The sequence below is a fragment of the Endozoicomonas sp. Mp262 genome (assembly GCF_025643335.1).
In the GTDB taxonomy this organism is placed as follows: Bacteria; Pseudomonadota; Gammaproteobacteria; order Pseudomonadales; family Endozoicomonadaceae; genus Endonucleibacter.
Genome location: NZ_CP092489.1, coordinates 2,048,239 through 2,240,000 on the forward strand (window position 1 = coordinate 2,048,239; position 191,762 = coordinate 2,240,000).

Here is a 191,762-nt window from a genome sequence, read left to right on the forward strand (position 1 = left end):
AAAGGGCTGGCCGCATTTCAATGTTGGCGTAGTGTGAGTTTTTCAGGCAGTTATAGCGTTCCAAACACTCCTCTGTTGTTAAAGCTGTCTGCTCTGCGAGGGTGTGTAAACCAGGGTTTACTTGAGTATTTTTCAGGACAACCGCAAATGCTGTAAGGTCGCTAATATCATTGATTAGTACAGGGGTGTTGTACTCTCGTTTTTGTATTCCTGTCTCCAGATACTCAACGGGAAGGTTAAAAAATTTAGCTACCTTCTGTCGGTTGCTCGCACTAATCCGTATCTTATTTGTCTTCCATTGACTGAAAGTGGGCTGGGCAATACCAACACCTCTAATGACATCCCCAGGTGATAGATCCCTTTCATCCATGATTTTCACGACGCGGCGCATAAAGTCTTTTGTTAGCTGGTCGGTCATACTGCTTTTTTCTATCTATATGATTGGAAGGCTGACTTTAACATAAGGGGCTTGATTTTAAATTGTGTTTGCTGTTTTAATTTGTCTACCTATTAGAAAAATAATTAGAGGATATAGGTAATGCATATTCTAAAACAGTGGCGGGAAGCCAATGGTCTTGGATCTCAGGATCTAGCCTATTTCTTAAAAATAACCTCGGCCAGCTTATCCCAAATTGAAACTGGAGTGACAAGAATAAGCGGTGACACGGCCATCAAAGCATCTCAGCTAACAGGGATTCCCGTCTTTGATATGCGCCCGGATCTCAAAATGACGGATGAGTATATCAATGAGTTTCATGCTTACCAGGCCACCAGGAAGGCGGTCAAGCAAGCGCCTTTGGAAAGGAAAAAAAATAAGCGGCAGGTGCAGCCATGAAACCCTTTGGCAAAGTTGAGAGCCGGTTCTGGGAAAGCCCGGATATCTGCTCGCTATCTGAACAAGCCAAATTGCTGGCGCTCTATCTGCTGACCTGCAAGCACGGCAACATGCTTGGCGTGTTCCGCCTGCCTCGTGGATACATCGCCGGGGATCTGGGCTGGGATAGCGAAACCGTGTCACGAACACTTCACGAACTGATTACGAACGGGTTTATTTCTGTCCGTAAGGATTCCGATTATGTGTGCATAAACCGGTTTATAAAGCATAACGACACCACTAATAAGGAGCAGCTTCAGGCGCGTATCCAGGACCTGAAAAGACTGCCAGAACAGGTGCCCGATATCACGCATATTCTTGATGCAGTGGCGTCGAAAGCCTTGGTATATAAGGATTCTGAGAAGTTACTGGCAGAACTGTCGTTAGTTCGTGAAAAGTTCGTGGAAAGTTCGTCAGAAGTTCGCCTAGAGAGAAAGAGAGAAAGAGAGAAAGAGAGTAAGAGAGTTAATACATACGTCCGGTCTGCCGACCGGCCACGTCCGAAGCGGAATAATCCCCCTTACTCAGATGATTTTGAACACTGGTGGAGCCAGTATCCGAAACGGGGAGGCCGCATGGGGTGTAAAAGAACAGCCTGGGGCTATTACAAAAAATACCTTCGGGAAGGGTGTAAACCTGATGACCTGCTATCCGCTCTTATGCGCTACAAGCGGTTCTGCGATACGCCAGATGAACGGGGCAAAATAGCAACCGGCACCCGCTATGTATTGCAACCCACCACCTTTCTAAACGACCCTGACTGTATAACCAACCAATGGATGGTAAACCATGAAACCGATACAGGACTTACTGCCTACGAAAGATCAATCGAAGCCAACCGGGACGTGCTCGAAGAAGCCGGATATCTCGAACCGTGTAACCAAGGGGGACATAGCGGTTGTGTTTACGAAAATGAACGGGATATACCGGAGCCGGTGGGAGAAGGACTGGACACTGACTGACCGCGACGGCACCTGGTTCAAGGCGTTGAAACACTTAGACCGTCGCCAGCTCAAGATCGGGTTGATCAAGCTGGCAAAGACAACAAAGCACTGGCGGTGGCCACCTAATCCGCTGGAATTCCGTGGATTGTGTGAAGTCCTACCGGAGGATCTGGACTGGCCGACGGAGAACGATGCCTGGGAGGAAGTGACTCACTACAGCCGCCAGCCTGCAAGCCACCCCTGGAGTCACCTGGCGGTGAAGATGGCAGGCCAAGAAACGGGTTGGTTTGCTATCACCCATGCTGAAACCGATGTAGCCCTGGATAAACTAAAAAAGCAATTTTGCAAAGCGTACAAAACACTGGCGAAAGCTGTGTTTGAAGGCGCTGCACTGGAGCCTGTGGAGCAACTGGAAGACCTCACCGGGGAACAGGAGCGTCATGGTCAACAGGAGCTAGAAAAAACCATGAAAGGTTTGGGCATTGATCCCGCTATGAGTGGATCTGATGCCCGGAAAAAATTACTCAGCCGTTTTAGTTAACAGGGAGAAACAGGGATGGATGGGCGACGGATAGCCCGTGCCGCAGGGATGGCGGCATTTTGGGTGGTGTATGTGACGGTGATGGCTGCCGTGGTAATGGGTGTGCTCTGATGGAGTTGGCCTTTATCAAGACCCCGGCAGGAATCATCGTTCCGGCGGAAGGCCAGACCACGGATGTTGTGGCTAGCCTGAAGGCAGGGGAAGTGTTGCGGGGTGACTACCGCAAGGCCAGGAACTACCGGTTTCACCGTAAGTACTTTGCCCTGCTGGATCTGGCCTATGACTATTTTGAGCCAGAGGCGGTACAGACGGCACAGGGCTGGATCAAGCCAGAGAAAAACCGGGAGGAGTTTCGCAAGTGGTGTACGGTCAAGGCGGGTTTTTATCACATTGTGGGCTATCCCGATGGCGGGGTGCGACTGCGAGCCAGAAGTATTGCTTTCGCCAGGATGGATCAGGCGGATTTTGAAAAACTGTATTCAGCGACCATCGACGTATTACTGCAACGGGTGTTCGATCACAAGTGGAGCCGGGAAAAAGTGGATCAGGCTGTGAACCGGATATTGAATTTTTGCTGATGGCCACGACGGAAGAAAAAGACTACATGGCAGCCGTGGCCGCACAGGGTTGTATCTGTTGCCGCAAGCTGGGACTGGGAGCGACACCCGCCCAGGTTCACCATAAGCGGAAAGGTGTGGGCAAAGGTCAGCGAGCCAGTCATTTTGACACCCTGCCGCTATGCCCCCTGCACCACCTGCACGGTGAGGATGCGGTGCATAAAAACTATACATTGTTTGTCCGGCACTATGGCACTGAAGACGAACTAATTAAACAGACGCGCAGGGATGTGGAGCAATGGCGCGGCGACTTTGTGGGAGGCTGATGATATGGAGGCAATGAGCCAGGCTGACTGGTTGCTGTATCGAGCCTTTGCCACAGTAGAAGACACCTGCTCAACACCTGGCTGGCAAAAGGATATCCGAACCGGCTATGAGGTGAGCCGACCACTGAGGCCGGTGCGAACACTGTCCGACCGACTAGGAGCAGATGGAGCCAGACGCCGTGACCTGAGAAACCGGCTCGATCCGTTTTGGTTTGCAGTGCTGGAGATCCGATATGGAGATGATCTGGAAAAGATTGAGCGGGCATGGCGCTCTATTGCTGTCCATATTGCCCAGGACAAGCGGCTGGTTAAAACACTTCGGGATGACCGGCAGGCGCTACAGAACTGGATGGTCTGGTTTGTTCGCCACCCGGATTTACGCCATCCAGACCGACGGCCAGAATCGTCCAGCGTCGGTAAAACATGGCGCTGGCGGCAAGACTGTTCAGCGGTGGCGGAAGACTGGGTATACCCGGCGGAGGATGCGGCTATACGGGTACTGCAAGACCGGGGGGAGTTACGGTGAATAGCAACGAATACATAGCTGGTGACAGTTGCGTTTGTGAAGCATGGCATGAGGGTGAATGTGGTTGTGATGCCGACTGGACTGACCCAGAAATTTACAAATTGAGGGAAGAAAACCAAGTTTTGAAAGTTGAGCGACACGAGTTAAGCGACTTGCTGCACGAATGCTACAAACGGTTGAAACAGCACGATCAGTATATTGCTTTGCATGACCACACAACATTTATGAAAAAGCTGGAAGCAGTTTTAGGCGTATAACCCCGGCGTGACCGGCAGCGTAGCTGTCCGAACCATGCTATTGTTAGCTGCTGGCACGATGTAAGGAAAGGAACATGCACTACATATTAGACAACCATACTCCCGTCAAAGTCGATGTGACATCATCCGAAGGCATGTTGAAGTGGGGGCTTAATTTAGAGCAAAACAAAGTAGTGGGTCAGACGGAAGTGAAGGATGTGCTGATTTCCACTGTTTTTCTAGGTGTCGATCACAATCATACTGGCACTGGCAAGCCCGTACTATTTGAAACGGCCACAAAACAACATGACCGCTGGAATGTAGTTGACCGTTGCTGCACATGGGATGAAGCCGAAGTTATGCACGATAAAATAGTTGATGTAATCAGGAAGGAATTAGGCAGCTAACCTCTCGCACACGGGCTGGCGGGTAGCCAGTCCCAGTGGTGCGTGTTGTTATGCCTATACTTTGATGCTGGAGGTATTTATGAAAACTATATTTCTAGCAGTATTATTAACTGCAACCAATGTAATTGCTGAACCCTGTCAGCTATGCGGAGGAGATGTAAAAGAGCATGAAAGATTTTTATTATTCAAGGAAGATTATTTAAAACTTAAAGCTATACAGGCTGCTAGCATTACCAATTATAGATTAAGTTTGTTGCTTGCCTGTCAAATATCCGTGGATCAATCTGTTATCGAGCGCCTACAAAGTTTCAAGAATGTAGATATAAGGCTGGTTCAATCTAGTGATGTTGATATATTGATGAAGGTACAAGCAATAATTAATAAACTTTATAAGGAAAATAAACCTTACATTAAATTGATGATGCACTTCTGGCCTAACAACACTCCATTAACAACCCCTGCTACTACTTATCTTGAAGCTTTTATAAATAGTGGGGATGACTAATTTGAGGCATAACACCGGGATATACCGCGCACGCGGTATAGTCTCATTAACAACCGTATCAGTCCCATTTCTCCACCATCAAAAAAAACAGATCGCAGGCTAAAAAATATCCATCGAACCCCTTTTAAAAAAAATCGGACTGTTTTAAGCTAATTTTATTAGGCTGCTATCAGTCTACTCAACGCCTTGATTGGCCTGCATTAGTGCCGATTTTATATACCCGCCCATTCCCCCCGGCGGGTATTTTTTTTGCCTGAGAAACACCATGTATCACTATTCAACACGGTCAAAGCGGCGGTTGGCTACTTGTCATCCAAAACTGCAAGCTGTGTTTAATGAGGTGATCAGGCATGTTGACTGCTCCATTCTCGACGGTCATCGCTCCAAAACTGTGCAGAATCACTACTTTAAGCAAGGCAAATCACAGGTGCGGTGGCCGGACTCAAAGCATAACAAAAAACCGAGCCTGGCCGTGGATGCGGTGCCTTATCCTATTGACTGGCTCGATACCGAGCGCATGGCGCACTTTGCCGGTTTTGTGCTGGGTATCGCTGCACAGCAGGGCGTGATCCTGCGCTGGGGTGGCGACTGGGATGGTGATGGCGAGATCAAGGATCACCAGTTTCTCGATTACCCACATTTTGAGCTAGTAGACTAATGCCGTGGAATCCTGTTGCTGATGTTGCCGGTGCGGTGATAGGCGGTCTGGATGACCTGTTTACCTCTGACGAGGAAAAATTAAAGGCAAAGCTGGCGCTAAAAAAACAGCTTAATCAACCCCATATTTTGCAGGCAATGGCCAATATCGAGGAGGCCAAACACCCATCAGTTTTTGTCTCAGGCTGGCGGCCTGCGCTGGGCTGGCTGTGTATTGTGATTCTCGGCTGGGACTGGATTGTACGTGATCTGATTGTGATAGCCCTGGAGCTGGCGGATAAGGGCATGGTTGTGGATAAATTGCCGGAGGCCAGTACCGGCGAGGTGATTACATTACTGTTGTGTTTGCTGGGATTAGGTGGCTCCCGAACGGTTGAAAAATTGAGGGGGGTGGCTCGGCAATGACAGACGACAAGGACAGATTGAGTCGTATCGAAAATAAACTGGATCAGTTTGATAGTAAGCTAGACCGGCTAACCGAGATTGTTGCAGTGCAGGCACAGCATGATGAGCGTATTACACAATTGGCCATACGCGAACAACGTAACGAAGAACGGCTCGATGAGCTGGAAAAAAATGTCTATCGAAACAGTTTTATTACTGCCATTGCACAATGGACAGCGGCGGCAGTGATCGGTGGATTGATTGTCTGGATTTTTAAGCAGATACAATGATGGCTAGACCTACGAAATACCAGCAATCCATGTGTGCTGATGTTATCGGTCTCATGGCTGACGGATACTCACGCAAGGCCACGGCTAAAGAGTTAGGCATTGATTACAAGACTTTTCTCGCCTACATGGACAGGCATGATGAATTCCGTGAAGCGGTTGAAGAAGGTGATTCTCTGGCCGAAGTGTACTGGCAGCAGAAGTATGAAGACGGTGCGCTGGGCAAAAATAAAGACGTGAATGCCTCCATGATGATTTTCTACATGAAAAACCGGTTTAAATGGACAGATCGCATGGAGCAACAAGTCACAACAGACGTGCAACTGCCGACACTGGATGAATGGCAACAGCAGGATTAAGTCACGCTGACCAGGGTCGGTTGCTCACTCACTACCCCACTTATGCACAGCACTGTTTAAAAATACGGACAAAATCCGGCAGCGTTGAACCCTTTTTACTCAATGATGCACAGCAGTATCTCCATGATCGCATGGAGCAGCAGTTAAGCCTGACAGGGAGAGTCAGGTTAGTCGTCCTTAAAGGGCGACAGCAGGGATGCTCTACTTTTGTTGAGGGTCGCTATTATTGGATAGCGGCAAACCGTAAAGGACAACGGGCGTTTATTCTGACCCACGAAGCGGAAGCCACTGCGAATTTGCTGGATATGGTGGATCGTTACCATCGACATATACCCGTGTGGGCAGCCCGGCCACTGGAGCGCAGTAGCGCCAGGGAACTGGAGTTTGCTGATTTAGACTCTGGCTATCGTATTGGCACGGCGGGTAACAAGGGCGCAGGCCGGAGTAATACGGTTCAGCTATTTCATGGTTCGGAAGTGGCGTTTTGGCCTAATGCTGACAAGCACCTTGCTGGAGTCTTGCAGGCCGTACCCGATGAACCCGGTACAGAAGTGGTACTGGAGAGCACCGCTAACGGCGTTGGCGGGGTGTTTTACGATTACGTCATGGATGCCCGTGCTGGCCGGGGTGATTTCGAACTGGTATTTATCCCTTGGTATTGGCAGAGCGAGTACACAAGTGCCGTCCCCGATGATTTCGAGCTGACAGCACAGGAGCAGGAGCTAAAACAGCTTTACAGTCTCACTGACGGGCAACTGTGCTGGCGGCGCAAAAAAATCTATGAGCTGAAGTCTGAGGATCTGTTTAAGCAAGAATATCCTTGCAATGTGGATGAGGCGTTTCTGTTTTCCGGGCGGCCACGGTTTGATCCGAATCATACCCAGGCGGCGGCTATGGAGTGCTACAAGCCCCGGTTTAACTGCCAGCTTTCCACCACCGGCATTAACCGGAAACAGCCCGGCAAGTTGCTGGTGTGGGAACCACCGAAAACCGGCGAACGATACGCTATAGGCAGCGACGTAGCGGAAGGACTGGTACATGGTGACTACTCCGTGATTGATGTCTGTGACAGCAGCGGCTATCAGGTGGCTCACTGGCGCGGTCATGTGGAGCCGGATGCCCTGGGTGAAATGATTAATCATCTGGGGCGCTGGTATAACACGGCGTTGGTGGGTGTGGAGCGTAATAATCACGGACTGACCACCATCACAAAACTCAAAGAACTGAAGTACCCCAATCAGTACAACGAAACCCATGTTGACCAGCGTACACAAAAGCAGACAAAGCGCATCGGCTGGCTCAGTACCACTAAATCAAAACCCCTCGCCATTGACCATCTGGCGGCTCTTTTGCGTGACGGACAGGCCGGTATCTTTTGTCTCGATACGGTGCAGGAATGCCAGACCTATGTCGTAGAAGATAACGGCAGCACCAACGCCCAGGAAGGTTGTTTTGATGATCGGGTGATGAGTTATGCCATCGCACAGCAAATGGTACTGCGGCTGGCAAAAGTCAAAGTGATTGTGCAGGATAAGGGCTATCAATCCGTCAACCGGGCAGGCTACTAAAAAAATACTATGGCAGATGAAATACTCAATGCGCTGCAATCGGCGGGCACCGGTCAATACGCCGTACCAGGTACAAAAAAGCTGGCATTATCGGTACTGGAACAGGCGGTGACTGACCTGCTGTATATCTATCATACCGGGCAGATGATCCATGTCAGCGGCATCACGAAAAAAACCAAAGAAACAAAAGCCAATTTTGCCGTGAGAAAGCAGGCTGAAAAGCAGCGAATCAGGCAAAAAGCCTTCCGGCTCGATGAGCTGCACCGGTCAGAACCGTATCTCTTTTTAACTTATCCCACCAAGATCCGTGATTTCTGGTGTGAGCTGGCCGGACTGGATGCTGATGCCGTCGCAGAAATGGTTACGGTGCATTGTGCCGATCAACAGTCACTGGCGGCATTCAGTAAGCGATTCAGTGGCGATAAATTCAAGAACTGTAAACCTTTTTAATGCGCTATCTATCACTGTTTTCAGGGGGTGAAAGTCTCATATTGACCACAACTAAACACTGCCACCTTTCTCTGGGAATGGTATGACATTGCTTGTAGCAGCCTTGGTGACTTTCCCGCAATAAGTTGCAGCAAATAACTTCCAGCCATTTTCAAACCAGTGGCTCTGAACTAATGACCGAAGCGTCAATACGCCCTGACCACCCGGATTTCGCCAGCGCATACCTGAGCACTTCATCCGCTGGGTAACCAAGGTTTTACAGGCTGCCTCTACCACACCAGAGCCGATCGGAAGGTTATTCGACAAGTGTTCAGCATAGCGCATACGCTGGCGATTTTTTCTGAAATACTCCAGCTCGGTCTTTAATTTTGAGCGGCGCGGATGCTTTTTATGCTGATAAGCCAGGGCTTTAATAATGCGCTCAACCCCATCGAGTTCCTCTTTTAGGACGTGTCGGTAAGTGACAAACTTTTCTTTGGACTTGATGCTGTTTTCTCCATAAGCCTGGTCAAATGCTTTCTTCAGGTGATCGGCTGCGTGGTAGTAATCAATAACCTCAACACCCGCTGGTAGTTCCTGGGAAAGGTATGACCAGTTGTCCTTGGCGCCATCAGCGACTTTGACCAGTGACAGCTGTGGCTTTTGTCGCAACGCTTCTTGCAATAGTGCTGACAAAGACTGCTTGAGTGTGAGTTTTTTAGTTTCTGGCATTCGTCCTATGCGGACTGTTGATAAACGCTCCCCCTGTTGATCGTAAAACGACAAAGTTCCGCAACTGGCCTCCTTGCAACCTGTTGGCCCTTGAGTCCGTTTGCCTTCAGAAGCGCTCCTGGCTCGCTTTTCTACTCGTTTGCCATCTTTCATGGGCAGCATAACGCCATCCAGGGAGGCGGCTACTGTGACCGCATTGGTGGGCACGTTAAGTTTCTCAATAAGCATCTCTTCAAAAGGCTCACGGTGCTGTTCCCACTGAGTATTAAATTGCCTGGGGAAACGAGCAAGACTGCTTTCTGAGGGAGACATACCTCCCATGAGATCAAGGAGGCTTTTTGCTTCACCGGGAGACATTTGAGCAACAACCCAGGCAGCTTGCTTTGCAGCCCGAGGCGTCCAGAAGCCTTCCACGATCCCGGCTTTCAACTCCATGGGCACGATACACGGCTCTTTGCCGTTACGGTAAAGTGTTCGCATAACCCGGACTGAACCAACCGCTGTCTGGTAGGTTTTATAACTGCGCAACACCTGCTTATAAGTGATCCCGCTGACCTCAATAGCTGGGGTATCAATATCAAGCTCAGCCAGCGCCTCTGCTAAAAAATCTTGCTGAGCTTGATTAAAGAGAGCATTAACGGTCTGCTCAAACTCTTCAAAGTGCCTGATAGGATTGCCAGACTCTCGCAGAGCCTGCAATTGGTGGCCTAACCGTTGAATCGCATCACAAGAAATGGTGGCGGCTTCAGTCCGTAGCTGACATACTTCCATGGGGCGGCCTCTCACTGGCAAGGTGTTGTGTGCTATCAACATCATACCTGTGATTGGCTGCCTTCTGTTTAAGCATTGAAAAAATAGCTGCCTACTACTTTCCCCGGTTGGCAAGCTGAAGAAGCTCGGTCAATTTGAGACTTTCACCCGTTTTCAGGTATTGAGGCGGCTGACAGCGGTATGAACAACACCAACTACATTTGCGGCACATACAATAATGCCTTCCGTGACAGTGCCGTGAACCAGTCACCAACACTACGCAGTGGTAACAATGGCGGCGCAATCAAACCGGCGATTTGCAGCGGTGCCGTTGTCCGTCGTTTGACACCTGTGGAGTGCGAGCGATTGCAGGGATTCCCTGATGGCTATACAGCGATCCCGTGGAAAAACAAACTGGCTGACCAGTGCCCGGATGGGCCGCGTTATAAGGCACTGGGTAACAGTATCGCCGTGCCGGTGCTGGTGTGGATAGGACAGCGACTGGAAGCAGAGATAAGGCCTGATAACCCCGGAATATAAGTACTGGGACGGTAAGTATAATGTTTCCGGTTGTGTTGTTCCTTTGAAATCCCGTTTCTATACTCTGCTTATTCTTTAGAAAGTGGGTGCAGTATGCTGGATACAAGAACAGAAGAACGATTGTGCAATCTGGAAACAGATATGTACCGGGTCAAGAAGACCATGCTGCACAGGGATGAGGTGCGGGAAAAGGTCTGGAATGACTTGCAGGAGGAGTTGTTGTCTGCCGTCAAAACCGGCTTTGCCCAGCAAGGGCAGCGTATCAGTCGTCTGGAGTCGGATGTTTCGGCACTGAAGTCAGATATGTCAGAAATAAAATCCATGCTCAGGCAGGCACTCAAGCTCGATTAACACGGGAATACCAATGAACGGACACGGATTAGTCCAGCTTGCCACACCGGAACAGGTGGCGGCCATGCAGGAGCAGGCGGACGCACAGCAGCGGCAGGAGGAGTCTGCCAGGGATGCCTATGCCTCTGATTTGCAGTCACGCTGGCAGGGCTATCGGGAAGCCCGGCGGGAAGCGGAGCAAGAGTGGCTGGACTCCCTGAGTGCGATTAAAGGTGAGTATAACGCTGAACAAAAGCGGATTATGGCTGAGAATGACAGCCTGAGTGACGTTTATATCAAGCTGACCGCTACCAAGGTCAACACTGCTTATTCCCGGTTGATAGATATCCTGTTCCAGAATGTGGACAGTTTCTGGGATGTGGTGGCCGCCCCCATTGCCGAGCTGCCGAAAGCGATCCGTGCCCATATCCGCAATCAGGCGATTCAGGAGCTATTGCCCTATCCCCTGGCACCGGATATCCGCAGCCAGTTGATTGATGAGCGGGTGGATGAGCTTCAGGGTGAGTTGCTGACCAAGGCCATGAATGCCGCCGATGATGCAGCCCGGAAGATGAAGCGGCAGATCAAGGATTATCTGGTGAATGCCGATGGCCTGAGCCAGATCAAGCAGACCGCCCGTGAAATGGTGTCACTGGGGACAGGCTGTTTAAAAGTGGCCACACTGAATGTCCGTCTCCATGAAAAATGGGAAAGTGAGGGCGACCAGTGGGTACTGAACGAGCAGCAGCAGATTGAGCCGGATATCAACTTTACCAGTGTCTTTAATGCCTTTCCTGACCCCTATTCAGACGACTGTGGCCGACCCAATGATCTGTTTATCCGCCATGTGCTGACCCGTCATCAGTTGCGGGAGCTGGGGAGTACGCCCGGCTTTGATGGCGACATGGTGGAAACCATTGTCCATGAGGCACCGCAGGGCAACCATACGCCCCTCGATTATGAGCGGGAGCTTCGCCAGATTAACGACAGTGATGAAACCTTTGTCACGCCCCGGCGCTATGATGTGCTCGAATACTGGGGGCCGGTGGATGGTGGTCAGCTAACTATCTATGGCATACAAGATGTAGTGGATAATCAGGAGTATCAGGCCAATATCTGGGTATGCAATGGCCGGGTGATTATGGCACGGCTGAATCCTTTAAAGCCGGAAGAAATACCCTACAAGTTTATTCCCTACGAGAAAGTGCTGCACCGTTTCTGGGGTATCGGTATCCCGGCCATGATGAATGATGCCCAGGATGTAATGAATGCCACGGGCAGGGCGCTGCTCGATAATGCAGCGCTTACGTCTGGCCCCATGTTTCAGATGGATGTGCACAAGCTGCCGGAAGGGGTGAGTCTGGAAGAAGCGAAAAAGATTCATCCCCGCAAACTGTGGCTTTATGACGGCAGTCAGTCAGACGGGCCGATGATTAATGCCATTAATGTCCAGTCTAACCAGTCTGAGTTAATGGGGATTTTTGAGCTGTTCCGTCGCTTTGCCGATGAGGAAACCAGTCTGCCGTCGTACACCCACGGGGAGCAAACTCAGAGCCTGAACAAAACCGCCAGCGGTATGAGTATGCTGATGACCGCAGCCAATGTCAGCCTGAAGTCGGTGGTCAAGAATATTGATGATTACGGTATCCGGCCATTGATCGAGAGCCTGTATCACTTTGCCATGCGCTGGAGTGACCTTGAGGATGGCAAGCGGGGGGATCTGGATGTTATCCCAATGGGCAGTTCCGCACTGGTGGCAAAAGAGCTGCAATCACAGCGGATGATGCAGGCAATGCAGGCCACGGCCAACCCGGTATACGGGCCGATGACTGAGCACCGTTATCTGTTGAGCGAATACTTCAAGTCCCTGGATATCGACAACGAAAAGGCACTGGTGCCAGAGGAAAAACTGTATGCAGACCCGCTTAACCCAGCCGGAGGCGGAGGCGCTGATCAGCCTGTCCAGCAACAAGGCGTACCAGGCAGTGCTGGAGCACCTGAAGCGCCAGCGGCAGGATCTGGTGAACCGCCTGTTGAGCAGCGTGGAACTATCGGAAATACACCGCACCCAAGGCCGTATCAAGGCGCTCGATGAGGTACTGGAGCTGTCTGACCGGGCTGAAACTTATATGGGCAGGGTGAATGGGTAAAGGTAATCTTCCCAAGCCTGCGATGTCCACCACAGGATCATTCGTCAATCAGCCCGTGTTGCTGTGTTTTGCAATCGTCGATTTCCGCGATAGCGTCATTGAGCCGTTTGGCATTTTTCGGACTTGCGGTAAGGTGATCGGTTTCACGTAACTGATCAATATGAATACCCAGTGCCTGAGCCAGTTTATCCAGTGTTTTCTCCTGTGGTCTGGAATCGGTTTTTTCCATTTGAGCCATTGCTGACTGTGAAATACCCAGTTTGTCGGCCAGATCCAGTTGAGTCAGTTTGCGGAACTTGCGCCATGCGGCAATCAGCGAATCACCCTTGAGCTGGAACCCTATTACCTCATGGGGGAAGTAGACCTGTTCTTTTTCCTCGCTGCTAGTGCCTTTAGTCATGGATAGCCACATATCATAAGGTACAACAGCAAAAGCGGGCTTGCCGGAATGGTGAATAATCTGCACGTCAGTAAGTGTTGTCATTGCGGCGTTGAACCTCCTCAATAGCGACGACCTTTATAGCGCCGTCAAAATTAAAAAAAACACGGAAGCGACCTACCCTGAGCCGGTAGCTGTAGCGGTGATTAACCAGCTTTTTAATGTTCTGGCAGTTGGGGAAACTCACTAATTTCCCTGCTTCCGAGAACACCATGCGGCTATCTCCGGGTGGCAGCTTTAGTAACTGCTTCCGGGCTTTGTTAGACCAGTTAATAGTATTCATTTCTTATATTATAAGTCAAATTATTAGTTAGTTAAGAAAAAAACCCTTTAAATGGTGGTTTTTTTATACTCCTTTGAAACGTCTCCCAGTGAGGCGTTTTTTTATGCCTGCGACAAGTGTTTGCACCCGCAGGCCAACAACCGAGTGGACAAGCCGTTGCGCCCCACAGGGACGTGGGAAGTGTCGCCGAGTGCAGGAGCACGAACGACCGCCCCACAGGGACGTGGGAAGTGTCGCCGAGTGCAGGAGCACGAACGACCGCCCCACAGGGAGAGTGATTGATGGGCATAGATGCCGAGCAGTTGGATAAGGAAGCGGATAAGGAATACGCACAGATGATGGGTACAGACACGCCAGCCCCTGCGCCGCAGGATAAGCAGGCTCAGGCACCCGCCGCCGATGAGTTACCCCAGCCAGTGGAGGCTGCACAACCGGAGTCGTCTGATGACGATGCATTGCCTGCACCGGATGCCGTGACTGACGACTGGCAGGACAAGTACACCAAGGCGGAAGAATCCAGAAAAAACGCCCATGCGCTGATGACCAAGGCTACCCAGGAAGCGGCAGAGCTGCGTCGGAGTAATGACCAGCTACAGCAGCAACTGGCAGGCATTCAGGCGCAGTTAGACCAGCTACAGCAGCAGCCCCCGGCAGCCGCAACACCGCCAGCCACCGACAGGTTCAGTGATCTTCGTGAGGATTATGAGGAGTTGAACCCGGTGTTTGAAACGGTGGAACAAACGGCAGCACAACACCGGGCTTTGCAGCAGCGGCTTGATGCGATTGAGAAGCAGCGGCAGGAAGAAGCGGCCAGCCAGCGGCAGGAGGCGTTCTGGGCAGAAGTGCGTAAACACCACCCGGATGTGGATCAGGTGGCACAGTCTGATGACTTTAAAGGCTGGTTTGCACGTCAGGCCACTGAGGTGCAGCAGTTAAGCCAGACCAATCCGCTCGGTGCGGCCACGGTGATGGATATGTACAAGAAGGCCACCGGCCAGCCATCCCCGGCACCCGCAGCCCCATCAAAAATTCAGCAGGCGCAGCGACTGAGCGAACCGCAGGTGCGGTCACGCTCGCAACCAACCACACAAGGCCGCCAGCCTGCACTGACCCCGGATCAGATTGCCGCTTTGTCTCAAAAGGATTATGAGGCTAACGAGACAGAGTATGACAAGCAACTGAGCCAGTGGTTAAAGCAGGGCGGTCGCTGATTCAAAAGGACTGAATCATGGCTACTACAACCTTTCCGACGGGCAATATGGCAAATGCCCTGTCGGTTATTTACTCCAAGAAGCTGAATGCCAAGTTCTACAAGAGCACAGTGCTGGAGCAGATTTGTAACACCAACTGGGAAGGCGAGATCCAGAGCGAAGGTTCCAAGGTGGTTATCCGTACCCGTCCCGATGTGGTGGTACAGGATTATGACCGGGCTACCGGGGTGGATTATCAGGATCTGGAACCCCCCAAGGTGGAGCTGCCCATCGACAAGGCCAAGTACTATGCCTTTGTTGATGACTACATACAGACCGCCCAGGCGGATATCAACCTGATCAATGAATCGGCTGCCGATGCTGCCGAGAACATGAAGATCGCGGTTGACGGGGATGTGCTGGGCAACATCTATACCGATGTGCCTGCTGGCAACCAGCTTGGCGACCCTGCCACCGGTGTGGTTGTCACCAAGGACAATGTACTGGATTACATTGTTGATGCCGGTACTTTGCTCGATGAGGGTAATGTGGGTGAGACTGGCCGCAAGATCGTACTGCCACCGTGGGTGTGCGGACTCATTAAAAAATCGGAGCTGAAAGATGCCTCCATTGCCGGTGATGGTACGTCTATCCTGCGTAATGGCCGTCTGGGTATGATCGACCGGTTTGAGTTGTTCTGCTCCAATAACCTGGCAACCGCCAGCGGCATTACCCAGTGCCTGGCACTCACCAAGGACTACTGCGCCTTTGCCAGCCAGTTCGTCAAGCATGAAAGCCTGACCCTGGAAAAGCACTTTGGCGTAGGTCACAGGGGACTGAAGGTTTACGGCTATAAAGTCGTTAAGCCGGAAGCCGCTGTGCTGTTGCCTGCGAAGAAGGCGTAAGCCTGCATGCCCGCCTGAGTGAGTGACAGGCGGGCTTTTTTTTATTTGATAAGGATAACTAATGGCTTTTAACGTAGACACCTGTCGCTCAAAAGACGAGCTGGAAGCGCAGGCAAAAGCCCTGTTTGATGTGGATCTGGACAAGCGCAAGAAGCTCGATGTGCTGAAAGCCGAGTTCCGGGCATTAATTGCTGGTGACAGTGTTGAAAAAGAAGAAGTGCAGGAGGCAGCCGTTGCAGCGACCCACGTCAAAAGCAAGAACGGCACCGTGTTTCCGTATCATCCACTGCTCAAAAAGAGGCTGGGTGTTGATTTGACCGCCTGTGACAAGGACGGAAACACGGCATAACCTGTGCCTACTGGTTTTGTTGCACTACTTGCAGTAGCAGGGATTTCATTTCCTTAATATCTGATTTCATTTCAGAGAGTTCAGCTTTAACAAATTCATGCTGCTGGTCAACTTTAAGTTCAAGAGTACTCTGACGCTCTTTTACTCTGGTGAGTTCAGATAAAATATGATCATTTTGTCTGAATAACTCATGAAACGGAGTATTGTCAGGGAAACGGGAAGCCGTTTCGGCTTGTTTAGAATTTATACCCAGCGAGATCAGGGCTTCATAAAGGGCTTTATTTTGCATTGTTGTTCCAGTTTACGGCTTTCCAATTCAGCTTGAGTATAGCGGGCATAGTTCATGGACGTGATTAAAATCATCAGCCGGGTGCGGCGACTGTTGCAGGATGGCGATGGGGTGCGCTGGACCAATGATGACCTGCTGGCCTGCTATAACGAGGCGCAGATAGCGGTGGTGCAGAACCGGCCTGATACCTATTCGCAGGTAGTGGCACTGGATTGTGAGAACCGTTCACGCCAAACCGTACCGGATACCGCCTACCGGTTGATGGATATTATTGATAATGCCGTGTCAGGCCGGGCGGTGGTAAAGACTGACCGGGATACCCTGGATGGACTGGTGGCGAACTGGTCAACCACTGCCGGTAATGATGTGGAGCAGTTTATCTACGATGAAAAGTCGCCCGGTGTCTTTTATGTCTACCCGGTGCCGCCTGCCAGTCACCAGATCAATATTTTAATCAGCCGCACCCCTACGCCGGTTGCCATTACCGATTTTGACAACGATACCACGGCAATGGAGCTGGATACCGTGTGGCTGAACCCGGTACTGAATTACATGCTGTACCGGGCCTACATGATTGATGGTGAGACTGAGGCCAACATGATGCAGGCACAAAGTTACCTGAAAATGTTTGCCAATGACCTGCAACTGAAGTGGGCGGTGGATCTGGTGTTCAGGAAACCCCAGCAGGGGGAGGAGGCCGGTTAGTGTTTTTCTTTCCGGGCTTTCTTGTTTTCACGTTTAATCCAGAACAGGTAAAACAGTAGGGGAACACCCAGTACCGCACTGAGGATTAGGTAATACTCTGTAACACTCATTCGTCAATGTCCGTTAGAAACCCTAAGTAATAGAACAGTAGTGCAAAGCTGGCACCGAAAAATATGAAGGTAATCATATCTGTGTGCTCCGATACGATGGCTCCAAAACAACATGCAGCCAGCGGCACTTTCACCAAATCATAGAACATTTTAGCGGTATTCTCTCGCTGCTTCTTATTCATTTCAGCTAACCGGTCAACCAACACAAAAGGACAGTGTAGATCATGGCAACGGAACTGGATGCCTACCTGAGCCGGATACGGCCCTATGTCCGTGGCTGCCCCGATGCCACCATGCGGGATACCCTGCGGGTGGTACTGAGGGATATCTGCCAGCGGGTGAATATCTGGTGGTATGAGGAGCGGATGTATCTGGCAACGGGCATCGCTGACTATGATATCGGTGTGCCTGCCGGTAGTGAGCTGGCAACGGTGCAGCGGCTGGTTGCCCCGGATGGCACGGCACTGGTGAATGATGATCAGTTGCCGGTGTTTAATTCACCGGGCAGCCCCCGCTTTTTCCGGCACCATCTGGGCAACCGCCTGACTGTGGCACCTGTACCCTCAAAAGGGGCGCTCTATACCCTTGAGCTGACCCTGAAACCCGCCATTGATGCCACCACTATTGATGATGCCGTTTATGCGGCCACTGCCGAGTTTGCCCCCTGGGGCGTACTGGCGGAGTTGCAACGTATCCCCGGCACTGACTGGTCTGACCCACAACAGGCCAATGAAAACCATATCCGCTTTAACCAGGTACTGAACCGCAAGCGTGTCAGTGCGCTGGTTGGGCATAGCAGTTCACAACACACCATTCAGGGACGGAGATTTGTCTGATGAGCACCACACCCCCCAATGTCGCCATTGAGATGATCCGTGGTGACTCATTGAATATTCCACTGACCTTTCTTGACCCTGCCGATGATAACACCCGGATACCCGTCAATGGCTACCACCTGCGGATGACCGTGAAAGTGTCCAGCTACCTGCCGGACAGTGAGGCGGTGATTAACAAACAAATCACGCTGCCAGCGGAAACAGCCAATGGTGAATATGTATTGATACTGGCACCGGCTGACACCAATACCCTGGAACCCATGACTTACGACTACGATATCCAGATCAGTTCACCGGATAACTCAGAAGTTATCACGCTGGTCACTGGCAAGCTGAAGCTGTTGATAGGCACAAGCTGGTAACACTCATTTTTCAAGACAGGGAGCGTCTATGAGTATTGAAGGTGAAGTTGGCAATATTTACCGGCCACTCAACATCCAGATTGACGGCCTCGCACTGGCTGAGAGTATCCGACAACAGATTGAGGCTAAACGTGCCGAAGTGGAAACCAAGGCGGCTGATGTGCAGGCCAAGCATGGTCAGGTACAAACCTGGCATGCCAATGTTGCCCAATGGCAGCAGGACACCGCCGACTACCGCGATGCCGCCAACACCTATCAGCAACAAGCGGCTGTTGCCCGAAATGCCTCAGAGACAGCAGCGGCAGCAGCGGATGTCAGTAAAGTGGCTGCCGAGGCTGCTAAAAATACAGCCGTATCTGCGAAGACGGATGCAGAGTCTGCCCGTGATTTAGCCCAGACCTACAGGGACAGTGCCAGCAGTTCTGCGACACTGGCCGATCAATCGAAAGACAGTGCCAACGCTGCCAAGGTTGCGGCTGAAGCAGCCCGTGATCAGGCCAGTACCCACAAGACCAATGCCCAGACTGCCCGTGATGAGGCCAACACTGCCAAGGCCGGTGCTGATGCTGCCGAAGCCAAGGCTGAGAAGTGGGCGGAAGAAGTCGAAGATGTTGCCGTTGAAACAGGTAAGTATTCTGCCAAACACCATGCTGAAAAGTCGGCGGATTCAGCGGCTTCTGCCTTGAGCTACCGTAATACTGCCCAGACTTACCGTGATGAAGCAAACACGGCCAAGGCCAATGCCCAGACGGCAGAAAGCAGTGCTAACAGTCACAAAAATACAGCGTCCACCAAGGCTACTGAAGCCAGTAACTCAGCAAATAAAGCCGAGCAGTGGGCGGATGCTGATGACAATGTGCAGGTAGAAGCAGGCCGGTATTCTGCCAAACACTATGCCAACCTTGCCCAGACGTATTCGCAAGGTGTCACCAGCGGTTTGATGTTCAAGGGCGGGTACAATGCCAGCAGCAATACGGCACCCCCTACCCCTGCCAGCGATACACCTGACTACTACAGGATTACGGGTGCTGGCACCATCAACGGCATTGATTACAACGTCAATGACAACATTTGCTGGGATCCGATACTCGATCAATGGTTCAAGATCGACAACACTGACCGGGCAATCACTGACTCCCTGACCTCCACCAGTTCAGATACGTCCCTGTCAGCCAAGGCGGGTAAGCAGTTGCAGGACACCAAGTTTAACAAGGCCGGTGATACCTTATCTGGCGCTATCAATTTCACGCCAGACAGCGGCAGCATTATTACCCTCGATGGTAAGACGTTATTGCGGCGCCATGACCAAGCCGGTGCGGTGAGTTTTGGTGCGGATAATGGTTTGGTGATTGGTTCAGGTGATTCTCGTGCGGCAGTAGTGGCTGACTCAGCCATGACCAGTGAAGTCCTGCACCTGAGCAGTGACAACATGGCTCGGGTGCTTACTAATTGCCAAAATGGAATCGGTGGGGCAAAGACTTTCAACTTCAACATTGACGGTTCATTCAGTACTGACGGTGAGATCAGGGACGTGTCAGGACGCTGCTTCTCCCCTGGCTACATGCCGAGCTGGAACCAGGTTCAGAGTAAACCCGCTACGTTTCCGCCTTCCAGTCATAACCATGATGCTGATTACATTCGTCAGGATGCTACGGACATTAATGCCCAGACGTTTGATGGCCGGGACAGTACCCAGTTTGCATGGAAAGAATCCAGCGTGGCGGCTGCAACCGGCGGCGACTGGGTAACGATTGCCCTTGTTGATGGGGGTGGCCGTGCGTCAGGCCGGTTCAAGGTGGGTGAGGCGGCGGGAGGAAATCATGGGCATGTGGAATTTTATGCCGGGGTTTCTTTTGGCAATGTGCCGGTGATAAACATCTTGAGTGCTGGCGGCTATGGTTCATTCACCGGCTTGCTGAAAAAGCTGCGGATTATTAAGGACAGTAATGATGAGATCTATGGTGTCCATAAGCTGCAACTACTACTGGAAACAACCACGACACTTTACAGTTATCTCTATGAGGATGAGCAGCCGCACAATAGATGGAAGCTGACCAATTACTCGGAAACAGGTACACCAACCGGCTACACCGAAGCGGTGTCGATTGATCTGGATAAGACGGGCGGTATTTCAACTACGGGTGAATTTTATGCTCAGGGCGGTTATAAGGTTTATCACGAAAATAATCCGCCGCCAGCCGGTGCCGGTGGTGGAGCCGGTGGCCGGAAGAACCTGCTGATTAATGGTGATTTTAAGATTAACCAGCGGTCTTTTGATGGTAACTGGGCAGCACTGGCTAACGGCACTTACGGTTTTGACCGCTGGAAAAAGCACGCTAATGGCATTGAGCAAATTGTTGAGGCTGGTTGGTTTCCTGCGGGAACTTATTACCTGAGCTGGCAAGGTGGCACAGGTGATGGTCAAGTCGATGGTGTGACCGTTGCCAAGAACAGCAGTGTCGAGATCACTGATCCGTCTCAGAATATTTCGATTGTTGTGCCTGCTGATGCGACTCTGGTGCAGTTTGAGCGGGGAGCAGTTTCGGAGTTTGAGTATATGCATATCACTTCAGAGCTAGCGCTGTGTTATCGGTACTATCAGATGCCGTGTAAATATGCATTTCTGGATGGATACAGCAGTTCTACTGACTATCTGCTTTTTTTTGTCGGATCAATATCTATGCGCGTGAATCCGACAATGATAACACTTATCCCAGGCTCCCAACATAACATTAGTTCGCTTGTTTCTGTGTCGCACCAATTTGATAACCGACCGACAATAAGGTTTCGGCTGATATCAACTGGTAATGCATACTGGATTAATTTTACTGCTGCATTTGATGCTGAACTCTAACAAAAGGATTTTGTCATGTACCAACAAAACGACAACAACACTATAGTCCGGCTGTCAGATAATGCGTTTATCCCAGTGGCAGACGGCAACCGTGATTACGAAGCGTATAAGCAATGGCTGGCCGAAGGAAACACGCCCCAACAACCGCCAGCGCCTGACTTTGCCGATGCCAAGTCAGCCAAACTGGAAACATTGAAAGCCGCCTGCGATGCTGAACTTGAAAATATCTACTCCCTGTACCCCGCCCATGAAGCGGATACCTGGTTCAAACAGGAGCAGGAAGCAAGGGCATTCCTGGCAAACAGTTCGGTTGTCACTCCGTTCCTCGATGCACTGGCCGCCAGCCGGGGCATCGACAAGGACACCGTAGCCCGCGCCATTGTCCATAAAGCAGAAGCCTTTTCTGTTTACGCTGCCCAGGTCATTGGCCGCAAGCAGGCCATCGAGGATCAGATCAAGCAATGTGAAACCTTGGCGCAGTTGGAGAATGTCAGCATTGAGCTGGGTGCGCTGGGGTGAATAAAGTATTTCGGTATTTCTGGAACATCCTGATCGCCATTGACCAGTTAGCCAATACGTTGCTGGCAGGCGACCCGGACGAAACCATTTCCAGCCGGGCAGCCAAGGCCAACCGTAAAGGCAAACGATGGGGGTGTGTACTTTGCCGTTTTTTACACTGGTTTGATAGGAATCATTGTGAAAAATCCATTGAACTGGATGAGGGGGAGCGGCTTTGAAGATCCAACTATCCGGTTTTACCGGAGAATTGCCCCGCCTCGATGCCACGGCCTTGCCGGATAATGCCGCCAGCATTGCTACCAATGTCGATCTGGATAACGGTGTACTGGCACCCCTGAGAGGGTTGGCAGTGGTGCAACCCCAGACACTGGCCGGGGCAATAAAAACCCTGTACCGCTATAACCCCACACCGGGGGATGACAGTAGTGGTGCCTGGTTTGAATGGCTTGATGAGGTGGATATCTGCCTCGCCCCGATCCGCAGTAACCAGCAGGTGATTGCCTGCTATACCGGTGACAGTTACCCGAAAATCACGGACAGGGATAGTGCTATTGGTGCCGGTGTCATGCCTGCCAACAGTTACCGGCTGGGTGTACCGGCTCCTGCCTTCTCTATGGTGGCGGTGGCAGGCTCAGGGGGTGGCAGTGATCCGGTCTACCAGTTTGAACGGGATTATGTGGTCACGCAGGTCTGTCAGTTGGGCAGCCTGTTGATGGAGGGGCCACCGTCCAGCCCGTCCACCGTACTGACCCTTTCTGCTGGTCAGACGGTGGATGTCAGCGGTATCGGTGGTGTACCGACCGGCAACTATAACCTGCACAGCAAGCGTCTGTACCGGCGACGGGTAGCCAATGGTTCCGGCAGCTACCAGTTAGTGGCTGAACTGCCACCGGGTCAGGATACCTTTGAAGATACGCTGGCTGATACCGAAATCCCCGGTGATGTACTCGGTTCCCAGAACTGGTATCCGCCACCGGACAGCCTGCACAGTCTGGGGGCGTTGCCTAATGGCCTGCTGTACGGGGCTGACGGTAACGATGTGGTGGTCAGTGAACCGTACCGTGTCCATGCCTGGAACCCCTTTGCCCGCTATCCCTGCAATTATCCGGTCATTGGCATCGGTCAGGCCGGTAATACCATTGTCGCACTGACGGCTGAGAATCCGTTTATCATCAGTGGCCTGAACCCCACGGCCATGAGTGCCACTGAGCTGAAAATAGATCAGGGGTGTCTGTCGAGGCGTTCCATTGTCTCCGGGCCTTTCGGTGTAGCCTATGCCAGCCCCGATGGGATTGTGGTGGTCAACGGCCAGAATGCCGGGGTGGTGTCAGAACAGCTCTGGAGCCGGGAACAGTGGCGTGACCTGAACCCGGCCTCGATCATCGCCAGCCACCTGGATAACCGCTATATCTTCAGTTACACCAAAACCAATGGGGATGCCGGGGGTTATATCTTCGACCCGAAACGGCCTGACCTTGGCCTGATTCATTTCGATACGCCATTTACTGCGGTATATAAAGATGCACTGGCAGACGGCCTGTTTGTCTTTGCCGATGGCAACATCCAGCGATTTGAGCAAGGTTCGCCATTAACGTACCAGTGGCAAAGCAAGGTCTGGACAACACGCCCACGGTCTTTTAACTGTGGACGGATTGAGGCGGCCAGTTATAGCGACCTGTCGTTTACCTTGTTGCGGGATGGTGTGGAAGTGATGACACAGGCTGTCACCAGTGACCGGGGTTTCCGGTTGCCTGCCGGACTGGGCAGCCGGTGGCAGTTCCGGTTATCCGGCACTGAGCGGGTGTATCGGATAACCATTGCAGACAGTATGAATGAGCTTTAGCGCGTGAGCGCCTTTTCTATCAAATGCTTATTGGTCAGGGGAGTATAGCCTATGGCGGATGAACGGATACCGGGGCTGATTGATCCCCCTGCCGTGGCTGACAATATGAGCCTTGAGCAGTGGATGCAGCAGGTAACAGAGATACTGCGGCTGACCACGGGGCAGTTGGGGGAGAGTGGTTATACCTATGTCAGCTATAACGATCTGGTGAATGCCGGTATTTTTACACCGGTCGCCACCGGGGAAACCACCGACTATGAACCGGCCAGTGATAACGGTACGGATCTGACCCCGCCAGCCCTGCCATTGAATGTGCATATTGAAAACGGCTTTTCCATTATCTATGTGCGCTTTGACTATCCCACGTTTGACTTCCCCAGCTATGCGGAAATCTGGCGCAGCGTGACCACTGACCGCAGCGATGCGGTATTGGTTGGCACCACAGGCTCAGGCCAGTACCCGGATAATGTCGGCCCGGATGATACCGTGTATTACTACTGGGTGCGGCTGGTCAAGACTGTGGGCAGTTATGTGGTTTACGGGGCTTACCATGATGACCAGCCCGTGCAGGGGCAGGCGCAGTCACAGTTATCCGGGGCCGCGCTTGAAGAAGGCACTGTTACCCATGAAAAGCTGGCTGTCGGGGCAGTGACGGCAGACAAAATCAATGCCGGTACAGCCTTTATCAATGATCTGGGGGTGGAGGTGATGTATAACCTGGGGGGTGATGAGAGTAACTACACCATGAAGATTGACCTGGTGAATGGGTTTATACATATCAAATGAGCCGGTCAGTTTTTCTGGGTAAGGGTGGTGCTGATGAGCCACTGCTGCATATTGCCTCCACCGACGATTTATCGCCTGATGAGTTAAAGGCCGGTGTTCGGCCAGATACTTTGTTTCATAGCTCATTGCCTTATCTGATGGCAGACCGGTATGAATTACCGCTGAATTATATGGGAGCTGTCCCTATTATGTACCCCTCCAAGGGGTACGCTACGCATTCAAGAAAATGGTATCAACTGGCAATACCGGGGCATATTAAAATTGCTATGGCAAGTCAGGTGTTCCTCCTACTTGTAAAAACAACTACAGGTACTGTTTATTCACCGGCCAGCACTATCTATTCATGGCAAAAAGAGTTTGTTGCACCATCATCCAGTGTTTATGCAAATGGTATTATTCATCAACATAATGCCAGATATACAGGTGATTTTAATCTTTCGTATGTTTTTCATAGTTCAGCCACTGTCAACCCGGCACAAACTAATAGCACTCCATCCTATCGTCCTTTGGTATGGACTCCTTATGAGTGGGCAGGTGCCAATGCAAAAACGGGCATGACTATTGATCAAAACTATTTATCCGTTTTTAGTATTTATGATTTGAGTGAGGTAATAATTGCAGTATTTAATATTGACTATTCAAATAGTGAGGTGTCATATAACGATTTGATTTCGCCAGGTGATGATATTCAAATCAACAAAAATATATTCAGGATTGGGTCGCTGGATTTATCACAAAAAGCATTCCTGAAAGATAATGGCAGTTCAACCAGTTCTTATTCAGGTGATTCGCTTGGGTGAAAGTCTCAAATTGACCGAGCTTCTTCAGCTTGCCAACCGGGGAAAGTAGTAGGCAGCTATTTTTTCAATGCTTAAACAGAAGGCAGCCAATCACAGGTATGATGTTGATAGCACACAACACCTTGCCAGTGAGAGGCCGCCCCATGGAAGTATGTCAGCTACGGACTGAAGCCGCCACCATTTCTTGTGATGCGATTCAACGGTTAGGCCACCAATTGCAGGCTCTGCGAGAGTCTGGCAATCCTATCAGGCACTTTGAAGAGTTTGAGCAGACCGTTAATGCTCTCTTTAATCAAGCTCAGCAAGATTTTTTAGCAGAGGCGCTGGCTGAGCTTGATATTGATACCCCAGCTATTGAGGTCAGCGGGATCACTTATAAGCAGGTGTTGCGCAGTTATAAAACCTACCAGACAGCGGTTGGTTCAGTCCGGGTTATGCGAACACTTTACCGTAACGGCAAAGAGCCGTGTATCGTGCCCATGGAGTTGAAAGCCGGGATCGTGGAAGGCTTCTGGACGCCTCGGGCTGCAAAGCAAGCTGCCTGGGTTGTTGCTCAAATGTCTCCCGGTGAAGCAAAAAGCCTCCTTGATCTCATGGGAGGTATGTCTCCCTCAGAAAGCAGTCTTGCTCGTTTCCCCAGGCAATTTAATACTCAGTGGGAACAGCACCGTGAGCCTTTTGAAGAGATGCTTATTGAGAAACTTAACGTGCCCACCAATGCGGTCACAGTAGCCGCCTCCCTGGATGGCGTTATGCTGCCCATGAAAGATGGCAAACGAGTAGAAAAGCGAGCCAGGAGCGCTTCTGAAGGCAAACGGACTCAAGGGCCAACAGGTTGCAAGGAGGCCAGTTGCGGAACTTTGTCGTTTTACGATCAACAGGGGGAGCGTTTATCAACAGTCCGCATAGGACGAATGCCAGAAACTAAAAAACTCACACTCAAGCAGTCTTTGTCAGCACTATTGCAAGAAGCGTTGCGACAAAAGCCACAGCTGTCACTGGTCAAAGTCGCTGATGGCGCCAAGGACAACTGGTCATACCTTTCCCAGGAACTACCAGCGGGTGTTGAGGTTATTGATTACTACCACGCAGCCGATCACCTGAAGAAAGCATTTGACCAGGCTTATGGAGAAAACAGCATCAAGTCCAAAGAAAAGTTTGTCACTTACCGACACGTCCTAAAAGAGGAACTCGATGGGGTTGAGCGCATTATTAAAGCCCTGGCTTATCAGCATAAAAAGCATCCGCGCCGCTCAAAATTAAAGACCGAGCTGGAGTATTTCAGAAAAAATCGCCAGCGTATGCGCTATGCTGAACACTTGTCGAATAACCTTCCGATCGGCTCTGGTGTGGTAGAGGCAGCCTGTAAAACCTTGGTTACCCAGCGGATGAAGTGCTCAGGTATGCGCTGGCGAAATCCGGGTGGTCAGGGCGTATTGACGCTTCGGTCATTAGTTCAGAGCCACTGGTTTGAAAATGGCTGGAAGTTATTTGCTGCAACTTATTGCGGGAAAGTCACCAAGGCTGCTACAAGCAATGTCATACCATTCCCAGAGAAAGGTGGCAGTGTTTAGTTGTGGTCAATATGAGACTTTCACCCATTCGCTTATCACGTCACCACCGCAATTTTCTGCTAATAATATGTATTCTTCCGGCTTTCTGAGTGCTACAGGTAGCAGAGGATACGCACGTCTTTCCGGTGGACACGGAACAACGCAATGGGAAATGGATTTTAATCACGGCGTTATCAAAGCGTTTCAGGATAATCAGGCGTATGCCATCTTTGGTGGTGATAACGATATTGGGAATAAAATTCGTTATGACCAGATTAGCAACTACACGTCAACAAGTATCAGTGACTATATACATTCATCGAGTGTAAACAAAACTTACCCGATGGGAAGCTATTACGTAGGGGAACCTGAAGAACTGACGGGTATCTTCTGTATTTTGCCGAATGACCAGGTGTTGATTGCTGGTAGATCAGGGATAGATTTTAATAACCCCAGAGGCTCAGGGCGCTACATTTGGTATCCGATGCAAAACGGGTTTAGTTCGGTTTATGTCCGGTTAAAAAAAGGGATGGCATATCCCTTGTTTTTTGCCGGAGGTGTTTTAGATTACACAGGTAGCTATGATCTTTCCGTAGACTCAGTGCAGTACGTTTATGTATCCGGGTGGCTGGAATATAGCAATGATGGTTATTTACACATTAAAGCACATTACCATTATGAGTCATGGGGGTATGGGATTTATCAAGGGTTTGTTACTTCATACTGTGATATTCCCTCTACATCATTCCATTTTATAAAACTAAATTGACATCCTCCCCCACCAAATCAAAGCATTTGGTGGGGGTATCCCGTGAGGTTTTGATGAATTACACCATCCACCGCATCCACCAGATCGACAACCCACTACGCCTGCAACTGAAATTCTACCTTGCCACCAACAAAATCAGCCGCCAGTACCCGCTGGATGAGCAGCGGATTGAGCAGATGCTGCAACTGATGACCGGACACCCGGACTATGCCCTGTGGGTAGCTTACGATGGTGACAACCCGGTGGGCTTTATTTCCGGCAACCTGCAACACTCACTGTTCCATGACCGGATCTTTGCCTTTGATCTGGGCTGGTTTGTGCTGCCCGGTTATCAGGGCAAGGGTATTGGCCGACAGTTGATGGATACCTATGTCCACTGGGCGCAGGCACACGGGGCCAGTGTTGCCCACTTTTCAGTCGTGTTTGCAGATAAAGAGGCCGACCAGCGCAGTACCGACAAGCTGGCAGCAATGGGCTTTGAGCACTGGGGCTACCTGACCCGCAAGGTGCTGTCTGAATAGCCTGTCTGGATAGGCGACAGTTCAGCCCCTAGACTGAGGCCGCGAAAACAAGAAACGGCGAGCGAGGAAGTTCCAGCACCGAACCGAGATCCAGTTGCTGGAAGTACGCCGGGAGCTGGCTCACCATAGCGACCTGTTTAAACAGTTAGTCAGCGGGCAGGACGAAATGCGAAATATGCTGAAGCAGGTTCTGGAACCTAAATCAAAAAGCTAGACAAGCATGGAGGACACAGGGATGTGTGGAGGCGGAGGAGGTGGCAGCAACACCGTATCAGCCGGGCCTTATGAAAAGGAACTGGTATCAATGGCCGAGCGGCGGCTGGCAGAATATAACGAAATGTATAAGCCACTGGAAAACCAGTACATGGCGGATACGCAGCAACTGGATTCAGACCAGTTCCGCAGTCACATGGCCGATAATGCGGCTTCGGCTGCCCGCAGTCAGTTTGCCCCTTATCCGTCCACTGCCGGGGCAGGGCAGGCGACACTGACCAACCAGTACGCCAATGGCTCACGGACACTGGCAAAAGCGGCATCACTGGCCGCAGCGTCCGGCACCCAGTCCGGCAATGATATGTATACAGGCCGGATGCTGGAATATGCCGGTGTTGGTCGTGGTCAAACCGGCATGAGTATGAATATGTTTGGCAACGCAGCAGGCAATCAGGCGGGTTACAATATTGCATCGGCTCACTCTAACCAGATGGTGGATTCTTCAAAATACAATGCTTTCGGTACGGCTGCCGGTATGGGTTTTGGGGCGGCGGCTGAAAAGTATGACTGGTTCAAACCTGCCGCTTCAACGACTACTTAAGTGGTTAAAAAGTCCCAGTTTTTCCTGTCTATAATCAGGCCACTGGATAAAAAACCGGAGTGAAACGATGTCACTGGAGATAGAAGTAGCTGACCTGCGTAACGATGTAGAAAAGCTCAAGCGCCAGCGTGATCAGGGTGAAGAAATCAAGCACCAGATATGGAATAACATGCAGGAAGATATCCACAGGCTGTGCCGTGATAATTACGAACAGCTTGCGGCCTTCCGAACCGAAGCCCGTCACGAATTTGATGAAAATCGCCGCAGGTTTGAAAAAAGCGAGGCGTTTCAGGAGGAAGTAAAACAGCGTCTGGATAAAAGCGAGGCGTTTCAGGAGGAAACAGGGCAAAGATTTGATCGCCTTGAAGACCGGATGGATCAAAAGTTTGAGCAGACAGACCAGCGACTGGGCAGGCTGGAAGCGGATGTATCGACCCTGAAAACAGATGTATCTGATATGAAGTCCGATATCTCTGAAATCAAGGCGATTCTGCTTAACAAACACTGATAACTGTAAACAGGAAACTGAAAAGGCAAGGAGGCCATTATGTGTGGAGGTGGTGGAGGCGGCAGCGCCAGCCCGGACTATAGCGTACAGAACCGGCAGGTAGCACTTGCCCGCCAGTTGGAAAGTGATTACCAGAGCCGCTTTCTGCCTTATGAGCGGCAACTGGTCAGCCAGGCAACGGATAAAGGCCGGATCACTGAGGCTGTCAGTCAGTCAAAGGCGGCAGCGGAAACCACCTTTGATGCCAGTCAGGGACAGAGCGAGCGACAACTGTCAGGCTTTGGTGCCACCCTGACCGCCAGCCAGCAGGCCGCCCTGAACAGCCAGCGCCAGCGTGACCGTAATGTTTCCTCGATGGCAGCCACCAGTAATGCCCGGCAGCAGTCAGCCAACCGCTACGGCCAGTTGCAAAGTTCCATGATGGCCATCGGTCGCAATGCCCAGAACCAGGGACTCACCGGCATTAACCAGGCTGCCGGGATGGAGAACCAGCGTAATATTGCCAACCAGCAAATGGCTGCCCAGAAAAAGTCAGATGGATGGGGTTTGCTGGGTACGGGAATAGGTATGGCAGCCGGTTATATGATTTCCGACAAGAACAAAAAGCGTAATATCAAACCCCGCAGCGATAAAGAGGATATGGATGACGCCCGCAGCTTTGGCAATTACGAGTATGACTACAAGGCCGGACAGTCTGGCGGTCGCAGTGAGTTTGGTCATGTTGGCGGCATGGCGCAGGAAATGCCGGAATCCATGAGTGATGGTAAACAGGTGGATTTGGGGGATGCAACAATGGTGGCCTTTGGTGCCATCCGGGATATTGATAAACGGCTGCAACAATTGGAGAGCCGTCAGCCAGTGGGGAGCAAGGGATGAGCAACTATAACGCCTTTGGCACAGGATTCCTGCAAGGTATTCAGGCCATCAATAGTATCCATGACCGGCAGCAACGGGCTAAGGAGTATAAGGATAACCAAGCCTGGCGGGAAAAGGTGTATGCCGATCAACGGGGTGATCGGGCACAAGATGTAGCCCACCGTGACCGTGCTTTTGGGTTACAGAAAAAGACGGCTGATGCCCATAATAAACTCTATGGGGTTCAGGGGGAGTACTACCAGACCCAGACCGCCACTCACCGGGATAAGCTTAACCGTCAGCAGCGATATGGTATTGTCAATACCGCCATAAATGCCGTAAAAACCCGCCCGGAACTATGGGACAGCCGGATAAAACCGGCTCTGGTTCAGGGGTTGAACCAGACTTTTAGTCAACAAATTGGTGAGGGAAAAAAACTGGTGGATCTACAAAGGACGCCAGATGGCAAAGGGCTGGTGCCCATTCTATCGGTAGATGACGGTCAGGGGGGACAGTACCACGCACCTATGTCGCAGCAGCGATCCAGTGATCCCAATGACCCGGCGGTTGCCGTCCCCGGTGATCTGCTAGTGGATATGCTGATGGATGCAGAAGATGATACCGCCTTGCGACTGTTGCAAGGTGAGCTGCAATCATTAACACCAGCAAAAACACCAGCAAAAACAAAAGACGACCAGCCATTCCCCTGGAAGCTGGAGCGGGTAAAGGGGATGAGTCCTGAAGGTGAGCCTATCGAGTACACCATACGTCGGTGGCAGGATGGTCGTGAGGAAGTGCTGGAGCTGAATGATCAAGGTCAGGTGATCCCACCGGCAGGTTTAAATCAGGGTGGAAATGGCGCTTTGAATCAGGCGCTGGAAGGCTGGAACCCGAACCCTGAAGCCAGCGGTCAGCCGCCGGTATCACCGGCTCCCGCATCCTCACCGAAGGAATTAACCCAGCCGCAGGCTAATAGCCAGTCATCTTATTGGAGCGGTTATGGGCCACATCATCCGATGGCGGTGCGGCGTTAGGCCGCCGGGGGCTGCTCCATATCCCAGCCAGGAAAAAGCAGTACCGCAGGGTGGCAGCGCAGGGCTTTAGCCAATACCTTGGCACGGTTGACACCCAAAGGCAGTTCATCACTTTCAAGCTGTGATATGGCAGGCTGGGGGATGCCGGTCAGCCGGGACAGTTCTGACTGACTGATTTCCTGGAGTTCCCGCATGATTCGCAGGGATTCACCGACGGATACGTCGATTTGTTTTTTGGCGGGCTGCCAGTCATTTTTTGTCGTAGTCATGTGCAGATACCCTGATTACTTTGATTTGAACCTGATTGTTTTCAACAAGGTAGATTACCCGGTACTGCCGGTTTACATAAAACCCACTATCAAGCTATATCATTTTTAGTATAGCTCAGATAAGGACGACTTATTGATATCCTCCTTTGTGTCTCAAATAGGCTACAATATGTAAGAATAATACAACTGAAAGGCATTTGAGATGAGCAAAAGCGAAGTGGTTAGGGCAAGAATAGAACCCGAATTAAAAGCCCATGCTGAGGCTGTTTTCAGGAAGCTGGGGTTGAATCCCACGCAGGCAATCACCCTTTTCTACAAGCAGGTGGAACTTCATAACGGTATCCCTTTTGAGCTGTCTATCCCTAATGAATTGACAGCACAAACCATTGAGGATGCTAAAGCCGGTAAAGGGCTGACCAGGCATAAGAGTCTGGATGATATGTTTAACAGCCTGGAGTGAATAATGCTTGATGCAGTAACCACCAAACGGTTTGAAAGGGACTATAAAAAGGTACGCAAGCAGGGTAAAGATTTGAGTAAAATCAAGCACCTTATCTTTCTGCTGGCTCACCAGGAAAAGCTGACAAAAAGCTATTTTGATCACCCGTTATCCGGCAACTACCGTTTTTGCAGAGAGTGCCATATAGAACCGGACTGGTTGTTGATATACCAGATCAAAGACAACGACCTTATTCTGATGAGAACAGGCTCACATTCTGACCTGTTCAGATAATAAACCTGTTTTTTACCCATAGTAAAACCCTGTCCACGACCTGGGCGGGGTTTTTTATTATCCGAAAATTCCCCCTAATACTGATCTGTCAGGGATAACAGATGCTTAAATTCAAGGACTTTGCCAATACCCCCGAGTATCAGCAAGCAGACCCGGCGACCCGTCTGGAAATGCGTCGGGCTTATTTTGATACCCAGATCAGACCCCGGATTCCTGCCCGTTATGTAGACACCCAATGGCAGCAGTTTGACCAGGCTACCGGTGAGTTGGGTGATCCCACCCAGGGCTATTTTGGTGATACCCTTGATGCATTCCAACAGGGCTTTTATCGCGGTATAGGGGATCTGGCCAGTGGTGCGGATTATCTGGTGGGCGGTGATGGTGAGAATGCTGCGGCTGATTATTTACGGGGTGTTGCGGATGATCAACTGAACCAAATGTCTCCCGAAGGCCGGGAGGCCATGCAGGGTTTTGGTATTGAAGAAAAGCCGGACAGTTTTTTCGGGTATGGCTTAAAAGACACCAGTAGCTGGCGTGGTTTTCGTTTGCAGTTGGCGGCAGCGGCAGGCTCTTTTCTCCCGTCCATAATCCCAGGTGGCGCTGTTGCCCGTGGCCTGAGTTGGGGAGCCAAGGGGAAGCGGGCTTTTGACCTGGCGGATAAAGCCAGGAAGATTGAAACCGTGGATGACGCCCGTCGTGTTAAAAAGCTCAATGATCGAATCAACCGGACAGCCTTTGCCACCGGCTATGGTGCTACCGGTGGAGCCATGATCGGTGGCGGTGCCGCTGAACAGACCAAACAGGTAGTTTTAAATTCCGGCTATGAAGACCTGAAAGACCTGCCCCGGTTTCAGGAACTGTATCGCCAGGAGTATGAATCTGCCGGTGGTGGTGACACCCGCGCCCCCTTTGAGCGGGCCAGGGAATTGTTAGCCGCTGAAGCGGCCAAGGAATCCTTTGCCCCGGCTGCCGGTGTGGGCGCCTTATCAATGGGCGTCGCTGGTCCGCTATTGGATAGGCTTGGCCGGGGACTGGGAGCCACTGGCCGGATCAGTAACGCAGGCAAAGGTGTTGTGGTTGAGGGTGCCCAGGAATTTACCGAAGGCGCAGGCCAGCAGGTAGCCAGCAACCTTGGCCAGCAAAGTATCGGTATGGAAGTGGATACCACCCAGGGCGCAATGGCCGAAGGTCTAACCGGTGCCATTGTGGGTGGTCCGGTGGGTGGTGTTGTGGGGGCCGTACCTACTCCCCAGGGACGACCGGACCAGGGGGATGTTCAACAAACCCTGAAGGATCTGCATAGCCAGCGCCAGACCTTGCAGGATCAAATGACCCGGCCAGATGCTGACAGGGCGATCCTCACCGGCTTACTGCGCAAGAATGCCATTGCCACTGCCCAGGCTGAATCCCTGGTTCGTGGCCGTCAGGAGATTCCATTAGGTAAGGCGGTGGATCTGCCGCCACAGGTCCCACCCCAAACCCCTCCGGGTTCTACCCATCAACCTCACACTGAAAGCACCCGCCAGCAACACCCGGACGATCCCCGCTATACCGGCAATGAAGAAACCGACCTGCAACTGTACGCCAGCCGTGCCAGCGCTTTGAATAAACTGCTGCACGGGCAGAAGTGGACAAAACAACAACGCCCCCTGAAGCGGCAACTCAAGGCACTGGTGAAACAGCGCAAGGAATTGGAAAAAAAGTCCCAGACACTGGCCGCCACACAGACTGATCCCTTTACCCCGGCAGATAGCCAGCCCCAGATAGAGGCCATCAGTAAGGCATTAAAGCAGGGAGACAGTGAAGCCGCCAGCCAGTTAATCACGGCACTGGCAAAACAGACCGGTCAGGAGCTGAAGCAGCTTGCCCGGCAACAGCCTGATCCTGAAGCCGCCACACAGGAACAATTTACTGACCGTGGCACCATAGATACCCCCCTGGATGAACTATCCTTGAGCGATGATGTGCCGCAGTTCAAGAGCGGTGCCAATGAGAATGGGGTGGTTGAACCACTGGGCGGGGAATTTGACCGTACCGGTTTATCACCGATTCAGGTATGGGTGCGGAAAGATGGCCGTAAAGAGGTGATCAGTGGCCGTCATCGCCTTGACCTGGCACGGCGTAGTGGTGAGGAAACCATCCCGGCACAGTACCACTATGAGGCAGAAGGGTTCGACCGTGATCAGGCGGCGGTGCTCGATGCCATACTCAATATCAGGGAAGGGCAGGGGAAAGTAAGAGATTATGTGGGATTCATCCAGTCCACCGGACTCACCGAAGAAGAAGCAGACGCACAGGGAATACTGGCAAGAGCGACAGGCCGAAGGGCTTACACCATCGCAACTCAGGGAGGTGATACGCTCATTGCCGCCCACGGAGCGGGTGAAATCACCGACGAAGCCGCCACACGAATAGCGCGGGCTGCACCTAAAAATGAGGCATTGCAGGCCGTTGGCCTGAAAGCCCTTCAGGATGGCAAGACCATCACCCTGGCTGAAAACATGGTCAAGGCTGTTGGCACCATGACACAGGGGCAGCAGAGCGAGAGTGAGGGCGGCGACCTGTTTGGTTTTGATGACAGCGCCCTGAAAGAAGCGGAGAACCTTGCCCGTCAAGCAGCGGCAAAACAGGCAGCCATCCAGAAAACCCTGTCTGCCGTGCAGGGGGCTGCCAAGCGCCCGGATCTTGCTGCCAAAGAAGGGGTGGATGTAAAGAACCCGGCAGCGGTTAAGGCACGGATTGCCGAGCTGAAAAAGGAAAAGCAGGCGTGGGAGAACTGGCACACTAACCCTGAACTGACCGCACAGTTGCGGGAGAGTCTGCCGGAGCCGGAAGCCAAACCAGAACTGGAGCTAAATAGCCCTTCAGAAAAAGAACTGGCCGCACAGGAGAAAGCCCGCCAGCAAACCGAAAGCCGTGAACAGACAGAGAAAAAGGCACAGGAAAATAAAGCGAAAGCGGACAGTGAGGCCAAGGACTTTGAACTGGGTATTCAGGGCAGTGGGCAGGATGTGTCGGCAAAGCAGTCTGACCTTTTGACTGAACAACCAGCCACAACCCGCACCGAAAAACAAGGTAAAAAAAATCAGGAAAAAACCGCGCAGAAAAATCCTGAAAAAAATGAAGAAAAAAAATCAGGAAAAAAAGCGCCGGAAAAAACCGGGAAAAAATCCGCAGAGAAACCCGCAGAAAAAATTGAGGACTTTGGCGAAAAAATCGGCGGTGCCCGCAAGGATGTCTGGGGTGGGTTCCGTGATGCCCTGGTAGATGATCTTGACCTGTCCATCCTGCCCCTGAGTAAAACCTTTCCGCAACCGGATTACGTCAAGCTGGCAGAAGCGGGGGTTGACCGTGAGGTGCTGGGATTGATTGCGGCTATCCGTGCGGAGATTCCTGCCAATAAACCCCGGCGATCATACCGGTTGGAGCAGTGGGCCACTAACGTAAAGGCTGCCCGTGAACTGGCACGGATGATGATTGATGGTGAGCGCACGGCAGCGCAGATGCGTGAGTTGATGAGAACAACCGAGTTCAGGGGGTTCAGGCCTATTGCCGATATTGGCCCGGTACTGGCGCAGGTTGAGCCTGCCGACCTGAAAAAAGCCGGTCACTATCGTATCCGCAGTGGTCATTTCAATGTATTCAATGGCAAAAGCTACCCTGGTGGCAAGACCTTCTGGTTCCTGGCAACGGATACTCGCCGCGTTATTGACGGGACGAGTGGTGAGACACTGGCCGCAGTGCAAGCCAAGGCGGTGGACTATATCAATCAGCGGCTGGCGGATGAGTCAGGTAGTAGCGGTGGCCGGAAAACCACCTTTGGGGTATTCCAGAACAGGCAAAGCAAGCAGTACTGGGTTGGTAAAAAAATCGCTGCCGGTAAATATATCAAACTGAAAACCGGCTTTGACAAGGTGGCCGATGCCCGTGCTTTTCTCAAAGAAAACCAGCAGTGGCTTGAGGATGAGCTGAAGAAACGCAAGGAAATACCGGCCCATCGCCGTGAAACCAATCATGCCCGTAAAGGCCGTGACTACCGCAAGGGTAAGGATGTCACCCCGGAGGACTTTGGTAAGGCCTTTGGTTTCCGTGGGGTCGAGTTCGGTAACTGGGTGGAACAGCATAAGCGCCAGACGGACTTGAATGAGGCCTATGATGCCCTGCATGACCTGGCGGAATTGCTCGGTATTCCCACACAGGGGATCTCCCTGAATGGTGAGCTGGGGCTGGCCTTTGGTGCCCGTGGCCGAAAAGGGGCAAAAGCCCATTATGAGCCGGATTATGTGGTCATCAACCTGACCAAGAAGAGCGGCCCCGGTTCCCTCGCCCATGAATGGTGGCACGCCCTCGACAACTACTTTGCCCGCAGCCGGGGTGATAAGCATGAGTTTATCAGCCGTAACATTCGCAAGTCTGTGTATGACAAGGCGCAGGGTGAATGGCGAAAGGATACCCATGTCCGTGATGAGGTGGAGTCTGCATTTCAGGCAGTGGTAGAGGCGATCCGCGCAACCGGCCTGCCAAAACGGTCAAAGGCACTCGATGGTTTACGTACAAAAGATTACTGGTCAACGATGGTTGAGATGACCGCCCGCACCTTTGAAACCTTTGTTATTGACCGGCTGGCGGTCAGTGGTTTTGAGAATGACTATCTGGCAAATGTGTCCAGTGTCGATGCCTTCAGTGCTGCCGGGGTGGACTACCCCTACCTGCTGGCCGCAGAAGAAAAAGCCGTTCACGATGCCTTTGAAAAGCTGTTTAAAACCATTAAGCACCGCAAGACCGACAAAGGCACCCAGCTTTACCGCTACCGTGATAATCCCGCCAAGGGCATGAAACGCGGGCCGTTGTCATTAAAACTGGCTCCCCTGGAAAAGCAACTCGGTTTCCCCGTCACGGTGTTACAAAGTGAAACAGAGTTACCCACAGACGACTACCGTAGTGTGGTACGTGATGGCGCACAGGGACGGGTGCGGGGGCTTTTCAGTCATGGCCGTGCCTATGTGATTGCTGACAACCTGGACAGTGTGCGGGATGCGGTACAGACGGTGCTCCATGAAGTGGTGGGTCATGCCGGTGTCCGGCAGGTGGCCGGTAAGCGGCTGGACACGGTGCTGGATCAGCTTTACCGGGATATGTCGGACGGCCTGAAGAAAACCCTGCAAACCCGTTATGCCAGGCAGTTACAGGGCAAAAGTGACGCACAGGCTAACCGGATTATCGCGGAAGAATATGTGGCCCATCTTGCCGAGCGGAACCCGAAAAACCGGTGGGTGCAGAAAGTGATATCGGTGATTCGCAACGCCTTGCGGCGGTTATTCCCGAACATGGAGTGGCGGCCTGAAGATGTGGTTGAACTGCTGGCAAGTTCCCGTCGTGCATTAAGGAATAACGGTAAAGAGTCCACAGAGCGTGGACAAAGGTACAGTGATAGCCATAAGGCGGATACCTTTTATTCTGCCGTGGAACGGGGAGCGGCAGCGGTGAAGTCGGAGCGGTTGCCTGCCCAGAGCTGGCTGAATGCTATTAAAAAATACCCCAATATCACCGATGAGGAAATCCAGTGGCTGGGGCTGGATATCTGGCTGGACAGCAAAAAGGGGCAAAAACTGGATAAACGGCAGGTGCTTCAGTTTATCCGTGATAACAAGATTGAGATAGAGGAAGTGCGGCTGGATAGTTATGAGCCATCGCAGGACGAAATTGATGAGCGGATGGATTGGAGGGAGAGAGATTTTATTGAAGCCCGATTAAGTGATTATAACAGCGGCTATTATACCGAGGACATTGAAGACCTGCTCAATGATGCCCGTGATAAATACTGGGATGCTGAATACGACTATTACAAAGAAGACCTGACCAGCCGTTATCACAGTGATGATCTTGAGCCTGATGAGGCCGAGGCCATTCTGGATGAGGACGGTGGGCTGGATGCGGGGGGGATCGAAACCCGTGCAGAGTACCTGGCGAATAATATTCTGGAAGGGGTATCGTCCCGAGAGCTAATAGATAACTACATAGACAAGTCCGATCTGGAGGAAGCCGCAGAAGCCGTTTATCGGGATAGTGGCATTTATGATGAAGACCGGGATGATCTTGACCGGGAAATAGAAGAACAAAGCGAAACCAAATACCGTGAGTACGCCACTGAGGGCGGCGATGAGTATACCGAACTGCTGCTGACCCTGCCGGATAACCAGATTTGGGTACGGCGGGCAGTGGAGGCTACGCACCGGATTGATGAAAAAGAATTAAACGCCTTAAAACAGGGTGATATTCCCGCAGGTATTTCTATCAAAAGACACGATAACCTTTCCTACCTGTATGACAATAAAACCATGTGGCAGCCTTTCAGAAATTACAAATCAGGGATTCAGGAGCCGATAGGATCAATGGTGGATTCAAGGCAAGCCGTCATAGATGACCTGATTGAACAGGCAGAAGCCCCGGCACTACACCCGTTACCTTCCCATAATAATTTCCACTGGAGTGAGGGTAATGTTCTTGCCCATGTCCGTTTCCAGACGTTTATGGATACCGAGAATAACAAGGTACTGCTGATTGATGAGGTGCAAAGCGACTGGCACCAGCAGGGGCGGGAGAAGGGCTATAGTGATCCTTATCGGGATGCGGAAGATGATAAGCTACGACTAACGATTAAAGAATTAAACTCAGACCTTGCTGCTATCAAGGCTCAGAAAGTGAACGTAGAGTCAGAAATAGAGCAAGCAGAAAAATCTGCTGTTGAGGCTTATCAGGCATGGCTGAAAAAGAACCAAGGCTATGATGTTGATTCACAAGTATCCAGGTTAAATAAACTGAAAGACAAAATGATGCACGACTCCCGGCAGCGTTATAATAAGTTATACGAAGCTGAGAATAACCTGATCATAGAAATAAAAAATCACAGAAAGAAAGTCCAAGCCTACAACAACGCCGAACCCAACGCCCCCCTGAAACAAAACTGGCCGAACCTGGTTATGAAGCGGATGCTGCGCCATGCGGCGGAGAATGGTTTTGACAGGGTGGCGTGGACCACGGGGAATCAGCAAGCCCGTCGCTATGGGAATGAAGAAACCCGGCATCTGAAAACAATAAAGGTCAGACCCGCTTACATTAGCAGAGGGGATGGTGGCGGTTTCGCTTCCGGGAAGGTTCAGCTTGATATACAGACTTACGATGGTAGCAAGCTGACAGTCCATTCATCCCCTTCATTGCTGGAAGATCATATCGGGACACGTCTGGCTAACGAGGTGCGGGTACAACTGGATAAGATAAAGGCAGGGCTGGATAAACAGTTTGATAATTATCAGGTGGTAGAGTCTGGAGAAAGTTATCAGGTGAGGAAACCTGACCAGACGCTTTGGCCAGAGCGCAACGGCTCCATTCGACAGTTTCCCTCAGAGGCTGCGGCCAAAGAAGCCATTTATGACCGGATTTTCAGTATAAAAGCGAGAGACGATGCCGCGTTTGAATTAGACAACCTGGATGAAATGGTCGGCGGCGATCAGGGCATGATTGCCTTCTACGACAACCGGCTGGTGAATTTCATCAAGAAGTACACCAAAAAATGGGGCGGCAAGGTGGGCAAGGTGACACTGGCAACCGGCGAGGGTGAGCAGGATTTCTGGTCAGTGCCGGTGACGGATAAGATGAAAGAATCCGTACTGAAAGATGGCCAGCCGTTGTTTGCCTTGCGGAAGAATAAGCGCAGGGTAAAGCGATCTAACCATAAGAGTAGTACTGCTTCATCTGCAATAAATAATCCACAGCGAGGGTTTCAGCAGCGCTTGAGAAGTATGCTGAACTCGAAGAGCGCAAGAATGCGTCCGATTAAGGTTGTTAATACGCCAAAACAGTTGATTGGTATTGGCGCAAAAGATCACTCACTCACTCTTGCCAGAAGAGTTATAACCAAGTCAACGAAAACAAGTCACTCTGTCCCGATGAGTGTTATTGAGCGACTGCCTGAATTGCTAAATGACCCTGAACTGATTTTTAAAGGCAGTAAGGATGATAGTTATGCGGTCGTTATAAAGGCGTGGGAAGGTGATAAGCCGGTTATGGTTGCTGTCAATATAAAGGACGGTACGATTGATAGTATTCATGGCAGAACCCCTGAACAGTATCAACAGTATTATAAGAATGGTGATCTTCGGTACTACAAAAACAACGAAAGCCTGAAGCTGATGGGAAAAAGTGAATCGAGTCTCGACTACTCACTATATGCCCTGATTCAATATCAAGGTGGGGAGCGGCAGCCTAGAGACTCAGATTCACGGGTCAGATTAGTCAATGCCAAAACCCTTGTCAAACAACCCACAGACCAGAAAGACAGTGGTTCTGATACCCGCTACGCCCTGAAAAAAGACCTGCCCGATGAGGTGGAAAAAGTCATTAATGATATCCACGGGGGTATCGGCAAGCGCCGGGGCTGGAAGCAGCGGGTGAAGGACTGGCTGAAGGAACACCCTGAGATCAGCACAGCCGAAGGCCGGTATCAAGGGACGCTCGATACTTTCCATTCCATCGCTGAAATGGAGCGGGACAGTAATGACGGCAAGTTGCTCGAAGGGGCACACTCGGCTTACAAGGCTGCCCTGCGTACCCGCAACCGCGAAGGGGTGATGGCGGCCTTAATGGGCAAGGGGACACCTGAGTTAAAGAGTGGCAGTGTCGTGTTCCGTGAGGGCAGCAAGGGCTTTCTTGAGGTACTGGAACCCCTGGCGGAACAGGGAGAACTGGAACTGTGGGAAGTCTGGGCAGCCAGTAAGCGGGCGATGCGGTTGCTGGCGGAAGGCCGGGAGAACCTGTATACCCCGGAGCGGATTAAAACGGTGCAGGCTTATGTTAGCTCGATGCCGTCAATGGCAAAACGCTTTCAGCAAGTCTTTGATGATTACCAGACCTTCAACAGCCAGATCCTTGATTTTGCAGAACAGGCCGGGTTGATTGATCCTGAGTCCCGCAAGCTGTGGGATAAGGGCGATTATATCCCGTTCCATCGGGTGCATGAGGTGTCTGGGGAAGCCGGGGAGCAATCCAGTGTCTTCCGTCGCAAAGGGTTGTCCGGGCAGAAGTCCGGTATCAAGCAATTATCCGGCGGTGTGGAAAAGATCAGCCCCCTGGAGGCCATGTACCGCAATACCGAAGCCCTGATTGATGCCAGCTTTAAAAACATAGCCATGCAGCGCATTGCCGATCTCGGTGAGCAAACCGGGGCAATGGAGAAAGCGAAGGGGGGTATCCGGCTGACGGCGGAGGATGTGAAAGCCCGCCTTGCCTCGATGGATGTGGATACCAGCAAGCTGACCCCTGAGCAGTTAAAACGCTGGAAGGCCCTGCTGACCAAATTCACTGACCTTGGTGAAGGTACGGTGACAGTTTCCCGTGAGGGTAAGGCTAGTAGTTATCATGTGAATGACCCGCTATTGCTGGCCTCCATTACCGAGCTGGGACCGCAGACCATTAGCGGCTTGCTGAAATTGCTGTCTATCCCGAAGCGGGTGATGACCCAGCTTATTACAGTAGACCCCGGCTTTATGCTGCGAAACCTGTCCAGGGATACCCTGTCTACCTGGATGACCGTACACCCTGAAATCAATGGCAAGCCCCTGAAGGTCAACCCGATGCTGGGGGCTATCCGCAGCCTGAAAAAGAAAATAGATAACGATGATACCCGCTGGTCGCTGATGATGGCCGGAGGCGGTGGTGGTGGCTACTATGACCTGTCACCGGACAATGTGCGCCAGAAACTGTCACCGGCAGAGCAGAAGCGGATTATCAATAAGCCCGGCCAGCTTTGGGATGCCTGGCAAAAATTTGGTTCCCGGTTTGAGAATGCCAACCGGCTCCATGTGTATGAGCGGGTGATCAAGCAGGGGGGCAGTGTGGCCGAGGCCGCGCACCAGGCGCAGGATGTACTGAACTTTACCCGCAAGGGCCAGTGGCAAATTATTAATATTCTGGTGCAGACCCTGCCCTTCTTTAATGCCAGGGTGCAGGGACTTGACCGGTTATGGCGGGGAGCCAGGGCCGATGGCAAATCGGGCTGGGCCGGTATTGCGCCGTCTTTCCTGTTGCGGGGTGCCGGTTATATGGCTGCCAGTCTGGGACTGCTGGCACTCTATGATGACGATAAGCGATACAGGTCACTGCCTGTCTGGGACAAACTGAACTATCACCATGTCTGGCTTGATGGTGTTCACCACCGGATACCCAAGCCCTTTGAGGCGGGGGCCATCTTTGGCACCCTGCCGGAAATGATCTGGCAGACTTCAATGGGCCATGAGGATCTGAAGTGGGCGAAGAAAATGGCCGGTAGCATGATCTTCCAGACCCTGGCTTTTGACCCTGTACCCCAGGCATTTCGCCCGGCAATGGATATAGCCACCAATAAAAACAGTTTCACTGACTCACCGATTATTCCCCTGGGTTTGCAGTATGTGAAGCCAGAGGCCCAGTATGATCCCTGGACATCGGAAACCATGAAGCAACTGGTGAAAGCCGTGCCTGAAGGGGCACCGGACTGGATGCGATCACCCAAAAAACTCCAGTATCTGCTGGAGGGGTATTTCGGCACCATCGGTCGCTATGTCCTGGCCGCCACCGATATTGGCACCCGTATGGCGGTGGATGCTCCAGTCCGTCCTGCCCTGAGAGCAAGGGATCTGCCGGTAATAGGCAGTTTTGTCCGTGACGGTGTGGATACCACCCGCTATCGCTCGGAGATGTATGAGATGCAAAAAGAGCTGAATGACCTGGTGATGACCATGAACCGTTACCGGGACAATGGCCAGCGGGATAAGGCCAGAAAGCTGAAAGAGGATAACCGGGAAAAGCTGCTGGCTCGCCGGGGATTGAATCGCTACGCCAGCCGCATCAGCCGCCTCCGCAAGCAGATCCGCAGGGTCATGGAAAACCGGGTGATGACCGCCAGGGTCAAGCGCCAGCGGATAGACGAACTGAGCCGCCAGGTGAATGAACTGTCAGCGGAAGCGGTGGAGCGGTATAAAGGGCGGTTTTAGGCTAGCAGGTCGGGGAATAGCAGACGTATCCCGGCCAGTACCAGATAAAGGGCAGAGAGTGCCAGTAGGATGCCGTAAAAGTTTTTCATAGGGGTAGTGTAGACCTGTTTTTTCGGCACCGCTTTTGACCGAATAGGGCATCATTATATTAAGAGGCTTGAGTTTAGAATGGGACGATCAGTTAATACAGCGTAGTCCTTGTCTCCCAAGGAGTTTAGCTAGCTGTCCAAATGCCCCACTCTAAACTCCAGTTAAGAGGTTAAAACAGGTATTTTGTACTTGCCATAACCCATAGCGTTTTTTCGGAATAACTTCCTTTCAGTGTTGAGTTATTATCCAGATTTTTAGTTTCGTACCATGCGTAACCGATAGTCATATCCAGTACCAGTGCATTATCGAAGAAAGTTTTCCCTGTACCGATGCTGGCGATGTGCAGCGGGGCAGGGATGCTGAACGTAGATGTGGCACGTTCATCAGGTACAACTTGAGTTGTATAACTGTACCCTGTTCGCACAGGCCACGATGAACCACTGTACTCACTACCGATTTTGTAGGTGTGCCTGTCTTTCCAGTCGGTGTTAATGGTCGCTATTTCAGCCACGGCAAGATTGTCGGGCACAAATTCTATTTTTTCAATATCGCTGTAGCGGGTGAAAGTGTATTCACCGAATAATTGCAGGTCCGGGGTTATCCGGTAATCGACACCTACGCTGAATTGTTCAGGCAGTATGGATTCGGTTTTGACGTTTTGATCCCGATACTCAGACACGACCGGCGTGTTGACGCGCATGTGATGCTTTCCTTCCTGGTCGGTCTTGACTTTGGAACGATAGCTGAAACCTGCTCCCCATTGATTATCGTCAGCCCGATACATGATACCTAGCCGAACCCCGCCAAAGTGATGGCCTGTCAGTTCTTTGTATTCACTTCGTAAACCGCTGATCATGGTAGGGGAACTCTGAACAGAGGCCAGCGATTGCAGCTCACTGGCAAACCATGTATAACGCAGTCCGGCCCCGACAGACCAGTTTTTGTCGATCTTATAACCGAGAGACAGGTTTGCTTCCATGATATTCAGGTAGGAGCTGAAATCATCAGTCAGTGTATTGTTGTTTTGACCTACCGTAATATCTTTATACACCTGGTTTGTCCCGCCGACGTTAAAGATACCGTACCCCAACACCCATTGGTCATCGAGCCGATAGTTACCGGTGAACCCCCCCCGATAGGGGTGCTTTATGTCGTTGGTATGCTGGCTGTCTGCTGCGGCAACCGGCACGTCTTTGTCCATGTCAAAAATCGCAATGTGTAGCGCTATATCGTTATGTTCGGTAAAGGCTAAACCGGCGGGATTAAAAAAAATAGAACTGGAGTCATTGACGTAAGATGCTCCGGTGCCCCCAAGTGCGCCGTGCTTTGCATTCCACTGGGTAACACCTTCAAATCCTGATGCTACAGCAGTATTGGCGATGCTAATGGCGAGCGTAGAGAGAGTAAATGTGCTTATTTTCATGTGCAATTTCTATTGTTGTTTTTGTTGTTACAGGGTGACTGGGCTGGCTACAGATTCAAATGGTTAAAGGTTGAATTTTGTTTGTTTTTTCTTAAATTGCTTTAACCGTTCTTTGTTTCTGGCATGTAGTGTTTTATCAATATGCTTGGTGGTACGCACCATGAGATAGAAAAGCGGGGTGTAAAAGATCAGGAATATAATAGTCGTTTTAACAGATTCGTATAGCAGGGTGGTTATTTCAGGGGTTAGGGCATTTTCTTTATAAACCATGACAGAGGCCATTGCCAGATAAAGGGAGCTGCATAAGGCGCTGGATACAAAACTCCGCAGGATAAGGTTTCGGTTTTCGGTTAATTTTCGCAGGTAGGTGAATAGCGATATATTGATTCTATCGACAATGAATAGACCTATGCCGTGTGAGAGAAGTAGTGTGGGTAGTTTTTCTATGTTGGCAGGTATTTCTGTTGCGAGCAGCATTCCTAATTTCAGCAGCCCGGCACTCAGTAGGAAAAAAACACAGGTTGAGTACAGAACGGTCCGTGCTTTATACCGTCCATAATTCTCAGTGATCGTGTCCAGGGTGATAAAACTTAGTGGGTAGAGGAAACCGGCCATACCCATATGCAATGTTGTGATACCCAGATTAAGCTCCACGCGCACCCAGTAGACCGCAGACATTAGTATCAACATGACGGGGAACATGACACTTAAAAACAACAAGCAAGGCGATACGCTGTTTAAAGAGAATACAATCGAATTGAATATTCCAACATCCGCCCTGACATGAGGGTGGTTCTGTATCGCCATCGCCAGTTGCTCTTTATCTTTTCGTGAAAGTGCTTCTGTGCGCTGTTCTGCGATAAAGGTTTCTAAATCTTCAGGAAAAATATTCCCGTTGCGCCCTTTCATATAAACCCTGCTTTTTTCTAGTTCTATTTTATGTAGGATCATTGTGTGAATATGTAAACAGTCGTTGGTTTAACTGGTTATAATTTGACTATTGCTCCAGTCAGCCATAAAAATAATCTGTCCTTTCAGTCTGGTGTCAGGGCATTTATTCACGTATTGCTGACCGTTCAAAGTATCTATCTTATGAACCAATACCGGCGTAGTACCGTTGAATCCTAGAAATATACCGCTTCCCGGTGTATATCCTTTTTCTGTAATGAGTAATGTATTTTTTTTGAAACAGTTGATCTCTTCCTGAAAAAACCATGCCTCAATATCTTTTTCGATAGTGAACGGAATCTTTATGATGCGTTCTGAAATATTTTTTTTAGCGCCATTAATTCCTGTACCTTTCACGCTGCTCTCTGTAGTTAAGGGCAATATACGCGCTTTTAATTCAGTAGTAACGATTGACTCGTAAGGTATGCTTGTTGCTTCTTTCTCTGGTGAACCCTCCCCTGTGATTAGCCAGTTTTTTGAAATATTCAGAATATCGGCTAGCCGATCTCCATATTTATAAGGCTCTTTAACCGATCCTTTAAGTAATCGCGTGATATAACTTCTGTCCACATTAGCCAATTTAGCCAGTTGAGAAGGACGAATATTCCTAACTTCCAACGTCTCCTTTAAACGATCACTCAAGGTTTCTGTTTCATGCTTCATTCCTTTCTTGCCTTCTTTGTCTACAGTCGACTGACTGACTGACTGTTATTTCTGTTGTTAATTTCAATCTATGTTGCATAGTGCAATACGAATATGCCTGCTGTTTTTAAGGGGTGTCAAGTTTTTTTTGAAATAAAATATTAACAATAACAGGCAATATAAAAAAATAGGCAGGGCTTATGTTGCAATATGCATGTAAGATTGCAATTATTTTAAGGAATTCTGGCAACTATCTGAATAATAGCGTTTATTTTGTTGCATAAAGTCACTCATGGAGTAGTATCGGCAAAGTCAATGTTATTCAGTTACAAAAAAGAAAAAGATAGTCTCGGTCAGCAAGGAATTTGACCGGCACACTGGCAAAAAAGGAGTCTTTTTGATGAGTACTGCCATTAGCGTATCCCAGAGCATAAGACAGGCTGTTATCGCCTTGGGTATTGAGTCAGTCCATTGGGATGATGGTAGGTTGAATATCTTCTTTCAGCCGGTAGGTAGAAAGGCACAACCTGATATTACACAAACACTCACTGCCATTGATCAGCCTGACCAGCCCATGAATAAACGATGGACAATCCTGATGGGTGCCGTGACCGAGTTCAATCGTGAGCATGATACCGGGCTGAACGGATTTGAGGTGGTGCAGGGGTATTTGGATGACTAAGAATTTTGAGCAATTAACTGATAAATGTTATCTCCACCAATAATCAATTCCCTCCGGATATCATGTATTGGATACGAGAGCAGAAAGGTATCCCACACCAACAAACAATGAGGGTGCAACCGTGAATAACGAGCTGTTTTATTACCTGGAAGCTATAGCTGAAGGTTGTCAGGATTCACCGGATGGTGCCAGACAAGCTATCCTTGAAAATGCGGTAGATGATTTTAATGCCATGAATGGCACCTGCTACGATTCATTTGATGCCTATATCAATTACCTCAAAGCCAGTTCAAAAAAACCAACACCTCCTCCAGTGGGTACAATCGTCATGGCCGCTAGGCCATTTTCGAATGTAAAGCGTGGTGAGCTGGGTGTGGTTTATGAAAACTACAACCGCAACGGATTTGACCGGGAAGGAGGCCAGGGAGTATCCATCCTGTTTAGTAATGGTTTTTACGACGGCTTTTCAGCATCGGATCTGGAACGATTCAACATTCAGATGACTGGAGTGGTTGAGGAGTCCCTGGCCAGTTATCAATTTAAGGATGTTATGTCATTGATGGACGACTACCGCAAGGGTGTCTTCGATCAGCAATTCCCGCAAACCAGATTCCGGCTGGCACATTTTCAGTTAATTAAAAATGATTTTATCGCGGATGAACAGAGCCAGACTGCTGCTATATCGGCAGTCGGTTTTAATGACAGGTAACACAGGTCACAGGGCTAACATCAACGCTCTATGTCGTATCGACAGTCAGCAACTTCAAGCTCACACTTCGCCCTTCAATGATAGCTGTAAATACGTCTGTCCAGTTATCAATGCAGAACCAGTCAAACAGCCCTCGTATGGCATGCCAGAATGCCTTTTTAGACTTTTTTATCTTGAGCGCTTCCTGGAAGAGCTTGCAAGACAGTTGTTCTATCTGGTTGATGAGGAAGGCCGTAAAAGTCAGGCATGCCAGATTGCTGGCCAGATGCTGCTTTCCGTGCCCGTAATTGTGTTCGAGATGGTAGCCCTGTGTTTTCAGTGTATTGAACGTTTCGTTTTCAATTTTCCATTTAGCGCGTGCTCCTCGCATGAATTTATTCACGTTCTCGGCTGAAAGCTCAATGTCCGTGACCCAGGTGTTGACGTACTTCTTGTTGCCCTCTGGATCAATTTCTATATATTCGAGAAAGTTAACCAGCACATCCGGGTGTGACTTGTTAATGGGGGCACCATTCACAAACCGGAACCAGTGCGTAAACCCTTTATCATCGGTATATTCATAGCGCACCACTTTGTCTGCACAATCCAGCTCATCGACGGCCTGGTATAACGACTCATGGGTTGAATCCTTTGCCACCATAATGAAGCTATAGCCAAAGGACTTTACCAACTTGATGGTCGGTCCATCTGAGTACAGGTCATCAAAAGTCAGAACCAGTGGCAGGTGCGGATGCTCTCTGGATAAATTCGCCAATAGCCGCTTGAGCGCTACCTTCTCACAATCATTCTTTGACGCATCAACTTGTTTGATGATGGGTTCAGGCATTAAAGGTAATACTTCTTTCTTGCCCGGCTTTACCAGACAGCAGGCCAGTAACTGATGGTAGTATTGCGGATTTTTGCTGCCTGGCTTTTTTACACAACACTCAGGACAACTAATCTTCCCTGAGCAAAAGTGCCCCGTACCATCGATAGGCGCAAGATACCCTTCCTCAAAATAAGTGAACTGCTTAAGCCGCCCAGATCGTTGCACAAAGGCAAACAGGCGGGTAAAGAACTTCCTTAAATAGCGTGTTTCGATAGGGTCAATCAGATCCCTCAGATAGGTATCACTGGGGACACAGCTGACATTGTACATCGACTTTAAGTTCTTGAGCCTATCTGGGTTATTGACACAATCCTGATCAAAAGCCAGTAATGAAGGGTATTTCAGGTGCATGACTGCCAGGCCACTCATGACCGCATCATGAAGGACAATTTTGTCATGTTGGCTTTTCTTGCGAAAGTCTGGAATTTGACCCGCTTCATCAGAGACTATTTTGAGCAGTTTTTCAGCAATGGTTCTTGGTTTCGTTAGCGGCACAACATGAGCATCGTTATTATTATTGTGGTGAAATTCTACCGGATAGTCTGCGATTTTAGCAAGAGGCTACCAAGCTACAGCCCTTGTTATTAAGGGCTTTAATCAAGTCTGCGGGAATTGCTGGTCTTCGATCCGGTATTCATGCCACTGAAAGCTGAACTCACCTGGACGTGTCAAATCTGCAAGACAGAACGTCCGGATAACAGAATATCAGTCGTGACCACAGATATTAGTGAAGAGCAGGGATTCAGGACTGGCGGGATATCCCAGAATGTTCGCTACTGTAATGATAATCCGGCCTGTGCTGAAGCCGCTAAAGCCTACCGGTATTTGCCAGAGAAGCTGAGTGATGAGATCCCGTAAACGGTTGAGAATTTCACCATTGGGTTACAGGATGCTGGCGGATCTGGTTCACTGGCTGAAAAGCTGTTGTTAGGTGAGAACTGGGAGTTTGAGAAGTGTGATCTTGATTACAGACTACTCAAAGAATTTTGTGGAGTACAGCGGCTACACAACGAACTTGTAAGGATTACTTAATAGTTCACTGGGGGAAACATGGCTATAAAGCAAGATACGCTCAACGACTTGTGGGTATTGATGGCTGAAGCGACAGAACTTCTATCAGACGATTTACTCACTACTGCTGGAAAAAACGAAGAACAAAATTTTAAAGCCGCTCAAGAGCAAAAGATTTTAGCCAACGAATTGAGTTCAATAAGTGCGGATATGAAAATCAAGTATCCTCATTTGTTTAGTAGCACCTAACCCCGCAAATCAGCAGCTTGTCTGCTGCATTTGCCTTGTTAGGTGCATGGCTCATATCATCAGAAGGATATAGAATATGACGGAATTAATATGGAAAATAGCCGACATAAAACACAAGCTTCGCAGGCAGTATCCACTAGGCATGACGACATGGGGTGTATGCTCACACCATACTGAGTGTAAAAATGCGGCAAGAGGTAGTGGGCATTGTGCAAGCTGCTGTGAAAACGAGTTAGCAAATTTAATCGGTAGTGATCTGGCAACCCAATATCATAATGCGGTAAAAAATCTTGCCTCAATAGAATACAAGATCAGCGAGAGCACCTAACCCCGGCAGCAATGGCGCTTGGCGTCCATTGGCTGCTATTGTTAGCTGCTGGCACGGTATTGAGAGAAAAGCTATGAAATACATTCTGGACAATAAAGAACCTGTTCTAGTTGAAGATAATACTGAAGGAATGACACAGTGGGCGGAATGGCTCGCGACTGCCGACAGATCAGTAAATACTACAAAAATAAATGATGACATAACTGTTTCAACTGTATTTCTAGGACTGGATCACGGCATGGGTGGTGAACCATTACTGTTTGAAACAATGGTGTTTCGTAACAAATCAGGCTGTGAAATGGATCGCTGCTCTACTTGGGAAGGTGCTGAGAAAATGCACGATAAAATGGTAGAAGAAGTAAAGGCTGAATTAGGCAGCTAACCATTGCGTGACGGGCGCGATAGCGTCCCAGACAATGCTGTTGTTATACGCTGACAGAGGATTAAGGATTGAACGAATACATGGCTGGCGACGGCTGCACTTGTGAAGCGTGGCATGAAGGTGAGTGCGGTTGTGACGCTGACTGGACTGACCCAGAAGTTTACAAATTGAGGGAAGAAAACCAAGTTTTGAAAGTTGAGCGACATGAATTAAGCGACTTGCTGCACGAATGTTACAAACGGTTGAAACACCACGATCAGCATATTGCGTTCCATGACCAAACTACATTTATGAAAAAACTGGAAGCAATTTTAGGCGTATAACCCCATGACTGCCGGCAGCTTGCTGTCCGGTACGGCTAGTTGTTAGACGGTATGGACTGATGTAATGCAAGAATACGAACGAGAATATTATAAGAAAAAAGATCATAACATTAGCTACGTCGGCCGCTGTATTAGAGTAAAAACAAAATACAAACAGCATTATTTTACTGTCAGTGAGTACGGCAGTCAGCAGGCCGCACTTGAAGCAGCAAGAGACTTCCGTGATAGCTTACCTGCTGATAATTTTCGCGGGGATTATGACCATGATAAATGTCAGGCAAGGGGTGAGTCCGGTATTCTTGGTGTTGCGAAGTATATGCAACGCGGGGATCATGCTGGATGGACGGCTTGTTGGCAGGAGGGTAAGCCACCGAATCGGCATCAGCGGAAAAAGAAATTCAGTTTTTTGAAGTATGGGCAGAGAGCATTAGAAGAAGCGAAGGCATATAGAGAAAAGATGGTGCGTTTGCACTCGATTGCGAATACCGTCTAACCGTTGAATTAACCGGACGAGCGCAGCGAAGTTCCGGTGAGCGAAGCGAAAGTAGTTGAATGATTTGTTATGTGTAGGCTTGGTAAAACCTATGGATATTGAAGAAAAAGCAAAACAGTTTGCGACTAAGGCTCATGCCAGCATAGACCAGCGCAGGAAGTACACCAACGAACCGTACATTAATCATCCTGCCGCAGTGGTTGAGATTGTTCGTTCAGTGCCGCACACGCCTGAAATGCTTGCTGCTGCATGGTTGCATGACACGGTTGAAAATACACCAGTCACTCTGGAAGAAATCGAGTCTAACTTTGGCAAGCACGTTATGTCACTGGTCGAGAACCTGACTGACATTAGCAAGCCTGAAGATGGTTCACGCAAACACCGGAAAGAACTAGATCGTCACCATACCGCTATTGCTTCACCTGAAGCGAAGACAATTAAGCTGGCAGACCTGATCGACAACACGAAAAGCATTGTTGAACGTGACCCTAAATTTGCAAAGGTGTATCTGGAAGAAAAGCGTCTGCTGCTGGAAGTTTTGAAAGAAGGCGATGAAAAACTATGGAAGCAGGCATATAGTCTCGCCTACACATAACGCCTCAAGAAGGGGCGCAGCTTTGCTGCGTCCCGCTTGCTTGATTTGTTAGCTGATATGATGGCTTTCTTGCGTAAATCTCGATGCATAGTCGGTAATATTTTGAGAGCCTTTTAGATGATTCTGTTTCGGCTGGAGCGAACCAAGATATGGCCGCGTCAAATGCTGAAATAAAACAGAGGAAATCTATTGCAGCTATAGCTTTGTAGAAATTTATAGGTTGGCCATAGTCCTGATCTGAGAATGCACCATGTAAGATGCCATGGCGATTTGTATTATCTTCTTGAGGATACCTAGCTGAATTTATATATAGATTTTCTTTCGAGAACTCTATAAAAGAGTCCATCATGGCCTCAATTTCATCGACTGCGCCAATATTGTTTTGCCTAGAGTCATTTTTGCAGTCAGTGGCGAGATTTTTAAAGACCTCTTTGATGTATTGGTATTGCACACCCCTATGGTCAGCTAGCTTTTTTCCAGCGCCCTCAATTACTGGCATAAGGCCTGCTACTGCAACATGACCTAAGCCAGAAAAATGGGCTTCTACAGCCTCAGATATAATTTCTTTAAAATCCGAAATATAGGGCGTGATGGGATACCTTTCACAAACCATGGCGGCCAAGTGCTCTGCCGTATATATTCTTGCCAGCTCGAGCTCAAGGTCAGACTGTGTAAAGCTACTTCCTTTACCTTGAATTTCGGCTGCAATTTCACCCATGACGCCCATGGGAACGTAAGGTGGAATAAACCACCCCACGCCGTTAAAAATATTTTTATAGAACTCCATACTCTGAATTCCTTTGCAGCTAACGCTAAGCACACGGGCGATAGTCCCGTGCTGCGCATTGTTATGTGGCCTACTCCGTTGCTGAGATAATGGAACTAATTGTATATGAAAGTTCATTCCGGCTACCAAGTTTGACACCACGAAATATTAGTTCATGCAAATCATATTGGGCACTCTGAAAAGAGGCTAGATATTCCTCCTCTGGATATGAATATAAGTGCCATTGAGGGCTATACCCTCTTTCATGTAAGGGGCCAACTCCATCATCTTCTATTACATAGAAGTAAGTCCCATTACTATCAAAGACAATTATCTTTTCTAGCTCACGGGAACAAGCTATAGAAACATATAGAGCGACTAATGAGACAGCAACAAAGTAATAAACCCTCATCAGAGAATCGTAGCACAAAACTGCCACATAACCTCATGACTACCGGCAGCTTTGCTGTCCGGTGCGGCTAGTTGTTAGACGGTATGGACGGATGTAATGCAGGAATACGAACGAGAATATTACAAAAAAAGAGATCATAACATCAGCTACGTTGGTCGTTCTGTGAGAGTTTCAACAAAACACAAGCAACATTATTTTACTGTTACCGAATACGGCAGTCAGCAGGCCGCACTTGAAGCTGCAAGAGCCTTTCGGGATAGCCTGTCTGTTGATAGTTTTCGTGGGGATTATGACCATGACAAATTTCAGGCAAGAGGTGAGTCCGGTGTTCTCGGTGTTGTAAAGTATATGCAGCGTGGAGATCATGTAGGGTGGGTGGCTTGCTGGCAGGAAGGTAAGCCGCCCCATCGTCACCAGCGAAAAAAGAAATTCAGTTTTTTACAATATGGGCAGAAAGCATTGGAAGAAGCGACGGCGTATAGAGAAAAGATGGTGCGTTTGCACTCGATTGCTAATACCGTCTAACCCTAAGCACACCCGCAGCTTGCTGTCGGGGTGGTGTGCGTTGTTATGTTGCAAACTGAACTAAGGAATTGCTAATTTTCGTAAAAATACTGAAAAGTGTATGCTTGCTGATTTTCTTCTAAATAAAAGCTGATTGTTTGATCAATAAAGTTGAAAGAAACTGATTTAACCCTTAATGGATACATGCATTCATGACTGTCAAAACATAACAAATAGCCATTACCTGGCTCTTTTTTATTCCACTTGAAAGTTGCGATATTGTTAGGAAAAAAATCAGTATAAACCAAGCATGGCAGTGGATCATAAGTATAAGAACTCGAACTCGAACTCGAATCAAATGCTATCAGGCCTCTAGAAAAGAGGATACTAAAAAGAAATAGAAGTAGTTTATGAGTCATACCATAGAGATTAAACAAGTACTTAGCTTTTGCAACATAACCCCGGCAGCAGGGGCGATAGTCCGCTGCCTGCTGTTGTTAGGTGAGAACTCGGAGCTAGTGGTTATTTCCATTTTGGAAACAACTGAACTATCCGGTATTTCCAGATAGTTCACCGGAGAGAATATGACGATAAAAGAAAAATTGGAGCAAGCTATTGCTGACTTTCCTGTGATCGAAGATGATCCACGTCAACTTTTTAAGGAAGCTGCTGAAGAGATTACTCGGTTGAAAGATGCGCTGCACATCTGCATTCACGGTGAGCCGGATTTACTTCTCTATGAATGGCAACAGGTTCGTAAAATTTATGAAAACACCTAACACAGTATTAGACCGCACATGCGGTGATATTGGATATTAGGGCGGTTTTAACTCAAGTGAGTTGATATTGCATTATTAAGCGGCAAATAACTCACTTGAGATATAGTCTCTTTAACAAGAGTACCAGCACGTATGTGCTGGCTATTTGATTTGAATCAGGCGGTCGTCCTCGATGATGGCGAGCATGGCGGTAGTACCTGCTGCCTAGGGTTTCGGAGTTTAGCAAGCTGGGGTGTGAGGGGGTTCCAGTTAACGGGATGTCACCTGGAGTAATGCCCTTAAACAATACCAACATAGACTCCCTGAAAATAATTAACTAAGGTCAAAATTCACAGCACCCTAAAAGTGCAAATTTTCAATTATTTTTAATTATTCCAAGGGTTTTCAGGGGTGTTCTAAGGTGTACTATAGTGCTGTTTTTAATAAAAAACCCTTGATATTCAAGGGGTTGAAGAGGGCGTCTCATTCGGAAGAAATGTCAGTGAGTAATTGACTGCTTCTTGACCAGGGTCAATTATTTCAAGGCCTAGCCGTATAGGGCGGTTGCTGGGCATATCCCTTGTCCCCGTAAGCTCGCCACCGAGGTACTCATGGGGCCTGATAACTCTTCCGGCAATGGGAGTTTCATTGAGATCAGTAAATTCAAGCTCAATTAATGGAAAAGCCTGGGGATGGACTGACTCATTGATGATGATGGCATCCATTATTAATACGCCTTTTTTTTGCGAATGTTTCCGGATAATCAGTTCCATGCTTTTTATTTGAGCGGTATCCACGAAGGGGGGAAGTGAGCAGTTTAAATACTGACACAGTGTGAGATAGAAGCTTCTGTAGTTTGGCTCAAGGGATAGCCTGTTTTTATTAAAGACAAGGTATTGCAGAAAAATTATAGTCACCAGGGCCAGTGTCAAGCTGCTCCAGCCTGCTCTTTGTAACCAGAGCTTGTGGTTGAAGATCCTGGTGGGCCGGGTGTTTTCCAGGTCTTTGGCGATAAGCTCGATTTTACTATCCAGTAAAGGAAGGGTGTCTGCTGTTATTTTCCTGGTTGAAGTTTCAACGTTCTTTTTTGATTTTTTTGCAGGAGGAAGAGGTGGCTGGCTTTCAGGCTGGGAGGTTGGGTTGCGGGTTGGTGCCGCTTTCTTTTGGTCATTGGGGCTGTTCTGGTGTTTCGCTGTCATGGCATTAAATACTTTAAGGCATGAGCCACAGCGAACAGCGCCATTAGCAGCTTTAAGTTGTGTCTTGGTTATCCGGAATGCTGTTTGACAGCGTGGGCAGCGAGTGACTTCGGAGGTCAGTGTCGTCATGAATGGCACAGAACCTTTCAGGGATTGTTATTTTTGTTTAAGTAAGATGGTTCTACCGGCTTTCTGGCAGGAGAACCATCTTTAAGCTGTACTAAACCGCGCCCATTTAGAAAACCGTAGTTTGATAGATCAGTGTAAGGGCGCGCTTTAGCATAAAAAGTATGTCATTCTATCTCGATAAATACGACCTGTCAGTCAAGTTAAAATCAGTAATATAGCGCTTTTTGCCTGCTTGACCATGGTATTGAAAGTCTCTCCAGAAAAGTGGAATCAAACCAGGGATTGCCTGCTTCAGCAATCCATACATGCTTCTCATCCCCGTACACGTGAGCGTTTTTCGGCGCTTTATCAAGTTTCTCAGGGAGACTCAGCCTCTAACGTCGCTAAGCAACTGGGGCGTCGCCTTGATACCGTCACGAACTGGATTCACCTCTACCATGATAGCGGGCCTGAAGCCATGACTTATAAACGGACAGGTGGCCGCCCCCCTTTTGCCAAATAATCAGTAAAGCAGCCGCAGGCCTGATTGACAGAAATTTAGAAAAAGCTGCTTCTCAGGAATACTCTCCCATCCGCCCTCGCTGGACTTTAAAGTATCTGGTTCAGTGGTGCTGGGATCAATTTCAGGTACGGTGTTGTCGTGAGACCATACGACAAGCACTCAAACGACTGGGATATTCATGGAAGAAAGCCAAAAAACTGCTTAATAAAGCCGATACCGGCAAGCGGGCTGATTTTTTGGAAACATTGAAACCACTGCTATCGAAAGCCATGTTCCAGAAACGCCTACTGGTTTACATTGATGAGGCTCATATACATCAGGAGACGGACATTGGATATGGCTGGTCTCGCAAAGGCGAACGCTTCTGGGTCAGCTCTCACTCGCCAAAACTGGCTGATAAGATTACGTTCTATGGTATTTATTACTACAACCTGGGACAGGTTAGAATCTGGCCTTATCCCTGTGGACGAAAAGAGCACACAGTCAATGTACTGGAACGCATCAGGCAAGAACATCCTGACAGGGAGATTGATATTGTTTGGGATGGTGCCTCCTGGCACACCACTCATGTTGTGAGAGGTGCAGGGCTTCGCCTCAACCTGAATATTATCCAGATGCCGGCGTATAGCCCCGACTTTATGCCTGTGGAAGCACTGTGGCGCTGGTTACGAGAAGATATCACTTATCACCATTGCCACAAAACGGCAGAAGACTTACTTAAGGCAGTCAATAGCTTCACTCACCGTATCAATCAGAACCCTGAAGAAATTGCTGATAGATTATGGGTCAAAGACAGCCTGAATGATGAGGAGGAGTCCATGAGGTCAGTCAGGCTGTCAGCCATTCCATAAAAGTCCGGTTTTCTAAATGGTTGGGGTTTAGTGCCTCTAAGCGTTAATATCTATACAAGATAAGCGCCTCGTTCCCAGCGTCCTGAGGGTGTCGCGAAACCCAATTCTGTAGATAAAAAGTAAGGTTTTTACTCTTTTTTAACCACGGAGACACGGAGGCACAGAGTTTTTATATCTTTAAACTATAAATCTCCGTGTCTTTGTGTCTTTGTGTCTCCGTGGTTAATAACAATCACTTTTGGGACAGCCTCTCCCCGCTGGGAATGCATACGGGTGTTTAAACTTATTCAATAACTGTATGGATATTCACGCTTCCCTGCACTAGGAGCCTGTCGGACTTAAGCGTCCGTAGCGAGGATCGTAGAAAATTGAGGATAAAAATTCGCTTTTGTGAGGTGAATAGTGGTTCTATTTACCGAGCAAAAGCGAATTTTTAGACCAATTTGCTTCGACCGCAGTAGGACAGACTTAAGTCCGACAGGCTCCTGGTAACGTCCTACAGGCTTCCGGGCTATTTCCGCTTACCTGAAATTAATACCCATCCATCCTGAATGACCGGAGGCTCCAAGTCAAACCAGGGGCTATACGCATGAAGTACTTCTTCGGCCTGTTCGGCAAGAATGCCGGAAAGGGCCAGCTTTCCTTCCGGTTTTACCAGTCCTGCAAGTCGGGGGGCAAGGCTAACCAGGGGACCAGCCAGAATATTGGCAACGACAATTTCTGCCTGAACCTCCGGAAAATCCTCAGGCAAATAAACCTTCAGTCGTTCCGGGGCGATTTTATTGCGCTGGGCATTGTCAATGGTGGCTTCAAGGGCCTGAGGATCCAGATCTACGCCTGTTACGTTTTCTGCACCCAGCAGGAGGGAGGCGATGGCTAGAATGCCGGAGCCGCAGCCATAGTCAATAACCTGAGAACCCTCCATAGTCTCCTGCTTTTCCAGCCATTCAAGGCATAGGGCGGTTGTTGGATGGGTTCCGGTACCAAAAGCCAGGCCCGGATCAAGCATTAGGTTGACGGCATCCGGTTCGGGGACTTCTTTCCAGCTGGGGCAAACCCAGAGTCTGGAGCCGAACTGGATAGGGTGGAAGTGTGTCATCCATTCTCTTTCCCAGTCCTTATCCTCAACAATCTCAATTTTATAGGATGGGAATGGGGTTAGTTGTGAATGCTCCTTGAGGAATGCTGTAACAGCGTCCATGTCAGCATGGGCATCAAAAAGGCCAATCACAATGGTGTGACGCCACAGGGGAGTGCTTCCCGGCTCAGGCTCAAATAGAGGCTGATCCTTGGCATCTTGAAGGGTTACGGCGCTGGCGCCTGTTTCCATTAACAGATCTTCCAGTGATTCTGCATGGTCTGATGTGGTATCAAGTCTAATTTGAATCCAGGGCATAGTGGGCGCTTATTTGGTTGAGAGTGCAGTGAGAGTAGCTGCTTATAGGAGGCACAGCATTTTAGTGCTGGAAACGGGAAATAACCATACCGGGTTTCGGGGTGAATATGGAGTAATGGTTAATGATGAGGTCAGTGTTTCTCACCATTAACCATGCACTAAACAGGTTATGGTTTAGCGTTTATTGCTCCAGCTTCTTCTCTAGATAATGAATGCTGACTCCCCCTTTCTGGAACTGGGGGTCTGTCACCAGATCCTGGTGGAGTGGGATGTTTGTTCTGATCCCGTCTATAACCGCTTCATCCAGAGCGTTACGCATTCTCATAAGAGCGGTGTGCCGGTCTGGGCCATAACTGATGATTTTGGCAATCAGTGAGTCATAATAAGGCGGAATCCTGTAGCCATTGTATAGGTGGGAGTCTACCCTGATGCCGTTGCCTCCGGGTGCATGGAATTGATCCACGGTGCCTGGGGAAGGCATAAATGTTTTGGGGTCCTCGGCATTGATCCGGCACTCAAAAGCATGACCTTTCAGAATGATATCTTCCTGGGTTACGCTCAAAGGTAGCCCGCTGGCAATGAGCAGCTGTTCTTTAACGATATCGATACCACTGATCAGTTCAGTGACAGGGTGTTCCACCTGTACCCGGGTGTTCATTTCGATAAAGTAGAACTCGCCATCTTCATAGAGAAACTCAAAGGTTCCGGCCCCCCGGTAACCCAGGTCCTTACAGGCGCGGGTACAGGCAGCGGCCACCGTTGCTCTCTTGTCTTCAGATATTCCTGGAGCGGGTGCTTCTTCAATCACTTTTTGGTGGCGCCTTTGCAGGGAACAGTCCCGGTCCCCTAAATGAATGGCATTGCCATGCCCGTCAGCCAGCACCTGGACCTCTACATGCCTCGGATTTTCGAGGAATTTTTCCAGATATACGGTGCCATTGTTAAATGCAGCCTTGGCTTCTGCACTGGTCAGTCCCACGGCATTAATCAGGGCATTTTCTCTGTGAACCACTCTCATTCCCCGGCCACCACCGCCACCGGCAGCTTTTATAATGACCGGATAGCCGATTTTTCTGGCGATCTCCAGGGTTCGTTCGTGGTTGTCATCCAGGGGGCCATCTGAGCCGGGTACGGTGGGTACACCTGCTTTTTGCATGGCCTTGATGGCGGATACTTTGTCCCCCATCAGGCGGATAACATCGGAAGATGGGCCAATAAAGGTAAAGCCGCTGCGCTCTACCTGTTCAGCAAAATCTGCATTTTCAGATAAAAAACCATATCCAGGATGGATTGCAGAGGCGTCGGTGACTTCTGCCGCGCTGATGATAGCGGGGATGTTCAGGTAGCTGTCTGACGGGCTGTTTGGGCCGATGCACACTGATTCATCGGCGAGATGCACATGCATCAGGCTTTCATCAGCCTTGGAGTGAACGGCCACTGTCTTGATGCCTAGTTCCTTGCAGGCTCTCAGCACTCTCAGGGCAATTTCGCCACGGTTGGCGATGACTACTTTATCGAGCATGGCATCGTCCTCAGACAATGGTGAACAGGGGTTGGTCGTACTCGACAGGCTGGCCATTCTCAACCAGGATGGCTTCGATAGTGCCAGACTTATCAGCCTTGATCTGATTCATCATTTTCATGGCTTCAACAATACAAAGTACATCCCCTTCCTTGATGTGCTGACCGACCTCTACAAAATCAGGAGAGCTGGGGGATGGTGCCGCATAGTAGGTGCCTACCATGGGGGATTTAATCTGGTGACCTGTTACAGTAGCAGCCGCTGGCTGGTCGGCCTGTGGAGCAGGGGACTGCGGTTGTGCTTCCGGTGCGGCAGCCTGGGGAGCCGGTGCATAGGCTGGATAGGCCATGGGGGCGGCTACAGGTGATTTCTGGGTGTAGCGGCTAATACGAACAGATTCTTCACCTTCATGAATTTCCAGCTCATCGATTCCGGACTCTTCCAGTAACTCAATGAGTTTTTTTACTTTTCTGATATCCATTGTCAGTCTCAGATATTTTGTACTGGTAAAGTAAGGTCTACCAGGATAGTTAATTCGCCAGCCAGGCTGATATTTGTAAAAACGGCAATCAGCTTGAGTGATTGTGGTGATCTATCTTAATGGCTTTAATTTTTCAACGACTGAGGCCAGGGCATGTTCGTAGCCTTTTGGGCCTAGCCCGGATATTATGCCTTCCGCGATGTCGCTGAAATAAGAATGCTTTCTGAAGGCTTCCCTGCGGTGAATATTTGACAGGTGAACCTCGATAAAGGGAATCGCTACAGCCAGTAGGGCATCCCTTAATGCCACACTTGTATGGGTAAATGCCGCCGGATTGATGATAATAAACGCTACATTATCCTCAGGCGCTTTATGTATGCGCTCAATCAATTCGTGCTCGGCATTGCTTTGGAATGCCTGCATACTGTGGCCATGGACCAATGCCTGTTCTTCAAGGGTCTGGTTGATAGTTGCCAGCGTTGTAGAGCCATATATCCCGGGTTCCCGGGTACCCAGAAGATTCAGGTTTGGGCCATTAATTACGAGTATGGTAGCCATAGTGATCCTCAAGTGCAGCGGATATTCTGCCGGATTGCAAGAGTAACGTCCAGTTTGTGCGTGTTACAGCACGTTAACACCAGTTACAAAGCATTTCTGTGTTTTTAGAAGAAAATACCCGCATGAGGAGTGATTCATTAAACCCCGGTTCGCTGATTGGAGGTGGTTTAGTGAGATGATACCAGCTGTTCCAGGCGGTCTTTTAGTATTGGCAGTGCTGTATCACCTGCCAGCTTAAGGTGGGGTTGCTCCAGGCCTGTCTGGTTAAAGAATAGTAAGGCCGGAGGGCCAAATAGCTGGTGTTTATTCATGAAATTATGGTGTTCCGGCTGATTTTTAGTGATGTCAAACTTTATCAGTGCAACATTTTCCAGCATTGGCCTGGTTTCAGGAGAACTCAGAAGGTTTTTCTCAAGGGAATGGCAGGAAATACACCAGTCAGCATAAATATCAATGATAATGGGCTTTTCACTGGCTAAAGCCTGTTCAAAGGCAGCATTGAGCTCATCCAGACTATTGGCTTTTCGGAAATAAAGCGATTGATTGTCAGCCTGGTAGGACTCCTGGCTTGATGCCAATGGCTTGAAGGGGTTTTCATTGCCTTGGGTAAAACCGTAGAGCAAAAGAACTCCGTAGGTTAATAGAACCAGGCCTAATGATTGTTTTAATAGGTTTTTAAAATGGAGAGGCTTAAAGCTGAAAGTGCCCAGGGTTAGTGCGGATAAAATAGCGAGGGTTCCCCATAGGGCGAGGGTTATATGGGAGGGGATAATTCTGTCCAGCATCCATATGGCAACAGCAAGAAGTAGAATGGCGAAAAATTTTCTGACTGTTTGCATCCACTGACCTGCTTTTGGCAAAAGCTGCCTGCCAAAAATGCCTATAGCTAATAATGGCGCACCCATTCCCAACCCAAGGGCAAATAACGATACACCTCCCAGAAAAGCGTTACCGGTGGTGCTGATATATAGCAATGCTCCAGCTAAGGGGGCGGATACGCAAGGGGACACGGCCAGTGCCGATAAAGCCCCCAGTAACATGGCACTGGATATTCTGCCCTGCTTTTTAGGAACCGCGTGGGTTTTACTGCGCAGTGCCTCTGGTAGCTGGATTTCAAAGAGGCCAAACATGCTAAGGGCAAGCACCAGGAACAGTACGGCTAATGGAATAATTAGCCATGGTGATTGCAGCTTTGCCTGAAGGTTAAGACTGGCTCCAAAGGTGCCAGCCAATGTTCCTGCCACAGCCAGGGTGAAAGACATGCTGACAATATATGTCATTGTCAGGGTCATGGTTCGGGAGCGCTTTTGGGTGTCTGATCCCAGGATCATGCTGGACATGATGGGGATCATGGGGAGTACACAGGGAGTGAAGCTGAGGCCTATGCCAGCCAGAATAAAAAGAAAGATGACCAGGACAAAATTGGCATTGCCTAAAAGCCGTTCAAAATAACCCTGATCGTTATAGTTTGTTGAATTATATAAAGAAGATCGCGTTGTAGCGGGTTGGTCTGAAGTAAGGCTAAGTGTGATTTTATGGGGTGGGTAACAAAGCCCCGCCTCAGCGCACCCTTGAAAGCTGACATCTATTTGGGCTGGCTCATCAGACACTGAAATAGGTAATTTGACGGTGAAGCTTTCCGGGAAAATGGGCAGTGTGCGGTTAAAGTTAGGGTCAAACTTGCTGATTGCTTCGGGGTAAAGCGGTTGTCCTATTGAGGGGACAGATTTTGTGGGTGTAAAGCGAATCCTTTCTTTATAAAGGTAGTGATCTGGCGCAACTGAAAAATAAATATAGGCATATTGATCTTCCAGTTCAGCCGCTACTGAAAATGCCTCATGGACAGGTAGAAAACGGTTTTCTTCAGGTTGATCCTGGTCTTTAAGTAGAGCCTCTGTGTTGGCCAGCGAGGGCATTGTGTAGATGCTAGAGACTATCAGCAGAAGCAAAACATTGAATAACCGAAAAAGCATAAAGCAGACTTATTTTGATTTTCGTTTATTTATTGTGATAGGAAATTTTCAGGATGCAAGTTGATAGTGATTTTTTTCTATGATGTTGCAAATGTATCCTATGGGCTTTGGGATTCCAGCAGGATAAGATACCCTGCTGGAAGTTAGATGGGTATTAGCCCTTGTAATTCGCGGCAGACTTGCGAATTACATCATATGCAGCCTCGGCGTTTTCCCAGCCGTCAATTTTAACCCACTTGCCCTCTTCCAGATCTTTGTAATTTTCAAAGAAGTGTGCAATCTGCTTGAGCAGCAGCTCGGGCAGGTCGGTGTAGCTTTTAACATCCTTGTAGATAGGCGTCAGTTTATCGTGGGGAACAGCGATCAGCTTTTCGTCCTGGCCTTTTTCATCGGACATATTCAGCATGCCAACAGGACGGCAACGAATGACGGAGCCTGGTGCTACCGGGTAAGGGGTGATTACCAGTACGTCCAGGGGATCACCATCGTCAGCCAGGGTCTGCGGGATGTAGCCATAGTTGGCAGGGTAGAACATAGGGGTGGACATAAAACGGTCCACAACCAGGGCATCCATATCCTTATCAATTTCATACTTGATTGGGGATGCGTTGGCAGGGATTTCAATGGCAACGTAAATATCTTCAGGGAGATTTTTGCCAGCAGGAATAGATGCAAAGCTCATGTACAAACCTTAGCTTGTTCTGTTTTGTAAAAAGCAGGCCATTATAATGCGTCAGGCTTGGAAACTACCACTTTATCTTGAGAATTTCCCGGAAAATCCTTCCAGTCTATAGACTATCTGCTGAAAGAGAGTAATTATCATAATCATCTCACTAGCTTAAAGCCATTTATTCGAATGGCTGATCGGGAGAAAATAATGAGATCACTAAAAGTGCAGGATTGCATGACCCGAAAAGTTGTGACGCTCTCTCCAGAAATGGAGGTGGTGGAAGCCATTAGAATCTTGCTGGATTATGATATTACTGCTGCGCCTGTTGTGAACGATGACGGGGTTCTTGTGGGTATTCTATCGGAAATGGATTGTCTTAAATCCACGGTTATGGGGGGATACTTTTCACAGGAGAGCGGTATTGTGGAAGAGCATATGGCAAAAAATGTAGTAATAGCGCGTCCACAGGAAGATATCATCAGTGTTTACACCCGCTTCATGAAAGGTAAAGCCTTTAGGATTCCAGTCCTGAAGGACGGCGTCCTGGTGGGAATGCTTAGCCCGAAAGATGTCATGTCTGCCGTTTTGGAGTTTTATGAAAAACCGGCGCTTAACCAGCAGCATTTGGCTCTTTGAATATTATACTTGGACAGCCTTTAAGAAGCACATTCCGGGCTTTTTGATCCCTGAATACGGTGCTGCAAGCAATCACCAGCACCGCCGATGAATGGATATGTTTATTTTCAGTGAGAATAGCCATTAATATTTTTTATTCTTTATTGAAATAAAGAAGATGGGCAAAATTTAAACTAGACTTTTTAATTATATAAATATTTTTTTTGGAATGGATTCCTTATGCCGCCGCGTATCGATGGAGCTGGAGGCCCAGTTCAGACCCATCTCCCAGGAGACCCTCAAAAACAGCCAGATGGAATTGAACCTGCTGCCGGGGAGAAAAAAATTCCCCAGTCTGATGATGGGGCGTCACAGCCTCCAGATACAAGCGTTTTAGATAGAAATACCACAGAAGTCCCTCCCATTGCGTCAGTACAAAAACCAAAGGCTCATGAGCCACCTCTTAGAAAGAGGGATTTTGAAGGGCTTAGTGACGATATTAAACAAGAGTGTGAGCCATCGAAGTCTTCTTCCGGGGGGGCATCCGGCAAGCATAAGTCTCCCAGCAAAAAGAAAGGGTTTTGGTTAGGAGGAGCCGCTACGGCTTTAGGGTTAACATTAGCTTTTGGCTGTGTTGCTCTTGCTCCTCCTGTAGGCCCTGCTTTATTTGGCTTGGGAGCGGCTATTTATGTTATGGGGCTTATGGCGCACGTTTATTCCTATGTTGATTTTGATGATCCGTCCATGGCTAACAATATGGCTAATAAACAGGACGAAGACCGGAAAAAGAGAAGGGATGATGATGGGAAGGATTTAAATACGGACAAAACCCCAGAAGACCCGGAGAAAAATAAGCCTGTTAATTTTGAGGATCCTCAAAAGAAGCAACCTCAGGCGCCTTCCGTACCTCCAAATGGAATGCCTTCACCAGGGGGAATGCCACCGCCACCAATGGGAGGAATGATGCCACCGATGGGAGGTATGCCACCGCCACCAATGGGCGGAATGATGCCGCCGATGGGTGGAATGCCAGCTCCAATGGGAGGAATGATGCCACCAATGGGAGGAATGATGCCTCCTATGGGGGGAATGCCCTGGGGGATGGTAGCACCACCTTTTGTTAATGATTTCAATGGATTGATGGCGGATATCCATAGCTATATTCGGGAGGGAGGGCTGCCGTATGGTCGTGATGCCGTGAATAAAGCTATGGAGTTGGCACATAAGCATATTGTCCAGCCCAGGCAATCTGAACCGGCAGGTTGGCCTGAAGCGCTTGACAAGGTTCAGGAACTTATTAAGTCACAGCCAGCACCGGCCCCTGTTAATATCACCATCCAGGATGTGGGGAAGGTTGTCGATAGTGGCAATAGCCATAATGGTAATAAAACGACCCATCATAGTGAGGATATGGCGGAAGCAGAAAATCCTAATGCAATGACTGAAAAAGTCAGGAAAATGATAGGAGAGGCTGCAGATGATGGTGAGAGTGGGGGGGGATTGGTTAAAACTATCGATGAAGCCATGGCCAGTCGCTTCCAGAATGCGACCTTGGATAAGAACGATGCAGGCAATATTACGGAACCTCCAGATCAATCAAAGGATGATGAGGATTTTCCACCTCCCCCCCCTCCTCCTCCTGATCCTGAGGAAAAGGTTTCCTCTGGTGCTATGTTTGGGGGAAGTGGAGGCGGAAGTAATCCAAATCATTTAAAGCTTGTTGGATTGGCTAAGCAGAAGTCGAAAATAGAACCTAAATATACGTTGCCGGCTGATTATGGGGAAGCTGTTGAACCTACTGAAATAAAAGATCCCCGTAATCGCAGCTTTTATGTGCGTATGATGAGTCATTTAACGGAGGCGGGGGGTTTAATCACTGGACGAAATAAGTTAGGTCAAATTTCTGCCTCTGATAAAAAACAGTGTGTTAGGTTTGGTAAAGACTTTTTTGATGGTCATGCCGAAAAATTTATAAAGTATTCGATGGCTAAAGTATTAAAAGAAAAACCAGGGCTTTTGGTTCAGGGTAATGGGAGGCGTACAAATTCCACTGCATTTTTTCAAGAGCTTTGTTTAGAAATGACCCGTAGTTATGAGAAAGGCGGTTTTCCAAATAATTATGAAGTCATCAGAAATATGCTCCACTGGGTTGCTTGTTGGGCCAGAACGTCTAATACCAATTCCGGGGCAGAATCAGAAGAGTGTAAAAAATGGTTTTCTGAATTGATAAATAACTGGAAATTACCTCCTGAACCTGCTGGTAGCCAAATAACGATTCTAAATCCAGATGAGTTTGCGGAGAGGATGGGGATAGAGTGAAGTCCGTTTATTTGGCATAAATTCCCATTAATCATCTAGAGTTAAAGAAGTGGATATAAAAATAAGTGGAGTTAAAGATTCTTAATGGCAGGGAGCCAAAGCATGTCTACAGCAGAAGCAAGCCCGGAACCAGGGGTTGTAGCAACTTTAAATGGAGGTGAGAGTCGTTCTCCAGTGCAGATAACGCCTGATTTGCGCACCAAGCTGCAAAAAGAGTTAGGGCTTAATGATGATCAGCTCAATGCATGGCTGGCAATGGCTGACCCTAATGATCCCGAGAATTCTCTCTCTCCTGTCCATTTCCAGACAGCCAATAAAGAAACACTGAATGCGCTGCAAAAGTCCGGGCAATTAACGCATCTGGCCCGAGAACTGGTGGGAGCCAGGGCTCCTGTGGCGATGGTTGCGGAGGTTAGTAATCCTGGTAATTGGCAAAAAGATCAATACATTGGCGCAGGGGCGGCTACAGTGAATGCCTTTATTCAGGCAGGTACAGCCAATGCAGCTGAATTACCCCTTCTTAAGCCCCCTATAGATCCTAACAATATCAGTCTTGATGCATTAGTGATGTCGGTATTGACTCAGCGGGCAGAGATTATAGAGGTTCAGCTACGGGAGCAGATTTCATCTATCCAGCAAAAAAACCAGGAGCTGGAAGTGGCTAATGATTGGCTAACCAAAGCTAAATCCAAAAAAGCCAACGCGGGTGATTCTACGAACGGCAATGATAATAGCCGCTTTGAACAGGAGTTTTTCGATTACTGGAATAGCCTTGGTGCTCAGTATCAGGGAAAGCCAAGCGATGGCTCAGCACCACCCACACCGCCATTGCAGCATAACTCAGCAGACTGGGATGTGAATATTGAAGGGTTAAAGGCAAAAATTGAGGCACTAACCAGTCAGTCTCAGCTGGAAACAACCAAGCTTCAGCAAACTATCAACAAATACAACCAGTCTTTTGAAATGCTTTCTAACTTTATTAATAAATATTACCAGTCTATCAATACGATTATTCAAAATTTACGTTAAGAATAAATAAGGAGGAGTTTGACGTGAATAGTGAAGAGTTAAAACAGGATAATGAAGAGCTGGAAGATCAGGTTCTCGATTTTTTTGGAAAAGGGGGAACATTTAAAGATCTTAAAAATATGAGTGATGATGCTATGGAGGCTATTTACTCAGTAGCCTATAGCTTATATCAAAGTGGTAAATATGATGAGTCAGTAAAGATTTTTCAATTTCTCTGCTTTTATGATCATTTCAATCGCAAGTATTTTATGGGGCTTGGTGCCTGCCAGCAAATGCTTAAGAAGTATGAAAGCGCTTTGGAAATATTCACGTTTGCAACAGTGCTTGATTCAGAAGACCCCCGACCTATGGTATATATCGGTGACTGTCATTTAGCGTTGGGCGATAAGGAAAAAGCCCGGCACTCTTATGAAACAGCTATTAAATGGGCGGGAGATAATTCTGAATATTCCCATGAAAAACAACGTGCGGAAAGCATGCTAGAAAATATTGACTGATTCAGGAGTTCGGTATGTCATCAGTAGGGCAGTCTAATACAGGCGGAGTAACAGGCAATAGTGATGTAACCTTTAAGCCTGTTGATTATTTTGATGAGAGTGTCAAGCGTGGCTATGACCAGCTTGATACTGAATCCCGTAATACAGCTATTGCGGAAGGAAAGAAGCAGGCAAGTCACAGGCTGGATCAGCCCCGGGCTGCACATTCAGCCAGTATGCAGGGTATGACCTCCTCCATCGGCATGGGTATGCCAGATTTTGCCAATCTGGTGCCGAAAAATATTGAAGGGTTTGATTTTAAAAGCGTGACAACTCAGTTGGGTGGTATTCAGGATAGTGCAAATTTGATGCAGGGTGTTCAGCAACTGGAAGGGGTTCTTGGAGAAAAGCTGGATCCGGGAAAACTGGGGGATTTGATGAAAGTGATGTTTTCACCTGCTTCCTCTATGAGTACTGATGAGGCATGGAAATGGGCTGAAGCAACCCTTGATCCCACAGAGCTTAAAATGCTGGAACAGTCATTTGGCAGAGAGGGTAAATTTAGCTTTACTGATGCAATGATTAAACTAAGTGCAATGTCAGGACCTCCGGAGCTGGTAAAAGAAATTAAAAGCGATGTCCAAAAAGCAGCACAGATATTTATGGGAAACCAGCTTTGGGATACGGATATGATATCCACCATGCTAAGTGGCATCCAACAGAAAATGCAGGATAATCGTCTTAAATTTGATCAGGAAACCATCAAGATTTCTCAGGTGGAAAAAGAGCGCCTGAGCAATAAGATGATTAGTGATATTAGAGAGTCTATTGAAAAAACAAATAAAGCAAAAAAAGCAAGCTGGATAAATAGAATTTTTGGATTTATTGGCCTCGGAGTCATGGCGGCAGTCACAATAATAGCAATTGCTACTGGTGTTGGGGCAATTGCGGGAGCGTTAATGATAGCGGCCTTTGGCATGATGTTGGCGATGACCCTGGACCAGGAATTGAATGAGGGTAAGGGGATGAAAGCCATTACCGATGGGGTTATGGATGCTTTCGGGGTGGATGAGAAAGAAGCCATGTGGATTGTTTCAGGAGCTATGATGGCTATTATGATAGCTCTGTCCCTAGGCGCTGGCGCTTCAGGAGCTGCAGCCAGTGGTGCTTCAAAAATGGGTGCTTTAGCCTCAAGGGGAGGCATGATTATTTCCGGGGGCGTTGCTGTGGCCGATGGTGGCTCCCAGATTGCTGCCGGTGCTTATAATTTACAGGCATCGGAGTTACAGGCTGATGCTAAAGAAACCAAAGCGAAAATGATGCGCCTTCAACAGATGATTGAGGATGCCACTGAATCTTTGCAGCAAGCAATGGAAGACATTCAGACAGGACACGCGAGAATTGCTGCAATTATAAGCAATAACGACGAAACTAAAAAAGGAATAATGAGAAACTTCAAGTAGGCACAGTATAAAGTGCCAGGCTGATTAGATTCTGGAGTCAATAAGCAGTATTAAGGAGAATCGCTTATGTCAGGCAGTATACAGGGTACAGGTTCACAGCAGCCGGTTGATTATAGTTCAGCTAGTGCAGGTGAGGGAATTGAAACGAGTAAAGCTGTAGGTAGTGGCGTGATTAACGGCAATGCCAGGGTACAAATGATGCAGGGAGAGAAAGCTGTTACGCGATCCCAACTTGAGCATCGACCTACGCTACTGAAGCCTGAAAATATGAGTGTAAAAGCACAGGCCGCGGCTACTAGTGCTGCGAGTGAGGACCTGGCAGGTCTGGGGAAAGTGACCCGGGATGCAGCTAAAGGTGTTGGCAGTGCCATGATGCGCATTCAGGTAGGTATGCAAACACCTGAAGATCAGCAGTGGCTACAAAAAAATGCAGCCAGTTTTGAGGGAACAGCCAAATACCTTAAATCGCTACAAAATGGTGAAGATAAACAATTACTGCTGGGTGGGCAGGGATTTGATGATCAGCAAATTGAAGACTTGATGCTTTCTCAAACGAATAGAACAGCGCTTACCAATAAACTGAAAGCAAAGTATGGTGATGCGTTTAATCAGAAAAAAGCCGACTTGATTGCAATGGGTTATGATGACCACCAGGCTGATATGATCCTTTCTTTGGGTGATGACAATTTAATGAGAAGTGATCTACGTAAAGCGGAGTTGAAGAAAATATTTAAAGATAGCCCCGAAGGGCAGAAACTTGCTGAGCTTGGATTTGGTGAGAAGAAAATCAAGGAATTGTTGGCCTTGATTAATAAAGGCGATAAGCCCGGTGACTCATTTACAGAGAATCAAAAGTTAAAAGATTTATTGGGAAAAATGGGGTTTAGTGAAAAAGAAGCGGGTATTTTATTAGCTACAGGGGATAAGGACAAGATAAAAAACCAGTTGATGTTGATGAATCAACTTGAATCCAATCCTGAGATGATTGAAAAACTGGAATCATGGGCACAGCAATCACGTTTATTAACTTCATCCCCTAATAAGCCCTATTTGGAAGAACATCTAAAGCAGTTAGCTGACATTTTCATGGTGCTTGAATTGATCCATAACATGAGCGTTAAACAACGTCGTTTTGCCAGAGAAATGCGTTCAGCAGAATATGATGCTGCGAAAGCAGAGGTGTTAAAACAGGCTGACCATATTCGTATGGCTGCCGCTTTCACATTCGCAGCGGATCTAACTCAAGGCGCTCTGACTATGGGTGGGGGCTTTGCATCAATGAAATCCGGCTGGAAGGGAGCTAAAGCTCCGAAAGGTGGTGCGAAGTCAACAGCGGATGACGTAGAGGTCTCTTCTCCTGGGGGGAAGAAGCAAGGTAAGTCCGCTAAAGGCAAAAAGGGTAAAAGTACTGCCCGTCAGGACAATGTGGAACAAAATGGTAATACCCAGCAGCAGAATAAAGCCAACCAGAAGAAAAATATGGAAAAGGATGCCCAAAAAGCTGACCAAAAGCGGGCTGATCGAGAGACTGAAACACAGCAGCAGGATGCAGCCCAGCGCAAACAAAATAAAGAGGATGTCACTGAAGAGCAGAATAAAGCAGCAGATGATAACCAGAGTGTGAAAAAAGAGTCGACCAAGAGCCAGGAGAACTCAAATGAGATGATGGCTAATAGCAATCAAGGCATGATGATAAACTCACTGACATCAGGGGCAGGCCAATTTTTAGGGGGGGGATTTAAGTTTGCAGCTTCTCAATACTCTGCGTTGCAAAAAGAGAGTGAAGCCCGTCAGAAAACCCATGAAAATGCAGCTCAGGCCTGGTCTGAATGGATGCAGTTGCAACAAGATATGGTGAAAACCTGTCAGAGCAAAATCGATGAGATCAATCGGATTCACTTCGATACTCTCAAAAGTTTGTCCAGGGGTTAGTATATTCCCTAAATAATCGATAGTCGTACTCGTTAGTAGGCAGAAGCAGTCAGCATAGTTATGTTGGCTGCTTTTGTTTGGCTAGATAAAAAGTGGAGACTGGTTACTATGAATTCTGGTGGTGTTGATGGCATTCAGCGATCTGCAATTCCCACACCTTCGCTTGGAGAGGCGGTTAAGTCAGGTCAGGTTGGCAAGGCTGCCAATGGTGAGGGTTTTTCTGCCGCTGTTAATGCCCAGTCCGGGTTTGATGCCTCTGATGTAGAAGAGCTGGCAATGAGATTGTCGAACCGTATTTCCCAGAATAAGAAGCCTAAAGTGAAATCAGGGAAAAAAGCAGGGAAAACGGTTAAGCAAAAAGGTGTTAAGGAAGCTAAAAAAACGGAGCAGACATCCGCGGTAAGAAAGGATACCGGAGATACTCAGGCCAGGCTTCGTGCGTTGCAAGAAAAATATAAAGAGGGTGGAGAGTTGAGTGAGCAAGATTCTCAAGCCTGCTCTGATATATTGGATGAGCTGTATAAGGAAAAATCAAAGACTGTACTGAGTGAGTTGGATCAGTTTTCAATTAATAATAGATTTCGTTCTAATAAGCTTGATGATCTTAGAAACAAGTATCAGCAATTAATTCAAAACAATGAAACTATTGATATGGATTTTTTGCGTGACTTAAGTAGTGTAATAAAAGAACCGGGAGTCAAGGATGCTGGTTTGGATGCCCGGAAAGAGTATAGAGATAGCCCTAAAAAGATGTTTGAATATTTAGGTGAAAATTATTCTAAAACACCTATGAAGCTGGCATTAGCTTTAGAGGTTAATAAGTTGGGGAGTCAGCAGGGCATGGTTAAGAATAATGAAGAGGTTCGTCTGATGGTTAATGTTAATGAACTTCGAGCATCAAAAACTTTGAGCGCTTTAATGGAGCATTGTGAAGAAACTGAAAGTCAGGTTTCTCGAATGCACCTGAATAAGCAGAGTATGGATAATACTGAATCAGCAACTTGATTTTATAGGGAAGCTAATAATGATATCTGATGATAGTATAAATGTTAGCGCAACAGATATTCTTTCGAAAATAGAAAAAGACGTCAATGAAGGTAATTTTGACAAAGAACTATACCGAAGTGATATCAAAAAACTTAAAGGGCAGCCTTCTGAACTGCGATTTTTAAAAGTAACCTTAAGTCAGTTAAAAGAACATTTACCACAATATACAGAATATGTTGATGCAATGCAGCATCAAATAGAGGAGATGGAGCATGATGTTGAGGCAATGTTTGGTAGTGAGGTGGATCGGGCTTTAAGATTTAATGAAAGTGTTTCTAGTCTTGTGGAATTGATGGGCAGCCGAAGTGGTTCAAATGATACTGTTGAAGAGGGTTTATTGGCTGAAAATAAAAATGGCCTTGATCAGTCGGTATTTTCACAATTTCAAACTGATAATTCACCACTGGAAAATGAATATAGGAAACAAAAGCAAGAATCTCCGGAAGACCCTATAAAACGAGGTTTATTGCTTGAACAAATGCTGAATCTTGTTGAACGACAATGGGTAACCGAGGCTGATTTTGAAAAAATTCCAGGGGAAATAGGCGTTGAGGATCTACCACTTAGAATTTTTGTAATGACTAAAATTGTTGATTTAATTAGAACCATGCCAGAAGAGATGTTTGCTAATGATGAAACAAAACAGAATGTTTTTTCAGCTGCACAGGAAAATCTTGACGGTTTGGTTGAACAGGAAGCTGAAGAAGAAATGGATGGCTACACGGATGTAGAGCAGGGTTTTGGTATTGTTGGTGAGGTGACTGCTGATATTGAAGCGGGGGGATTATCCTCTACTGATAAAGGAATGCAGTCTCTGGGCTTTTCTCAAGAATAAATTCTAAAGGAAAGGGAAAAATTATGGACTGGAGAGATCAAGTTATAGCCGACGTCGGAAGGGGTATGGGAGTGGAGGGACTGGAGTTTACAGGATCCGGGGTTATTCAGCTGGAATTTGAGCGAAGAGGCCAGCTATTTATTGAAGCTAGGGAAAAGGGTGTGCTGTTTTATTTAACCAGAGGGCTTCCCCAGTATGACTGTGTGGATATGCTGGTTCGAGCTTTGCAGGCAGCGCATTATTCATCCAGTATGCGATATCCGTTGCAGGCTGGATTAAAGGGAGACAGAGAGCTTTTCTTATGTATTTTTCTTGGCAATGAAGAGTTTGACAGGCCAAACATTGAAGGTGTCATGCAAATATTGGCGGATCAGTTTGACAGGATTGTGGAGTAATAAAGTAACAAGCTGGTCAAGTCAGCTGTTTTAAGGAGTAAAAGGAAAGAGTGGGAGAATCAGGTTGTATCTCTTGAGTGAAATTTACCGATAGCTTAAGGGGACAATAAAATGGCCGACAATATCATTAATCCAGATGGCTTAACGGAAAAAGGGCCAGAAACTTCTGAAGAATTTATAGCACCGGAAAAACCGGATGAAGAACTGTCCAGCCGTTTTTCAGGTCTTGTTTCCAGCGAGAATGAAAGCAATCTGAGCGGCTCTGCAAATAATAAGTTTGCAGCTCCGGAAACATTTTCAGAAATGCAGGAAAAAGGCAATGAGGCGCCAGCTGTTCAAATTGATAATAGTGAGCAGGCAGGGCTAGGTACCGATAGTGATAGCTTGAAGGAAGCTAACTCGCCTGAAACAACAGTGGATGTCGATCAGGTAGAGTTTGTAACCAATCAAATATTTAGTGGTGGTTCGGTTTTGGGTGAAAATATTGACCCACTGCCAGAGGCCGGAACGCTTGGTGACAGGATTTTAAGGGGTATGCAAGGAATTCGGGAACGTGTTGAGGATGGAGCAAGGCAGGTTGAAGCCCATTTGGATCCGGCCAGTGAAACAATGAATATGCGGGAAATGTTTCATACTCAATGGACGATGTCGAACCTGATGATTACTGAGGACTATATAGGTAAGGTCGTCAGTAAAGGGACTCAAGCATTCGATACTTTATTGCGTAACCAATAGGTTACAATGACATGAAAAAAAGACTTGTTCAGTCAACCCTTAAGGCATTTTGCCTGATTGCCGTTAGCCTTCTGATTACAGGCTGTAAGGTTGAGTTGTACTCGGGGCTTAGTGAGAAAGAAGGCAATGAAATGCTGGCGATTTTGCTGGATGGTGGCATTGAGACTGAAAAACTTCAGGACAAGGATAAAAACCTTACCTTAAAGGTAAAGCCTGATGAGGTGTCGAAAGCCATCAGGTTATTAAAAAGCTATGGTTATCCCAAAGAGAAATTTTCTTCAATTGGAGATATTTTTCCTAAGGAAGGACTGATTTCTTCCCCTACAGAAGAGCGTGCCCGCTATACCTATTCCATGTCTCAAGAGTTAGCATCCACACTGTCTATGATAGACGGTGTGATTAACGCCCGGGTTCATGTGGTTTTGCCTCAGGAGCCGGACTCCTTGATTGAAATCACTTATCCTTCCTCAGCCTCTATTTTTATAAAATATACTCCAGAATTAGAGCTGGCGGGCTTTATACCTAAGGTGAAGACACTGGTAGCTAACAGTATTGAAGGACTTTCACTGGATAAAATTACAGTGTCGCTTTTTCCTGCTACTCGAATAAATCAGGCTGGAGTGTCTTCTGAACCTGGGGAAAAAAGCAATCCAGGTTCGACCAAAATGCTCAAGGTTCTGGTTTTTGTGCTTGTCTTTTTACTTCTTCTTGCAGTAGGCGGAGCGGGCTTTTTGATGTGGATGCAGCAACAGGGAAAACCATTAAAGCTGGGTTTTTTGCAAAAAACCAGAAGCAGGAAGAAGTCAAAAGAGAATGATTTTGATGAAGAGATGAATCTTGAGTTGGATGAATGAAAGAAACTTCTGGGCAACTGTCGTTCAGTACAGAGTTGTTTGATCAGGTTACCGAGTTTAATCTTTACCCTATTCGGTACATGCATCATTCCTGGTTAAAAGGTATAGAGCATGCAGATTTTATAAATTTGCTGAAGGGTAATGAGCAAAGCCACTTTTTTTTATCCAGGTATTTGCTAGGTTGTTTGAATGTAACCACAGAGTGTGATTATCGTATTGATAGTAAAGATAAAAAAATTGCTTTAGCACAAAGAGAAGAACTGCTGAATATTGCGCTATATATAGGGATTGTCTTGAATGAGGCAGTTATTCGTTCGGTTGTTCGTCGTCATGAACGCAGTTTACTGGAAGAGTGTTTGGGGGAATCGGCTTATTTTTTTGCGGTTAAAAAAGCGCAGTTTCTAATAAATCATGCAGCATTAAGCCGGTCTCCAGAAGTATTGATTGACTGGCAGCATCCAGAGCGTTTTAAGTCATTTCTGACAATCAGCGGTTTGCAGGTACTGGGCTTGGTGTACTCGGACTTGCCTGATGGATTCAGGAAAAGGCTGTTGCTTAAGTTCCCAAAATCATGGAATAGGTATTTCGATGATTTTGATGACATAGGCATAACAAAAGAACAGGGACGAAGTCTTCTGATAAAAAGCCATAAAGAGGTGAACAGGCAATGGCAACACCTGTAATCCTGACCACTGATACATTTTATGTGGACCCGTCATGTAAGGTATTAAAGGCGGATCAGCACGCTTTATTTCTTGAGGCCGAAGAGATCATTGCCAAGGCCAGGGAAAAGGCACGGGGTATTGTAGAACAGGCTGAGGTAGATTATGGCCGTGAGAGGGAGCGTGGCTATCAGGAGGGGCTTGAAGAAAGCAAGGCTGAGCAGGCAGAGCAAATGCTCAAGGTTGTCAGCAGGACAATTAACTATTTGTCCAATATTGAAAAAGCAATGGCTGATATTCTGCTGTCAGGCGTTAAGAAAATTATTGGGGATTATGATCAGGAAGAGTTAGCTGTTAGCCTGGTTAAAAATGCCTTGCAGCACGTTCGAAATGAAAAGCAGGTGACCATTCGTATTGCTCCCAGCCAGTACAATATGGTTAAGGCAAGAATCAATGAGATTTTAGAGGAGTATAAAGGCGTAGGGTTCATTGATCTGGTGGCAGATCAGAGGCTTTCCACCGGTGACTGTATTATGGAAAGTGAAATCGGTGTTGTTGAGGCTAGCGTTGATATTCAGTTACAGGCACTTCAAAAGCGATTTGAAAAAGTGAATGCAACAGTGGTTGCCAGTTTAAGCAGTTCTGAGCCATCTACTTAATTAATTCGCATCCACTGTCATCTCTTTCTATCTTTCTTTTAGACTGTAAAGAGGCTTGTTTGTAATTAAACAATAAAACAAAGTTTTTATATTTAAAAATTATAAAGACGCTGTTTTTTAAGTAGAGGTTTGTTATGTCTGCTCCGGGTAGGGCTCATTTTCTTGGGAGTGCCCTTATTCTGGCAGGAACGGCTATAGGTGCCGGGATGCTGGCATTACCTTTTGTGGCCATTCAGATTGGCTTTTTCCCCACAATACTTGTCTTTTTGATAACGGCTTTTTTTATGGCATTTGCCGGGCTGCTCATGCTGGAAGCAAACCTTTCGATAGGACCAGGTTGCAGTCTTTATGTTATGGCGGCCAAAGTGCTGGGCAGGCCAGGGAAAGTGGTAGCGACAGTTGCGCCCCTGGGGTTGTTTTATTCTTTGATGGTGGCCTATTTAGTGGGAGGTGGTGGGTTAATCAAGCAGCTGGTTTCAGCCGCGTTCTCCTATAGTATGTCCATACAACTCTGCATTACTGTTTTTGCCCTGGTTGCCAGTATTGTGGTTTGGAATAGCACCAAAGCGGTAGATTATATTAATAGATTTCTTTTTCTGTTGATGCTGGTGGCCTTTTTAGCAGCGGTTCTAGCTCTGTTTCCGGGGATTCAATACACTCGACTGACCGCAATAGGTATGTCTCGTGATGCGCTTTGGGTGGTGTTACCGGTTGTTTTTACGTCATTTGGTTTTCATGGCACCATACCCAGTCTTATCCTTTACCAGCGTGACAATCTGGATCTATTACCAAAAGCCTTTGTTTCAGGAACGTTGCTGGCTTTTTTGTTCTACGTTGTCTGGCTTATTATTTCCATGGGAAATCTTGATGGAAATACGTTTTCTGGACTCGGTAAAGCGGATAACTCGGTAGGTGGTCTGATTCAGCAGTTATCGTTAAGTGCCGCTGCCTGGGAGTATACAGAAGTTTTTTTATATGCATTTTCAGATCTGGCGTTGCTGACTTCTGTGCTGGGTGTATCCCTTGGCTTGTTTGACTATCTTGCCAGCTTGTTTCAGCGCCAGGAGTCCGTGAAGGGGCGCTTTCAAACATCACTGTTGACATTTCTACCGCCTCTTGTATGCGCTATTTTTTTTCCAGATGGTTTTATTGCAGCCCTTGGTTATGCTGCCGTTGCACTTTCCGTTCTAGCGGTGCTCCTTCCCACTGCTATTGTCTGGAAACTGCGTCAAAGTAACCTTGCCTCGAGTGTCTATCGAGTCCCGGGAGGAAGGGGACTTTTATTTTGTAGCTTTCTTTTTGGAAGCGCTGTCATATTACTGCAATTATTGGGTTCCATGGGAGTGCTTTAGTCATAGCATTCAAGAGCTTTTGTTGCGTAAAATACCGATATTGCGGATACATTTCGTAATTGAGCAAATTATGTTAAATCACTACATTTTGTAGAGAAAATATTCACAGGCAGTTGCACGGGTACCTGAAAGGGGAGGACCCGGGCGTTTTCACAGCTATACTATTTTTGGAAAATCAATGATTAAGGGACTATTGCTTTATATCAATGGTTTTTTAGCTGTGTACTTATATACTGCCCGATTTTTTTTAGTATTTTGACACTTTTTACTTGAACCCGTTCGGCTTTTGAGTAGGGGGCTTTTTGCCGCCTGTAAGCTGAAACAATACGACAGAGGTTGGCGTAATGCAGGTCATTAAGGCCGATGTAGCAATAGTGGGTGCTGGTGGTGCTGGTCTGCGAGCAGCTATTGCTGTGGCGGAAAAAGACCCCAGTCTTAAAGTAGCCCTGATTTCCAAGGTTTACCCCATGCGCAGCCATACTGTGGCGGCGGAAGGTGGGTCTGCCGGGGTTATTCAGGATCATGACTCCCTGGAAAATCATTTTAAGGATACAGTATCTGGTGGTGACTGGCTGTGTGACCAGGATGTTGTCGACTACTTTGTTGCTAACTCCACTGAGGAGATGGTTCGTCTGGAGCACTGGGGCTGCCCATGGAACCGTAAAGAAGACGGTAGCATAAACGTTCGTGCCTTTGGTGGAATGAAAATCGAAAGAACCTGGTTTGCTGCGGACAAATCCGGTTTCCATATGCTGCATACACTGTATCAAACCTCTGTTAAATACCCTTCTATTGAGCGCTTTGATGAATACTTTGCCACCGATCTGATTGTTGAAGACGGACGTGCCCAGGGCATTGTGGCAATTGAAGTTAAAACCGGTGAACCCAAGGTTTTTCTGGCTAAGTCTGTGGTCTTTGCATCTGGTGGTTCTGGCCGTGTTTTCCGCTTTAATACTAACGGTGCCATTGTAACCGGCGACGGTCACAGTATGGCCCTGCGTGCGGGTGCGCCTTTGCGTGATATGGAGTTTGTTCAGTATCACCCAACCGGTTTGCCCGGTTCTGGCGTATTGATGACTGAAGGCTGCCGTGGTGAGGGAGGTATCCTGTTGAACAAGGATGGCTACCGTTACCTGCAAGATTATGGTCTGGGACCAGAGACACCTGTTGGTCAGCCCAAGAATAAATACATGGAGCTGGGACCCCGTGATAAATTATCCCAGGCATTCTGGCATGAGCAGCGCAAGGGACGCACTATTGATACTCCGCTGGGGGATGCTGTACACCTGGATCTGCGTCATTTGGGTGAGAAAAAGTTAATGGAGCGCCTGCCCCTGATCTGCTCCCTGGCTAAAAACTATGTGGGTGTTGACCCCGTTCACCAGCCGGTACCGGTTCGCCCGGCAGTTCACTATACCATGGGTGGTATCCGGACTGACATTAACTGTGCCACAGATATCCACGGCCTCTATGCGGCGGGTGAGTGCTCCAGTGTGGGTATGCATGGTGCAAACCGTCTGGGTTCTAACTCTCTGGCAGAAATCGTCGTATTTGGTAAGGTGGCTGGTGATCATGCCGCTGACTTTGCCAGACAAAATGTGATGTCTGATGAAAAGAAACTGCTGGATCAAGCCCGTGGTCATCTGGCCAGTATCGAAAAATTGCGTAATGCCAATGGTTCGGAAAAGGCCTCACACCTTCGTCACGAGATGGTTAAAACCATGGAACGCTGCTTCGGTATTTACCGTATTGGTGAAGAAATGCAGGAAGGCGTTGATAAGATGGCTGAACTGCGTGACCGCTTCACCCGCGTAAAAGTTGAAGACAAGAGCAAGGTATTTAATACCGAACTACTTCAGGCATTCGAACTGCAAAGCTCTCTGGCCGTTGCCCATTGTATGGCCGTTGGTGCGGTGAACCGGAAAGAGTCTCGTGGAGCCCATCAGCGTATTGATGGTTTTGAAAAACGCGATGATGACAACTTCCTGAAGCATACATTGACCTACTACAATGGCAATGCTGAGCCTCGTCTGGACTATGAACCAGTCAATGTCACCCGTTACAAGCCTGAAGAGCGTGTATACGGCGCTGCCGCTGAAAAGAATGAAGCGCAGAAGTAAGGAGGCCTGTAAATGAGCAACAAGACCCTATCCATCGAAATTCTGCGCTATAACCCGGAAACCGATGATAAGCCCAGTTATGGAACCTTTGAAATCCCGTTCGTGGAAGACTGGTCCATGCTGGATGCCCTTGAGTACATCAAGGACGAACTGGATTCCAGCCTGGCTTACCGCTGGTCCTGCCGTATGGCGGTGTGTGGTAGCTGTGGCATGGTTATCAATGGTACGCCAAAACTGGGCTGTGAGACCTTTTTGAGGGACTACTATCCCAATACCATTAAGGTGGAGCCACTGGCAAATTTCCCCATTGAAAAAGACCTGGTTGTTGATGCAGAAGACTTCATCAAGAAGCTGGAAGCTGTAAAGCCATACATTATCAATGCCATGGAGAAGCCTATCCCAGAAAGCGCGGGTGAGGCGTCACCACAGCAAATTGGCGCCAGTGCCAACAAGCAAACGCCCAAGCAAATGGGGTTGTATAAGCAGTTCTCCATGTGCATTAACTGCATGCTCTGCTACTCTGCCTGCCCACAGATGGGGATTAACCCATTGTTTACGGGGCCGGCGGTTATTGCCCTGGGGCATCGCTATAATCTGGACTCCCGTGACGAGGGTTATGATCAGCGCACGGAAGTGATCCAGGGTAAGAATGGTGTTTGGTCCTGTACTTTTGTTGGGTATTGCTCAGAGGTCTGTCCTAAAAATGTTGACCCGGCAGCAGCCATTAACCAGAACAAGCTGCAAGGCTCCCAGGACTGGGCCCTGTCTTTCCTGATGCCGCGCAAAGGAGGTAAGTGATGAGCCGTCGCCCGTATGTGCGCCCCATGAAGCGTACCTGGTTTTTGGATCACCCGTTCTATCGGAACTATATGATCCGGGAGTCTTCCTGTATTTTTGATGGCCTGTATGCCATTAACTTGCTGGTTGGTTTGATCCAGCTGGTTAAAGGGCAGGCCGCCTGGGATAGCTGGCTGGCTTTTCAGGCACATCCATTGATGATTCTGTTTACAGTGGTGACCCTTGGGTTGACGCTTTACCACTCTGTAACCTTTATTGCCATGTGCCCCCGGGTAATGCCCCAGCCATTACGTAAAATGATTGCTGATAAGACGGTTGTCGCTGCCAGTTATGGTGCTTTGGTGGGAGCCTCCGCTGTGATTCTGTTAGCTGCTATCTGGGGAGTAGGCGCATGAGTCAGAAACGTCACATTGAACCACTGTTGTGGAGCCTGTTTGGTGCAGGTGGTGCCACCATCGCTTTTGCTTTTCCGGCTCTTATCTTTGTTGTAGGGTTGGGTGTGCCTCTGGGAGTTATTCCGGCAGAAGCACTGTCTTATGAGCGTATTTCAGGGTTTATTCTGGAAAACTGGATTGGCAAGCTGGCGTTAATGGCTATTCTGGTGCCTGCTTACTGGGCCTGTATTCACCGTATTTATCATGGCAGTCATGACCTGGGCTTTCACCCGGGTGTGGGTGTGAAAGTACTGTGTTATGGCGGTACGCTGGTGATGAGCATTGCCACTATTGCGTTATTACTGGTGTGATAGTCAGGAAAGTGGCTCTATTTTATACAGCGCTTAAAAGCATGTATTTGTGATAAGAGTCGGGCTAGTGCCGCACTCATACCGTTTGCATTTCGATGAACTCAATGCGAACGGTATGAGTATCAGCGCTTAGTGGCTCTGAACACCGCTTAAATACGAATATTTGATCAGTAAATATGAACTATAGTTATGAGGCTGCCAGAACGCTGCCTATGTGTCAGATACGTCCGTGAGTCCCTGGATTTCTATTGTTCTCTCATGCTGAAAGCTAAGGGCTTCCTGCTGATCACTTTCCAGTTGTACCATTTGCTGATTAAGATTTGTCAGGATTTCTTGCTCCAGGATATTGACCCCATTATTCATTAGCCAGTGATAATCTCTGGTATTTCTATGAAGCCCCAGATCTTCTGCTAATGCTTCGATATTTGAGGTTGCCACCAGATGCACACCATTATTTTGGGTACCGGGCATTTGGAAAAAGTTTGCCAGAAGGTTACGGTGGTGCAGTGAATCCTGTTCCTGGGGATCATCCACCAGAATATTGGTTAAAGTGCCTGCAAGCTGAAGAAGCGCCGTTTTTATAGCGGTCATTGCACTTGTGTATTCACTGGTGCTATTTGAAGCCTCTTCCGAATGTTTCATGATTTCCAGAGAGTGTTTAATAATACTGACTGTCTCAGATGAGTAGTGGCGGACGGTACGTTGGGCTAATTTTTTTGAAGGGGTTTGGGCCTTTGCTGCCGGGGTGTAGTTTGGCTTTTTCGTTAACTGCGGTTTAGCAGAGTAATTGCGATTTTTAAGTTTTTTTCCCTGCTTTTTATTATTGTCACTCATACCTTAGCCTCGCCTTTTTGAGAAAGTTAATATCCATCGGATAAAAAACGATCCAGATCAATACTATCGGGAACTCCCAGGATATTATTAAGTTCTGTCACTATTTCCATTGCCAGGGGGGCATGCATAGCGCCGCTTTTCTGGCAAAAGGGTGCGGTTAGGTGATTGCCTACCAGCCGGTGTTCACGCAGGTATTCATTGATTTTTTGTGGAAGGTTGTAATAGACATCCCGGCGTAGGGAAAAATGGGTGTGGTGCAGGCCTTGTTCACCAGAGACTTGAAGGTCAACCTTGACAGTGTTTTCGTTATCTTGCTCATCCACTTGATAATCTATGGAAAGGTTGGCTACGATATGGCCATCTTTAAGACTTTCAATAATTGCAGTCCTTTTTCCGCAGAAATTCATAACAGCGCTCCCTGCATTATATTCACTGAAATTCATATGTCATTTATTAATAATAGTCGAAAATATGGCAGCATCATGGATGCAGGTGGGCTTTTGCCGGAAATAGGGCTGGTTTCATAACTTTATGACTGGCATACATGTTTGATTAATTTCATGATATACAAAGCATTTTTGCTAAAAACGGGGTGGTGTTATGTCTAAAGCAGTATTGGTGACAGGTGCCAACAGAGGGATTGGTCTTGAGTTTTGCAAGCAATACTTGTCCCTGGGTTATAAGGTCTATGCCTGCTGCCGGTCCCCTGAGTCATCTCCTGAGCTACTGACATTGAAGCAGAAGGTGGCTGACCGGTTGCATGTGTTCCCTCTGGATGTGACCAATGAAGGTATGTTGAAGGCGCTTCCACACATGTTGGAGGGGCAACCTATCGATATTCTGATAAATAACGCAGGCGTTTATGGCCCCAAGGCATTACCTTTTGGTCAGATTGATGATGCTGAGTGGCTGAATGTAATGAAAGTAAACACCATAGCGCCTTTACAGCTCGCTCAGCTGCTCGTGGATAATGTAGCGGCAAGCCAGGAGCGAAAGGTGGTGCTGTTGACCAGCAAAATGGGAAGTATCTCTGATAATACCAGTGGGGGAAGCTATATCTACCGTTCTTCTAAAGCAGCGTTAAATGCAGTTGGAAAAAGTTTATCCGTTGATTTGGCTCCAAAGGGTATTAAGGTGGCACTGGTTCATCCTGGCTGGGTGAAAACGGATATGGGCGGCAACAATGCGCTTATCGACACTGAAACATCTGTCTCAGGACTCTGCCGGGTGATTGAGCAACTCAGTGAAGAAAATAGTGGTCAGTTCTTTAATTATGATGGTGCGTTGATCTCCTGGTAGTTGATGGTTAAGTACCCAGCCTGATGAAATCCTATATTTCTGGCTGATTGATTAGGTGTGATGCAAGGCGCAACGACGGGCGCATAGTTGGCCTATGTAACCAGAGTTGCAACGAAGCAGCGCATCTGAGTAAGTAGTCAGAAATATAGGGTTTCATCAGGCTGGGTACTTATAGCCTTACTTTTTTAAGTAGGGCTTAAAGGTCTGCTACGGCAGACTGGAGCGCTTTATAATTTTCAGTTAATTGATTATAAAGCGTTAAATAATTACCTAATCCAGCCTTAGCCTTGCTTTCCAGTTCTGCGGCAATACTAGCCAGTTGGTCTGCACCAACGGTAGCGCTAGCCCCCTTGATCCTGTGTGCTAAACTGGCAACCTCTGTGTGGTTTACATGTAAGATAGCTTGATATAATTTCTTGAGGTCATCATCTGTAATGGCTAAAAACTGACTTAATAAGGACTCCATCAGCTTTTGATTATTTCCTGTGATTTGCTGGAGATTATTTAGATTTAACATGCTGCCATTCCTTGTGTTTCCTGTTTGAATTTGTCGTCAAATTATGGAATGGCTTGAGAGAGGGTAAGCAGTGGAGATTTTAGGTGTTATATTTTTATAGCTAGAAATTTAAAAACTTACTCATGACTGTTTGTAACGCTTTATCAAAAAGTGGGGTGTGGTCAATTATTTTTGCAGTACCTTTATTGATTTCTTTCTTAAGTGAGTTCCCATTTTTTTCAGTGACCTTCATTCCGGAGCGATTTGTGAAAATATATCGGTTATGGTGCTCATCAATACTATCCAGTTGACAGCGAAGGCGTTTTTCTGAAATGCCAATAAACTCAACCCAGTCACCAATGTGGAGGTTAGGGATTGGCTGAAATGAACTGCGACCCTGTGAATGGCTGCCAGAAAAGAGGTTGCCAGGGCTGGACTCACTTTCAAGTATAATTTCTTCAATTTCATCATCTTCCCCAGTGCTGTCATCAACGCTGTGATCAGTGCTGGTCTCTTCCGTAGGGGGATCTATGATTGTTTCTGGAGTTTTATTCAGGTGATTATTCCTTGCTTCTTTCTCCTCCTTAACTGATTCGAGGCAGGCCGTTACATCTATTCGGAACTTTATGAGGGATTCATTAAATATTTCAGGATTGTCTTCACTTTCGGCAATTATTTTCCGGACTGTTTCTTCAATGAGTAAAATAACTGGGTCATCAGGGGGGGCATCTTCAGAACACTTCATGCCGGCAGTTGTCATTTCATTAAGAAGATCTCTGGCGGGATGATGGCGGTGGTTGAGGAACTTCTGATCGAATAATGCAAGTTTAAGAACCGGGATTTGCAGTAGGCTGATAAGCTTTCTCACTTCATTGTTTAAGTCATGATGGTCCAGAATAAACTCAAAAAGCATTCCAACCAGGCTAATCAGATCCTGGTGGCGTTTGGAAAGCTTCTGGTTGATGCCTCTGTGCTCTAGTGCATCCTTGATTGAGGAAGCTACATCCTCAATGGAGTTAAGCTTCTCTAATAGCTGCAACTGGATTGTTGATAATGTGCCTGCAAGATCGATTGATTTGATAGTCTGAGGTCTTTCTGGCGCTAATAGCGAGATACCAGATAGCTGATTTTCTACCTTTTCTAAAATACCCTGGGTTAATGTTTCTATTAGATTGTTGTTGTTTGCCATTAATGGCTTGGGGACAGCTGGTTGTTGATTATGTGATGGTGACCGGGATACTGGAGCAGATAAAATATCATAGCCTTTTGACTCCAGTAACTGATCAGCCTCAGCCCACATGGCCAGAGCAGGCTCCCTGATATGCCGGCTCAGGATGAGCAACAGTTTTTCTTCCAGTTCAACAGTCAGGGGCAAAGATGAAAGCGCTTTTGAAAAGCTGGTGCAAAGATTCTCCGGGGTTAGTAAAAAGAAATGGTTACAGTTTTCTGGAAGCCTGTTTTTTAGATTAATCAACAGTTGGGTGCCTTCATCAATAATCAGTGTCTGGGCTGCAATCTGATTAATAAGCTTTTTATCCAGTTCCTCATTTTTCATTAAGGACAGTGTATTGTTGTCTTTGGGTGAATCTTCTGCTAAATGGGTATTGATCATTAATTCATCGATATATTTGTCTTTTATGTTTTGCATGGTTTTTTGAAACAGTGCGTAGTTTTCATTGAAAAGAGATAAATCACTGTTGTTAGTGGCTGAATCGCATCTGGAAGATAAATAGTTTTGTATGTCTAGCAGGGCTTCATCGAGGGTAGGAAGAATAAACTTTATTAAAAGTTGTTGAAAGGAGTTTTCAAAGGATGAATCTGTGTTGGGGGTTGATACTGATAGATGGACTACATTATTTGAAATCGCCATATAAACCACTGCTCCCTGAACAGGCGATGCCAGTTACAGAACCTGATCATCATCCTTGAAATACATCCTAATTCCAAGCTTGTCTAATTATTATAATGAGGGCGCAGTGTGTTTATTATAACAATAAATATCTAAAAATATTTTTTTATGAGTTTTAGTCAAGCTATTGACGAATAAGGCTAGAAGCTAACCTTAATCTTTCATCTCCTTGGCGATTTCCTTGGCTTTTTCTATGGTTCTATTAAACCCTGTCCTGAAAGTACTTTCCCGGAACTGTTGCTGTAAATCTTCAAGGGTGATTTCATCCTTAGGATCTTTAACTTCTTCATTTACAGGCTGTTCTTCCTTGTTCATGAGCTGAGAAAAGTGATCGGCTTCAGCTGCTGTAACCTCTCCAACAGGTTTGACTGACTGAACTTGATCCAGGTTGCCTTGATCAACGGTTTCAGCATTCTTTGTTGTAATCAGTGACATGGCATAGTCCTTGTTTTTTTATTCCATTTATCTCTTAAATTAATCTTAGGACTGAAATTTTGGTTATTCCAATAAAGAGAGGTATGGCCTAGCCGACAAAACCATTAGTACAATCGGGGGATTGCCATGAGCGGTGAACATTTCACGTTAACTATCAGCCAAAGCACCACGGATCCGGGTGATTTTGCCATTCATATGAAAGAGAATGGCAAGCAGGAGCAACTACTGGTCCATTTACGGTTTATGCCACTGGCTATGCTGGATGAAGCCTATCTGGATGACCTGGTGGGTGTTATGGCTCGCAAGCTGGCTAAGCGGATCATTGAGTGGCGAGTAGCTCCCGATGACGACCCGCAGGCGATGAAGGCTTGTCAGGAACAAGCGAAGGCGGTGGTTCAGGAAGCCCTGGATCGAATGAAAAAAGGGTAAAATAGTAGCTATCAGTGTTGTACCGAACCTGAATATTTATAAACTATCAAAGCCTGCATAAGCATTGCATAGCGTAAACCCCTTGTATTGCAGGACAACCCCGTATAGGTTCTACTGGCAACAGTCGTTATGTTGAGTGATTTTTTTGAGCATTGTTGCTATGGATTTGACTCGCCATGTCAATACTTTTGGCCGCTATTTGCGGGAAAAGTATGGTGAAAAAGTACATAAAATCTCTGTCAATGCGGCATTTACCTGCCCTAACCGTGATGGAACCAAGGGTATTGGTGGATGCAGTTTTTGTAATAACGCATCCTTTAGTCCAGCCTCCACAAAAGCGGGTGATATTACCCAGCAAATCCAGGAAGCAAAAAAGACCGTTAGCGAAAGAACGGGGGCTAAAAAATTTATAGCCTATTTTCAATCCTACAGTAATACCTATGGAGAGCTGGATCAGCTTAAGGCCTATTATGATGAGGCACTGGCTGACCCGGCTGTTATTGGGTTGGCTGTAGGTACACGCCCCGACTGTGTTCCGGACCCGGTATTATCCCTGCTGGCAAGTTATCAGGATCAGGGCTATGAAGTCTGGCTAGAGCTTGGTCTTCAGTCCTGTTTTGATAATACCCTTGAACGGATTAACAGAGGCCATGGCTTTGGTGACTATGCTGATGCCGTGAATCGGGCAAGGGCATTGGGTCTGAAAATCTGTACCCATCTGATTATGGGACTTCCCGGTGAGAAACCCTCAGATACCTTAACCAGCTTTAAAAAGGTCATTGACCTGGGCATTGATGCCGCCAAGATTCACCCGCTGCATATTGTTAAAGGCACACAGCTGGCGCGGGAGTGGAAACAGGGGCAAGTAAAAGAACTGACTATGGAAGAGTACACCGATAACCTGGCCCGGATTATTAGAATGGCTCCTAAAGGACTTCTATTCCACCGTCTTACCGGTTCCGGAGAGCGCCAATATTTATTGTCGCCTGACTGGGTTATGAAAAAGTGGGATGTACTGGGAATGTTGTATAACAAGCTGGAAGCTCAGGCATAGAACCTGAGGCCCGGATATCAAGCCAACGGCGTGTTAGCCGATGACATACCTGATGGTAAAAGTCTGGGCGATATCATGCGTTTTGAGTTGGGGAATGGTTACTGCTTAAGAAGCTTCCTTTATGGGGATGCCCTCTCTATTGCTGAGCACGGAAATAATGTAGAAGTGGCCAGAACGCTCAGGGATAGCTTCCCCAACCCTTATACCATTGAACATGCGCGAGTGTGGATTCGGCATGTTAAAGAGCATGAGTCAGACACTCGATTTATCATCGCCTGTAATGATGAAGCCGTGGGTGAAATAGGCTTTGTTATACAGACGGATGTACATCGATACACCGCTGAAATTGGCTATTGGCTGTCTCAGGAACACTGGGGAAAAGGAGTGATGTCAAAGGCCGTTGAGACTATTGGTCATTATGCTTTTGAAAAGTTTGATGTTGTGCGGTTATTTGCAGATGTTGTTAAGCATAACTATGGGTCATGTAAGGTACTGGAACGCTGTGGCTATAACCTTGAAGGTGTATTCCGTAACAATATCTACAAGGATGGGCAATTTTATGACCATCTGGTTTATGCGCTGGTAAGGGATATCTAAAGGGATAGCCTCAAAGTACCTGCTTATTCACGTAGAAATCAGTAAGTTTCTGTTTAAATAACTCACTTATAATTCCTGCCTTTTAACTATTAATGATGGGTTATGCTTTCAGGGTAAAATCTGCCAGTTTCCTGCGTACGACTCTGAACATCTATTATCTGAACTCTATGCGCGTCACACGATTTCTAAAGCCATTTTCTGTGTTGATGATGGTCACCCTGGTTACCGGATGTAGCACGATCACACAGGATCAGCAGTTTGGTGATTTTGAAGGACAGCTCCAGCGCGGTGATATCTATCAGGCTTCCAGCTATGCTGTGGAGCACACAACGCCAGACCCTGATACCGGTAATGCAACTGATTTACTGTGGTCTCTGCAGGCAGGAGCTGTGTTGAGGACTCAGGGTAGTTATCAGTTAAGCAGTCAGTATTTTGATGATGCTGAAGCCTTAATTAAAGCAGAACACATAAAAAATAGCGCAAAAAAAGTGGCCGGAGAAACTGCCAGCTTTTTAGTGAAGTGGTTATAGTTTTCCGGACACACAAACAAGGGTAATCTTGAAACCCTACTAAGGTGTGAAGCATGTCGGAAAAGAAAGTAAAAAATTACACTGCTGAGTTCAAGGAATCTGCTGTGAAGCTGGCAGTTGAATCAGATAAGCCAGTGACTGAAACTGCTCAGGAGCTTGGGGTTAATGCGAATACCCTGCATACCTGGATAACAAAGTACCACCGCCATAAGGTGGCTAATCAGCCCAGGAAAAATGATGAGCATGTGTATGATGAAGTGAAACGTTTGCGTAAAGAGCTGAAAATACTCAAAGAGGAGCATGCTATTTTAAAAAAGGCGGCAGCCTTCTTTGCAAGAGAAAGTCTCTGAAATTTCAGTTCATTAAGGACAACCAGGAGCGCTTCAGTATTACTGCCATGTGTCGGGTTATGTCTGTATCGACCACAGGCTTTTATGACTGGTGCTCTCGTCCAGAATCGAACCGAAGTCAGGAAGACCGTGCATTGAAGGCAGATATCCGCGTGATACATGAAAAACACCGCCAGCGTTATGGTGAGCGCCGTATAAAAGACGATCTTGCTGATCAGGGTAAAAACGTTAGCCGTCAACGAATCAGTCGCCTAATGAAGGAGGAAGGCATTGTTTGCAAAACAAAGCGCAAGTTCAAGGCAACAACAGACTCCCGCCATAACAAGCCGGTGGCCGAGAATCTGCTGAACCGCAATTTCAAACGGGAGCAGCCCAATGAGGCTTACGCGGGAGACATTACCTATATTCGTACCCGGGAGGGCTGGCTGTACTTGTCCGTATTCATTGATTTGCATTCGAGGGCTGTGGTTGGCTGGTCTATGAGAGATCGCATGACGGCATCACTGGTCACTGACTCCCTTGTGATGGCTATGTGGAAGCGGAGGCCAACAGAAGGGCTGCTGGTACATAGTGACAGGGGCAGCCAGTATGTCTCGGAAAGCTATCAGAAATTGCTGAAAGAAAATGGCTTTATTTGCAGTATGAGCCGTAAGGGAAATTGCTGGGATAATGCGGTGGCAGAGAGCTTCTTCCATACGCTGAAAGCTGAGCTTGTTCACCATGAAGACTTCCAGACAAGGGAAGAGGCGAAGCAGGCAGTTTTTGAATACATTGAGGTCTATTATAACCGCCAGAGAAAACACTCTGGTAATGGCTACCTGGCACCTTTCAAATATGAACAGAAAATTGCCGAGGCAGCGTAAAAAAGTGTCCGGAAAACTCTTGCCAGATCAAGCATGTATGGATTGCTGAAGCAGGCAATCCCTGGTTTGATTCCACTTTTCTGGAGAGACTTTCAATACCATGGTCAAGCAGGCAAAAAGCGCTATATTACTGATTTTAACTTGACTGACAGGTCGTATTTATCGAGATAGAATGACATACTTTTTATACTAAAGCGCGCCCTTACACTGATCTATCAAACTACGGTTTTCTAAATGGGCGCGGTTTAGCAATCCTATAGAGCCAACTAGTAAAACTAATGACTTCGAGAAAAAATGATTTCGATACAGTAAACCCATACATTTAGAACATTGTGAAGTAATGGTTTTACTTGCAAAACAAGACTTAAAAAAAGCCATTGATGCACCACAGGTTGGGCATTTCTTTTTAATCATACAGGTCAAATCCTGTCGCGCCATTTATAAAGTTAGAGAGCAAGCGCGGAGGGTATCATATATGACACCTTCTGTGTCTGTACATGACACTTTCTATGCACCTTCTGCCTTCTTCACTACGAAAACACAGGGTTATAAATAGTCGCGGCAGGAGGGCGATACTCCCTGCGAACTATTTTGAAAATAGTCAAAATTAGTTTTTATCAAACAATTCTTTAACCGTTTTCATCGGTAAAAACAGGCGATCCCGCCCTTCGTGGTGAGTCAACAACTCAAACCCATATTGCTGATAAAAAGCGGCAACATCATTGTTTAAGCAGTCTACCACCACAGAGTGAGCTCGCATATGCTTGTTGATTTCGTAGAGGTGTTCTAATGCCTTGATCAAAGTGATCTTACCTAACCCCTTTCCTTTAAACTCCTGATGTACCGCTAATTGAGCAATAAGAAATACTGGAACTGGATAGCTCGGCAACTTTTTAGCCAGATTTTCAGGTAACGTTTCCCTGGAAACTGAGCTGGGGGTAATGGTGTAAAAAGCACAGATCGAGCGTTTACCATCAGGGAAAGGGTAGTTGGCAGGCAATACCATTGTACGACTAATGCCTGCATGCATATGTTTTAACGCTCTGGTTTGAATAAATACATCAAGTTCGTTCTCACCACAGCAAAAGCCAGCTCTGTCATGCAGTGATTTATCCAGCTCTACAAATTGGTTTGACCAGCTCATTCAAAGCCCTGCTCTTTAGTATGCTTCAATGCCTCCAGCAGTTTTTTGTTAGGTTTGGACGCCTTATCGCAGGCTGACATAAACTGATCAAATCGGTCCCCCTCAAGCACCAGTGTTTCATGCTCCGCAATCACACGGGTGGCATCTTCATTCATCAATTGAACCACATACTCAGTGAGGCTTTTTAGCCCCAGTAGAGCCGATGCCTTTTCTGCTTTTGCCTTTATTTCTTCACTCAGCCGAAGATCCAGTCTTGTTGTTGCCATCATTTGCCTCCAGAATACACCTTTTTTGTACGGAAATAATCTGTACAATTATCTTAGTACTCTTTCAGACAATGTCAAACCGTATGGAAAAATGGCGGAGAACTATAACCACTTCATTTCTTTTTAATCATGTAGGTCAAATCCTGTCGTGCCATTTATAAGTGTGTGATTCATAGACATCGTTTCAACTTTCTAAGCTCTAGGTTCACTTTGTAAACAGGATGCTGAATGCGCTCCAGTGCAGGTTCGTATTCAGCTTGAACTTCTTCTGTATATGGCGTTTTATCTATAAGCTCAGATAGTCTATCCATTGGCGTTTTTCAGTAATGGGCGTTATGAGGCTGCTGCTAGTTGTAATAGTGTTGCCACTCAGCTAGCAGATCATCCAAGACGCTGCTGTACTTCTCTGTTCATAACACCGAATAATAGTGAAATGATGTCTATGAATCACACAGTTTAATGGTTGCTGCGGGTGCTCTGGTATTACCTCAGGCTCTCCTATCTGAAGGTAGGAGAGCCGTCACTCCTTTTGTCTAAGTCATTACCCTGTGTACGGGACAAAAATCAGGAAAGCTAGAAAAACCAAGGGGTATGAGCTGACGCCCATGTAGAGTAACCTGTATGGTCTCTAACCTCCGTACAGTTACCGTAGTCGTACATGGAAGACGTCAGCTCATTAGCCCAAGAGCTTAAAGCTCATCTCCCCTGGCATCAAGCCCGGATTATATTTCTTGCCCAGTTCATACTTGCTCTCATAAGGGCACGCTCCTGCAACCTTTGCCGTGTGGCAGAAGAGTTCCAGAGCAAAGCGCTGGAAGACTCCAGCTATCGGCGCATAAAACGATTTTTTTCAGGCTACACATATTGCTATGAGCAGCTCGGACGGTTGATTTTACATTGGCTGAGTCTCACCACCTACACACTCTGCATGGATAGAACTAACTGGAAATTTGGCTCTCATCACGTCAACTATCTGGTGGTTTCAATTGCCTGGCAGGGTGCTGCCATTCCTATCGCCTGGGTATGTCTGGATAAGTCAGGCGGCAACTCTAATACCGCCGAGCGCATAGCCATCATGAAGAGAGTGCTGGCGTTGATCCCGGCAGACAAGATTGATGAACTGCTCGCCGACCGGGAGTTTGTTGGCCGTGATTGGTTTAAGTGGCTGGATGAGCAAGGCATTATCTGTCGGCTTCGAATAAAGGAAGACACTCCTGTTCTTGGTAGCTGTGGTAAAGACATTAATGCCAAACAACTATTCAGGAATGTAAAACTCAATCAGACAGAAACTTGGTTCACCAAGCGTAAAGTATCTGGTGTCTGTTTATATATCGCTGCCAGACGCACGATAAAAGGTCTTTTGATTGTAGTGGCAACGAAGAAACCTGAAACTATGATCGAAGACTATTATAAGCGCTGGTCTATTGAGACTCTGTTTGGCTGCCTTAAAAGCAGGGGATTTGACCTTGAATCGACTCATATGACTGAGCTTGACCGTATGGATAAGCTGATGGGGGTTCTTGCACTGGCATTTGCCTGGTGTCTGATAGCAGGGCATTGGAAATACGGGGAAGCGGAAGGGCTGCCTCTCAATAAGCACTGGCGACCAGCCAAAAGCCTGTTCCGACTGGGGTTGGATATGCTCCGAAGAGTTTTGAAGAATGGATGTTCAAAAAGTGATCAGATTGATTTTCAGATTTTACTTAAAGTTTTGTCCCGTACATAGGTCATTACCACTGTCTGACTTCTTGATCATTGCCTGATAGTGGGTTGTACCTATCACCGGACAACACATGCACAGTACCTTCGTTATTATTATCAGCAGAACCTATATCTTCAAAGGGACTTCCAATAACCAGCTCTGATGCACCATCACCGTCAAAATCACCTGTAGTTAGGCTATACCCAAACCTATCATCCGTTTCTAAGCTTCCAGTGATAGCGCTAAGTTTTTGGCTAAATGTTTTACTATTTTGGGTGCTTAGCCCACCGGACCCACCAAAGAATACATCAACTTTGCCGGCATCATTTTTACCATCAATATCTTCAAAAGGAGACCCCACCGCTAAATCAAGATATCCATCGTTGTTGAGGTCTCCAAGAGCCAGGGCATAACCAAATCGGTCGTCTTTTTCTGCACGTCCATCAACACCAGGTTTATCCTGATGTAGTTCAAGAGCCCCATTATTACTTATTCCATAATGGGCGCCCCAGGCAATAAAGACGTTGCCGTCGTTGTTATTGCCTCCAGACCCTAAATCTTCATAGGGAATACCAATAACTACATCGTCATAACCATCATTATCTATGTCACCCACCGCCAGAGAATGACCAAATCTATCATTTTTCTCTGCACTACCAGGGAATATACTTGAGTCTCCATGGAGTACTCTATAGCCTGAAGTACTCAGCCCTGAGTTGGCTTTTCCGTATAGGATAACGACCATACCCTCATTATTACCAGAGCCCAGGTCTTCATATGGCACCCCAATGACCAGATCACCGATATTATCACCGTTTATACAGCTATTCCCGCATGATGAACGTCGATGATCGTTGGTATTGACAATAAGGCAGCAAAAATAATGAAGCCGATCAAAACTGAGCCGCCAATTAACAAAGCGGAGCTTTAAAGAAAAAATGTCACCCCTGAACGTAGCTACGATATGGCCGGTTATGATGTATCGAATGGAATCACCCTTTTCTCTTCAATACCATGAGTTACTGTGTAAAAAAGCCCCTCCCACGTTTTTATCAGCCAATGCAAAAAATAGCCCTGTATCCATTTCCATAATGCTATACGGACTCCTTTTGAGCGGGTTCTTAAAGCTTCCTGAAACTGGGGACAGCACAGTTCCTGTATTTGATCTACGAGAAAAGCAAGCATCGTCAGATAGGCCAGATTTGTGGCTAAGTGCTTCTCACCGTGACCGTAGTTATGTTCGAGATCGTAGCCTTGATTTTTCAGGGTGTTAAACGTCTGGTTCTCAATATGCCATCGGCAGCGCCCTCCTTTCATGACGGGTTCTATGGTTTCTTCGTTAAGCGGAATATCAGTCACCCAGCACCAGATATGCTGTTTACCTTTTTTATCGGTTTCGACAAAATCAAGCACATTAACCTGTTCTGCATATTTTGCCTTGTTCAGCCTGACGTCATTGGCATAGCGAAACCACCACTTAATTCCAGTCTCTTCATTAACTTTTTCAGCACGGTGAACTTTTCCTTCTTTATCCAGCTCATCCATCGCTTCAACCAGCGAGGCATGGTTGCCATCTTTCGCGACAATGATGTAATGCCAGCCATAACTCTTAATCAGTTGGACAGTGGGGTTGTCAGCATAAAGACTGTCCAGAAGAATAACGAACTTTAGACGTGGGTGATGCTCTCGTATGGTGGCAAACAACCGTTTAATGGCATTTTTTTCACAGTCATTTTTGGTCGAACCGTCCTGGCAAACTATGGCTTCCGGTGCCAATGGCAAGACTGTTTTTTGATCCGGGTGAGCAATGCATGCTGCCATTAACTGGTGGTAGTGAGCTTCGTTGGCCTTTCCCTTATTTTTAGTACAGCACTCCTGACAAGGTTTTTTATTATTGCAGGAGTAAAATAGCCCAGTTCCATCGATCGGGAGCAAGTAGTGATTTTTCAAGTTCCCGCAGTGAAATTCGAATGCCTTCAGTAATCCGCCCCTTTGGACGTTAGACAGCAATGTCTTAAAAGGCTTTTTGAACTCTACGGGATCTATTGGATCCAGGATTTCCCGCATACTGGTATCACAGGGAGCACGTTTTTTTATCTGATACAGGTGCTCAAGGTTATGCCTTACTTCTTGCTCTGTTTTATCACGCTCAAACGAGAGGAGCGATGGGTACTTGAGATGCATCATGGCAAAAGCGGACATGGAGGCATCATGTATTGTTATTTTTCTGGAATCCTTGTTTGGTCGGACATCTGGAATTTGCTCATAACTTTCAGAAATCGTAGTAATTAAACTGTTTGCACAAAGATGCTTACGACTTTTTTGGAATGGATAAGCCATGAGAGACAGCCATTGATAAAGTATCCCTATCAAAAGTAGACGTTATTTTGTGCGAAATCACTCCATTTGGAATTTACTGTAAGCCTTGCTGTTGCAGTGATTTAATTGATGTCACGGGAATAGCTGCCGTTTATATCTCCAGCAGCGAGCCTGAAACCAAATTGATCCTGTTTTTCTAAACTGATCCCGTTTAAACCAGAGGTATTTTGATGGAAATATTTATTAGTACCCCTATTACTGTATAAACCATTAGGGTGTCCGTTCATTACCCATACGATCCCTGCATTATCTTTTCCACTCAAATCTTCTTTTGGTGCACCAATTGCCAGATCATCAAAGCCATCATTATTAAAATCAGCACTTGCAAGGGAATACCCAAAGTGATCATCTTTTTCATTTTGCCCGCTTTTTAGCGCATCCTGATTAAAGATATCTACGTTATTTGACTTTAAACCTTCTAGGCCTCCATAAAGGATAACCACAGCACCAGCATCATCTTTGCCGTTGACGTCTTCTTTGGCAGCGCCAACAGCTAAATCAGAGTACCCGTCATTGTTAAAATCGCCAACCGCGAAAGCGCTAGCAAATTGATCTCCATTCTCCGCCGTTATATTGCCTACAATAACGTCCTGATGAAACCCCTTTGCCCCTAAGCGATGAAGTCCTTTTGCTGGTACCGTTACACCATTTGAGCCATAGATGATACTTAAACTACCAGCATCATCATGCCCGTTAATGTCCTCTGTTGAGTACCCAACAATTAAATCATCAACACCGTCTCCGTTAAAATCACCGGAAGCCAGAGTTCTACCAAATGAATCGTCTTTTTCAGCCTTGCCGGGAACACGAACATCTCCATTGTTCACATTAAAATCCAGATACATTCTCGTTTGGGATGCATCAACGTAATCAAATATCACAATGTTTGATTTGTAGTTGTTATAGTACTGCTCATTTATCCAACCAACAGACTGTTTCCGTACAGATTGCTCATTATACTCACGAAGTGTGGTTGGATCGCCAGTTATAGAATTGCAGTAAATGCCAAATGTGAACCCACAGACAAGAGCGCTGGCAACATCTTCTAGAACACCATTTTTTATAGTCTCATCGTTTGGTGTCACTATATGTTGCTCAATAAAAAGTTTCTCGCCTCGATCCTTTGCGTTCTTGTGCAAATTAGTCAAGAAAGGTTTTATTTTTTTTGGGTCTTGATAATCTGACTCGCTGTATGATTCATTCATAGGATACCAACCATCAGTATCCCAGACTATACCACCACAGGAAGATGGTGGAGATTCTCCAGAAACCAAAATAATACGCTTTCCGCTGTTCAGAAGGTTTGAAAAGCTTAAATCAGATTTACGTGTTTCAGGCACGAAATGGCTTTTAAAGTTAGCATCATTACAGAATTTATCAAAAAATTTAGTCATTGTGTTACTGGGAGCTGAATCAGTCTCCTGGATTCGCACAATGACGACTTCTTCTGTATTTTTATTTGTGAAATCAAACACGTCCTGAAATAAAGTACTTATTTCATCAAATATGACTCCATGTGAGAAGTGAATCTGGTTTCCCACCGACTCTAGCCGGAAGTCTAAAAATCGTATACCACTATCTAACTGTTGTCGGATGGTCTTACTTTGTGTTTCAGACCAATTTTGTATAAAATCTATTGGATATGGTTTGCCTTTGAATTTTGCCGCTTTATCCTTATGTGGACTGACATCAAATGCACCAGAGTCATGAGAGCCAGGTATAACAATTTCACTTAACTTTACGGTGCTGTCCTTACCGTACAGATCCTCCATCCAGGTTTCCGTGTTGTATGATGCGTATCCATTTATTGATAGCAAAAACGCTAAGAAAACGATGATTTTGCGTAGTAACATAAATTTTCATGTCCAATTATTTTTATTTTATCCATTAGCTGCTTTAGCAGCAGCTTGATTTTATTCACTCACTGTAGTTATTTGCAAATAAAACCGGCTTTTCCTGAAGAAATTGAGACCGCTTCAAAGGTAAAACCGGCAACCAGATAGATCATCACCTAGCTTTAGGGGAAGGGTGTGTGCATTAAGCACCGACATAACTCTAGGGTGAAAGTCTCAAATTGACCGAGCTTCTTCAGCTTGCCAACCGGGGAAAGTAGTAGGCAGCTATTTTTTCAATGCTTAAACAGAAGGCAGCCAATCACAGGTATGATGTTGATAGCACACAACACCTTGCCAGTGAGAGGCCGCCCCATGGAAGTATGTCAGCTACGGACTGAAGCCGCCACCATTTCTTGTGATGCGATTCAACGGTTAGGCCACCAATTGCAGGCTCTGCGAGAGTCTGGCAATCCTATCAGGCACTTTGAAGAGTTTGAGCAGACCGTTAATGCTCTCTTTAATCAAGCTCAGCAAGATTTTTTAGCAGAGGCGCTGGCTGAGCTTGATATTGATACCCCAGCTATTGAGGTCAGCGGGATCACTTATAAGCAGGTGTTGCGCAGTTATAAAACCTACCAGACAGCGGTTGGTTCAGTCCGGGTTATGCGAACACTTTACCGTAACGGCAAAGAGCCGTGTATCGTGCCCATGGAGTTGAAAGCCGGGATCGTGGAAGGCTTCTGGACGCCTCGGGCTGCAAAGCAAGCTGCCTGGGTTGTTGCTCAAATGTCTCCCGGTGAAGCAAAAAGCCTCCTTGATCTCATGGGAGGTATGTCTCCCTCAGAAAGCAGTCTTGCTCGTTTCCCCAGGCAATTTAATACTCAGTGGGAACAGCACCGTGAGCCTTTTGAAGAGATGCTTATTGAGAAACTTAACGTGCCCACCAATGCGGTCACAGTAGCCGCCTCCCTGGATGGCGTTATGCTGCCCATGAAAGATGGCAAACGAGTAGAAAAGCGAGCCAGGAGCGCTTCTGAAGGCAAACGGACTCAAGGGCCAACAGGTTGCAAGGAGGCCAGTTGCGGAACTTTGTCGTTTTACGATCAACAGGGGGAGCGTTTATCAACAGTCCGCATAGGACGAATGCCAGAAACTAAAAAACTCACACTCAAGCAGTCTTTGTCAGCACTATTGCAAGAAGCGTTGCGACAAAAGCCACAGCTGTCACTGGTCAAAGTCGCTGATGGCGCCAAGGACAACTGGTCATACCTTTCCCGGGAACTACCAGCGGGTGTTGAGGTTATTGATTACTACCACGCAGCCGATCACCTGAAGAAAGCATTTGACCAGGCTTATGGAGAAAACAGCATCAAGTCCAAAGAAAAGTTTGTCACTTACCGACACGTCCTCAAAGAGGAACTTGATGGGGTTGAGCGCATTATTAAAGCCCTGGCTTATCAGCATAAAAAGCATCCGCGCCGCTCAAAATTAAAGACCGAGCTGGAGTATTTCAGAAAAAATCGCCAGCGTATGCGCTATGCTGAACACTTGTCGAATAACCTTCCGATCGGCTCTGGTGTGGTAGAGGCAGCCTGTAAAACCTTGGTTACCCAGCGGATGAAGTGCTCAGGTATGCGCTGGAGAAATCCGGGTGGTCAGGGCATATTGACGCTTCGGTCATTAGTTCAGAGCCACTGGTTTGAAAATGGCTGGAAGTTATTTGCTGCAACTTATTGCGAGAAAGTCACCAAGGCTGCTACAAGCAATGTCATACCATTCCCTGAGAAAGGTGGCAGTGTTTAGTTGTGGTCAATATGAGACTTTCACCCTAACTCTACCGGCTAAACCAGGGGAAATAGCCTTCTCACCATGGACAAGGGAACTAAGTTTATCTGTGTTACTAACAAATGCACAAAGGCATGACACCTTCTTCCTTGCTGGCCTTTGGCATCGGTCAGCTCAATAAGCTGACCCAGTACATCACAGGTGATATCAGTGGGGGCTGATTTCTTGGTATCCGCTGCGTACTGGAGGGTACGGGGGGAATCGCCCAAATTGTACCCCTAAATTTCTCCCGGGGTGTGGTTTGTTAGCTACTTTATATAAAGTTTTTATATTATGAGAAAAGCCCCATGAATCGTTTATTTTTTATTATTCTTGTAGGATTATCACATCATGCAAATGCAGCGTATTTCAAATACTATATGACTAAATCTGATGAAGTTATCAAAGTTATCTATTCGGAAGATCTTTTTGATAATAAAAGCTCAAGATCATTTAGAATTAAATGTAGCAATGTTAAATACCTGAGATTTCTTTATAAAGAAAGCCCAAGTGATGATACATATACAGAAGTTGATCCATCATGGATGATTTTTTCTGAAGAATGGAACCAGATAATAATCCCTGAATCACACAAAACCAAACCTATATAAGTAGTGTATAGATTGCTTTCGAATAATTTAACCATCCAGTCGGACAGTATTAGAAAATGAGATCATATACTCCTCTCCAAATGAAAAAAGCACCCGTTCAACTTCTTTTTCAAATTCCGCAAAGCTCTTGATTGACAAGAGGTTGAGCCATTCATACTTTATTTTCCTCCACAGGATTTCAATCAGGTTGAGCTCAGGTGAATATGTTGGCAGAAAGCAGACCAGCAATTTCTTTTCAATCATCCAGTCATCAATTCTGGCACAAAACTTTTTGCTGGTGTGAATGCTGGCATTATCCACCATAACTACCGTGTAACGATCATTTGAGCTGTATTTTTCATCTGCCATTTTCTCTGCAAAGTCATCAAAGGCCGCAATCACCGTATCGCTATTCACTGAACCCACAACAGGATAATGAAATAGCTCACAGCTTCGGTTCATAAACCCCAGTACGTTGATGCGTTTACTTTTGACTGATGGTATTCTGAGCTGCTTTCCTTTTTCCTGCCAACCGTATGGCACACAAGGTTCCTGGGTAAAGCCGGACTCATCAAAATAAAATAAATTGATTAACCCTTTGCTCTCGGCTTCCTGGGCATCTTTCAGAGCAGTTTTACAGTCATGGAATTGCTCTTCGTCCCGTTTATGTTTGCATGATTTACGGAGTCTTTTGTAAACCAGCCCTGCTTTTTTACAATGTTTGCCAGAGTAATTTTTGATGAAGATTTACCGGTTTCATCCTCGATCTTGGATTTGACATACGATAAGCGACGAGGCTCTTCAGCCACTAATTCTTTTATGCGTTGCACTTCGGATTCGTCATATATGCACGGCCTACCGCCACCATGCCCCTTGTACAAGGCACGAATACCATATTCTTCCCAATCATCAATCCACTGAGAAGCAGTTTGATATCTAATTTCAAGTATTTCGGCAATTTGCTCAAGGGTAAAGCCACGATTGCTCAATAAAAGGCTATGGGCTCTTTCCCTTATACATCTCAGAGGTCCGTAGTGTTTGGCGAATTTCAAAGTTAATAAAACAGCTTCATCAGTGATTGTAGTGACGTACTTCATAGGGAGAGGGATTTAAAGACCAGTACTCTCTTTATAATAGAGTAAATGTATCATTCAATAGCTATCTGATCGTTAGATCAAGAAGTAGATTTCTCGTACTGGCCGAACATCCAGTTTATTTGAAACCAAACTATGACCTACTTAGGGAGAGGGATTTAAAGACCAGTACTCTCTTTATAATAGAGTAAATGTATCATTCAATAGCTATCTGATCGTTAGATCAAGAAGTAGATTTCTCGTACTGGCCGAACATCCAGTTTATTTGAAACCAAACTATGACCTACTTATATTCAATTCAAAGGGGATAGTTCATCACGGAAGCATGTTCCAAGCGAGAGAAGACCTATTGTTTTTGAAATTGAAAAGCCTGAATAGCCATGCCATTAATTATACTGGCTTATACCTACTTTACACCCTGTGTTGCAGGGTAATTGCATCAATTCAGAACAACTGAGTCAAACAGCATTTTTAGGTGCCGATGATCCCGTCCTGCCAGTGTTGGTGCAACTATCTGCAAGTGGCAGCGACACAATTTTCGTAACTTTTGATAATGTGCATGCCTTTATTTAGAGAGAAATCCTACCCAAAGGCTGAACCGTAATCTCTTCCGTCAGTTCCTGGTGGGATAACACCGACAAGTCATAGACTTCCAGCTCAATCAGCTTTCTCACATAACGGCGGATATCCATGGAGGTGATGAGGACGGGCTTATGCTCCAGATGCCCAATTTTGCCTACGGTATTTTTTACAGTTTCCACAAAACGTGCAGATGTTTGCGGGTCGAGAGCCAGATAGCTGCCTGCTGATGTTTGTCTGATGCCTCCCCGAATGGTGTCTTCTACGTCCTGGTCTAACAGGTAAACCGGCAGCATATTTTTGCCATTGGAGTATTTGTAGCTGATAAAACGCTTCAACGAGGATCTGACATACTCAGTGAGTTGCACAACTTCTTTTTCTTTGTGTCCCCACACCACCAGGGACTGAAGGATTGAGCGAAGATTCCGGATGGATATATCTTCCGATACCAGTCGTTGAAAAATTTCGGTGATTTTATTAATGGGCAGGAGTCGCTGGACTTCTTTAATAAGTTCCCCAAAGCTGCCTTCCATCTTTTCTACGAGGTAACGGGTTTCCTGAATGCCTATAAATTCTTCGGCATATTTTTTCAGAACATGGGCCAGGTGGAATGTTAGAATCTTTGATGCATCCATATGATTGACATTATTTTTTTCCAGCTTGTCCCTGTAGTTTTCACTGACCCAGACAGTATCCAGACTGGGCAGGAATTCTTCTTCCTGCTCATAGGGAATCTTTAGCATTTCCAGGTGATCAGGGGTTTCACGGGCAAACAGGTAATCCGTTTTAAAGTAGCCACTGGCAACCGGTACTTCCTGAAGAAGAATGGAATAGGTATTGTCGGTCATGGAATCATTGAACCGAAGGTGAATGCCGGGAAAAGGAACGCCCAGATCCATATACAGTGCTTTCCTTACTTTGAGTAATTCCGTATTCAGGGTATTAGTATTCAGGGTGTGTTGAATGGATGTGGGTACATCAATAATTAATGGCAGTGTCTGGGTAAATTCCTCCTGCTGGTCCAGCCGGGATTTGGCTTCACTTGGCGTTTCTGTGGCTGCCGCCATGGCTGGAATGCCACCCTGCTCTTCGGCAATACGGGCATTGGATGTTTTTTTCATTAACAGGTAGCCACCGCCGCCAATAAATAGCGCCAGGGACAAAAAGGTAATGGTGGGAAAACCCGGTATCAGGGCGAAGCCCAGTAGCAGGAATCCGCCCACTACCAGAGCTTTAGGCTTGTCTGTTAATTGGCTGCCGATTTCATTACCCAGGTCTTTGGCTTCTTCGTTGGAAACCCGGGTAACGATGATGCCTGAAGTGATGGATATCAAGAGCGCAGGAATCTGGGAAATCAGGCCATCACCCACTGTCAGTATGGCATAGAGCTGAAGGGCTTCCCCGGCAGCCATGCCATTACCTGAACCAATGGCAACCCCGGCGGTAATATTAACAAAGATGATAATAAGGCCAGCGATGGCATCCCCTTTTACGAACTTCATGGCACCGTCCATGGAACCATACATCTGGGACTCTTTCTGCACCAGCTCCCTGCGTTTCTGAGCCTCTTCCATCTCGATAGCGCCTGAGCGGAGATCAGCATCAATACTCATTTGCTTGCCTGGCATACCATCAAGTGAGAAGCGGGCACTCACTTCTGCCACACGCTCGGAACCCTTGGTAATAACCAGGAACTGGACAATGGTGATGATCAGGAAGATAACAATACCAACGATCAGGTTACCACCCACCACAAAGTTACCGAAGGTATAGACAATCTGACCGGCATCGGCCTGTAGTAGAATCAGTCGAGTAGTGGTAATGGAAAGCGCGAGGCGGAACAGGGTGGTCACCAGCAATACCGCGGGAAAGGATGAAAACTCCAATGGCGACCTCAGGTAAATAGAAGTCATCAATAGAATGGTTGAAATCCCCATATTGAGCGCTATCAGCAAATCCACCAACGGGGTGGGCATGGGGAGGATAATCAGGCCGATGATGGCGACCAGAAGGACGGCAAGCACCAGGTCATTGCGCTGACCCAGCTTATTTAGCCCCGAGAGCATAGGGTTCATAGTTTATGGTCGCTTTTGCTGGGGCTGTTGTGTGGGCCAGCCGGGAGTCAGCAGACAACTCGGTTTGGCTTTAAAGGGCGGCAGACTTTTTCTTCTTGAGAAGGGCGCGCCCCTTGATCCACTTTATAGCCCGGGTATCTGTTCCAGGTTTCACACACTGCATGAAACTATCGGCAGACTTGATGGATTCTTCAGGCCTGTTTGCTTTCAGGTAGGCATAGCTGAGCATGCGATGAACATCAGGTTCGTTGGGATCAAGTTTGCGAACAGCCTCAAGCAAGGCAATGGCCTTTTTGGGCTGAAGGTACTCAAGGTAATAAGCAGCCTGAGCGAGCAGCCATTGCTTTAGTGGCTTGTCCATTAAGGTGATCCTTTATGCGGCATGGAGTACATTTCTGCTCATATAGAGTGCTTCCTGTAACTCCTTGGATTCTTTTAATACAGAAAGGGCCTGCTGAATCTCGGGGCCTTCATCCACATATTGCTGGAGTACATTGAGGGCCATATGGGTCATCATATTATGCTCATCAGGGGAAATAGCCTGATTATGGCCCGGAAAACTAAGGGCAAAGCGCATTTCTTTATGTTCAAAGGTTTTGCCAAAATCCAGGGCTCGCCAGATATAGGCAATAACATTTTCACCTGATGGCTTGAAATCGGATTTATTTTTAGGGAAGTCCTGATCAATATGATCTTTTTGGGCTGTTGATATCCCTGAAAGACCATGGGTAAATGAGATGGCATCCATGAAACAGACCTGCTTATTTTTTCGATTTATTGGTGAATCTATCGGCTGTCTGGCTTTCCTCTGTAGCTAATGGAGGCAGAAGGCTGGTTACTATGGCGATGATTTGATATAAAAAAAGATATTGTAATAGATAAGCTGTTTTGACAGACAAAAGCATGGAGGCTGCGTCTGATGCCAATTAAGGGAACAGCGTCTTCTGCCCTTCGCTTTATACTAGCGTTTTCTTTTGTTCTTGATGCTTATGCCGGTGTTGACTGGACCCCCCTTGATTCCCAGGCGTGTATTCACTGGGTCAGGCCAGGGGAGAGCCTGGATGTTATTGCCCAGGGCTACGGTGCCAATGTTCAGGAACTGATGCACCTTAACCAGCTTGGGGAGTCTGAGCAGCTTTTAGTAGGACAGGGCATTCAGCTTCCACCACACCTTGATTACTGCTCGCCGTCAATGTCCGATGCCGAGATTCAAGTGGAGCCTCCCGTTGATTATAACTATGTGCAGGAAATTCTGGATGAGGGACTGGGTGATAATGCCAGCAGTAATCCTGTCTCTGAAAGCTATGAAAAACTGGACTATGTCTGTGGTACTGATATTGCCCAGATGAGTGTCATGAATCGTCCAAGCCCGGGAAGCAATAAAGGGGATAAAATAAAAAAATCCCCGGCAGAATCAGCATTTGGGGATCGGCCCTATGCTTACTATGGAAGTAGTGAGAGCCTGGCTGATGTGCTGGAAAATTTTTCTGCCAGTTATTATGTGCCTCTTGTACTTGCTGAAAACGTCGATGGTGAGGTTAATGGTAAAATTGGGCCATTGACTCCTGTTGATTTTCTGGAGCATATGTCAAATATCTATGGTTTTATCTGGTATTTTGATGGCCATACACTCTATGTCTACAATGCCAATGCTTCCCAACAGCAAATTCTTAGCTTGAGCTATATGAATGCCAAGGACCTCAAACACACGCTGGAAAAGGTGGGAGTATGGGATGACCGGTTTTTCTGGAAGGCTCAGCCAGAGGAAGGGTTAGTCTTTATTTCAGGGCCACCCCGTTTTGTGGAACTGGTCAGCCGGACGGCAGAGTTACTGGATGCTAAAGAAGGGATGCGGCAGAAAAGCAAGCTCACCGTTTGTACCTTTAAGTTGAAATACGCCTGGGCTACCGATAAGAGCTTTAATTTCAGGGGGGATCAGGTCACTGTTCCCGGCGTTGCTACGCTTTTGCAGAATATAATTAATGGGGGTGGTGTTGCCAGGGTTTCCAAAAAAGAGACAACGATCCCCCCTATAGAACCGGCAGCCCGGGTATCAAGATCCCTGAAGGATAAAGAGCAGGAAGTACCTGCCAAGGACAGAGGAAAGAAACAGCTTAATGAAGGAACTGAGGCTGAAACGGTATTTATTAATGCTGATCCCCGCCTGAATGCGGTGATTGTCCATGACCTGGAAAGTAAGATGGCCATGTATGGGAAACTTGTCAAGGCACTTGATAAGCCTACGGCCCAAATAGAGATCAGCGTTTCTATTATTGATGTCAGTACCTCAAAGCTCGATGCCCTGGGGGTTGATTACAATAATATAAGGGCCAATGAATTGGGTGAATTTAAGTTTGATCCAAACTTTGCTGATAATGAAAGACCTGCGTTTACGACGATTCTATCAGCGCGGTTTAACAGTTTTACTGCAAATATCCAGTTGCTGGCCAAAGAAGGGGATGCAAGGATTTTATCCCGGCCCTCTATCTTAACCCTGGATAACCTTGAGGCGGTGCTTGATAGTAGCAATACCCGGTATGTAAAAGTAGAAGCGAATCAGGATGCTCAGCTATTTCCCGTGACATCGGGTATTGTTGTTCAGGTGACGCCTAGAATCGTGACGGAGCAAGATAGCCGGAAAATTCATATGAGCATCAATATAGAGGATGGTTCAGATAATACATTACCCACTGATTCTGCTCCCAGAATCAGTAATAGCTCAATTAATACCCAGGCGGTGGTGCATGAAAGTGAAAGTCTGCTAATTGGCGGTTTCTATAAAGAGAATGACTCTAACTCAAGCACTAAAATTCCTGTATTAGGTGATCTTCCTGTTTTGGGATCACTATTTAGAACGGATACGGAAACGAAAAGCAAGGTTGTTAGGATGTTCTTGATTACGCCAAGGATTGTAGAGCTCAAGAGAACCTAGAGGACATCGGTGTGGGTAACTCTGGCAACCCGATTTTTGATCTGTTTGTTATTGGTGGCGGGATTAATGGTGTTGGCATTGCCAATGATGCTGCTGGCAGGGGACTAAAGGTTGGTCTGTGTGACAAGGGTGATCTTGGCGGAGCCACCTCATCAGCCTCCAGTAAGTTGATTCATGGGGGCTTAAGGTATCTGGAGCATTTCGATTTTCGTCTGGTTAAAGAGGCGTTGGCGGAACGGGAAGTTATGCTGAAAAAAGCCCCGCATATTGCTACCCCTATGCGCTTTTGTCTTCCCCACAGACCACAACTGAGACCCGCCTGGTTAATTAGAACAGGCCTGTTTATCTATGATCACTTGAGCCGTCGTACAACCTTACCGAGTTGTAAAATGGTTGATTTTAGTCAGGTATCCCCGCTGAATCCTGCTTTTAAAAAGGGGTTTGAATATTCTGATGTCTGGATTGATGATGCCCGGCTGGTGGTGTTAAATGCCATGCAATTAAAACAGCTGGGTGGAGATGTCAGAACCTACACAGAGGTTCTTGATGCCAGCAGGAGGGAAGGACACTGGCATATCCACTGGCGTGATCTTAAATCAGGTGCGGAGGAAACAGTACGATCCAGGGTCCTGGTTAATGCTGCCGGTCCCTGGGTTCAACAGGTGCTGGAAAGCACAGTGGGAATAGCGGGACAGAAAACTGTTTGTCTGGTAAAAGGCAGCCATATTGTGGTTCCAGCTATGCACAATGAACGTCGTGCTTTTATTCTGCAATGTGATGATGGCCGTATTGTTTTTGTGTTGCCCTATCTGAATGAATTCTCATTAGTGGGTACCACCGATGTGGAGTTTTCAGGAGATCCTTCGGAAGCAAGCTGTTCTAGTGAAGAAGTCAATTATCTTTGTGGTATTGTTAATCGCCATTTTAATCGGCAAATTTCACCAAATGATGTTATCTGGAGTTATTCCGGGGTTCGGTCATTGTGTCAGGATGATGCCAAAGCACCGCAGGCTATTACCAGAGACTATGCTATTGAGATGAATGATCAGGATGGTAAAGCCCCTCTTGTGTCGATTTTTGGTGGTAAGCTGACCACCTACAGAAAACTGGGAGAGGCTGTTGTTGATGAACTGGCTTCGTACTTCCCCGGGACAGGGCCTTGCTGGACTAAAACCAGTGTTCTGCCCGGAGGGGAGGGTGTCCTGTCGCCAGCTACTTATACTTCTGAACTTCTGAAAGAATATCCATGGCTGACTAAAGAGCAAGCCCTCAGATATAGCTCAAGCTATGGTTCGCTTGCTCACTGCTTTTTAACAAAGGCGTCTTCTTTTTCTGATCTTGGTGAGCACTTTGGAGCAGGGCTTACTAGTAAAGAAGTTGATTATTTGATAGAGAGTGAATGGGCCTGTAGTGTTGAAGATATACTTTGGCGGCGAAGTAAGCTGGGGCTGGGTAATGTTGAGGTGCAATCGCTAGGGCGCTATTTGGAATCAAGACTCCCCGTTTTGTAAATTACCATGCTGAAGCTTCTGATCGGAGGTGGTCGTCTTTGCGTGTTTTCATCTGTTGGAGCATCTTTACCAGTGAATCTTTGACGTTTTCCGGAAGCTGCATTTTTTGTGAATCGCCGGGTTTTGATGGTTCCGGGAGTGTCGATGGAATCCTGGGCATACATAAGGTTAGTGCCAGGCAGAGGCTTTCTATGCTGGTATCCTCTGAGATATCGGTAGCCCCGAGCTCTTTGGCCTTTAATGTTACTACTGTTTCATGAGCGGGGGTGGTAAAGCCAGATTTACGGCCGTAGATGCCAATAAGCTTCATGAGCGCCTTATTTTTCTGTAGTGCAGCTTCTATTTTTTTATCCCGACCATGCAGCCAGCGTTCTATATCACTAACGCGCTCAAGGGCTTTTACCGTGAAATCTATATATGACTGACAGACCGGGTTTGATATACTTAAGTGGAGATCTTCCATTTGTCTGTGAAATTTATCAGCAGTATTTTGCAGGGTTTTAAATAAAATGTTTAACTTGTCTTTATTCATCTGTAATTCGTCTAGTGTCTTATTTGCATAATTGACATAAGCATGTCGTTTTTCAAAAGTGGGTGGTGTGATGCCAGATTCATGGAGTACCCGAATATTTTTATCAATGGATAATGGGGGTTCTATTTTGGTTAAAATGGTTTCTACAGTTTCTAGTTCTATTTCTTCCATGAATTTTTCAAAGTGCTCCATGGGTTTTTTATAGTCCATAAGCCTTCTGGCTGTTTTTCTTAAAATGTCAGAATGCATGGAAATTTTTTCACAATAGGTGATGAATAGTAAATGATTGTACTCGGATGTTAGTACGTTTTCGCATGCTGATTCTAGGCATTCCTCGGTTTTAACGATATCTCCATGGAAAAAATAAAATGCTGCCTGTGTCATTTGGGCTTCCCATAATGATAAAGGTGCTATTTTTTCTGAATATGTTCTACCTGTTGTCTGGCTATAGGTTACTTCCTCGGGTTTGGGTATCATAGATAAAGCTGATTTGACACATGCTTTTCTATTTCTTTGCATTTTTTCTGCTTTTTTGATCTTTTTTTCTCTTTCTTTATCATCTGCTTGCACTAAAGCTAGAATGGCTAGCTCCTGTTTTTTTATGGCTGAATCGTAGAGCTTTTTATATTTAAGTTGATACTCTTCCATGTTCTGAATAGCTGTTTTAGCCCGCTGGCAGTTTGTCAATGAATCGTCATCCATACACCTTTTATTTGCCTCAGTTTCTATGTATTTATTTATGTGTGTTTTTGATATATTTATGAATCTATTGATCTGATCAAAACAATCTTGATGCGCTGTGTTTAGATCTATTTCATCTATTTTATGGACTGTTGAATGTAAATCCCTTGTAGCTTGAACTACTAAATGTAAATATCTGTTCGCTATCAATGGGTCTTTTAATAATTGATCCCAGCCTATTTTATTGACTGATTTTGCTATATTGCATAGATTGTTAATATACTTTAAATTTAAGGATAATGTGTTTATCAGAGCATTTATCGGTAGGGTATCAGTTTGTGTGTCAGGTAAGCCTTCGGCTGAAGTTAGCATATGAGTACTAATGGTAAATGCTATTGTTGATGAATTTAATTGTTCTTTTATGGATTCCTCCATCTGCGCTTCTTTAGATGTCCAGGTTTTATCAGAATCGAATAGTGGCATCAAAGAAATCCAGAAATCTGTTATGAATTCAGACATTTTATATATTATAAACACTGTCTGTCCCTCTTCTTCACATTCTTCCAAACTAAATTCGTGTATTAAATCAGCGGGAAATTTTGGAAGTTCGTTTGAACCCCAAGATATAAATAGGTTATTAAAAACCTCACCTGATACATAGGCTATTAATAATAGTAGACTGGATTGGCTGGTAAATCGCCTTGTTTTTAGAGGTATATCACTGGAAAAAAGTGTTTTATTTTTAACTATTGATGGCAGTATTTGAATTAATTTGAAGGCTAAATCTTCTGTAGAAATATGCTTATCCATATAATTATTAAAATGAATAAAGAAAAATGAATAGGTAAAATCAAATGCTTGTACACATAAATCAGGAACTACTTCTTCTCTAAGCCTTCTTAGACTTGGTAACCGTCTGGCACTTTTTAGAATGTCATTAATCTTCTGATTATATTCCATAATAGATTGATGGTTTGCAAATTTTTCCTTAATGATTCTTTTCTCCAGCTCGAATACGTCTGAAGCATCCTCCCCTAACTGGTCCACAGCCGTGATGTCCTTCTGAGGCCAGGCTCTGCTATAGATGGCTTTAATGATTTCTTGGCGTGCTGAGGTGCGCATATCTTTTACAGCTGAACCGCCCTGCCTGATTGTTTTTCTATGAGTTCCTGGTGGCTTACGTTTGGCTTTGTCATGCCTGGGGACCTGTCGGGCAGGTACGCCTTCTCTCAATTTTTTTATTAATTGTTCCCGCAGTTTTTGGTTCTCTGTGAGAATGGCTAATAAGCGAGGTAAATTAACAGGAAATCTTGGGTAACGAGTAAACCATGATTTCGGAGTTTCCCCCCCTCCGGCTGGCAGATTGACGGAAAAATTCTCAGGCAGTGCTTTCTCCATGTTTATTTGATGTAGATCGTTATACAGCTGGTGAAGTTCTTCATAGGTATAAGTGTGTTTCAGGCCTTGACGGTCAATAACTGAATAAACTTTTTCACCATTCCTATTGGTATAGCTTGTCACTATTGTATGGACACCGGCATGTCGGGCTAAAAATGCTAATAAATAATCGGAACTGTCATCAGTAGCTGGTTCCAGATAGTTTGTTGATAGCTGAGTTTGCTGTAAGTGATTATTGGTATCCTTCCAGCATAGGGCGATAGGCTCCTGATCAGAGCTGGTCATGACTGCATTTTCATTATCCCATTGCCTGGATGCTTTTGCGGTTGTGAATAGTGAGTAATCCTTTCCGGGAAAAAGTAATACGGAGGTATCGGTGGCTTCCCAGTTAACGGTTATCGGGGGGCGGGTGGTGTCAGAGTCTTGCTTTTTTACAAAGGGGGGAATGGCCGTATAGAAAGACCGTGAGTGATCTACTTCTTGATGAATGCAAGGCTTGTGCAGGAGTATTATATATTTATTATAAAACGATAGTCTTTTATTTTTGGGCGGTGTTGTAACAGGGATTATTTGCTGATGGTGTAATAACCCTGTATCTGGATCAAACCAGGCTATTACTGTATTTTTTTTCGGGGATATTTTTATGGTTTGACTGGGAATTTTTAAAATCAATTGAGTGGAGAGGTTTCTTGCCGTGTAAAAGGAGGCAGAAAGCGCTTTAGCCTGGTGCTCTGTAATGGTTGTAAATAGCGGGAGAGGAGTATCTGTTCTAGCCGCACTCTGTTGCAGGACGGAGTGGTTCAGGACCACCCAAAAAATGAGTTTTGTTGTCTTTCTTTTATGCCAGACCATATTATCTTTCAGGGGAGAAGACTCTGATTAGGGTCAACAAATGAAATATCGCTCATATAGGTTAGCAGAAATCTTTTAAGTACTCCGTCAGGTACCGCTATATTTTCTGATTTCACTTGACTGGACACTGATGGTTTGAGACTTTCGCTGAACGGGTGTTACTCCTTATTTTTAAATATTGAACATGAATACAGTTGAAGCGCTATACAAGTGTCAGGGTGTTGTAGCCATTGGTGGAGGTCATGGGCTTGGACGGGTGGTGGCCAGTCTTGGTTTTCTGGGTCATCGTATGACTGGAATAGTTGCCACCACTGATGATGGAGGGTCAACAGGTCGCCTAAGAAAAGCCAGTGGATGTATTGCCTGGGGAGATCTGAGAAATTGCCTTAACCAGTTATGTTCTGATAGTCCTAACCTGGCAAGGATACTGTTTGAATACCGCTTTCGTGATAGCGGTGAGTTAAGTGATCATAATCTGGGTAATCTAATCTTATTAGCAATGGATCAGATGTGTGTGAGGCCCATGGATGCCATTAACTTGATTAGGCAAATGCTTCAGGTTGACGTACAACTGATTCCCATGTCTGAACAGCCTGCCAGTCTGGCAGGTTTTATCAAGGGTGAGCAGGTTGTTGGCGAAACCCTCATTGATTGTTTATCAGAACGTCCTGAACGATTAATGCTGTTGCCAGCTATTCAGCCAACCCATGAAGCGGTTGCCGCCATTGAAAATGCTGACTTGATCATTCTTGGGCCGGGCAGTTTTATGACCAGTGTATTGCCAGCTTTATTAATGGAAGATATTGCGGAAGCTATAGCTGATAGCAAGGCTTTAACGGTATTTGTCGGGAATATTAATCCGGAACAGTCTTCAGTAAAAACAATGGAAATAGAGGAAAAACTGTCATGGATGGAGGAAATGACCGGGGTTTATCCTGATGTTTTATTGTGGCCGGAAGAGAGAAGTCTGGAGGGAGAATTAAATTGTTCCGTTTACAGACAAGCTTTAGCCGATCATTTTCAGCCAGGAGTTCATAGCCGGGAAGCTTTGCGACAGGCTCTGGATGGTCTGATGCTGAAATATGGGGCTATGGTTAAGAAAAGGGCGGAGGATTTTTTATGTACTCAATAAAGTCTGTTTCGGACATGGGTTTGCCATAGTAATAGCCCTGCCCTTCACCGCACCCGTGGCCTGCCAGATAGTCTTCCTGTGCCTTGGTTTCAACACCTTCAGCCAGCACTGATATTTTAAAGCTGCTTCCCAGCTGGATGATGGCATCAACAATAACCGCATTCTCTGTGTTATTGGGTAGTCCTTCCACAAAGGATTTATCAATTTTAATTTTGTCGAAGGGGAACTGTTTAAGGTAACTGAGGGATGAGTAGCCTGTACCAAAATCATCCAGTGCCAGTGTCACTCCGATTTGCTTAATCTTTTTTAGTTGTTCTGCGGATAACTCGAAATCTTCCAGAATAAATGTTTCTGTGACTTCTATTTCCAGGCTTTCTGGTGAGATCTGATATTTTTCCAGCAGGTATGAGATGTGTTCTGCTATTTGTTTGTCCCTGAGCTGGACGGCGGATAGGTTAATCGCTATACGCAAATTGTTGTAACCGGCCAGGTTCCATTCATGCAGCTTATGACAGGCTGTTTCTAAGACCCAGTTTCCAATGGGAATAATATCAAGATTATTTTCTGCCATTGGAATAAAGGTGTTTGGTGAAATAAGGCCTTTTTCAGGGTGCTTCCATCTTAGCAGGGCCTCTGCTCCGATAACCTGATGATTTCTGAAGTCCACCTGTGGTTGGTAAACCAGGCTAAACTCATGGTTTTCAAGGGCCTGATGAAGATCCATTTCCAGCTTTTTCCGTTGACGGGTTTCAGAATCTATGGTGGCAATATAAAACTGGTAGCGGTTATGGCTCCGGGATTTAGCCATGATCATTGCAAATTCAGCCTGTTGTAACAGCCTGTCTACAGAGTTTCCGTCATTCGGGTATAGAGTGATGCCTATAGTGGCACTGATGGTTATTTGTTCAAAGTTGACCTCAAAGGGAGCGGATAAGAGCTTAAGCAGCTCCTGTGCGTACTCCGCAGCTTCATAGGGTTGTTCCAGCTTTGACACAATGATTGCAAACTGGTCTTCACCCAGTCGCCCAATATAGGCTTTTTGACTGAGATGATGTCTTAGCCTGTCTGAAAGAGAAACCAGAATATGCTCTGCCACATTAAAATTAAATTGGGCATTGAGGGACTTGAAATCATCCAGTCCAAGGCAGATAACGGCAATATTCTCCCTGTTGTCTTTGGACTGTTTCAGTAAGCGTGATAGATGTTTTTGTAAAGCTTTCCGATTAGGCAGGCGTGTCAGGTGATCGTAATGGGATAGCCGTATGATTTGTACTTCAGCCTTCTGCCGCAAGTTAAAGTTCCGTTCGACATTCGCTAATAACTGGTTGGCAGTCTTGACCCAAAGCCCCAGCTCATTGTGTTCATGACCTTTGGGAGTGGAAAGTTGATTCTTACCTGGGTGTTCGGGGTTAATTTGTGACAAGTGATAAATTACTTTATTCAAAGGTCCCGTCAAGGCAGCGGCATAGATCAGGTACAGTAGAACAGCCATTAAGATAGCACTGGCTATACTGGATAAGATGATGACAATAGAGCGCTGGATAAAGCCATTACCATCGTAGGCGGTATCAATTGTCAGTAACAGGGAACCATAGGTTTCGTGATAGGGTTCCTCTTTATAGAGAGGGGTTTCATAGCTTCTTGAAGGAGACAGGATAAAATCAGATAGGTGCGAACTCCGGGGGCTGTCTGACTGACGTTCAACTGTAGCCAGTACCTGCTCATTCACCAGCTTGATACTGGCTGTATGCACTTCTTGTAAAGCCAGTAAACCCAGTAATATTTCCTCTCCCATCTTTGAGTCAAGGCGAAAGGCAGCTCTGGTTGCAGGTTCTTTCATCATGGCCAGAATCTGTTTGGCCTTTATATCAATTTTTTTATCAGATTGACGGGCATCCAGAACTATTTGTGTGATACTGAAAAAAAGTCCAAGGGTGAGCGCTGCCAGAATGACTTTTTTTAGCAGTTTTTTTGCCAGGCTGTGTTGAACCCGAGGGCTTTTGGAACTATCCATGATAAATAGATGTAATTGCTTCAGAACCTGTTTGCTGGTTAGGTGGCATCTGAATGTGTTAGACCTGCCCGTAAAAAAGTAGTGTATATGGATTAAATATAGGAATTTATAAAGGTGGTGTTTGAGAAAATGCGATTTATTTATTAGTTTTCAGGTTTTTTCTGGTATTTTGTATAATTATTTGTCAATGATAGGTTTTTTTTGATTATTCTAAATAAAAGTCATGGAGTTGACGGTTTTTGTTATTGTTTTTTTGAGAAGTTATTTTTAATTTTTTCAATAATGCCTTCTTGTTTTAAATTTAAAAGAATTTCGTTTATTTTTTTTCCAGTGGTTTCTTTCTCTTTATTAAACATAAATGTGATTGGGACACAATCAAAATGATTTTTTGACTCGAAGGAGTTGAATTGTTTTTGTTTTAGCAGGTAATTAGCTGCAAGTTCATCCATAAATGCCAGTTCTGATCGGCCATGCTTTAGCATATGCAGTACACCTTCTTCATCATTACCACTGATACGTTGGATTTTATTGCTATCAAAGTAATCGGTGTAACTGGGAAATGTAAAGCCCTGTACCGTTCCGACCTTTTTGCCTATGAGGTCTTTAGGGCTTTCTACATGGAAGGGTTTGTCTTTTAAAAAGACCATTATTTCACAGTGCCGGGTAAATGGCTCTGTAAAATACACCTTATCTTTGACGGATTGTCGCCAGGCAGGAGATGTCCAGGCCTCCAGGTCAAGCTTGCCTTCGGCAACGTGTTGAATCAGGCGATTGAAAGGATAAAGTTTTCGTTCAAACAGGAAATGACTTCGCTCTGATATGGCGGCAAGTGTTTGTTCTATAATGCCTTCTCGCTCATCATGCCAAAATAAAGGGGGGTAATCTTCTGGAAAAAAACCAACGGTTATTGTTTTATGGGTATCAGGTTCTGAATTGGCCGGGCTCGATAATGCAATTAATAAAATGATTGAAAGAAGGTGGAGTGAATGCATAATGATTTCTCTAAATAATTTATGATGACCAAACCTTTCAAAAAACGTATCCGGTTGATTTAAGCTAACCTCCAATATTTGTTTTTGTGGTTTGGGAAACCCGTGGCCTCTCAGGTTGGGGGTGTTACACCGATATTAATAAGCGGTTCACTTTGATATTGAGGCTCATTATGAAATAAGTGTAGCTCTAATACAGCCAATACTCTTGCCAATACCTCCCGGCCTCTATTAGTAAGATCGGTTTTAAACCCATCACCTGCACTAAATGCTATGGCGTTAATATTTTGACGATGAGCAATATAGAGTGCCCGGTTATTGAGATAACCCTGGGAGATAATGGTGAAATGATCAAGACTAAAAATAGCCTGGGCACGGATGATGGAATCAATGGTTCTTAGTCCCCCGTCATCCTTATACATATTCTGTTCAGGAATACCCATTTGGATTAAGTCACTTCTAATGGTGGAAGGTTCGTCATAATAGGGTGAGCTGTTATCACCGCTGATTAAAATGTATTCAATCTTTCCGGCGTTAAATAATTTTTTTGCGGCTTTCAGCCTGAGTCTGTAATGATCATTTATGCCGCCTGCCCTTGAGTACTTGCTGGTACCCAGCAGCAGTCCCACCTGATTATAGGGAATACTTTGCACATCAGAATATTGCAGTTGGTTCGTGGCAGATGTCACCAGGATATTTGCCAGGATGATGAATAATAACAGGCCGACAAAAAATACGGCTAGTAACCCTGTTACAACTTTTATGCGGGTTAGCCTGAGTCCCATCAGGTACTCCCTGTCTGTGAAAAATTTTATTTAAAGTAAAACATAATATCTATTTGAACAAAAGCTAGCCAGGGGATTTCTTCAACGATGGACTCGAAAGCTTGCCTTACCACGAATCCATCAAGTTGCGGATCTCTGACCGGGTACGCTTTAATGCCGCTGCTCCCTGATTATTTCAGAAAGCCTGTGGGTTATCATCGCTGAGGGGTGGGCGGGCATTCCAAGGTGGTGTCCGGGGGATGTATTCGCCCTTTTGTTTATTGCTGATTTTATGGCTGCTGCCGTTTCCCTGGGTGTGAAGGTTCTGTCTGCAAGGCCGCCTTCAATAAGAAAGTTGCTGTAGCCCTGAGCTGCGATATAAATCACAGGCTTTCCTTTGTACAGTGCCTGGGCACCTACGGTGGACTTATGGGTGGCAATGGCCAGAGCCAGTTTGCTGGCTGAGGCTGTATTGGCTACCTCTTTTGGAATCAGTCTGACATTCTTGCTACCAAATGCATTGATAATCCGGGATTCAAGCTGGCCGGAATATTTGGGGTGATGGGTGACTAAAAAGGTAATGTCGGGCAATTGCTTCGTGGCTTCCATAAAAACTCGAAAGCTCTGTTCGTAGCCATCATCGTAGCCTCCAGCAAACAGTACTACAGGGTCGTTGGGGTTCAAGCCAAGTTCGCGCCTTAATTTTGTTTCGTTAGTGTTTTTGTAAATTTCGTCCCATGATTCCAGTGCCGGTTGCCCAGTAACAATAATTCTGGCTTGGTTGGCTAGTGCGATTCCTGCAAAGCTTTGGCTCGTGGGAACGCTCGGAACATGGAACTCATCGGGGTGATGGATTTCTTCCAGGAAGGGGGTCAGGTAAGGCTGGCGCAAGGGACTGTCAAAATTATCGTAAAAGGCGATGGAATAGCTGCCCTGCTTTTTAAATGCATTTGCCAGTTGCGCCTGGGCTGTGCTTGCCATACCGGTATAGACAATAAAAGGAGAAATTGACCGGGTGATCGCTTTAATTGTTTCAGGGGAGAGCGGGGTCTTTCTATTTTCTTTTAAGGTGACTTCATCTACAGGTGGAATTGAAAGCTTTCTGGGATGACTGGCAAATATTTCAGCAGCACGGCCAATGGCCAGTATGTTGTAGGAAATGCCCTTTGCTATCAGGGTGGACTCCAGTGGTTTGAACGCGTTGCTTTCCCCCTGGTCATAGGCAATAAACACCACATCAACAGAGGGCTGTTGAAGCCTGGTTGTTGTGCAGGATGTTATTAGAAATACCAACACAATCAGCTTGGTAATCGTGAACCAGGTTTGTCTATGCATTCTTACCTCTGGAGGAACAGGGCTATGTTGAGTGCATAACCCTAGTGATGCCCCGAACAGGGTTTAACATTGTTTAAAATAGACTGTTTGAGGTGATATGCCAGAGAGCTTATGACTTTCTTCTCAGGTAAACCCCCATTTCAGCATGATGGGTATAGGGAAATTGATCAAACAGGGCAATGCGTTCAATACGGTGGGTTTCACAAATGCTATCCAGATTGGCTTTTAATGTTTCTGGATTACAGGAGATATAGAGAATTTTCTCAAACCGCTTTACCAGTGCTTCTGTGCCCTTATCAAGCCCTGCCCGGGGTGGGTCAACGAAGACAGTAGAAAAATCATAGGATGGCAGGTCAATATCACTTAAGCGACGGAAAATGCGTTCGCCATTCATAGCCTGGGTTAACTCTTCACTGGATAAACGGGCGATTTCCACATTGTTTATACCATTGAGCTGAAAGTTTTCCCTGGCGGAATGAACCGATGTTTTTGATATTTCAGTGGCCAATACTTTTTGAAAATGTCTGGCCAGCACGCAGGTAAAGTTGCCATTACCACAGTAAAGCTCTAACAGGTCACCCTGACTCTCCTGGCTACACTGGCTGGCCCAGGTCAGCATCTTTTCGTTAACCCCGGCATTGGGCTGGGTAAAGCTGTTTTCCACCTGCTGGTATTGGTACTGTCGGCCTTCCACTGTGAGGGTTTCGGTAACATAGTCTTGGGTAAGCACCTGCTTTTGCTTGCGAGACCGTCCGATAATGGTGATGCTGAATTGGCTTTGCAGGTTCCGGGCTGCAATTTCCCACTGTTCATTGAGTGCTTTATGGTAGATCAGGGAAATGAGCGCCTGCCCTGACTGGGTGGTTAAAAATTCTATTTGAAAAAGCCGGTGCCTGAGGATGTGTTGTTGGCTAATGGCGGCCATCAGGGCTGGCATTAATTCACAGATGCGGGTCGAACCTGCGGGAAACTCTGTGACTTCAAATGGTGCTTTAGTCTCTGGGTTGAACATTCTGTAGTAGCTGCGATCATCATCATGCCACACACTAAACTCGGCCCGCATTCGGTAGTGCTTGGGAGCTGAGCTGAACACTTCAAGTTCCGGAATGTCAAAGGAGGAAAACTCTGCCTTAATTAGATGAGACTTATCATCAAGTTGCTGTTCATAGACCTCGGGGTTCACTACTGCTAAAGACATATTGTATTACCGCAATAACCCCATGCCTTATGCCACCAGAATATCCGGGTTAAGGTACGGGGTTATAAAACCATTAAAAAAGGTGGGTATTATGTGCCCTAACCTTTGTTAATTGAAGATGGCAAGTTTAACTACAAACAGGGCGGATAGCACATATAGGGCAGAATTCAGGTCTTTATAACGGCCACTTAACAGCTTAATAAGGGTATAGGAAATAAAGCCGAAAGCGATACCTGTGGTAATAGAGTAGCTTAGGGGCATTGATATGGCTGCGATAACAACAGGGGCTGCTTCGGTAATATCATCCCAGTGGATTTGCACCAGACTGTGGGTCATCAGGACGGTAACAAATATCAGTGCTGGTGCTGTAGCGTAAGCTGGAACAACACCTGCCAGTGGTGAGAAAAACAGACAGGCCAGAAATAACAGGGCAACAACAACGGCAGTAAGGCCGGTGCGGCCGCCAGCAGCAATACCGGCGGTGCTTTCAACATAGCTGGTGGTTGTTGATGTTCCAAGTCCTGCCCCGGCCATGGAAGCAATACTATCTGCCATCAGGGCTTGGCCAAGGCGGGGAAACTGACCATCCTTATCCAGTAAATTTGCTTTTTGGGCAACAGCGATAAGAGTCCCTGAGGTATCGAAGAGATCGACGAAAAGAAAAGAAAAAATAATACTGATCAGCCCGACTTCCATGGCTCCAGCCAAATCCAGCTGCATGAATGTCGGAGCAATGCTGGGTGGCATGGAGATAATACCATTCAGTTCTACGTGGCCTGTGATAATGCTGATCAGGGTAATGGCGAGAATGCCGATCATGACGGAACCGGTGATATTACGGAAGTAAAGGGCAACAATAATAATGAAGCCCAGGGCAGTCATCAGGGCGTTCCAGGAAGACATATCTCCCAGTGTTACCAGGGTGTCGGGGCTATCAATAATAATGCCGGCGTTTTGCAGGGCGGTAAAACCGAGAAATAAACCAATTCCCGCGGCAATCCCACCCCGAAGGGAGAGCGGGATGCTATTGATAATCCATTCCCTGATTTTGAAGACACTGAGCAGAAAGAAGCAAAGCCCTGAGAAGAAGACGGCACCCAGGGCAACCTGCCAGCTGTATCCCATTTGACCCACAACGGTAAAACTGAAGAACGCATTCAGTCCCATTCCTGGCGCGAGAGCGATGGGGTAATTGGCGTACAGTCCCATAATCAGGCAGCCTACCGCTGCCGCAAGGCAAGTGGCAACAAAGACTGCACCCTGATCCATTCCCGTACTGGCCAGCATGCCGGGATTGACGAAAATGATATAAGCCATGGTCAGGAAAGTGGTGATACCGGCCATCACTTCTGTTTTGATGTCAGTATTATGTTCTTTCAATTTGAATAGCTGTTCAATCATTTTGCTATGACCGGAATTTGGAAAAGCTGCTAAATATATATAAAAAATTTTTTTTTTAAAGCTTGTAGATATACATATATAGGTCTACATACCAAACTCATTAGGCGTGGTTTAGGAAGGATGCGTTCCCATTCAGTATGGGAACGAGCTTTTACAGGGGTTTAAGAGGGGGGGAGGGTCAGGACGGCTTTTTAGGCGGCAGCAGCGAGGGAAATATTTTGTAAGGTGCTTACCCTGGCTTCCAGTTCTGCCAGCAAGGCTGCCAGTTGTTGTTTTTCCTTCATTTGAATATCTGTTGTTTTACTGGCCCTTGCCTTTCTGCTTCGCTCGATAGCATCGCGGATACGTTGCTCTTTAGGGTCAAGGGTTATAATTTTTTCAGGTTGAGGTACTTTTGCCTGTTGTTGTACGGACTCAGGTTGTTTCTGTTTGGGTTCTTCCCTTATAAAATTAAGTTCAGCGGCGCTTGAGGTGTCTCCGGCGATGGCGGCATCTGCGGCTGCCTGTATGGCTGCCAGCTGTGCAGTGATGTCGTCTCCCAAATTAATGTCACTCATTTGTACGACGGCATTAGCCTGTGAGCCACTGACGGGTTGCTCTTTTTCCCCTGTGTTTTCTTGCTCTGTGGATTGCTGCAGTTCATTGGCTGTTTCACCCATTTGAGAAAACAGTGATTTGATTGCTGTAGATACAGCCGGTTTTAAACTGCTTTGATTGGCTTCCTTTTTGCTGTTAGTAGTGTCTGTTTTTTTATCGTCCTGGCTGGTGTAGCTGGCGGCAGCCATATCTTCACTGGGATCGTTATCAGACAGTTCGGCAAACAGGGTAGCGAGTTCCTTTTCAATGCTGGATTTACGTTGCCTGGCTTTCTTTTTAGGCTGTATTTTTACCGTACTGGTTTTATAGCCTTTAAGGCTCCTGGCGCCAAAGGTTTCCAGTGCTTCCTGTTCGAGTATAGCCAGCTCACTGCGATCATCGGTGCAATCCCACTCTTCTACAACAAAGTTGTCAGCACCCTGGGTTCTGATTTCCCTATATAGGGGGTAATCCATATTTTGCTCAGCGGCAGAGACCATCTTTTCCCATTGACTTTCCAGGTCATTGCGAGTGCTGCCTACATAAACCTGAGCTGTGACTTTATTTGTGACTGTGAAGATAATCAACACTAATGGACCTTTCTGCAGAGGAAAACAGGCGCGCAATTATACCTCTGGAGACGGGTATGTGTAGGGGGATTCGCTTCAGTATTTATCGAGTTTTTTGCCGTATAATACCGGTTACACTTCTTAACTTTAGTATTCCTGATAGGCATCCAGGTCAAGAGCCATCACAATGGCGTCTTCCCGTTTTTCTTTAGCGGGGTAATAGTCCTTGCGACGGCCTACTTCATTGAATCCTTCATTCAGGTATAGCTGAAATGCCTTCTCGTTAGAGTCCCTTACCTCAAGGAATAGCGTTGAAGCACTTTGAGCGGCGGCTTCCTCTATCAAATGGCGTAACAGGGCTTTGCCTATCCCCTGCCCCTGGTAGCTTTTATCAATAGAAAGGATAAGCAGGTGTGATTCGTCCATGATGGTCATGATAACACCGTGTCCAATTATCTCGCCCTTTTTCAGTGCCACCTTACAACAGTGGCCGGATTTCAGGCTATCCTGGAAATGTTGTGTATTCCAGGGGTAGGGGCCTGCTGATTTTTCCAGTCTGGAAATACAGGGCAGGTCTGCTGTGGTCATGGATCTAAAGGAAAGCATCATGTCATGTCAATGTGGCAGGGGTTATGGGTGGTCAATGGCAAGTTTCAGGTCTTGCCAGGTTTCCGGTTTTAAGCCGGGGATTTTCATCAGTTCATTCAGACTGTGGCTGACAATCATTTTGGGTTGGCCCGGTTGTTGTTCGTGAAACCCTTTCAGCTCTTCAAAAGACCTGTTCGGATCAATAACAAAACGGGCAGCGGCCTGACCAAGCAGTAATACAGTGTGCTGCCGGTTTAAACCAAACTGATTGTTCAAGAAGGCTTTTACTGCATCCGCAGCGGTGCCATCATCCTGATGTATCTGCCCAAGAAGCCCCTGATGGGGAAGTCGGGTCTGCAGGGGCCAGGTGAATTCCTGGGCGGTGTTGTGTACGGGTAGGGTCATTCCCAGCGCTTTTAGCAGGTCTTTCAGTAGCCGATGGTGAAACCGGGTAAATTGGCTCATGCCGGTATAGGGCATCTCTGCAACAACCAGGTTATCCTGGTTTACAGGTATGATCACCAGGCGAAATTTGCTGGAAAGCTGTGCAGGACGACCTTTTCCAACAGTGAGCCGGGTGTTTTTCCCTGAGGTGGGTAATGGCTGATCTGGCCTATTATCCAGTTGTACCTGGCCGAGAATTTTGGCAGCCGTCAAATTCTGACGTTTGGGTACTGCATCCGGGACAGGTTGGCTGGGTAGAGCGGGTGCTTCAGGAATAGCTGAAGTACCCGCAGGTTCAGCTGCCCCAGATTTAGGGAGTGGGTGCTCCAACCAGTCAAATGTGCGCGGAGGCTTGGCATTGGGCACTGGCCTGCGGGGGAACCATGTCTGGATCCCCATTGCATCAAGGTAAGCTTGGCGGGTTTGCTCCCGAGTCCTGGCCTGCATATGGCTTAAACGGTACCTGTTTGAGGGTGGGTTTTTCTGGGCCGGTGATCCAGAAGGTTAAGGGCATTGATATAGGCCTTGGCTGAGGCAATCACAATGTCGGTATCTGCACCGGAACCGTTGACTATTCTACCATCTTTTTCCAGCCTTACACTGACGTCTCCCTGAGAGTCGGTGCCACTGGTAATGGCGTTAACATTATAAAGTGTTAACTGTGCCCTGGAATCAACAATTTTTTCTATGGCCTTGAATACCGCGTCAACGGGGCCATCACCCTCGCTGGTCACTGCCGTTTCCTTACCGTTGATGGATACCACCAATTTAGCTTTCGGAGTCATGCTGGTACTGGAACCGGCCTCCAGCATGACCAGGCTGTATTTTTCTTCCAGTTGCTGGTTTCTAACATCACTGGCAAGTGCCTGGAGGTCATCATCGAAGATTTCCGTTTTTTTATCGGCCAGGGACTTAAAGTGAGCAAAGGCGGTGTTGAGTTCTTCAGCATCCCGGAATGTAATACCCAACTCTTCCATTCGGGTTCTGAAAGCATGACGACCCGAGAGTTTACCCAGTATCAGCCGGTTTGTATTCCAGCCAACATCCTCTGCTTTCATTATTTCATAGGTTTCACGAAATTTGATGATTCCATCCTGATGAATGCCCGACTCATGGGCAAAGGCATTGGCACCAACAATAGCCTTATTGGGCTGGATAGGAAAGCCGGTAACACCGGAGACCAGTTTGGATGTGGGGACTATTTGAAGCGTATTGATATTAGTGGTGAGGTTAAGGCTATCCTTGCGTGTCCGGATGGCCATGACCAGCTCTTCCAGGGAGGCATTACCGGCCCGCTCCCCTAATCCATTAATGGTGCACTCTATCTGTCTGGCACCATTAACCACAGCGGCTAATGAATTAGCCACAGCAAGGCCCAGGTCGTTATGGCAGTGAACGGAAAAAATAGCCTTGTCAGCATTGGGTATTTTCTCCAGCAGCGTTTTGATGGTTTCTCCAAATTGATGGGGTAGGGCATAGCCAACGGTATCTGGAATATTGATGGTGGTTGCCCCGGCATTGATGGCGGCTTCAATAATACGACAAAGAAAGTCTATATCGGAGCGGCCAGCATCTTCGCAGGAAAACTCAACATCATCGATAAGGTTGCGGGCATGGCGAACGGCTAGAGTGGCACGCTCTATGACCTGCTCAGGTGTCATACACAACTTGTGCTGCATGTGGATAGGAGAAGTGGCAATAAATGTATGGATTCGTCCGCTATTGGCCTGCCTGAGCGCCTTTGCTGCCTGGTCTATATCTTGTTCAAGGGCTCTGGAAAGGCTGCAGACAGTACTGTCTTTTATGGTACTGGCAATGGTTTGTATCGCTTCGAAATCCCCTGGGCTGGCCATTGCGAAACCGGCCTCAATAACATCAACTTTTAGTTTTTCCAGTGCTTTGGCGATTCTGAGTTTTTCATCATGAGTCATTGCAGCACCAGGACTTTGTTCACCGTCTCGCAAGGTGGTGTCAAAAATGATGACCTTCTGGTTATCCATGTTTTTCTCTTTTAGTTATATTGTTTGTATTTTTTATTCAGGCTGTAGTTAGAGCGCGATTTTTTCAGGGAAGTAGTCGTAGGAGAGTGGCAATATAAAAGTCAGTGGAAGAGTATTTATTCGACGATGTGATTGAGATTATGGGGGCAGCAGTGGCCGTCTTCCGCTTCATTGGATTTAATATTATGTCTTTTGGTTATAATTAAATTGATACTATATAGCCAGCTCTTTTTACTGGCAAGATGGAGTACAGGCATGCGAATAACTTGGGCTTTTTTTTGGCTGCTAACGGTTTTATTGGCAGGGTGTGCCCTGAGTCCGCAGGAAATTGAAGTCTCACCGAAGCTAACGGTTCCGGCAGCAGCCCGAAATCTTTCAGGCACTGTCCGGGTAAGTGTGATAGATGGGCGGGATAGTAAAACCTTAGGGGCTAGAGGTGGTGTTTATTCTGATACCAACCCAATAATCACGGATCAGGATTTTGAGTTATCTGTACGTGCAGCCGTTGAGCTGGCTCTGAGACAAATGGGGCTGGTGGTTACGGATGCCGCAGAAGTACCCCTGGTTCAGGTCTATATTGATAAGCTGACTTATCAGGTGCCTGATGGTTCTTATGTTACCAGCGTTAACCTTGAAGCTGCCACCAAAATTGTTGTTGAGGCTAATGGGCAGCGTTTTGAGGGTTATTATACCAGTATGCTGGATGAGAAAGTGATGAAAGCACCCTCGGATAGTCATAATACCAAACTGGTTAATAGAACCCTTTCGGATGTATTAGGAAAGGCTTTGGCAGATCCCGGGCTTAGGTCTTTCCTGGAGGGTTTAAGAGATTAGGGAGTGTTTCTGTTGGCTGGGACAGCCAGTATGAAAGAAGTTTTACCCAGGACGGGTGCTCATTAAGACAGGGAATAAGCTCCAGTGATTCTCCTCCTGCCTCTATAAATGTCTGTTTGGCGGCTATACCGATTTCCTCAAGGGTTTCCAGGCAGTCAGAAACAAAAGAGGGGCAAATCACCAGAACTTTTTTTGCGCCCTGCCGGGCCAGTTTTTTAAGGACATCTGTGGTATTAGGTTCCAGCCATTTTGCCCGCCCAAGGCGGGACTGGAAGGCAACGGTGTATTTATCCACAGGAATATCGGCCTGATCCACAAAGCAGGTGGCAGTTCGATAGACCTGATGACGGTAGCAAGTCTTATGAGCCACGGATGTTTTGTTACAACAGTTGTTTTTTTTCAGGCAATGCTGACCGGTGGTGTCATCTTTAAGGATATGCCTGATTGGAACACCGTGGAAGCTGAATACCAGATGGTCATACTCCTGCTCAAGCCAGGAAAAGGATGACTCGATCAATGCCTGAATGTAACGATCATGGTCATAAAATTCCGGATAGATATGAAGGGAAACAGAGAGATTGTTTTTCCTGATAATGTTTTTTGCACGCTTTGAGACAGTCTTTACCGTAGACATTGCGTAGTGTGGGTAAAGGGGGAATAACAACACCTCTTTTATATCTGGCCGACTGGTGAGTTTCAGGATAGCCTCTTCCATATCGGGTTGACCATAGCGCATGGCTAGCTCTATGGGAAAATTCAGCTGTTCCCTGAGTTTTGCGGTGAGCCGTTTGCTATGACATATCAGGGGTGAGCCTTCATCAGTCCATATCGACTGATAGGCCTTGGCAGAGCGGGCAGGCCTGAATGGCAGGACAAATAAACTGACAATAAGACGTCGCAATAGCCATGGCAGGTCAATGACATTCTCATCCATCAAGAACTCGTTGAGGTATTGCCTGACGTCAGGGGCTGTAGGGCTATCGGGAGAACCCAGGTTGACCAGAAGAATGCCGCGGCCTGTCATTTCAGCTCTTTTTCGCTAGGTTTATGGAATGCTGTAATGAGCGAGTATAGCCAAGTCGTTTTAAATCTTCTATTAGTTTGATGATTTAGGGTAAATACATAGGCTGCTTCGATTATTCACTAGTAGTGTCGCCTGTTCTGCAAGGGAGAGATCTCTGCTGAATAATGCAGGAAGGCCCTGGTTTTGACCGGGGCGCTTCCGGGTGAAAAAAGCAGGTTTACGCGTGGCTGGTTTTTGTAAATACAGCCTTTTCCTTTGGCAGATTTTTTTTCTGGCCTGTCATATAGAGCACAAAATAACCCACAACCGCAGACAGGATAGAGCCAGCCAAAATTCCCATGCGGTCTGAGATCATATAGGAAGGATCTACATCAGCAAATGCCAGGGAACCAATAAAGAGACTCATGGTAAAGCCTATACCGCAAAGTATTGAGAGGCCATACATATGTTGCCAGCTGGCTTGGTTCGGAAGTTTGGCGAGTCCCGTTTTAACGGCTACCCAGCAGAAACTGAAGACACCGATCTGCTTACCAAGGAAGAGTCCTGCCAGAATACCCAGGGGGATGGGGTCAGACAGCGTTTTAAGCTGTTCCAGGTTAATCTCTATACCGGCATTGGCAAAGGCAAACAGGGGTAAAATGAAAAAGTGAACCTTGCCATGGAGGTGGTGTTCCAGAGCCCGCAGTGGTGACCGCCCTTTGCGATCCGTCAGCTTTAGGGGGATAGTGAAGGCAATCAGTACGCCAGCCAGTGTTGCATGCACACCGGATTTCAGAACGCATACCCATAGCAGGGTGCCCACAAAGAGGTAGGCGCTTAACCGGGTGACTTTTCGTATATTGAATATAATCAGTACGCTAAGGAGAAAGGTTGCCATGACTATCGAAGAAATGGACAGATCTGATGTGTAAAAAATAGCGATAATGATGATGGCACCCAAATCATCAATAATGGCCAGGGCTAACAGGAAAACCTTGAGAGAAGCGGGTACCCGCTTGCCAAGCAGGGCCAGAACACCTACAGCAAAGGCAATATCTGTTGCAGCGGGAATAGCCCACCCCTGAATACCAATAGGGTTATCGAAGTTCAGGGCTGTGTAGAGCAGTGCCGGAACAACCATACCGCCTATTGCCGCGATACCAGGCAGAACCACCTGGGAAGGAGTGCTCAGGTCACCCCCCATAACTTCCCGCTTGACCTCAAGGCCGATTAGCAGAAAAAACAGGGCCATCAGGCCGTCATTGATCCAGAGGAGGGCGGGTTTATTGATATCCAGTGAACCCACAGCAACCTGGATAGGCATTTCCAGTAGCAGGTCATAATATTGGGACAGTGAGGTATTGGCGGCGATTTTGGCCATGACTGCGGCGATGATCAGTAAAACGCCGATGGCATAGTCTTGGTGCAGGAACCGTTGCAGCCGTCGTGCAAGCATGAACTCTCCAGAGGGTTGGTTAATGTTCGAGGGGGTATAATCTGTAAAGGATGGAGGGTACATGTCAGGATGAAGGCTGGCACTAGGTATGTTTACCTATCACGGCTGAGGTCGTTCGCTGGCTCCTGAGGATATGACAAAAGTCTGAAATAGATCCAATGTCGTCATCCTGTACAGGGATGATGACGGAGAAAATTCAGATTTTCGCGATACCCTCAGGACGCTGTGAACGAAAGGGGTTATCAACCCATCAATTGCCCCATGGTAACCCGGTCATGGCCAGCTAAATCCTGCTTTGTTACAACTTCAATATACCCCTGGCCAGTCATCAGTTCTGCCACTGCCTGACCCTGGTCATAACCATGCTCAATCAGCAGCCAGCCACCGGGGGGCAAATGGTTTCTGGAATCGCAGACAATCTGTCGTATATCCTCCAGACCATCTTTTCCAGAGGCAAGGGCTGAACGAGGTTCAAAACGAACATCGCCCTGAGTCAGGTGATGGTCGTCCTCCCTGATATAGGGAGGGTTCGTGACAATCATGTCCAGCTTTTTGTCAGCCAGTGGTTGACACCAGCTGCCGGCAAGAAATGAGACATTGTTGATATGATTGAAACGGGCATTTTCCTGGGCAGTGGCGAGTGCGCCATGACTTTGATCAACGGCAAGCACTTGCCAGTCCGGTTTTTCACCGGCCAGGGCCAGGGCGATGGCGCCGCTGCCAGTACCCAGGTCAGCAATGACAGCATTCTGTCTCAGCTGTCTGGATAATGCCAGCTCCACAATCAACTCGGTATCAGGACGGGGAATCAGCACCTGGTCATTGACCTTAAGGGTCAAACTCCAGAATTCCCTGGTGCCGGTGAGATAGGCAACAGGTATACCGGTTGCCCGTTGCTCAACAAGTTTCCGGAATGCTATCTGGTCTGAGGTGCCGAGTTCTTTTTCTGGCCAGGTAAACAGATAGCTTCTGGGCTGGCCTATAACGTGGCACAGCAGCAGTTCTGCATCAAGACGATAACCCTCGTCAGTTAACGCAGAGCTGGCTTGAAGGTGGGCTACAGCCTTATTGAGCAGGCTATCAATTCGGCTGCTCATCAGGCGTGTTCTTCAGAAAGGCTGGCCAGTAACTCGGTCTGATGTTCTTGCAGCAGTGGCTGGACAATAGGGTTGAGATCACCTTCGATAATTTCAGGCAGTTTATAAAGTGTCAGGTTAATACGGTGGTCGGTAACGCGTCCCTGGGGGTAGTTATAGGTGCGTATTCGCTCTGAACGGTCTCCGCTGCCCACAAGACTGCGACGAGTGTCGCTTATTTCCCGGGCGGCGGCAGCGTCCTGGGCATCCTGAAGCTTTGCAGACAGCAGCGCCATGGCCTTGGCCTTGTTTTTGTGCTGGGAGCGCTCATCCTGGCATTCCACCACAATGCCTGTGGGCAAGTGGGTGATCCGGATGGCGGAGTCTGTGGTGTTGACGTGCTGGCCTCCGGCACCGGAGGAGCGGTAGGTATCGATGCGCAGGTCTTCTTTGCGAATATCAATGGCTTCCTGCTCATCCGGCTCAGGCATAATGGCAACGGTGCAGGCAGAGGTGTGAATACGTCCCTGGGACTCTGTTTCAGGGACACGCTGAACCCGGTGGGCACCTGATTCAAACTTAAGGCATTGGTAGACGTCATTGCCCACTACCCGGGTAATGATCTCCCTATAACCGCCATGCTCGCCGTCATTGGTGCTGATGACCTCTATTTTCCAGCCTTGCTTTTCGGCATAGCGGGAGTACATACGAAACAGGTCACCTGCAAAAATAGCCGCTTCATCACCACCGGTACCAGCCCTGATTTCCAGGAAGGTATTGCAACTATCCCGGGGGTCTTTTGGCAGAAGCAGAACCTGTAACTGAGCTTCCAGCACCGGAATTTGCTCATCACAAAGCTGTAATTCCTCGGCAGCCATTTCAGCCATTTCCGGATCACCTTCCGATAGCATACTTTGGGCTTCTGTTTTATCCGACAGCACCTGGTCGTAGTCCTGATAAGCTTTTACCACGGGTTCCAGCTCGGAGTATTCCTTGGAAAACTGACGAAATTGATCCTGGTTACTAATAATTTCAGCATCGCTGAGCAGCATGCCCAGCTCTTCAAACCTTTCCCGGAGGGTATCCAGTTTGGCAATAATGGATTCTTTCATGGTGCTCTGTAAAACGTTATCTATAAATCAAGTTGGAAGAGGCGGGGATTTTGCCCGTAAATGAACTGAAAGTCATAACTGTGAGTCTTTAAATATATTCACTGGCTGCCCGGGCTTCAGGGCACCTCCAGGGGGGACTCCCTCAGACCCAGTAACTCTTTTGCCCAGTCAAGGCGCTCTTGCTGCCCGGAGGCAGCCGCTTGCTTTAATTGTATGCTGGGGGAGTGCATCATTTTATTGGTCAGGGTATGGGCCAGCCTGGTGATGACTTCTTCAGGATCTATACCCTGAATGAGTGCCTGCATGGCTCGCTCAACCTCCTGGCGGCGAATTTGCTCACAGTTTTCACGGTAGTTGCGCAGCAGGGTGACAGCATCCAGTGATCGGATTTGGGTCATGAAAGTCAGCAGGCCGGACTCAATAATGCTTTCAGCATGCTCTACCGCACCCTGGCGCTGTTGGAGGTTGTCTTCAATCACATCATGCAAGTCATCCACAGTGTAGAGAAAAATATCCGATAACTCTCCCACTTCCGGTTCAATGTCCCTTGGAACAGCAATATCTACCATAAACATGGGGCGATGCTTTCGGGCTTTTAAGGCTTTTTCTACAGTACCTTTGCCAAGTACCGGAGTCTGGCTGGCTGTGGACGCAATCACAATATCAGCTTCTTTGATAATATGAGGCAAGTCTGAAAGTAATACGGCTGTGCCATTGAATTCATCCGTCAGGATTTGGGCTCGCTCAAGGGTGCGATTGGCAACGATGATGCGTTTCAAACCTTGCCTAAGTAGGTGTCGGGCTACAAGTTGTATGGTTTCCCCTGCGCCTATTAACAAGGCGGTGTTTTCTGACAGGTCGCTGAATATTTGTTTGGCCAGTTGGGTGGCTGCATAAGCCACAGAAACGGGAAGCTTGCCGATAGTGGTCTGGGTGCGAACCTGTTTGGCGGTGGAAAAGCTTTGCTGGAATAAGCGATTGAGCAGTTTGCCTGCGGTGCCTGCTTCCCGGGCTATGGCGTAGGCCGATTTGATCTGGCCGAGAATCTGGGGTTCACCCAGCACCATGGAGTCCAGCCCGCAGGCAACACGCATAATGTGTCTCACGGCTTCCTGCTCGCTGTAAATATAAGCATGCTCTGAAACCTGGGCCGCTTCAGCCTGGTGGTAATGGGTTAACCATTCCAGCACCCGCGCGGGTTCTACACTATTAGCACAATAAAGTTCAGTGCGGTTGCAAGTGGAAAGAATGGCAACTTCTTTGGATCTGATGTATTGCCGGGCATCACGCAGTGCTTCCGGCAGTTGTTCCTGGGAGAAGGCTACCTGTTCTCTCAGGTTGATCGGCGCTGTTTTGTGGTTGATGCCGGTGGTGAGGTACCCCATCAGACTCCCGCTGTTGTCATATATACTACTATTATTCACAAAACTGACTTTGGAAATACAGAAATCATCACTTACAGAGTTGTTATTTAGCCCGGATGTTTATGAAATATCCGGGTTAGGGGCTGTTGACAAACGTCAACAGCCCCTAGTGTAGTTATGCTGCCAGGTAAACTGTATCTTCTGTCCTTGACCGGGTATTAACAGAAACTGAACATAAGTTCCATAGTGTCACCCTATGGTTAACAAACAGGCCTTCCAGCCGATCAATTCTGCAATGGAACGCTTGTAACTGCAAACTCTGTTCGAGTAGACCTGCTGTTATATGTCATCATTGTGTGAGTGGAAATCCAGTGGGCGGTTTTTCTTTCTTATAACTATCAGGCAAGGGCATTGCATCTATGAGAAGGCGTTTATCACTTATTGTGCTGTTGGCGGCTTCGCTGCTTTATGGCTGCTCCGTTCAAACAACCAGGCCTGGCAGCCCTGCTGTTGGAGAGGCAGGATCTGATCCGGAACAAAACTATGCCTCTTTTGAACCTGATACGCTCTACGATTTGATGGTGGCAGAATTGGGAGGGCAAAGACAGCGCTATGATCTTGCCCTGGGTAATTATCTTAAGCAAGCCCATAAAACCCAGGACAAAGGAGTGGCCAAGAGAGCCTACCAGATTGCCAGCTATATCGGGGCAAAACAGGCAGCCCTGGATGCTGCCCTGCTGTGGTCCAGTCTCGATTCTGAAGACCCTATAGCGATTAAGGCCAGTGCCCTTGAATTAATGCACAGCGGTGAAGCGGAAGAAGCCGTTAAGCGGATGGCCCAAACCTTGTCCATGGATCCCGAATCCGATTTTGAACTGATGGCAACTTATGCGGCAGCAGCGAGTGATGGGAATAAGGATCTGCTGCTATCGGCTTTTAGTGGTGAAGCCAAGCGTTTCCCGGATAACCGTTCCCTGCTCCTTGGTAAGGCTATACTGCTCCATCAGATGGGTCGTAATGATGAGGCCCTTGCCCAATGTGACCTGTTAATCAGAAAAGACTCGGAATTTATTAAAGCGCTGATTATCAAGGGACGGATTTTAAACAAGCTGGGTCGTGATGCAGAAGCGGAGAGAATGCTGGCCGATGCCGTCAACAGATACCCTGATCGGGTACGGCTCCGGCTGATTTATGCACGGGTATTGGTGCATGGTAATAAACTGGATCTGGCTCGGGAGCAGTTTGAAGCGTTGTTACAGCTATCCCCCAATGATGGTGAAATTATTTTATCCCTGGGGCTGATCGCTGTGGACAATAATATGGCCGATGAGGCAGAGGGCTATTTTTCCCGCCTGCTGGCATTGGGGCAGAAAAGTAGTACCGCTAATTATTACCTGGGTAAGTTAAGTGAAGGTAAGGGACTTTGGAATAAGGCCCGCCAATATTATATGAGTGTTACCCCTGGCAAGGAATTTGTAATGTCCCGGGTGTCGTTAACCCAGATGCTGGTTAAACAGGGGCAATGGCAGGAAGCTCGAAAACTGTTGGATCAATCCAGAGCCTTATACCCTGCCGGTGCTGAAAGTTTGTACATGCTTGAAGGAGAAATACTGGTTAAGCGTGAAGAGTTTAAGGACGCCCGGGCACTGTTTGATTTGGCAGTGAGTCGGTATCCCAAAAGTATCAACCTGCTTTATTCAAGAGCCATGGTTTTTGAAAAGCTGGATCGAATTAACGAGACAGAAGCTGATTTACGTGAAATCCTGGCGATGCAGCCGGACAATGCCGTAGTATTGAACGCGCTGGGCTATACCCTGGTGGACCGTACCAAACGCCTGGAAGAAGCTGAAGCACTGATTAAGAAAGCGTATAGCCTGAATAAAGAAGATCCAGCCATTATTGATAGCATGGGCTGGCTGCACTATCGCCTGGGCAAGCTTGAATTGGCACAAAAGTATCTTGAAGAGGCTTATAATAAATTTCCTGATGCGGAAGTGGCCGCTCACCTGGGAGAGGTTTACTGGATGCGGGGGGACAAGGACAAGGCCAGGGTGATCTGGAAAACAGCCTTGCAAAGCCAGCCAGGTAGTAAGGTGGTCATAGAAACACGGCAGCGTCTGGAAAAAGGCATCGCTGTGACTCAGTAGATTTAATAGGAGTACCTGGTGCTTGTTTCCTCACTAGTAAAAAGTCCAGCTGGCTATAGCTTACCTAATAACCGGCCGGTGACTTCTTCCTTCTGTGTCATTGGGGCTTGGTGGACACTTTTCCGACTGGGCTTCATCACTATCCTGGTGGTGCTATCTGGCTGTGCGTCCATGCATAGGGATACGGCTCAACTCAGTGATGCAGCAAAGCAACAGCGCTGGCAGGATGTGCAAAAACAGTTGTCCGAGATTCAAAACTGGCAGCTTGTTGGTCGGCTTGGCCTGAAAATACCAGGACGATCCGGCTCGCTGTCGGTAGACTGGTGGCAGCATCCCGAGAGGTTTGCGCTGCTTCTTGACGGCCCTTTTGGTCAGCCTCTGGCTCAGGTTCAGGGAAACCGTCAGGGGGTTATGGCAACTGTTGCCGGTGAAAGCGAACCGGTTATGGGTCCAACACCGGACTATCTGATGAGGCGGATTACCGGGTGGGATCTTCCTGTCAGCCATCTTCGCTATTGGGTTATAGGGCTTCCTGTACCGGGTCTTCAATCAAGGGTTGTTCTCGATGATTCAGGGTACCCAAAGATACTCCACCAAAGTGGCTGGGAAGTGACCTATCTGTCCTTTCGCCAGGAAAAAGATCTCCGTCTGCCATCCCGGCTGCGAGTCAGTGATGGTGATATTCGCTTAACCCTGGCTATTAACCGCTGGAACTTGGAAGGGCATAATTAAGGGCTGTTTTATCACCTGAAAGGAAAAAAGATGTATTCCAGACTGGTACTGCCTGCACCCGCTAAAATTAACCGGTTCCTGCATATTACGGGCAGAAGAGCCGATGGTTACCACAATTTACAAACCCTTTTTCAGTTTCTGGATTACAGTGATTTACTAACCTTTGAAGCCAGTTCTGAACTGGTTCTGGAAACCTCGGTACCTGAACTGGATTCTCCAACCAATCTGATAATCAGGGCTGCAAAATTATTACAACAAGTCAGTGGATGTAATAAAGGCGTTAAAATCACCCTGGATAAACGATTACCCATGGGAGGGGGCGTTGGTGGCGGTAGCTCTGATGCTGCTACCACGCTGGTTGCCTTGAATGTTATCTGGGAGCTGGGGCTTGATGAAAATGAGCTTGCCGCCCTGGGACTTCAGTTGGGTGCCGATGTGCCCGTCTTTGTCAGGGGCAGAAGTGCATTTGCTGAAGGAGTGGGTGAGCAACTGACGCCTATGAGTCCCTCTGAACCCTGGTTCCTGGTTTTAACACCGGATGTACATGTTAATACTATGGCCATGTATCAACATGAAGATTTGACAAGAGATACTCAGCCTATTAAAGTTTTCGCCGCTATAGATCAACAGGGGCGAAATGATTTTGAGCCTCTGGTTCGCCGTCTTTATCCAGAGGTTGAAAAAAGTTTAAACCTGCTTGATAATTTCGGACATTCGAGCACCGGGCCAGCCATGATGAGCGGTTCGGGGGCATGCGTATTCGCGCCTTATGCCAGTAAGGAAGCAGCAGAATCAGTACTGGCGGAACTTGGTTGCAAGGCTAAAGGTTTTGTAGCCTGCGGTATTAATCGCTCACCGCTACAAAGTGCGTTGAGTAGTTACTTATAGCCTTAGGTACTGGAAATCTTGAGTGGTTTTTTTGCTGACAGCGCTGAGTATGTTCAGAATGTGCACGAATTGAGTCATTATTTTACTGGGGTATCGCCAAGCGGTAAGGCAACGGGTTTTGATCCCGTCATGCGGAGGTTCGAATCCTCCTACCCCAGCCATTTTCCTTATTCCCTTCGCATCTTGTTATTTAGCCATGGTCGGTTGCCCGTCCGTGGTTCTGATTATTTCCACCTACGCCCCCTAAAAGGTAATTTCCTGTGTCGAAAATGATGGTGTTCGCCGGTAACTCTAATCCGGATTTGGTGCACAAAGTCGTTAATCAGTTGCATATTCCCCTGGGCAAAGCCTATGTTGGCCGGTTCAGTGATGGAGAGGTCGCGGTTGAAATTCAGGAAAACGTGCGTGGTAGGGATGTTTTTCTTATTCAGTCTACCTGTGTTCCAACCAATGATAATCTGATGGAGCTTCTGGTAATGGCGGATGCCATGAGACGCTCCTCTGCCGTTCGGGTAACTGCCGTGTTGCCTTATTTTGGCTATGCCCGTCAGGATCGTCGCCCCCGTTCTACCCGGGTGCCAATCAGTGCCAAGGTTGTTGCAGATATGATTGCCAGCGTGGGTGTTGACCGTGTGCTGACCGTTGACCTGCATGCGGACCAGATCCAGGGGTTCTTCGATATCCCTGTGGATAATATCTATGGCTCGCCTATTCTGCTTGACGATATTGAACGACAAAACTATGAAGATGCCATTGTTGTATCTCCTGACCATGGTGGTGTAGTTCGTGCCCGTGCAGTGGCCAAGCGCCTGAATACTGATCTGGCGATTATCGACAAGCGTCGTCCTGAAGCCAATAAAACTGAAGTAATGAACATCATCGGTGATGTTTCCGGCCGCACCTGTATTCTGGTTGATGATATGGTGGATACTGCGGGTACGCTTTGTCAGGCAGCCGCTGCCCTGAAGGAGAAAGGCGCAAATAAAGTCTACTCTTATTGCACGCACCCGGTTCTGTCCGGAAGAGCGCTGGAAAATATCGCCAATTCAGAGCTGGATGAACTGGTGGTAACTAACACTATTCCATTAAGCCCTGCTGCCCAGGCTCTGGGCAAGATCCGTCAGCTGGATATGTCGCCGCTGCTGGCTGAATCTGTGCGCCGGATCAGTAATGCTGAGTCTATCAGTGCTATGTTCCAGTGATAGCTATTGAAGAACCTTGAAATGAAAAGGTACCTGAAGAGGGTGCCTTTTTATTACCAGGTCATACTGGGTTGTTCAGGCGTTTTGATAATAGTCGCCTCAAATAAAATGTAGTGGTTTTTTATATGAACGACAAACAGCTTAAACGGATGATTGAATTCAATGGTTTGGGGTTCTATCCTTGCGCAAAAAAGACCGGCGCCCATCATAGTGGCAGCGGCAGCTTGAACACCAACTTCATCCAGCTCCAGAATAGCTCTTTGAATGATTTTGCTAATGATGAATTCGCTGCCCACGCAAGCCTGTGAGGATAAGAGGCTGAAATCAGCGAGACCTGGAGTAAATGCACTGCTTAGTATATTTTCTTTTTGCATTAATGCTTTGATGTCCCACTCAGATTCCACTTTTAATTTTGGAAGTACTACGTTCTTTCGGGGGGTATGAGGGCTGCTGCTGTCGGTCAGGCTCTTTAATGCGCGTAAACAGACACTGCTGCTGTTTGAGAAGCATATTTGGTGGCTACCAGCAGGAGGCATGGCGAGTAATACAGCATATTCATAACCTTCAAAAGGCAGCAGAGCAATATTCCATAGATAGTCTTCATGAGTTAATGTCCTATGCGCCGCATTTTGGTATTTAACTGCTGGGATAGGCGCCTGCGGTAAAGAAGGAGGAATGCCCTGATCGTGGAAATGAAAGTTGGGGGCACTATTCAGTTTTTTGGGCCACTTTGCTTTGAGGAGTACAGTGTTTAAAAGAACAATCTTGGTGGATTCTGGGAGGCGGTCGCTAAGAATGGCTGGTATTTTATTAGCAGTAGCCTCTTTAACCCAGTTGTTCAGTCTTTCTTTGAAGGCTAGTGAGTGTAATTCTGTAATTTTTTCCAGTTGGCCAAAACAGTTAGATGATGCTGAATGACCAAGAGCAAGCTTCAGGTCACTAAGATAGTCTTCCTCAAATTCAAACCCATTGGATTGGTCAATAAAAATACCATTGGTTACTTTCACAATTCCCGATGAGGTAATGTTCTTGGTTGCTACCGCAAAGCCAAAAAGTATTTTTTTAAGGTCTTCGGGGCTTGCCATGGCTGACGTAGATCTAAAAAACAGCTGGGAAAACTCATTATTCGTTGAACCTTGCGTTCCCCGGCTGATCATTACAAGAGGGGATAGCAGACTAAAGGGGGAGTAAATGTGATTTGCTTCAGACTTTGATTGGAAGGTTGGTTGTGTCATTGCTGCACTTAAATGGCTGGTCATTGGTCCTGTGATTTGGTTTGCGATATCCAGCCATTTTTGTTGGGTTAAATCAGGATCATCAGGGTAAGACAAATTAGTAAAGGCTAGTATTGCAACAGTTGTATTAATAAGGGCTATGCTTTTAAGTTTGGTAAGCTTTGGGGTTTTCATTGTTACTGCTCGCTTGTGTGGATAGGGCGAGAGCCGCTGAACTTATGATGAAATCTCCTGTGAATATAGCAAAGCTTGTGAGTTAAGCACTTTTTAAATTGTCAAGGGAATGGTTTTCGTTAGTAGCTATGCATTTGAAATTGCATTTTTGCAACATCAAGGTATGATACTGCACCTTTATATACAGTTGCCGTACCTGGTCGCAAGGTGGCGGCAGCGACTAGTGGAGAAAGAAAATGTCTGATGCAATGATTCTGAATGCGGAAGCACGGAAAGATGTAGGGAAAGGTGCGAGCCGCCGCCTGCGCCGTGCTGACCTGGTTCCTGCCATTATCTACGGTGGTGAGCAAGAGCCGGTACAGGTTACTATGGAAGGCAAGGCAATCCGTAAGGCCCTGGAAAGCGAAGGCTTCTACTCCCAGATTCTGACTCTGGTTGTTGAAGGTAAAAATCAGCAGGTGATTCTGAAGGATATCCAGCGTCATCCTGCCAAAGAATTCGCTATGCACCTGGATTTTATGCGTGTTGAAGCTTCCCAGGCTATTACTACTCACGTTCCTCTGCACTTCCTGAACGAAGAAGCTTGCAAGGGCGTTAAAGATCAGGGTGGTGCGATCACTCACGCTCGTGTAGAAGTAGAAGTACGCTGCCTGCCGGGCAATCTGCCAGAGTTCATCGAAGTGGACATGGCTGACATCGAGCTGGGTGGACACGTTCACCTGAGTGACCTGAAACTGCCTGAAGGTGTTGAGCTGGTTGCCCTGTCTCTGGGTGAAGACCATGATCTGGATGTTGCCAGCGTTCAGGCTACCCGCGCAACCAAGGATGACGAAGCTGCTGAAGGCGGCGAAGAGTAATCCTTTAAAATTCGAAACTGGTAATTATGGCGAAAGTAATGAAAGGACACTCCATACAATTGATTGTTGGGCTTGGTAACCCAGGTGCCAAGTATGAGGATACTCGCCATAATGCCGGTTTCTGGTTTGTTGAGCAGTTGGCTCGTGCCCATGGTGAAAACTTGCAGCCGGAAAAGAAATTTTTCGGCCTGTCTGCTCGCATAACCATTGGTGGACAGGATGTCCGCCTGCTTAACCCCACCACTTTTATGAATAACAGTGGACAGGCGGTGGGTGCAATCAGTACCTTTTTTAAGATCCCTCCCCAGTCAATTCTTGTAGCCCATGATGAACTGGATCTGCCCGCAGGTATCGGGCGTCTGAAGCAGGGGGGTGGCCATGGCGGTCACAATGGCCTGCGCGATATTATTGCCTCACTGGGTAACTGCAAGGATTTCCAGCGCCTTCGGATTGGTATAGGCCATCCGGGTAATAGCAAGGAAGTCATTAACTATGTGTTGCAAAAGCCTTCTGTGGCGGATAGGCAGCGTATGGATGCTGTTATTGGTGAAGCAGTGCGTATTACCCCGGAAGCCCTTAATGGCTCCTGGCAAAAAGCAGTACAAGAATTACATACCTTTTCTTCCTGATGAAGGGTACAAGCCCTGTACACAGCCACTGGGTGTTATGATATAGCCAGCTCAGGCAGGGGCCAGTAGTTTTCCTTGTCAGTTTGTTGTCCGCCTCGTTTCAGGGCATGATCCAGCAAGCGGCATACCAGCTTTTCGAATGGAATTCCTGCGGCTCGTGCGCCATCGGGAAAAAGGCTGGTGGGCGTCATTCCCGGCAAGTTATTTAGCTCTGAAAAAATGGGGCAACCTACCTCAGGTACAACAAAGTCGGATCGGCTAAGATCCCGGCAGCCTAATAGTTGATGAGCCTTTAAGGCTATTTCCTGTACCCGGTGATACTGCTGTTCTGGTAGCTGAGCTGGAATAATATGCTCACTCAGCCCTGGTGTATACCGGTGCACGTAGTCATACCAGGCGCCATCAGGTGTAATGATTTCCGTTACTGGCAATAGTGTGGTGTCCTCCAGATCAAGGATGCCAGCTGTAATCTCTTTGCCTGCGATAAATTCTTCCACGAGCAGTTTCTGATCTTTTTCAAAGCTTTCCCCAAGCTTTTCCCTGAGATCCTCATGGCCAGTGGCAAACTGAACCCCAATGCCTGAACCCTGTCCCAGCGGCTTGATAATAACCTGCTCACCCAGGCAGTCGAGGCAGCGTTGTACGCAGCTATCCAGCTCTTCATGACGGTGGACAATCTGATCTTTTGCCAGGGGAATGCCCGCCGCATGAAGAATCCGCTTGGTAACCGATTTGTCCAGGGCACTGGCGCTGGCTAAAACTCCGGAGCCTACATAGGCAATACCCATAATATCCAGTAGCCCTTGCAGTGAGCCATCTTCTCCCATCGGGCCATGGGCCACCGGAAATACCACATCCACTTTATGGGTAAGCAATTGAGCGGGTAGCTGTTCATCCAGTTCCAGGTGGATGACTTTTTCAAAATATTTCTCAACAGCCGGACTCAACCGCCCGGCGGATAAACGGGATACATCCGCTTCAGGAGAGGGGCCACCGCAAACAATAGCAACGGTTTTATTGCGAAGAGGCATCAGGGCAACCTTTAGATGATTAAAATGACTAAGGCTCACCAAGAATAGACGTGATTATGCACTCTCGCTACAGGGCCTAATTCTTTCCCGGGAGTCTCATGGGTTTGCGAAAGAGGTCAAGCTCCCAAGGCTGCCATTTATTTCTTAGCCTCTTTTTCTCGTTGTCGGAATTATTCTTATCAATGGCTGAGAGTTCATTTGACATGTCTGTATAGGTAGAGAATTGGCAGCTAAGCCAGCAGTCATCCATAGTATTATCATCCGGAGGATCTGTTGCGCACCCGGTAAATAAAATGATAACGGGTAATAGCCGATGTGAATTATTCATACTGCTTTGAAGAGAATAATGACTTTATACAGTGTAGCTGATTGATAGAAATGACAATTCAAGTATTTTCCGAAATAAAAAATAGGGTTGCACTTCTGTACTGTTACAGCAGTACATCTTTAAGGCTTGATTATGACTGAAGGTTCCTGGAAGGAATTTCTTGAATTGCTGGAAAGGCGACAAAATGCCGGTGATTTGGAAAATATCCTGAATGTGCTGCTAACCCCTGAAGAGTGTGAAGCGATTGGAAATCGTCTGGCAACGCTCCGGGCCTTGCTGGCCGGTAACGAAAGCCAGAGAGAAATCGCAGCCAGGCTTGGGGTCAGTATTGCCAAGGTAACGCGTTGTTCAAATAACCTGAAGCAACTTTCCAGTTCTGAAAAAGCCATTATTCAATAAAATACTACTAACGGGCAGGGTAGTGCATGTCGGAAGCAGCAATAATACCGTCCAGTGGACAGGTTAAAACAAACAGAGGGGCTATTTTAGGTAGCGCTGTAATTGTTAGTGGAACCGCTACTGGAGCGGGTATGTTTTCAATGCCAGTGGCTACTAGTGGTATGTGGTTTGTACCATCCCTGTTGATGCTGCTATTTGTCTGGTTCTGTATGTATAGCGCTTCGCTTTATTTGCTGGAAGCGAATATGCGTTTTCCCATTGGTGCCAGTTTTGACAGCATCGCTGAAAAAACCATAGGGAATATTGGACGACTGATTAATGGTTTGTCTGTTGGCTTTGTCTGCTACGTGCTTACTTATGCTTACATCTCTGGTGGCAGCTCCATTATCTCCCATTCGCTAAAGGCGGTGGCTGATATTACCCTGGCTCCCTCTTATTCCAGTCTTATATTTGCGGTGGTACTGAGTTCTATTGTTGTGCTGGGTACCAGAGCGGTAGACCGGGTGACTACTGCATTACTAGGGGGCATGGTTATCAGCTTTCTCGGTTTTACCAGTGGGTTGGTTACCCAGGCGGAAAGCCAGCTGTTGTTTCCGGCCCTGCAAAGCTCGGATACCCTGCCTTACGCTTTTGCGGCGCTCAGCTTCGTCACCGTGAGCTTTGGGTTTCAGAATTGCGTTCCCAGCATTACCCGTTACCTGAAAAAAGATGCCCATGCTGTTCGCAAGGCGCTGTTATGGGGTTCGTTAATTACTCTGGTATTTTACATTGTCTGGTTGATCAGTATTTTTGGCAATCTGGGTCGTGACCAGTTTCCGGCAGTGATTGCTCAGGGTGGTAATATTGGTAGCCTGATTCGTGCCTTGGAAGCTAATGGCTTGCAGTCTGGCATGTCCAATATCTTGCAGCTGTTCTCTAATATGGCTGTGGCCAGTTCATTCTTGGGGGTTAGCCTCAGTCTGTTTGACTATATTGCTGACCTGTTTGGTTTTGGTCATGACCTGAAGGGACGCCTGAAAACTGCCGCTGTCACCTTCATTCCTCCGACACTGCTGGGGGTGCTATTACCAAACGGTTTTATTGCAGCCATTGCATTTGCCGGTGTGGGGATGGAGGTGTTCTGTATTATTACACCCGTACTGATGGCCTGGGTAGGACGCAAAAATAACGCAGAGGGTTATCAGGTATCTGGTGGCAAATTGCGTATGATGTTGGTTATGGGCTTTGGTATTCTTTCTCTGGTGCTGGCAGCGTTGGATAGTTTCTCTCTGTTGCCCTGGTTCGGGAAATAAAGGGGGAAGATATATATACCCCCTGCACTGAATAGTGGCTTCATCTGTTGAAACAAGGCTGAGCTTCTGCTGACCAAGAGCTGTATGGTGTTGGCAAAGCCTGGCTTTTCTTCGTCTTCGTTCAACCAGCCAGTCGGCCCACTGTCGAAGTTCACTGGCTGGATTGTTTTTCAGTGCTTCAATCAGGCTATTGATGCGATAGCAAGAATTATCCTCGCCCATTACGTGCAATGTTTAAAAGAGTCTATCCAGAATCGAAAGAGTACTCCCGCCGAACTAGGCGGGTGGTGAATTTCGTTCAGCCCGTTAGGGCTGATCTTGGTTTCTGATATATTCAGTTATTAATTCAAGTGGCGCACCACCGCAACTACCCGCAAAGTACGATCTTGACCACAGAACCGGCTTTCGATACGCACCTGCAATATCACAAACCCCCTGTCTCAGTCGTCTGAATGAAACAGCTTTCAGGCTGTTTATCAGTTTCGCAATAGCTGGCGTGCTGGGCGATAACTCAACCGAAAGATGAACGTGATCGGCTTCACCGTTGCAGTCTGTTAGCTCTGCCTCAAAGTTTCCGCATATCTCAGAAAATATTTCTCTCAGTCTGGATAGGTGCAACTCGCCAAGCACTTTCTTTCTGTACTTTGTCACAAAAACAATGTGGCAGTGCAAAGTATAAGCACTGTGTCAGCCTTTCTTTATTTCTTGCATACTAATGTTTTATATTCCATTTTATACCCTGTAATTTAAGCATTAAAGATTAACATGCTGATTGGATAAATGAAGATTCTCAAGGCCTATAAATTCAGACTGGAGGCGACACCAGAGCAGCATGTAAGACTCATGCAGCTCTGCGGTACAGCTCGTTTTGTCTGGAATAGAGCATTGAGTATCTGCAATGAAAAGTGGGAGTCTGGCGAAAAAATCCCGTCCTCATACACAATGGCTAAGTGGCTGCCAATCTGGAAGAAAGATGACGAAACCAGCTTTCTCGCTCAGGGATGGTATGAGTTCAGACGGCAGCTTGAGTATAAGCAAGCGTGGGCAGGCGGCGAAGTGGTTGCTGTTAATCCGGCATACACTAGCCAAGCCTGTAGTGCTTGTGGTCATACTGACAAAGCAAACAGAAAGACTCAGGCAAAATTCATTTAATTTTTAAGTGTAAAGTGATGTATGTTATTTTTTGATCAATTAAATTCGGGGTGCTCATAAGTAGCTATTAATAAGGGACTAAAAGTATTCCAAAACAAGTAGTAAAGTAAAGACTAGAGTAAGATGAATAAACTATCGACGTAAATGGGAATCGCTTTTTTTGATTGCCATCAAGTCTTTTAGATGTTACGTAAATATACGGATTGGTGTTGTTCAGCTATTCCCGCATGATGAACGTCGATGATCGTTGGTATTGACAATAAGGCAGCAAAAATAATGAAGCCGATCAAAACTGAGCCGCCAATTAACAAAGCGGAGCTTTAAAGAAAAAATGTCACCCCTGAACGTAGCTACGATATGGCCGGTTATGATGTATCGAATGGAATCACCCTTTTCTCTTCAATACCATGAGTTACTGTGTAAAAAAGCCCCTCCCACGTTTTTATCAGCCAATGCAAAAAATAGCCCTGTATCCATTTCCATAATGCTATACGGACTCCTTTTGAGCGGGTTCTTAAAGCTTCCTGAAACTGGGGACAGCACAGTTCCTGTATTTGATCTACGAGAAAAGCAAGCATCGTCAGATAGGCCAGATTTGTGGCTAAGTGCTTCTCACCGTGACCGTAGTTATGTTCGAGATCGTAGCCTTGATTTTTCAGGGTGTTAAACGTCTGGTTCTCAATATGCCATCGGCAGCGCCCTCCTTTCATGACGGGTTCTATGGTTTCTTCGTTAAGCGGAATATCAGTCACCCAGCACCAGATATGCTGTTTACCTTTTTTATCGGTTTCGACAAAATCAAGCACATTAACCTGTTCTGCATATTTTGCCTTGTTCAGCCTGACGTCATTGGCATAGCGAAACCACCACTTAATTCCAGTCTCTTCATTAACTTTTTCAGCACGGTGAACTTTTCCTTCTTTATCCAGCTCATCCATCGCTTCAACCAGCGAGGCATGGTTGCCATCTTTCGCGACAATGATGTAATGCCAGCCATAACTCTTAATCAGTTGGACAGTGGGGTTGTCAGCATAAAGACTGTCCAGAAGAATAACGAACTTTAGACGTGGGTGATGCTCTCGTATGGTGGCAAACAACCGTTTAATGGCATTTTTTTCACAGTCATTTTTGGTCGAACCGTCCTGGCAAACTATGGCTTCCGGTGCCAATGGCAAGACTGTTTTTTGATCCGGGTGAGCAATGCATGCTGCCATTAACTGGTGGTAGTGAGCTTCGTTGGCCTTTCCCTTATTTTTAGTACAGCACTCCTGACAAGGTTTTTTATTATTGCAGGAGTAAAATAGCCCAGTTCCATCGATCGGGAGCAAGTAGTGATTTTTCAAGTTCCCGCAGTGAAATTCGAATGCCTTCAGTAATCCGCCCCTTTGGACGTTAGACAGCAATGTCTTAAAAGGCTTTTTGAACTCTACGGGATCTATTGGATCCAGGATTTCCCGCATACTGGTATCACAGGGAGCACGTTTTTTTATCTGATACAGGTGCTCAAGGTTATGCCTTACTTCTTGCTCTGTTTTATCACGCTCAAACGAGAGGAGCGATGGGTACTTGAGATGCATCATGGCAAAAGCGGACATGGAGGCATCATGTATTGTTATTTTTCTGGAATCCTTGTTTGGTCGGACATCTGGAATTTGCTCATAACTTTCAGAAATCGTAGTAATTAAACTGTTTGCACAAAGATGCTTACGACTTTTTTGGAATGGATAAGCCATGAGAGACAGCCATTGATAAAGTATCCCTATCAAAAGTAGACGTTATTTTGTGCGAAATCACTCCATTTGGAATTTACTGTAAGCCTTGCTGTTGCAGTGATTTAATTGATGTCACGGGAATAGCTGCCTTGATAGCCATAAATTGACCAAACAGCTTGAAGATGCAAACTGGCAGAATAAAACATCAAAGGTTGGGACGGGTGTTAATGATGCGATAAAAAAATATGGTAACGGCATTAAAGGAAATGAGGTTGTTGTTGCAGTGATCGATTCCGGGGTCGATATTAATCATCCGGATTTAAAAAATAAGATCTGGGTCAATAAATATGAAATACCGGGTGATGGTATCGACAATGATGGCAATGGCTATGTGGATGATGTTCATGGCTGGAGTTTTCTGGGAAAAAATCAGGCCCATGCCAATGTTGAAGCAACCAGGATGTACAGAGATAAAACATTGGCGTTCAGAAATGACACCAGCAAACTCCAGCTATTCCCGTGACATCAATTAAATCACTGCAACAGCAAGGCTTACAGTAAATTCCAAATGGAGTGATTTCGCACAAAATAACGTCTACTTTTGATAGGGATACTTTATCAATGGCTGTCTCTCATGGCTTATCCATTCCAAAAAAGTCGTAAGCATCTTTGTGCAAACAGTTTAATTACTACGATTTCTGAAAGTTATGAGCAAATTCCAGATGTCCGACCAAACAAGGATTCCAGAAAAATAACAATACATGATGCCTCCATGTCCGCTTTTGCCATGATGCATCTCAAGTACCCATCGCTCCTCTCGTTTGAGCGTGATAAAACAGAGCAAGAAGTAAGGCATAACCTTGAGCACCTGTATCAGATAAAAAAACGTGCTCCCTGTGATACCAGTATGCGGGAAATCCTGGATCCAATAGATCCCGTAGAGTTCAAAAAGCCTTTTAAGACATTGCTGTCTAACGTCCAAAGGGGCGGATTACTGAAGGCATTCGAATTTCACTGCGGGAACTTGAAAAATCACTACTTGCTCCCGATCGATGGAACTGGGCTATTTTACTCCTGCAATAATAAAAAACCTTGTCAGGAGTGCTGTACTAAAAATAAGGGAAAGGCCAACGAAGCTCACTACCACCAGTTAATGGCAGCATGCATTGCTCACCCGGATCAAAAAACAGTCTTGCCATTGGCACCGGAAGCCATAGTTTGCCAGGACGGTTCGACCAAAAATGACTGTGAAAAAAATGCCATTAAACGGTTGTTTGCCACCATACGAGAGCATCACCCACGTCTAAAGTTCGTTATTCTTCTGGACAGTCTTTATGCTGACAACCCCACTGTCCAACTGATTAAGAGTTATGGCTGGCATTACATCATTGTCGCGAAAGATGGCAACCATGCCTCGCTGGTTGAAGCGATGGATGAGCTGGATAAAGAAGGAAAAGTTCACCGTGCTGAAAAAGTTAATGAAGAGACTGGAATTAAGTGGTGGTTTCGCTATGCCAATGACGTCAGGCTGAACAAGGCAAAATATGCAGAACAGGTTAATGTGCTTGATTTTGTCGAAACCGATAAAAAAGGTAAACAGCATATCTGGTGCTGGGTGACTGATATTCCGCTTAACGAAGAAACCATAGAACCCGTCATGAAAGGAGGGCGCTGCCGATGGCATATTGAGAACCAGACGTTTAACACCCTGAAAAATCAAGGCTACGATCTCGAACATAACTACGGTCACGGTGAGAAGCACTTAGCCACAAATCTGGCCTATCTGACGATGCTTGCTTTTCTCGTAGATCAAATACAGGAACTGTGCTGTCCCCAGTTTCAGGAAGCTTTAAGAACCCGCTCAAAAGGAGTCCGTATAGCATTATGGAAATGGATACAGGGCTATTTTTTGCATTGGCTGATAAAAACGTGGGAGGGGCTTTTTTACACAGTAACTCATGGTATTGAAGAGAAAAGGGTGATTCCATTCGATACATCATAACCGGCCATATCGTAGCTACGTTCAGGGGTGACATTTTTTCTTTAAAGCTCCGCTTTGTTAATTGGCGGCTCAGTTTTGATCGGCTTCATTATTTTTGCTGCCTTATTGTCAATACCAACGATCATCGACGTTCATCATGCGGGAATAGCTGAGCAAACTCCTTAAATCCGATGCTTTAATAAAAGAAAGTTTTGAAGATGGTGCCTTGGCAGCAAACACGCCGGATAAAATTAACTACCACTACAATCTTGAGTTTAACCCACTGGAAACCTATGACCCGGATGATGCTTCTAAAGCCATTCGAGACTACCCATCTTTTAAACAACCCTTCTATGGCAATAATGATGTAACAGGGCTTGATGCATCTCATGGAACCCATGTGGCCGGTATTATTGCGGCAAGGCGCGGCAATGGACGTAAAGATGAGTCCGGTGCCTTAATCACTGATGGCATAGCACCACAGGCTAGAATCATGTCTGTCCGGGTTGTGCCTGATGGGGATGAGCGTGATGAAGATATAGCCAATGCTGTTCGCTACGCAGTGGATAATGGTGCCAGAATCATTAATATGAGCTTTGGGAAAGTGTTCAGCCCTGAGAAAAAACAGGTTGCCAAGGCTTTTGAATATGCAGCTAGCAAGGGCGTATTGATGGTGCATGCGGCTGGTAACTCAAGTTTTGATATAGGCGATAATGGACATTTTCCCTGCCGTTTTGAAATGAGCGATATGGTTAAAAAACACTGGATAGAGGTTGGGTCTACAACAAAGAGCTTTAAGCGTGATGAGTATGTTTCATCCTTTTCAAACTTTGGTAACCAGGAAGGAAAGGCAAAAATCGACGTCTTTGCGCCAGGCTCTGCCATTGTATCAACCATTCCTGGTGGCGGTGTAGCCTCATTTAACGGTACCAGTATGGCTACCCCCCATGTTGCCGGTATAGCTGCTCTGGTTCTGTCTCATGCGCCAGAGATGACTGGAGCAGAAGTAAAAGAACTATTGCTTGATAATGTGCAGGATTATAGCGATAAGACAGTACTAAGCCCCGATGAACACTATGTTGACTTTGGCTCACTTAGTATCACCGGTGGTGAGGTCAGTGCTATTAAGTCTTTAGATGCACTTTATAATGAATAGATATTCAGAGAAGAGGTAGTTTGAAATACCCACTTATTTATGCCGGTTGTATAAATAAGTGGGTATCCTATAGATCCTATTATAAGCTATAAGATATATCATCAAGATTAAATAGTAATTCCTGAAGCCCCTGTTCAATAGGACTGCACCTGATAATAAGGACGCTGCGTTGCTGGGAGTCGGACTCTAGATTATACTTCTGCAGAGCATGCACGATGCAACTATTTTTATCACCCCGAAACCTTTGGTCAACAATATAACCTCCTAGCCTGCCTCCTGCTATTGATATAATTTCTTTAAACCCACACTCTTCCCGCTCTTGAACATTCATGCTCGCAACAGGCTGATATAGAATATCAGCATCATCGCGAATCTTCGCTTTCAGTTTTTCATGATTTATCAAACCCAGCTCCATTTTAGCCTCACTTCCTGCAATAACCTGATAAGGTGTTAACTCACTGAAAAATAGAATATCGCATGTTGGTAGTCTGGATTTTTTTTTACTCTTCCTATCCATAGCAACTGCATGACATAGAGTGTTACCATTAAAAAGCTCCACCCCGTTCCATTCAAAACTGCTTAGATGCAGCCATTGCTGATTGCTATATAAATCTTCAGTTTCAATATCACGATCCTGATGCCACAATATTCTTTCTTTTATACCTGAAGTGCTACAGCGAAAAACAAGCTCACATGCAAAATTTTGAAAGTCGATAATTTCTTTTACTATCAATAAAATTTTTTTAATCAGATTGTAAGCCTGGTGGAAAATTAGTTCATTCTCATACAGTTCTTCTTTATAAGTGGTTATAAATGATTTTCCAAGATAGAAGCCTGCGTAAAATCTAATCTCATCGTCTCCATTAACCCATCCTCTGTGAACAGTTGCCACCATCTTTTTAACAAAAAATTTATCGTTCAACATATCATTAATTGTTGCAAGATCATTTGAATCTATTCCTAGTACTGCGCTAGCAAAATTTTCCTCCCATATAAAGTGACCTTTTTTATCTAGTTCTTTGGCAATACCCCTGGAGCTTAATAACTCTTTCTGCTTACTATCAAAATCGTCAATAGCATCTGCTGCCTCCATCATTGAAAAAGTGGAACCCACGAAAAAAAACAATAGCATTGATAGTAAAAGTGGGACTTTTACAGGATGTCTGAGCATTTTTGAGCCTCTTGCTTGCTTTTTAGGCAAAAATAATCAAAAGGTTATTATAGCAATAGAGCTGAATTCGGCATGAAAGTTTAGAGGTCAGTTGAACCAGTCAGGTATGCTGGATGCTTAGAAAAAACTTCTTTTTTTGGAACGAATAGAACATAATTCCTGAATCTCAGTAATTACAAGTCCTCTCAATATAGGTCTCTTGAATTGCAGTAGAAAATTTATGGCTGTCCTAAAATATTTTATTTTATCATTATGAAGAAAGTTGCTAAAACGGTTCGGTAACACCAGCCCCTAATCCTGAACTGGTTTAAGACAAAAAAGGCATATTTTAGTGGAATGGTCTAAGGCTTAAAAACGAAGGTAAAAGTGATTACGAGAAAAGCCTACAGCTACATCAAGCATTTAGTAAGCCATCTGAGCTAAAAATGCCCCACAGGTTTTGTTGATGCAGCTTATTTTTATAGAAAAAGACACTTCATATATATATCTTAACTTTAGAGTTAGTATGACATGAACGTTTGGTTATATTTTAAAAATTGTGTGCAAAAATACATCCAAACGTTTTTTCAGATTCGGTATTATTCTTGATTATTGCGTTGTCGCCGCTATTTATGCCGCTTTTTTCTTTTCTTTGACTATTCCGTCAGTCAAACTATTAAAATTGAACTCATATTTTTGGCTATATCGGTTCCAGCCCTCACGAATAGGTAATCTGGGGATAATTCCTGCGAGTGCAAATCTTAGCATGCCAGCGGTGGTTGTATCCTGATCCCGCCAAGGAATCCTTGAAATGCCCACGCTTGCTTGATTTTTACAGACGGTCAACAGTTGCAATAATGCGTATCCAGCCATCTTCAGATGCATCCACCGCAACAGAGTTCTCAGCTTTTGCTGCCATAACTGGCGGCAACCAAATGAATGTTTAATTTGCTGAAACATGGGTTCAACCGGCCATCTTTTCGCATAAATACGAAGGATGTCTATACCTTCAAGTCCAGTATTGGTTGCAATGAATATACGGCTTTCTGTCAGTCCTTTATCATTTTCAAACCGACCCCAGACAACCCGAACCTTGCGGCCTTTCAGGAAGCGAGCCCGACATACCCGGGTGCGATAACGTATCTTTCGAAATCTGCCGTATATTCTTACGGTTGTTTGATATTCCGGTAGCTTCTCCACTTCCGGGGGCGTCATTTTGATGCCATACTTTTTGGGTCGCCCACGTTTTTTTGCAGTGGACTCCAACGGTAAGGCATACAATGCCCGGTTTAACGGGATTTGCCCTACTACTTCATAGCCCATTTCCAGAACGGGTTGCATTAGCGTCCAGTTCATATACCAACAGTCTGTCAGCAAGCGCAGTCCTTGCACCTTCACCTCTTGCCTCACTACTTTTAGCATGGCAACAGCGATTTTTAGCTTACTGGCATTGCCTGAAGCAGGAGATGGAAAGGAAAGCACAGGGATGGCAGTAAATACTTCATCTTTAGCCCGCTCAAATACAACAGCCAGGGATACCCAGCATTGTCCCCAGATATACGTTGGCCGGTTCCTTTTTTTACTGTGCTGGTGATGGGTTCGGCAAGCGGGAGCCTTGTCAGAAAAACGCTCCACCACCCAATCATCAAGACCAATGTTGATAAGTTCACCCCGTGGTACTTTTGAGCATACCAGCTGAATGAGCCGGCATGCGAGGCTCCTCCACCGCCACTTGCCTTGAGAGAGCCAATGGTGGTAACTGCTCCATACGCATTGAAAGTTATTAATAGATAACAGCGCCTGAGTGACAAAGCCTTGCCCGGATAGCATGCAGCCAAAAAGAAGTTCGCAGAACGTAGGTACTGCTGTTGGGGATAGCGCTGAAGCAAGAAACGTTGTATATAAGGCAAGCTCCCGGAGGATCTCTTTATGATCTGAAGTGAGCATAGCAACCATCTTTGTATTTTGTTTGGAGATGGTTGCTATTAACCGATTTCAGATGAAAATCGTACTATTGTTCTTTGGTAACTCTAAAGTCGAGATATATATAAGTCCTTACCATAAAGTTGCAGGGCGGATTCAATAGTATGGAAATAAATACTTCCTGCTCCAAGTTTGCTCATAAAAATACCGTGACCGAGATGAAAGACTGTATGAATAAAATTTAGCTTGTTTGGCTTCCCCTTTACAGGAGAAGCAAGGGCATAAAATCTTCCAGGGGAAAAAATGCTTGATGATTTGTCAGTTATTCTACTTTTTGTTTTTATTGTAAGTAGTCACTCAAACGAAATCAGATATTTTTGACCAAATAGATCAAATATACGTTTGACCTCTTGTTCGAATTCCTTGAAATCCATTATTGACAGCAGGTTCAGCCATTCATACTTCACTTTTCTCCACAATATTTCTATCAGGTTTAGCTCAGGTGAATAGGTTGGTAAAAAACAGACTAAGAGCTTTTTCTCAATTGCCCAGTCTATTACTCTTTCTCTGAAAAGTTTGCTGGTATGAATGCTGGCATTATCCACCATGACGATGGTATAGCGCTCATTAGAGCTGTACTTGGGTTCTTCCATCCTGGCGGCAAAATCATCAAAGACACTGATAACTGTTTCGCTGTTAACACAACCTGTTACTGGGTAGTAGAAAAGGTCATTGGCACGATTCATAAATCCCAGCACATTGATACGCTTACTTTTTACAGAGGGTATTTTTAGCTGTGAGCCTTTTTCTTGCCAGCCATAGGGGACACAAGGCTCTTGACTAAAACCAGATTCATCAAAGTAAAACAGATTGACAAGCCCTTTATCCTCAGCATATTGGGCCTCTTTCAAGGCAGACTGGCAACATCTGAATTGCTCCTCATCGCGCTTATGGCTGCAAGCTTTACGAAACCGCTTATAAACAAGTCCCAGCTTTTTTTAAAAGTCTCGACAGGGTTTGCTTTGAGGCAACCTTACCGGTTTCCTCTGCAATCTTTGTTTGAACATAAGACAGCCTGCGAGGTTCCTCGGAGACAATCTCTCTAATGCGTTGTGCTTCCTGGTCAGTATAGATAGGTGGTTTTCCACCTTCATGTTTTTTGTACAAGCCGCGAAGGCCATAATCATCCCAGGCATCAATCCAGTCAGAGACTGTCTGATATCGAACTTCAAATATTGCAGCAATCTCGCTCATAGAATAACCACGTATGCTGAGTAAAATAGCATGAGCCCTTTCCCTTAGGTACGGATATGGCCCATGTCGAATAGCTTCTCTCAATGTTTTTATGACAGCGACATCGGTTACTGGATCAACAGTTTTCATCGTGACAACAGCGAAATTAACGATATTAGGCAATGAGTATAGCCAAATTGGAATGGGGAGTTATTAAACGGTCGTACAGTTATTTTTATCTATTAGCGGTTGCGTGAGTACTTATAGCTTTGGAATGATGTAATGCCAGAAAATAAAAATACATTTACTTCATGGCAGGTTATAGGGTTATTGGTTAGGGATATTTCTCTATTGTCGAGGCTTTTGCATGAGGGTAAGCATTGCATGTACTGTGCTGGATGGTGATATAATAGCAATAATATTCTTTTTTTATAAACATGATCAATATGAATCCAGTCCACATACTGGAAACCTTGAAGTGAGAAGCAGATATGATTATGCCCATAAGGGCTGTACTCCTGGCAGGCGGTAGTAGCGGGTAGTTTGCAATATAACTCCCCGTTAATAGTGAATGGGTAGTAACGAAATCCCTCCTGAATTCAAGTCATAAATGCATAACCCATGACTTTTCTTGCATTCACTCCAGTTAACTCTTTGAATGCCTCATATGGTGTTTTGTAACCGAGGCATTTCCTGGGCCTGCTGTTCAGCTTGTCTACCGCAATGATAACGTCTCTTTCTTTGACGTTATGAAGCTCCATTGATTTGGGAAAGTACTGCCTGAGCAGCCCATTGGCATTCTCATTCTGGCCTCTCTCCCAAGAGTGGTAGGGCACAGCAAAGTAGCTGTCGCAGCTCAAGGCTTTGTTGATTGCTTCATGCTGAGCAAATTCCTTACCGTTGTCGTAAGTGATCGTTTTAACAAACCTTTTCAGGGGCTTGAGTGTATCAATCACTGCCTGTTTAACCGCTTTTGCTTTCTTTCCTGGCAGCGGAACAGCAAGGCGCAGTTTAGTCTTTCGCTCATCCAGTGTGGCAATGGCACCCTTATGGTTTTTGCCGATTACGGTATCCGCCTCCCAGTCACCAACACGCCCCCTGTTGTTGACGATCTCCGGGCGCTCTTCAATACCTACCCGGTTAGGTATGCCTGTTCGGTTATGAGCTGAACCATATCGCTTTCGGTACGTTTTTTTCTGATGGCGCAAGTGTTTATACAGGGTACCGTCAGTGCGCTTATCATCCTCTATGAACTGGTAAATCGTCTCATGATGCAACTTGATTATCCCTTCTTTTTCAAGCCTTCCAGCCACTTGCTCAGGACTCCAGTCAGCCCGGATATCTTGAGCAATCCGTCGCTTAATATCTTCCGTCAACTTCACCGCCTTGGGTTTTTCCTTATGACGCTGTTGAGCCTTACGATGAGCCTGCTGGTGCCTGTAACCACGCTGCCCTGTGTTGCGTCCTAACTCCCGTGACAGCGAACTCTGTGAACGCCCGAGTTTTTCTGCAATTTTATTTTGAGAAGTCCCATTTTTCAGTTCGATTTCGATATAATGTCTCTCTTCAGAGCTAAGGTGCTTAAAGGCCATCCTTGGCGTCCTCTGTTTGGTTTGGTTGCTTAACAGAGTACCCCTGAGTTCTGATTCACTTCAAAGGCTCTGTAACAACCCTCTGGTTACAGAGGTTATGCATTTATGATACAAATTCAGGAATAATTAAATTAATAATTTAAAAAATTATTCTGATATATAAAAGGCGTGTTAATACCTCCCATCAGAATTATCTGAAATGACTGATTTGAAAATGTTTTTTTAAACTAATAATAGAACTCAATTGATTATACATATGCTGTCATGTTCTTTTTTGATGGGGGTCAATTTTTTACTAGTAGAAAACAGGCCAGATCAAAGTGAGTTTTAAATCACCTGATGTGTTGTATCATGATGATCATCATGATTTCTTTTTACACATTTTTTAGCCTTTGTCTGCCTCCCCTTCGTAATAGACGTATTAACCCGTTAAAATGGCCACTCTGACTAATCTGAAAATCATTTATCTGGATATTAGGCATGGTAGGTAGGTTGCTTCATTACTTTAAAAAGGAGTGGTTTCTTGGGGGGATGCTGTTAGCAATAGCTCTGGCAGCAGTTATACCTTCCGTTGGGCAGTCAGGTGGTGCCTTGCATCTGGATAAATTCACTACTGCCGGCATTGCGCTGATTTTCTTTTTACATGGAATTGGTCTGTCGCCTGAGGCTATTCGGAGGGGGGTTAGCAACTGGAAACTGCATTTATTTGTTCAGGGTACTACCTTTGTTGCTTACCCGTTGCTGTGGTTGATTTTTGGTCCAGGTTTTCGTGTCATCATGCCAGAAGCTTTGGCACTGGGTTTTTGTTACTTATTTGTACTACCCAGCACCATATCCTCCTCGGTAGCCATGACCAGTGTGGCTAGAGGGAATATTCCCGGAGCTATATTTAATGCTTCATTATCCAGTTTGTTGGGAATTGTGATAACACCCTTGCTGATTCAGCTTTTTATGGGGATGGAAGGCGTTAAAATGGATGTGGTGGCAACGGTGGTGTCTATTGCAACCATGCTGTTATTGCCTATGGTCGTGGGTCAGTTATTAAGGCCATTACTACGGGGTATTCTTGAAACTCATAAAGCCATTACTCATAAAATTGATAAGTGGGTCATTCTCCTGATCGTATTTAATGCCTTCAGTGATTCTGTCGTTGATGGAATCTGGGCTGACTTTGCCTTGTCTACCTTAGCGCTTACTTTGGTATTGGCCGTGGTTATTTTGCTGGTTGTTGTTCACACTGTACAGTGGACTGCCCGTCATATAGGATTTGTCAGGGAAGATGAGATTACAGCCGTTTTCTGTGGTAGCAAGAAAACCCTGGCAGCGGGGGTGCCAATGGCTAAAGTGATATTTGGGGCGAGTCCAATGCTGGGTATGCTGTTACTGCCTATTATGTTTTATCACCAGGTACAAATTTTCTATTGTGCTATTTTAGCCAGTCGTTACGCTAATCAAAAAGCTGGGATAAAGGATGTTTAGCTAGGCGGTGCCGAGAGAATTACTGTAGAGGTTTTCTAATAAGAGAGGTAATAGCGATGCAGTGGACTGTGTATTTGTCTGGTGAAATCCATACGGATTGGCGACAACAAATCATGCAGGGAGCTGAAGCACTTGGTTTGCCTGTACTGTTTACATCAGCTGTCACTGACCATGATGCCAGTGATGCGGCGGGAGATGTATTAGGTGATGAGACAGAAGGATTCTGGCGGGATCATAAATCCGCGAAGGTGAACGGGATTCGCACAAAAAGCCTGATCGAAAAATGCGATATAGCGGTGGTTCGGTTTGGTAATCAATATAAACAGTGGAACGCAGCATTTGATGCAGGATTCTGTGCTGCCTTGGGAAAACCGTATATTACCTTACACGACCAAGAAATTATCCATCCACTTAAAGAGGTAGATGCTGCCGCCATGGCCTGGACTCAGACACCTGAGCAGGTTGTTGAGCTTCTGAGATATGTCACTGCTACGTCATCATAAAAACAACGAGGATAAAACAGTGAGCGAAAGTGTTGCAAAGACTGAATATAAACCATCGGTGGAAGTCGATGCCGAAAAGATAAAGCATGCTAAAACCATGACAATGGTTATCTATGGTTTGCAGGCTGTTTCCTTTATTTTTGGCATTACATTTATTATTGCTGTCATTGTCAATTATGTTAAAAAAGAGGAAGTGGGAGGCACCTGGCTGTCATCTCATTTCCGCTGGCAAATCCGTACTTTCTGGTTCAGTGTTTTGTGGACTATTATTGGCGCGGTGACGGTTTTTTTGGGAGTAGGCTATTTCATACTGTTAGCCAATGCTATTTGGGTGATTTACCGGATTGTCAAAGGCTGGCTCGCCCTTGTGGATGATAAGGAAATGTACTGTTGTTAGATGCCCGGTGCAGCCAAAATACAGGGTTTTATCCACATTGACCTGTTATCTAATTATAATTTTAAAGGTTATATGATGATGGCTGCATCTCTCATCTACTGGATGAGAGGGGCGTTATTTGAAATCTGAGAATATTAAATGGGCATGAGAGAGGTTGAAATTTTCGATGGTTTTTAATGATAGGGGTATAAATGGGAAATAGAAAATAAATAGCCTATAAATAAAGCAAGTTATACTGCGGCTGGATCTACGATGTTGAGTATTTTCCACTTGATTCGAGCGGATTATAAAACAAGGTGGTTTTACTGGCGGTTATTTAAAAGCTTTCTATTCACAATAACGGCTGGCTTTATGATGTTAGTAACAGCTAGAACGTTATCGGCCAAAACAAATGAAGGCTATTACCGTTTTCCAGCCCTTTATGAAAATACTATTGTATTTACAGCAGAGGGAGATCTTTGGGTTGTTGGACTAGAAGGAGGCCTGGCCAGACGGCTAACCAGCCACCCGGGTATTGAATCTGATGCTTCTATTTCCCCCGATGGCAAAACCGTGGCATTTAAGGCTCAATATGAGGGGATTGCTGAACTCTATACCATGCCTTTGGTTGGCGGTTTGCCCCGACGCCTAACCTTTCATGGGATTTCCGGCGTGACGGGTTGGACGCCAGATGGAAAGATACTTTATCGCTCATATCACTTATCCACATTACCCAATGCCCAGCTATTTGTCTTTGACCCAAACACAGAAAATAGTGAAAGACTACCGTTAGCACAGGCTGCTGACGGCCGTTATGATGAAACGGGAAAGACGCTTTTTTTTACTCGCCTGCCCTTTCAGGGAAGTTACACCAAGCAGTATCAAGGAGGCTCTGTTGAACAGGTCTGGAAATTTACCCGGGGTGCCAGTGAAGCCGAGCCATTAACCCCTTCGTACCCTGGCACCAGCCGTTCCCCAATGTGGTGGGATAACAGGATTTATTTTGTCAGTGACCGTGATGGCACAATGAACCTGTGGTCAATGAATGAGGCTGGTGATGAGCTTAGTCAGCATACTTTCCATAAAGGCTGGGATGTTAAGTCACCCTCGCTTTATCAAGGGCGGGTTGTGTACCAGCTGGGAGCGGATCTTAATCTTTTGGATCTTGCCACTAAAGAGAACAGGCCATTATCTATACAGCTTGCCTCAGACTTTGATCAGTTAAGAGATAAGTGGGTAAAGAACCCCTTGAAATTTCTTTCCAGCATGGATGTTTCCCCCAATGGGGATCGACTGTTAGTCACCTCCAGGGGCAGGGTGTTTGTTATTCCGGCCAAAAAGGGGCGTTTGGTTGAAGTTACCCGTCAACAGGGTGTCAGGTTTAAACATGCCCGTTTTATGCCAGATGGAAAAACCGTCCTGATACAGTCGGATAAAACAGGTGAGTTTGAATATGTGACAGTGTCCGCTGATGGTCTGAGTGCTTCTAAGCATTTGACTGACGATGCCTGTAGCCTGAACAATCCGGCGATTCCTTCACCGGATGGAAAATGGCTGGTCTTTACCGATAAGGAAGACCGGCTTTCTTTGTTTGATATGGGCAGGAGAAAAAAACAGGTTATTGGCCAGTCTGATGTAGCCCGGGGGTATACATTTACCCCTCCTCATTCTAGAGATGTAGCTGCCAGTCCCGGTTTTTTTAACATAACCTGGTCACCGGATAGTCGCTGGCTGGCGTATGCCAGGCTGGCTGATAATGGCTATGCCGTAATACACCTTTATGATATTTACCGGCAGAAGCTCATGGCTGTCACCAGTGACCGCGTGTACAGCTTCTCGCCTTCCTGGAGTCCTGATGGAAAGTGGCTTTATTTTTTATCAGACCGTCATTTTATGTCAGAAGTTAAAGACCCCTGGGGACAACGTCAGCCTGAACCTTTTTTTAGTCAGACGACAAAGGTTTATCAGCTGGCTTTACAGAAAGGGTTACAGTCACCTTTCCGGGAGGGTGATGAGTTGTCCCCTGTTCCAGAAGGAAAGAGGGGAGATAAGGATAGCCCCTGGAAAGACAGCGAAGGTAAACAGGGATTCAAGTTTATCAAGGTTGAGGGGGATGGGTTAGCTGCCAGATTGTATGAGGTACCTGTCACTGCCGGAAACTATGAGAAACTGGAGGTGACTGATAAGTGTGTTTATTTAACGGAAACCGGGCATTGTAAACAGTTGGTAGCGGTGGATATCCATAAGAAACCTATTGAGAAAACGATTGTAATGGATGACTTTACGCGCTATGTCATGTCAGGCAATAAAGAAAAAATCCTGGTTGAAACAACAAGCGGGCTTCATGTCATAAATGCAACGGGGGAGCGTCCAGATAAAATCGACACATCAAAAGTAGACTTATCACAATGGACGTTTTCTGTTAATCCCAGGGAAGAGTGGCGACAGATGCTTAGGGATGCCTGGCGAATGGAAAGAGATAATTTTTACGACCCGAATTTTCATGGAGCAGATTGGCAGTTAATTCTTGACAGGCATTTGCCATTGATTGACAGGTTAACAGATCGGGATGAACTGGATGATCTACTGGCGCAAATGGTAGGGGAGTTACATGCATTGCATACCTTTGTTACTGGTGGGGATAAAAGGCAGGGGGCTGATCATATTGCCATTGGTTTTCTGGGGGCTGAGCTAAAAAGGGAGCCTGGCCAGGGCGGGTATAGAATAAGTCGTATTTATAAGGGAAATCCTGACTATCCGGAAAAGCAATCTCCTTTGCAGAAGTCTGAGGTTGGCATAAATGAAGGGGATATTATTGAGCAGGTGGATGGCGTTTTAGCTCTGGCTGTTCCGGATATATCCGAGCTGCTGAAGAATAAAGCGGGAAAACAGGTGCGCTTGAGGGTTAAGTCTGTCGGCAAAAAAAGGCGTGATGTTATTGTTGTTCCCTTCAGTGCAGAGCAGGCTCGGCAGTTGCGCTACGATGACTGGGAGCTGTCCTGTCGAAACCGTGTGGAAGCAGTCGGTCAGGGTGATTTAGGCTATATCCATTTACGGGCCATGGGTAGCGATGATATTGCCCAGTGGGCAAGAGAGTATTATCCGGTCTTTAACCGTAAGGGGTTGATCATAGATGTCCGGCATAACCAGGGTGGAAATATCGATAGCTGGATTCTTGAAAAACTGTTACGGCGGCCATGGTTTTACTGGAAAACTCGAACAGGAAAGCCCTACTGGAGTATGCAGTATGCTTTCCATGGCCATATGGTGGTTTTATGTAATGAGAAAACCTGCTCCAATGGAGAAGCGTTTGCTGAAGGTTTTCGCAGGCTTGGGTTGGGTAAGGTCATAGGTACCCGTACCTGGGGCGGGGTCATATGGCTTAACTTTGATAACTGGCTTGTTGATAAAGGAATTGCATCGGTTCCGCTATCGGCGATGTATGACAAGCAGGGGCGGTGGCTGATAGAAGGCTATGGGGTGGAACCGGATATAGTGGTGGATAACTTACCTCACGCAACATTTCAAGGTAAAGATGCCCAGCTGGAGGCTGCGATAGATTACCTGAAAGAAAAAATAGCAAATGAGCCTGTAGGGGTGCCAGAGGCACCAGCTTACCCTTTAAAAAACGATAAAATTTAAGATATCATTTATAAAGAGTTATAGGTGCTGAAGCCATCAAGCTGAAGGAACAGGGTTTTGAGGCGAAGGAATGAGAGAAAGGCTTTTTATATTCTTAATAATTATAAAAATATTATTTTTAAGGCTTTTAATATTTTAAGCGTTATTTGAGATTTAAAAACTTAAATTGATATGGATTATTTTATCTGGGATAGTTTTTGCAAGTCCCTGGTCAAATGGAAACTAGACAATTAATAGTCTATCAGCAAATAAACTATAAGGCGGCCAGATCGATAATGTTGCGTATTTTTCACGTGATTCGAGAAGATTATAAAAGGAAGTGGGTTTGCAGACTGTTATTTGAAACCTTTTTATTAATAAAAGCCGTTGGTTTTATGATGCCAGCAACAGCCAGTACTTTACCTGTCAAAACCAATGAAGGCTATTACCGCTTTCCTGCCCTTCATGATAGTACTATCGTATTTACAGCTGAAGGAGATCTTTGGACTGTGAATATTGACGGAGGGTTAGCCCAGCGGCTAACCAGTCATCAAGGGGTTGAGGCTGATGCTGCTGTTTCTCCGGATGGCATGATATTGGCATTCAAGGCTCAATATGAAGGCTCAACTGAGCTTTATACCATGCCTTTGGCTGGTGGCTTGCCCCGACGCCTAACCTTCCACGGTATTTCTGGTGTGGTGGGTTGGACGCCAGATGGAAAGATACTTTATCGCTCGTACCACTTATCCACATTACCTAATGCTCAGTTATTTGTCTTTGATCCAAAAACACAGAGCAGTGAAAGACTACCGTTAGCACAGGCTGCTGACGGCCGTTATGATGAAACGGGAAAGACGCTTTTTTTTACTCGCTTGCCATTTCAGGGAAGTTACACCAAGCGGTATCAAGGTGGTTCTGTTGAACAAATCTGGAAATTTACCCAGGGCGCCATTGAAGCAGAGGCATTAACCCAATCGTACCCTGGAACCAGCAGTTCTCCTATGTGGTGGAATAACAGGGTCTATTTTGTCAGTGACCGTGATGGCATCATGAATTTGTGGTCAATGGATGAGTCTGGTGGAACACTAAGGCAGCACACCTTTCATAAAGGGTGGGATATTAAATCTCCTTCCTTATATAAAGGACGGGTAGTCTATCAGCTAGGGGCTGATCTTCATCTTTTTGATATTGACACTTCAAAAGACAAAAAATTATCAATACAGCTCGCTTCGGATTTTGACCAGTTAAGAGATAAGTGGGTACAGAACCCTTTAAAATTTCTTTCCAGTATGGATCTGTCGCCCGATGGCGATCGGCTGGTACTTACATCCAGGGGACGGGTTTTTGTTATTCCAGTGAAACAGGGACGTTTGGTTGAAGTAACCCGTCAGCAAGGTATCAGGTTTAGAAATGCCCGTTTTATGCCTGATGGGAAAAATATCTTATTACAATCTGATCATACCGGAGAGGTTGAGTTTTGGACAACACCTGCTGATGGTCATGGAAGTCTTACCAGTTTGACAGAAGATGGCCAGGTGTTGCGAAATGCAGGAGTACCATCACCAGATGGTAAATGGATTGTGTTTACAGACCATGATGAGCGGCTTTGGTTGCAGGACTTGTTCAATAAGAAAAAATATCTGGTAGATCAGTCAGAAACTACCTGGTCAAATCATCCATCAAAAGAAACTGATGAGGCGGCAAGTATAGGGCTATCTAATCTCGCCTGGTCTCCAGATAGTCGATGGCTTGCTTATGCAAAAGATGCAGATAATGGCTATGCACAAATTTTTATTTATAGCCTTGATGAAAAAACAACGGTGCCGGTGACAACAAACCGGGTATATAGTTTCTCCCCAGCCTGGAGCCAGGATGGTCAATGGCTTTACTTCTTATCAGATCGAAACTTGGTTTCTCTCGTTGAAAGCCCTTGGGGGCAACATCAACCAGAGCCTTTCTTTGATCAAATGACAAAAGTATATCAGCTTGCTTTACAGAAAGACCTGAGATCTCCTTTCAAGGAAAGTGAGGAGTTTTTATCCTTAATAGAAAACAAGCACAAAAAAGAGAAAGAAGGTAATAGCAAAGAAAAAGGAGAATCGGGCAATAAAAATAATCCAGCTCAACGGGTTAAAATTGACTTTAAAGGCATTCAGGAAAGGCTTTATGAAGTGCCGATTCCAGCGGGTAACTATGAACAGTTACAGGTTACAGGAAAGCATCTTTATATAGCGGATATAAGCAAATCCCGGAACAATACAAGCAAACTGGTGGCAGTAGAAATTAAAAATAGCAATGTTGAGAAAACAGTCATATTGGAAGATATTTCTCATTATGTAATGTCAATGAATCAGGAAAAAATATTGATTGAAAAAGAAAATGCTCTTTATGTTATTGAGGCTTCTGGCTCAGAGTCTGACTCTATAGATGAGAATAAAGTGGATTTATCTCGTTGGGCATTTTCATTCAGGCCGCGGGAGGAGTGGCGGCAGATATTTATTGATGCCTGGCGAATGGAAAGAGACTATTTTTATGATGTCAATCTCCATGGCATTGATTGGAAGACTATTCGTGATAAACATTTTCCGCTTGTTGAAAGAGTTACAGATCGTGATGAACTGGATGACTTAATTGGTCATATAGTTGGTGAACTTGGTGCTCTGCATACATTTATCAGTGATGGTGATAAACGTCAGGGGGGAGATAATATTGCAATAGGTTTTCTTGGTGCTGAACTGGTAAGGGATAGTCAGGGGCAATATCACGTTGGTAAGATGTATCGGGGCGATCCTGACTACCCTGAGCGACTCTCCCCATTGCAAAGAGCAGGACTTGGGGAGGGCGATATTATTGAAGCTATCAATGGCATACCGGCTATAGAAACTCGTGACTTATCAGAGCTGTTGAGGAATCAAGCTAAACGGCAGGTGAGATTAACTGTCAGGTTTAAAAACAACAAAAAAAAGAAGAAAGATGTGATTGTTGTTCCCTTTACCAGAGGACAGGCATATGACCTGCGTTATGATGATTGGGAATTTTCACGGAGAGAAAGGGTAGAGGCAGCCAGCGATAGTAATATTGGTTATATTCATTTACGGGCGATGGGGGCAGATGATATCGCTCAATGGGTAAGAGATTATTATCCGGTATTTAACCGGAAAGGCCTGATTATTGATGTCAGACATAACCGGGGAGGAAATATTGATAGCTGGATTTTAGAGAAGCTAATGCGCCGGGCCTGGTTTTTTTGGAAAGCACGGACAGGTAAGCCTCACTGGAATATGCAGTATGCTTTTCGGGGGCATATGGTTGTATTGTGCGATGAGGAGACATCTTCAGATGGTGAGGTATTTGTAGAGGGCTTTCGAAGGTTAGGATTGGGTAAAGTGATCGGTACTCGAACCTGGGGTGGAAACATTTGGTTAAACCTGGATAATCGTTTGGTTGATAATGGTATCGTGTCAGCACCACAACTAGGCGTGTTTGACCTAGAGGGCAAGTGGTTAATAGAGGGGCATGGGGTTGAGCCTGATATAATGGTCGATAATTTACCCCATGAAACCTTTAAGGGAAAAGATGCTCAGCTGGATGCTGCAATCAACTATCTGAAGAATAAAATAGCCGCTGAGCCCGTGGAGATGCCAGAGCCTCCTTCCTATCCAGTCAAAACCTTTAAGGATTGATAGTGAAGTTTATCCAAATAGATAGTTAGCTGTACGGTTGGTTAATTCAATAAAAACATTCGTGAGCTAAGGTTGTGGGTAAAACAAGTAGGATTTTCGCAGACCTTTCCCTATGGTGTACCAGGAAACTGACCTTTATAATCGCTCCCATTCTATATTCTATTGGCACAAGGCTGGTAATAATCTATGGGTTTTAAATGCGGTATTGTTGGGCTGCCCAACGTGGGTAAATCAACACTTTTCAACGCCCTGACCAAGGCGGGCATTGATGCGGAAAACTTCCCGTTCTGCACTATTGAGCCTAATGCCGGTGTGGTGCCGATGCCTGACCCACGTCTGGATAAACTGGCGGCTATTGTTAATCCGGAGCGTATGGTGCCAACTACCATGGAGTTCGTGGATATTGCCGGTTTGGTAGCTGGCGCTTCCAAAGGGGAAGGGCTGGGTAATAAATTCCTGGCCAACATCCGTGAAACCGATGCCATTGCCCATGTGGTTCGCTGCTTTGAAAATGACAATGTTATTCACGTGGCCAATAAGGTTGATCCGGCAGCGGATATCGACATTATTAACCTTGAGCTGGCCATGGCGGATTTGGAAAGCTGTGAGAAACAGCTGCAACGGGTAACCCGCACTGCCAAAGGGGGTGATAAGGAAGCTATTGCCCAAAAAGCCCTGCTGGAAAAGGTGATTCCTCATCTGGAAGAAGGCAATCCGGTGCGCTCTCTGACCCTGGACGAAGAGGAACAGAAACAGGCCAAGATGCTGCATCTGTTGACCACCAAGCCCACCATGTACATTGCTAATGTTGATGAAGATGGCTTTGAAGATAACCCTTACCTGGACCAGGTACGCGAGATTGCCAATAAGGAAGGGGCTGTAGTGGTTCCGGTATGCAACAAGCTGGAATCTGAGATTGCCGAGCTGGAAGATGACGAACGGGATGAGTTTCTGGCTGACCTGGGTATGGAAGAGCCCGGCCTGGATCGTGTTATCCGCGCTGGGTATGAATTACTGGGCCTGCAAACCTACTTTACTGCGGGTGTGAAAGAAGTTCGTGCCTGGACTGTGAAAATTGGTGCTACGGCTCCTCAGGCGGCAGGCGTAATCCACACTGATTTTGAGCGTGGCTTTATCCGTGCAGAGGTCACCAGCTACGATGACTTCCTGCAATATAACGGTGAGCAGGGTGCCAAGGAAGCAGGCAAGCTGAGGGTTGAAGGTAAGGAGTACATCGTTAAGGATGGCGATGTGATGCATTTCCGTTTTAATGTTTAATTACATTTTTTAATATCTTTTTAAAAATGCCCATGACCGGTGAAACTGGTCATGGGCATTTGTTGTTCACCACTATCCTCTTTTGTCTTATTTTTGACCTGAAACATTGCCACTAAAGAGCTTGTGGCAATTACTGATAACTATTTGCCCTGATCTGTAGAAAATCTAAACCACAAAAATTTTGGACTACAGTTGAATGAAAGCAATAGGGGTAAAACTGGCATCTATTATGATGCTGGTGTTATTGGTGGGCTGTTCCGCAGAAGATAACGAGTCAGATAATCAGCCTGCTGCATCTGCTCAGGTCGAATATACAACGATAAATACCGACCAGGTCATAAAGGCGCTCGGCAATGATGACTGGGTGGTGGTTGATACCCGTCTGAATGATGCCTTTAACGGCTGGAAAATGGATGGTGTCAGCCGGGGTGGGCATATCAAGGGCGCAGTGGACTTTTCCGCTAACTGGCTGAAGGTAAAGGCAGATGAGAGTGCCAAGGTATTAACGGAGGCGTTGCAAACAAAAGGGATATCCAAAGGAAAAAGCATTGTTCTCTATGATACGAATGGTCAGGATGCTAAACAGGTGGCAGCTTATCTTCAGAGTAAAGGGTTTGATCAGCTCTATATTTATGACCTGAACCAGTGGGTCAATGATTCCAGTTTGCCCCTGGAAAAATACAAAAACTATCAACTGATTGTGCCTGCTCCGGTGGTTAAAGCACTGATTGGGGGCGAAAGGCCAGAGACCTTCGAACAGGCGAAAAACGTTAAAATTGTTGAAGCCAGCTGGGGTGAAGAAAAAACTTCCTATAGCAAGGGACATATACCCACAGCCTTTCATATTAATACCGATGATATTGAACCTCCCGCCGTTAAACCACCGATGATGTGGCTGCTGGCTGACGATGCCACCCTAAAAGATGTTGCGGCCAAGTACGGCTTCACCAAAGATGATACCGTGATTATGACCGCTGAAGAGCCTCTGGCATCCTATCGGTTAGCCACTGTACTAAGATACATGGGGGTGCATGATGTCCGTGTACTGAATGGCGGTCATAGGGCCTGGACAATGGCGGGTTATGAGCTGGAAACCCAAAGCCATAAGCCCGTACCGGCGGATGAATTTGGTGTTCGTATTCCTGGCCGACCTGATGTGATTGATACAATGAACGAAGTGCAGGATGGCTTGAAAAAACCGGAACAGTTTACCCTGGTGGATAACCGCACCTGGGATGAGTTTATCGGTAAATCCAGCGGCTACTCTTACCATGATAAAAAAGGACGGATTCCAGGAGCTATCTTTGGTTATGCCGGTAAAAAGAACTCTTACTCAATGGAGTACTACCGTAATCTGGATAACACCATGAGAAATGCGGGTGAGATTCTGGGTCTCTGGCGAGGTCAGGGTATTGATACCAGTAAACACCTGTCTTTTATGTGTGGCAGTGGCTGGCGTGTGGCAGAAATTTATACTTATGCTGATGTAATGGGTCTTGAGAATATCGGTATTTTCAGTGATGGCTGGATTGGCTGGAGTAATACGGTTGGCAACCCTACCATTTCAGGTGAACCGGAAAAGTAAATGTCAGTGCTTTCAGGCAAATGCCTTACCGGCAAGCTGATTTACGGAGTTGAACTGCTGGTGCTAATTGCACTGGTGGTTCTGGAGTATCTGTCCGGATATAAAGGCGGGTTAATGAAGCATTTATACTTCAGGAAAATGGAGTATATGTTTACTGTTTATACAAAAACCGGGATTGCCCTCCATACTGTTATCTTATTATTTTTGCTTTTATCAACCGCTTTCCGGGTTTTCAGAAGGCGGCAGGGTTCGTTTAGCTGGAGATGCCTTTACCGTATCGGGCTGTATAGTGCAGCATTGTTATGTGCCTTTTTCTTCCCTCTGGTTCAGGCACTAAATATCTACCCTTACCTGTTAATGTTTCTGGAACTATTGGTATTAGTGGAGGTTGGTAAAATCCTTCTGAACAGGCCTGCCATGCAGCAAGCCTGTTTGCAGCCATTAAAAGCCAAGGCTTAATTTACGGGTTGACTCGATAGCGGAAATTACCGGCCTGTTATCGCTATCGTGCCGGACGGCAGCCTTTACCCCATAAATAGCCAGAATCGCTTCGGGTGTCAGAACCTCTATGGGGGTGCCTGTTTTTTGAACGGTGCCATTGGACATCAGTATCAGCTGGTCAGCAAAACGGGCAGCAAGGTTCAGGTCATGGATGGCAACCATGGTGATAATCTGCCGTTGATGGCTGAATTGCCGGATTAAATCCATCACCTCAAGCTGTTTTTGCAGGTCCAGGGCGCTGGTGGGTTCATCCAGTAGCAGTAACTCCGGGGAGCGGATAATGGCCTGAGCCAGCGAGACCATTTGTTGTTGGCCACCTGATAGCTCTGAAATATTCCGGTTGGCCAGGTGCTCTATTTGCAGCATATCCAGGGTGCTGGCCACCTGGTTGATATCGGCCTTTCCCATTTTGCTGGCAATGGAAAACTTTCTTGCCAGCATCACCACATCAAATACTGTCAGTGCTGCATTGGACTGGAAGTGTTGAGGCATATAGCAAATTTTGCGAATGCGTTCATTTTTATCGAAAGTCTCCAGTGGTGTATCCGAGAGCATCATTTCCCCTGATGCCGGTTTCAGGGTGTCAGCAATACACTTGAACAACGTTGATTTACCGGCACCATTAGCACCCAATACCCCGACAAACTGGCCGGGTTGAAGGTTATTAATGGAAATATTCTTGAGTACAGCCTGGTTTCGATAGCCAAAGTTCAGGTTGGTAATGGAGAAACTCATGACCAGTTTTTTCTCCTGGAAGCCAGAATCAGGCTGATAAAAAATGGGATGCCAATTAATGAGGTGATCACGCTGATGGGGTAAATCACACCATCAACAATGGATTTGCTGATAATAGATGTGAGGGAGAGTATCAGTGCGCCATTGAGTGCAGCTACGGGCAGAAAGAATCGTTGGTCTTCTCCCACCATCATTCGTGCCAGATGGGGGGCAACCAGTCCAATAAAGCCGATGGCTCCCACAAAGGCCACAGAAACAGAGGCCAGCAGTGATATCACGATCAACATCTGAATTCGCAAGCGCTTGACATTGACACCCATGGTGCGGGCGCGCTCATCGCCCATACGGAGAGCCATCAGCATCCAGGCTTTTTGCAGGCAATAGGGTAGGCAGACTACTAACAGTGCAGTGCAGACGGCAATTTTATTCCAGGAGGTTCGTTGCAGGCTGCCCATCATCCAGAAGATGACCTGCTGTAACTGAGTTTCAGACGCACCATACTGTAACAGGGCCAGCAGTGCATTGAAGGTAAACATTAAGGCAATACCCACCAGAATCATTGTCTCCACCGTTACTCCCCGAATCTGCGTAAAGCCATAAATGGCAAATGAGGCTATCAGTGAGAAGACAAAGGCATTGCCTGTGACAGCGTAAGCTCCGGCAAAGGGAATCAGGCTGATACCGGTGACAATGGCAAGGGCTGCACCAAAGCTGGCGGCAGACGATATGCCAAGGGTAAAGGGATCTGCCAACGGGTTATTCAGTATGGTCTGCATCTGGGCGCCAGCCAGTGCCAGAATCGCACCAATAAGCAGGGCGATCAGGGCGATGGGTAGCCTAATATCCCAGACAATTACGGATAATAAACCATTGGCGCTTTCAGGCTGCAGAATGGTTCGGATTACATCAGCCAGAGTAAAACTGCTGGAACCAATGGAGATATCCGTAAGAAAGCTAAAGGTGGTTAATAATGAAAGCCCGGCTATAAGTAGCACATTCTTTCTGACTTTTTTAAGGTAAAAAAGGCCGCTGTTATGTGATGTGGCGGCCAGTACAGCTTCACTCATTGGCGTAGTTCCGGGGGAGACATTCTCTTTTGATTAATTCAGGGTTGACCAGAAGTAACCACTGTAATCAATGGGCAGGAATTTCTTATGAAATTCTTTATAGACGGCAGTGGTATCTACATCCTTGAACGCTTCCGGATAAAACCATTTGGCAAACTGTAAGGTGGCAATAAAGTTGTAAGGGCTTTTGTAGAACTGGTGGTAAATGCCATGAACCTGTTTTGATTGCACGGCACGTAAGCTTGACCAGCCGGGTCGTTTAACCAGTCCCTGCATGCGGCCTTGAATGTTTTGCGCTGTGGCATCGTAACCATAGGGAATGGCCATAGAGTCAGGAAATGCCTGATCCCATTTTACGCCGGTCATAATAATATGCTGTGGCTGTGCAGCAAAAATTTCTTCAGGAGACAGTTTGCCGGAATAGCCCGTAAGCTTTTCACTACCCAGGTTGCGCCCGCCAGCCACTTCAATCAACTGGCCCAGGTTGGCAGGACCAAAGGTATTACCTGATGCATTGGGGTCAAGGCCCGCCGCTTTTTCTATAAAGACCAGTGGCCGCTCGCTATCTTTTTGAGCGGTGGTACGCTCTTTAATCATTGTCATGTAGTGCTGATAAAAGTCAATCAGCTCCCTGGCCCGGTCTTCCTGATTCAATATCTGTCCAAATAACCTGATAGTTGGAATTGTGTTCACAGTAGGGTCTGTGCGGAAGTCGATATAGACGACAGGGATATTAAGTTTGCCAAGCTTGTCTGTAACCCCGGTTTCCCGGGTTGTCTTTAACTTATCCAGTGGAAAGACCACTACATCTGGCTTAAGGGAAATAACAGCTTCAATATCAATTTCACTGGAGTAAGGGTTTCCCAGTGTTTTTATGGTTGAGGCTTCAGGGAATTTTTTGTTATAGAGAGCATAGGTATCCGGGTCGTACTGAATCAGGTCATCGCGCCAGCCAACAATATGTTTAAACGGATTTTCCCGGTCAAGGGCTGCAATAATATAAAGTTGGCGGCCTTCACCTAAAATAATGCGTTTGGCACCATGCTCTACTTTAACAGTTCGGCCTGCAAGGTCAGTGATATTGATTTTTTCAGCCAGAGAGGGCATGGCGATAAGTGTGCAGGCGAGTAACGCTATACCTGATATAAGCTTTTTGAACATGGCGATTTTTCCGGCCTGATCCCTTGTTGAAACGGCGTACATCCTACTGCACAGATAATATATCTTCAATCTTAATAATAATTATTCTTATTATGTTTTAAGTTTTAGTTTTAACGGGTAAACAGATAACTCTTCAGACAGTTTAAATAGGGAGTCTATTTTGAGTAGTGCGTTTCTTTCCAAAATTAATGTATTTCCAGTCAAGTCCACGGCGGGGGTAAAACTCGTATCCAGCTGGGTAGAAAAAATAGGTCTAAGCTTTGACCGGCGTTTTCTGGTTATTTTGTGGGATGGTAGCATGGTGACTGCCCGCAAATACCCCCAGCTGTTAAAAGTGTCTTCAGTATTCAGACACAATGGCTTGGTGTTGTCTTATCCAGGGCAGCCCAGCTTAATGTTGAAATATGCGGACTTTTCTATGGATCTGGCCGAAGCCGGGGTATGGAGTGATCGCTTTACAGCTTATAGCACTCATCTTGCTGCAGGCGAATGGTTTGCACGAATTATAGGGCAGCCTGCCAGCCTGCTTTATCTGGGGGATGAGTCAAATAGAACCGGTAGTAAGGCCGGTGTAAAGGTCAGCTTTGCTGATGGTTTTCCATTGCTGGTGATTTCTGAGGCATCCCTGAATGAGCTGAATCATTGGTCACCCGTCCGACATACTATGGCTCAGTTCAGGGCTAACCTGGTGGTGTCTGGGGTTAGCGCTTTTGCTGAGGATCGCTGGCAAAGGTTTCGAATAGGCGGTGTGGTGTTTGATGTGGTGGAACCTTGTAGCCGTTGTATTTTAACAACGGTAGATCCCAGCACTGGTAAGTCTAATGGGTTAAAGGAGCCGCTGGTAACATTGGCTAAATTCCGTAAAGGTCGTAATGGCAAAGTGCATTTTGGTCAGAATCTCATTCCCCAGAATGAAGGGGTTATTCGTGAGGGTGATGTTATTGAGGTGCTGGCTGAAAAAGAGCCTGAAGAGTATGTCGATAGACGTTTTTGATGTGCACTGAACGGGAAATTATTGTCAAAGGCAGTGTTTTAATATTCAGGCTGAAAATCCGGAATTAATTATAAGGATATTATTTCAGCCTGAAAACTATACGAGATTGAATGAATTAAAATTTATGGGGTTTGATAGTTATATGAATCACTATCAATGCTGTAAATTACATCATCTTTTTCAAACCCAATATAATTAAGTTCGGTCTCATACGCTCTATTTGATAGTGCAACCCAAGGTACTCTTAAGATATGAAAGTAGTCATAGGCAACGAATGATGAATCATGGCCATCTGAAACAATAAGTTCAATATCAAGCTCAAGGTTGCCTGTGATATAATCATTGTATATATGACTTAATACCTTTTTTACTTCATGACGATAACCGCCCCACATGTCATGGAAAGAAAGAAATAATACCTGAATTTCTGGAATAAGCCACTGTAGCTGATTTTGATAAGTACTTAATGATTTAAGCATCTTTACAGTTGGGTTTTCAAGCATGATCCTGCCATTTTTTTCTTTTAGATTGTTTATAAACTGTTTGATCGAAGGGTTATAATATTGGTCATTTTTTTTCATATACTGGACTCTTTGCCAGGAATCGATATTTTTTTGGGACCATTTACCAAGTACAGGGTCGAAATAAGCAGAAGGTGAGAGGTATTCATCATGATGAAATTCGACCCCTTTTCTCCAAATCGGATAATCCCGCTTGGTTTGTATATATAGTTCTTTTGGTTCTCGGTTAGCCTCGGAGCCAGGTACAAATTTCTTAGTAACAAGAACACTTCTTCCGCTTTGGGTAATATTGAATCGAAGTGGGTATACGGTATCAACCGTGACATCGGATTCAGAGAATTTACTGGTAATAACCTCTGAGCTTCCAGCTACCGTGATATCAGGAAGAGCTATGGACAAATGATCCAGAAAACTCATTTCGCTAACCATTGAACCGGTTTCACAAGCATATAGGAATACATATGGGTTTTTATCAAAACCACTCATATCTATTTTTTCGCCAATGGCTTTTTTTAAATCACGCGAAAATAACGCACCGCCAGGAAATGAGAGGTTGTAAAAACTACCATGAGCTGCAATTATCATAATTTCGAATTTTCCATATCTTTTTGATAATTGATTGAACAGTTTTGGTATTTGAGTATGACTATTTATTCTTCTGTATATTAAGTTATAGTTTTTCGCTGCATTATCTAAAATATTATGATTGATAGAATCTAATACACCATTGTGATCTGCCTCTGGTGAGGTTGCTAGCATGAGGATGTTTTTTTTACTATCTTGAATTATCAGGTCAAAGTCGCTAACGTATTCTCGGCTGTATCCATCAACAGTAAAAAACTTTTTTGGAAGTTCTCTGAGAAGTGTATGTCCAGCATAAGATGAATGTTGAGATGTGCCTGTAATATCACTGTAGCTAAAATAATTTATAACCGGGGGTGGATTATGCCTGCTATCGGCATAAATTAGTCCGCAATTAATTAAGGTTGTAAAAAACAATATAAGCAGGGTGGTTCCTGTAATTGGTTTTATTTTCATGATTGAATTCACTCCTGTTTTTTTTATTAGTAGGTCTTTAATCTATTCTTGCTATTTTTCTTTTGGCGGTTAAAAAGATTATATTTAATTAAATTTGATGGGTTTTTTATGAGTTTTTTTAGGGGCTGTTGATGTTTGATCGTGAGCTCAGTGGCTCGTAAAGCGGTTTTCCACAATACCCAATGGGGCACGCCGGGCGGACACTGGTGCAGGCATAGTTATTCTACGTCAAGCCAGTCCAACGCCGTCGGAAAGCCGCTTTACGAGCCACCCGAAGGGCCAAAACCAGCGATTCCGTGCCGTCGTTGCAGTAGCTTGAAAGACGTGAGTCCGCGTGACCTTTAGGTTATTCCTGCGCTACTGCGTCTAGCCACGAAACCGCTGGTTTTGACTGAGCACATGAGCAAACGTCAACAGCCCCTAGGTTTTACAGAAAAGTAACGGCTCATTGGAAAATGGCAGTGCATTTATCTGTACCCTAAGTTAGAAGCTTATATTTTTATAAAGTTCAATAATTAATTTGAAAATAATCACCTGAACCCCCCTCCCGCTATTTCATGAAGTAAAGCTGCGGATACTGTGAAAGGGGCATTGCAGCACTAAATATCTTGGCTCACAGCGCTGGTCACCTGGATTATTGTTTATAGTGACGTATGGTAGGGCAAAGCGCTTCTGTGAGCTTGTGGAAGGATGTTTCTATCTGGAAGGTGCTTTAGCGTTTTTGGTTGCTCTATTGCGGAAAATCGAAAAAGGGTATCTGGAGTCTTGACAGCCAAGGCCTAAATCTCCACAATTCGCTCCAGCTTTCAGCGGCTAGGTAGCTCAGTTGGTTAGAGCACAGCACTCATAATGCTGGGGTCGGCAGTTCGAATCTGCCCCTAGCTACCATTGAAAGCATAAGAACGAACAGTTCTTTTGGGGTGTCGCCAAGCGGTAAGGCAACGGGTTTTGATCCCGTCATGCGCAGGTTCGAATCCTGCCACCCCAGCCATTTTATCTGTTAATGCTATTTTTCAGTATTACTGATTGACAGACTGGGTTTTAATCCAGAAAATAGCGCTTCGCTTTTGTGGCTAGGTAGCTCAGTTGGTTAGAGCACAGCACTCATAATGCTGGGGTCGGCAGTTCGAATCTGCCCCTAGCTACCATTTAAGCGAATCAGTTGGGGTGTCGCCAAGCGGTAAGGCAACGGGTTTTGATCCCGTCATGCGCAGGTTCGAATCCTGCCACCCCAGCCATATTTAAAAAGCCTCTCAGTTTTGAGAGGCTTTTTTTTTGACCTTCTTTTTTTCCTGTTTATTGAAACTGTGCCGCATAATAGCCCAGCGCTTTTAAGCCGGTACCTGTCATTATAACAACCGTATTATCATCTTTGTGGATTTGTCCGCTTTCAAGTAGCTGGGTAAACCCTGCGGCGGCATGTGCGCAAGTGGGTTCAACATACAATCCCTGCCTGGCAAGTGTCAGGCTGGCCGCTTGGATATCATCCTCAGCAATGGCGACGGTACCGCCACCGGATTCATGAATTGCCGCTAAAATCTGTTTCAGGCGAATGGGTTTTTTTATGGCCGTGCCTTCGGCGATAGTGGGCTTGAATTCCTGGGGCATATAATCATCGACACTCGCCTGAAAACTGGTGTGAATGGGAGCACAGTTTGCTGGCTGTGACACAAACAGTTTTGGCATACGACGGATTTCTCCTGAAGCCATGAGTTCCTTAAAGGCCAGATAACACCCCAGAAGATTACTGCCTGCCCCGGCAGGGATAATGATATTGTCGGGAACGTTGAACCCGAGGTCTTCCCAGATTTCATACCCCAGGGTTTTTGTTCCCTGTAAAAAAAATGGATGCCAGTTATGGCTGGCATAAAAACCGGAACCGCTTGATGCTGCTTCAATAGCTGCCGCTTCTGTTGCCTCCCGTGGGCCAGGAACCAGTATGACTTCAGCTCCATAAGCACGGGTTTGTGCAATTTTTGCTGGTTGGGTTGAGGCTGGTACAAATATTTTTGCCTGGATGCCCGCTGCGGCGGCAAAGCCGGCAACTGATGAGCCGCCATTGCCTGAACTGTCTTCAATAACGGTGGTTATTCCAAGTTGTTGCAGATAAGAGAGCATCACCGCTGTACCCCGGTCCTTAAAAGAGCCAGTAGGGGCAAACCACTCCAGCTTGAAGCGACAGGAAGCACCATTAAAGGTTCTTTTTACCAGAGGTGTACAGCCTTCACCGAGGCTGACGGAATTGGTTATATTAACTGGCAGTGCTGCTTTATAGCGCCAGATGGATCGTTCACTTTGATCTATCTGTTCACGTGTGATTCCTTTTAATGGTGCAACCATCAGAGGGTGCCCCGCCGGTGAGCACCAGATGCGATCCGTTAGTGAGAAGGTCGCTTGAGTTATGGGGTCAAGATAATGAGTCATGGATATCACTGGAAATTAATCGAAAGCAGTTATTTGATAGTTGAGTCAACTGCCTGCTCACTATAGTTTAGTTAATGGCGCTTGTTTCTTGGGGGAAGTACTTATGCTACTAGTCCGACACGCTGTTAGGGGCTGCTTGAAAAGGTAAACGCTTACATATGACGTGTATCTATTGCCTGCCTATAAAAAGTGTCAGTATCGTGTAAGTACGGCTTTTTTGAGGTTCTGCTCACCGGTAAAAGGTGTGCATCTCGATAAGTACGTAGTTGATAGTAGCAATGATCATCCGAAATACGATTTTATCTGCAGCGTTACTGGGTGGTGCTGTATTGTTAACAGGGTGTAATTCCGGCGACTCTGATGATAGTCCAACCACGTCATCAGTAGCTCCATGGGACTTTGACCTGTATCTGGTGGGTGAATTTTCAGGCTGGGGCCGGGATGATAAATACAAGCTCCACTATGATCAGGGGGTTTACACGTTAAACAATGTGGAATTCAGTTCCGGGCTGCCTCCTTTTAAAGTGGCTGGCCCAGAGTGGAATAAATACCCTGATTTTGCGGCCAGCACTGAACAGGAAACCAGTGTAAGTCCCGATGTTGACTATCCGATGTTTGATAATAAAGGCCAGAATAACCGGTTAGTGGTTATGGAGCGGGGGCTTTATGATTTTCAGGTGGAAGTTACCAATGAAAACCTCTCTTCACCTTCCATAAATTTTCATTTTAACCGGGCCAGTGATGCGGATATGGCGATGACTAATCCCCATGAAGGTCATGAATGGGTACTTAAGCAGGCTTATCCTACCTGGAAAGGAGGCAATGAGCAGGTCACGGTATCGGTTAAAAAGAAAGATGCCCGCTTGCGTGAATTTGCGTTGTCCACCACCCAGGAGCTTCGAGACCCTGGAGATGGGTATGTTGCTCTGATGGAAGATGGATCCCAGCCTAAAGTGAACACTGGTAGTCTATTATTTGATGCCCTGTTTGCTTTAGCTATTAATGATATGAAACGGGATAGTGTCAGCCAGATCAGTGATGGCAGTTATAACGGTGGGGCTGCAATTGATTGTGATTGCTTTAAAACCGGAGCCAAGTGGGATTACGTCTGGACCCGGGATTTATCCTATGCGGCTAATTTAGGGTTGGCTGCGTTGGACCCTGAACGGGTTATGAATTCATTGTTGTTTAAATTATCGGCCTTCCGTGCCTCACTCAAACCTCAACTTAATCCATCCATTCCCCGGATAGGCAGTGGTAAGCAGGTTATTCAGGATACAGGCTCCGGTGGCAGCTGGCCGATCAGCACTGACCGCACAACCTGGGCGCTGGGTGCTGAAAAAGTGTTAACAAGCCTGCCTGAAGATAAGGCCAGCACCTTTGCCCGTGAGGCCTTTGAAGCTCTTGGTAACACGCTTGAGGCGGATCGCCAGGCAGCATTTGATCATACCGATGGACTTTATAGCGGTGAGCAATCCTTCCTTGATTGGCGTGAGCAAACCTACGCCCAGTGGATTCGTAAAGATATTGCCCATATTGGTATGAGCAAATCATTATCTACCAATGCTACCCATTATGTTGCCTTGACTCTGGCCAGTAAGCTGGCAACCCGACAGGGGGATTTAGAGAGTGCAAAGAAATACCAGGAGTGGGCGGATAACCTGAAAAAGGCCATTAATGATAAGTTCTGGCTGAAAGATCAAAAAATGTATGCCAGCCTCACCAATACCCATACGGATAATAGTACCGTTGCCAAGTTTGATATGCTGGGTATTGCCCTGGTGACCCTTACCGGGATTGCATCAGAAGAGCGGGCAGCGCAGAGCCTTGCCCATTACCCTCATGGGCAATTTGGCGTACCGGTTTATTTCCCACAGCAACCGGATGTTCCTGTCTATCATAACCGGGCTATTTGGCCCTTTGTTACGGCTTACAGCTTGAAAGCCGCTGCCCGGGTTCACAATGTTGCAGTGTTCGATAACGCTATGGCGTCCCTGATGCGTGGTGCTGCCTTGAACCTATCCAATATGGAAAACCTGGAATGGCTTTCCGGTCAACCCTCCCTGATGGATGTGGATAATCCGGATTTAAGCGGACCTGTTATTAATTCCCAGCGACAATTGTGGTCAGTGGGGGGATACCTGGGAATGGTGACGGAGACACTGTTTGGTTATCACCTGAACGACAATGGTTTTCATATTAATCCGTTCATTACGGCTCAGGCCCATAAAATCATGGGGGCTATGGATGGTGTAAAGGATGTTGCCAGAAGTTTTACGCTTGCTAATCTTGATTATCAGGGCAAAAAGCTCTCTATCACCACTGAACTGCCTGAATATATAGAAGGTAGTGAGGGTTATTATGGTGTGAATGCTATCACGCTCAATGGGCAAGCTGTTTCAGGCTCCATTGATAAAGAACGGCTGAATGAAACCAATACTATTGTTGTTCAGATGGGAGCACTGGAAGCCGGTAGTCATCAAATCACTAGGGTTGATAAGGATGTCAAACCGCTGGATATTAAGGACTCTCGTGTCTTTGCACCCGTTGAGCCTGTTATTAAAGAGGTCAGGCCAGTTGCTCAGGGAATAGAGGTGGCAGTGAAGGATGAAAAAAATCCTGGGTCCGGGGTGACTTATAATATCTATCGTGATGGGGAAAAGGTCGCCAGTAATATTGATATTACCCAATCCTGGCTGGACGTTGATGCAGGTGCAACAGGCAGTCACTGTTACAGTGCTGAGGCGGTCTATGAGCAGTCAGGAAATAGCTCTCACCATGCCAAGCCGGTTTGCATGGGTTCAGTTCGGTTTTTCTCTGTGGATCAACTGCAACACAGTAGTGTAGTCAGTGCTCCTGATAAGCATATTAGTGGAGAGCATCTTAAGGAGTGGGGAACCCAACAGGATCAACTGGCGCTTGAAAGCCTGATAGTGGATAAAACCGGCAACTACGATATTAGCGTAAAATACAACAACAGCCATCATGCCATTAATCTGGGTATTACCAATGGCGTTAAGCAGATAAAGGTATTCCGGGCTGGTGCGACTGAGCCGTTGGCTGAGGGCATTATTCAGTTACCCCATGTGCTTCCGGAAGGTGATAGTCGTCCATTAAGAAATTCAACTCCGATTTCTGTGAATCTACAGGCAGGTGTCCAATACCGGATTGAAGTGGTGGATTACTTTAATATGAGTTACATGGAAAGCAATGCCACCTATAACGATGCGGGGGGAGTAAAGCCTGTGAATGCTATGGCGGTATCTGGCATTACTGTTTTGGAGAAATAGTTTATTTTTAATAACTATTAGTTTTAAAAAGTGGGAACTATATTAAGTTTCCACTTTTTTAGCTAAAAGTCTTATGAATTAATACTTGATCGTGGGGAATTTTTAGCTAAATAAGTCATCAAAAGTATTAGAAAATATTAATTATAAAAGGAGTAAGCATGATGATGGATTTTATTGGCAGGCTATTTGTTGGAGGTCATAACCCTCGCCAGCAGGTTAGTGGATCATCATCTGTAGGAAACAGCGTCAAGCAGTTTCTTGGGGCTTCTCTAAGAAGGAAGGATCAAGCCACCTCTTCAATACCCAGGGAGAGTGGTGAAGTGAATACCGATAAACAGGTACAGGGACGAAGTGTCGAAAGACAGGAAAGTTATGAGTCAATTGAAGATGATAGTAAACCTTTCGTAGATATACTTTGTGACATTAAAGCATCCGTGGAAAACCCGGAACAGTATTTAATGGATCACCCTGATTTATTGTTAAGTTTGTTTAAAAGTCATCCGGAGGACATGTTACAGACTATAGAATATAGACTGGAGATGCTTAAAAAAGACGTTGGAACCTGGGTTGGTGATCGGGAAAGGGCTAATACTCAAATTGATGAATTGAATCGACGTTTAAATGAACTGGATGAAAGCCTTTCCGAGAGTGATTCCATTGCAAAGATGAAAGAGCTGCTTAAGGCACTTAGGGATCATGAAGAGCAATATGGTAAAACACCCTATGAGGATTTGTGTAAGGCGGCTTTATTATTTAACCCTGAAAAAGATGCAAAAGCATTTGAACAGTTTTTTGATAAAGAACTGCTTGATGATGACTTTATGGATTTTGTTGATCCGGAGCGTTCAGATATTCATAAAAGCTCTAAGGGGCAGTTGCAGGCGTTTCTTGATCAGCGAATTCAGGCCTATCGAATAGAAAGGCAGAGGTATGCGTTACAAGCTTTAAGGGACGGTTCAAGCGCCACAGTTCTTGCCCGGAATCTGGGGGAAGACATCGCCAGTGGTTTATATGCCCGTTTTATAAAAATTCCGGAAATGTTCGGGCTGGCAATGCGCTGGCTAACTGCCGGTATTCGTGAAGGCTGGGGTCATAATGGAAATTCGCAAGCACTTGAGAAGGGATTGGCAGAAAACAGCGGTTCTCCCGAAGCGTTAACTTCATGGTTAGAAGCTGAAGACAATCAAGCTTTAAAGCACTCCCTGCAAAAAGGCGTGGCTATTACTCATGTCAAACATGCCATCAACACCATGCAAGCCAAACTGGATTCAGGTGCCGTGGATTCCAGCGAATCGAAGGGTTATTTGGCATGGTGTGGCAACTGTCAGTCATTGATGTCCGAATACAACGATGAACTCTGTGCTGAAATGCTGGAAAGGGTTGACCAAATCCGTTCAGCCCTGATGGCAAGGCTTGGCAGGGAAATGTACAACAGTAGTCCTCTGGCAGCGATCCTTTCCTATGAAGACTGCGAAAGTCAGCCTTACTTAAAAGCTAAACTCGATGCTTTAAACAAAGCGAACTTAAAGTTGGCTGAGTTGAAAACCAAACCTGTGAGGGATGTGTCTATCACTGCCGAGGCTGAGGCCAGCAGTCTGGTATTCAATGCCCAGATGGAGCTTCTTTTCAGCTATGGACATCATATTGTTTCTGAAGATAGCAGCCAGGATACCACAGCACGTCTTGATCAGATATGCCGTGTTATAACCACCATTGATCACAAACGGTCGGGTCCTGTGGCTTTGAGGAACCATGATAAAGGCATGGTGGGTCGCTGGTGGCAGGTTGGTGCTAAGGTTTTACAGGGGAATGAGGAGCCTGTAGAGATGAGGCTACGTAAGCTGAAACTCAAGCATCAACTATTACTGGATGGCTATGACTATCAGCAAGAAAAACAGGAAATATTCAGTCGTTTATATAGTGCGACAGGCAAGCTTGGGATCGTTGGAGAAGAGGCCTGTGACCGGTTGTATAAGGATCGGGGCAATCCTGTCAAGCTGCTATGGGATCTATTGAACGTTAAAAATGGTGTATGTGAACAAGTCAGTGGCGTTTTAAGTAAAGAGTTTTTTGAGGATTTTAAAGCGCTAATGAAGCGTCAGCCTCGTATGGCAAGAAATATGATGGGGGATATTGCCCAGAGCACCGCTATGGTTAAACAGGTTTTCGGGGACAATTCTGTATTGGGACGGCTTTTTGAACAACTGGACTGGAGAGCTTGGGGGGAAACCGCTCAAAGCTATGTTAACGAACGTTTCTCTGAACCTTATCGAGAGTTTCAGGAGCTTTCTTCTAAGGAAAGGGAGTCCGTCAAAAGGATGTATGCTCTGTGTGAAATGCTTAAAGAGGCACCTTCAACATTGCAGGCTGCCAAGGTGGTGGTCAATGTGGGTAAAAACCTGGCGGTGGGGAACTTGGGTAATGCCGCCTATGAAGGGGCAAAAGGAGCCGTTGAATTATGGGGTGTTCAAAAAATACAGCATGATGTGGGGGTGATGTCAGACGATGAGGTTCGGACATTGCATATGGCACTTTCAACCCTTCAGCATGGGCCTGCTGAAACCATGGTAAGAATGGATGCCATGCGCAGGTCAGCGAATATGCTGGCGGATACCGTAAAGGGAACATCGTTGTTGAAAACCGGTTTTTTAAACAGTGAACTGATGAGGCCCTTTGTTTTCCGTTATAACCGCTTAACCCAGGCTATCAAAGAGTATTGGCATGGTCAGGGCAGTGGTAAAAGGCTTGCCCTTGAGTTTGGCAAGGTGGGCTTGATCGTCGGTGGTGCTGTTGGGGTATTGGCCCTGAGTGCAGCAACGGCCGGAGGCTTTGCTGCTGCCCTGGGAGTAGCATCTGCTTCCTGGGCAACCGTCGTTATGGTTACCAGCTTCAGTATTCCTACACTACTGGCTTCCCTTGCAGCAGGTCAGCCTTTTGGAGCACCTTTCCTGTATGCTGCCCATGCTATTGCCCAAAAACTGATGTATGCGGAAAACCTTGAATCTCCTGCAATGGTGGTAAAGAACCTGTTATGTGAATTAAAGGATGACCCTAAAAACCAGCTGAGTCAGCTTAAGGTTGATCTGGGTGGCAGCATCGGCAAAAAGCTGAGAACTAACCCCTGGGCCAAGGCCCAACATGATCTGGCTATGGCTAGGGAAACCTGTCAGCAGGCATATATCCAATATTGGGAACACTTTCTGGGATCATGTCCTGAGCAGGCTACCGAGGTAATGGCGGTTGTGGATAAACTGCTGCCCGATGATGGTACAGAGCTGAATCAGCAGGCCGGGCAACTCCATCAAAAGCTTCAGGATTGGAAGACGCTCAGCGAGTTTATTAAAGAGATGCCGGCAGATGCTTCGTTATGTCGTGCCAGACTGGATGCATTGAATCTGGATACCTCTGTAAAGCGACTGTTATCAGGTGATGAAAAACACTTGTCTTATAATGTATTCATTATTTTAGAAATGCTTCAGGAAGAGTTGACCCAGCAACTGGGTGTTGAAATGGATTGGGATACCGGCCACATAACAATGCCAGCCCCTACTTCCATGCCTGATGAAGGCAATGAGACCACAGGTGGCAATAAAAAAGCGCAGGTGATTCGGCTTGATAAGCCAGCGGATATTCGTCGTCGGTTACAGGATTATCAAATGGCATTATTGCTGGGAGATGTACTTTGCAGGCAGTACCTGGACGAAGATACAAAAGTAGAAAAAGCCCGTAAAACGGCTGAAAAGGTTGTGTCAGAACGGATGGAAAAGCAGTGTGCAAAACAGGTTTCAGAAACGGTTGATATGCTATTAAGAAATGCTGTCAGTCACCTGGTCACTGTGGAACAGGGTGAAGCAGAGAAGATGGATGAAGATCTGGCCAGGCGCAGCCTTGCCAATGACCAGCGCCTGAAGCGTGCTCTGGAAGTGGAGCAAAGTGCTTTGCAAGTTGCCGCAGAGCATTGTGTAAAAGAGCGGTTTAAAATGATTCAGGGCCAGCTTGATAGAGCCGGCATTGATATGCCTGAAGGTCAGTTGCCAAAACTGTTAGGTGAAATGCCTCAGGTTCAGCGGAGCTATTCAGATCACGAAATACCTCACGTAGACCAGAGAGAGGGCCTCCCGGGTGGCCAGAGAAAAGATGGCCGCTGGCAGGGTCCCTCTTCTTATGTGTCCAGTTAGTGGCTTTCCTTGGAAAGTTCAGCAATTTCCTTTAGCCGGTTCACCACCTTGTAATTAATGGAATTTTTGCTGTATTCACCTTTACTATTGAGGGCGCCAGGCTTGTGGCCGGTCAGGATTTCCAGTGCTTCCTCAACATGGTTGACGGCATAGACATTGAATTGTTTAGCCTTTACAGCATCAGTGACTTTTTGATGGAGCATCAGATTGCGCTTATTGGCAGCAGGGATGATCACTCCCTGCTCACCGGTTAAACCTCTGGCCTGGCAAAGGTCAAAGAAACCTTCAATTTTTTCATTGATACCACCCACAGCCTGGACTTCACCGTGTTGGTTCATAGAGCCTGTGATAGCAAAAGACTGCTTGATAGGTGTATCAGTCAGCGCAGATACCAGACAGCACAGCTCAGCCATTGATGCGCTATCGCCATCAATATAGCCATAGGATTGCTCCATGGTGAGGCTGGCAGATATGGCTAGGGGGAAGTGTTGGGCATATTTGCTACCCATATAACCGGTGAGAATCATTACCCCTTTAGAATGTATGGCCTGTCCCAGGGATACCTCTCGCTCAATATCGACAATGCCCTGGGAGCCAGGATACACTGTTGCTGTGATGCGGGCGGGAGAGCCGAAACTGGTATCCCCAATAGACAACACTGTTAGTCCATTGATTTTCCCTACTTTTTCTCCTGCGGTATCAATCAGAATGCTACCTTCCAGTACGTCCTGGAGAATTTGGTCACTGACCCGGCCTGTACGTTCGGCCTTGGCATGAAGAGCCTGATCAATATGATCGTGATTGATCTTTCGACCATTCTGCGCTTGGCGAATAAAATCAGCTTCCGCCAACAGGTCAAATAAATCACCTATTTTTGCCGACAGTTGTTGTTGGTTTTCCGTTAACCGGCAGCTGTGTTCTACCATGCGGGCAATAGCTGAAGCGGTTAGTGGTGGATAGCCTTCATCATCAGCCCTGTTCTTCAGCAGTTGAGCGAAGGCCCTGATGGTTTCGGGACAGCGTGGTATTTGGTCATCAAAATCTACCAATACCCGGAACATCTCATGAAAATCATTGTCCAGTTGTTGCAGGATATAATAGATATCCCTGGAGCCAATCAGTATCACCTTTACATCCAGTGGTATGGTTTCCGGAGTAAGGGTGGTTGTATTAAGTAGCCCCATTTCTGAATAAGGAGACTCAATTTTTAATTGCTGTTCTTTTAATGCTCTCTTCAGTGCCTCCCAGACGAAAGGCTCTTCCAGCAGTTTGTTAGCTTCTAGCAGGAGATAGCCACCATTGGCAAGGTGGAGAGAACCGGGACAGATTTGCCGATAGTTGGTAATTAATGCCCCCATTTCACTGGAGTATTCGATCCGCCCAAACAGATTTTTATAATTCGGGTGGGACTCATAAATGACGGGTGTCTTGGGTTTATCAGAGTGGGCAACCAGTAGGTTAGGGGCGTACAACTCTTCAAGTGTTGACCGTTTGTTGGCGTCTTCCTTGGACTCCATTGCCCGCTCATCGGCAAGTAACTCAACCACTGAACGATGTAGGTGCTGTTTTACTGCACCCAGATAGGTGATGATATATTCCTGGTCGTTGTATTTTTTGAGCAGAGGCTTCAAAAGAGGTTCAAGGGCCTGGTCAATAGTTTCCTGATTCAGGGTCTGAAGCTTTTCGTTAGATTCACGCTTCCATTGAGGCAGTTCAACTAACGATTCGTTGAGCATGGTTTCCAGTTCGGAAATGTTATTGTTGAATTTTTCCCGCTTTTTATCCGGGAGCTGGGCGAATTCCGTTTCGTCCATGGCTTTGCCCTTGCTCATGGGGGTAAAGCTTAATGAACCGGAGTCACGATAAAGGGCAATTTCCCTTTTAAGTGCTTCCTGTTCTATCTGGTCGATGGCCTGATCGTAGCGCTTGTTAAAGTCACGTTCAATCATGCTTTTTCGTTGCTGATAGGTTGGGTTTTCAAACGCAGCAGGGAATGTCATTAACAGTTTGTCGATAAACTGTTCAAAATCTTTTTGCAATTTATTGCAAAGGCCCGCTGGAAGCTGAAGAACTTTGGGCTGGCGAGGGTTATCAAAATTATTTACGTACGCCCAGTCACTGGGAGGGCTGTGACGGCTGGCTTCAGTCTCAAGGTATTTCCTCAAATAAGACATTCTGCCAGTACCTGACTCTCCCATGACATAAATGTTATAGCCAGCTCTGTGCATAGCCACGCCAAACTTGATGGCACTGGTGGCGCGTTCCTGGCCCAGGATGCCTGCATATTTGTCCAAATCATCTGTGGACTTGAACCCAAGATCCTTGACCGGCTGTTTTGCAATGAGCTGATTGGAAGATAGTTTGAGTTTTTTCACGAAGCTTGTCACTTACCGGAGAATTAAACTGATCATACTATGGCAGCAATGAGCCAGCCATGTCTAACGTTGAGAAGCCGTCTTAGGGACTGTTGACGTTTGATCGTGAGCTCAGTGGTTCGTAAAGCGGTTTTCCGCAATACCCAGTGGGGCACACCGGACGGACTGGTGCAGGCATAGTTATTTCTACGTCAAGCCAGTCCAACGCAGTCGGAAAGCCGCTTTACGAGCCACCCGAAGGGCCACAACCAGCGATTCCGTGCCGTCGTTGCAGTAGCTTGAAAGACGTGAGTCTTCCTGCGCTACTGCGTCTAGCCACGAAACCGCTGGTTTTGGCTGAGCACACGAGCAAACGTCAACAGCCCCTAAAAGTCATGCTGCTACCTGGCAACTACTTCTGTGATCCTTGTTACGTGCAGACTTTTGGAACGACTTTTGAATATCCCATAATTGACCAGCGTCACAACTTAAATAATAACCCACTGCTTGCCTGCTATATAGTAGCCATTGTGTTACAGAGTAAAAACTGCACAGATATTGCGGTAGTATGTTTGAGGTGAATCTGGCGGGAGAGCTTTTCTTATGAAGAGGCTGTGCATTATCTGTATTGTCTGTTTGAGTATTGGTTACCAATACCCTGTAAAGGCATTGATGCATACACCTGCCCCGGAGAAAAAACGGGTTTCAAACAATAGCCTTTCAGGGCAAATTGAGCAGCTGCTTGAGCTGTTGCCTCCGGGTGCTGTCAGCTCGGTTCTTGTAAAAAAAGCGGTGAGTGGAGAGGTGGTTTTTAATAAAGCCGGGAACCTGAATCTTATTCCAGCCAGTACGCTAAAGATTCTTACTACTGTCGCGGCTTATGATAAATTAGGGGCAGATTATCGCTACCCGACCCGCCTCTTGTTGAGCAGGAATATTGGGCGCTCCAGGATATATAAAGGTGGGATTCTTATAGCTTTTAGTGGTGATCCTTCTCTGAAATCCAGGCATCTTGAAGAGATGCTGGCGATCCTCAAAAAGAAAGGGGTCCGGGAAATTGTTGGGGATATCTGGTTGGATGATACGGTATTTAGTGGCTATCCAAAAGCGGAAGGGGTGGTCTGGAATGACTTGGGTATTTGCTTTGCCGCACCGTCAACCGGCATGATTCTTGATCGAAACTGTTTTTATGCCTGGCTTAAGCCGGGACGTGAAGGCAAAAAAACAATTATCCGGTACGATCAACCAGGCGATTTTCAAAAGATAGAAAATCAGATTATCACTCGACAGTCTCGGGATGGGTTGCAATGCCAGCCAAAAGCCTGGCCCTCTTCCGATTATGAATACCGTTTGACCGGATGTCTTGAACCTGGCCAGAAACCCTTGAGACTGGCCTTTGCGGTTAAGCACTATGAGCGTTACATGAAGAAAAAGATGGCTTCAATGCTTAAGGGGCAAGGCTTACTGCATAGAGGCCGGATAGTTATCGGGAAGCCTGGGGCATCCTTTCCTGTGCTGTTGGCTGAGCATCAGTCTGACTCCCTGGCTGGTTTGCTCAAGCCTGTTCTGGAGCGGTCTGATAATTTGTTTTCAGACAGTCTTATGAAAACCCTGGGACATAAAGTGACAGGGTTTTCCGGCTCTTATGAAAGGGGTACTGACGCCATTATTAAAGTGCTGGGGGATAAGGGGATTGATTTGTCCCATAGTCACATCGCCGACGGTTCCGGGTTGTCCCGTTATAACTTGATCAGTGCATCGACGTTGGCAGATGTGCTGGCCATGGCATGGCGGGAATGGGGGAGTGACAGTCCCTGGCTTATTAACAGGCCATATAAAGATCGATGGTTTAAAACCGGGACGATGAAAGGCGTCAGTGCTGTAGCGGGGTATATCTTTCCTTCAGGCAGTGAGCCTCTGCTATTTGTGGTGATGGTTAATGGGCTTGTTTCACCGAAAAAGGCAGCCAGAGAAAGCTTTAGTTCGCCGGTTGAAGACATTAGGCAATTTCGATATGAGTTGATGGATAGACTTGCCAATAGTGCTAGGTAATATAATTTTTAGCCCATTTCAACACATCATCTGTTTGGCAATTTGACTGAAGAGGGTGTTTTTTTCTCAGTACTTTGAATATTGAGCTAGAATCATGCAGGGAGTTTATTTTGAATTCCTGTTGGAACGGTGGCTCTATTTATGAGTTGACGTTCAGCAGAATGAGTTCCTCTCTCTTAATGCGAAAGATTTGAGGTTAATGTCTAATTCAGGATAGGTTGTTTATGCGGTAAAGTAAGGAGTTTTTATGAAAGTTCAGGTGGTTGCTATTTTACTTCTGTTTTTTTCAATTGATTGTTTTTCCGATAAGCAAGTTTCTGATGAGGAAATAAAGCAAAAAGTTGATGAGGCGATGGTTCAGGTTAAAAAGCAACAAAGGCAACAGGAAAAAAACAGAGGGAGCCAGTTATCACCTAAGGATGTTGGTAATCTGGTTGATTTAATTAATAATCTGTTCAACAAAGGTTCTTGATTCAGGGCAAAAAATCCGAAAAGCAGTATTAATTCTATGTCATGAAAATAAATAGCCAAGCCATTGGTAAAATTGAGCGTTAAAGCCTTTTATTTGGTGGAGTCCGGTAAACTGTCAGAATGCTGGATCATAGGCTGTTGGCTTTCAGGATACTTATCCATTTGACTCTTCGGTCATCAGGTCTACTTTCTACTCAGTACTTGTCTTTCTGGCTGAGGGAAAAACGATGATCCGGGTGTGGAGGCTGTTGATGGATAAACTTTAGCAACCCCATAAGTTTATTGCCTGGATTCTCTTTATTGACTTTAATGTTGAAATACCAAGGTCAAGCTCTATATTCTTTTAAGCTAAATGCTCATCTACAGAGATTTGGAACTGGTTGGGACGACGATGATAAAAATCGATAATCTTCGAAAGTCTTATGGTGACTTTTGTGCCGTAGACGGGATCAGTTTTTCGGTGGGGCCTGGTGAAGTACTGGGCTTTTTAGGGCCAAATGGCGCGGGAAAGTCAACCACCATGAAAATGGTGACAGGTTTTATTCGACCGAGTACTGGCTCTGTCTCCTTATTTGGTCATGATATTGAAAGAGATCCTGTGATAGCCAAGTCTTTAATTGGCTACTTGCCCGAAGGGGCTCCAGCCTACGGTGATATGCTGGTATCCCAGTTCCTGGGATTTATTGCTGAAATCAGGGGCTTCAAAGGCGAAGAAAAAGATCAGAGGGTGACCCGGGTTGTTGAACAGCTCGCCCTTCAGGCTGTTCTGGATCGTCCTATTGACAATTTATCCAAGGGATTTAAGCGGCGGGTAGGTATTGCCCAGGCAATCCTGCATGATCCCAGGGTTTTGATTCTGGATGAACCCACGGACGGTTTGGACCCTAACCAAAAACACCAGGTAAGGGAGCTGATCAGAAGCCTCTCCAAAGATAAAATCGTTATTATCTCCACCCATATTCTTGAAGAAGTAACTGCCGTTTGCTCCCGGGCCATTATTATTGCAAATGGCCGGGTTGTGGCTGATTCCACGCCTACAGAATTGGAGGCACGCTCACAATATCACCGGGCTATTACCATTGAGCTTGGCTCAGAAGACTCTCTGGTGGATGAGTTGGCTGGTTTGAAGGGAGTTAAAAGGCTTGAGGAATATCCTGGAACCCCTGGTCGCTATACATTAATTCCAGAGAACCAGGAAGAGGGTGCTGTTAATCTTTTTGATACGGTGAACAAACTGATTTCATCTAATGGCTGGGAGGTAAGGGAACTTTATATGGAAAGTGGTCGCCTTGACGATGTATTCAGAGAGCTGACTTTTAGTGGTGATCAGGAAGGGGTGGCTTAATGAAAAGCATAGGTATTATTTTCAGACGTGAGCTGGGTAGCTATTTTGCTACACCTCTGGCTTATGTCTTTATTGTTATCTTTTTAATGCTGACGGGAGTTTTTACCTTTTATCTGGGGCGTTTTTTTGAGCTTCGTCAAGCAGATCTGGCAGCATTTTTTACGTTTCACCCATGGCTTTATCTCTTCCTTATCCCTGCCCTCAGCATGAGGCTTTGGGCGGAAGAGCGTAAAGCTGGCACTCTTGAGTTGCTTTTAACGCTACCTATCGACCTTAAAGAGGCCGTATTAGGAAAATTTCTGGCAGCCTGGGTATTTAGTGGTATTGCATTGTTGCTGACCTTCCCAATATGGATAACGGTGAATTATCTGGGAAATCCGGATAATGGTGTCATTCTTGCGGGATACATTGGCAGTTGGTTGATGGCGGGTGGCTTTCTTGCCATTGGCTCCTGTATGTCTGCGATGACTCAAAACCAGGTTATTGCTTTTATTGTAACTGTGGTTATTTGCTTCCTTTTTGTGGTAGCAGGTTTCCCACTTGTGCTGGATGCATTTCGTGTCTGGGCACCTCAGTCGCTGGTGGATGCTGTGGCGGCCCTGAGTTTTATGACTCATTTTGAGGCGATCAGTAAGGGAGTACTGGATTTAAGAGACCTTTTATATTTTATCGTTATGATTCTGGCGTGGCTTGTAGCTACGGCTATCACTATAGATATGAAAAAAGCGGACTAAGGAGCCGGACATGACACAACGACTGTTTTCAAAGGCAGGGTTGCTGGTGCTGGCTCTGCTGACACTGCTGCTGACTGTTGCCATTAATCAGGTATTTAAAGGTGCTCGACTTGATCTCACAGAGGACAAGTTGTTCACCTTGTCTCAAGGGACTCATAACTTATTGAAAGGCCTGGAAAGTGATGCCACTTTGCAGCTTTTTTACTCTGATAGCCAAACGCAGGATCTGCCATTTATCAGGAATTATGCGCGCAGGGTCACAGAGCTGCTAGAGGAATATGTGGCAGCTTCAAGGGGCAAATTAAAACTGGAGGTTATTGACCCTGAGCCATTTTCTGAAAATGAGGATAAAGCGGCGGAGTATGGGCTTCAGGCCATTCCTTTGGGCGGAGGGGCAAAAGAAGCGTATTTTGGTCTTGTTATCACCAGTGATGGTGATTCAGGGAAGCATGAAGTCATCAGCTTTCTTCACCCGGATAAGGAACGATTTCTGGAATATGATATCAGCAAGCTGGTTTACTCTGTTACCCAGAAAACCAAGCCTAAAGTGGGGTTGATATCAGGCCTGCAGGTACATGGCGGGTTTGATATGGCAAGCCGTCAATCTACCGGTCCCTGGACCAGTATTTCCCAGCTGGAACAGCTTTATGACGTTACAACCGTTGAGCCTGGAGCCAGGGAACTTCCTGCTGATCTGAAATTGCTTGTAATCATCCATCCGAAAGACCTTTCAGACCAAATGCGTTATGCCATTGATCAGTTCGTTCTGGCTGGTGGCAATGCTCTGGTTTTTGTTGACCCTAATGCGGAGTCTGAGAGTCAGGGAGGTATGGGAGGCATGATGATGGGCATGGGAGGAGATAAATCATCCAGCTTTGAGCCTTTGTTTAAAGCCTGGGGAATATCTGTTGATCCCAAGAAAGTGCTTGCTGATGCATCGAATGCCTTGTCAGTGGGTTCTCCTTCAGGAAGGCCAGTGAGGCATTTGGGAATTCTTGGCTATGGAGAAAATAACTTCAATAAAGAGGATGTTGTAACATCATCTCTTAATAGCGTGAATTTCGCCACTGCGGGTGCTGTCCACTCATTGGAGGAAGGAGAGACAACGGTTAATCCGCTACTTCGCTCCAGTACTAACTCTATGCTGATGGATGCTGATGCGTTTTCAATGATGTTTGACCCCAGTAATCTCTATAAAAGCTTTAAGCCAACCGGGGAGCAATACACCTTGATTGCCCGAGTAACCGGGACAGTAAAAACTGCATACCCGGATGGCCGACCTCCTGAGCCAGAACCGAAAGGGGATGATAAAGTTGAGAAAAAGGATGGGGATGCAAAAGCTGTCAGCAAGAAATCAAAAAAAACCGAGTCTAAAAATGAGCAGACTCCTGTTGCCGATAACCAAGGTGACGGTTCTGGAAAGCTAAAGGTTGAACACCTCTCCGTATCAGTTAAGCCTGTTAATATTATTGTTGTGGCAGATACGGATGTTTTAACCGATCGACTTTGGGTTCAAAAAACCAGCTTCTTTGGTCAGCAAATAGTCCAGCCCTTTGCTA

178 protein-coding genes, 5 tRNA genes and 2 pseudogenes (2 of these 185 only partly in view) are annotated in these 191,762 nt (G+C 46.5%); 118 read left to right on the forward strand and 67 right to left on the reverse strand.

All coding sequences use genetic code 11. The annotated features are described in order from the left end of the window. On the reverse strand, positions 1 to 418 hold the 5' portion of the coding sequence (locus MJ595_RS08970; protein WP_263082115.1) for an XRE family transcriptional regulator. The gene continues 287 nt to the left of window position 1, outside the view; the window shows 418 of its 705 coding nt (coding positions 1-418); its start codon is at positions 416 to 418; its stop codon lies off the left edge, out of view. Between the two features lie 120 nt (positions 419 to 538). Here MJ595_RS08970 and MJ595_RS08975 point away from each other — a divergent pair, with 120 nt between their 5' ends. The 15 genes from MJ595_RS08975 to MJ595_RS09045 all read left to right on the forward strand — a co-directional run bounded on the left by MJ595_RS08975 (position 539) and on the right by MJ595_RS09045 (position 8,621). Further along, on the forward strand, positions 539 to 835 hold the full coding sequence (locus tag MJ595_RS08975; RefSeq protein WP_263082116.1) for a helix-turn-helix domain-containing protein: 297 nt from the start codon (positions 539 to 541) through the stop codon (positions 833 to 835). Further along, positions 832 to 1,836 carry a hypothetical protein gene (locus MJ595_RS08980; protein WP_263082117.1) on the forward strand — a complete coding sequence of 335 codons (1,005 nt, stop codon included), beginning with the start codon at positions 832 to 834 and terminating at the stop codon, positions 1,834 to 1,836. The genes MJ595_RS08975 and MJ595_RS08980 overlap by 4 nt, the downstream gene beginning before the upstream one ends. Next, a complete protein-coding gene (locus MJ595_RS08985) occupies positions 1,787 to 2,359 on the forward strand; it encodes a hypothetical protein (RefSeq protein ID WP_263082118.1) in 573 nt (190 codons plus the stop codon). The genes MJ595_RS08980 and MJ595_RS08985 overlap by 50 nt, the downstream gene beginning before the upstream one ends. Before the next feature lie 110 nt (positions 2,360 to 2,469). Continuing rightward, positions 2,470 to 2,937, forward strand: a complete 468-nt coding sequence (locus tag MJ595_RS08990; protein ID WP_263082119.1) for a DUF1367 family protein — start codon at positions 2,470 to 2,472, stop codon at positions 2,935 to 2,937. Further along, on the forward strand, positions 2,937 to 3,242 hold the full coding sequence (locus MJ595_RS08995) for a Ref family protein (protein WP_263082120.1): 306 nt from the start codon (positions 2,937 to 2,939) through the stop codon (positions 3,240 to 3,242). The genes MJ595_RS08990 and MJ595_RS08995 overlap by 1 nt, the downstream gene beginning before the upstream one ends. Beyond that, positions 3,229 to 3,768, forward strand: a complete 540-nt coding sequence (locus tag MJ595_RS09000) for a hypothetical protein (protein ID WP_263082121.1) — start codon at positions 3,229 to 3,231, stop codon at positions 3,766 to 3,768. The genes MJ595_RS08995 and MJ595_RS09000 overlap by 14 nt, the downstream gene beginning before the upstream one ends. Beyond that, positions 3,765 to 4,025: a hypothetical protein gene (locus MJ595_RS09005; RefSeq protein WP_263082123.1), complete on the forward strand. Its 261-nt coding sequence runs from the start codon at positions 3,765 to 3,767 to the stop codon at positions 4,023 to 4,025. Before MJ595_RS09000 ends, MJ595_RS09005 begins: the two co-directional genes overlap by 4 nt. A gap of 74 nt (positions 4,026 to 4,099) precedes the next feature. After that, complete coding sequence (locus MJ595_RS09010) at positions 4,100 to 4,411, forward strand: hypothetical protein (protein WP_263082124.1); 312 nt, start codon at positions 4,100 to 4,102, stop codon at positions 4,409 to 4,411. 79 nt (positions 4,412 to 4,490) lie between these two features. Next, a complete protein-coding gene (locus MJ595_RS09015) occupies positions 4,491 to 4,916 on the forward strand; it encodes a hypothetical protein (RefSeq protein WP_263082125.1) in 426 nt (141 codons plus the stop codon). 265 nt (positions 4,917 to 5,181) lie between these two features. After that, the gene (locus MJ595_RS09020; protein ID WP_263082126.1) at positions 5,182 to 5,574 is read left to right on the forward strand and encodes a M15 family metallopeptidase; all 393 of its coding nucleotides are present in this window, start codon (positions 5,182 to 5,184) and stop codon (positions 5,572 to 5,574) included. After that, the gene (locus MJ595_RS09025) at positions 5,574 to 5,978 is read left to right on the forward strand and encodes a holin family protein (RefSeq protein WP_263082127.1); all 405 of its coding nucleotides are present in this window, start codon (positions 5,574 to 5,576) and stop codon (positions 5,976 to 5,978) included. The genes MJ595_RS09020 and MJ595_RS09025 overlap by 1 nt, the downstream gene beginning before the upstream one ends. Then, positions 5,975 to 6,247 carry a hypothetical protein gene (locus MJ595_RS09030; protein ID WP_263082128.1) on the forward strand — a complete coding sequence of 91 codons (273 nt, stop codon included), beginning with the start codon at positions 5,975 to 5,977 and terminating at the stop codon, positions 6,245 to 6,247. Before MJ595_RS09025 ends, MJ595_RS09030 begins: the two co-directional genes overlap by 4 nt. A 53-nt stretch (positions 6,248 to 6,300) precedes the next feature. After that, positions 6,301 to 6,603: a hypothetical protein gene (locus tag MJ595_RS09035; protein WP_263082130.1), complete on the forward strand. Its 303-nt coding sequence runs from the start codon at positions 6,301 to 6,303 to the stop codon at positions 6,601 to 6,603. Further along, positions 6,585 to 8,171 carry a hypothetical protein gene (locus MJ595_RS09040; protein ID WP_263082131.1) on the forward strand — a complete coding sequence of 529 codons (1,587 nt, stop codon included), beginning with the start codon at positions 6,585 to 6,587 and terminating at the stop codon, positions 8,169 to 8,171. Before MJ595_RS09035 ends, MJ595_RS09040 begins: the two co-directional genes overlap by 19 nt. A gap of 9 nt (positions 8,172 to 8,180) precedes the next feature. Further along, positions 8,181 to 8,621: a hypothetical protein gene (locus tag MJ595_RS09045; RefSeq protein ID WP_263082132.1), complete on the forward strand. Its 441-nt coding sequence runs from the start codon at positions 8,181 to 8,183 to the stop codon at positions 8,619 to 8,621. A gap of 51 nt (positions 8,622 to 8,672) precedes the next feature. On the opposite strand, the gene MJ595_RS09050 is transcribed toward MJ595_RS09045, so the two are convergent. Continuing rightward, the gene (locus tag MJ595_RS09050) at positions 8,673 to 10,148 is read right to left on the reverse strand and encodes a hypothetical protein (RefSeq protein WP_263079044.1); all 1,476 of its coding nucleotides are present in this window, start codon (positions 10,146 to 10,148) and stop codon (positions 8,673 to 8,675) included. Between the two features lie 210 nt (positions 10,149 to 10,358). Here MJ595_RS09050 and MJ595_RS09055 point away from each other — a divergent pair. The 3 genes and pseudogenes from MJ595_RS09055 to MJ595_RS09065 all read left to right on the forward strand — a co-directional run. Next, positions 10,359 to 10,622, forward strand: a pseudogene (locus MJ595_RS09055) (DNA cytosine methyltransferase); the annotation flags it as partial. A gap of 93 nt (positions 10,623 to 10,715) precedes the next feature. Continuing rightward, positions 10,716 to 10,973 carry a hypothetical protein gene (locus MJ595_RS09060; protein WP_263082133.1) on the forward strand — a complete coding sequence of 86 codons (258 nt, stop codon included), beginning with the start codon at positions 10,716 to 10,718 and terminating at the stop codon, positions 10,971 to 10,973. Between the two features lie 13 nt (positions 10,974 to 10,986). Further along, on the forward strand, positions 10,987 to 13,047 hold the full coding sequence (locus tag MJ595_RS09065) for a hypothetical protein (protein WP_263082134.1): 2,061 nt from the start codon (positions 10,987 to 10,989) through the stop codon (positions 13,045 to 13,047). A 92-nt stretch (positions 13,048 to 13,139) separates the two neighbouring features. On the opposite strand, the gene MJ595_RS09070 is transcribed toward MJ595_RS09065, so the two are convergent. Both MJ595_RS09070 and MJ595_RS09075 read right to left on the reverse strand, forming a co-directional pair. Continuing rightward, positions 13,140 to 13,586, reverse strand: coding sequence for a helix-turn-helix domain-containing protein (locus MJ595_RS09070; protein WP_263082135.1), 447 nt, complete (start codon positions 13,584 to 13,586; stop codon positions 13,140 to 13,142). After that, positions 13,570 to 13,824 carry a type II toxin-antitoxin system RelE/ParE family toxin gene (locus tag MJ595_RS09075; RefSeq protein ID WP_263082136.1) on the reverse strand — a complete coding sequence of 85 codons (255 nt, stop codon included), beginning with the start codon at positions 13,822 to 13,824 and terminating at the stop codon, positions 13,570 to 13,572. Before MJ595_RS09075 ends, MJ595_RS09070 begins: the two co-directional genes overlap by 17 nt. A 281-nt stretch (positions 13,825 to 14,105) precedes the next feature. Here MJ595_RS09075 and MJ595_RS09080 point away from each other — a divergent pair, with 281 nt between their 5' ends. The 3 genes from MJ595_RS09080 to MJ595_RS09090 all read left to right on the forward strand — a co-directional run bounded on the left by MJ595_RS09080 (position 14,106) and on the right by MJ595_RS09090 (position 16,268). Further along, the gene (locus MJ595_RS09080; protein WP_263082137.1) at positions 14,106 to 15,035 is read left to right on the forward strand and encodes a hypothetical protein; all 930 of its coding nucleotides are present in this window, start codon (positions 14,106 to 14,108) and stop codon (positions 15,033 to 15,035) included. A gap of 17 nt (positions 15,036 to 15,052) precedes the next feature. Then, positions 15,053 to 15,919, forward strand: coding sequence for a hypothetical protein (locus tag MJ595_RS09085; protein ID WP_263082138.1), 867 nt, complete (start codon positions 15,053 to 15,055; stop codon positions 15,917 to 15,919). Between the two features lie 61 nt (positions 15,920 to 15,980). Next, positions 15,981 to 16,268 (forward strand): hypothetical protein, encoded by a 288-nt coding sequence (locus tag MJ595_RS09090; RefSeq protein ID WP_263082139.1) that lies wholly within the window; start codon positions 15,981 to 15,983, stop codon positions 16,266 to 16,268. A gap of 7 nt (positions 16,269 to 16,275) precedes the next feature. Here MJ595_RS09090 and MJ595_RS09095 read toward each other — a convergent pair whose 3' ends face one another. Beyond that, positions 16,276 to 16,557, reverse strand: coding sequence for a hypothetical protein (locus MJ595_RS09095; RefSeq protein ID WP_263082140.1), 282 nt, complete (start codon positions 16,555 to 16,557; stop codon positions 16,276 to 16,278). 54 nt (positions 16,558 to 16,611) lie between these two features. Between MJ595_RS09095 and MJ595_RS09100 the strand changes: the two genes are divergently transcribed. Further along, positions 16,612 to 17,262, forward strand: coding sequence for a hypothetical protein (locus tag MJ595_RS09100; RefSeq protein WP_263082141.1), 651 nt, complete (start codon positions 16,612 to 16,614; stop codon positions 17,260 to 17,262). 106 nt (positions 17,263 to 17,368) lie between these two features. Here the strand turns inward: MJ595_RS09100 and MJ595_RS09105 are convergent, their stop codons facing one another. Next, the gene (locus tag MJ595_RS09105) at positions 17,369 to 17,554 is read right to left on the reverse strand and encodes a hypothetical protein (RefSeq protein WP_263082142.1); all 186 of its coding nucleotides are present in this window, start codon (positions 17,552 to 17,554) and stop codon (positions 17,369 to 17,371) included. 42 nt (positions 17,555 to 17,596) lie between these two features. Between MJ595_RS09105 and MJ595_RS09110 the strand changes: the two genes are divergently transcribed. From MJ595_RS09110 to MJ595_RS09180, 15 genes are all read left to right on the forward strand, one after another. Continuing rightward, entirely contained in the window at positions 17,597 to 18,208 is a 612-nt protein-coding gene (locus MJ595_RS09110; protein WP_263082143.1) for a hypothetical protein, read from the forward strand. Next, complete coding sequence (locus MJ595_RS09115) at positions 18,208 to 18,570, forward strand: hypothetical protein (RefSeq protein WP_263082144.1); 363 nt, start codon at positions 18,208 to 18,210, stop codon at positions 18,568 to 18,570. Before MJ595_RS09110 ends, MJ595_RS09115 begins: the two co-directional genes overlap by 1 nt. A gap of 28 nt (positions 18,571 to 18,598) precedes the next feature. After that, on the forward strand, positions 18,599 to 21,424 hold the full coding sequence (locus MJ595_RS09120; RefSeq protein ID WP_263082145.1) for a hypothetical protein: 2,826 nt from the start codon (positions 18,599 to 18,601) through the stop codon (positions 21,422 to 21,424). A gap of 15 nt (positions 21,425 to 21,439) precedes the next feature. Next, positions 21,440 to 21,943: a hypothetical protein gene (locus MJ595_RS09125; protein ID WP_263082146.1), complete on the forward strand. Its 504-nt coding sequence runs from the start codon at positions 21,440 to 21,442 to the stop codon at positions 21,941 to 21,943. After that, positions 21,940 to 22,161 carry a hypothetical protein gene (locus MJ595_RS09130; protein WP_263082147.1) on the forward strand — a complete coding sequence of 74 codons (222 nt, stop codon included), beginning with the start codon at positions 21,940 to 21,942 and terminating at the stop codon, positions 22,159 to 22,161. Before MJ595_RS09125 ends, MJ595_RS09130 begins: the two co-directional genes overlap by 4 nt. Beyond that, positions 22,158 to 23,786: a hypothetical protein gene (locus tag MJ595_RS09135; RefSeq protein ID WP_263082148.1), complete on the forward strand. Its 1,629-nt coding sequence runs from the start codon at positions 22,158 to 22,160 to the stop codon at positions 23,784 to 23,786. Before MJ595_RS09130 ends, MJ595_RS09135 begins: the two co-directional genes overlap by 4 nt. A 51-nt stretch (positions 23,787 to 23,837) precedes the next feature. Further along, complete coding sequence (locus MJ595_RS09140; RefSeq protein WP_263082149.1) at positions 23,838 to 24,572, forward strand: hypothetical protein; 735 nt, start codon at positions 23,838 to 23,840, stop codon at positions 24,570 to 24,572. Further along, on the forward strand, positions 24,569 to 25,372 hold the full coding sequence (locus MJ595_RS09145; protein ID WP_263082150.1) for a hypothetical protein: 804 nt from the start codon (positions 24,569 to 24,571) through the stop codon (positions 25,370 to 25,372). The genes MJ595_RS09140 and MJ595_RS09145 overlap by 4 nt, the downstream gene beginning before the upstream one ends. A gap of 98 nt (positions 25,373 to 25,470) precedes the next feature. Beyond that, positions 25,471 to 26,946, forward strand: coding sequence for a hypothetical protein (locus MJ595_RS09150; protein WP_263079044.1), 1,476 nt, complete (start codon positions 25,471 to 25,473; stop codon positions 26,944 to 26,946). After that, complete coding sequence (locus tag MJ595_RS09155) at positions 26,933 to 27,694, forward strand: hypothetical protein (protein ID WP_263082151.1); 762 nt, start codon at positions 26,933 to 26,935, stop codon at positions 27,692 to 27,694. Before MJ595_RS09150 ends, MJ595_RS09155 begins: the two co-directional genes overlap by 14 nt. Positions 27,695 to 27,747: 53 nt before the next feature. After that, positions 27,748 to 28,215 (forward strand): GNAT family N-acetyltransferase, encoded by a 468-nt coding sequence (locus tag MJ595_RS09160; protein ID WP_263082152.1) that lies wholly within the window; start codon positions 27,748 to 27,750, stop codon positions 28,213 to 28,215. Positions 28,216 to 28,435: 220 nt separating this feature from the next. Further along, on the forward strand, positions 28,436 to 29,029 hold the full coding sequence (locus MJ595_RS09165; protein WP_263082153.1) for a hypothetical protein: 594 nt from the start codon (positions 28,436 to 28,438) through the stop codon (positions 29,027 to 29,029). 67 nt (positions 29,030 to 29,096) lie between these two features. Beyond that, positions 29,097 to 29,537, forward strand: coding sequence for a hypothetical protein (locus MJ595_RS09170; protein WP_263082154.1), 441 nt, complete (start codon positions 29,097 to 29,099; stop codon positions 29,535 to 29,537). Between the two features lie 39 nt (positions 29,538 to 29,576). Continuing rightward, positions 29,577 to 30,413: a hypothetical protein gene (locus tag MJ595_RS09175; RefSeq protein ID WP_263082155.1), complete on the forward strand. Its 837-nt coding sequence runs from the start codon at positions 29,577 to 29,579 to the stop codon at positions 30,411 to 30,413. After that, positions 30,410 to 31,426, forward strand: coding sequence for a hypothetical protein (locus MJ595_RS09180; protein WP_263082157.1), 1,017 nt, complete (start codon positions 30,410 to 30,412; stop codon positions 31,424 to 31,426). The genes MJ595_RS09175 and MJ595_RS09180 overlap by 4 nt, the downstream gene beginning before the upstream one ends. Here the strand turns inward: MJ595_RS09180 and MJ595_RS09185 are convergent. Continuing rightward, the gene (locus MJ595_RS09185; protein WP_263082158.1) at positions 31,423 to 31,695 is read right to left on the reverse strand and encodes a helix-turn-helix domain-containing protein; all 273 of its coding nucleotides are present in this window, start codon (positions 31,693 to 31,695) and stop codon (positions 31,423 to 31,425) included. The genes MJ595_RS09180 and MJ595_RS09185 overlap by 4 nt on opposite strands. 202 nt (positions 31,696 to 31,897) lie before the next feature. Here MJ595_RS09185 and MJ595_RS09190 point away from each other — a divergent pair, with 202 nt between their 5' ends. The 3 genes from MJ595_RS09190 (at position 31,898) to MJ595_RS09200 (ending at position 43,455) form a co-directional block, all read left to right on the forward strand. Then, positions 31,898 to 32,155, forward strand: coding sequence for a type II toxin-antitoxin system RelB/DinJ family antitoxin (locus tag MJ595_RS09190; RefSeq protein WP_263082159.1), 258 nt, complete (start codon positions 31,898 to 31,900; stop codon positions 32,153 to 32,155). Positions 32,156 to 32,158: 3 nt separating this feature from the next. Beyond that, a complete protein-coding gene (locus MJ595_RS09195; protein WP_263082160.1) occupies positions 32,159 to 32,428 on the forward strand; it encodes a type II toxin-antitoxin system YafQ family toxin in 270 nt (89 codons plus the stop codon). A 101-nt stretch (positions 32,429 to 32,529) separates the two neighbouring features. Next, positions 32,530 to 43,455 carry an LPD5 domain-containing protein gene (locus MJ595_RS09200; RefSeq protein WP_263082161.1) on the forward strand — a complete coding sequence of 3,642 codons (10,926 nt, stop codon included), beginning with the start codon at positions 32,530 to 32,532 and terminating at the stop codon, positions 43,453 to 43,455. Between the two features lie 259 nt (positions 43,456 to 43,714). Here the strand turns inward: MJ595_RS09200 and MJ595_RS09205 are convergent, their stop codons facing one another. From MJ595_RS09205 to MJ595_RS09215, 3 genes are all read right to left on the reverse strand, one after another. Next, on the reverse strand, positions 43,715 to 44,968 hold the full coding sequence (locus tag MJ595_RS09205) for an outer membrane protein transport protein (protein ID WP_263082162.1): 1,254 nt from the start codon (positions 44,966 to 44,968) through the stop codon (positions 43,715 to 43,717). 63 nt (positions 44,969 to 45,031) lie between these two features. Continuing rightward, entirely contained in the window at positions 45,032 to 45,877 is an 846-nt protein-coding gene (locus tag MJ595_RS09210; protein WP_263082163.1) for a VUT family protein, read from the reverse strand. A 69-nt stretch (positions 45,878 to 45,946) separates the two neighbouring features. Next, positions 45,947 to 46,579 carry a helix-turn-helix domain-containing protein gene (locus MJ595_RS09215; protein WP_263082164.1) on the reverse strand — a complete coding sequence of 211 codons (633 nt, stop codon included), beginning with the start codon at positions 46,577 to 46,579 and terminating at the stop codon, positions 45,947 to 45,949. A 379-nt stretch (positions 46,580 to 46,958) separates the two neighbouring features. On the opposite strand from MJ595_RS09215, the gene MJ595_RS09220 reads away from it, so the two are divergent. Together MJ595_RS09220 and MJ595_RS09225 are read left to right on the forward strand one after the other, a co-directional pair. Further along, positions 46,959 to 47,240, forward strand: a complete 282-nt coding sequence (locus tag MJ595_RS09220) for a hypothetical protein (protein ID WP_263082165.1) — start codon at positions 46,959 to 46,961, stop codon at positions 47,238 to 47,240. A 121-nt stretch (positions 47,241 to 47,361) separates the two neighbouring features. Beyond that, positions 47,362 to 47,949 carry a hypothetical protein gene (locus MJ595_RS09225; protein WP_263082166.1) on the forward strand — a complete coding sequence of 196 codons (588 nt, stop codon included), beginning with the start codon at positions 47,362 to 47,364 and terminating at the stop codon, positions 47,947 to 47,949. A 28-nt stretch (positions 47,950 to 47,977) separates the two neighbouring features. On the opposite strand, the gene MJ595_RS09230 is transcribed toward MJ595_RS09225, so the two are convergent. Beyond that, positions 47,978 to 49,312, reverse strand: coding sequence for a transposase (locus MJ595_RS09230; protein WP_263078000.1), 1,335 nt, complete (start codon positions 49,310 to 49,312; stop codon positions 47,978 to 47,980). 216 nt (positions 49,313 to 49,528) lie between these two features. Between MJ595_RS09230 and MJ595_RS09235 the strand changes: the two genes are divergently transcribed. From MJ595_RS09235 to MJ595_RS09265, 7 genes are all read left to right on the forward strand, one after another. Next, positions 49,529 to 49,675 (forward strand): hypothetical protein, encoded by a 147-nt coding sequence (locus tag MJ595_RS09235; RefSeq protein ID WP_263082168.1) that lies wholly within the window; start codon positions 49,529 to 49,531, stop codon positions 49,673 to 49,675. A 192-nt stretch (positions 49,676 to 49,867) separates the two neighbouring features. Then, on the forward strand, positions 49,868 to 50,077 hold the full coding sequence (locus MJ595_RS09240; RefSeq protein WP_263082169.1) for a hypothetical protein: 210 nt from the start codon (positions 49,868 to 49,870) through the stop codon (positions 50,075 to 50,077). A 76-nt stretch (positions 50,078 to 50,153) separates the two neighbouring features. Further along, complete coding sequence (locus MJ595_RS09245) at positions 50,154 to 50,405, forward strand: hypothetical protein (protein ID WP_263082170.1); 252 nt, start codon at positions 50,154 to 50,156, stop codon at positions 50,403 to 50,405. A 28-nt stretch (positions 50,406 to 50,433) separates the two neighbouring features. After that, positions 50,434 to 50,787, forward strand: a complete 354-nt coding sequence (locus tag MJ595_RS09250; RefSeq protein WP_263082171.1) for a hypothetical protein — start codon at positions 50,434 to 50,436, stop codon at positions 50,785 to 50,787. Between the two features lie 80 nt (positions 50,788 to 50,867). After that, complete coding sequence (locus MJ595_RS09255; RefSeq protein ID WP_263082172.1) at positions 50,868 to 51,110, forward strand: hypothetical protein; 243 nt, start codon at positions 50,868 to 50,870, stop codon at positions 51,108 to 51,110. Positions 51,111 to 51,174: 64 nt separating this feature from the next. Continuing rightward, the gene (locus MJ595_RS09260) at positions 51,175 to 51,603 is read left to right on the forward strand and encodes a hypothetical protein (protein WP_263082174.1); all 429 of its coding nucleotides are present in this window, start codon (positions 51,175 to 51,177) and stop codon (positions 51,601 to 51,603) included. Positions 51,604 to 51,694: 91 nt separating this feature from the next. Continuing rightward, complete coding sequence (locus MJ595_RS09265; RefSeq protein WP_263082175.1) at positions 51,695 to 52,198, forward strand: HD domain-containing protein; 504 nt, start codon at positions 51,695 to 51,697, stop codon at positions 52,196 to 52,198. Between the two features lie 4 nt (positions 52,199 to 52,202). Here the strand turns inward: MJ595_RS09265 and MJ595_RS09270 are convergent, their stop codons facing one another. Then, positions 52,203 to 52,985, reverse strand: coding sequence for a hypothetical protein (locus tag MJ595_RS09270; RefSeq protein ID WP_263082176.1), 783 nt, complete (start codon positions 52,983 to 52,985; stop codon positions 52,203 to 52,205). A gap of 553 nt (positions 52,986 to 53,538) precedes the next feature. On the opposite strand from MJ595_RS09270, the gene MJ595_RS09275 reads away from it, so the two are divergent. The 3 genes from MJ595_RS09275 (at position 53,539) to MJ595_RS09285 (ending at position 54,659) form a co-directional block, all read left to right on the forward strand. Then, complete coding sequence (locus tag MJ595_RS09275) at positions 53,539 to 53,901, forward strand: hypothetical protein (RefSeq protein ID WP_263082177.1); 363 nt, start codon at positions 53,539 to 53,541, stop codon at positions 53,899 to 53,901. 389 nt (positions 53,902 to 54,290) lie between these two features. After that, positions 54,291 to 54,449, forward strand: coding sequence for a hypothetical protein (locus MJ595_RS09280; RefSeq protein WP_263082178.1), 159 nt, complete (start codon positions 54,291 to 54,293; stop codon positions 54,447 to 54,449). A gap of 15 nt (positions 54,450 to 54,464) precedes the next feature. Further along, on the forward strand, positions 54,465 to 54,659 hold the full coding sequence (locus tag MJ595_RS09285) for a hypothetical protein (RefSeq protein WP_263082179.1): 195 nt from the start codon (positions 54,465 to 54,467) through the stop codon (positions 54,657 to 54,659). Positions 54,660 to 55,099: 440 nt separating this feature from the next. On the opposite strand, the gene MJ595_RS09290 is transcribed toward MJ595_RS09285, so the two are convergent. After that, positions 55,100 to 55,966: a DUF3426 domain-containing protein gene (locus MJ595_RS09290; RefSeq protein WP_263082180.1), complete on the reverse strand. Its 867-nt coding sequence runs from the start codon at positions 55,964 to 55,966 to the stop codon at positions 55,100 to 55,102. 238 nt (positions 55,967 to 56,204) lie between these two features. On the opposite strand from MJ595_RS09290, the gene MJ595_RS09295 reads away from it, so the two are divergent. Beyond that, positions 56,205 to 56,468: a helix-turn-helix domain-containing protein gene (locus tag MJ595_RS09295; protein WP_263078558.1), complete on the forward strand. Its 264-nt coding sequence runs from the start codon at positions 56,205 to 56,207 to the stop codon at positions 56,466 to 56,468. A gap of 23 nt (positions 56,469 to 56,491) precedes the next feature. After that, positions 56,492 to 57,319 (forward strand): IS630 family transposase, encoded by an 828-nt coding sequence (locus tag MJ595_RS09300; protein WP_263322482.1) that lies wholly within the window; start codon positions 56,492 to 56,494, stop codon positions 57,317 to 57,319. A gap of 511 nt (positions 57,320 to 57,830) precedes the next feature. Here MJ595_RS09300 and prmA read toward each other — a convergent pair. The 6 genes from prmA to ppa all read right to left on the reverse strand — a co-directional run bounded on the left by prmA (position 57,831) and on the right by ppa (position 63,931). Beyond that, positions 57,831 to 58,715, reverse strand: a complete 885-nt coding sequence (prmA, locus tag MJ595_RS09305) for a 50S ribosomal protein L11 methyltransferase (RefSeq protein ID WP_263082181.1) — start codon at positions 58,713 to 58,715, stop codon at positions 57,831 to 57,833. 181 nt (positions 58,716 to 58,896) lie between these two features. Further along, positions 58,897 to 60,237: an acetyl-CoA carboxylase biotin carboxylase subunit gene (gene accC, locus MJ595_RS09310; protein ID WP_263082182.1), complete on the reverse strand. Its 1,341-nt coding sequence runs from the start codon at positions 60,235 to 60,237 to the stop codon at positions 58,897 to 58,899. 10 nt (positions 60,238 to 60,247) lie between these two features. Next, positions 60,248 to 60,718, reverse strand: coding sequence for an acetyl-CoA carboxylase biotin carboxyl carrier protein (gene accB, locus MJ595_RS09315; RefSeq protein ID WP_263082184.1), 471 nt, complete (start codon positions 60,716 to 60,718; stop codon positions 60,248 to 60,250). Positions 60,719 to 60,829: 111 nt separating this feature from the next. Further along, complete coding sequence (aroQ, locus tag MJ595_RS09320) at positions 60,830 to 61,276, reverse strand: type II 3-dehydroquinate dehydratase (RefSeq protein ID WP_263082185.1); 447 nt, start codon at positions 61,274 to 61,276, stop codon at positions 60,830 to 60,832. A 167-nt stretch (positions 61,277 to 61,443) separates the two neighbouring features. Further along, the gene (dsbD, locus tag MJ595_RS09325) at positions 61,444 to 63,249 is read right to left on the reverse strand and encodes a protein-disulfide reductase DsbD (protein ID WP_263082187.1); all 1,806 of its coding nucleotides are present in this window, start codon (positions 63,247 to 63,249) and stop codon (positions 61,444 to 61,446) included. 154 nt (positions 63,250 to 63,403) lie between these two features. Next, positions 63,404 to 63,931, reverse strand: a complete 528-nt coding sequence (ppa, locus tag MJ595_RS09330; RefSeq protein ID WP_263082188.1) for an inorganic diphosphatase — start codon at positions 63,929 to 63,931, stop codon at positions 63,404 to 63,406. A 195-nt stretch (positions 63,932 to 64,126) separates the two neighbouring features. On the opposite strand from ppa, the gene MJ595_RS09335 reads away from it, so the two are divergent. The 18 genes from MJ595_RS09335 to MJ595_RS09420 all read left to right on the forward strand — a co-directional run bounded on the left by MJ595_RS09335 (position 64,127) and on the right by MJ595_RS09420 (position 81,955). After that, entirely contained in the window at positions 64,127 to 64,555 is a 429-nt protein-coding gene (locus MJ595_RS09335; protein WP_263082189.1) for a CBS domain-containing protein, read from the forward strand. Positions 64,556 to 64,774: 219 nt separating this feature from the next. Then, a complete protein-coding gene (locus MJ595_RS09340; RefSeq protein WP_263082190.1) occupies positions 64,775 to 66,853 on the forward strand; it encodes a hypothetical protein in 2,079 nt (692 codons plus the stop codon). A gap of 102 nt (positions 66,854 to 66,955) precedes the next feature. Further along, positions 66,956 to 67,882, forward strand: a complete 927-nt coding sequence (locus MJ595_RS09345; protein WP_263082192.1) for a hypothetical protein — start codon at positions 66,956 to 66,958, stop codon at positions 67,880 to 67,882. Positions 67,883 to 67,905: 23 nt separating this feature from the next. After that, complete coding sequence (locus MJ595_RS09350; protein ID WP_263082193.1) at positions 67,906 to 68,379, forward strand: SycD/LcrH family type III secretion system chaperone; 474 nt, start codon at positions 67,906 to 67,908, stop codon at positions 68,377 to 68,379. 14 nt (positions 68,380 to 68,393) lie between these two features. Continuing rightward, positions 68,394 to 69,821, forward strand: a complete 1,428-nt coding sequence (gene sctE / locus MJ595_RS09355) for a type III secretion system translocon subunit SctE (RefSeq protein ID WP_263082194.1) — start codon at positions 68,394 to 68,396, stop codon at positions 69,819 to 69,821. 66 nt (positions 69,822 to 69,887) lie between these two features. After that, entirely contained in the window at positions 69,888 to 71,753 is a 1,866-nt protein-coding gene (locus MJ595_RS09360) for a hypothetical protein (RefSeq protein ID WP_263082195.1), read from the forward strand. Positions 71,754 to 71,861: 108 nt separating this feature from the next. Continuing rightward, positions 71,862 to 72,758, forward strand: a complete 897-nt coding sequence (locus MJ595_RS09365; RefSeq protein ID WP_263082196.1) for a hypothetical protein — start codon at positions 71,862 to 71,864, stop codon at positions 72,756 to 72,758. A 19-nt stretch (positions 72,759 to 72,777) separates the two neighbouring features. Beyond that, on the forward strand, positions 72,778 to 73,635 hold the full coding sequence (locus MJ595_RS09370; RefSeq protein WP_263082197.1) for a TyeA family type III secretion system gatekeeper subunit: 858 nt from the start codon (positions 72,778 to 72,780) through the stop codon (positions 73,633 to 73,635). Between the two features lie 23 nt (positions 73,636 to 73,658). Further along, positions 73,659 to 74,030, forward strand: a complete 372-nt coding sequence (locus MJ595_RS09375) for a hypothetical protein (protein WP_263082198.1) — start codon at positions 73,659 to 73,661, stop codon at positions 74,028 to 74,030. A 111-nt stretch (positions 74,031 to 74,141) separates the two neighbouring features. After that, positions 74,142 to 74,765, forward strand: a complete 624-nt coding sequence (locus MJ595_RS09380; protein WP_263082199.1) for an EscI/YscI/HrpB family type III secretion system inner rod protein — start codon at positions 74,142 to 74,144, stop codon at positions 74,763 to 74,765. 11 nt (positions 74,766 to 74,776) lie between these two features. Beyond that, on the forward strand, positions 74,777 to 75,619 hold the full coding sequence (gene sctJ, locus MJ595_RS09385) for a type III secretion inner membrane ring lipoprotein SctJ (RefSeq protein WP_263082200.1): 843 nt from the start codon (positions 74,777 to 74,779) through the stop codon (positions 75,617 to 75,619). Further along, the gene (locus MJ595_RS09390) at positions 75,616 to 76,302 is read left to right on the forward strand and encodes a Yop proteins translocation protein K (protein ID WP_263082202.1); all 687 of its coding nucleotides are present in this window, start codon (positions 75,616 to 75,618) and stop codon (positions 76,300 to 76,302) included. The genes sctJ and MJ595_RS09390 overlap by 4 nt, the downstream gene beginning before the upstream one ends. Next, complete coding sequence (locus MJ595_RS09395; RefSeq protein ID WP_263082203.1) at positions 76,287 to 76,940, forward strand: HrpE/YscL family type III secretion apparatus protein; 654 nt, start codon at positions 76,287 to 76,289, stop codon at positions 76,938 to 76,940. The genes MJ595_RS09390 and MJ595_RS09395 overlap by 16 nt, the downstream gene beginning before the upstream one ends. A 134-nt stretch (positions 76,941 to 77,074) precedes the next feature. Beyond that, positions 77,075 to 78,292 (forward strand): hypothetical protein, encoded by a 1,218-nt coding sequence (locus MJ595_RS09400; RefSeq protein ID WP_263082204.1) that lies wholly within the window; start codon positions 77,075 to 77,077, stop codon positions 78,290 to 78,292. A gap of 344 nt (positions 78,293 to 78,636) precedes the next feature. After that, entirely contained in the window at positions 78,637 to 80,412 is a 1,776-nt protein-coding gene (gene frdA, locus MJ595_RS09405) for a fumarate reductase (quinol) flavoprotein subunit (protein WP_263082205.1), read from the forward strand. A gap of 12 nt (positions 80,413 to 80,424) precedes the next feature. After that, positions 80,425 to 81,210 (forward strand): succinate dehydrogenase/fumarate reductase iron-sulfur subunit, encoded by a 786-nt coding sequence (locus MJ595_RS09410; RefSeq protein WP_263082206.1) that lies wholly within the window; start codon positions 80,425 to 80,427, stop codon positions 81,208 to 81,210. After that, the gene (locus MJ595_RS09415) at positions 81,210 to 81,605 is read left to right on the forward strand and encodes a hypothetical protein (protein ID WP_263082207.1); all 396 of its coding nucleotides are present in this window, start codon (positions 81,210 to 81,212) and stop codon (positions 81,603 to 81,605) included. Before MJ595_RS09410 ends, MJ595_RS09415 begins: the two co-directional genes overlap by 1 nt. Further along, the gene (locus tag MJ595_RS09420) at positions 81,602 to 81,955 is read left to right on the forward strand and encodes a fumarate reductase subunit D (RefSeq protein WP_263082208.1); all 354 of its coding nucleotides are present in this window, start codon (positions 81,602 to 81,604) and stop codon (positions 81,953 to 81,955) included. The genes MJ595_RS09415 and MJ595_RS09420 overlap by 4 nt, the downstream gene beginning before the upstream one ends. 210 nt (positions 81,956 to 82,165) lie before the next feature. On the opposite strand, the gene MJ595_RS09425 is transcribed toward MJ595_RS09420, so the two are convergent. Together MJ595_RS09425 and MJ595_RS09430 are read right to left on the reverse strand one after the other, a co-directional pair. Continuing rightward, positions 82,166 to 82,789 carry a hypothetical protein gene (locus MJ595_RS09425; RefSeq protein ID WP_263082209.1) on the reverse strand — a complete coding sequence of 208 codons (624 nt, stop codon included), beginning with the start codon at positions 82,787 to 82,789 and terminating at the stop codon, positions 82,166 to 82,168. Positions 82,790 to 82,815: 26 nt separating this feature from the next. Next, the gene (locus tag MJ595_RS09430; protein ID WP_263082210.1) at positions 82,816 to 83,196 is read right to left on the reverse strand and encodes a hypothetical protein; all 381 of its coding nucleotides are present in this window, start codon (positions 83,194 to 83,196) and stop codon (positions 82,816 to 82,818) included. Positions 83,197 to 83,389: 193 nt separating this feature from the next. Here MJ595_RS09430 and MJ595_RS09435 point away from each other — a divergent pair, with 193 nt between their 5' ends. Continuing rightward, entirely contained in the window at positions 83,390 to 84,088 is a 699-nt protein-coding gene (locus MJ595_RS09435; protein ID WP_263082211.1) for an SDR family oxidoreductase, read from the forward strand. A gap of 196 nt (positions 84,089 to 84,284) precedes the next feature. On the opposite strand, the gene MJ595_RS09440 is transcribed toward MJ595_RS09435, so the two are convergent. The 3 genes from MJ595_RS09440 to MJ595_RS09450 all read right to left on the reverse strand — a co-directional run bounded on the left by MJ595_RS09440 (position 84,285) and on the right by MJ595_RS09450 (position 86,928). Beyond that, the gene (locus MJ595_RS09440) at positions 84,285 to 84,605 is read right to left on the reverse strand and encodes an Hpt domain-containing protein (RefSeq protein ID WP_263082212.1); all 321 of its coding nucleotides are present in this window, start codon (positions 84,603 to 84,605) and stop codon (positions 84,285 to 84,287) included. A gap of 100 nt (positions 84,606 to 84,705) precedes the next feature. Next, entirely contained in the window at positions 84,706 to 86,454 is a 1,749-nt protein-coding gene (locus MJ595_RS09445) for a DUF1631 domain-containing protein (protein WP_263082213.1), read from the reverse strand. 192 nt (positions 86,455 to 86,646) lie between these two features. Next, entirely contained in the window at positions 86,647 to 86,928 is a 282-nt protein-coding gene (locus tag MJ595_RS09450; protein WP_263322087.1) for a hypothetical protein, read from the reverse strand. A 126-nt stretch (positions 86,929 to 87,054) separates the two neighbouring features. On the opposite strand from MJ595_RS09450, the gene MJ595_RS09455 reads away from it, so the two are divergent. The 5 genes from MJ595_RS09455 to MJ595_RS09475 all read left to right on the forward strand — a co-directional run bounded on the left by MJ595_RS09455 (position 87,055) and on the right by MJ595_RS09475 (position 90,751). Further along, the gene (locus MJ595_RS09455) at positions 87,055 to 87,357 is read left to right on the forward strand and encodes a hypothetical protein (protein ID WP_263322088.1); all 303 of its coding nucleotides are present in this window, start codon (positions 87,055 to 87,057) and stop codon (positions 87,355 to 87,357) included. Positions 87,358 to 87,502: 145 nt separating this feature from the next. Then, complete coding sequence (locus tag MJ595_RS09460; RefSeq protein WP_263322089.1) at positions 87,503 to 88,411, forward strand: TIGR01212 family radical SAM protein; 909 nt, start codon at positions 87,503 to 87,505, stop codon at positions 88,409 to 88,411. Between the two features lie 30 nt (positions 88,412 to 88,441). After that, positions 88,442 to 89,008: a GNAT family N-acetyltransferase gene (locus MJ595_RS09465; protein ID WP_263322090.1), complete on the forward strand. Its 567-nt coding sequence runs from the start codon at positions 88,442 to 88,444 to the stop codon at positions 89,006 to 89,008. A gap of 167 nt (positions 89,009 to 89,175) precedes the next feature. Then, entirely contained in the window at positions 89,176 to 89,538 is a 363-nt protein-coding gene (locus tag MJ595_RS09470; RefSeq protein WP_263322091.1) for a hypothetical protein, read from the forward strand. A gap of 53 nt (positions 89,539 to 89,591) precedes the next feature. Beyond that, a protein-coding gene (locus MJ595_RS09475) for an IS3 family transposase (protein ID WP_263079868.1) occupies positions 89,592 to 90,751 on the forward strand; the annotation gives its coding sequence in 2 pieces (ribosomal slippage) (positions 89,592 to 89,862 and positions 89,862 to 90,751; 1,161 coding nt in all). Positions 90,752 to 91,358: 607 nt separating this feature from the next. On the opposite strand, the gene MJ595_RS09480 is transcribed toward MJ595_RS09475, so the two are convergent. The 3 genes and pseudogenes from MJ595_RS09480 to MJ595_RS09490 form a co-directional block, all read right to left on the reverse strand. Next, entirely contained in the window at positions 91,359 to 91,895 is a 537-nt protein-coding gene (locus MJ595_RS09480; protein ID WP_263322092.1) for a GNAT family N-acetyltransferase, read from the reverse strand. After that, positions 91,892 to 92,164: a DUF1778 domain-containing protein gene (locus MJ595_RS09485; RefSeq protein ID WP_263322093.1), complete on the reverse strand. Its 273-nt coding sequence runs from the start codon at positions 92,162 to 92,164 to the stop codon at positions 91,892 to 91,894. Before MJ595_RS09485 ends, MJ595_RS09480 begins: the two co-directional genes overlap by 4 nt. 167 nt (positions 92,165 to 92,331) lie before the next feature. Next, positions 92,332 to 92,550, reverse strand: a pseudogene (locus tag MJ595_RS09490) (IS481 family transposase); the annotation flags it as partial. A 269-nt stretch (positions 92,551 to 92,819) separates the two neighbouring features. Here MJ595_RS09490 and MJ595_RS09495 point away from each other — a divergent pair. Further along, positions 92,820 to 93,887: an IS4 family transposase gene (locus tag MJ595_RS09495; RefSeq protein ID WP_263079463.1), complete on the forward strand. Its 1,068-nt coding sequence runs from the start codon at positions 92,820 to 92,822 to the stop codon at positions 93,885 to 93,887. Positions 93,888 to 93,891: 4 nt separating this feature from the next. Here the strand turns inward: MJ595_RS09495 and MJ595_RS09500 are convergent, their stop codons facing one another. The 3 genes from MJ595_RS09500 to MJ595_RS09510 form a co-directional block, all read right to left on the reverse strand. Beyond that, positions 93,892 to 94,647: an FG-GAP-like repeat-containing protein gene (locus MJ595_RS09500; protein ID WP_263322094.1), complete on the reverse strand. Its 756-nt coding sequence runs from the start codon at positions 94,645 to 94,647 to the stop codon at positions 93,892 to 93,894. A 188-nt stretch (positions 94,648 to 94,835) separates the two neighbouring features. Continuing rightward, complete coding sequence (locus MJ595_RS09505) at positions 94,836 to 96,203, reverse strand: transposase (RefSeq protein WP_263078002.1); 1,368 nt, start codon at positions 96,201 to 96,203, stop codon at positions 94,836 to 94,838. A gap of 101 nt (positions 96,204 to 96,304) precedes the next feature. Then, positions 96,305 to 98,095, reverse strand: coding sequence for a hypothetical protein (locus MJ595_RS09510; RefSeq protein WP_263322095.1), 1,791 nt, complete (start codon positions 98,093 to 98,095; stop codon positions 96,305 to 96,307). A 309-nt stretch (positions 98,096 to 98,404) separates the two neighbouring features. Here MJ595_RS09510 and MJ595_RS09515 point away from each other — a divergent pair, with 309 nt between their 5' ends. Further along, positions 98,405 to 99,880, forward strand: a complete 1,476-nt coding sequence (locus MJ595_RS09515; protein WP_263078329.1) for a hypothetical protein — start codon at positions 98,405 to 98,407, stop codon at positions 99,878 to 99,880. A gap of 38 nt (positions 99,881 to 99,918) precedes the next feature. Here MJ595_RS09515 and MJ595_RS09520 read toward each other — a convergent pair whose 3' ends face one another. After that, a complete protein-coding gene (locus MJ595_RS09520; protein WP_263322096.1) occupies positions 99,919 to 100,131 on the reverse strand; it encodes a hypothetical protein in 213 nt (70 codons plus the stop codon). A gap of 78 nt (positions 100,132 to 100,209) precedes the next feature. Between MJ595_RS09520 and MJ595_RS09525 the strand changes: the two genes are divergently transcribed. Further along, positions 100,210 to 100,512, forward strand: coding sequence for a hypothetical protein (locus MJ595_RS09525; protein WP_263322097.1), 303 nt, complete (start codon positions 100,210 to 100,212; stop codon positions 100,510 to 100,512). A 27-nt stretch (positions 100,513 to 100,539) separates the two neighbouring features. Here MJ595_RS09525 and MJ595_RS09530 read toward each other — a convergent pair whose 3' ends face one another. The 5 genes from MJ595_RS09530 to MJ595_RS09550 all read right to left on the reverse strand — a co-directional run bounded on the left by MJ595_RS09530 (position 100,540) and on the right by MJ595_RS09550 (position 104,987). Further along, positions 100,540 to 101,193, reverse strand: coding sequence for an IS630 family transposase (locus tag MJ595_RS09530; RefSeq protein WP_263322427.1), 654 nt, complete (start codon positions 101,191 to 101,193; stop codon positions 100,540 to 100,542). Next, positions 101,115 to 101,588, reverse strand: coding sequence for a helix-turn-helix domain-containing protein (locus MJ595_RS09535; protein ID WP_263078037.1), 474 nt, complete (start codon positions 101,586 to 101,588; stop codon positions 101,115 to 101,117). Before MJ595_RS09535 ends, MJ595_RS09530 begins: the two co-directional genes overlap by 79 nt. Before the next feature lie 566 nt (positions 101,589 to 102,154). Then, positions 102,155 to 104,239 (reverse strand): type III secretion system export apparatus subunit SctV, encoded by a 2,085-nt coding sequence (gene sctV, locus MJ595_RS09540; RefSeq protein ID WP_263322098.1) that lies wholly within the window; start codon positions 104,237 to 104,239, stop codon positions 102,155 to 102,157. A gap of 70 nt (positions 104,240 to 104,309) precedes the next feature. After that, a complete protein-coding gene (locus MJ595_RS09545; protein ID WP_263322099.1) occupies positions 104,310 to 104,600 on the reverse strand; it encodes a tetratricopeptide repeat protein in 291 nt (96 codons plus the stop codon). Between the two features lie 12 nt (positions 104,601 to 104,612). Further along, a complete protein-coding gene (locus MJ595_RS09550) occupies positions 104,613 to 104,987 on the reverse strand; it encodes a hypothetical protein (protein ID WP_263322100.1) in 375 nt (124 codons plus the stop codon). 171 nt (positions 104,988 to 105,158) lie between these two features. Here MJ595_RS09550 and sctC point away from each other — a divergent pair, with 171 nt between their 5' ends. Next, positions 105,159 to 107,171, forward strand: a complete 2,013-nt coding sequence (sctC, locus tag MJ595_RS09555; protein WP_263322101.1) for a type III secretion system outer membrane ring subunit SctC — start codon at positions 105,159 to 105,161, stop codon at positions 107,169 to 107,171. A gap of 11 nt (positions 107,172 to 107,182) precedes the next feature. Further along, a complete protein-coding gene (gene glpD / locus MJ595_RS09560; protein WP_263322102.1) occupies positions 107,183 to 108,682 on the forward strand; it encodes a glycerol-3-phosphate dehydrogenase in 1,500 nt (499 codons plus the stop codon). A gap of 1 nt (position 108,683) precedes the next feature. On the opposite strand, the gene MJ595_RS09565 is transcribed toward glpD, so the two are convergent. Continuing rightward, positions 108,684 to 112,145 carry a hypothetical protein gene (locus MJ595_RS09565; protein WP_263322103.1) on the reverse strand — a complete coding sequence of 1,154 codons (3,462 nt, stop codon included), beginning with the start codon at positions 112,143 to 112,145 and terminating at the stop codon, positions 108,684 to 108,686. A 184-nt stretch (positions 112,146 to 112,329) separates the two neighbouring features. Here MJ595_RS09565 and yvcK point away from each other — a divergent pair, with 184 nt between their 5' ends. Further along, positions 112,330 to 113,277 (forward strand): uridine diphosphate-N-acetylglucosamine-binding protein YvcK, encoded by a 948-nt coding sequence (gene yvcK, locus MJ595_RS09570; protein WP_263322104.1) that lies wholly within the window; start codon positions 112,330 to 112,332, stop codon positions 113,275 to 113,277. Here the strand turns inward: yvcK and MJ595_RS09575 are convergent. The 10 genes from MJ595_RS09575 to MJ595_RS09620 form a co-directional block, all read right to left on the reverse strand. After that, on the reverse strand, positions 113,240 to 115,291 hold the full coding sequence (locus MJ595_RS09575; RefSeq protein ID WP_263322105.1) for an EAL domain-containing protein: 2,052 nt from the start codon (positions 115,289 to 115,291) through the stop codon (positions 113,240 to 113,242). The genes yvcK and MJ595_RS09575 overlap by 38 nt on opposite strands. Positions 115,292 to 115,533: 242 nt before the next feature. Further along, a complete protein-coding gene (locus tag MJ595_RS09580) occupies positions 115,534 to 116,283 on the reverse strand; it encodes a transporter substrate-binding domain-containing protein (protein ID WP_263322106.1) in 750 nt (249 codons plus the stop codon). Between the two features lie 110 nt (positions 116,284 to 116,393). Further along, entirely contained in the window at positions 116,394 to 117,065 is a 672-nt protein-coding gene (locus tag MJ595_RS09585; RefSeq protein ID WP_263322107.1) for a YdcF family protein, read from the reverse strand. A 150-nt stretch (positions 117,066 to 117,215) separates the two neighbouring features. Continuing rightward, complete coding sequence (locus tag MJ595_RS09590) at positions 117,216 to 118,379, reverse strand: hypothetical protein (RefSeq protein ID WP_263322108.1); 1,164 nt, start codon at positions 118,377 to 118,379, stop codon at positions 117,216 to 117,218. 109 nt (positions 118,380 to 118,488) lie between these two features. Further along, positions 118,489 to 119,577: a tRNA (uridine(54)-C5)-methyltransferase TrmA gene (trmA, locus tag MJ595_RS09595; RefSeq protein WP_263322109.1), complete on the reverse strand. Its 1,089-nt coding sequence runs from the start codon at positions 119,575 to 119,577 to the stop codon at positions 118,489 to 118,491. Positions 119,578 to 119,685: 108 nt separating this feature from the next. Continuing rightward, positions 119,686 to 120,978 carry an NCS2 family permease gene (locus MJ595_RS09600; protein ID WP_263322110.1) on the reverse strand — a complete coding sequence of 431 codons (1,293 nt, stop codon included), beginning with the start codon at positions 120,976 to 120,978 and terminating at the stop codon, positions 119,686 to 119,688. 191 nt (positions 120,979 to 121,169) lie between these two features. Beyond that, entirely contained in the window at positions 121,170 to 122,144 is a 975-nt protein-coding gene (locus MJ595_RS09605; protein ID WP_263322111.1) for a GIY-YIG nuclease family protein, read from the reverse strand. 126 nt (positions 122,145 to 122,270) lie between these two features. Beyond that, entirely contained in the window at positions 122,271 to 122,732 is a 462-nt protein-coding gene (rimI, locus tag MJ595_RS09610; RefSeq protein WP_263322112.1) for a ribosomal protein S18-alanine N-acetyltransferase, read from the reverse strand. Positions 122,733 to 122,753: 21 nt separating this feature from the next. Further along, the gene (locus tag MJ595_RS09615) at positions 122,754 to 123,602 is read right to left on the reverse strand and encodes a hypothetical protein (RefSeq protein ID WP_263322113.1); all 849 of its coding nucleotides are present in this window, start codon (positions 123,600 to 123,602) and stop codon (positions 122,754 to 122,756) included. 5 nt (positions 123,603 to 123,607) lie between these two features. Beyond that, the gene (locus MJ595_RS09620) at positions 123,608 to 125,155 is read right to left on the reverse strand and encodes a 2-isopropylmalate synthase (RefSeq protein ID WP_263322114.1); all 1,548 of its coding nucleotides are present in this window, start codon (positions 125,153 to 125,155) and stop codon (positions 123,608 to 123,610) included. Positions 125,156 to 125,410: 255 nt separating this feature from the next. On the opposite strand from MJ595_RS09620, the gene MJ595_RS09625 reads away from it, so the two are divergent. Then, entirely contained in the window at positions 125,411 to 125,989 is a 579-nt protein-coding gene (locus MJ595_RS09625; RefSeq protein WP_263322115.1) for a YajG family lipoprotein, read from the forward strand. Here MJ595_RS09625 and hemH read toward each other — a convergent pair. The 5 genes from hemH to hemA form a co-directional block, all read right to left on the reverse strand. Continuing rightward, a complete protein-coding gene (gene hemH / locus MJ595_RS09630; protein ID WP_263322116.1) occupies positions 125,958 to 127,013 on the reverse strand; it encodes a ferrochelatase in 1,056 nt (351 codons plus the stop codon). The genes MJ595_RS09625 and hemH overlap by 32 nt on opposite strands. A 217-nt stretch (positions 127,014 to 127,230) precedes the next feature. After that, the gene (nhaA, locus tag MJ595_RS09635; protein WP_263322117.1) at positions 127,231 to 128,448 is read right to left on the reverse strand and encodes a Na+/H+ antiporter NhaA; all 1,218 of its coding nucleotides are present in this window, start codon (positions 128,446 to 128,448) and stop codon (positions 127,231 to 127,233) included. A 242-nt stretch (positions 128,449 to 128,690) separates the two neighbouring features. Beyond that, positions 128,691 to 129,545, reverse strand: a complete 855-nt coding sequence (gene prmC / locus MJ595_RS09640; RefSeq protein ID WP_263322118.1) for a peptide chain release factor N(5)-glutamine methyltransferase — start codon at positions 129,543 to 129,545, stop codon at positions 128,691 to 128,693. Next, a complete protein-coding gene (gene prfA, locus MJ595_RS09645) occupies positions 129,545 to 130,636 on the reverse strand; it encodes a peptide chain release factor 1 (protein WP_263322119.1) in 1,092 nt (363 codons plus the stop codon). The genes prmC and prfA overlap by 1 nt, the downstream gene beginning before the upstream one ends. A 116-nt stretch (positions 130,637 to 130,752) precedes the next feature. Beyond that, complete coding sequence (gene hemA, locus MJ595_RS09650) at positions 130,753 to 132,021, reverse strand: glutamyl-tRNA reductase (RefSeq protein WP_263322120.1); 1,269 nt, start codon at positions 132,019 to 132,021, stop codon at positions 130,753 to 130,755. Positions 132,022 to 132,419: 398 nt separating this feature from the next. Here hemA and MJ595_RS09655 point away from each other — a divergent pair, with 398 nt between their 5' ends. The 5 genes from MJ595_RS09655 to MJ595_RS09675 all read left to right on the forward strand — a co-directional run bounded on the left by MJ595_RS09655 (position 132,420) and on the right by MJ595_RS09675 (position 136,969). Next, a complete protein-coding gene (locus MJ595_RS09655; protein WP_263322121.1) occupies positions 132,420 to 134,147 on the forward strand; it encodes a tetratricopeptide repeat protein in 1,728 nt (575 codons plus the stop codon). Between the two features lie 18 nt (positions 134,148 to 134,165). Beyond that, on the forward strand, positions 134,166 to 134,879 hold the full coding sequence (gene lolB, locus MJ595_RS09660) for a lipoprotein insertase outer membrane protein LolB (RefSeq protein WP_263322122.1): 714 nt from the start codon (positions 134,166 to 134,168) through the stop codon (positions 134,877 to 134,879). A 30-nt stretch (positions 134,880 to 134,909) separates the two neighbouring features. Continuing rightward, complete coding sequence (gene ispE, locus MJ595_RS09665; RefSeq protein ID WP_263322123.1) at positions 134,910 to 135,767, forward strand: 4-(cytidine 5'-diphospho)-2-C-methyl-D-erythritol kinase; 858 nt, start codon at positions 134,910 to 134,912, stop codon at positions 135,765 to 135,767. An 86-nt stretch (positions 135,768 to 135,853) separates the two neighbouring features. Then, positions 135,854 to 135,928 (forward strand) — tRNA-Gln (locus MJ595_RS09670). 99 nt (positions 135,929 to 136,027) lie between these two features. After that, positions 136,028 to 136,969 (forward strand): ribose-phosphate pyrophosphokinase, encoded by a 942-nt coding sequence (locus MJ595_RS09675; RefSeq protein ID WP_263322124.1) that lies wholly within the window; start codon positions 136,028 to 136,030, stop codon positions 136,967 to 136,969. 53 nt (positions 136,970 to 137,022) lie between these two features. Here MJ595_RS09675 and MJ595_RS09680 read toward each other — a convergent pair whose 3' ends face one another. Next, entirely contained in the window at positions 137,023 to 138,378 is a 1,356-nt protein-coding gene (locus MJ595_RS09680; RefSeq protein WP_263322125.1) for a serpin family protein, read from the reverse strand. 236 nt (positions 138,379 to 138,614) lie between these two features. Between MJ595_RS09680 and MJ595_RS09685 the strand changes: the two genes are divergently transcribed. Together MJ595_RS09685 and pth are read left to right on the forward strand one after the other, a co-directional pair. Beyond that, positions 138,615 to 139,235 carry a 50S ribosomal protein L25/general stress protein Ctc gene (locus tag MJ595_RS09685; RefSeq protein WP_263322126.1) on the forward strand — a complete coding sequence of 207 codons (621 nt, stop codon included), beginning with the start codon at positions 138,615 to 138,617 and terminating at the stop codon, positions 139,233 to 139,235. 38 nt (positions 139,236 to 139,273) lie between these two features. After that, positions 139,274 to 139,864: an aminoacyl-tRNA hydrolase gene (gene pth / locus MJ595_RS09690; RefSeq protein ID WP_263322127.1), complete on the forward strand. Its 591-nt coding sequence runs from the start codon at positions 139,274 to 139,276 to the stop codon at positions 139,862 to 139,864. A gap of 35 nt (positions 139,865 to 139,899) precedes the next feature. Here the strand turns inward: pth and MJ595_RS09695 are convergent, their stop codons facing one another. After that, the gene (locus MJ595_RS09695) at positions 139,900 to 140,895 is read right to left on the reverse strand and encodes a D-alanine--D-alanine ligase (protein WP_263322128.1); all 996 of its coding nucleotides are present in this window, start codon (positions 140,893 to 140,895) and stop codon (positions 139,900 to 139,902) included. Positions 140,896 to 141,355: 460 nt separating this feature from the next. On the opposite strand from MJ595_RS09695, the gene trpR reads away from it, so the two are divergent. Beyond that, entirely contained in the window at positions 141,356 to 141,622 is a 267-nt protein-coding gene (gene trpR / locus MJ595_RS09700) for a trp operon repressor (protein WP_263322129.1), read from the forward strand. A 26-nt stretch (positions 141,623 to 141,648) separates the two neighbouring features. Beyond that, the gene (locus tag MJ595_RS09705) at positions 141,649 to 142,914 is read left to right on the forward strand and encodes an aromatic amino acid transporter (protein WP_263322130.1); all 1,266 of its coding nucleotides are present in this window, start codon (positions 141,649 to 141,651) and stop codon (positions 142,912 to 142,914) included. Between the two features lie 306 nt (positions 142,915 to 143,220). Here the strand turns inward: MJ595_RS09705 and tnpA are convergent, their stop codons facing one another. Further along, positions 143,221 to 143,586 carry an IS200/IS605 family transposase gene (gene tnpA / locus MJ595_RS09710; RefSeq protein WP_263322131.1) on the reverse strand — a complete coding sequence of 122 codons (366 nt, stop codon included), beginning with the start codon at positions 143,584 to 143,586 and terminating at the stop codon, positions 143,221 to 143,223. Between the two features lie 108 nt (positions 143,587 to 143,694). On the opposite strand from tnpA, the gene MJ595_RS09715 reads away from it, so the two are divergent. Further along, on the forward strand, positions 143,695 to 144,066 hold the full coding sequence (locus MJ595_RS09715) for a helix-turn-helix domain-containing protein (protein ID WP_263322132.1): 372 nt from the start codon (positions 143,695 to 143,697) through the stop codon (positions 144,064 to 144,066). A 365-nt stretch (positions 144,067 to 144,431) separates the two neighbouring features. Here MJ595_RS09715 and MJ595_RS09720 read toward each other — a convergent pair whose 3' ends face one another. Then, complete coding sequence (locus MJ595_RS09720) at positions 144,432 to 145,799, reverse strand: transposase (RefSeq protein ID WP_263078002.1); 1,368 nt, start codon at positions 145,797 to 145,799, stop codon at positions 144,432 to 144,434. Positions 145,800 to 145,941: 142 nt separating this feature from the next. On the opposite strand from MJ595_RS09720, the gene MJ595_RS09725 reads away from it, so the two are divergent. The 3 genes from MJ595_RS09725 to MJ595_RS09735 all read left to right on the forward strand — a co-directional run bounded on the left by MJ595_RS09725 (position 145,942) and on the right by MJ595_RS09735 (position 148,915). Then, the gene (locus MJ595_RS09725) at positions 145,942 to 146,301 is read left to right on the forward strand and encodes a S8 family serine peptidase (RefSeq protein ID WP_263322133.1); all 360 of its coding nucleotides are present in this window, start codon (positions 145,942 to 145,944) and stop codon (positions 146,299 to 146,301) included. Between the two features lie 111 nt (positions 146,302 to 146,412). Further along, positions 146,413 to 147,780 (forward strand): transposase, encoded by a 1,368-nt coding sequence (locus MJ595_RS09730; protein WP_263078002.1) that lies wholly within the window; start codon positions 146,413 to 146,415, stop codon positions 147,778 to 147,780. A 205-nt stretch (positions 147,781 to 147,985) separates the two neighbouring features. Beyond that, the gene (locus tag MJ595_RS09735) at positions 147,986 to 148,915 is read left to right on the forward strand and encodes a S8 family serine peptidase (protein ID WP_263322134.1); all 930 of its coding nucleotides are present in this window, start codon (positions 147,986 to 147,988) and stop codon (positions 148,913 to 148,915) included. Between the two features lie 79 nt (positions 148,916 to 148,994). On the opposite strand, the gene MJ595_RS09740 is transcribed toward MJ595_RS09735, so the two are convergent. The 5 genes from MJ595_RS09740 to MJ595_RS09760 form a co-directional block, all read right to left on the reverse strand. Continuing rightward, the gene (locus MJ595_RS09740) at positions 148,995 to 150,116 is read right to left on the reverse strand and encodes a hypothetical protein (protein ID WP_263322135.1); all 1,122 of its coding nucleotides are present in this window, start codon (positions 150,114 to 150,116) and stop codon (positions 148,995 to 148,997) included. A gap of 579 nt (positions 150,117 to 150,695) precedes the next feature. Next, entirely contained in the window at positions 150,696 to 152,021 is a 1,326-nt protein-coding gene (locus MJ595_RS09745; RefSeq protein WP_263078492.1) for a transposase, read from the reverse strand. A gap of 320 nt (positions 152,022 to 152,341) precedes the next feature. Next, a complete protein-coding gene (locus tag MJ595_RS09750) occupies positions 152,342 to 152,980 on the reverse strand; it encodes an IS630 family transposase (protein WP_263322441.1) in 639 nt (212 codons plus the stop codon). Next, the gene (locus MJ595_RS09755; RefSeq protein ID WP_263078176.1) at positions 152,964 to 153,371 is read right to left on the reverse strand and encodes a helix-turn-helix domain-containing protein; all 408 of its coding nucleotides are present in this window, start codon (positions 153,369 to 153,371) and stop codon (positions 152,964 to 152,966) included. The genes MJ595_RS09750 and MJ595_RS09755 overlap by 17 nt, the downstream gene beginning before the upstream one ends. Positions 153,372 to 153,820: 449 nt before the next feature. After that, complete coding sequence (locus MJ595_RS09760; protein WP_263078067.1) at positions 153,821 to 154,813, reverse strand: IS30 family transposase; 993 nt, start codon at positions 154,811 to 154,813, stop codon at positions 153,821 to 153,823. 480 nt (positions 154,814 to 155,293) lie between these two features. On the opposite strand from MJ595_RS09760, the gene MJ595_RS09765 reads away from it, so the two are divergent. The 8 genes from MJ595_RS09765 to MJ595_RS09800 all read left to right on the forward strand — a co-directional run bounded on the left by MJ595_RS09765 (position 155,294) and on the right by MJ595_RS09800 (position 167,797). Further along, positions 155,294 to 156,292, forward strand: coding sequence for a bile acid:sodium symporter (locus tag MJ595_RS09765; protein ID WP_263322136.1), 999 nt, complete (start codon positions 155,294 to 155,296; stop codon positions 156,290 to 156,292). A gap of 56 nt (positions 156,293 to 156,348) precedes the next feature. Then, positions 156,349 to 156,795 (forward strand): YtoQ family protein, encoded by a 447-nt coding sequence (locus tag MJ595_RS09770; RefSeq protein ID WP_263322137.1) that lies wholly within the window; start codon positions 156,349 to 156,351, stop codon positions 156,793 to 156,795. A gap of 19 nt (positions 156,796 to 156,814) precedes the next feature. Next, entirely contained in the window at positions 156,815 to 157,192 is a 378-nt protein-coding gene (locus MJ595_RS09775; protein WP_263322138.1) for a hypothetical protein, read from the forward strand. Between the two features lie 351 nt (positions 157,193 to 157,543). Continuing rightward, a complete protein-coding gene (locus tag MJ595_RS09780) occupies positions 157,544 to 160,813 on the forward strand; it encodes a S41 family peptidase (protein WP_263322139.1) in 3,270 nt (1,089 codons plus the stop codon). A gap of 374 nt (positions 160,814 to 161,187) precedes the next feature. Then, on the forward strand, positions 161,188 to 164,475 hold the full coding sequence (locus tag MJ595_RS09785) for a S41 family peptidase (protein WP_263322140.1): 3,288 nt from the start codon (positions 161,188 to 161,190) through the stop codon (positions 164,473 to 164,475). Positions 164,476 to 164,661: 186 nt separating this feature from the next. Further along, entirely contained in the window at positions 164,662 to 165,753 is a 1,092-nt protein-coding gene (gene ychF, locus MJ595_RS09790; RefSeq protein WP_263322141.1) for a redox-regulated ATPase YchF, read from the forward strand. Between the two features lie 196 nt (positions 165,754 to 165,949). After that, on the forward strand, positions 165,950 to 167,338 hold the full coding sequence (locus MJ595_RS09795) for a rhodanese-like domain-containing protein (RefSeq protein WP_263322142.1): 1,389 nt from the start codon (positions 165,950 to 165,952) through the stop codon (positions 167,336 to 167,338). Further along, complete coding sequence (locus MJ595_RS09800) at positions 167,339 to 167,797, forward strand: hypothetical protein (RefSeq protein ID WP_263322143.1); 459 nt, start codon at positions 167,339 to 167,341, stop codon at positions 167,795 to 167,797. Here the strand turns inward: MJ595_RS09800 and MJ595_RS09805 are convergent. Genes MJ595_RS09805 through MJ595_RS09815 form a run of 3 tightly spaced genes read right to left on the reverse strand, consistent with a single transcriptional unit; the run spans position 167,780 to position 170,802 of the window. After that, complete coding sequence (locus MJ595_RS09805; RefSeq protein WP_263322144.1) at positions 167,780 to 168,574, reverse strand: ABC transporter ATP-binding protein; 795 nt, start codon at positions 168,572 to 168,574, stop codon at positions 167,780 to 167,782. The two genes, MJ595_RS09800 and MJ595_RS09805, sit on opposite strands and share 18 nt — an antisense overlap. Beyond that, the gene (locus MJ595_RS09810; RefSeq protein WP_263322145.1) at positions 168,571 to 169,641 is read right to left on the reverse strand and encodes an iron ABC transporter permease; all 1,071 of its coding nucleotides are present in this window, start codon (positions 169,639 to 169,641) and stop codon (positions 168,571 to 168,573) included. Before MJ595_RS09810 ends, MJ595_RS09805 begins: the two co-directional genes overlap by 4 nt. Positions 169,642 to 169,674: 33 nt before the next feature. Next, positions 169,675 to 170,802 (reverse strand): ABC transporter substrate-binding protein, encoded by a 1,128-nt coding sequence (locus tag MJ595_RS09815; RefSeq protein WP_263322146.1) that lies wholly within the window; start codon positions 170,800 to 170,802, stop codon positions 169,675 to 169,677. Between the two features lie 160 nt (positions 170,803 to 170,962). On the opposite strand from MJ595_RS09815, the gene MJ595_RS09820 reads away from it, so the two are divergent. Next, a complete protein-coding gene (locus MJ595_RS09820; protein WP_263322147.1) occupies positions 170,963 to 171,796 on the forward strand; it encodes an MOSC domain-containing protein in 834 nt (277 codons plus the stop codon). A gap of 122 nt (positions 171,797 to 171,918) precedes the next feature. On the opposite strand, the gene MJ595_RS09825 is transcribed toward MJ595_RS09820, so the two are convergent. Then, positions 171,919 to 173,355, reverse strand: coding sequence for a hypothetical protein (locus tag MJ595_RS09825; RefSeq protein ID WP_263322148.1), 1,437 nt, complete (start codon positions 173,353 to 173,355; stop codon positions 171,919 to 171,921). Positions 173,356 to 174,166: 811 nt separating this feature from the next. On the opposite strand from MJ595_RS09825, the gene MJ595_RS09830 reads away from it, so the two are divergent. From MJ595_RS09830 to MJ595_RS09845, 4 genes are all read left to right on the forward strand, one after another. Then, a tRNA-Met gene (locus MJ595_RS09830) sits at positions 174,167 to 174,243 on the forward strand. Between the two features lie 28 nt (positions 174,244 to 174,271). Then, a tRNA-Gln gene (locus MJ595_RS09835) sits at positions 174,272 to 174,346 on the forward strand. 80 nt (positions 174,347 to 174,426) lie between these two features. Continuing rightward, positions 174,427 to 174,503, forward strand: a tRNA-Met gene (locus tag MJ595_RS09840). Positions 174,504 to 174,518: 15 nt separating this feature from the next. After that, positions 174,519 to 174,593: transfer RNA gene (locus MJ595_RS09845), tRNA-Gln, on the forward strand. 58 nt (positions 174,594 to 174,651) lie between these two features. On the opposite strand, the gene MJ595_RS09850 is transcribed toward MJ595_RS09845, so the two are convergent. Then, the gene (locus MJ595_RS09850) at positions 174,652 to 175,695 is read right to left on the reverse strand and encodes a threonine synthase (protein WP_263322149.1); all 1,044 of its coding nucleotides are present in this window, start codon (positions 175,693 to 175,695) and stop codon (positions 174,652 to 174,654) included. 362 nt (positions 175,696 to 176,057) lie between these two features. Between MJ595_RS09850 and MJ595_RS09855 the strand changes: the two genes are divergently transcribed. Both MJ595_RS09855 and MJ595_RS09860 read left to right on the forward strand, forming a co-directional pair. Further along, complete coding sequence (locus MJ595_RS09855; RefSeq protein WP_263322150.1) at positions 176,058 to 179,069, forward strand: hypothetical protein; 3,012 nt, start codon at positions 176,058 to 176,060, stop codon at positions 179,067 to 179,069. A gap of 158 nt (positions 179,070 to 179,227) precedes the next feature. After that, on the forward strand, positions 179,228 to 183,247 hold the full coding sequence (locus tag MJ595_RS09860) for a hypothetical protein (protein ID WP_263322151.1): 4,020 nt from the start codon (positions 179,228 to 179,230) through the stop codon (positions 183,245 to 183,247). Here the strand turns inward: MJ595_RS09860 and MJ595_RS09865 are convergent. After that, complete coding sequence (locus MJ595_RS09865) at positions 183,244 to 185,622, reverse strand: AAA family ATPase (RefSeq protein WP_263322152.1); 2,379 nt, start codon at positions 185,620 to 185,622, stop codon at positions 183,244 to 183,246. The two genes, MJ595_RS09860 and MJ595_RS09865, sit on opposite strands and share 4 nt — an antisense overlap. Before the next feature lie 582 nt (positions 185,623 to 186,204). On the opposite strand from MJ595_RS09865, the gene dacB reads away from it, so the two are divergent. The 5 genes from dacB to MJ595_RS09890 all read left to right on the forward strand — a co-directional run. Next, positions 186,205 to 187,653: a D-alanyl-D-alanine carboxypeptidase/D-alanyl-D-alanine-endopeptidase gene (gene dacB / locus MJ595_RS09870; RefSeq protein WP_263322153.1), complete on the forward strand. Its 1,449-nt coding sequence runs from the start codon at positions 186,205 to 186,207 to the stop codon at positions 187,651 to 187,653. Positions 187,654 to 187,900: 247 nt separating this feature from the next. Beyond that, positions 187,901 to 188,125, forward strand: coding sequence for a hypothetical protein (locus MJ595_RS09875; protein WP_263322154.1), 225 nt, complete (start codon positions 187,901 to 187,903; stop codon positions 188,123 to 188,125). Positions 188,126 to 188,476: 351 nt separating this feature from the next. Beyond that, positions 188,477 to 189,469, forward strand: coding sequence for an ATP-binding cassette domain-containing protein (locus tag MJ595_RS09880; RefSeq protein ID WP_263322155.1), 993 nt, complete (start codon positions 188,477 to 188,479; stop codon positions 189,467 to 189,469). Beyond that, entirely contained in the window at positions 189,469 to 190,203 is a 735-nt protein-coding gene (locus MJ595_RS09885) for an ABC transporter permease subunit (RefSeq protein ID WP_263322156.1), read from the forward strand. The genes MJ595_RS09880 and MJ595_RS09885 overlap by 1 nt, the downstream gene beginning before the upstream one ends. Positions 190,204 to 190,213: 10 nt before the next feature. After that, a protein-coding gene (locus tag MJ595_RS09890; protein WP_263322157.1) for a Gldg family protein crosses the window boundary here: on the forward strand, positions 190,214 to 191,762 show its 5' portion. The gene runs 440 nt beyond the window's last position; 1,549 of the gene's 1,989 nt are visible here — the first part of the coding sequence; it begins with the start codon at positions 190,214 to 190,216; its stop codon lies off the right edge, out of view.

Excerpts from the sequence above, each read along its gene's own strand:
- yvcK (WP_263322104.1), top strand. The coding sequence starts at position 112,330 with ATGAATACAGTTGAAGCGCTATACAAGTGTCAGGGTGTTGTAGCCATT.
- MJ595_RS09705 (WP_263322130.1), top strand. The coding sequence starts at position 141,649 with ATGTCGGAAGCAGCAATAATACCGTCCAGTGGACAGGTTAAAACAAAC.
- MJ595_RS09090 (WP_263082139.1), top strand. The coding sequence starts at position 15,981 with ATGGCTTTTAACGTAGACACCTGTCGCTCAAAAGACGAGCTGGAAGCG.
- MJ595_RS09140 (WP_263082149.1), top strand. The coding sequence starts at position 23,838 with ATGGCGGATGAACGGATACCGGGGCTGATTGATCCCCCTGCCGTGGCT.
- MJ595_RS09370 (WP_263082197.1), top strand. The coding sequence starts at position 72,778 with ATGATATCTGATGATAGTATAAATGTTAGCGCAACAGATATTCTTTCG.
- MJ595_RS09345 (WP_263082192.1), top strand. The coding sequence starts at position 66,956 with ATGTCTACAGCAGAAGCAAGCCCGGAACCAGGGGTTGTAGCAACTTTA.
- sctC (WP_263322101.1), top strand. The coding sequence starts at position 105,159 with ATGCCAATTAAGGGAACAGCGTCTTCTGCCCTTCGCTTTATACTAGCG.
- MJ595_RS09760 (WP_263078067.1), bottom strand. The coding sequence starts at position 154,813 with ATGGCCTTTAAGCACCTTAGCTCTGAAGAGAGACATTATATCGAAATC.
- MJ595_RS09480 (WP_263322092.1), bottom strand. The coding sequence starts at position 91,895 with ATGAGCTGGTCAAACCAATTTGTAGAGCTGGATAAATCACTGCATGAC.
- MJ595_RS09855 (WP_263322150.1), top strand. The coding sequence starts at position 176,058 with ATGATCATCCGAAATACGATTTTATCTGCAGCGTTACTGGGTGGTGCT.
- sctV (WP_263322098.1), bottom strand. The coding sequence starts at position 104,239 with ATGAACCCTATGCTCTCGGGGCTAAATAAGCTGGGTCAGCGCAATGAC.
- MJ595_RS09680 (WP_263322125.1), bottom strand. The coding sequence starts at position 138,378 with ATGAAAACCCCAAAGCTTACCAAACTTAAAAGCATAGCCCTTATTAAT.
- MJ595_RS09095 (WP_263082140.1), bottom strand. The coding sequence starts at position 16,557 with ATGCAAAATAAAGCCCTTTATGAAGCCCTGATCTCGCTGGGTATAAAT.
- MJ595_RS09685 (WP_263322126.1), top strand. The coding sequence starts at position 138,615 with ATGTCTGATGCAATGATTCTGAATGCGGAAGCACGGAAAGATGTAGGG.
- MJ595_RS09190 (WP_263082159.1), top strand. The coding sequence starts at position 31,898 with ATGAGCAAAAGCGAAGTGGTTAGGGCAAGAATAGAACCCGAATTAAAA.
- pth (WP_263322127.1), top strand. The coding sequence starts at position 139,274 with ATGAAAGGACACTCCATACAATTGATTGTTGGGCTTGGTAACCCAGGT.
- prfA (WP_263322119.1), bottom strand. The coding sequence starts at position 130,636 with ATGAAAGAATCCATTATTGCCAAACTGGATACCCTCCGGGAAAGGTTT.
- MJ595_RS09255 (WP_263082172.1), top strand. The coding sequence starts at position 50,868 with ATGGCTGGCGACGGCTGCACTTGTGAAGCGTGGCATGAAGGTGAGTGC.
- MJ595_RS09565 (WP_263322103.1), bottom strand. The coding sequence starts at position 112,145 with ATGGTCTGGCATAAAAGAAAGACAACAAAACTCATTTTTTGGGTGGTC.
- MJ595_RS09470 (WP_263322091.1), top strand. The coding sequence starts at position 89,176 with ATGCGCGTCACACGATTTCTAAAGCCATTTTCTGTGTTGATGATGGTC.
- MJ595_RS09195 (WP_263082160.1), top strand. The coding sequence starts at position 32,159 with ATGCTTGATGCAGTAACCACCAAACGGTTTGAAAGGGACTATAAAAAG.
- MJ595_RS09430 (WP_263082210.1), bottom strand. The coding sequence starts at position 83,196 with ATGAATTTCTGCGGAAAAAGGACTGCAATTATTGAAAGTCTTAAAGAT.
- MJ595_RS09035 (WP_263082130.1), top strand. The coding sequence starts at position 6,301 with ATGGCTGACGGATACTCACGCAAGGCCACGGCTAAAGAGTTAGGCATT.
- MJ595_RS09110 (WP_263082143.1), top strand. The coding sequence starts at position 17,597 with ATGGCAACGGAACTGGATGCCTACCTGAGCCGGATACGGCCCTATGTC.
- MJ595_RS09340 (WP_263082190.1), top strand. The coding sequence starts at position 64,775 with ATGCCGCCGCGTATCGATGGAGCTGGAGGCCCAGTTCAGACCCATCTC.
- MJ595_RS09025 (WP_263082127.1), top strand. The coding sequence starts at position 5,574 with ATGCCGTGGAATCCTGTTGCTGATGTTGCCGGTGCGGTGATAGGCGGT.
- MJ595_RS09450 (WP_263322087.1), bottom strand. The coding sequence starts at position 86,928 with ATGTCACTGATTACAACAAAGAATGCTGAAACCGTTGATCAAGGCAAC.
- MJ595_RS09765 (WP_263322136.1), top strand. The coding sequence starts at position 155,294 with ATGGTAGGTAGGTTGCTTCATTACTTTAAAAAGGAGTGGTTTCTTGGG.
- sctJ (WP_263082200.1), top strand. The coding sequence starts at position 74,777 with ATGAAAAAAAGACTTGTTCAGTCAACCCTTAAGGCATTTTGCCTGATT.
- MJ595_RS09360 (WP_263082195.1), top strand. The coding sequence starts at position 69,888 with ATGTCAGGCAGTATACAGGGTACAGGTTCACAGCAGCCGGTTGATTAT.
- MJ595_RS09720 (WP_263078002.1), bottom strand. The coding sequence starts at position 145,799 with ATGGCTTATCCATTCCAAAAAAGTCGTAAGCATCTTTGTGCAAACAGT.
- MJ595_RS09800 (WP_263322143.1), top strand. The coding sequence starts at position 167,339 with ATGTCAGTGCTTTCAGGCAAATGCCTTACCGGCAAGCTGATTTACGGA.
- MJ595_RS09165 (WP_263082153.1), top strand. The coding sequence starts at position 28,436 with ATGGAGGACACAGGGATGTGTGGAGGCGGAGGAGGTGGCAGCAACACC.
- MJ595_RS09160 (WP_263082152.1), top strand. The coding sequence starts at position 27,748 with ATGAATTACACCATCCACCGCATCCACCAGATCGACAACCCACTACGC.
- MJ595_RS09780 (WP_263322139.1), top strand. The coding sequence starts at position 157,544 with ATGATGTTAGTAACAGCTAGAACGTTATCGGCCAAAACAAATGAAGGC.
- trpR (WP_263322129.1), top strand. The coding sequence starts at position 141,356 with ATGACTGAAGGTTCCTGGAAGGAATTTCTTGAATTGCTGGAAAGGCGA.
- MJ595_RS09085 (WP_263082138.1), top strand. The coding sequence starts at position 15,053 with ATGGCTACTACAACCTTTCCGACGGGCAATATGGCAAATGCCCTGTCG.
- MJ595_RS09440 (WP_263082212.1), bottom strand. The coding sequence starts at position 84,605 with ATGTTAAATCTAAATAATCTCCAGCAAATCACAGGAAATAATCAAAAG.
- MJ595_RS09335 (WP_263082189.1), top strand. The coding sequence starts at position 64,127 with ATGAGATCACTAAAAGTGCAGGATTGCATGACCCGAAAAGTTGTGACG.
- MJ595_RS09120 (WP_263082145.1), top strand. The coding sequence starts at position 18,599 with ATGAGTATTGAAGGTGAAGTTGGCAATATTTACCGGCCACTCAACATC.
- MJ595_RS09425 (WP_263082209.1), bottom strand. The coding sequence starts at position 82,789 with ATGAGTGACAATAATAAAAAGCAGGGAAAAAAACTTAAAAATCGCAAT.
- MJ595_RS09065 (WP_263082134.1), top strand. The coding sequence starts at position 10,987 with ATGAACGGACACGGATTAGTCCAGCTTGCCACACCGGAACAGGTGGCG.
- ychF (WP_263322141.1), top strand. The coding sequence starts at position 164,662 with ATGGGTTTTAAATGCGGTATTGTTGGGCTGCCCAACGTGGGTAAATCA.
- MJ595_RS09730 (WP_263078002.1), top strand. The coding sequence starts at position 146,413 with ATGGCTTATCCATTCCAAAAAAGTCGTAAGCATCTTTGTGCAAACAGT.
- MJ595_RS09805 (WP_263322144.1), bottom strand. The coding sequence starts at position 168,574 with ATGAGTTTCTCCATTACCAACCTGAACTTTGGCTATCGAAACCAGGCT.
- MJ595_RS09585 (WP_263322107.1), bottom strand. The coding sequence starts at position 117,065 with ATGGGACTCAGGCTAACCCGCATAAAAGTTGTAACAGGGTTACTAGCC.
- MJ595_RS09080 (WP_263082137.1), top strand. The coding sequence starts at position 14,106 with ATGGGCATAGATGCCGAGCAGTTGGATAAGGAAGCGGATAAGGAATAC.
- ppa (WP_263082188.1), bottom strand. The coding sequence starts at position 63,931 with ATGAGCTTTGCATCTATTCCTGCTGGCAAAAATCTCCCTGAAGATATT.
- MJ595_RS09860 (WP_263322151.1), top strand. The coding sequence starts at position 179,228 with ATGATGATGGATTTTATTGGCAGGCTATTTGTTGGAGGTCATAACCCT.
- MJ595_RS09880 (WP_263322155.1), top strand. The coding sequence starts at position 188,477 with ATGCTCATCTACAGAGATTTGGAACTGGTTGGGACGACGATGATAAAA.
- MJ595_RS09755 (WP_263078176.1), bottom strand. The coding sequence starts at position 153,371 with ATGAAAACTGTTGATCCAGTAACCGATGTCGCTGTCATAAAAACATTG.
- MJ595_RS09030 (WP_263082128.1), top strand. The coding sequence starts at position 5,975 with ATGACAGACGACAAGGACAGATTGAGTCGTATCGAAAATAAACTGGAT.
- MJ595_RS09590 (WP_263322108.1), bottom strand. The coding sequence starts at position 118,379 with ATGCATAGACAAACCTGGTTCACGATTACCAAGCTGATTGTGTTGGTA.
- MJ595_RS09180 (WP_263082157.1), top strand. The coding sequence starts at position 30,410 with ATGAGCAACTATAACGCCTTTGGCACAGGATTCCTGCAAGGTATTCAG.
- nhaA (WP_263322117.1), bottom strand. The coding sequence starts at position 128,448 with ATGCTTGCACGACGGCTGCAACGGTTCCTGCACCAAGACTATGCCATC.
- MJ595_RS08975 (WP_263082116.1), top strand. The coding sequence starts at position 539 with ATGCATATTCTAAAACAGTGGCGGGAAGCCAATGGTCTTGGATCTCAG.
- MJ595_RS09420 (WP_263082208.1), top strand. The coding sequence starts at position 81,602 with ATGAGTCAGAAACGTCACATTGAACCACTGTTGTGGAGCCTGTTTGGT.
- MJ595_RS09040 (WP_263082131.1), top strand. The coding sequence starts at position 6,585 with ATGGCAACAGCAGGATTAAGTCACGCTGACCAGGGTCGGTTGCTCACT.
- MJ595_RS09815 (WP_263322146.1), bottom strand. The coding sequence starts at position 170,802 with ATGTTCAAAAAGCTTATATCAGGTATAGCGTTACTCGCCTGCACACTT.
- MJ595_RS09270 (WP_263082176.1), bottom strand. The coding sequence starts at position 52,985 with ATGGAGTTCTATAAAAATATTTTTAACGGCGTGGGGTGGTTTATTCCA.
- MJ595_RS09495 (WP_263079463.1), top strand. The coding sequence starts at position 92,820 with ATGGAAGACGTCAGCTCATTAGCCCAAGAGCTTAAAGCTCATCTCCCC.
- MJ595_RS09655 (WP_263322121.1), top strand. The coding sequence starts at position 132,420 with ATGAGAAGGCGTTTATCACTTATTGTGCTGTTGGCGGCTTCGCTGCTT.
- MJ595_RS09545 (WP_263322099.1), bottom strand. The coding sequence starts at position 104,600 with ATGGACAAGCCACTAAAGCAATGGCTGCTCGCTCAGGCTGCTTATTAC.
- MJ595_RS09410 (WP_263082206.1), top strand. The coding sequence starts at position 80,425 with ATGAGCAACAAGACCCTATCCATCGAAATTCTGCGCTATAACCCGGAA.
- aroQ (WP_263082185.1), bottom strand. The coding sequence starts at position 61,276 with ATGGCTACCATACTCGTAATTAATGGCCCAAACCTGAATCTTCTGGGT.
- MJ595_RS09060 (WP_263082133.1), top strand. The coding sequence starts at position 10,716 with ATGCTGGATACAAGAACAGAAGAACGATTGTGCAATCTGGAAACAGAT.
- frdA (WP_263082205.1), top strand. The coding sequence starts at position 78,637 with ATGCAGGTCATTAAGGCCGATGTAGCAATAGTGGGTGCTGGTGGTGCT.
- MJ595_RS09445 (WP_263082213.1), bottom strand. The coding sequence starts at position 86,454 with ATGGCGATTTCAAATAATGTAGTCCATCTATCAGTATCAACCCCCAAC.
- MJ595_RS09455 (WP_263322088.1), top strand. The coding sequence starts at position 87,055 with ATGAGCGGTGAACATTTCACGTTAACTATCAGCCAAAGCACCACGGAT.
- MJ595_RS09050 (WP_263079044.1), bottom strand. The coding sequence starts at position 10,148 with ATGATGTTGATAGCACACAACACCTTGCCAGTGAGAGGCCGCCCCATG.
- MJ595_RS09125 (WP_263082146.1), top strand. The coding sequence starts at position 21,440 with ATGTACCAACAAAACGACAACAACACTATAGTCCGGCTGTCAGATAAT.
- MJ595_RS09850 (WP_263322149.1), bottom strand. The coding sequence starts at position 175,695 with ATGGTTGCACCATTAAAAGGAATCACACGTGAACAGATAGATCAAAGT.
- MJ595_RS09215 (WP_263082164.1), bottom strand. The coding sequence starts at position 46,579 with ATGAAGCATGAAACAGAAACCTTGAGTGATCGTTTAAAGGAGACGTTG.
- MJ595_RS09010 (WP_263082124.1), top strand. The coding sequence starts at position 4,100 with ATGCACTACATATTAGACAACCATACTCCCGTCAAAGTCGATGTGACA.
- MJ595_RS09220 (WP_263082165.1), top strand. The coding sequence starts at position 46,959 with ATGAGTACTGCCATTAGCGTATCCCAGAGCATAAGACAGGCTGTTATC.
- MJ595_RS09715 (WP_263322132.1), top strand. The coding sequence starts at position 143,695 with ATGAAGATTCTCAAGGCCTATAAATTCAGACTGGAGGCGACACCAGAG.
- MJ595_RS09280 (WP_263082178.1), top strand. The coding sequence starts at position 54,291 with ATGAGTCATACCATAGAGATTAAACAAGTACTTAGCTTTTGCAACATA.
- MJ595_RS09400 (WP_263082204.1), top strand. The coding sequence starts at position 77,075 with ATGTCTGCTCCGGGTAGGGCTCATTTTCTTGGGAGTGCCCTTATTCTG.
- MJ595_RS09695 (WP_263322128.1), bottom strand. The coding sequence starts at position 140,895 with ATGCCTCTTCGCAATAAAACCGTTGCTATTGTTTGCGGTGGCCCCTCT.
- MJ595_RS09575 (WP_263322105.1), bottom strand. The coding sequence starts at position 115,291 with ATGGATAGTTCCAAAAGCCCTCGGGTTCAACACAGCCTGGCAAAAAAA.
- MJ595_RS09240 (WP_263082169.1), top strand. The coding sequence starts at position 49,868 with ATGGCTATAAAGCAAGATACGCTCAACGACTTGTGGGTATTGATGGCT.
- MJ595_RS09100 (WP_263082141.1), top strand. The coding sequence starts at position 16,612 with ATGGACGTGATTAAAATCATCAGCCGGGTGCGGCGACTGTTGCAGGAT.
- MJ595_RS09825 (WP_263322148.1), bottom strand. The coding sequence starts at position 173,355 with ATGAAAATAAAACCAATTACAGGAACCACCCTGCTTATATTGTTTTTT.
- MJ595_RS09485 (WP_263322093.1), bottom strand. The coding sequence starts at position 92,164 with ATGATGGCAACAACAAGACTGGATCTTCGGCTGAGTGAAGAAATAAAG.
- prmC (WP_263322118.1), bottom strand. The coding sequence starts at position 129,545 with ATGAGCAGCCGAATTGATAGCCTGCTCAATAAGGCTGTAGCCCACCTT.
- MJ595_RS09435 (WP_263082211.1), top strand. The coding sequence starts at position 83,390 with ATGTCTAAAGCAGTATTGGTGACAGGTGCCAACAGAGGGATTGGTCTT.
- MJ595_RS09505 (WP_263078002.1), bottom strand. The coding sequence starts at position 96,203 with ATGGCTTATCCATTCCAAAAAAGTCGTAAGCATCTTTGTGCAAACAGT.
- MJ595_RS09200 (WP_263082161.1), top strand. The coding sequence starts at position 32,530 with ATGCTTAAATTCAAGGACTTTGCCAATACCCCCGAGTATCAGCAAGCA.
- MJ595_RS09105 (WP_263082142.1), bottom strand. The coding sequence starts at position 17,554 with ATGAATAAGAAGCAGCGAGAGAATACCGCTAAAATGTTCTATGATTTG.
- MJ595_RS09365 (WP_263082196.1), top strand. The coding sequence starts at position 71,862 with ATGAATTCTGGTGGTGTTGATGGCATTCAGCGATCTGCAATTCCCACA.
- MJ595_RS08980 (WP_263082117.1), top strand. The coding sequence starts at position 832 with ATGAAACCCTTTGGCAAAGTTGAGAGCCGGTTCTGGGAAAGCCCGGAT.
- MJ595_RS09510 (WP_263322095.1), bottom strand. The coding sequence starts at position 98,095 with ATGTTACTACGCAAAATCATCGTTTTCTTAGCGTTTTTGCTATCAATA.
- MJ595_RS09745 (WP_263078492.1), bottom strand. The coding sequence starts at position 152,021 with ATGGTTGCTATGCTCACTTCAGATCATAAAGAGATCCTCCGGGAGCTT.
- MJ595_RS09045 (WP_263082132.1), top strand. The coding sequence starts at position 8,181 with ATGGCAGATGAAATACTCAATGCGCTGCAATCGGCGGGCACCGGTCAA.
- hemA (WP_263322120.1), bottom strand. The coding sequence starts at position 132,021 with ATGGGGTACCTCACCACCGGCATCAACCACAAAACAGCGCCGATCAAC.
- MJ595_RS09785 (WP_263322140.1), top strand. The coding sequence starts at position 161,188 with ATGATGCCAGCAACAGCCAGTACTTTACCTGTCAAAACCAATGAAGGC.
- MJ595_RS09550 (WP_263322100.1), bottom strand. The coding sequence starts at position 104,987 with ATGGATGCCATCTCATTTACCCATGGTCTTTCAGGGATATCAACAGCC.
- prmA (WP_263082181.1), bottom strand. The coding sequence starts at position 58,715 with ATGCCCTGGATTCAAATTAGACTTGATACCACATCAGACCATGCAGAA.
- sctE (WP_263082194.1), top strand. The coding sequence starts at position 68,394 with ATGTCATCAGTAGGGCAGTCTAATACAGGCGGAGTAACAGGCAATAGT.
- MJ595_RS09515 (WP_263078329.1), top strand. The coding sequence starts at position 98,405 with ATGATGTTGATAGCACACAACACCTTGCCAGTGAGAGGCCGCCCCATG.
- MJ595_RS09415 (WP_263082207.1), top strand. The coding sequence starts at position 81,210 with ATGAGCCGTCGCCCGTATGTGCGCCCCATGAAGCGTACCTGGTTTTTG.
- accC (WP_263082182.1), bottom strand. The coding sequence starts at position 60,237 with ATGCTCGATAAAGTAGTCATCGCCAACCGTGGCGAAATTGCCCTGAGA.
- MJ595_RS08995 (WP_263082120.1), top strand. The coding sequence starts at position 2,937 with ATGGCCACGACGGAAGAAAAAGACTACATGGCAGCCGTGGCCGCACAG.
- MJ595_RS09205 (WP_263082162.1), bottom strand. The coding sequence starts at position 44,968 with ATGAAAATAAGCACATTTACTCTCTCTACGCTCGCCATTAGCATCGCC.
- MJ595_RS09295 (WP_263078558.1), top strand. The coding sequence starts at position 56,205 with ATGGTATTGAAAGTCTCTCCAGAAAAGTGGAATCAAACCAGGGATTGC.
- ispE (WP_263322123.1), top strand. The coding sequence starts at position 134,910 with ATGTATTCCAGACTGGTACTGCCTGCACCCGCTAAAATTAACCGGTTC.
- MJ595_RS09375 (WP_263082198.1), top strand. The coding sequence starts at position 73,659 with ATGGACTGGAGAGATCAAGTTATAGCCGACGTCGGAAGGGGTATGGGA.
- MJ595_RS09380 (WP_263082199.1), top strand. The coding sequence starts at position 74,142 with ATGGCCGACAATATCATTAATCCAGATGGCTTAACGGAAAAAGGGCCA.
- dsbD (WP_263082187.1), bottom strand. The coding sequence starts at position 63,249 with ATGCTTTTTCGGTTATTCAATGTTTTGCTTCTGCTGATAGTCTCTAGC.
- MJ595_RS09170 (WP_263082154.1), top strand. The coding sequence starts at position 29,097 with ATGTCACTGGAGATAGAAGTAGCTGACCTGCGTAACGATGTAGAAAAG.
- MJ595_RS09580 (WP_263322106.1), bottom strand. The coding sequence starts at position 116,283 with ATGCATTCACTCCACCTTCTTTCAATCATTTTATTAATTGCATTATCG.
- MJ595_RS09290 (WP_263082180.1), bottom strand. The coding sequence starts at position 55,966 with ATGACGACACTGACCTCCGAAGTCACTCGCTGCCCACGCTGTCAAACA.
- MJ595_RS09075 (WP_263082136.1), bottom strand. The coding sequence starts at position 13,824 with ATGAATACTATTAACTGGTCTAACAAAGCCCGGAAGCAGTTACTAAAG.
- MJ595_RS09020 (WP_263082126.1), top strand. The coding sequence starts at position 5,182 with ATGTATCACTATTCAACACGGTCAAAGCGGCGGTTGGCTACTTGTCAT.
- MJ595_RS09115 (WP_263082144.1), top strand. The coding sequence starts at position 18,208 with ATGAGCACCACACCCCCCAATGTCGCCATTGAGATGATCCGTGGTGAC.
- MJ595_RS09260 (WP_263082174.1), top strand. The coding sequence starts at position 51,175 with ATGCAAGAATACGAACGAGAATATTATAAGAAAAAAGATCATAACATT.
- MJ595_RS09015 (WP_263082125.1), top strand. The coding sequence starts at position 4,491 with ATGAAAACTATATTTCTAGCAGTATTATTAACTGCAACCAATGTAATT.
- MJ595_RS09600 (WP_263322110.1), bottom strand. The coding sequence starts at position 120,978 with ATGATTGAACAGCTATTCAAATTGAAAGAACATAATACTGACATCAAA.
- MJ595_RS08990 (WP_263082119.1), top strand. The coding sequence starts at position 2,470 with ATGGAGTTGGCCTTTATCAAGACCCCGGCAGGAATCATCGTTCCGGCG.
- MJ595_RS09245 (WP_263082170.1), top strand. The coding sequence starts at position 50,154 with ATGACGGAATTAATATGGAAAATAGCCGACATAAAACACAAGCTTCGC.
- MJ595_RS09390 (WP_263082202.1), top strand. The coding sequence starts at position 75,616 with ATGAAAGAAACTTCTGGGCAACTGTCGTTCAGTACAGAGTTGTTTGAT.
- MJ595_RS09615 (WP_263322113.1), bottom strand. The coding sequence starts at position 123,602 with ATGCAGGCCAGGACTCGGGAGCAAACCCGCCAAGCTTACCTTGATGCA.
- MJ595_RS09175 (WP_263082155.1), top strand. The coding sequence starts at position 29,577 with ATGTGTGGAGGTGGTGGAGGCGGCAGCGCCAGCCCGGACTATAGCGTA.
- MJ595_RS09150 (WP_263079044.1), top strand. The coding sequence starts at position 25,471 with ATGATGTTGATAGCACACAACACCTTGCCAGTGAGAGGCCGCCCCATG.
- trmA (WP_263322109.1), bottom strand. The coding sequence starts at position 119,577 with ATGTCTTTAGCAGTAGTGAACCCCGAGGTCTATGAACAGCAACTTGAT.
- MJ595_RS09875 (WP_263322154.1), top strand. The coding sequence starts at position 187,901 with ATGAAAGTTCAGGTGGTTGCTATTTTACTTCTGTTTTTTTCAATTGAT.
- MJ595_RS09535 (WP_263078037.1), bottom strand. The coding sequence starts at position 101,588 with ATGAAGTACGTCACTACAATCACTGATGAAGCTGTTTTATTAACTTTG.
- MJ595_RS08985 (WP_263082118.1), top strand. The coding sequence starts at position 1,787 with ATGAACGGGATATACCGGAGCCGGTGGGAGAAGGACTGGACACTGACT.
- accB (WP_263082184.1), bottom strand. The coding sequence starts at position 60,718 with ATGGATATCAGAAAAGTAAAAAAACTCATTGAGTTACTGGAAGAGTCC.
- hemH (WP_263322116.1), bottom strand. The coding sequence starts at position 127,013 with ATGACAGGCCGCGGCATTCTTCTGGTCAACCTGGGTTCTCCCGATAGC.
- MJ595_RS09525 (WP_263322097.1), top strand. The coding sequence starts at position 100,210 with ATGAATCGTTTATTTTTTATTATTCTTGTAGGATTATCACATCATGCA.
- MJ595_RS09145 (WP_263082150.1), top strand. The coding sequence starts at position 24,569 with ATGAGCCGGTCAGTTTTTCTGGGTAAGGGTGGTGCTGATGAGCCACTG.
- MJ595_RS09185 (WP_263082158.1), bottom strand. The coding sequence starts at position 31,695 with ATGACTACGACAAAAAATGACTGGCAGCCCGCCAAAAAACAAATCGAC.
- dacB (WP_263322153.1), top strand. The coding sequence starts at position 186,205 with ATGAAGAGGCTGTGCATTATCTGTATTGTCTGTTTGAGTATTGGTTAC.
- rimI (WP_263322112.1), bottom strand. The coding sequence starts at position 122,732 with ATGATGCTTTCCTTTAGATCCATGACCACAGCAGACCTGCCCTGTATT.
- MJ595_RS09810 (WP_263322145.1), bottom strand. The coding sequence starts at position 169,641 with ATGAGTGAAGCTGTACTGGCCGCCACATCACATAACAGCGGCCTTTTT.
- MJ595_RS09625 (WP_263322115.1), top strand. The coding sequence starts at position 125,411 with ATGCGAATAACTTGGGCTTTTTTTTGGCTGCTAACGGTTTTATTGGCA.
- MJ595_RS09395 (WP_263082203.1), top strand. The coding sequence starts at position 76,287 with ATGGCAACACCTGTAATCCTGACCACTGATACATTTTATGTGGACCCG.
- MJ595_RS09070 (WP_263082135.1), bottom strand. The coding sequence starts at position 13,586 with ATGACAACACTTACTGACGTGCAGATTATTCACCATTCCGGCAAGCCC.
- MJ595_RS09885 (WP_263322156.1), top strand. The coding sequence starts at position 189,469 with ATGAAAAGCATAGGTATTATTTTCAGACGTGAGCTGGGTAGCTATTTT.
- MJ595_RS09285 (WP_263082179.1), top strand. The coding sequence starts at position 54,465 with ATGACGATAAAAGAAAAATTGGAGCAAGCTATTGCTGACTTTCCTGTG.
- MJ595_RS09265 (WP_263082175.1), top strand. The coding sequence starts at position 51,695 with ATGGATATTGAAGAAAAAGCAAAACAGTTTGCGACTAAGGCTCATGCC.
- MJ595_RS09620 (WP_263322114.1), bottom strand. The coding sequence starts at position 125,155 with ATGGATAACCAGAAGGTCATCATTTTTGACACCACCTTGCGAGACGGT.
- MJ595_RS09210 (WP_263082163.1), bottom strand. The coding sequence starts at position 45,877 with ATGAAAGGGCGCAACGGGAATATTTTTCCTGAAGATTTAGAAACCTTT.
- MJ595_RS09770 (WP_263322137.1), top strand. The coding sequence starts at position 156,349 with ATGCAGTGGACTGTGTATTTGTCTGGTGAAATCCATACGGATTGGCGA.
- MJ595_RS09795 (WP_263322142.1), top strand. The coding sequence starts at position 165,950 with ATGAAAGCAATAGGGGTAAAACTGGCATCTATTATGATGCTGGTGTTA.